This is a genomic window from Neorhizobium populisoli (assembly GCF_019430945.1).
GTDB classification, from domain to species: domain Bacteria; phylum Pseudomonadota; class Alphaproteobacteria; order Rhizobiales; family Rhizobiaceae; genus Neorhizobium; species Neorhizobium populisoli.
In genome coordinates this window covers 681524-866001 of sequence record NZ_JAHYCB010000001.1, presented here as the reverse complement: position 1 = coordinate 866001, position 184478 = coordinate 681524, and the positions used below count along the sequence as shown (strand labels likewise).

At 60.7% G+C, this 184478-nt stretch carries 190 protein-coding genes and 1 other annotated feature (1 of these 191 cut by a window edge); of the genes, 79 read left to right on the top strand and 111 right to left on the bottom strand.

All coding sequences use genetic code 11. The features are described from left to right. The first annotated feature begins 137 nt into the window (after nt 1-137). Entirely contained in the window at nt 138-1226 is a 1089-nt protein-coding gene (locus tag KX729_RS04285) for a porin (protein WP_219741166.1), read from the top strand. A gap of 322 nt (nt 1227-1548) precedes the next feature. After that, nucleotides 1549-2589, top strand: a complete 1041-nt coding sequence (locus KX729_RS04280) for a porin (RefSeq protein ID WP_219741165.1) — start codon at nt 1549-1551, stop codon at nt 2587-2589. Between the two features lie 166 nt (nt 2590-2755). Here KX729_RS04280 and KX729_RS04275 read toward each other — a convergent pair whose 3' ends face one another. Then, a complete protein-coding gene (locus KX729_RS04275) occupies nt 2756-2899 on the bottom strand; it encodes a hypothetical protein (RefSeq protein ID WP_219741164.1) in 144 nt (47 codons plus the stop codon). Nucleotides 2900-2924: 25 nt separating this feature from the next. Then, nucleotides 2925-5063 carry a lytic transglycosylase domain-containing protein gene (locus KX729_RS04270; protein ID WP_219741163.1) on the bottom strand — a complete coding sequence of 713 codons (2139 nt, stop codon included), beginning with the start codon at nt 5061-5063 and terminating at the stop codon, nt 2925-2927. Nucleotides 5064-5168: 105 nt separating this feature from the next. Between KX729_RS04270 and KX729_RS34220 the strand changes: the two genes are divergently transcribed. From KX729_RS34220 to smpB, 3 genes are all read left to right on the top strand, one after another. Beyond that, nucleotides 5169-5294, top strand: a complete 126-nt coding sequence (locus tag KX729_RS34220) for a hypothetical protein (protein ID WP_281423208.1) — start codon at nt 5169-5171, stop codon at nt 5292-5294. Between the two features lie 52 nt (nt 5295-5346). After that, on the top strand, nt 5347-6231 hold the full coding sequence (gene dapA, locus KX729_RS04265) for a 4-hydroxy-tetrahydrodipicolinate synthase (protein ID WP_219741162.1): 885 nt from the start codon (nt 5347-5349) through the stop codon (nt 6229-6231). 162 nt (nt 6232-6393) lie between these two features. Continuing rightward, nucleotides 6394-6870 (top strand): SsrA-binding protein SmpB, encoded by a 477-nt coding sequence (gene smpB / locus KX729_RS04260; RefSeq protein ID WP_219741161.1) that lies wholly within the window; start codon nt 6394-6396, stop codon nt 6868-6870. Between the two features lie 120 nt (nt 6871-6990). On the opposite strand, the gene KX729_RS04255 is transcribed toward smpB, so the two are convergent. Both KX729_RS04255 and KX729_RS04250 read right to left on the bottom strand, forming a co-directional pair. Further along, nucleotides 6991-8097: a PAS domain-containing sensor histidine kinase gene (locus tag KX729_RS04255; protein WP_219741160.1), complete on the bottom strand. Its 1107-nt coding sequence runs from the start codon at nt 8095-8097 to the stop codon at nt 6991-6993. Between the two features lie 5 nt (nt 8098-8102). Continuing rightward, nucleotides 8103-8891, bottom strand: coding sequence for an alpha/beta fold hydrolase (locus KX729_RS04250; RefSeq protein ID WP_219741159.1), 789 nt, complete (start codon nt 8889-8891; stop codon nt 8103-8105). Nucleotides 8892-9105: 214 nt separating this feature from the next. Here KX729_RS04250 and KX729_RS04245 point away from each other — a divergent pair, with 214 nt between their 5' ends. Next, nucleotides 9106-10071, top strand: coding sequence for a lysylphosphatidylglycerol synthase transmembrane domain-containing protein (locus KX729_RS04245; RefSeq protein ID WP_219741158.1), 966 nt, complete (start codon nt 9106-9108; stop codon nt 10069-10071). 235 nt (nt 10072-10306) lie between these two features. Here the strand turns inward: KX729_RS04245 and KX729_RS04240 are convergent, their stop codons facing one another. Both KX729_RS04240 and KX729_RS04235 read right to left on the bottom strand, forming a co-directional pair. Next, the gene (locus KX729_RS04240; RefSeq protein WP_219741157.1) at nt 10307-11365 is read right to left on the bottom strand and encodes a bifunctional transcriptional activator/DNA repair enzyme AdaA; all 1059 of its coding nucleotides are present in this window, start codon (nt 11363-11365) and stop codon (nt 10307-10309) included. Between the two features lie 74 nt (nt 11366-11439). After that, nucleotides 11440-12015 (bottom strand): LabA-like NYN domain-containing protein, encoded by a 576-nt coding sequence (locus tag KX729_RS04235; RefSeq protein WP_025602889.1) that lies wholly within the window; start codon nt 12013-12015, stop codon nt 11440-11442. A gap of 291 nt (nt 12016-12306) precedes the next feature. On the opposite strand from KX729_RS04235, the gene rpoZ reads away from it, so the two are divergent. From rpoZ to KX729_RS04190, 9 genes are all read left to right on the top strand, one after another. After that, complete coding sequence (rpoZ, locus tag KX729_RS04230; RefSeq protein ID WP_025602891.1) at nt 12307-12711, top strand: DNA-directed RNA polymerase subunit omega; 405 nt, start codon at nt 12307-12309, stop codon at nt 12709-12711. A gap of 164 nt (nt 12712-12875) precedes the next feature. Next, the gene (locus tag KX729_RS04225) at nt 12876-15101 is read left to right on the top strand and encodes a RelA/SpoT family protein (protein ID WP_219741156.1); all 2226 of its coding nucleotides are present in this window, start codon (nt 12876-12878) and stop codon (nt 15099-15101) included. Between the two features lie 258 nt (nt 15102-15359). Beyond that, nucleotides 15360-15515 carry a DUF3563 family protein gene (locus tag KX729_RS04220; RefSeq protein WP_219741155.1) on the top strand — a complete coding sequence of 52 codons (156 nt, stop codon included), beginning with the start codon at nt 15360-15362 and terminating at the stop codon, nt 15513-15515. Nucleotides 15516-15757: 242 nt separating this feature from the next. Then, nucleotides 15758-16318: a DUF2062 domain-containing protein gene (locus tag KX729_RS04215; protein ID WP_219741154.1), complete on the top strand. Its 561-nt coding sequence runs from the start codon at nt 15758-15760 to the stop codon at nt 16316-16318. A 23-nt stretch (nt 16319-16341) separates the two neighbouring features. Continuing rightward, a complete protein-coding gene (gene acpS, locus KX729_RS04210; protein ID WP_219741153.1) occupies nt 16342-16746 on the top strand; it encodes a holo-ACP synthase in 405 nt (134 codons plus the stop codon). Nucleotides 16747-16837: 91 nt separating this feature from the next. Next, nucleotides 16838-17584 carry a signal peptidase I gene (gene lepB / locus KX729_RS04205; protein WP_219741152.1) on the top strand — a complete coding sequence of 249 codons (747 nt, stop codon included), beginning with the start codon at nt 16838-16840 and terminating at the stop codon, nt 17582-17584. Continuing rightward, nucleotides 17584-18297, top strand: coding sequence for a ribonuclease III (rnc, locus tag KX729_RS04200; RefSeq protein WP_219741151.1), 714 nt, complete (start codon nt 17584-17586; stop codon nt 18295-18297). Before lepB ends, rnc begins: the two co-directional genes overlap by 1 nt. Nucleotides 18298-18321: 24 nt before the next feature. Next, nucleotides 18322-19269, top strand: a complete 948-nt coding sequence (gene era / locus KX729_RS04195; protein ID WP_219741150.1) for a GTPase Era — start codon at nt 18322-18324, stop codon at nt 19267-19269. Between the two features lie 330 nt (nt 19270-19599). After that, nucleotides 19600-20115: a PAS domain-containing protein gene (locus KX729_RS04190; RefSeq protein WP_219741149.1), complete on the top strand. Its 516-nt coding sequence runs from the start codon at nt 19600-19602 to the stop codon at nt 20113-20115. 9 nt (nt 20116-20124) lie between these two features. Here the strand turns inward: KX729_RS04190 and KX729_RS04185 are convergent, their stop codons facing one another. After that, nucleotides 20125-20520 carry a hypothetical protein gene (locus KX729_RS04185; protein ID WP_219741148.1) on the bottom strand — a complete coding sequence of 132 codons (396 nt, stop codon included), beginning with the start codon at nt 20518-20520 and terminating at the stop codon, nt 20125-20127. Between the two features lie 234 nt (nt 20521-20754). On the opposite strand from KX729_RS04185, the gene recO reads away from it, so the two are divergent. Further along, nucleotides 20755-21507, top strand: coding sequence for a DNA repair protein RecO (recO, locus tag KX729_RS04180; RefSeq protein WP_219741147.1), 753 nt, complete (start codon nt 20755-20757; stop codon nt 21505-21507). 1 nt (nt 21508) lies between these two features. Here the strand turns inward: recO and KX729_RS04175 are convergent, their stop codons facing one another. Continuing rightward, entirely contained in the window at nt 21509-22744 is a 1236-nt protein-coding gene (locus tag KX729_RS04175; RefSeq protein ID WP_219741146.1) for an MFS transporter, read from the bottom strand. Nucleotides 22745-22853: 109 nt separating this feature from the next. Further along, nucleotides 22854-23753, bottom strand: a complete 900-nt coding sequence (locus KX729_RS04170) for a DMT family transporter (RefSeq protein WP_219741145.1) — start codon at nt 23751-23753, stop codon at nt 22854-22856. Between the two features lie 337 nt (nt 23754-24090). Between KX729_RS04170 and KX729_RS04165 the strand changes: the two genes are divergently transcribed. Beyond that, nucleotides 24091-24378 (top strand): hypothetical protein, encoded by a 288-nt coding sequence (locus KX729_RS04165; protein ID WP_219741144.1) that lies wholly within the window; start codon nt 24091-24093, stop codon nt 24376-24378. 114 nt (nt 24379-24492) lie between these two features. Here the strand turns inward: KX729_RS04165 and KX729_RS04160 are convergent, their stop codons facing one another. The 4 genes from KX729_RS04160 to KX729_RS04145 form a co-directional block, all read right to left on the bottom strand. Further along, a complete protein-coding gene (locus KX729_RS04160) occupies nt 24493-24714 on the bottom strand; it encodes a hypothetical protein (protein WP_219741143.1) in 222 nt (73 codons plus the stop codon). Between the two features lie 174 nt (nt 24715-24888). Further along, nucleotides 24889-25737, bottom strand: a complete 849-nt coding sequence (locus tag KX729_RS04155; RefSeq protein WP_219741142.1) for an MOSC domain-containing protein — start codon at nt 25735-25737, stop codon at nt 24889-24891. 10 nt (nt 25738-25747) lie between these two features. Beyond that, complete coding sequence (locus tag KX729_RS04150) at nt 25748-26398, bottom strand: HD domain-containing protein (protein WP_376775905.1); 651 nt, start codon at nt 26396-26398, stop codon at nt 25748-25750. Further along, entirely contained in the window at nt 26395-29151 is a 2757-nt protein-coding gene (locus tag KX729_RS04145) for a DUF2339 domain-containing protein (protein ID WP_219741141.1), read from the bottom strand. The genes KX729_RS04150 and KX729_RS04145 overlap by 4 nt, the downstream gene beginning before the upstream one ends. Nucleotides 29152-29354: 203 nt before the next feature. Here KX729_RS04145 and kaiC point away from each other — a divergent pair, with 203 nt between their 5' ends. The 9 genes from kaiC (at nt 29355) to KX729_RS04100 (ending at nt 39394) form a co-directional block, all read left to right on the top strand. Then, complete coding sequence (gene kaiC, locus KX729_RS04140; protein WP_219741140.1) at nt 29355-31034, top strand: circadian clock protein KaiC; 1680 nt, start codon at nt 29355-29357, stop codon at nt 31032-31034. Nucleotides 31035-31045: 11 nt separating this feature from the next. Continuing rightward, nucleotides 31046-31351 carry a circadian clock KaiB family protein gene (locus KX729_RS04135; protein WP_219741139.1) on the top strand — a complete coding sequence of 102 codons (306 nt, stop codon included), beginning with the start codon at nt 31046-31048 and terminating at the stop codon, nt 31349-31351. A 1-nt stretch (nt 31352) separates the two neighbouring features. Beyond that, the gene (locus KX729_RS04130) at nt 31353-32834 is read left to right on the top strand and encodes a sensor histidine kinase (protein ID WP_219741138.1); all 1482 of its coding nucleotides are present in this window, start codon (nt 31353-31355) and stop codon (nt 32832-32834) included. Nucleotides 32835-33090: 256 nt separating this feature from the next. Further along, nucleotides 33091-34131 (top strand): ABC transporter substrate-binding protein, encoded by a 1041-nt coding sequence (locus KX729_RS04125; protein WP_219741137.1) that lies wholly within the window; start codon nt 33091-33093, stop codon nt 34129-34131. 225 nt (nt 34132-34356) lie between these two features. Further along, the gene (locus tag KX729_RS04120; RefSeq protein ID WP_219741219.1) at nt 34357-35112 is read left to right on the top strand and encodes an ABC transporter ATP-binding protein; all 756 of its coding nucleotides are present in this window, start codon (nt 34357-34359) and stop codon (nt 35110-35112) included. Next, nucleotides 35109-35930 (top strand): ABC transporter permease, encoded by an 822-nt coding sequence (locus KX729_RS04115; protein WP_219741136.1) that lies wholly within the window; start codon nt 35109-35111, stop codon nt 35928-35930. Before KX729_RS04120 ends, KX729_RS04115 begins: the two co-directional genes overlap by 4 nt. Before the next feature lie 297 nt (nt 35931-36227). Then, nucleotides 36228-38171 (top strand): HAMP domain-containing methyl-accepting chemotaxis protein, encoded by a 1944-nt coding sequence (locus KX729_RS04110; RefSeq protein ID WP_312990542.1) that lies wholly within the window; start codon nt 36228-36230, stop codon nt 38169-38171. A gap of 144 nt (nt 38172-38315) precedes the next feature. Next, nucleotides 38316-38705 carry an MbcA/ParS/Xre antitoxin family protein gene (locus KX729_RS04105; protein WP_219741134.1) on the top strand — a complete coding sequence of 130 codons (390 nt, stop codon included), beginning with the start codon at nt 38316-38318 and terminating at the stop codon, nt 38703-38705. After that, a complete protein-coding gene (locus KX729_RS04100) occupies nt 38702-39394 on the top strand; it encodes an RES family NAD+ phosphorylase (RefSeq protein WP_219741133.1) in 693 nt (230 codons plus the stop codon). The genes KX729_RS04105 and KX729_RS04100 overlap by 4 nt, the downstream gene beginning before the upstream one ends. Here KX729_RS04100 and KX729_RS04095 read toward each other — a convergent pair whose 3' ends face one another. From KX729_RS04095 to KX729_RS04045, 11 genes are all read right to left on the bottom strand, one after another. Continuing rightward, the gene (locus KX729_RS04095; protein WP_219741132.1) at nt 39395-39844 is read right to left on the bottom strand and encodes an NUDIX hydrolase; all 450 of its coding nucleotides are present in this window, start codon (nt 39842-39844) and stop codon (nt 39395-39397) included. 113 nt (nt 39845-39957) lie between these two features. Then, nucleotides 39958-40854 carry a mechanosensitive ion channel family protein gene (locus tag KX729_RS04090; protein ID WP_219741131.1) on the bottom strand — a complete coding sequence of 299 codons (897 nt, stop codon included), beginning with the start codon at nt 40852-40854 and terminating at the stop codon, nt 39958-39960. A 115-nt stretch (nt 40855-40969) separates the two neighbouring features. Continuing rightward, nucleotides 40970-41494, bottom strand: coding sequence for a tyrosine phosphatase family protein (locus KX729_RS04085; protein WP_219741130.1), 525 nt, complete (start codon nt 41492-41494; stop codon nt 40970-40972). Continuing rightward, nucleotides 41491-42099, bottom strand: a complete 609-nt coding sequence (locus KX729_RS04080; RefSeq protein WP_246617403.1) for an HD domain-containing protein — start codon at nt 42097-42099, stop codon at nt 41491-41493. The genes KX729_RS04085 and KX729_RS04080 overlap by 4 nt, the downstream gene beginning before the upstream one ends. Before the next feature lie 59 nt (nt 42100-42158). Continuing rightward, nucleotides 42159-43001, bottom strand: coding sequence for a CAF17-like 4Fe-4S cluster assembly/insertion protein YgfZ (gene ygfZ / locus KX729_RS04075; RefSeq protein ID WP_219741128.1), 843 nt, complete (start codon nt 42999-43001; stop codon nt 42159-42161). A 331-nt stretch (nt 43002-43332) separates the two neighbouring features. Next, a complete protein-coding gene (locus KX729_RS04070; protein ID WP_219741127.1) occupies nt 43333-44124 on the bottom strand; it encodes a hypothetical protein in 792 nt (263 codons plus the stop codon). Nucleotides 44125-44140: 16 nt separating this feature from the next. Further along, nucleotides 44141-44398: a hypothetical protein gene (locus tag KX729_RS04065; protein WP_219741218.1), complete on the bottom strand. Its 258-nt coding sequence runs from the start codon at nt 44396-44398 to the stop codon at nt 44141-44143. A 107-nt stretch (nt 44399-44505) separates the two neighbouring features. Continuing rightward, nucleotides 44506-44937 (bottom strand): TIGR02301 family protein, encoded by a 432-nt coding sequence (locus KX729_RS04060; RefSeq protein ID WP_219741126.1) that lies wholly within the window; start codon nt 44935-44937, stop codon nt 44506-44508. 33 nt (nt 44938-44970) lie between these two features. Beyond that, nucleotides 44971-45387: an NUDIX hydrolase gene (locus KX729_RS04055; protein ID WP_219741125.1), complete on the bottom strand. Its 417-nt coding sequence runs from the start codon at nt 45385-45387 to the stop codon at nt 44971-44973. 27 nt (nt 45388-45414) lie between these two features. Continuing rightward, entirely contained in the window at nt 45415-45723 is a 309-nt protein-coding gene (locus tag KX729_RS04050; protein WP_219741124.1) for a HigA family addiction module antitoxin, read from the bottom strand. Nucleotides 45724-45748: 25 nt separating this feature from the next. Further along, complete coding sequence (locus KX729_RS04045; RefSeq protein ID WP_219741123.1) at nt 45749-46027, bottom strand: type II toxin-antitoxin system RelE/ParE family toxin; 279 nt, start codon at nt 46025-46027, stop codon at nt 45749-45751. 109 nt (nt 46028-46136) lie between these two features. On the opposite strand from KX729_RS04045, the gene KX729_RS04040 reads away from it, so the two are divergent. Beyond that, a complete protein-coding gene (locus KX729_RS04040; protein WP_219741122.1) occupies nt 46137-46463 on the top strand; it encodes a YnfA family protein in 327 nt (108 codons plus the stop codon). Nucleotides 46464-46495: 32 nt separating this feature from the next. Beyond that, nucleotides 46496-47275 carry an SOS response-associated peptidase gene (locus KX729_RS04035; protein WP_219741121.1) on the top strand — a complete coding sequence of 260 codons (780 nt, stop codon included), beginning with the start codon at nt 46496-46498 and terminating at the stop codon, nt 47273-47275. A 90-nt stretch (nt 47276-47365) separates the two neighbouring features. On the opposite strand, the gene KX729_RS34215 is transcribed toward KX729_RS04035, so the two are convergent. The 4 genes from KX729_RS34215 to KX729_RS04020 all read right to left on the bottom strand — a co-directional run bounded on the left by KX729_RS34215 (nt 47366) and on the right by KX729_RS04020 (nt 50034). Then, nucleotides 47366-47494 (bottom strand): hypothetical protein, encoded by a 129-nt coding sequence (locus KX729_RS34215; protein ID WP_281423207.1) that lies wholly within the window; start codon nt 47492-47494, stop codon nt 47366-47368. Nucleotides 47495-47748: 254 nt separating this feature from the next. Beyond that, the gene (locus tag KX729_RS04030) at nt 47749-48612 is read right to left on the bottom strand and encodes a CDP-alcohol phosphatidyltransferase family protein (RefSeq protein ID WP_219741120.1); all 864 of its coding nucleotides are present in this window, start codon (nt 48610-48612) and stop codon (nt 47749-47751) included. 21 nt (nt 48613-48633) lie between these two features. Then, nucleotides 48634-49332, bottom strand: coding sequence for a phosphatidylserine decarboxylase (locus tag KX729_RS04025; protein ID WP_219741217.1), 699 nt, complete (start codon nt 49330-49332; stop codon nt 48634-48636). 228 nt (nt 49333-49560) lie between these two features. After that, nucleotides 49561-50034, bottom strand: a complete 474-nt coding sequence (locus KX729_RS04020; RefSeq protein WP_219741119.1) for a hypothetical protein — start codon at nt 50032-50034, stop codon at nt 49561-49563. Between the two features lie 197 nt (nt 50035-50231). On the opposite strand from KX729_RS04020, the gene cuyA reads away from it, so the two are divergent. The 4 genes from cuyA (at nt 50232) to KX729_RS04000 (ending at nt 55002) form a co-directional block, all read left to right on the top strand. Further along, nucleotides 50232-51236 carry a D-cysteate sulfo-lyase gene (cuyA, locus tag KX729_RS04015; RefSeq protein ID WP_219741216.1) on the top strand — a complete coding sequence of 335 codons (1005 nt, stop codon included), beginning with the start codon at nt 50232-50234 and terminating at the stop codon, nt 51234-51236. Continuing rightward, a complete protein-coding gene (gene cuyB, locus KX729_RS04010; RefSeq protein ID WP_219741118.1) occupies nt 51236-52000 on the top strand; it encodes a cysteate racemase in 765 nt (254 codons plus the stop codon). The genes cuyA and cuyB overlap by 1 nt, the downstream gene beginning before the upstream one ends. A gap of 288 nt (nt 52001-52288) precedes the next feature. Continuing rightward, entirely contained in the window at nt 52289-53083 is a 795-nt protein-coding gene (locus KX729_RS04005; protein ID WP_219741117.1) for a DUF3667 domain-containing protein, read from the top strand. A gap of 29 nt (nt 53084-53112) precedes the next feature. Then, nucleotides 53113-55002 carry a TPM domain-containing protein gene (locus KX729_RS04000; RefSeq protein WP_219741116.1) on the top strand — a complete coding sequence of 630 codons (1890 nt, stop codon included), beginning with the start codon at nt 53113-53115 and terminating at the stop codon, nt 55000-55002. A 60-nt stretch (nt 55003-55062) separates the two neighbouring features. Here the strand turns inward: KX729_RS04000 and KX729_RS03995 are convergent, their stop codons facing one another. From KX729_RS03995 to KX729_RS03975, 5 genes are all read right to left on the bottom strand, one after another. Next, complete coding sequence (locus tag KX729_RS03995) at nt 55063-55824, bottom strand: amino acid ABC transporter ATP-binding protein (protein WP_219741115.1); 762 nt, start codon at nt 55822-55824, stop codon at nt 55063-55065. Next, nucleotides 55821-56501 (bottom strand): amino acid ABC transporter permease, encoded by a 681-nt coding sequence (locus KX729_RS03990; protein WP_219741114.1) that lies wholly within the window; start codon nt 56499-56501, stop codon nt 55821-55823. The genes KX729_RS03995 and KX729_RS03990 overlap by 4 nt, the downstream gene beginning before the upstream one ends. A gap of 86 nt (nt 56502-56587) precedes the next feature. Next, nucleotides 56588-57361 carry an amino acid ABC transporter substrate-binding protein gene (locus tag KX729_RS03985; protein WP_219741113.1) on the bottom strand — a complete coding sequence of 258 codons (774 nt, stop codon included), beginning with the start codon at nt 57359-57361 and terminating at the stop codon, nt 56588-56590. 260 nt (nt 57362-57621) lie between these two features. Then, a complete protein-coding gene (locus KX729_RS03980) occupies nt 57622-58644 on the bottom strand; it encodes an LLM class flavin-dependent oxidoreductase (protein ID WP_219741112.1) in 1023 nt (340 codons plus the stop codon). 333 nt (nt 58645-58977) lie between these two features. Further along, nucleotides 58978-59823, bottom strand: a complete 846-nt coding sequence (locus KX729_RS03975; protein ID WP_219741111.1) for an SDR family oxidoreductase — start codon at nt 59821-59823, stop codon at nt 58978-58980. Between the two features lie 96 nt (nt 59824-59919). Between KX729_RS03975 and KX729_RS03970 the strand changes: the two genes are divergently transcribed. Next, nucleotides 59920-60846: an AraC family transcriptional regulator gene (locus tag KX729_RS03970; protein ID WP_219741110.1), complete on the top strand. Its 927-nt coding sequence runs from the start codon at nt 59920-59922 to the stop codon at nt 60844-60846. A gap of 6 nt (nt 60847-60852) precedes the next feature. Here the strand turns inward: KX729_RS03970 and KX729_RS03965 are convergent, their stop codons facing one another. Both KX729_RS03965 and KX729_RS03960 read right to left on the bottom strand, forming a co-directional pair. Then, on the bottom strand, nt 60853-60993 hold the full coding sequence (locus KX729_RS03965; protein WP_219741109.1) for a hypothetical protein: 141 nt from the start codon (nt 60991-60993) through the stop codon (nt 60853-60855). A 60-nt stretch (nt 60994-61053) separates the two neighbouring features. Then, nucleotides 61054-62955: an ABCB family ABC transporter ATP-binding protein/permease gene (locus tag KX729_RS03960; RefSeq protein WP_219741108.1), complete on the bottom strand. Its 1902-nt coding sequence runs from the start codon at nt 62953-62955 to the stop codon at nt 61054-61056. A gap of 269 nt (nt 62956-63224) precedes the next feature. Between KX729_RS03960 and KX729_RS03955 the strand changes: the two genes are divergently transcribed. Next, nucleotides 63225-63374: a hypothetical protein gene (locus KX729_RS03955; RefSeq protein WP_219741107.1), complete on the top strand. Its 150-nt coding sequence runs from the start codon at nt 63225-63227 to the stop codon at nt 63372-63374. Between the two features lie 55 nt (nt 63375-63429). Here KX729_RS03955 and KX729_RS03950 read toward each other — a convergent pair whose 3' ends face one another. Further along, nucleotides 63430-64143, bottom strand: a complete 714-nt coding sequence (locus KX729_RS03950) for a hypothetical protein (RefSeq protein WP_219741106.1) — start codon at nt 64141-64143, stop codon at nt 63430-63432. 700 nt (nt 64144-64843) lie between these two features. Continuing rightward, complete coding sequence (locus KX729_RS03945) at nt 64844-66736, bottom strand: LysM peptidoglycan-binding domain-containing protein (protein WP_219741105.1); 1893 nt, start codon at nt 66734-66736, stop codon at nt 64844-64846. Between the two features lie 163 nt (nt 66737-66899). Between KX729_RS03945 and KX729_RS03940 the strand changes: the two genes are divergently transcribed. After that, nucleotides 66900-67532: an LOG family protein gene (locus KX729_RS03940; protein ID WP_219741215.1), complete on the top strand. Its 633-nt coding sequence runs from the start codon at nt 66900-66902 to the stop codon at nt 67530-67532. A 2-nt stretch (nt 67533-67534) separates the two neighbouring features. Here the strand turns inward: KX729_RS03940 and KX729_RS03935 are convergent, their stop codons facing one another. Genes KX729_RS03935 through rarD (KX729_RS03925) form a run of 3 tightly spaced genes read right to left on the bottom strand, consistent with a single transcriptional unit; the run spans nt 67535 to nt 69715 of the window. Continuing rightward, nucleotides 67535-67864 carry a DHCW motif cupin fold protein gene (locus KX729_RS03935; protein ID WP_219741104.1) on the bottom strand — a complete coding sequence of 110 codons (330 nt, stop codon included), beginning with the start codon at nt 67862-67864 and terminating at the stop codon, nt 67535-67537. Between the two features lie 23 nt (nt 67865-67887). After that, on the bottom strand, nt 67888-68799 hold the full coding sequence (gene rarD / locus KX729_RS03930) for an EamA family transporter RarD (RefSeq protein ID WP_219741103.1): 912 nt from the start codon (nt 68797-68799) through the stop codon (nt 67888-67890). A 4-nt stretch (nt 68800-68803) separates the two neighbouring features. Beyond that, entirely contained in the window at nt 68804-69715 is a 912-nt protein-coding gene (gene rarD / locus KX729_RS03925) for an EamA family transporter RarD (protein WP_219741102.1), read from the bottom strand. A gap of 149 nt (nt 69716-69864) precedes the next feature. On the opposite strand from rarD (KX729_RS03925), the gene KX729_RS03920 reads away from it, so the two are divergent. Further along, nucleotides 69865-70740, top strand: a complete 876-nt coding sequence (locus tag KX729_RS03920) for a protein-L-isoaspartate O-methyltransferase family protein (RefSeq protein ID WP_219741101.1) — start codon at nt 69865-69867, stop codon at nt 70738-70740. A gap of 56 nt (nt 70741-70796) precedes the next feature. Here the strand turns inward: KX729_RS03920 and KX729_RS03915 are convergent, their stop codons facing one another. Then, entirely contained in the window at nt 70797-71543 is a 747-nt protein-coding gene (locus KX729_RS03915) for a glucose 1-dehydrogenase (RefSeq protein ID WP_219741100.1), read from the bottom strand. A 111-nt stretch (nt 71544-71654) separates the two neighbouring features. On the opposite strand from KX729_RS03915, the gene KX729_RS03910 reads away from it, so the two are divergent. Beyond that, entirely contained in the window at nt 71655-71999 is a 345-nt protein-coding gene (locus KX729_RS03910; protein WP_219741099.1) for an ArsR/SmtB family transcription factor, read from the top strand. Nucleotides 72000-72004: 5 nt separating this feature from the next. Here KX729_RS03910 and KX729_RS03905 read toward each other — a convergent pair whose 3' ends face one another. Next, the gene (locus KX729_RS03905) at nt 72005-72925 is read right to left on the bottom strand and encodes a DMT family transporter (RefSeq protein WP_219741098.1); all 921 of its coding nucleotides are present in this window, start codon (nt 72923-72925) and stop codon (nt 72005-72007) included. Nucleotides 72926-73114: 189 nt separating this feature from the next. Here KX729_RS03905 and KX729_RS03900 point away from each other — a divergent pair, with 189 nt between their 5' ends. Both KX729_RS03900 and KX729_RS03895 read left to right on the top strand, forming a co-directional pair. Further along, nucleotides 73115-74008, top strand: a complete 894-nt coding sequence (locus tag KX729_RS03900; protein WP_219741097.1) for a helix-turn-helix transcriptional regulator — start codon at nt 73115-73117, stop codon at nt 74006-74008. A 62-nt stretch (nt 74009-74070) separates the two neighbouring features. Continuing rightward, complete coding sequence (locus KX729_RS03895) at nt 74071-74946, top strand: NmrA family NAD(P)-binding protein (RefSeq protein ID WP_219741096.1); 876 nt, start codon at nt 74071-74073, stop codon at nt 74944-74946. Nucleotides 74947-74994: 48 nt separating this feature from the next. Here the strand turns inward: KX729_RS03895 and cimA are convergent, their stop codons facing one another. From cimA to KX729_RS03850, 9 genes are all read right to left on the bottom strand, one after another. Continuing rightward, nucleotides 74995-76611: a citramalate synthase gene (gene cimA, locus KX729_RS03890; RefSeq protein ID WP_219741095.1), complete on the bottom strand. Its 1617-nt coding sequence runs from the start codon at nt 76609-76611 to the stop codon at nt 74995-74997. Nucleotides 76612-76810: 199 nt separating this feature from the next. Further along, the gene (gene pip, locus KX729_RS03885; RefSeq protein ID WP_219741094.1) at nt 76811-77770 is read right to left on the bottom strand and encodes a prolyl aminopeptidase; all 960 of its coding nucleotides are present in this window, start codon (nt 77768-77770) and stop codon (nt 76811-76813) included. Beyond that, nucleotides 77767-78243: a GFA family protein gene (locus KX729_RS03880; RefSeq protein WP_219741093.1), complete on the bottom strand. Its 477-nt coding sequence runs from the start codon at nt 78241-78243 to the stop codon at nt 77767-77769. Before KX729_RS03880 ends, pip begins: the two co-directional genes overlap by 4 nt. Further along, on the bottom strand, nt 78240-78752 hold the full coding sequence (locus tag KX729_RS03875; RefSeq protein WP_219741092.1) for a GFA family protein: 513 nt from the start codon (nt 78750-78752) through the stop codon (nt 78240-78242). Before KX729_RS03875 ends, KX729_RS03880 begins: the two co-directional genes overlap by 4 nt. Then, nucleotides 78749-79240, bottom strand: coding sequence for a GFA family protein (locus KX729_RS03870; protein WP_219741091.1), 492 nt, complete (start codon nt 79238-79240; stop codon nt 78749-78751). The genes KX729_RS03875 and KX729_RS03870 overlap by 4 nt, the downstream gene beginning before the upstream one ends. Continuing rightward, entirely contained in the window at nt 79237-79605 is a 369-nt protein-coding gene (locus tag KX729_RS03865; protein ID WP_219741090.1) for an endonuclease domain-containing protein, read from the bottom strand. Before KX729_RS03865 ends, KX729_RS03870 begins: the two co-directional genes overlap by 4 nt. A gap of 304 nt (nt 79606-79909) precedes the next feature. After that, the gene (locus KX729_RS03860; RefSeq protein ID WP_219741089.1) at nt 79910-80296 is read right to left on the bottom strand and encodes a VOC family protein; all 387 of its coding nucleotides are present in this window, start codon (nt 80294-80296) and stop codon (nt 79910-79912) included. A 31-nt stretch (nt 80297-80327) separates the two neighbouring features. Further along, the gene (gene cysS / locus KX729_RS03855; protein WP_219741088.1) at nt 80328-81713 is read right to left on the bottom strand and encodes a cysteine--tRNA ligase; all 1386 of its coding nucleotides are present in this window, start codon (nt 81711-81713) and stop codon (nt 80328-80330) included. 224 nt (nt 81714-81937) lie between these two features. Next, a complete protein-coding gene (locus KX729_RS03850; protein WP_219741087.1) occupies nt 81938-82318 on the bottom strand; it encodes a hypothetical protein in 381 nt (126 codons plus the stop codon). Nucleotides 82319-82514: 196 nt separating this feature from the next. Here KX729_RS03850 and KX729_RS03845 point away from each other — a divergent pair, with 196 nt between their 5' ends. Both KX729_RS03845 and KX729_RS03840 read left to right on the top strand, forming a co-directional pair. Next, nucleotides 82515-82934, top strand: coding sequence for a low affinity iron permease family protein (locus tag KX729_RS03845; protein WP_219741086.1), 420 nt, complete (start codon nt 82515-82517; stop codon nt 82932-82934). A gap of 51 nt (nt 82935-82985) precedes the next feature. Then, entirely contained in the window at nt 82986-83561 is a 576-nt protein-coding gene (locus tag KX729_RS03840) for a hypothetical protein (protein ID WP_219741085.1), read from the top strand. Between the two features lie 19 nt (nt 83562-83580). On the opposite strand, the gene KX729_RS03835 is transcribed toward KX729_RS03840, so the two are convergent. Further along, a complete protein-coding gene (locus tag KX729_RS03835; RefSeq protein ID WP_219741084.1) occupies nt 83581-84321 on the bottom strand; it encodes an SDR family NAD(P)-dependent oxidoreductase in 741 nt (246 codons plus the stop codon). Between the two features lie 197 nt (nt 84322-84518). Here KX729_RS03835 and KX729_RS03830 point away from each other — a divergent pair, with 197 nt between their 5' ends. Beyond that, nucleotides 84519-85439 carry a DUF6985 domain-containing protein gene (locus KX729_RS03830; RefSeq protein ID WP_219741083.1) on the top strand — a complete coding sequence of 307 codons (921 nt, stop codon included), beginning with the start codon at nt 84519-84521 and terminating at the stop codon, nt 85437-85439. 7 nt (nt 85440-85446) lie between these two features. Here KX729_RS03830 and purF read toward each other — a convergent pair whose 3' ends face one another. The 14 genes from purF to KX729_RS03760 all read right to left on the bottom strand — a co-directional run bounded on the left by purF (nt 85447) and on the right by KX729_RS03760 (nt 98626). Continuing rightward, nucleotides 85447-86949 (bottom strand): amidophosphoribosyltransferase, encoded by a 1503-nt coding sequence (purF, locus tag KX729_RS03825; RefSeq protein WP_219741082.1) that lies wholly within the window; start codon nt 86947-86949, stop codon nt 85447-85449. Between the two features lie 153 nt (nt 86950-87102). Continuing rightward, entirely contained in the window at nt 87103-87681 is a 579-nt protein-coding gene (locus KX729_RS03820) for a CvpA family protein (RefSeq protein WP_219741081.1), read from the bottom strand. A gap of 134 nt (nt 87682-87815) precedes the next feature. Further along, nucleotides 87816-89222 carry a DNA repair protein RadA gene (radA, locus tag KX729_RS03815; RefSeq protein ID WP_219741080.1) on the bottom strand — a complete coding sequence of 469 codons (1407 nt, stop codon included), beginning with the start codon at nt 89220-89222 and terminating at the stop codon, nt 87816-87818. 5 nt (nt 89223-89227) lie between these two features. Beyond that, nucleotides 89228-89473, bottom strand: a complete 246-nt coding sequence (locus tag KX729_RS03810; protein WP_312990546.1) for a type II toxin-antitoxin system RelE/ParE family toxin — start codon at nt 89471-89473, stop codon at nt 89228-89230. A gap of 47 nt (nt 89474-89520) precedes the next feature. Then, entirely contained in the window at nt 89521-89778 is a 258-nt protein-coding gene (locus KX729_RS03805; RefSeq protein WP_219741079.1) for a type II toxin-antitoxin system ParD family antitoxin, read from the bottom strand. A gap of 66 nt (nt 89779-89844) precedes the next feature. Further along, on the bottom strand, nt 89845-91011 hold the full coding sequence (gene alr, locus KX729_RS03800) for an alanine racemase (RefSeq protein WP_219741078.1): 1167 nt from the start codon (nt 91009-91011) through the stop codon (nt 89845-89847). Between the two features lie 127 nt (nt 91012-91138). Then, on the bottom strand, nt 91139-92632 hold the full coding sequence (locus KX729_RS03795) for a replicative DNA helicase (RefSeq protein ID WP_219741077.1): 1494 nt from the start codon (nt 92630-92632) through the stop codon (nt 91139-91141). A gap of 373 nt (nt 92633-93005) precedes the next feature. Continuing rightward, complete coding sequence (rplI, locus tag KX729_RS03790; protein WP_219741076.1) at nt 93006-93581, bottom strand: 50S ribosomal protein L9; 576 nt, start codon at nt 93579-93581, stop codon at nt 93006-93008. A gap of 20 nt (nt 93582-93601) precedes the next feature. Continuing rightward, entirely contained in the window at nt 93602-94588 is a 987-nt protein-coding gene (locus tag KX729_RS03785; RefSeq protein WP_219741075.1) for a DUF2232 domain-containing protein, read from the bottom strand. Nucleotides 94589-94747: 159 nt separating this feature from the next. Beyond that, nucleotides 94748-94996, bottom strand: a complete 249-nt coding sequence (rpsR, locus tag KX729_RS03780; protein ID WP_113459269.1) for a 30S ribosomal protein S18 — start codon at nt 94994-94996, stop codon at nt 94748-94750. Nucleotides 94997-95018: 22 nt separating this feature from the next. Next, nucleotides 95019-95501: a 30S ribosomal protein S6 gene (gene rpsF, locus KX729_RS03775; protein WP_219741074.1), complete on the bottom strand. Its 483-nt coding sequence runs from the start codon at nt 95499-95501 to the stop codon at nt 95019-95021. Between the two features lie 267 nt (nt 95502-95768). Then, complete coding sequence (locus KX729_RS03770; protein WP_219741073.1) at nt 95769-96404, bottom strand: DUF2272 domain-containing protein; 636 nt, start codon at nt 96402-96404, stop codon at nt 95769-95771. Between the two features lie 25 nt (nt 96405-96429). Then, nucleotides 96430-97296, bottom strand: a complete 867-nt coding sequence (locus KX729_RS03765) for a hypothetical protein (RefSeq protein ID WP_219741072.1) — start codon at nt 97294-97296, stop codon at nt 96430-96432. Between the two features lie 283 nt (nt 97297-97579). Then, complete coding sequence (locus KX729_RS03760) at nt 97580-98626, bottom strand: aldo/keto reductase (RefSeq protein ID WP_219741071.1); 1047 nt, start codon at nt 98624-98626, stop codon at nt 97580-97582. A gap of 163 nt (nt 98627-98789) precedes the next feature. Here KX729_RS03760 and fabD point away from each other — a divergent pair, with 163 nt between their 5' ends. The 8 genes from fabD (at nt 98790) to KX729_RS03720 (ending at nt 106409) form a co-directional block, all read left to right on the top strand. Beyond that, on the top strand, nt 98790-99746 hold the full coding sequence (fabD, locus tag KX729_RS03755; RefSeq protein ID WP_219741070.1) for an ACP S-malonyltransferase: 957 nt from the start codon (nt 98790-98792) through the stop codon (nt 99744-99746). 17 nt (nt 99747-99763) lie between these two features. Continuing rightward, nucleotides 99764-100501: a 3-oxoacyl-[acyl-carrier-protein] reductase gene (gene fabG, locus KX729_RS03750; RefSeq protein WP_219741213.1), complete on the top strand. Its 738-nt coding sequence runs from the start codon at nt 99764-99766 to the stop codon at nt 100499-100501. 276 nt (nt 100502-100777) lie between these two features. After that, entirely contained in the window at nt 100778-101014 is a 237-nt protein-coding gene (locus KX729_RS03745; RefSeq protein WP_003502080.1) for an acyl carrier protein, read from the top strand. Nucleotides 101015-101125: 111 nt separating this feature from the next. Further along, nucleotides 101126-102388 carry a beta-ketoacyl-ACP synthase II gene (gene fabF / locus KX729_RS03740; RefSeq protein ID WP_219741069.1) on the top strand — a complete coding sequence of 421 codons (1263 nt, stop codon included), beginning with the start codon at nt 101126-101128 and terminating at the stop codon, nt 102386-102388. A gap of 146 nt (nt 102389-102534) precedes the next feature. Then, a complete protein-coding gene (mltG, locus tag KX729_RS03735; RefSeq protein WP_219741068.1) occupies nt 102535-103731 on the top strand; it encodes an endolytic transglycosylase MltG in 1197 nt (398 codons plus the stop codon). Between the two features lie 65 nt (nt 103732-103796). Next, complete coding sequence (locus KX729_RS03730) at nt 103797-104684, top strand: YicC/YloC family endoribonuclease (RefSeq protein WP_219741067.1); 888 nt, start codon at nt 103797-103799, stop codon at nt 104682-104684. Between the two features lie 3 nt (nt 104685-104687). After that, complete coding sequence (gene gmk, locus KX729_RS03725) at nt 104688-105365, top strand: guanylate kinase (RefSeq protein ID WP_219741066.1); 678 nt, start codon at nt 104688-104690, stop codon at nt 105363-105365. Between the two features lie 201 nt (nt 105366-105566). Further along, on the top strand, nt 105567-106409 hold the full coding sequence (locus KX729_RS03720) for a DMT family transporter (RefSeq protein WP_219741212.1): 843 nt from the start codon (nt 105567-105569) through the stop codon (nt 106407-106409). A gap of 4 nt (nt 106410-106413) precedes the next feature. Here the strand turns inward: KX729_RS03720 and KX729_RS03715 are convergent, their stop codons facing one another. The 8 genes from KX729_RS03715 to KX729_RS03680 all read right to left on the bottom strand — a co-directional run bounded on the left by KX729_RS03715 (nt 106414) and on the right by KX729_RS03680 (nt 116827). Beyond that, a complete protein-coding gene (locus tag KX729_RS03715; RefSeq protein ID WP_219741065.1) occupies nt 106414-108168 on the bottom strand; it encodes a peptidoglycan D,D-transpeptidase FtsI family protein in 1755 nt (584 codons plus the stop codon). Between the two features lie 209 nt (nt 108169-108377). Next, nucleotides 108378-109223 (bottom strand): 16S rRNA (adenine(1518)-N(6)/adenine(1519)-N(6))-dimethyltransferase RsmA, encoded by an 846-nt coding sequence (gene rsmA / locus KX729_RS03710; RefSeq protein WP_219741064.1) that lies wholly within the window; start codon nt 109221-109223, stop codon nt 108378-108380. Next, a complete protein-coding gene (gene pdxA, locus KX729_RS03705) occupies nt 109223-110248 on the bottom strand; it encodes a 4-hydroxythreonine-4-phosphate dehydrogenase PdxA (RefSeq protein WP_219741063.1) in 1026 nt (341 codons plus the stop codon). Before pdxA ends, rsmA begins: the two co-directional genes overlap by 1 nt. A 19-nt stretch (nt 110249-110267) precedes the next feature. Next, nucleotides 110268-111215 (bottom strand): SurA N-terminal domain-containing protein, encoded by a 948-nt coding sequence (locus KX729_RS03700; protein ID WP_246617357.1) that lies wholly within the window; start codon nt 111213-111215, stop codon nt 110268-110270. 140 nt (nt 111216-111355) lie between these two features. Beyond that, nucleotides 111356-113686: an LPS-assembly protein LptD gene (locus KX729_RS03695; protein ID WP_219741062.1), complete on the bottom strand. Its 2331-nt coding sequence runs from the start codon at nt 113684-113686 to the stop codon at nt 111356-111358. Then, nucleotides 113686-114771 carry an LPS export ABC transporter permease LptG gene (lptG, locus tag KX729_RS03690; protein WP_219741061.1) on the bottom strand — a complete coding sequence of 362 codons (1086 nt, stop codon included), beginning with the start codon at nt 114769-114771 and terminating at the stop codon, nt 113686-113688. The genes KX729_RS03695 and lptG overlap by 1 nt, the downstream gene beginning before the upstream one ends. Beyond that, nucleotides 114771-115946 carry an LptF/LptG family permease gene (locus tag KX729_RS03685; RefSeq protein ID WP_219741210.1) on the bottom strand — a complete coding sequence of 392 codons (1176 nt, stop codon included), beginning with the start codon at nt 115944-115946 and terminating at the stop codon, nt 114771-114773. Before KX729_RS03685 ends, lptG begins: the two co-directional genes overlap by 1 nt. A gap of 89 nt (nt 115947-116035) precedes the next feature. Further along, nucleotides 116036-116827: a phosphatase PAP2 family protein gene (locus KX729_RS03680; protein WP_219741060.1), complete on the bottom strand. Its 792-nt coding sequence runs from the start codon at nt 116825-116827 to the stop codon at nt 116036-116038. A 234-nt stretch (nt 116828-117061) separates the two neighbouring features. On the opposite strand from KX729_RS03680, the gene KX729_RS03675 reads away from it, so the two are divergent. Together KX729_RS03675 and KX729_RS03670 are read left to right on the top strand one after the other, a co-directional pair. Then, entirely contained in the window at nt 117062-118552 is a 1491-nt protein-coding gene (locus tag KX729_RS03675; RefSeq protein WP_219741059.1) for a leucyl aminopeptidase, read from the top strand. Continuing rightward, nucleotides 118552-119001: a DNA polymerase III subunit chi gene (locus KX729_RS03670; RefSeq protein WP_219741058.1), complete on the top strand. Its 450-nt coding sequence runs from the start codon at nt 118552-118554 to the stop codon at nt 118999-119001. Before KX729_RS03675 ends, KX729_RS03670 begins: the two co-directional genes overlap by 1 nt. Nucleotides 119002-119026: 25 nt before the next feature. Here KX729_RS03670 and KX729_RS03665 read toward each other — a convergent pair whose 3' ends face one another. The 6 genes from KX729_RS03665 to KX729_RS03640 all read right to left on the bottom strand — a co-directional run bounded on the left by KX729_RS03665 (nt 119027) and on the right by KX729_RS03640 (nt 125967). Then, the gene (locus tag KX729_RS03665) at nt 119027-119872 is read right to left on the bottom strand and encodes a polysaccharide deacetylase family protein (RefSeq protein WP_219741057.1); all 846 of its coding nucleotides are present in this window, start codon (nt 119870-119872) and stop codon (nt 119027-119029) included. A 98-nt stretch (nt 119873-119970) separates the two neighbouring features. Further along, entirely contained in the window at nt 119971-120363 is a 393-nt protein-coding gene (locus KX729_RS03660; protein WP_219741056.1) for a type II toxin-antitoxin system VapC family toxin, read from the bottom strand. After that, the gene (locus KX729_RS03655) at nt 120363-120623 is read right to left on the bottom strand and encodes a type II toxin-antitoxin system VapB family antitoxin (protein WP_219741055.1); all 261 of its coding nucleotides are present in this window, start codon (nt 120621-120623) and stop codon (nt 120363-120365) included. Before KX729_RS03655 ends, KX729_RS03660 begins: the two co-directional genes overlap by 1 nt. Nucleotides 120624-120693: 70 nt before the next feature. Beyond that, on the bottom strand, nt 120694-122736 hold the full coding sequence (locus KX729_RS03650; RefSeq protein ID WP_219741054.1) for a prolyl oligopeptidase family serine peptidase: 2043 nt from the start codon (nt 122734-122736) through the stop codon (nt 120694-120696). A gap of 231 nt (nt 122737-122967) precedes the next feature. Then, nucleotides 122968-124851 (bottom strand): ribosomal protection-like ABC-F family protein, encoded by a 1884-nt coding sequence (gene abc-f / locus KX729_RS03645; RefSeq protein ID WP_219741053.1) that lies wholly within the window; start codon nt 124849-124851, stop codon nt 122968-122970. 78 nt (nt 124852-124929) lie between these two features. Continuing rightward, complete coding sequence (locus tag KX729_RS03640) at nt 124930-125967, bottom strand: GGDEF domain-containing protein (RefSeq protein WP_219741052.1); 1038 nt, start codon at nt 125965-125967, stop codon at nt 124930-124932. A gap of 225 nt (nt 125968-126192) precedes the next feature. Between KX729_RS03640 and KX729_RS03635 the strand changes: the two genes are divergently transcribed. Then, entirely contained in the window at nt 126193-126882 is a 690-nt protein-coding gene (locus KX729_RS03635) for a glutathione S-transferase family protein (RefSeq protein WP_219741051.1), read from the top strand. Nucleotides 126883-126962: 80 nt separating this feature from the next. Next, complete coding sequence (gene ndk / locus KX729_RS03630) at nt 126963-127385, top strand: nucleoside-diphosphate kinase (RefSeq protein ID WP_042618581.1); 423 nt, start codon at nt 126963-126965, stop codon at nt 127383-127385. A 77-nt stretch (nt 127386-127462) separates the two neighbouring features. On the opposite strand, the gene KX729_RS03625 is transcribed toward ndk, so the two are convergent. From KX729_RS03625 to KX729_RS03615, 3 genes are all read right to left on the bottom strand, one after another. After that, a complete protein-coding gene (locus KX729_RS03625; RefSeq protein ID WP_219741050.1) occupies nt 127463-128872 on the bottom strand; it encodes a hypothetical protein in 1410 nt (469 codons plus the stop codon). Nucleotides 128873-128985: 113 nt separating this feature from the next. Next, nucleotides 128986-129507, bottom strand: a complete 522-nt coding sequence (locus KX729_RS03620) for a hypothetical protein (RefSeq protein ID WP_246617356.1) — start codon at nt 129505-129507, stop codon at nt 128986-128988. Beyond that, complete coding sequence (locus KX729_RS03615; protein WP_219741049.1) at nt 129504-130052, bottom strand: CGNR zinc finger domain-containing protein; 549 nt, start codon at nt 130050-130052, stop codon at nt 129504-129506. The genes KX729_RS03620 and KX729_RS03615 overlap by 4 nt, the downstream gene beginning before the upstream one ends. Nucleotides 130053-130116: 64 nt before the next feature. Between KX729_RS03615 and KX729_RS03610 the strand changes: the two genes are divergently transcribed. Continuing rightward, nucleotides 130117-131013 (top strand): branched-chain amino acid ABC transporter permease, encoded by an 897-nt coding sequence (locus tag KX729_RS03610; RefSeq protein ID WP_219741048.1) that lies wholly within the window; start codon nt 130117-130119, stop codon nt 131011-131013. Here KX729_RS03610 and KX729_RS03605 read toward each other — a convergent pair whose 3' ends face one another. The 4 genes from KX729_RS03605 to uvrC all read right to left on the bottom strand — a co-directional run bounded on the left by KX729_RS03605 (nt 131014) and on the right by uvrC (nt 134814). Next, entirely contained in the window at nt 131014-131475 is a 462-nt protein-coding gene (locus tag KX729_RS03605; protein WP_219741047.1) for a molybdenum cofactor biosynthesis protein MoaE, read from the bottom strand. It lies immediately after the preceding gene. Nucleotides 131476-131665: 190 nt separating this feature from the next. Continuing rightward, complete coding sequence (gene moaD, locus KX729_RS03600) at nt 131666-131923, bottom strand: molybdopterin converting factor subunit 1 (RefSeq protein WP_219741046.1); 258 nt, start codon at nt 131921-131923, stop codon at nt 131666-131668. After that, complete coding sequence (gene pgsA / locus KX729_RS03595) at nt 131920-132519, bottom strand: CDP-diacylglycerol--glycerol-3-phosphate 3-phosphatidyltransferase (protein WP_219741045.1); 600 nt, start codon at nt 132517-132519, stop codon at nt 131920-131922. The genes moaD and pgsA overlap by 4 nt, the downstream gene beginning before the upstream one ends. Nucleotides 132520-132777: 258 nt before the next feature. Beyond that, nucleotides 132778-134814, bottom strand: coding sequence for an excinuclease ABC subunit UvrC (gene uvrC / locus KX729_RS03590; RefSeq protein ID WP_219741044.1), 2037 nt, complete (start codon nt 134812-134814; stop codon nt 132778-132780). Nucleotides 134815-135491: 677 nt separating this feature from the next. On the opposite strand from uvrC, the gene KX729_RS03585 reads away from it, so the two are divergent. After that, nucleotides 135492-136130, top strand: a complete 639-nt coding sequence (locus KX729_RS03585) for an outer membrane protein (RefSeq protein ID WP_219741043.1) — start codon at nt 135492-135494, stop codon at nt 136128-136130. Between the two features lie 70 nt (nt 136131-136200). Here KX729_RS03585 and KX729_RS03580 read toward each other — a convergent pair whose 3' ends face one another. Further along, nucleotides 136201-136797 (bottom strand): glutathione S-transferase, encoded by a 597-nt coding sequence (locus KX729_RS03580; RefSeq protein WP_219741042.1) that lies wholly within the window; start codon nt 136795-136797, stop codon nt 136201-136203. Between the two features lie 51 nt (nt 136798-136848). Beyond that, nucleotides 136849-137529 carry a ribonuclease T2 family protein gene (locus KX729_RS03575; RefSeq protein ID WP_219741041.1) on the bottom strand — a complete coding sequence of 227 codons (681 nt, stop codon included), beginning with the start codon at nt 137527-137529 and terminating at the stop codon, nt 136849-136851. Nucleotides 137530-137665: 136 nt separating this feature from the next. On the opposite strand from KX729_RS03575, the gene KX729_RS03570 reads away from it, so the two are divergent. Next, nucleotides 137666-138631, top strand: coding sequence for a lysylphosphatidylglycerol synthase domain-containing protein (locus tag KX729_RS03570; RefSeq protein WP_219741040.1), 966 nt, complete (start codon nt 137666-137668; stop codon nt 138629-138631). 4 nt (nt 138632-138635) lie between these two features. Here the strand turns inward: KX729_RS03570 and KX729_RS03565 are convergent, their stop codons facing one another. Further along, nucleotides 138636-139484 carry a 23S rRNA (adenine(2030)-N(6))-methyltransferase RlmJ gene (locus KX729_RS03565; protein ID WP_219741039.1) on the bottom strand — a complete coding sequence of 283 codons (849 nt, stop codon included), beginning with the start codon at nt 139482-139484 and terminating at the stop codon, nt 138636-138638. A gap of 83 nt (nt 139485-139567) precedes the next feature. On the opposite strand from KX729_RS03565, the gene KX729_RS03560 reads away from it, so the two are divergent. The 3 genes from KX729_RS03560 (at nt 139568) to KX729_RS03550 (ending at nt 143609) form a co-directional block, all read left to right on the top strand. Next, nucleotides 139568-141742 (top strand): molybdopterin-containing oxidoreductase family protein, encoded by a 2175-nt coding sequence (locus KX729_RS03560; protein ID WP_246617354.1) that lies wholly within the window; start codon nt 139568-139570, stop codon nt 141740-141742. Continuing rightward, nucleotides 141739-142329 (top strand): NUDIX domain-containing protein, encoded by a 591-nt coding sequence (locus tag KX729_RS03555; RefSeq protein WP_219741037.1) that lies wholly within the window; start codon nt 141739-141741, stop codon nt 142327-142329. Before KX729_RS03560 ends, KX729_RS03555 begins: the two co-directional genes overlap by 4 nt. Before the next feature lie 110 nt (nt 142330-142439). Next, entirely contained in the window at nt 142440-143609 is a 1170-nt protein-coding gene (locus tag KX729_RS03550) for an alpha-D-ribose 1-methylphosphonate 5-triphosphate diphosphatase (protein WP_219741036.1), read from the top strand. A 60-nt stretch (nt 143610-143669) separates the two neighbouring features. Here the strand turns inward: KX729_RS03550 and KX729_RS03545 are convergent, their stop codons facing one another. The 3 genes from KX729_RS03545 to purM all read right to left on the bottom strand — a co-directional run bounded on the left by KX729_RS03545 (nt 143670) and on the right by purM (nt 146424). Further along, on the bottom strand, nt 143670-144614 hold the full coding sequence (locus KX729_RS03545; RefSeq protein WP_219741035.1) for an omptin family outer membrane protease: 945 nt from the start codon (nt 144612-144614) through the stop codon (nt 143670-143672). A gap of 113 nt (nt 144615-144727) precedes the next feature. Further along, nucleotides 144728-145354, bottom strand: coding sequence for a phosphoribosylglycinamide formyltransferase (gene purN / locus KX729_RS03540; protein ID WP_219741034.1), 627 nt, complete (start codon nt 145352-145354; stop codon nt 144728-144730). Beyond that, on the bottom strand, nt 145351-146424 hold the full coding sequence (gene purM / locus KX729_RS03535) for a phosphoribosylformylglycinamidine cyclo-ligase (protein WP_219741033.1): 1074 nt from the start codon (nt 146422-146424) through the stop codon (nt 145351-145353). Before purM ends, purN begins: the two co-directional genes overlap by 4 nt. A 200-nt stretch (nt 146425-146624) precedes the next feature. Between purM and KX729_RS03530 the strand changes: the two genes are divergently transcribed. The 4 genes from KX729_RS03530 (at nt 146625) to ppx (ending at nt 152364) form a co-directional block, all read left to right on the top strand. After that, nucleotides 146625-147845: an AI-2E family transporter gene (locus KX729_RS03530; protein ID WP_219741032.1), complete on the top strand. Its 1221-nt coding sequence runs from the start codon at nt 146625-146627 to the stop codon at nt 147843-147845. Further along, nucleotides 147842-148561 (top strand): DnaA regulatory inactivator HdaA, encoded by a 720-nt coding sequence (gene hdaA / locus KX729_RS03525; protein ID WP_219741031.1) that lies wholly within the window; start codon nt 147842-147844, stop codon nt 148559-148561. Before KX729_RS03530 ends, hdaA begins: the two co-directional genes overlap by 4 nt. Nucleotides 148562-148636: 75 nt before the next feature. Continuing rightward, nucleotides 148637-150823: an RNA degradosome polyphosphate kinase gene (locus tag KX729_RS03520; RefSeq protein ID WP_219741030.1), complete on the top strand. Its 2187-nt coding sequence runs from the start codon at nt 148637-148639 to the stop codon at nt 150821-150823. Between the two features lie 20 nt (nt 150824-150843). Beyond that, nucleotides 150844-152364 (top strand): exopolyphosphatase, encoded by a 1521-nt coding sequence (gene ppx, locus KX729_RS03515; RefSeq protein ID WP_219741029.1) that lies wholly within the window; start codon nt 150844-150846, stop codon nt 152362-152364. An 84-nt stretch (nt 152365-152448) separates the two neighbouring features. Here the strand turns inward: ppx and tehA are convergent, their stop codons facing one another. Further along, nucleotides 152449-153465, bottom strand: coding sequence for a dicarboxylate transporter/tellurite-resistance protein TehA (gene tehA / locus KX729_RS03510; RefSeq protein ID WP_219741028.1), 1017 nt, complete (start codon nt 153463-153465; stop codon nt 152449-152451). 510 nt (nt 153466-153975) lie between these two features. Here tehA and KX729_RS03505 point away from each other — a divergent pair. Then, nucleotides 153976-154233 carry a hypothetical protein gene (locus KX729_RS03505; protein WP_219741027.1) on the top strand — a complete coding sequence of 86 codons (258 nt, stop codon included), beginning with the start codon at nt 153976-153978 and terminating at the stop codon, nt 154231-154233. Between the two features lie 88 nt (nt 154234-154321). Here KX729_RS03505 and KX729_RS03500 read toward each other — a convergent pair whose 3' ends face one another. Together KX729_RS03500 and KX729_RS03495 are read right to left on the bottom strand one after the other, a co-directional pair. After that, entirely contained in the window at nt 154322-155680 is a 1359-nt protein-coding gene (locus tag KX729_RS03500) for an esterase-like activity of phytase family protein (RefSeq protein WP_219741026.1), read from the bottom strand. A 126-nt stretch (nt 155681-155806) separates the two neighbouring features. Next, nucleotides 155807-156703, bottom strand: coding sequence for an AraC family transcriptional regulator (locus KX729_RS03495; protein ID WP_219741025.1), 897 nt, complete (start codon nt 156701-156703; stop codon nt 155807-155809). Here KX729_RS03495 and KX729_RS03490 point away from each other — a divergent pair. Beyond that, nucleotides 156702-157109, top strand: a complete 408-nt coding sequence (locus tag KX729_RS03490) for a DUF2000 family protein (protein ID WP_219741024.1) — start codon at nt 156702-156704, stop codon at nt 157107-157109. The genes KX729_RS03495 and KX729_RS03490 overlap by 2 nt on opposite strands. A gap of 19 nt (nt 157110-157128) precedes the next feature. Here the strand turns inward: KX729_RS03490 and rnd are convergent, their stop codons facing one another. Together rnd and KX729_RS03480 are read right to left on the bottom strand one after the other, a co-directional pair. Further along, nucleotides 157129-158274 carry a ribonuclease D gene (rnd, locus tag KX729_RS03485; protein ID WP_219741023.1) on the bottom strand — a complete coding sequence of 382 codons (1146 nt, stop codon included), beginning with the start codon at nt 158272-158274 and terminating at the stop codon, nt 157129-157131. Nucleotides 158275-158351: 77 nt separating this feature from the next. Continuing rightward, nucleotides 158352-159590, bottom strand: coding sequence for an MFS transporter (locus tag KX729_RS03480; RefSeq protein ID WP_219741022.1), 1239 nt, complete (start codon nt 159588-159590; stop codon nt 158352-158354). 176 nt (nt 159591-159766) lie between these two features. On the opposite strand from KX729_RS03480, the gene KX729_RS03475 reads away from it, so the two are divergent. The 3 genes from KX729_RS03475 to aspS all read left to right on the top strand — a co-directional run bounded on the left by KX729_RS03475 (nt 159767) and on the right by aspS (nt 162724). Continuing rightward, nucleotides 159767-160279 (top strand): isoprenylcysteine carboxyl methyltransferase family protein, encoded by a 513-nt coding sequence (locus tag KX729_RS03475; protein ID WP_219741021.1) that lies wholly within the window; start codon nt 159767-159769, stop codon nt 160277-160279. Between the two features lie 129 nt (nt 160280-160408). Beyond that, nucleotides 160409-160792, top strand: a complete 384-nt coding sequence (locus KX729_RS03470; protein ID WP_219741020.1) for a VOC family protein — start codon at nt 160409-160411, stop codon at nt 160790-160792. A gap of 141 nt (nt 160793-160933) precedes the next feature. Continuing rightward, entirely contained in the window at nt 160934-162724 is a 1791-nt protein-coding gene (gene aspS, locus KX729_RS03465; protein WP_219741019.1) for an aspartate--tRNA ligase, read from the top strand. Nucleotides 162725-162790: 66 nt separating this feature from the next. On the opposite strand, the gene KX729_RS03460 is transcribed toward aspS, so the two are convergent. From KX729_RS03460 to KX729_RS03450, 3 genes are read right to left on the bottom strand one after another with little or no spacing between them, the layout of a single operon-like run. Beyond that, entirely contained in the window at nt 162791-163927 is a 1137-nt protein-coding gene (locus KX729_RS03460; protein WP_219741018.1) for a serine hydrolase domain-containing protein, read from the bottom strand. A 26-nt stretch (nt 163928-163953) separates the two neighbouring features. Continuing rightward, nucleotides 163954-164955: a lysophospholipid acyltransferase family protein gene (locus tag KX729_RS03455; protein WP_219741017.1), complete on the bottom strand. Its 1002-nt coding sequence runs from the start codon at nt 164953-164955 to the stop codon at nt 163954-163956. A 9-nt stretch (nt 164956-164964) separates the two neighbouring features. Next, a complete protein-coding gene (locus KX729_RS03450) occupies nt 164965-166377 on the bottom strand; it encodes a cytochrome P450 (protein WP_219741016.1) in 1413 nt (470 codons plus the stop codon). Nucleotides 166378-166561: 184 nt separating this feature from the next. Here KX729_RS03450 and KX729_RS03445 point away from each other — a divergent pair, with 184 nt between their 5' ends. Next, a complete protein-coding gene (locus KX729_RS03445; protein ID WP_219741015.1) occupies nt 166562-166882 on the top strand; it encodes a DUF1236 domain-containing protein in 321 nt (106 codons plus the stop codon). Nucleotides 166883-166982: 100 nt separating this feature from the next. Continuing rightward, nucleotides 166983-167040: a sequence feature (sul1 is cis-regulatory element that is thought to sense ions involved in sulfur or methionine metabolism; They are found in Alphaproteobacteria), on the top strand. Nucleotides 167041-167114: 74 nt separating this feature from the next. Continuing rightward, nucleotides 167115-168602, top strand: a complete 1488-nt coding sequence (locus KX729_RS03440) for a SulP family inorganic anion transporter (protein WP_219741014.1) — start codon at nt 167115-167117, stop codon at nt 168600-168602. 64 nt (nt 168603-168666) lie between these two features. Here the strand turns inward: KX729_RS03440 and KX729_RS03435 are convergent, their stop codons facing one another. Further along, the gene (locus KX729_RS03435) at nt 168667-169857 is read right to left on the bottom strand and encodes an aq_1923 C-terminal domain (protein ID WP_219741013.1); all 1191 of its coding nucleotides are present in this window, start codon (nt 169855-169857) and stop codon (nt 168667-168669) included. Nucleotides 169858-170110: 253 nt separating this feature from the next. On the opposite strand from KX729_RS03435, the gene parC reads away from it, so the two are divergent. Beyond that, on the top strand, nt 170111-172393 hold the full coding sequence (gene parC / locus KX729_RS03430) for a DNA topoisomerase IV subunit A (protein WP_219741012.1): 2283 nt from the start codon (nt 170111-170113) through the stop codon (nt 172391-172393). Here the strand turns inward: parC and KX729_RS03425 are convergent, their stop codons facing one another. The 7 genes from KX729_RS03425 to KX729_RS03395 form a co-directional block, all read right to left on the bottom strand. Further along, nucleotides 172394-172780: a type II toxin-antitoxin system death-on-curing family toxin gene (locus tag KX729_RS03425; protein ID WP_219741011.1), complete on the bottom strand. Its 387-nt coding sequence runs from the start codon at nt 172778-172780 to the stop codon at nt 172394-172396. Continuing rightward, nucleotides 172780-173001 carry an AbrB/MazE/SpoVT family DNA-binding domain-containing protein gene (locus KX729_RS03420; protein ID WP_219741010.1) on the bottom strand — a complete coding sequence of 74 codons (222 nt, stop codon included), beginning with the start codon at nt 172999-173001 and terminating at the stop codon, nt 172780-172782. Before KX729_RS03420 ends, KX729_RS03425 begins: the two co-directional genes overlap by 1 nt. 63 nt (nt 173002-173064) lie before the next feature. Continuing rightward, the gene (locus KX729_RS03415; protein ID WP_219741009.1) at nt 173065-173940 is read right to left on the bottom strand and encodes a DMT family transporter; all 876 of its coding nucleotides are present in this window, start codon (nt 173938-173940) and stop codon (nt 173065-173067) included. 11 nt (nt 173941-173951) lie between these two features. Further along, complete coding sequence (locus KX729_RS03410) at nt 173952-174713, bottom strand: arginyltransferase (protein WP_219741008.1); 762 nt, start codon at nt 174711-174713, stop codon at nt 173952-173954. Between the two features lie 128 nt (nt 174714-174841). Continuing rightward, nucleotides 174842-175300, bottom strand: coding sequence for an RDD family protein (locus KX729_RS03405; protein WP_219741007.1), 459 nt, complete (start codon nt 175298-175300; stop codon nt 174842-174844). 77 nt (nt 175301-175377) lie between these two features. Then, entirely contained in the window at nt 175378-176388 is a 1011-nt protein-coding gene (gene hemB / locus KX729_RS03400; RefSeq protein WP_219741006.1) for a porphobilinogen synthase, read from the bottom strand. Nucleotides 176389-176481: 93 nt separating this feature from the next. Next, nucleotides 176482-176862 carry a cupin domain-containing protein gene (locus KX729_RS03395; RefSeq protein WP_219741005.1) on the bottom strand — a complete coding sequence of 127 codons (381 nt, stop codon included), beginning with the start codon at nt 176860-176862 and terminating at the stop codon, nt 176482-176484. A 167-nt stretch (nt 176863-177029) separates the two neighbouring features. Here KX729_RS03395 and KX729_RS03390 point away from each other — a divergent pair, with 167 nt between their 5' ends. Continuing rightward, nucleotides 177030-177467: a DUF6163 family protein gene (locus KX729_RS03390; RefSeq protein WP_219741004.1), complete on the top strand. Its 438-nt coding sequence runs from the start codon at nt 177030-177032 to the stop codon at nt 177465-177467. A 233-nt stretch (nt 177468-177700) separates the two neighbouring features. Continuing rightward, nucleotides 177701-178219 carry a transcriptional regulator LdtR gene (gene ldtR / locus KX729_RS03385; protein ID WP_219741208.1) on the top strand — a complete coding sequence of 173 codons (519 nt, stop codon included), beginning with the start codon at nt 177701-177703 and terminating at the stop codon, nt 178217-178219. Between the two features lie 179 nt (nt 178220-178398). Here ldtR and KX729_RS03380 read toward each other — a convergent pair whose 3' ends face one another. Next, a complete protein-coding gene (locus KX729_RS03380) occupies nt 178399-178602 on the bottom strand; it encodes a hypothetical protein (RefSeq protein WP_219741003.1) in 204 nt (67 codons plus the stop codon). A 476-nt stretch (nt 178603-179078) separates the two neighbouring features. On the opposite strand from KX729_RS03380, the gene KX729_RS03375 reads away from it, so the two are divergent. The 5 genes from KX729_RS03375 to KX729_RS03355 all read left to right on the top strand — a co-directional run bounded on the left by KX729_RS03375 (nt 179079) and on the right by KX729_RS03355 (nt 184140). Next, nucleotides 179079-180413, top strand: a complete 1335-nt coding sequence (locus tag KX729_RS03375) for a L,D-transpeptidase family protein (RefSeq protein ID WP_219741002.1) — start codon at nt 179079-179081, stop codon at nt 180411-180413. Between the two features lie 188 nt (nt 180414-180601). Beyond that, on the top strand, nt 180602-181891 hold the full coding sequence (glyA, locus tag KX729_RS03370) for a serine hydroxymethyltransferase (protein WP_219741001.1): 1290 nt from the start codon (nt 180602-180604) through the stop codon (nt 181889-181891). A gap of 29 nt (nt 181892-181920) precedes the next feature. After that, the gene (gene nrdR, locus KX729_RS03365; RefSeq protein ID WP_219741000.1) at nt 181921-182400 is read left to right on the top strand and encodes a transcriptional regulator NrdR; all 480 of its coding nucleotides are present in this window, start codon (nt 181921-181923) and stop codon (nt 182398-182400) included. Between the two features lie 4 nt (nt 182401-182404). Then, nucleotides 182405-183526, top strand: a complete 1122-nt coding sequence (ribD, locus tag KX729_RS03360; protein WP_312990540.1) for a bifunctional diaminohydroxyphosphoribosylaminopyrimidine deaminase/5-amino-6-(5-phosphoribosylamino)uracil reductase RibD — start codon at nt 182405-182407, stop codon at nt 183524-183526. After that, nucleotides 183526-184140 carry a riboflavin synthase gene (locus KX729_RS03355; RefSeq protein ID WP_219740999.1) on the top strand — a complete coding sequence of 205 codons (615 nt, stop codon included), beginning with the start codon at nt 183526-183528 and terminating at the stop codon, nt 184138-184140. Before ribD ends, KX729_RS03355 begins: the two co-directional genes overlap by 1 nt. Nucleotides 184141-184143: 3 nt before the next feature. Here the strand turns inward: KX729_RS03355 and KX729_RS03350 are convergent, their stop codons facing one another. Beyond that, nucleotides 184144-184478 carry the 3' end of a GAF and HD-GYP domain-containing protein gene (locus KX729_RS03350; RefSeq protein ID WP_219740998.1) on the bottom strand. 832 nt of this gene lie beyond the right edge of the window, so the window shows 335 of its 1167 coding nt (coding positions 833-1167); its start codon lies beyond the right edge, outside the window; it ends in the stop codon at nt 184144-184146.

Sequence of the window (184478 nt, the reverse complement as noted above, 5' to 3'; positions counted from 1 at the left end):
AACACTTCAGATGACAATGCGCTATGCGCACCTAGCCTCTCATGACCTCGATGTCTGCTTGCCCGTTCTGGAGCGCCAGCCCAGAGAAGAGTGAGAACGACCTCTGGTCCAGCCGCGATTTTGACTGGAGGTCAAAAATGAACATCAAGAGCCTTCTTCTCGGCTCCGCTGCTGCCCTCGCAGCAGTATCCGGCGCCCAGGCTGCTGACGCTATCGTCGCTGCTGAGCCGGAGCCCATGGAATACGTTCGCGTTTGCGACGCTTTCGGCACCGGCTTCTTCTACATCCCGGGCACCGAAACCTGCCTCAAGATCGGTGGTTACGTTCGTTTCCAGGTTGACTGGAACGACAACAGCGCAGCTGCCGGCCCGGACGACAACTGGAATGCTCGTACCCGCGCCCTGCTGAACTTCGATGCCCGCACGGACACCGAACTCGGCACCCTGCGTTCGTACATCGGCCTCCGTACCTGGGCTGAAGGCGACTACAACGGTGGTTCGTTCGAAATCGACGAAGCTTACCTCACCATCGGTGGCTTCAAGGTTGGTTACGGCTACAACTACTGGGATGCTGGTCTCTCCGGCGAAACCGACGACCTCGGCTCGAACCGCGTCAACATGATCGGTTACGAGTACAAGGGCGACGCCTTCTCGGCTGGTATCTTCGTTGACGAGCTGACCAAGCGTCAGGACGGCACCGGCGTTCTCGGCATTCAGGCTGGCGTTCTCGACTCCGCTCTGTATGAGCCGGAAAACGACAACGTTGGTATCGAAGCTCAGATCTCCGGCAAGTTCGGCGCCGTTTCGGCCCAGTTGCTCGGTGGTTATGACTTCCACACCGAAGAAGGCGCTATCCGCGCTATCGTAACGGCTGCTGTTGGTCCTGGCGAACTCGGCCTTGCTGCTGTCTGGGCTTCCGGCGTCAGCGCTTACTACGACCGTTCGGAATGGGCTGTTGCTGCACAGTACGCTGCAAAGTTCGGCAAGTTCACGGTTACCCCGGCCTTCCAGTACTATGGTAACCTCGGCTACGACACCAGCCTCGGCAACGAATACAACTGGCTGAGCAACGATGCATGGCGTGCAGGCGTAACGCTTGACTACGCTATCACCTCGGGCCTGACCTTCAAGTCGACCGTCAACTACACCAAGATCACCGGCGACACCGGTGCTGGCTTTGATGACGACTCCTGGACCGGCTTCGTCCGTCTTCAGCGCACGTTCTAATCATCTGACGATGGTTGCGAAAAGCCCGGCTTCGTGCCGGGCTTTTTGTTTTTATCCATCCAGCATCCAGATCCTCGATCCTGGTAAAATAGGTATCGTTCTGGACTGATGTTTTCGGTCTGCCTGAGTAGTGCATTTTAGTCACAGAGATGTAGCAATTGCTCAGAAGAGTGCCGTGGATTTCCGCTTTCGAATTGCGAGAAAAAGTCATCCGCGCAATGATGCATATGTCAGCTGGGAATCATCGAATGTGTCGGGCGTTTTAGTCTGATCCTCCCAAATCGATGGTTGCAGAAAAACTAGATTTTGGAGATCTAAAAATATGAACATCAGAAGCGTATTGTTCGGCACCGCTGCCGCATTGGTTGGCTTCTCTGGCGCCCATGCCGCCGATGCTATCGTTGCTGCCGAGCCGGAGCCGATGGAATATGTTCGCGTTTGCGACGCATTCGGCACGGGCTTTTTCTATATTCCCGGCACTGAAACCTGCCTCAAGATCGGCGGTTACGTTCGTTTCCAGGTTGACTGGGACAGCGCAAACGACGCCGGTGCAGACGACAACTGGAATGCCCGTACCCGCGCCCTGCTGAACTTCGATGCCCGCACGGACACTGAATTCGGCGCTCTGCGTTCCTACATCGCTCTCCGTACCTGGGCTGAAGGCGACTACAACGGTGGTTCCTTCGAAATCGACGAAGCGTACATCACGCTCGGCGGCTTCAAGGTCGGTTACATGTACAACTACTGGGATAACGATCTGTCGGGCGAAACCGACGATATCGGTTCCAACCGCGTTAACGCAATCGGTTACGAATATGATGGCGGTTCGTTCACTGCCGGCCTCTTCGCCGAAGAGCTGACCCGCTCTTACAGCGATCGTGACAATAGCCCTTACGGTGGTAACGACAACATCGGTCTCGACGGTCAGATTTCCGGCACCTTCGGCCCGGTTACGGCTTACCTCCTCGGCGCATACGACTTCGCAGCTGACGACGGCGCTATCCGCGGTATCGTTTCCGCAGACGTAGGTCCGGGCGCATTCAGCGTTGCTGGTATCTGGTCGTCTGGCGTCAACGCCTACTACGACCTGTCGGAGTGGACCGTTGCTGCTCAGTACGCTGCCAAGTTCGGCAAGTTCACGATCACCCCGGCCTTCCAGTATTGGGGCACGATCGACGTTAACGCCAGCGGCGACTTCGCCGGCGACCGCGACATGTGGCGTGCAGGCGTAACGCTCGACTACGCTATCACCGATGGTCTCGCCTTCAAGACCACCGTCAACTACACCAAGGCTGACGACGATGGCACCCCGGCTGATGACGACGTCTGGAGCGGTTTCGTCCGTCTGCAGCGTACGTTCTAATCCGAACGATCTATCGAATGAAGAAAGCCTGGACTTCGGTCCAGGCTTTTTTGTTTTGGGCTAAGTTTTCGATTGCGATCGGGCAGGGTGATTGGGCACTCTCATTGAGGCTGATTGTTTAAAGTCGCGCTGCTTCAGGCCTACAGTTTGTCTGACTCTGGAGCCTTCAAGCTTTTCTTGGGATCGCGAAGCAGCTCCGAGTCTTTGTTTCGCGCAATTCCGGACGCAGAAAATCGCCGCTTTGCAGCGACTCACCCTGATCCGGATGTTCGAAAACCTCGAGCACCAGCGCGCCGATATCCAGCAGCATTAGCTACCAAAGCGGCAGACAGCGGCTACTGCTGGCGGCCGAATTTAAGGTCGGCTTCTATATCTGCCGCCTGGCCCAGCCGGGTCTTGTAGACCTCGTAATTTTCGATCACCCGCTGCACGTAGTTGCGCGTTTCGGGGAAGGGGATGCGTTCGATCCAGTCGACGACATCATCGATCGATTTGCCGCGTGGGTCGCCGTAACGGGTGATCCATTCGGGCACGCGTTTCGGGCCGGCATTATAGGCGATGAATGTCATGATATAGGAGCCGCCGAACGTATCGATCTGTTCGCCGAGATAATGGGCGCCGAGCGTTGCGTTGTAGCCTGCGTCACTGGTGAGCTTGGCGGCCGCATAGCTGAGGCCGTGCCGCTTGGCGACGCCCTGCGCCGTGCCGGGAAGAAGCTGCAGAAGTCCGCGGGCATTGGCGGCGGAAACGGCGCCGGGATTGAAGGCGCTTTCCTGTCGCGCGATGGCATAGGCGAGAGCTTTGCCGGAGCCGGAAATGTTCGCGCCGGCGGGAATGACGCCGATCGGATAGGCAAGTGCTGCAACGTCGATGCCGCGGCCGAAGGCGGTCTTGCCGATCTGCAGCGAAAGGGCGTGGTTGTCCTGGGCTTCGGCGCGGCTTGCCAGGATCGCCAACTCGCCGGGACTGGTCATTTCGTCCGCAAGCGCGCGGTAAAGCACGCCGGCACGCTTCGCATGGCCTGCCAGTTCCAGCCGGGCAATGGCCTTTACGGCTTCGCGACTCTCAAAGTTCTGACGGTCTGTCGCAGTCGGGGTCGGATAGGCGACATTGAGCGTCTTGATGTCCAATCGCGCGCCGGCAAGTTGGCCATAGAAGGTTTCAGAATAATGCGCCGCCTTGGTATAGAATTCCTTGGCGCTTCCTGGGCCGCCGGCCTCCGCGGCGCGACCTAGCCAGTACCAGGCGCGGGACGCTGAAAGTGCGCGCGAAGAAGTCTCAAGGATCTTGCGGAAGTGCATCTCAGCCGTGGTCGGATCGTTCAGCGCCCGTAGCGCATACCAGCCCGCATGGAACTCGGCATCCACCACATCGGTCGAAGAGGCCGCAACAGTGTTGGCAACCGCACGATAGGCAAGCTTGAAATCGCCTTGATCAGCAAGTCCGCGGGCGATGATGCGGCGCTCGTTCCACCACTCACCCGGGTTGACGAGTTTCGCAGCCTCGCGCGGCGCCTTGTCGAGAAGCTCGGCCGCCTCGCGATAATTGTCCTGCCGGCGCAGATATTCGATCCGCGCGAAAAGCAGGCCTGGATCGGCCTTCAGCGAGCCCTCGACTTCCGCCAATAGTGCTTCAGCATTCTTGGCATTGCCGATTACGCCAGCCCAGGCTTTGTAGAGCGAGGCGGCACGGCCGAGATCGCCGAAGCGCTTCGCCTGCGCAGCGCGGCCCTTGTACATCAGGAAATCCATCCGCGCCTTGTGATCCGCAGCGGAGAAGCCCTGCGGAAACTCAGCAAGGATCTTATCTTCGGTCGGCTTGTCGAGCGTTTCCGAAACCCAGATCTGCCTGAGCGAGCGGGCCGCATCGGCGTTCCGGCCGGCTTCCGTCAAGGCGCGCGCGAGAATGATGGCGCCCTCGGTCGTTTCGGGTTTCGTGGAGCCGAATGCGGCAAGTATCGTCGAGGTCGGCGGGTTTTCCCTATAAAGGGCGCGTTCGGAATTGGCGCGCAGGCTTTTCAATCCCGGCCAGCCCTTCAATTCCTGCTGGGCTGCGGCAATCTCGCCGGACGGCACGCCCGGTGCGCCGGATGTGGCGATCGCCCAGGTCAGGATATGCCGGTCAAGCGAGCCCTGCAGCAGGCCGTTACGAACCGCAAGCGCCTCGGCGATATCATTGGCCGACAGCGCATCGAGCCCGGCCTTCAGTTCCGGCGCCGCTGTCAGGCGGCCGGTGCGCGCATTCGGGTCGGGACGCGGGATCGCACCGGTAACATTGGGGTTTTCGAGATCCGGAACCGGCATCGCTGCCGGAACCGTGCGGGCGACGGGATTGTCCGGCCGTGCGAAGGGCAGGGGGGCGACGCTGCTGTCCGGCAAGGTCGTGGTGAAGTTCTGTGCACTTGCCGCGCCAAAACCCCATGGGAACCCGAAGGGTAATCCAAGGGCTGCGAGAAGCAGAACGGACCTTTTCATCCAGTGACTCGCGATAAAGATAGTGAACCCCTATTAACCGCCCGCTCGATTAACGAAACCTTACCATACTTATGAAAATGCGGGCTTTCTCATATGAGATTCCGCATGAAATCGCGTCCTGCCGCGCTTGTCGGCGCTATCCCGCCGCTTTATGGTGCGCGACCTGAGATGCTTTCGGAGCTGGAGCCAAGCCGCAATGCGGCTCTATCCAAATTTTCCGGCAGCCTCTAATAGTTGCGGATTACGGCTGAAGAATGAACATCGGCCGACTGGGAGTTTTGGAATGTTCAAGGGATCGATGCCCGCCCTCGTCACCCCGTTCACCGCCGCAGGCGCGGTGGACGAAGACGCTTTCGCCGCTCATGTGGAGTGGCAGCTCGGTGAAGGTTCAAGCGGTCTGGTGCCGGTCGGCACCACCGGTGAATCGCCGACACTGAGCCACGATGAGCACAAGCGCGTCGTGGAAGTCTGTGTCGAGGTGGCGAAGAAACGCGTGCCGGTCATCGCCGGCGCGGGCTCGAACAACACCCGCGAAGCCGTCGAACTGGCGCAGCATGCCGAAAAGGCCGGCGCTGATGCGATCCTGGTCGTGACGCCCTATTACAACAAGCCGACCCAGAAGGGCATGATCGCGCATTTCTCGGCGATTGCCGAAGCGACCAAGCTGCCGATCATCATCTACAACATCCCGCCGCGTTCAGTCATTGACATGTCGCCGGAAACGATGGGTGCGCTGGTCAAGGCGCACAAGAACATCGTCGGCGTCAAGGATGCGACTGGCAAGATCGAGCGTGTTTCCGAACAGCGCATCACCTGCGGCCCGGATTTCATCCAGCTGTCCGGAGAGGATGCCACCGCTCTCGGCTTCAACGCCCATGGCGGCGTCGGCTGCATCTCGGTGACCGCCAACGTTGCACCGCGCCTCTGTGCGGAATTCCAGGCGGCAACGCTGGCCGGCGATTACAAGAAGGCGCTGGAATATCAGGACCGCCTGATGCCGCTGCACAAGGCGATCTTCCTGGAGCCCGGCCTCTGTGGCGCCAAATACGGCCTGCACAAGATCCGCGGCATGAACCGCACCGTGCGCTCGCCGCTCGTCTCGACGCTCGAACCGGCAACGGAAGCGGCGATCGATGCGGCGCTGCGTCACGCCGGTCTGCTGAACTGAGGCCTCCTGAAGGGAGGCAAAGGAGAGCGGTCGTTTTGGACCGCTTCACTTTCGGCCTTGGCCGCATTACATAATTGTGACCCCGCTCATTGCCCCATCGCCCGGGGATGATGGGCGGGGATTTGTTTTCGAAATTCGCAGGGCGGATTGGACGATATTCTCATGGCACCCAGAGGCAGCCAGCGCACGGTGAACAAAATTGTCGCGGAAAACCGTAAGGCCCGCTTCAATTATGAAATCATCGATACTTACGAGGCGGGCCTGGTGCTGACAGGGACCGAGGTCAAGTCGCTGCGCGAAGGCAAGGCGAATATCGCCGAATCCTATGCGTCCGACGAGGGCGAGGAAATTTGGCTGATCAATTCGCACTTGCCGGAATATCTGCAGGCGAACCGCTTCAACCACGAACCGCGCCGCCGCCGCAAGCTGTTGCTCTCCAAGCGCGAGATCAACAAACTACGCGTCGGCATCAACCGTGAGGGCATGACGCTGGTGCCGTTGAAGATTTACTTCAACGAAAAAGGCCGCGCCAAGCTCGAGCTTGCCCTTGCCAAGGGTAAGAAGCTGCACGACAAGCGCGAGACCGAGAAAGAACGCGACTGGAACCGCCAGAAGCAGCGGCTGATGAAGGCGAATTGAGCGGATTGACATTCTTTGGTGAGGCAGCGCCTTCCCGGGCGTCAAACACTAACGCATTCCTGAAAGTTTCGCACCGGTAGCGGGTACTTCAGGGGTATGCCGGCTGGCGAGAAGATTGCTTCAGCCGACCGTATTCGGCATTTCGAACAGGAAACACGTTTCCTGTTCGGTTGAGGTTGCCGTAAGCGTGCCGCCGTGGGCCTTGGCGATTTCGTGGGCGATGTAGAGACCAAGGCCAAGCCCGTCTTTGTATCCTTGCGACTGACCGCGCACGAACGGATTGAACAGGGTTGGCATCGCTTCAGCCGCTATCGGTTTTCCCCCGTTCGCGACCCAGAGCCGGAACGAGCCATTCTCCGTGGTTTCCGCGCCAATCCGGATAGGCTGTCGTTTGTCGCCATGGCTGAGGGCATTCCCCACCAGATTGGACACCAGCTGACCTATCTTGGACGTGTCGCATTCGACAGGTCGAGTTGCCGTATAGGACATGAGGACGTCGTGGTCCGGACTGGATGCCCTCAGTTCCTGGACAACCTGATTGATCAGCGGCTCCAGCGTGTCTTCCACGCGCAACTGCAGGCCGATGCCGCCTCCAAGCCGGGCGCGGGCGAAATCCAGGACGTTGTCGATGAGCCCGGACATCCTGAGCACGCTGCCCTGCATCAACCCGATGACCTGCCGACCTCGGTCGCTGAGGGTCTCTTTCGATAGAATACGGGCTGCCGCGGAGATCGAAGACAAGGGATTTCGAAGGTCGTGGCCGAGGACGGCGACGAATTGCTCCCGCAACTGTCCGTCATCCATTTCCTTCTGCAGCCCTTTCTGGGCATTGTCGCGCGCGCTGACGAGTTCGCGTTCGTAAAGACGTCTTTCGCCTGCCTCCAGGAAAACGATGCGGATCGTATTTGCATTGCCGAGAGGATCGGGAAAGGAGGTTGCGCCCATGATGACGGGCACCAAGGTTCCGTCGCTCCGCTTGAGGTCGAGGGTAACCTCTCGGATATTTTTCTGAAGCTTGAGAAGAGGCGCCAGATTGGTCTCGAACAGGATCCGGGCGGACATGCTGAAAATGTCGCGCAAGCGTTTGCCGTCGATTTCGCCCGTCGGATATCCCAGCAGATTGGCAACCCAGTCGTTCGTCTTGAGGATGACGCCATCGGCACTCAGCAGTACGTAACCGCAGGGCGCTTCGTCGAAGAGTTTCCTGTAGTCCAATTCCTCTGTCATCGACGTCAGACGAATTCCTTGATCGCCTTCGTGACCTCGTCAGGCGCGCTGAGATTGGGGCAATGTCCCGTGGCATCGAGCAGAATCAGCTGGCTGCCGGAGATGTTGTCGCGAACGTATTCTCCGACCTTCTCTCCGGCGATGATGTCGTCGCGGCATTGAAGGATTAGGGTGCGCGCGGTCACCTTCGGCAGGTCGGCGCGATTGTCGGAGGTAAACGTCGCCCGCGCAAATTCCCGGGCAATCCTTGGGTCGGTGCGGCAAAAACTCTCCGTCAGCTCCTGTCCGAGTTCGGGCCGATCTGCATTGCCCATGATCGCGGGAGCCATGGAAGCCGACCAGGCCAGGGGATTGTCGGCGAACGATGCCAGCAGCTCTTCGATATCGGATGCGCCGAAGCCGCCGACATAAGCTCCGTCGTCGATATATCGTGGCGAGGGGCCGACCATGATCAGCGTGTTGAACAGTTCGGGGGCCTTGATCGAGGCAAGCGCGCCGATCATGGAGCTTACCGAGTGGCCGACGAATATCCCGTTCCGGATGCCCATTTCGCGGCCGACTTCGACGATGTCGTCGGCATAGCCATCGAGCGAAGCATATTTTCCGATGTCGTAAGCATCGGGATCGGAACCACCGGCTCCGACATGGTCCATGGTGACGACCTTGAAAGCATCGTTGAAGCTTGGCGCTACGAACCGCCACATGGCTTGGTCGCATCCGAAGCCGTGGGCGAACAGCATGGTCCGTTCACCCGTACCTGATACTTTGACGTTGTTTCTACTGATTGCCGACATGGCCGTTCCAATGGAAGTTACGACCTACGCCGCGATACAAATTGCCTCGCTACGCTAGTCGATTTTCGCATTAACGTCCATCGGCGGATAAACCGGCGTGTAAGAAACGGATAGCACAACGCACGCTATCGCTTTCCGTTCTTGCGCGCCCTTTGTTCCAGGAACAAAAATGTCTCACGCCCGTTTGCCCCGATCTTATCCAGGCGAGCGGGCGATGACGCGAAAACAGATATTTACCTATGGCATGCTGGTGGTCGGCTTCGGGGCCGCCGGATATCTTCTCTATCATACGTTTCGGGAATATTCGCTCAGCGACATCGTCGAATCCGTCCGGGCGATCCCCACCTACAATCTGGTTCTGGCACTCGTTTTTGCCTTCGGTTCCTACCTGTGCCTTAGCGGTTTCGACTGGGCCGGCGTGCGTTACGTGAAGAACGATCTCGCCTATCCGAAGATCGGACTTGCCTCCTTCATCGCGCTTTCGATCGGCCAGAGTGTCGGCCTGTCCGGCCTGAGCAGCGGGGCGTTGCGTTATCGTTACTACGCCCATTGGGGCATGAGCACCGAGGACGTCGCCAAGATCGTGCTGCTTTCGGGTGTGACCGTCGGCATCGGCATGGCCGTGTTGTCGGGCATCGTCATGATGATCAATCCGAAGGATGCAGCAACCGTATTGGGTCTCGGCGAAGGAGCCGTAATGGCAATCGGATTTGCCTGCCTGGCCGCGACGGCCGGTTATCTGGCGCTTGCCGCCTTCGTCCGAACGCCGCTGAAAATCCGCTCCTGGACCTTCGAAATGCCGACACTGAAGATCGCCATCGCACAGGTAGTGATCGGCACGATCAATTTCGCCCTGGTCTCCGCCTGCCTGCGTGAGGTGATGGCTGCGAGCGCCGATGTCAGCTACCTGAAGGCCGCAACTGCCTTCGTACTGGCCAACCTTGCGATCCTCATCACTCATGCGCCGGGCGGCCTCGGCGTGCTGGAAGCGACGGTGCAGCATGTGATGGGAGATCAGGCCTCGATCGGCTCGCTTGTCGCCTTCCGGGTGATCTATTTCTTCATCCCGTTCTTCATCGGATTGCCGCTGTCGCTGATCGTCGAGGCGGTGTTTCGGGCGAGGAAGGCGAGGCGGAGTTCGGGTGATGGATTGGAGATGAGGGAAGTGGCTTCGGCTTAGGTAGCGTTAGAGTGTGTGGCACCCCCCTCTGCCCTGCCGGGCATCTCCCCTCAAGGGGGGAGATTGACTCGTGGCACGAACTTCCCACCAGACTAACCGTATCGCCGACGGCAATCAAAGATGTGTCGATGGCGACGATTGTTGTTTGGGGAAACCGGTGTACCAAGCCAATCTCCCCCCTTGAGGGGGAGATGCCCGGCAGGGCAGAGGGGGGTATTCTGGGTACTGCCCTAGATTAGCGTTTCCCCGCCATCCGCCGCTCATGCTCCAGCAGCCAACGCTTTCGCCACAATCCGCCGCCATATCCGGTCAGGCTGCCATCCGCCCCGACCAGTCGATGGCAGGGAATGACGATGGCGATCTGGTTTGCCCCGTTTGCACCCGCCACCGCCCGCGTCGATGACGGCAGCCCGAGCCCTGCGGCAACCGAACCATAGGTTTGCGAAATGCCGACCGGGATCGCCCGCAAGGCATCCCACACCTGCCGCTGAAACGACGAACCATGCCCCGCAATCCGGGTCTCAAACCCGCGATCCTCGCCGGCGAAATAGGCCTTCAGCTCCGCTTCGATCTGGTCGATCGGCGGATGCCGGCCCATGACGATGCCGCTGCCGGTGAAGGTCTGAAGCTTCTTGATCTCCGCCGGCAGCGCTTTGCGTTCGGCGAATTCGAGGATGTGCAGCGCATGGGCATCGGCGATCGCCATCATCGGGCCGATCGGCGTTTCGATCCAGTCGGCGCGCAGCAGTTCCTTGCCACGCAGATGCGCTGGCGCCGCACCGAAAAGCTTCGTCACCGCGGCGCGAAAACCGCTGCCCGACTCAAACCCGGCATCGAGCTGCGCATCGATGACGCTGGCACCCTCGTTCAGCGTCTCGGCCGCCTTGCCCATCCGCCTCAGCCGCGCCATTTCCAGAAAGCTCATGCCGAATTGCCGCTTGAAGGCACGCCGGGCGGTGGAGGGATCGATACCAAGCGCGGTCACATCATCCTCGCTCCAGCGCCGGAAGGGTTCGGCATCCAGGGCATCGACGAGCCGCGTCACCATCGGATCCGCCTCTCCGAATTTCAGCATCGGCCGGCAGCGGCTGCAGGGGCGGAAACCTGCCTCCAGGCATTCGGCGATCGTCTCGAAGAAATTGGTGTTCTCTCGCTTCGGCTTGCGGGCCGGGCAGGTGAGGCGGCAAAAAATGCCGGTCGTCTTCACCGCCGCCCAGGCAAAACCTTCATAGGAAGCATCGCGGGCAACCAGTGCGTCGTAGAGAATATCATCGGAAGGGCGTTCGAAAAGCATGGCGCTTTTCTAGCACAAACGAAAATAGGCGCCGCCGAAAAACGGGCGCCTATTTTCAAAAGCATCCAGAGAGATCAGACGTCGGCAGGTTCGACCGGCTCGGTCGGACGCGCCGGCCGTTCGGACGGGTCACGACCGACTTCGGCCTTCAGCGTCATCAGGTCGATGAAATGATCGGCCTGGCGGCGCAGGTCGTCGGCGATCATCGGCGGCTGGGTGGACATGGTCGACACGACCGAAACCTTGCGGCCCTTGCGCTGCAGCGCCTCGACAAGCGTCGTGAAGTCGCCGTCGCCGGAAAACAGAACCAGATGATCGACGGTTTCGGACTGCTCCATAGCGTCGATCGCCAGCTCGATATCCATATTGCCCTTGACCTTGCGGCGGCCCATGGAATCGGTGAATTCCTTGGCCGGCTTGGTGACAACCTTGTAGCCGTTGTAATCCAGCCAGTCGATCAAAGGACGGATCGACGAATATTCCTGATCCTCGATCAATGCTGTGTAATAATAGGCCCGGAGAAGATAACCGCGCTTCTGGAAAGCCTTCAGAAGTTTCCGGTAATCGATATCGAAACCGAGGCTTTTCGAAGCGGCGTAAAGATTAGCGCCGTCAATGAAGAGAGCAATCTTCTCTCTTGGATCAAACATATGGTCTCCATCCCCTTTTTGTTATGAACCTGCCGGGCAGGGGAGCCTTGGTCAATTATAGAGTGACTCAAATCTCCGGATTATTCCACTACATTACAAAACGTTCATATATTCGTCATTTATGGCACGATTCGGGATAATCCAAGCATCTTACAGTTGAATTTAGGAGCCTTCCTCAGAAGACCGACCAAAAACTGGCAATCGTCAATTTGCAGGAAAAACTTGAATTTACCGCGCAATGGCTGTATCGGGCTCGTTAATCCCGGAAATCCATGACCCAAAGGACATGCAATGGCCCGCGTCACAGTAGAAGATTGCATTGACAAAGTCGACAACCGTTTCGAACTCGTCCTCCTGGCCAGCCACCGTGCCCGCCAGATCTCACAGGGCGCTTCGATCACGATCGACCGCGACAATGACAAGAACCCGGTCGTTGCGCTGCGCGAAATTGCGGATGAGACGCTTTCGCCGGACGACTTGAAGGAAGACCTGATCCACTCCCTGCAGAAGCATGTGGAAGTGGACGAGCCGGAACCCGATCCGGCTTCGCTGATCGCTGCCGGCGGCGTTTCCGTCGCGGCCGATGGCGAAGATGAAGATGCACCGGAAACGGTGTCTTTCGACCAGATGTCGGAAGAGGAACTACTGGCCGGCATCGAAGGCCTCGTGCCGCCGGAAAAGAGCGACGATTACTAAGCGGGCGCTTCAGCGCCTCGCTGAGCAGAATCTGCTGCTTAGCAAGTTTTCGTTCATCCTCTCGCCCTAATCTGGCTGGATGTTTTATGATGGCTGCGCCAATCTGACGGTTGGCGCGCCATTTTTCTTTTCCTGCCACCAGTTACCCAAGGGCATTTTTCAGGATGATGAGGCAATACGAGCTCGTCGAGCGGGTGCAAAAGTACAAGCCCGATGCGAACGAAGCTCTTCTGAACAAAGCCTATGTCTATGCCATGCAGAAGCACGGCCAGCAGAAGCGTGCCAGCGGCGATCCCTATATCTCGCATCCGCTGGAAGTCGCTGCCATCCTCACCGACATGCATCTAGACGAGTCGACCATCGCGGTGGCTCTGCTGCACGACACGATCGAGGACACCACCGCCACCCGCGCAGAGATTGACGAACTGTTCGGCGAGGATATCGGCCGGCTCGTCGAAGGCCTCACCAAGCTGAAACGGCTCGACCTCGTTTCCAAGAAGGCCAAGCAGGCCGAAAACCTGCGCAAGCTGCTGCTTGCCATTTCCGACGACGTGCGCGTGCTGCTCGTCAAGCTCGCCGACCGCCTGCACAATATGCGCACGCTTGAGCATATGAAGGCCGAGCAGAAGGCCCGTATTTCCGAAGAGACGATGGATATCTATGCGCCGCTCGCCGGCCGCATGGGCATGCAGGACATGCGCGACGAGCTTGAGGAGCTGTCCTTCGGTTACATGAACCCGGAAGCGCACGAGACCGTCACCAACCGGCTCGCCGATCTTTCGGCCCGCAACGAAGGCCTGATCAAGAAGATCGAGGACGAGCTGCGCGAGCTGCTGATCGCCAATGGTGTTGAGGCCGTTGTCAAAGGCCGCCAGAAGAAGCCCTATTCGGTCTTCCGCAAGATGCAGTCGAAGTCGCTCTCCTTCGAACAGCTCTCGGACGTCTACGGTTTCCGCATCATCGTCGGCGACATTCCCTCCTGTTACCGGGCACTCGGCATAGTTCATACCCGCTGGCGCGTCGTGCCAGGCCGCTTCAAGGACTACATCTCCAACCCGAAGCAGAACGATTACCGTTCGATCCACACGACCATCGTCGGCCCGTCCCGCCAGCGTATCGAAACGCAAATCCGCACCCAGCTGATGCAGGAAATCGCCGAATACGGTATCGCCGCCCATGCGCTCTACAAGGACGGGCGAGGGGCGGTGAAGGGTGGCGAACTGCTGCCGAAGGAGAGCAACGCGTATTCCTGGCTGCGCCACACAATCGAATCCCTGGCGGAGGGCGACAATCCGGAAGAATTCCTCGAGCACACAAAGCTCGAACTCTTCCAGGACCAGGTCTTCTGCTTCACGCCGAAGGGCAAGCTGATTGCGCTGCCGCGCGGTGCCACGCCGATCGATTTTGCCTATGCGGTCCACACCACGATCGGCAACACCACGGTCGGCGCCAAGATCAATGGCCGCATCATGCCGCTCGTCACCCGCCTCAACAATGGCGACGAAGTCGAGATCATCCGTTCCGGCGTGCAGGTGCCGCCGGCCGCCTGGGAAGAGATCGTTGTAACCGGCAAGGCGCGCTCGGCCATCCGCCGCGCCACGCGTATCGCCATCCGCAAGCAATATTCCGGCCTCGGCCATCGCATCCTGGAACGCACGTTCGAGCGCGCCGGCAAGGTGTTTTCCCGCGAGGCGCTGAAGCCTGCGCTGCATCGTCTGGCTCACAAGGATGTCGAGGACGCGATTGCCGCCGTTGGCCGCGGCGAGCTTTCCTCGCTCGACGTGCTTCGCGCCGTCTTCCCGGATTATAAGGACGAGCGCGTCACCGTGAAACCGTCGGCCGACGACGGCTGGTTCAACATGCAGAGCGCCACCGGCATGGTCTTCAAGCTGCCGAACCAGCGCCGCGTCGAACCGGAAGAAGTCGAAGCCGGCCCAGACCCGCTGCCGATCCGCGGTCTCGCCGCCAATATGGACGTCCATTTCGCCCCGAGCGGCGCTGTCCCCGGCGACCGCATCGTCGGCATCATGGAAAAGGGCAAGGGCATCACCATCTACCCGATCCAGGCGCCGGCCCTTCAGCGCTTCGATGATCAGCCGGAACGCTGGATCGACGTGCGCTGGGATCTGGACGAAGCCAACAAATCCCGCTTCCTGGCGAAGATTGCCGTCAACACGCTGAACGAGCCCGGCACGCTGGCCACCGTCGCCCAAACCGTCGCGCGCCTCGACATCAACATCCGCACGCTCGCCATGGGCTCAAACAGGGCTGATGACTTTTCCGAGATCACGATGGATATCGAGGTCTGGGACCTGCGCCAGCTCAACCAGCTCCTCAGTCAGCTGAAAGAGCTGGATTGCGTGGCGAACTTGAAGCGGGTTTATGATTGAGCTTTGACGATGGCATGGCTGCTTGTCGCCTTCGTTCTTAGCCGCCTCGTCATCAGACGGACGGCAAACATGCGGCTTTGGGTCGGTGAAACCGATCACCGCCGCTAGCGCTTGTCGCGCAATATTTGCTCAATAGCCAAGCACATTGGCAGTGTGCCATGCTTCTGGCGCATGTCTGGTCGGCTGTTCCCGCGTTGGTAGAATGCGAGATCTCATCTTATATTGCTGCAGTGCAATATGAGAGAGAAAGAAGACATTATGTTTGACCAAGTCCGCAAGATCGCCCGCGCCTTCCGCGTCCCGAGCACTCAGGATCGTGAGATTGCTTACCTGAACGAATCCCGTGACCGGATCGATCTCGAATTCCGCATGCGCCAGATCGACCGTGGTATGTTCCGCAAGTCGGGTCTCTGATCCGCCTCGGAATAGTTTGATGATTGTCCGTGCCGCGCCGGGTATCCGCGCGGTCGGCAGGTGTCGCCCGTCAATGGGCGGGTGGTATGATCGGTAAATGCGTCGCAGGCCGATCCGATACAGCGGCCAATTTTTGCCATCATCTTCAGGCTCCGCTATGAGAGCATAATTGATGATGAGATTCCCGGTGCCGGTCGATTAAAATCCCGGCCATTGAAACCGATACGAAGCCAGATCTGCAAATGCCGTTTCGCCGCCGTACACCGCTTGCATTTCGTGAAAGACTACGCCGCGCCATCCTGCCTCCCAAGGGCTTTCGCCGCATGGTCGAATATTACCGTCTGAAAGTGATGCGCATCGGCGGCTCGCCGCACGCGGTCGCTGCCGGCGTGGCGGTCGGCGTCATCAGCGCCTGGACGCCGTTTCTCGGATTTCACGTGCTGTTTGCCATCCCGATCGCTTATCTGCTCGGCGGCAGCATGATCGCCGCGGCGATCGGCACCACGTTTGCCAATCCGATCACCTGTCCGATCATCTGGCCGCTGACCTGGAAGATCGGCGCGACGATCCTCGGTCATGATCCGGCAGGGCATGACAATCTCGATCTCGGCCAGCTTTTCCATCACCTGGATATCACCCAGCTGTGGCGTCCTATTCTGGAGCCGATGGTGATCGGCGCCATTCCGCCGGGTCTGATCAGCGGCGCCATCTTCTATGCCGGCACCTATTGGGCTGTGCGCAGTTTCCGCAATCGCCGGATGGAACGCTTGACTGCGCGGGCCGGAATGCTCAAGTCAGCCTGAAAATCCGGCTTCAAGGAAAATTCATGATCATCGGCCTGGGCAGCGACCTGATCGACATAAGACGCGTCGAAAAATCCATCGAACGTTTCGGCGAGCGCTTTACCCATCGCTGTTTCACCGAAATCGAACGGGCGAAATCCGACCGCAGGCAGAACCGCGCAGCTTCTTACGCCAAGCGTTTCGCCGCCAAGGAAGCCTGTTCCAAGGCACTCGGCACCGGCATTGCCAACGGCGTGTTCTGGAAGGACATGGGTGTCGTCAACCTGCCCGGCGGCCGTCCGACCATGGTCTTGACCAATGGTGCCGGCGAACGTCTGGCCGAAATGATGCCGGCCGGCCACGAACCGCTCATCCACATTACCATTACTGACGATTACCCCTATGCCCAGGCCTTCGTGGTGATTGAGGCCAGGCCCGTCGCATCCTGATCAGCCGCCTGTGACCCGATGGGCCATTGCCGCGGCTCCGGGAAAAGTTTAGAGAATGCGGCACTCCGTAGGAAATAGAAAGTCTTCAAACGTGTCCGATAACGCCGATACGAAGTCGCAGAACGGTCTCTGGGAAAACATCAAGGTCATTATCCAGGCCTTGCTGCTTGCGATGGTCATCCGCACCGTGCTGTTCCAGCCCTTCACCATTCCGTCCGGCTCGATGATGCCGACGCTGCTGGTCGGCGACTATATCTTCGTCAACAAGTTCGCTTACGGTTATTCGAAATATTCGCTGCCTTTCTCGCCGAACCTGTTTTCCGGACGCGTTCTTGAATTCAGCGAGCCGAAGCGAGGTGACGTCATCGTCTTCCGTCTGCCGAGCCAGCCGGACATTGACTATATCAAGCGCCTGATCGGCCTGCCGGGCGACAAGGTGCAGATGATCAACGGTGTGCTGCATATCAACGGCAAGCCGGTTCCGAAGCAGCCGGATGGCGCTTTCACCTCCGACTACTCTAAGGATCCGGGTGTCAACGTGCCGGTCTTCCGCGAAACGCTGGAAAACGGCGTGACCTATGACTCGCTCGACGAGGGCATGGGCCGCGGCGACAATACCCAGGAATTCGTCGTTCCGGCCGGCCACTATTTCTTCATGGGCGACAACCGCGACAACTCGCTCGACAGCCGTTTCGACGTCGGTTACGTGCCGGCTGAAAATCTTGTCGGCCGCGCCAGCGTCATCTTCTTCTCGCTCGGCAACGACACGTCCTTCCGCGAAATCTGGAAGTGGCCGACCAACATGCGTTGGGACCGTATCTTCAAGGTCGTGCGGTGATGAAGGCAAAGGCGCTTTCGGCGGAGGATCGCGGCCAGCTTGAAAAAGCCATCGGCCATGAGTTCGTCGACAAGCAGTGGCTGGACCGGGCGCTGACGCATGCCAGCACCGGTACGGCCAAGAATGCAAATTACGAGCGCCTGGAGTTTCTGGGCGACCGGGTTCTCGGTCTCTGCGTCGCTGAACTGCTGTTCAGGACGTTCAAGGCGGCGGAAGAGGGCGAGCTTTCGGTTCGCCTCAACCAGCTGGTCAGCGCGGATAGCTGCGCGGCCGTCGCTGATGAATTGGAGCTGCATCGCTTCATCCGCACCGGCGCCGACGTCAAGAAACTGACCGGCAAGCGCATGATGAATGTGCGCGCCGATGTGGTGGAAAGTCTGATTGCTGCGATCTATCTGGATGCGGGGCTGGAAGTGGCCCGCGCCTTCATTCTGAAGCATTGGGAGGGCCGCGCCACCCGTGCGGACGGCGCAAGGCGCGATGCCAAGACCGAGCTGCAGGAATGGGCGCATGCGAAATTCGGCCTGACGCCCGCCTACAGGGTGGACGACCGCTCCGGACCGGATCATGATCCGCGCTTCACCGTGACGGTGGACGTGCAGGGTGTTTCGCCGGAAACCGGCATAGACCGCTCCAAGCGGGCCGCCGAACAGGTGGCCGCCACCAAGATGCTCGAACGCGAAGGCGTGTGGCAGAAGCCCGCCGGACAATGACTGTTTAACAACGAAATGGACGATATGACCGATAACGAACACATCGCAGGCGAGGAACACGAAGCCGGCGCAGCAGGCCCGACGCATTCCGGTTTCGTGGCGCTGATTGGCCCGACCAATGCGGGCAAGTCGACGCTGGTCAACCGTCTCGTCGGCGCCAAGGTGTCGATCGTCAGCCATAAGGTCCAGACGACGCGCGCCATCGTGCGCGGCATCGCCATTCACGACAACGCCCAGATCGTCTTCATGGATACGCCCGGCATCTTCAAGCCGCGCCGCAGGCTCGACCGCGCCATGGTGACGACCGCCTGGGGCGGCGCCAAGGATGCCGACTTCATCATGCTGCTGATCGATGCCGAGCGCGGCATCCGGGGTGACGCGGAAGCGATCCTCGAAGGCCTGAAGGAAGTTCATCAGCCGAAGATCCTGGTGCTCAACAAGATCGACCGCGTCGATCGCGAAGACCTGTTGAAGCTCGCAGCTGCGGCAAACGAGTTCGTGACTTTCGAGCGAACGTTCATGATTTCCGCGACCACCGGTTCCGGCTGCGACGACCTGATGGACTATCTGGCCAAGGAACTGCCGGAAGGTCCTTGGTATTATCCGGAAGACCAGATTTCTGACCTGCCGATGCGCCAGCTCGCGGCCGAAATCACCCGCGAAAAGCTTTTCCTGCGCCTTCACCAGGAACTTCCCTATTCCTCGCATGTTGAGACGGAGAAGTGGGAGGAACGCAAGGACGGTTCGGTGCGCATCGAACAGGTCATCTATGTGGAGCGCGACAGCCAGAAGAAGATCGCGCTCGGCAAGAATGGCGAGGCGATCAAATCGATCTCGACCGCCTCGCGCAAGGAGCTGATGGAAATCCTCGAACAGACGGTGCATCTCTTCCTGTTCGTCAAGGTTCGCGAGAACTGGGGTGATGACCCCGAGCGCTTCCGCGAAATGGGCCTCGAGTTCCCCAAAGGGTAACACGCAGCCCGTCCGGGCGGCATGAGACACCTGAGCGATTCGTGGAGCGAGGCGATTTGCCGGAGCGAAATCGGGAAACATTGCTTGCTGAGGCCAATCTGGCGCCTTGAAAGGGCGGAAGACACCTCATTTCCCCCCCCATTTGCTCCATGACGAGGAGCTCGGCTTCAACCTGATGTCCATCATCGGTTGAAATGCGACTCTATATCACGATATAAAGTTGATTTCCTCGTATTTTCATCGGTTTAGCGCCAATATGCAACTATTGGTAACTGCTAAAATATGCAATGTGATACTGGTTTCCTGAGTGTGTGAATCGGAGGTCCCGACATGACTGACGCCCGCGTTTTGGACGGAGATATCGGTGTTCAGAACATTGCGCTGATCGGATTTTACAGTTGGAGCGTCCCGGAAAACCGCGTCCATGGCGACGAGGTGATCGCCGATATATTCGGCATCTCGGTGAAGGAGCTTGCTCTCGGAGCACCGATCGAGGTTGTGATCCGTTATGTCGACGATGGCGACAAGCAGATGCTGGCCAAGGCTGTGCATCACGCCATCATCACAGGCGAGCAGTTTCAATGCGACTATCGCCTGACCCATCCGAATGGCCGCAAAATTCATATCCATGCGATCGGCCGGTGTCTTCGCGATGCCGATGGCGTGCCATCCATATATAGCGGCACCTGCACCATCATGCCGCAAGAGGCCGGTGACGTCTCCCGCGATCCGCTGGAGAGCCATTGTCGCGCGGCGCTCGGCATCGCCACCAAGCGACGCCATGCGCTCGCCGCGCGTTACCTGACCTCCGCCCTGAACGTGCTTGGCCAGAATACGCGGCGCTGACCGGTCAGCTTATTTCTTCTGTTGCCGGTCCATCAGCGCCTTTACCTCCTGGTAGCGGCGGCGGTTTTCCTGCTCCTGTTCATTGGAGCCATAGCAGGTTTTCGAAATGCAGAAACGCAGCAGGCTGAAGGGCGCCTGCGCCTTGTCGAACTCGCATTCGATCTCGTTGTTGAAATCGGTGGGCTTGGCGTCTTCGCGGGTCGAATAGGTCAGCCGGGCGCCGGGCGGATCGAGCTCGGGGAAGGACTGTACGATGCCGGTCTTGATGTTCGGCACCAGCAGAAAGCTCTTGGCGACGGCAACGCATGCCTGTTCCAGCTGCGGCGATTGGGCAAGCGCTGGCGGCGCGGAAATGAAGCTCGCGGGAAGGGTGGCAAGCGCGACGGCGAGAAGAGTACGTTTCATTCGGGTATCCCCCAGGTGATAGGCCGGATAATCCGGCCGGGTGTGGCGTCAGGCGCGTCAGGCGATTGTAATCGCCATATTCGGCGGGGAAATCCGAATCTCACCCGATTTGTTCCAAGGGCTTCGGCAGAACCCGGCAAGCCGTGGGCGAACAGGTTAATTGCGAGAAACCGATTCTGTCAGAAGCACTTATGGGATAGAACTGAATCACCTCAGAAAAGAGTTCATGCGCCGATGCAATGGCAGGACGAAGCGATCATTATAGGCGTCAAACGCCACGGCGAGACGAGCGTCATTGCCGAGCTGATGACCCGTGAGCGCGGCCGGCATCTCGGCATGGTGCGCTCCGGCCGCTCGCGCGCCATGCAACCCGTGCTGCAGCCTGGCAACAAGGTCGAAGCCGTTTGGCGGGCCCGGCTTGACGAACATCTCGGAGAATTCAAGCTGGAGCCGGTCCGCCTTCGCGCCGCCAAGCTGATGGAAACCGCCACCGCCGTGTATGGCGTGCAGGCGATGGGCGCGCTGCTGCGGCTTCTGCCCGAGCGGGACCCTCATCCGCATCTCTTCGAAGCACTCGACGTCATCCTCGACACGATGGACGACCCGGCCGATGCCGGCGAGCTTTTCGTGCGTTTCGAGCTTGCTGTGCTGAACGACCTCGGCTTCGGCCTCGATCTCTCCGAATGCGCTGCGACCGGTATCCGGCGGGATCTGGTCTATGTTTCACCGAAAAGCGGCCGCGCCGTCTCGCGTGATGCCGGCGCTCCCTATCACGACCGCATGTTGGCTCTGCCGGGCTTTCTGGGCGAGGCGGCGGTGCATTCTGCAGATCGCGAGAGCATGGCCGCTGCCTTCCGGCTCACCGGTCATTTTCTGCATCGTCACGTCTACGAACCACGCGGCCTGACGGAAAACGCCGCCCGCGACGGTTTCGTGCAGGCGGCGCTGAAAGCCTTGGCGGATAAGCCGGAACGGCAGGCTGGCTGAATTACTCCGCCGGCTGCACGCCCATCGCCGTGCGGTCGACCGGCTTTTCCTTGATCGGCCAGTTGACGATCGCGGCAAAAATGCCGAGCGCCATGCCGAGCCACCAGACAGGATCATAGGAGCCGAGCCGGTCATAGAGCACGCCGCCGAGCCAGACACCGAGGAACGAGCCGATCTGGTGCGACAGGAAGACGATGCCGCCCAGCATGCCGAGATGCCTGGTGCCGAACATGATGGCGACGAGGCTGTTGGTCGGCGGCACGGTGGAAAGCCACAGAAGGCCCGTGACGATGGCAAAGATGATCACCGACAGCGGCGTCTGCGGCAGAAGCAGGAAACCGGTCACCGCCACCGAGCGGGCGATATAAATGAAGCTCAGGAAATAGGGTTTCGAATAGCGCTGGCTGATCATGCCTGCCGCAAACGAACCGATGATATTGAAGAAACCGATCAACGCCATGGCGATGACCGCATAACGCGCATCGATGCCGATATCGCCGAGATAGGCCGGGAAATGCGCGGTGATGAAGGCGAGCTGGAAACCGCAGACGAAGAAGCCGGAGGTCAGCAGCAGATAGCTCTGGTGTCCGAACGCTTCCTTCAGCGCCTGGGCGACCGTCTGGTCGATTTCGGTCCGCGACTGGGTCCCCGACTTGGCATTGCCACGCAGCGGATAGGCGAGCAGCGGTACGATGAGCATGATGAAGCCCAGCACGACCAGACTGTCCGACCAGCCGTAATTGCTTATCAGCGCCTGGCTGAGCGGCGCGAAGAAGAACATGCCGGCCGAACCGGCGGCGGTGGCGATGCCGAATGCCAGCGAGCGCTGCTGTGGCGTCACGTTGCGGGCATAGACCGACAGGATGATGCCGAACGAACCGGCGCCGACTGCAAGGCCGACCATCACGCCGCCCGAGAGGAAGAGGATCGGAACGGAATGGGCCGTGGACATCAGGATCAGGCCGGCGGCATAAAGCAGGCCCGAAAAGGTCAGCACCCGGCCGGTGCCGTATTTGTCCGCCAGCGCGCCGAACACGGGCTGACCAAGGCCCCAGGCCAGATTCTGGATCGCCATGGCCATGCCGAAGGTGGAGCGGTCCCAGCCGGTGTCGTGCAGCATGGGCAGCTGGAAAAAGCCCATGGCAGAGCGCGGACCGAAATTCAGCATCGCGACGAGTGCGCCTGTGACGATGATCAACCAGGGCAGGGATGGACGGGCGGGCGCGGACGTGGGCATGAAATTCCTCCTCATAGGAGATAAGTCATACGCTTGGGCAAAAGATTCGAAAAACGACTTTTGCTAAATCAATCCATCATTGCATTTGATGGACGATTACTGGACAAGCTTAAGGTGTCCCTGGCGGATCGATCGCCGGAGGCGGCGTGCGGCCGAGCCGAGCTTCCCGCCAGATCGTATAGATGCCGGCGCCGATGACGATGGCGCAGCCGGCGATCATGTTCGCCGTCATCACCTCACCGAAGATGAAGACGCCGATCAGGCAGACCAGCACCGTCTGGATATAGCTGATCGGCTGCACCACGGAGGCGTCGAGCAGGTCGAAGGCGCGGATCAGCAGGTAGTGTCCCGTCATGCCGGTCATGCACAGCACGAACATCCACACCCAGTCGGCGGGTGCGAGATTGGTCCAGTAGAAGGGTCCGACGAATGTCATGGTCACGGCTCCGGCAACGCCGGTATAGAAGAACGCCGTCATCGACGTGTCGGTGCGGCTGGCAAGCCGTGTCATCACCGAATAGCAGGCGAACATCCCTGTCGCGACGACCGGAATGACGATCTTCCAGTCGAAAGTCGCATGCAGCGGGTTGACCACCAGCAGGATGCCGATGAAGCCGACGCCGATTGCAGTCCAGCGCCGCCAGCCGACCGTTTCTCCCAGAAAAAGCACCGAAAGACCGGCGACGACGAGCGGCGCGGCGGCAAAGATCGAATGGCTCGCGGCAAGTCCGACGCGCGAGAAGGAGAAGATCGAGATGACGATCTGGACGGCCAGCAATACGCCGCGCGCCGTCTGCAGCCAGGGCCGACCGGCTTTTGTGGTGGCCTTGAGGCCCGCCGGAGAGCGCGATGCCAACAGCATGGCGAAGGCGGCAAAACCCCAATAGCGGATCATGGTGATGAAGACGGGCGGATAACTGCTGCCGAGATGTTTCGAAATGCCGTCCTGAACCGAAAAGATCGTCACCGCCGTGATGGCACAGAGCAAACCGGTGGACCGAGGTGTCATCGGGGCATTCTTCTTTCGGAGCGCAGTGCTGGGCGTACCGAATGGTACGCGAATACACTGAAAGGGCGGGACGGCAGGTTATCTGTCCGTTGTGGCTGCTCGCAAAGGTATCCGGCAACCTGCTTTTTGGGAATAGCTGCCATGCACGAGCCGCGCACATGAACTCTCCGGGCTGCGACACCGACGGTTTGGCGTGACTTCAGGGTTCGATAATGCCTCTAGAGCCTGTCATCGACCCGTCACACTTGAATGTCGCGCCGGTGATCCCCAAGTCGGGAATATCGAGGCTTATTGAAAGCTCGACAACGTCACAACGACCAAAGAGTGGGTGGCTATTATGACCAACAGCATCAATCTGAATACCCTGAGCACCGAAGAGCGTGCGGAAGTCCTGGCAAATGTCGCCGAAACGCTGGAGACCAATGCCCGCGAGGCTTTCTTCGAAGGCAATCAGCAATTTGCCGCGATCTCGAACGGTATCGCCCAGGCGATCTTCGTCAACCTGAACGAGCTGGCGACCGGCGAGGCTGAAGCCGCCGCCAACGTCCTCAACCAGGCCTCCGAGATCATCACCCAGTTCAAGGCATCCCATCCCTATCCGATGGTGAGCATGGCGGTCCACTGATCGCGTCCCTTGTCTGATCCTCCCCCAAGCAGACAGAAAAGCCGCTCCTATCCGGGAGCGGCTTTTTCGTTATGATCTTTTGGAAAATTCGTTCGGGTGGCCTTCACCCTATGCCTAGGCCATCAGATCAGCCAGCGCCTTGTGCTCCGCGACAGCCTGTTTCAACGCCGGCACGGTATCGTTGCCCTCGCGAAAGAGGTTGATCATCACCGCCGCGGCAAGGCCGAGATCGGGGTCTTCCTTTCGAAGCTTGTGTGCCATGCGCCAGTCTTCCAGCACGGTTTCGAGGACCTCCAGCTCCGTCGGGCCGAACGTCGTTTCGAGAAATGCAGCCATATCCTTGTCCTTGGGGCCTCCCGTTTGACCGCCACCATGTGGGCCGCTTTCGCAAACCTTCAAGGGGACAACATTCTTTTGATCGATCAACGGGTTGAGGGCACGATTGTGTTATCCGGCAGGTTGTTCTGGCCGTTGCCGCTCAAGATAAATGCGCCGCATCTCCGTTGCAGGTCACGCCCGGCGCTTGATCGCCCAGGCATCCCGCGGCGCGATCACCGTTGCTTCATCGCCGAGCCGGATCGTGCCGGTGGAACGCGGCACGGCGTTCCAGCCGAACAGCGGGCCGGGCACGCGGCGGTCGGCGGACATGCGCAGGCGGCCCATGGCCGGCATCGGGTTCGGCGCCTCGCGCGAGCCGGTCACCTGGTCCTGCGTCGTCATGATGCAGCGGGCGCAGGGTTTGACGAAATCGAACCGGATGCCGCCGATCTCGATGCCTTCCCAGCTATCTTCGGCCCAGCCCTCATTGTGGTCGAGCACGATATTGGGCCGGAAGCGCTCCATGCCGACCGCGCCTTCGCCATGTTTTGCCATGTCGGCATTCAGCGCGGCAAGCGAGCCGGTGGTCGTCACCAGAACCTGATAGCCGTCGGCAAAGGTCACCGGCGAATCGTCGCCCGCCCATTCGGGGCTGGCGATGCGCTTTGCCTGCTCGTCGAAGAACACCAGTCGGACCTCGCGGCCGAGCCAGTCGGAAAGTGTGGCGTTGGTTGCATCGTCGGCCACGGCGGCATTCACCGCCGATTTCCACACGACGATATCCATGCGCTGGCTGGCCGGCGGGCGTGCAACCAGAACCTCACCCTTGCCGTCTATCGAAAAACGGACGCTCTCCACTTCGGGCACGACGTTGAGTTGCGCCAGCGTCTGCAATTCCCGCTGGGTGATGAACATCCCGGTCGGATCGGTCACCATCATGCGGCGATCGCCCGGAATGCCCTCGGCGGCGATTTCCGCCTGGCTCAGTGTGATGCCGCGGCCGCTCTTCAGGGGGTAGAAGTTCAATTCGCTGACGCGCATGGCCATTTCCTCATATTTCGTCGAGAAACAGGTCCCGGATATGTTTCAAGCGCTCGTGGCGCTCCGTGGCAAGAGCCCGGCCGGCCACGGTCTGGAAACCGTCCGCCAGCTTGAACAGCTTGACCTCGAAATGATCGATCGCAAAGGCCTTGTCGTCCAGCGGCCGTTCCTTGGCAAGCGGGTCGGCCGGGTCGTAGAGGCCGGAACTCATCCGCCCGGCGATATAGAAGCAGCGGGCAGCACCCACCATGCCGATCGCATCCAGCCGGTCGGCATCCTGAAGAATCTTCGCTTCAATCGTTTCCGGCGGGATATTGGCCGAAAAGCTGTGCGTGGTGATCGCATGCGCGACCGCCTCGATATCCGCCTTCTCCCAGTCGAGCCGGGCCAGAATGCCGGATGCCTTTTCCGCCGCCAGACGCGACGCCTGGTTTCTCAGCGGCGAGTTCTTCTCCACCGCCACGCAGTCATGCAGCAAGACGGCCGCAGCGAGTACCCGACCGTTGCCGCCTTCCACGGCATGAATGCGCATGGCGTTCTTGAAGACGCGCAGGATGTGGGCGATGTCGTGCGAACCGTCGTCGCCTTCGGTCGCAAACGAAATCAGGCTTTCGGCCAGTTTTTCATGGGGTGCGAAGGCGGCGATGATGGAAGCGGTCACGCAGGCTTTTCCTCGGAATCAGGTGCAGCAGGTTCGCCACTCTTCTTCACCAGAATGCGCTGGTAGAACAGCCCGATCCCGATCAGCACGGCGCCAAGCCCGATGAAGGACAGCGCCCGCAGGATACCTTCGAGGTTCGACATGTCGATCAGGAACACCTTGACGACCGCGACGAGCACGAGGCCGGCGGAGGCAAGCCGCAGGCTCTTGGCGTCGAACTTCGAGCCGATCACCAGAAGCACGATGCCGATCAGCAGCCAGACCACCGAATAGGTATAGGTCTCGCCCTGCATGAAACCCTTCCAGTCGGCGATGTTCTCACCCTGCCAGAAGCGGCGGACGGAGAGCGTTGCCCACATGAAGCCAAGCACCGCGCCGGCCAGCGCCAGCATGAGCACATAGGGGTAGGGCCGCCGGCTGCGGGCATAATAGGCAACCAGTGCATAGGCGAGAGCCGGCAGCAGATAGCCGATCAGCAGCAGGTTGAAGAACGGGTAGGGGCCGGTGCCTTCGCCGCTGAAATAGGGGTTGAGCGCGAAGATGTGCAGCGACAGCACGTTCAAGGTAGCGATCACGCCGGCGATCATCGAACCCCAGCGGAAGACCGGACTCGGCGATTTCAGGTCGAGCGTCATCAGGATGCCCGAGAAGCCGACCGTCACCAGCGTATAGATCGACTGCTCGCCCAATGTCGGCACGTTCGAATCGAGCGTCCCGTGGTTCATCGCATGGCGCACCAGTACGGCGATCGTCACCAGAGCCGACAGCGAGGCAAGCGCCTGCATGATGTTGCGGATGCGGAAATCGGCAGAATCCCTCAGCATCCAAGCGGTGACGATGGCAAGCAGCGTCGATATGCCGTAACCGGGCAGCAGTGCATTGAGGAATGGCGTGGTGCCGAGGCTGTTCGGGCCGATCAGCGTAGGTTCCCAGGCGATGCGGCCGAAGACGATGATGATTGCCGCTGCCATCATCCAGGGCAAAGCCGGCCAGGTTTTCACCCGCATGGCCAGCACATAGGCGAAGCCGAGCACCGACACGGCGATGGTGGTGACGATACCGTTGGTGAGGGCATGCAGCGCCAGCATGAAGCCCGCGAAGGAGCCTGCGACCAGCAGGTTTGCAGGCCAGTCGATCTTGCCCTGTTCCGTCTCGTCGCTCCGACGGAACAGCCATTCCGTGCCGGCGAGCAGCACGGCGCCGAGCGCCACGCCATAAAGCCCATGCGTCCAATCGCGGCCGAGATTACCAAAATTCAGGAAGCTGATGACGGCGAGCGTGATCGGCACGGCCGGCATCAGGAAAGCCCAGAGGATAGAAAATTCAGGCTCTTGTGACCGGAAGCGTCGAAGGAAGGCGAAGCCGAGGAAGGTGAAGACCGCACCGAGCCCGAGGGAAATATTGATCTCGTTGGTGAAGGTCAGGATCGGCGAGTTCTGCCCGGCCGTCGGTATCGGCGGATAATAATCGAGCCAGTGCAGCGCGACGACGATGACCCCCAGAACGGCGCCGGCAGCACCGAAGAGGACGGGCCAGACCGCATAGGTGCGGCTTGCGCCAAGCGCGGCGAGAGCCGCCAGGATCGCCGCAAAGCCGAACAGCGCCAGCCCTTCGCCCTCGGTATAACGGACAATCATCGCAAGTGCCGAGAAGAGCAGCATGATCGACAACGACAGGGTGATCTGCAGCGGCGGCCGGCCGAGCAGCATGCCGATACCCGGCTTTGACGGGCCGATAATGCCGTAATAACGGCCGGGCCAATAGAAGGCCGTACCGGCGACCGTGACGATCAGCGCCAGCGTTGCCGGCGTGACGAAATCATCCATTCCGAACGTGCAGGCGATCGTCCAGAGCCCGATGCCGATATTGGCAAGCGTCGGCACCACCGTCCATTGCCGGAAGCGCGAGGTCACGTTGACCGCAAGCCAGGTCAAAGCAAGGAAACCGAACAATGCATTGGCATTCGGCTCGTTGCTGGAAACCAGAGCCGGCGTGATCAGCGAGGCGAGCAGGCCAAGCCCCGCCAGTGCCTGCCCGTGCAGCAGCGACAGCGCGATCGTCGCAAACGAGACGATCGCCAGCAGGATGAAGGCCGGCGTTGCGCCGATGAAATCATAGACCGCATAGGCCGCGAAGATCGCGCCGAGCAGCGTGACTGCGCCGGCCGCGGTCAGCGCGCCGGGGATCATCGCATTGCTGAACTGTTCGGACATCCGCGGCATGGCGCGGCGGCGCAGGAGCTCGCCGCCTGCCATCAGAATGAGGCCGAATATGCAGGCGAGGGCGAGGCGTGCGCCGGGACCGAGCAGGCCGGCCTCTATCGAATAACGCACCAGGAAAATGCCGCCGAAGGCAAGCGCCACGCCACCGACCCAAACCGGCCAGCGTGCGCCGAGATAGCTCTCGAGGCTTTCCTTGTTGTTCTGCTTTACGGGTGGCACGGGGGCGGGGCCGGGCACGACGGTTTCATGGCCGGTGCCGGTATCTTCCGCCGGCGCTTCCGAGATGACGGCCTCGGCCGGCATCGCTTCGGTCATTTCACGGGCTGCAGCCTCGACCGGCAGCACGGCGGCCACATCAGCGGGCGCAGCCTCCGTCTCGGTGACCGTCGACGCTGCCGGCAGGGCCAGCCGGTTCAGCAGTTCCGCCTTGACCACTTCCAGTTCCTGTTCCAGCGCACCGATGCGGCCGGAATTGCGGCGGTGCAGGCCGACCATCAGGATTGCGACAAACAGGACGACTATTTCGATCATCTGCGGCTCACGAATAAATGTTTGTTCCAATCGTTTATACAATTGCCGGACGAAGGAAAGGAAGAGTAGCCGGCTGTCTTAAAATCCGGGCAGGGACCCTCGGAAGCGATTGTCGTTTTTTTGCGCCGCCCTATGTCAGATTTAATTGCCCGAATTGTGGATGTCTCCTAGGCCGGGCGTTTATGACGGGACGGGATACATTGATGGGCGAAGCCAAGGGGATCAGCAAATCACTCACGGGTATTGAAGGTTTTGACGATCTGACGCTCGGTGGCCTGCCGACGGGAAGGCCATCACTGGTCTGCGGTTCGGCCGGTTGCGGCAAGACATTGTTCGCCTCGACCTTTCTTCTGAATGGCGCCCGGGAATTCGACGAAGCCGGCGTTTTTGTCACCTTCGAAGAGCGCCCGGTCGATATCGTCAGCAACGTCGCCTCGCTCGGTTTCGAAATGGATCGGCTGATCGATGAAGACCGGATCGTCATCGAACATATCGCTGTCGATCCCGCCGAACTCGCAGAGATTGGCGAATACGATCTCGAAGGGCTTTTCCTGCGCCTTGAATTGGCGATCGATCAGGTCGGCGCCAAGCGTATCGTGCTCGATACGATCGAAAGCCTGTTTTCCGCCTTCACCAATCCGGCCATCCTGCGCGCCGAAATCCGCCGACTGTTCGACTGGCTGAAGGATAAGGGCATGACGACGGTCATCACCGCCGAGCGCGGCGATGGCTCGCTGACCCGTCAGGGGTTGGAGGAATACGTCTCGGATTGCGTGATCCTGCTCGATCACCGCGTCCACAACCAGATTTCCACCCGGCGGCTGCGCATCGTCAAATATCGCGGCACGGCGCACGGCACCAACGAATATCCGTTCCTGATCGACCAGGACGGTTTTTCGGTCCTGCCGGTCAGTTCGCTCGGCCTCAATCACAAGGTCCACGAAGACCGCATTTCGAGCGGCGTGCCGGATCTCGATATCATGCTCACCGGCGGTGGTTTCCATCGCGGCACAAGCGTCCTGTTAAGCGGTGTCGCAGGCTCCGGGAAAAGCTCGCTTTCGGCCTGCTTCGCCGATGCAGCCTGCCGCGCGGGCGAGAAGGCGCTGTATTTCTCATTCGAAGAATCGGCCGCCCAGACGGTGCGCAACATGCGCTCCATCGGCGTCGACCTGCAGCAATGGCTGGACAAGGGTACGCTCCGCCACATCGCTGCCCGCCCGACTTTCTACAGTCTCGAAATGCATCTTGCCGTGATGCTGCGCGAGGTCTTGCGGTTCAAGCCGACACTCGTCGTGCTCGATCCGATCTCTGCCTTCGTCGGTAACGCCGAGCGGCAGGAAGTGCAGTCCATGCTGCTGCGCATGGTGGATTTCCTGAAATCGCACGGCATCACCGGCGTCTTCACGCATCTTACCCATTCGCAGGAAGGTAATGTCGAGACGGATGCCGGCCTGTCTTCGCTGATGGATGCCTGGATCCTGCTTCTGAACCGCGAGGTGAACGGCGAATTCAACCGTGAGCTTTATCTTTTGAAGGCACGCGGCACGTCGCACTCCAACCAGGTGCGCGAATTCATCATGAGCAACGATGGAATCAAGCTCATTTCGCCCTATCTAGGAGAGGCGGGCGCTCTGACAGGCTCGGCCCGCAAGGCCGAGGAGGGGAGAGCCCGTCGTGCGGAGATTGCCCGCCGCACCGAGGTGCAGCGCCTTGCCGAAGCTATCGATGTCCGCCGTCGCAAGGCGAAGGCCGAGATCGAGGCTTTGCAGGCAGTGCTCGATGCTGACGACAACGAAATGCGCCGCATGCAGGCGGACGAAGAGACTTATCTGGCCCAGGCTGCAACCGACCGGGAAGACATGGAAAAGAGCCGCCGGGCATGATGGAGGTAATGATGATCGACGACGCACTGGGTGCCGCCCCTTCCGAGCCCTTGAAGCTGGTGCTTTACATCGCTGGCCAGACGCCGAAATCGCTGGCTGCGATCGCCAATCTGGAGCGCATCTGCGCCGAGACCGAACCCGGCAAATATGTTGTCGAGGTGATCGATCTCAAGAAGGATCCGAAGCTCGCCCGCGAGCACAATATCGTCGCCATTCCGACGCTTGTCCGGCAGCTTCCGGTGCCGATCCGCAAGATCATCGGTGATCTTTCCGACCGAGAGAAAGTGCTTGTTCACTTGAAGGTCGGAGCTGAGTGATATGGCGATTGCGGAGAGCGGCTACGATACTCTGAGCGCGGAAGAACTGCGCCATCGGCTGGAAGAGGCCGAAGACACGTTGCGGGCGATCCGCGAGGGCGAGGTCGATGCGCTTATGGTGCGCAATCCGCGCCGCGAGGACGAGGTGTTCACGCTCGAGGGTGATGCTTCCTATTACGCCTTCATGGAAGCGATGAACCTCGGCGCTGCCGCCTTCGACGAGGAAAACCGGCTGCTTTATGCCAACAAGGCGCTGCGCGAATTGCTGCAGCTGCCGGCGGACCAGGTCGATGCCAACCATCTTCGCGCAGCTCTGGACGATGTCAGCCGCGAGACGGTGATCGCGCTGATGAAGGATGCGCGGGAAGCAAAGCGGACGGCGGAAATAGCCATGCTGGTCGGTAGCGACGAGATGCATTTGCTGCTCTCTGCCGCGCCGTTGCAGCTCGGCGTCAACCGCGGGCTTGCGATCACCTTTACCGATATCACCGCCAAGGTGCGCGCCGCTGCAGCCGAAGCCTCGGAGCGCGCCGCCCATTCGATCATCAATTCCGCCAACGAGGCCGTCGTCGTCTGCGACGTCAACGGCATCGTAACCCATGCCAATGCCGCTGTCGCCGCAATCTATGCCGGCAATCCGGTTGGTGAGGCCTTTGCCGACGTCATCCAGCTGAACTTGCCGATGACCGGCCTGCTGCAGGCCGACGATATCGTCTCGCTCGCGATTTCCGGAAGCTCGGTCCAGGGTATCGAGGCCACTGTGCCGGATGCGCCGCGCGTCAAGGATGTCCTGATCAGTGCGGCCCCTCTGCGCGTCGGCAGCGACAAGGCGAGCGGCTGCGTCATCACCATGGTCGATCTTTCCCAGCGCAAGGCGGCCGAAAAGCAGCAGCTGCTGCTGATGGGCGAGCTCGATCACCGCGTGAAGAACACGCTGGCGCTGGTTCTCTCCATCTGCAAGCGCACCGCCTCCACGGAAGAAACAGTCGACGGTTTCCAGGTCGCGTTTTCCGGCCGCATCCAGGCCTTGGCTGCCACACACAATCTGCTCGCTGACAACAACTGGTCGTCGATCTCGATTGCCGAAGTCGTCAGCGCCGAACTCGATCCTTTCGTCAGCAGCGCCCAGGCGCGCCTGAGGGTCGAAGGGCTCGACGCGATGGTCATGCCGCGCGCTGCGATCGCGCTCGGTCTCGTTGTCCACGAGCTTGCCACCAATGCCGTCAAATACGGCGCGCTGTCCAACGATACCGGCCGCGTTCAGGTCAAGGTGACGAAGAACGAGGATGAAGCATGGCTCGGCATCGAATGGCTGGAAAGCGGCGGTCCGGTCGTGCAGCCGCCCGTCAAACGCGGTTTCGGCCAGACGGTCATTACCCGCAGCCTGCAATATATGGCATCCGGCGGCGCGGAGATCGAATATCCGTCGACCGGCGTCCGTTGCCGTCTTCGCGTACCGGATGAAGATGTCGTCAGCGCCTGAGATCTGATCGAAGCCATTTTGCTGCAACATGTTGAATTTTAACCGCCCGCGAAAATCCGCTTCGCGGGCGGGCTGCATTTTGCAACCGGATTGATGAAATCGGTAGCAGTCTCCTGTGCCAAAAATCGGCATATGATCATTTTATATGCAACATTAAAATATGATGTATTTATGTGCAAATTCGGCTTGCGGAACCGCTGAAGAAACGCTTGGATATCCCCTATCCGAATAAGAAATCTCCAGGGGACGACCTTTCATGATCTCGCGCAGACTGCTTTCGAAACTCTCTGCTGCCGCCGCGTTGGCTTTGGCCGCCGGCTTCTCCTTCGTGCCTGCGCCGGCTTCTGCCCAGACCGCTGTCAAGCTGACTCTGGACTGGAAGTTCGAAGGCCCGGCCGCCGGCTTTCTGCTCGCCCAGGACAAGGGTTACTTCAAGGCCGAGGGCCTCGACGTGACGATCGACACGGGCAATGGTTCGGTTGAGGCGGTTCCGCGCGTTGCGACCGGCGCCTACCAGTTCGGCTTTGGCGACATCAACTCCCTGATCAAGTTCCTGGACGAGGATCCGAACCAGAAGATCAAGATGGTGATGATGGTCTATGAGCGCCCGACCTTTGCGGTCGTCGGTCGCAAGTCGCTCGGCATCACCACCGATCCGAAGTCGCTGGAAGGCAAGAAACTCGGCGCCCCGCCGCCGGATGGTGCCTTTGCCCAGTGGAAGGCCTTCAAGCAGGTTGCCAAGATCGACGATTCCAAGATTACGCTGGAATCGATCGGTTTCCCGGTTCGCGAGCCGATGCTGGCGCAGGGCAAGGTCGATGCGGTCTTCGGTTTCGCCTTCTCGGTCATTCTCAACCTGAAGGCTCAAGGCATCAAGGATGAGGACATTGCCACCATCCTCATGGCCGAAAACGGCCTCAACCTCTATGGCAACGGCGTCACGGTAAATGCCGATTTCGCCGCCAAAAACCCTGCTGCAGTGAAGGGTTTCCTGAAGGCGCTCGCCAAGGGTTTTGCCGATGCCGTCGCCAAGCCGGAAGAGGGCGTTGCCGCCGTCCTGAAGCGCAACGAGACGCTCAACAAGGACATCGAACTGCAACGCCTCAACATGGCGAATGCGATGAACATCAAGACGCCTTACGTGGTGGCAAACGGCTTCGGCGGTATCGACCCGGCCAGGCTGACGGCGTCGATCGAAACGCTCAAGGTCTCGATGGGGTTGAAGGGCAATGTGAAGCCCGAGCAGGTGTTTGACGCGAGCTTCCTGCCGGCGAAGGCGGAACGGATGCTGCCTTAAGGCAATCGAAGTTTGCCCCTCACCCTAACCCTCTCCCCGTCCTGACGGGGAGAGGGGAAGTGCCCTGCGCAACGTCGAGAATCTGAAGGGGGCGCGGCAAGTTCCCTTCTCCCCGTCCTAACGGGGAGAAGGTGCCCGGCAGGGCGGATGAGGGGCCGGCCACAAGGAATGTCCAAGAGAGAAGAGCATATGGCGCAGCACCTCGTATCCATCGAAAACGTCGACATGCGCTACGGCGGCGCCTCCGGCACGCTCGCCGTCGCCGGCCTTACCGTGAAGGTTGGCAAGGGAGAGTTCGCGGCCGTCGTCGGCCCGTCAGGCTGCGGCAAGTCCACCCTGATGAAGCTCGTCACTGGCCTCCACATCCCGCAATCCGGCGCCGTCGTGGTTGCCAACAAGCATGTCACTGAACCGGTCTCGATCGTCGGCATGGCCTTCCAGAACCCGACCATGCTGCCCTGGCGCACCACGCTCGACAATATCCTCCTGCCGCTCGAAATCGTCGAGAGACATCGCCACCGGCTCAGGGCGCACAAGAAGGAATATGTCGAGAAGGCAGAAGCTCTCCTGGAGACCGTCGGCCTCAAGGGTTTTGGTTCGAAATTCCCCTGGCAGCTGTCCGGCGGCATGCAGCAGCGCGCCAATCTGTGCCGCGCGCTGATCCACGAGCCGGAGCTCCTGATGCTCGACGAACCTTTTGGCGCGCTCGATGCTTTCACCCGCGAGGAACTGTGGTGTGTCATCCGCGACTTGCATGCGGCGCAGGGCGTCACGATCGTTCTCGTCACCCATGACCTGCGCGAGGCGACCTTCCTTGCCGACCGCATCTTCGTGATGAGCGCGCGGCCCGGCCGGGTGCTGAAGGAGCACACCGTGCCTTTCGCCCGTCCGCGTGATCTCGACATCATGTATGAGAAGGGCTTCAACGACATGGTGCACGAACTACACGGCGAAATCGCTCAGGCGAGAGTGGTGGCATGAGCTCCGCAGCCGAAGACACCAAGCCCGCGATGCCGGTACGGGCACCGCTCACGGCCGGCATGAGCTTCGTCAAGCTGGCGCCGTGGATCTATACCATCGCGCTTTTCGCGCTGTGGGAACTGCTGGTTATCGCGCTGGACATGCCGCAGACCATCCTGCCGGCGCCGTCCCGCGTCTTCCAGGCGATTGTGCAATATTGGTCGCCGATCTGGAAAAATTCGCTGCAGACGCTCTATACGACGACGGTCGGCTTTGCGATCGCCGTCGTGGCGGGCCTCGGGCTTGGCTTGTTCATCGGATGGTCGAAGACGATCTATGCGGGCCTATACCCGCTGATGATCGGCTTCAACGCCATCCCCAAAGTGGCGCTTGTGCCCATCCTCGTCATCTGGTTCGGCATCGGCGCCGTGCCGGCGATCCTGACCGCCTTCCTGATCTCCTTCTTCCCGATCGTCGTCAACGTCGCGACGGGGCTTGCGACGATCGAACCGGAAACCGAGGACGTGCTGCGTGCGCTGGGTGCCAAGAAGCTCGACATCATGCTGAAGGTCGGCATTCCGCGTTCCATGCCGTATTTCTTTGGTTCATTGAAAGTGGCGATCACGCTCGCCTTCGTCGGCTCCGTCGTCTCCGAAACGGTCGCCTCCAACTATGGCCTCGGCAACATGATGAGTTCGGCCCAGAGCCAGTTCAACGTACCGCTCGTTTTCGCCGGCCTGCTGATGCTGGCGGTGGAAGGCATTGCCATGTATGCGCTGATGGCCTGGATCGAAAGGCGCATGACCGGATGGGCGCATCGTTCCACAATGTCGCATTAACCAAAGCCATGTCGCGATGCCATTACGCCGCGGCCCGCAGGCCAGGTGACCGGTTTCTTCCTGTGGTTGAGAAGGTGACAGTTTTTCCGTTCGCTTCCGCCCGCTCATGCGACCGGCGAAATTTCCTGAGAAGATGATTGAATGAGCAGGTGCCGAAAGGCCGGACTTCGAAATTTTTGTTGCTGTAAACCCTGCCCGAAGGGCACGCTAGGTAAATTTGGCAGCATTTCTTTAAGGGTTTTGCAGCAACTCTGGCGTCCAGCAAATCATTTTATCCCCGCTACGCTGGAGTATCGCGTGAAACGTCCTTCCGTGAGATTGTCTTTGATCGGCGCATTTGCAGCCCTGTCGGCCTCATGCGCGGCACTCACCTATACGGGCATCAACCAGATGTTCGAACTCGACGCCAAGAACGACAAGATCATCGCCGAGCGGATTCCGAGCCTGTCCAATTCCAAGGAAATCAGCGGTGCCCTGGCAGGGCTGCGGCTGGCCTATGTCCAGCACATCATTTCACAGGACAATGCCGCGGCGCTGAAGGCGGAGGCCGATATCAAGGCCAATCGCGGCCGCATCGAGAAGGCACTGGACGAATATGGCCGCCAGACCGGCCCGAGCGACGCCAGGCAGGCCGACGCGCTGAAGGTGATCCGTGACAGCTATGGTAGCCTGGTCAAGATTGGCGACGAAATCGTCACCCTGTCGCGTAACGGCAGCGAAAGGCCGGCGAAGCTTGCCTTCAACACCCAGCTCGAGCCCGTCGGCAACAAGATCGCCGAAGCCGCTAGCGTGCTGGTGGCGGTCAATATCGAAGCTGTCGGCCGTGTCGGCGCCGAGGCCGATGAGGTCAAGGAGAACGCTCTGGCGATCTTCTACACGCTGAGCATCATTACCGGCCTGATCGGCCTCTTTTCGATCATTCTGGCGGTCCGCGGCATCGCCACCCCGATCCTTCGCATTACCGCCTCCATGCGCAGGCTTGCCGAAGGCGACACGGTTTCGCCGATCCCCTTCGTCGGCCGTACCGACGAAATCGGCACGATGGCGGAAGCCGTCGAAGTCTTCCGCGGCGCCGCTATCGCCAACAAGCGCCTCGAAGAGGAGGCCGAAACCGCCCGCCATCAGGCCGAGCAGGATCGCATCCTTGCCCAGCAGCAGGCGGAAGCCGATGCCGCCGAGCGCCTGCGCGCCGCAACCTCCGGCCTTGCCACCGGTCTGCAGCGGCTGGCGGAAGGCGATCTCGCCTTCCAGCTCAACGAAGAATTCGCCCCCGATTTCGAGCGCCTTCGCCACGACTTCAACCAGTCGGTTCGCCAGCTCGGCGAAACGCTTTCGACGATTTCCGAAAGCATCGGCAATATGGACAACGGCACGCGCGAAATCTCCGCCGGCGCCAACGACCTGTCGAAGCGCACCGAGCAGCAGGCGGCGGCACTCGAAGAGACCGCGGCAGCGCTCGATGAGATCACCGCCAACGTCTCCAACTCCGCCAAGCGGACCGAAGAGGCCCGCACCGTCGCCGCCAAGGCAAACGAAAGCGCCAACAATTCGGCTGCGGTCGTCACCCACGCGGAAGAGGCGATGCGCCGCATCGAGTCTTCCTCGCAGCAGATCTCCAACATTATCGGCGTGATCGACGAGATTGCCTTCCAGACCAACCTGCTGGCGCTGAACGCCGGTGTCGAAGCCGCGCGTGCCGGCGAGGCGGGCAAGGGCTTTGCCGTCGTCGCACAGGAAGTCCGCGAACTTGCCCAGCGCTCCGCCAAGGCCGCCAAGGAAATCAAGGATCTGATCCGCAATTCCGAAGGTCAGGTGGAAAGCGGCGTAGCGCTGGTGCGCGACGCGGGTAACGCGCTCGGCACGATCGGCACTTTCATCACCGAGATCAACCAGCACATGGAGGCGATCAGCGTCTCCTCCCGCGAACAGTCCACCGGCCTTGCCGAAGTCAACTCGGCGGTCAATTCCATGGACCAGACGACCCAGCAGAACGCGGCGATGGTCGAACAGTCGACCGCCGCATCCGCGACGCTGGCCCTCGAAGCCCAGAAACTGCGCGAACTGGTCGCCCGCTTCCGCCTCGACGGCATGGCGAGCAACCACACCAGCGCACTGCGCCACACCGCCGCCGCCATGGCCGCCCCGACCATGTCGCCTAGCCGCGCCCCACGCGCCTCCGCACCGGCTCCGCGCGCTCAGGGCAATGCCGCCCTTGCCACACAGGATTGGCAGGAATTCTGAGTTCTCGAATATTGATGGAATGAACAAAACCTCCCGCAGCAATGCGGGAGGTTTTTTTGTGCGGCCGCATATCTTGTGGTCAAATGGACTTGAAAACGGGTTCTTTTGGTCTAAATTGTGTCGAGATGAAACAGGATATCTGCCGTGGAAACCGCACCGCGAAAACATGACGCCGCCGATATTGCCTCTGTCGCGCTGAAAGCGTTCGGCAATGTGATGAGCAAATGGGGCATCCCGCTCGATGAGGCCGCAGCACTGGCGGATATGTCGGAAAGCACGTGGAAGCGTGCGAAAAAACCGGGATATTCGGCCGCCCTGGGCAAGGATCAGTTGCTGCGGCTGAGCGCGATTATCGGCATCTACAAGGCGCTGAAACTCTATTTCAGCGAACCGATTGCCTCCCGGTGGATGACGCTGCCGAACCAGGGACCGTTGTTCAACGGCGCCCGGCCGGTCGATACGCTGATCGAGGAGGGGCTGCCGCAGTTCTTGAGGGTCCGCAATTATCTCGATGCGCTGAGGGGCGGGGCGTGATCGTCACCGCGATCAGTGACCGCGGTCTCGTGCGGCTCATCCCGGCGACCTATCACAAGCCGCCCAGCCTGCGCGGCCTGGTGGATAGCGATATGGAGATGGACATCCTTGCCGAGATCGAGGGTATGACCAGCGCCCGCCTGACCGCCGAGCGGGGCCTGAACCTGCATGTCGACCGCCGCGAACTTGCCTGGAAACGCCGCAAGCACGACCTGCAGGTCTATGGCAACAGCCATATCAATGCCGCCTTCACCTATACACGCGCCGGCGGCAACCGCTTCAACGACGAAAGTCGTGGCGCCTGGTATTGCAGCTGGGAGACCATGACCTCGGTTGCTGAGGTCGCCTATCACAAAACGCGTGAACTGCGCTTCATCGGCGTATTCGACGAGACCGCACGTTATGTGGAACTGGTTGCCGACTTCATCGGCGACTATCCGGATATCACCGGGGAGGAGGGCCATCCGGCGCTCGATCCCGATCCGGCGAGAGGATATCCAGCCGGGCAGGCTTTGGCGGAAAAGCTGCGCCGGGAAGGCCATGACGGGTTGATCTATCCGTCCGTGCGCCAGCCGGGCGGCCGCTGCCTCGTGGTCTTCGAGCCGGCGGCGATCCGCAATGTCCGGCCCGGCGCCTCCTGGGATATCGTCTGGAAGGGATCGGCGGATTACAGTGTCAGTGCTGTCTAATCATTTCCAGCCGATGACGCGCGCAAGGCCGGTCGGATAGAGCGCGATGCCACGCCGCTTGAGCTCTCCGGGATCGACCCAGACAGCCCGGATATTGGCGCCGTTTTCGATCCGGTAGACGATGTCCTCGCGCTCGTAAAAGCTCGTGTCCGCAAATGCGATATCGGCAGCAAAGACGATCTCGTGACCTTGCGAGCCTTCATAGTCGAAGATGTTTTCGATCGCGTGCCAAGGGCCCGTGACAGTCACCTCAGCGCCGAGTTCTTCCATGAACTCTCGCACCAGCGCCCGCTCACGGGTTTCTCCGAATTCGATTGCGCCGCCAATCGGCCTTACGCCGATCACGCTGCCGGCATGGCTGGTCACTTCGCTCGCGAGCAGCCGCCCTTCCTTCCAGGCAAGCCCGATCGCAATGACGCGGATGGTTTTGGAAGGTCGCCAGGACGTCATGAAGTCCTCCGTGCCGGATGAGCGTCGAGGTCGGGGCTATACACTATTGGAGACGTATTTGCGCGCCGGATCCAGCCCCCTCGTAAAAGGCCGGATCCGGCGCATCCTTTCCTTCAGGTCCGCGGCATTGCCGGATCGTCCGCGCCTTGAGGCGCAGGAGGTCCGCTCTCGCCGGGAATATCGCGGTCAATTACCTGAGGGTCTGGAATCTGCTGTTCGGGCACCTTGTCGAAGGCCTCCTTGATGGCCTTCATGAGGTCACGGCTGGCATTCCACCAATCGCTGCTTCGCGTCCAGTAACGAAGCGTCACTTTTGTGCTGCCCGCGTCGAACTCTGCCATATAGGCGATCGGTGTCGGGTCCTTCAGTACGCGCTTGTCGCTTGCAGCGATCGACAGCAGATTCTGCTGGGCGGCCCCGACGTCGTCCTCGGCCGGAATGCTGACGGAAATCTCGTTGCGGCGGGTCTGCCGCCGGCTGAAATTGGTGACCGGCACGTTCCACAATGTCGAATTCGGCGCCAGCCGATAAACGCCGTCGGCAGTCTTCAATTCGGTGGCGAACAGGCCGACATCCACGACCGTGCCGGTGACCGAGCCCGTTTCGATGCTTTCACCCACCCGGAAGGGGCGCAGCACGAGCAGCATGATGCCGGCTGCGATATTCTGCAGCGTGCCCTGAAGTGCGAGGCCGACGGCCAGGCCGATCGCGCCGAGAGCCGCAAGCACCGAAGCGGTCTGCACGCCGAACTGCCCGAGCACCATAACGATGACGAGGATCAGCACCGCGTAGCGGATGATGTTCGAGAAGAACTGCGACAGCGTCGCATCGATGCCATGAATGCTGGAGAGGCCGCGATGCGCCCAGCGACTGAGCAGGCCCGCAGCCAGCCATCCGAGCACCAGCAGGATCAGTGCGCCGATGACGGAGAAGGAATATTGCACGGCAAGTGCGCTGAGCTGCGCAAGTGCGGCTCGTGTGGCGACAACGAATTCCGATGCCTGGTCCATCCGGCTTTCTCCTTTCCTTCGAAGCGCCGTAATTGGCGCAGAAGGCCGCGAGGTCAAGGAGAAAAATCGGCTTTTCGAGTCAGTCTAAATAATTAGGAAAATTCAACTTTTTGGTTCAGGACGAGATTTTTAGCGGCAGGGTGAAGGATGCGCGCCCATCCGTTTCCGCCCCGCGGCCGATGCTCTTTATGGCAGCGACGAGACGTCCGCTGCGGCCGAGCATCGTGTCGCCGATCTCAATCAGCCTCGTGTTCGGCGTCGCATGCGGCGCGACTTTCCGCAGTCGTGCGGCGAGTTCAAAATCGTCTTCCTCCGGATGAAGCGAAAGCGCCGCGATGACCGCCGCCGCCGGCGAACGCGACACGCCCATCCAGCAATGGATGATGATCGGCGCCGATTGATCCCATTCGCGCACGAAGCCGATCAGCCGTTCCACATGCTCTTCGCTTGGCGCTACGAGATCGCCCGTGCCGGCAAAACCGATATCGTTCATCGCAAGCTTCAGGTGCCGGTGCGCGGCAATCACGCCCGGACGGTGAAAATCCTGCTTTTCCGCGATCAGGCTCACCATTTCGCGGGCGCCATGCCGCACCGCCATTTCGGCAATGCTGGGCAGTGGGCAGACAACGATGGACGTCATGGCGCCTTCTTCGCTTTCGGCGCTTTGGCCTCCGCATGCGGCCCGCGTTCAGCCTCGATCGCCTCGAAGCGCTCCAGAAAACGCTGCTGCGCTTCCAGCGCCGGCATGGGCTTCAACGGCAGCATCTCGGCACTGATGCCGCGTGGCTGGCCGAAGAATTTGCGTGCCTCGGTGACGGAAAAGCCGGCAAGTTCTGTCGCCTCGAAATAGGCTGCCACCGTATCGGCCTTCTTGATCAGCGCCTTGAGGTCACGTGTCGGATGCGGCGGCAGGCCGAAGCGCAGGTGGATCGCCGCTTCGAGCCGCAGCTCCACCGATTTGTATCCGCCGCCGACCACGGATTTGAACGGCGAGATCATATCGCCGATGACATATTCCGGCGCGTCGTGCAGCAGCGTCATCTGCAGCGCGAGCGGCGTGCAGGCCATGTTGCTGCGGCGAAAAACTTCCTCCACCACAAGGCAGTGCTGCGCGACCGAAAAGGCATGGTCACCCTGGGTCTGGCCATTCCAGCGGGCAACACGGGCAAGTCCGTGGGCAATATCGGAAATCTCCACATCGAGCGGCGAGGGATCGAGCAGATCGAGCCGCCGGCCGGACAGCATGCGCTGCCAGGCGCGTGGCGCCTGTGCGGAAGCCTTCTTCGGTGAAACCGGATCGGAGGTCACGTCTCTGCCTCTTGGACCTCGGTGGGGAATGACAGCCCGGTCCATTCGGGCAGGATCAATGTCAAGACAACATCGCCGGCCGTCAGCGGCAGATCGCGGGTGAGCGCATCGCCGACCCGATCTGTCCGCACGATCGCAAGCCCCTTGTTTCCGGCGACCGAACCCAGCGTACCGACCGGCTTGCCGCCTGCTACGATTTCCGTGCCGGAGGCGGGCAGGGCGTTTGCGCCCGAAACGATCGCCAGGCGTCGACGCGCCGTACCGCGATGTTGCATGCGGGATACGACTTCCTGGCCGACATAACAGCCCTTGCGGAAGGAAAGCCCGCCGGTCTTGTCGAGCAGCACGTCGTGCGGGAAGGCGTCCTGCAGCCCATAATCATGACCGGAAGCGGAAATGCCGGCCGCGATGCGCAGGTCATGATAGGCCTCTTCCGAACCGTCGGCGAGCTTCCCGGATGCCCGGGTCAGTGTGATGCCCGCCTTGTCGAATGCCGCATCTTTCACTGTGGCCTTGCCGGCTTCATCGCCCCAGAACACGGTGATGCCGCCTCCCGCGACCGCGGCGATCTCAACCGCCGCACGCAGCTTGTACATCGTCAGCCTGCGCATCAGCGCTTCGCGATGGGCGGTCTCCGTCTCGATCAGGAAGCCGTCGCCATCACGCCAGATCAGGAAATCGAACAGGATTTTCCCCTGCGGCGTCAGCAATGCGCCCGGTCGCGCCTCGTTTTCCGGCAGCGAATCGATATCGGTGGTGATCAGCCCCTGCAGGAAATCCTGCGCATCCTTGCCGGACAGGCGGATCAGGCTTTTGGTGGAAAGATAGGCGGCGGGCATGGCGCACGAATCCGGTTGGTCTGAGGCTGAGAGTTAAGACTTCGGGAGGGGCGGGGCAAGATGTGAGGGAGACGATGTGGGCGCGGCTTGAGGCGAATCTCTCACCAGCGAAATCCAGTGCCTGGCTCTTGGCTGACAGCTCGATCTTGCAAACTCTGCCGCAGGGAACAGGCAGTGTGCAGCAATCGTAGCTTTCAAACTGCGGCCTTGATTTCCAGAGAGCGTAGGCGGTGCGGCGGCGTTCTATCCCTCACCTTGCGGGACGGAGATAAGCGTCTTAATCGCAAGTGAGGAAATACTCCCGGTACAGCGCGGTACCGGGCTTCGACCCTCAATCCCCGCCGGAAAAGAACTTCCACTTCCCATCCGGGCTGATGCCGAGGCGGAAGAAATTGTAATTGCCGTTCTCTTCCATGCCGGCGAGGTCACCGGCGGTGACGATGCGGAGTAGGTCGACGCGTTCCGGCGGGGTGAGCGTGTTGAGCGCCTTGCCGCTGAAATAGGGCCAGACATAGGCCTCGTCCGGCGTGCCGGTATCGAAATGCGCAGCGCCGGTGGACAGGATGTCGAGCATGATCGCCAGGATTTCCTGCCCCCCTGCGTCGCCCGAGAAATTCTTGAGCGCGTCGATCGGGTCCTCGAACTCGTTGTTCATCACGTTGGCGGCAGACGCACCAGTGCCAAACAGCGGACGCAGACGTTCGATATCGCCCGAAGCCGCAGCTTCGACGATCTGCTCGCGCATATGCTTGACGGGCGCCGGCAGCTTGCTGAGGTCGCGGATGATTTCGAGCGGCGCGCCATTTTCCGTCGCAGGCTTCGCCGTATCGCCGGGCACCGCGGGCTTCGGATCGGCCGGTTTGGCAGGAGCAGGCTGCGGATCGGCTTGGGCTGAGCGATCGATGGCCGGGCCTGGCTTCGGCAGCGTTGTTCCTTCGAAAGCTTCGAGGATCGGCTTTTCCTGAGCCGGCTTCGTCTGCCTTGGCGCTTCCGCAGCAGGCTGCAGCTGCGACAATGCCAGCGCATAACCACCGGACGAAAGAACGGTCGTTGCCGCCAGCATGGCAGTCCCGGCAAGGCGGGCGAATGTCTTTACTGTCGTCGTTCCCGCTGCGCTTCGCATGGAAACCTCTGTTTGTTTATTGAATCGAGCGCTCTGGCGAAAATTCACCGGCAAGCATGCGGCTTCTCAGTGATTCGAGCATGGCCTCGGCACCGGTTTCCCCATGCAGGCGAATCGTTTCCCGCATGGCAAGCACCAGAGCGGCGTCGGCAATGATCTCGGTTTCGATGCCGTCTGCACGGCCGTCGGCCCATGCCTCGCTCTGATATTCCAAGGCAGCCTGCATCTTCTCATGGGCGATCATGTCGTCGATGTCGTTGCGGCCTGTCTGCATCATTACTCTAGTCCTCGGTGTGCCCGTTTTCTTACTAGCTCGTTAAAAACTTTATCAGCCTTTTATCAAAACGACACGGCTTCCTGCGAAAAGAGGTAAATAATCCGCTAATTTCCAAAGCGGGCGGCGATTTCCGCGGCAAGTGTTGCGCCTTCGTTACGGTAGCGCTCCTCTGCAGTCCTTGCGGCATCCGTGCAAGACGTATGCACGGCGGCAAAGGAGCGGTAGCCGCGATTGAAGGCCGCCGTCAGTTTTTCCCGCCGCCTCGGCTCGTTGCCGGTATCGGAATCAAGAAGCTGTTGCATAGCCGCCCGCCATTCGGTCGTCGAGACCCCGCAAAGCGTTCTCAGATATTGAATGGACCCCAAAACCTCCGCCAGCCGCGTCATCTGTGTGTCGTAGGGCGCCGGCTTCTCCTCGGCCGGCGGCGGGGGTGGAGGCGGAGCGGCCTGCTGTTGCCGGTTTGACTGCGCCCAGAGCGGGCCGATCTGCGAGATGCAGACAAGGCAGATAGTCAGAAGTCGCACAATAAGCTTCATCAAGGGGTTCCGGCGCGGAGCTTTGCTCTTTTCTTAGCGGGCGGCGATCTCGACTGCCAGCCTTTCCGCACATTCGCGCACACTGGGTGGCACGGGAAGGCGGCGGATTTCCTCGACCGTGTACCAGCCGGCATCGGCCGCATCATCCGCAGCGACTGCCTCGATATCCGCATCCGCCTCCACCTTGAAGACGGAAAGCATGAAATGCGGCCCGCCCTGGCGTTCGCTCTTCAGGTCATAAGTGGCAAACAGCACGGGATTGCGCACTGCAATCCCGGTTTCCTCCAGAAACTCCCGCACCGCTGTCTCCTCCGGCGTTTCCCCCGGCTCGGCGCGCCCGCCTGGAAAGGCGTAAAGATCGGCCATCGGCGGGTTGATGCGCCGGATCAGCAGGAAACGTCCATCGCGTTCGAGAATGGCGGAGGAGGCCGCTTGTGGGGAGGAGGGCATTGGAAACTTTCAGTTCAGCGGGAATGGCTAGGCAGCGCTCAGCGTTGGTATATTGCTGACATCCACGTCCCGCTCTGCGTGCCATGCATCATAGGCTGCCTGCATGCGCAGCCAGATCGCGGCGCCATCGCCAAACATCTTGCCAAGCCGGGCGGCGACATTCGGAGAAACCGGCTTGCGCTCGCGCAGGATGTCGTAGAGCTGTTGGCGAGAAATGCCCAACAATTCGGCGATTTCCACCTTCGTCTTGCCTGTCGCCGGAATGATGTCTTCCAGAAGCGCACCAGGATGGGAGGGGCAACGCTGAATCGGCCTTTTCACTTCATGATCTGCCATCGATGTGTCCCTGTATATTGCCGCTTCAATGATACTGCTCAAGATCGACGCGTACGGCATCTTTGCCGTCGAACTCGAATGTAATGCACCACGGGCCGTTGACATGAACCGTATAACGCGTCGGGTTGAAACCGTTGAGTGCGTGAAAATCAAATCCTGGAAGGTTCATATCTTCCGGCCGTTCCGCCGCCTCAAGACGGTCAAGCCTCACGAGGATGCGTTTATGCATCTTCGCATCGATTTTCCCAGTCTTGCCGGTCTCAAACAAGGCTGCCAGCGCCTTGTTCTTGAAGGATCTGATCATTGAGATATGTAAGCATTCAGCTTACGGATCGTCAATGGATGTAAGCTAGAAATTTACATTCTCATCTGCCTCGGCTAAATCTTTTGAAAACAATGAGCCGGCGCCCCCAATGAAAACCTATGCCTTCTACGCCTTCGCAGCGCTTGCCGAGATCGCCGGCTGTTTCGCCTTCTGGGCGTGGTTCCGGCTGGATAAACCGGTCTGGTGGCTGGTACCGGGCGTCGCGTCCCTGATCGCCTTCGCCGGAGTGCTGGCGCTGGTGCCGAGCGAGGCAGCAGGGCGGACCTATGCGGCCTATGGTGCGATCTATATCCTCGCTTCCATCCTGTGGCTCTGGGCCGTCGAAGCCCGCGTGCCGGATCGCTGGGATATTCTCGGCACCGCCATCTGCCTCGTCGGCGGCGCGGTCATTCTGTTCGGGCCCCGTAGCGCTTGACCGACTTCATCGCCGGTGCCATCTAATCCCGCATGTGCGGACGCTTCGCCCTGACGGCGCATTCCAAGGCTGTTATCGAATTTCTAGGTGCGCTGGGAGAGGACGATTTCCCGGAGCGCTACAATATTGCGCCGACCCAGCCGATCATCGTCGTGATGTCGTCGGAGCGCCGCGAGCCGGGGAGCAACCTGCCAGAGCGGCGCGCTTTCCTGGCCCGCTGGGGTTTCCTGCCGGGCTGGGTGAAAGACCCGAAGGATTTTCCGCTGCTGATCAACGCCCGTTCGGAGACGGCCGCCGAAAAGGCCTCGTTTCGGGCAGCCATGCGCCACCGCCGCGTCCTGATTCCCGCCAGCGGGTTTTATGAATGGCGGCGGCCGCCCAAGGAAAGTGGCGTCAAGCCGCAGGCCTATTGGGTGCGGCCGAAAAAGGGTGGGGTGGTCGCCTTTGCGGGACTGATGGAAACTTGGTCCTCGGCGGATGGTTCGGAAATCGATACCGCCGCGATCATGACCACCAAGGCGAATGCCGCTATCCGGCATATCCACGACCGCATGCCAGTCGTTATTCAGCCGGAAGATTTCGAGCGCTGGCTGGATTGCAAGACGCAGGAACCGCGTCACGTGGAAGATCTGATATTGCCGGTTCAGGAGGATTTCTTCGAAGCCCTGCCGGTCTCGGACCTCGTCAACAAGGTCTCGAACATGGGGCCGGAGATCCAGAAGCCGGTTGCCGTGGCGGAGCTTCAGGATGGGCCGGCGCAGGAGGTTTCGAAGGGTAAGAAGCCCGACCCTTCGCAAATGTCGCTGTTCTGATCGTGGCTGTCAGACCCGCCGCATGGCGGGTACAGGTCGTCATGATCTGATCGTAACCAGGCCAGACCTGGTCCCGGTATCGTCCTGGGCTCAGCCGGTCGGGGTAAGCTTCGGCTTGCGCTTCAGCATCAGCGCTGCTGCTGCAACGGCCTTCAGGCCGAGCGGACGGTAAGGGGTGGTGATTTCCGGTTTAACGGCGTTTTTCTTCTCGGTGCTCATGGCTGTCTCCTCTCGACACGCGATTCTGTTTCTGCACTGACGGCGATCGCGGCTTTCGCTATGAAAGCAGGCAGATTCGTGGCCGACAAGCGGCACCGTCGCCCAACCTTCATAAATCTTTCATCTTGCGGGAAACTGTTGCGCGGAAGTTGCAACTTACCGAGTTTTCAAAGCCTGGCGCGCAAAAGTGTAAGCGGTTTTGCGACAACGACATCGATAAACAGAAAGCTAAAGCGCAAAGCGCTTTAGCTCACTCAGACATGCGTGCTCTCATCCTCGATTGTAATCGTACCGAAACGGCGCTGCCAGGCGCGGGCGCTGAAGGGCAGGATGCAGAGATAGGCGACGACGGTGACGGAGAGGATTTCCCATGTATAGCTCATCAGCAGAGCCACATAGAGCACGGCGACGAGAAGTACCGGCAACATGAGATCGCGGCGGATCTTGCCGGCCTTGCCGGACCAGACCGGCAGGCGGGAAACCAGCAGAAAACCGATCAGCAGCGTATAGGCGACGCTTGCATAAACGAAGAAGGGCGACGGCTGTACGCCGAGGAAGCCGAGATAGACCGGCAGCATCACCAGCATCGCCCCCATCGGCGCCGGCACCCCGACGAAAAATTCCGATTGCCACGGCGCCTTCACGTCGCGTTCCGCCATCACGTTGAAACGGGCAAGGCGAAGACCGGCGGCGATCGCGTAGAGCAGGCAGGCGATCCAGCCCATCGAATGCGCGCCGTCGAGCAGGAAGGCATAGGAGACAAGGGCAGGGGCCACGCCGAAATTGATGATGTCGGCCAGCGAATCCATTTGCACGCCGAAGCTCGACGTCGCCTTTAGAAGCCGCGCCACGCGCCCGTCGATGCCGTCGAGGAAGGCAGCGAGCAGAACCATGGCGACCGCCAGCTCATAACGCCCTTCGAACGCCAGCCGGATGCCCGTCAGACCCGCGCAGATCGCCAGCACGGTGATCAGGTTCGGGATCATCAGCCGAAGCGGGATTTCTCGAAAACGCGGTCCGCGTGCCTCGTCGTTATTGTTCGACTTGGCTGAGGGCGTGTTTTGAGAAGCCGGATTCGGGGATGCCGGATCATGAGGGGGCTGGGCGGGCGTCTCCATGGGCGTTCGTCCTTCTTGTCTTTACGTGCGACGGCTGATGATCGGGCCCTTGGTCGAGCCGAACTCGGCAAGCACCGTCTCGCCGCCGATCGCCAGCTGGCCGACGGAAACGCGGGGCTGGCCGCCGGCCGGCACGAAGACGTCCAGGCGCGAGCCGAAACGGATCAGGCCGAAACGCTCGCCGGCATTGACCGGCTCGGTCGGCTTCACCCAGCAGACGATGCGGCGTGCCACGAGGCCGGCGATCTGCACGACGCCCACCTTGCCGTGACGGCTGTCGATGACGAGGCCATTGCGCTCGTTATCTTCCGAAGCCTTGTCCAGCTCGGCATTCACGAACTGACCCGGGCGATACTCGATGCGGGAAACCTGGCCGCGCACCGGCGAGCGGTTGATGTGGCAATCGAACACGTTCATGAACACCGAGATGCGCAGCATCGGCTCGGAGCCGAGCTGCAGCTCGACCGGAGGCACGACCACGGCGACATGGCTGATGCGGCCGTCGGCGGGGCTGAGGATCAGGTCGTCGTCCTGCGGCACGGCGCGTTCCGGGTCGCGGAAGAAATAGGCGCACCACAAGGTCAGTACGAGGCCGATCCAGAACAGCGGTTCGGCGATATATCCGAGGATCAGCGATGCGATGAAAAAGGCGGCCACGAAGACGTAGCCTTCCTTATGGATCGGCACGAGCGTGTTTCGGATAGTGTCGAAAAGGTTGATCAACCGGGTTCTCCTCTTGAGAGCGCCGTGCCTTCTTCCGGAGGCGCGGGCGCTCTTTCAAATCCAATGAGCCTGCGGCGCATCTTCCGAAAACCTGCCGGATTTCCGGCCAGATGCCGCGCTCGATGGCAACTGACTATAGAAAAACCGTTTTTGCGGCAATGCGGTTCCGTCGATGCAACTCAAGGGTTGGGGATGACTGGCGTGTCACCGGCATTTGCAGCGGCTCTAGGCAGATTGCCAACCCTTCAGGACGCGCAATGTTCCCGTTTCGGCTGCCGGCCAGAGCTGCAGGAGATAGCGGTCTTGCCCTTCCAGTCCATCCTCGCTCAGCGTATCAAGACCCAGCGCACTCAGCCGCACCCCAAGTGGTCCCGCATCGACGCTCAGAAGCGGCGCGGTCTCCTCCGCATCGGTCATGCCGGCGAGGATCAGCCGGCCTGTGGGGCACAGGAACCCCGCTTCGACCACATGCTGAAAAGCCTCGAGATCGGAGTCCGGCCGTTGCGAGGCCCACTTGACGCGAACCGGAACCTCCATGTTGCGCGCCGTGTGCATCACGATCCCATGCGAGCCGACCATGAGGCGGTGCGTCATGACCTCGTCGGAATAGTCGTCTGGCAGGTCAGGATGCGCCTCGTCACGCAGATAGATCTGGAAATAATCCGCGAAAATATCGCCGTCATACAAGGGTCTATCCACTGGTCCTCCAGAAACGCGTTCATCAAAACAGATGCGAATGTAGTTTCGTCATACAACCTCGGCGGGGTTGCCTCCAGCCGCAGCGGATGCATAGATAGCGCGGGAGATTTTTTTAGAAGACCTGCCAACTTTATCGGAGGAGTGACGCTGTCCGGCGGCACCCGTATTTCCATTGACAGACAGAGATCGCTGACATGATGAACCTCGGCCGCTATCCGCGCGTATCCCTCGCACACCTTCCGACGCCGCTTGAACGGCTGGATGGCCTGACGAAGCTCTTGAACGGTCCGGAAATCTGGATCAAGCGCGACGACTGCACCGGCCTGTCGAGCGGCGGCAACAAGACCCGCAAGCTGGAATACCTGATGGCGGAAGCCGTCGCCGAAGGTGCCGATACGGTCATCACCCAGGGCGCCACCCAATCCAACCACGCGCGCCAGACGGCCGCTGCCGCCGCCAAGCTCGGCATGGCCTGCCACATCCTGCTCGAGGACCGCACCAAGAAGACCAGCTTCGAATATACCGAGAACGGTAACGTGTTGCTCGACCGCCTGCATGGCGCGACGATCGAGCGCTGTGCCGCCAATCCGGACATGAACGGCGAAATGGAGAAGGTCGCCGCCCGCATGCGTAGCGAAGGCCGCAAGGTCTACGCGATCCCCGGCGGCGGCTCCAACCCGACCGGTGCGCTGGGCTACGTCAATGCCGGCATCGAGCTCGTCTATCAGGCCAATGCGCTGAACCTGCGCGTCGACCATGTCGTGCATGCGACCGGCAGTGCCGGCACCCAGGCCGGTCTTGTCGTCGGCTTGACCGGCATCCGCAGCGGAATTCCGGTCCTCGGCATTGGCGTCCGCGCGCCGAAGGAAAAGCAGGAAGAAAACGTCTTCGCGCTTGCCGCCAAAACCTGTGACAAGCTGGACATCCCCGGCGCCGTCAAGCGCGAAGATATCGTCGCCAACTGCGATTATGTCGGCGAAGGTTACGGCTTCCCGGCGCCCAGCACGATCGAGGCGATCCGCACGCTGGCCAGCACCGACGGTATCCTTCTCGACCCGGTCTATTCCGGCAAGGGCATGGCCGGCCTGATCGACCTCTGCAAGAAGGGCTTCTTCAAGAAGGGCGAAAACATCGTTTTCCTGCATACCGGCGGCTCGGTCGGCCTGTTCGGTTACGCCAACGACTTCCAGAGCAACGGCTGATGTCTGCCGACACGATCACCGCGCCGTTTTCGGATGGCGCGGCAGAACCCTATTCCCCGCCGAAACATCCGATCGTCGGCGTGCTCGGCGGCATGGGACCGGCAGCCACCATCGACCTGATGCGCCGGGTGATGGAGGCGACGCCCGCCTCCGACGACGTCGACCATATCCACCTGATCGTCGACCAGAACCCAAAAGTCCCGTCGCGCATCGACGCGCTGATCAACCGCACGGGGCCGAGCCCGCGCGAAGAACTGGTGCGGATGGCCAAGGGGCTGGAAGCCTCCGGCGCCACCATGCTCGCCATCGCCTGCAACACGGCGCATGGTTATGCGGACGACATCGCCGCCTCGGTCGGCGTCCCGCTTCTCAACATGGTGACGCTGACGGCCGAAGCGATTGCCGCGCGGCCCGAGCCGGTTCGCAAGGTGGGTATGCTGGCCTCGACGGCAGTGCTGCAGCTCGGCATGTTCGAAAAGGCCTTTGATGCTTTCGACATCGAAACCCGTTATCCCAAACGCCAGGATGAGGTCATGCGGATCATCCGCGGCGTCAAGGCGGAGGGCGCAACCGATAAGCTGGCGGCGGATTTCAACGCGCTCGCCCGCGAACTGGTTGCCGACGATATCGATGTTCTGGCAATCGCCTGCACGGAACTTTCTCTGCTGGTGGATCGCATGGGCAAGGACATGATCATCGTCGATGCGCTCGACGTGCTGGTCTCCACCATCGTCACCCGGGCGCTGGAACCGGCGGATAAATAAAACCGGCGGCGGGACCGGTCATTCCCGCACCTTCCTCTCAAGACTTGGCTTTTCGCTAGAGCGGCCCATATCGAATTCTGGATAGTTGAATGCGAGGTTTGCCCTCATCCGCCTGCCGGCACCTTCTCCCCGTCCAGACGGGGAGAAGAGCATATGCCGCACCGGTTTCCTGATCTCGAGGACCGAGCGGGGCACGTCCCCTCTCCCCGCGTGCGGGGAGAGGGTTAGGGTGAGGGGCAAGCCATTCGACTATCTCGAATAGCAGTTGGACCCTTCTGGATTGCCGTATTGACTGAAAAGCCCCCGGCAAACGACATTTCCCGCATCACGAACGGCTTTTTCGAAGCCGCGATCTGCCGCAACTGCGGGGCACCTCTCGAAGACAAATTCTGCCATGCCTGCGGGCAGAAGAAGGCCGAGCGTCTCGGCTCATCTCACTTGCGCGAAGAAGCCTGGGAGAAGATCCGCTGGTTCGAGGCGGACATGGTGAAATCCGCCTTCCGCGTCGTGCTGAAGCCCGGCGCCGTGGCGCGCGAATATGTGCTCGGCCAGCGCAAGAGCCATACGCACCCGCTGAAACTGCTGCTGGCCGCGATCGTCGTGCTGCTGCTTCTCATCGCCCAGGTGGATTATCTCGGCACCGACGATGCGCGGCTGAGCAAGGCTGTCGAACTGGTGCAGTCCTGGTCGAAATGGTCGTTTTCGTTGGGCATCCTGGCGGTGCTGATCGCGTCCAACATCGTGTTCTGGTCGCGGCAGGGTTTCAATTTCATCGAACATCTGGTGCTGGCCACCTACACCCATTTCGTCATCATCGTCGCCAGCATCGTCAATATTTCGCCGCTGCTCTTCGATTCCAACGTGCAACTGGTCAAGTCGCACCGCTTCTACACAGGCTATTACATGCCGTGGATCGAGGCGGTGATCGTATTTTTCGCCTTCGGTCAGTTTTTCGCCATTGATTGGCGACAACAATGGTGGTGGCCGGCCATCGGCGCCGGCCTGTTTTACCTGACCAAGGAGGGTCTTTTCTATCTTTACGCCCGCGCCGTCATCCGCATCGTCCTGGCGCAACTTTCCTGATCCGAACAATGACATGAAAGGTAGGAACCATGAGAACTGTTCTTCTATGCGCCGGCATGGCCGCCGGATCGCTTCTCGCCCACCAAGCGGCGGCTGCGAATTCCACGAGCCTCTGGCCGACAAGCGAAGACAAGGCGATCTGCGATCCGATTTTTTCGAAACTGGATCAGGCCGAGCAGGGCACGCTAGTGGCGCAGGCCGAGCTTCCCAAACCTTCCGCCGAAAAGGAAGTGAAACAGGACAAGGCGAAAACCAAAGAGGCTGACGAAAAAGAACTAACCAACCAGCTTTCCGCCATGCTGCAGGCCTGCTCCTATGACGGCAAGGCGCTGAAGGTGGATGCCAAGGCCATGAAAGCCTCGACCGAGGCTGAGGGCGCAGCCGCCGTCGGCCGCATCATGCGTTATACCGGCCTGCCGCAGAATTTCACGATCATGGAAAGCGACGTGCCGAATGCCGCGGCAATCATCGTTTTGGGGCAGGACGGTATTCCGAAGCGTGTCATCGCCTATAACCGCAAGTTCATGCAGCAAGTCGCGCAGGCGACCGGCGAGAGTGACTGGCCGGGTACCTCGATCCTCGCCCATGAGATCGGCCACCACCTTTCCGGCCACACGCTGATCCCCGGCGGCAGCCAGCCGCCGATCGAGCTGGAGGCGGACAAGTTCTCCGGCTTCGTGCTGTTCAAGATGGGCGCCACCCTGCCGCAGGCGGAAAAGGCGATCGCCACGCTGATTCCCGAAGCGGACGGCCCGACCCATCCCGGCCGCAAGAAGCGACTGGCGGCGGTCGAGGCCGGCTGGACGCAATCCTGCGAGCAGCAGCGGGAGAAATGCGGCGACGATCAGGTCGTCGCTGCTGCCGAGCCGCGAGCGCCGAATGTTCCCCAACAGGTAGAGCCGCAGACCACTGCCGCCGTGCCGCCGTCCGTAGCGGCTGCCTCCGGCAATACGGCGGCAGCGCCGGATACGACGGGCGCCGTACCGATGCCGCAGATTCCTGGTCCCTTCGACGGCATACAGATGCCGAACCCGAATGCCGCCCCGAAAGCGATCCGCCCGGCAGTCATCGACCATGTGCCGAAACTTGCCGCCGATGCCACGCCCTCGAAATTCGACCGTTTCGTTTATGACGAGGTGGGCGTCTTCGATCCGGATGTCCGCGACAGGCTGCAGCAGATTGCCTTCCAGTTCGCCGCCGCCGCTAATGTCGAGATCGTCACCATCGTTGCCGAGGATTTGCAGGGCCGCACACCCGATCAATATGCGCTGGACGTGATGCGGCAGCTGCGCGTCGGCAAGCTCGATGTCGGCAACGGTGCCGTGCTGGTTGTCTCGCCTTCGACCAAGGAGACGGGTCTCGCGCTCGGCCCGGGCCTCACCGTGCTGTTCGAGAACGATGATTCCGTCAAACGCCGGCTGGAAAGCTATCTGGAACTGGTGGCCGGCGGTGGCCAGCCGCAGAAGGTCAGCTCGACCATTGCCGATGCCGCCTATCGGATCATGCGGCAGACGCAGTCGCTGGAATGGTATGTGCGTTATCCGAGCTTTGCCGCCTATTCTGTGGCTGACGCGAAGAACCGCGAGGACCGCGCCAAGGCGACGACGCCTTTCGACCCGGCCAAGGACCCGATCTTCCAGAAGCTGCTTCGCGTCGACGCCACCATCGTCTCGAAATCGCCGGACATCAATGACCGTAAGCTGATGGTCAACGAGCCGCGCTCGCGCTTCGTCGGTCCGGCCATGCAGGTGCGGACGCCGGATGGTAAGGATGTCGTGCTCTACGTCAATCTCGACGTGCCGGCGCTGATGCCGGTACCGCTGGAAGAGGGCAAGCGTTATGCCTTCATCGCCCGCGACACCATCCTGAAGACCGGTGCGCCGCAGCTCGACCTGATCAGCTACGACCGGCTCGACTGATTGAGTGGAGATCGGCCTTCCTGGTAAAGGAAGGCCGCTCTTTTTGTCCCTTGCGGATTGTCACGCTTCCAGCCCGTGCGCGGCATTGATCGACGACACGAACTGCCGGGTGCGTTCGTGTTGCGGCCGGCTGAAGATCGCTTCGGCACTGCCGGACTCGACGACATTGCCGCTTTCGAGAAACACAACATGGTTGGCGATACGCGAGGCGAGGCGCAGGTCATGGGTCGCCATCACCATCGTCGTGCCTTCGGTGGCCAGCCGCCCAAGCACGTCGACCACTTCCGCCGAAAGTTCCGGATCGAGCGCCGAAGTCGGTTCGTCGCAAAGCAGCACGCGCGGCGAGGGGGCAAGCGCGCGGGCGATTGCGACGCGCTGCTGCTGGCCGCCGGAAAGAGTCGCGGGCCAGGCATCCGCCTTATGCGCCATGCCGACCTTGGTCAGCAGTTCCATGGCACGCGCCCGGGCTTTTTCGCGCGGCCATTTCAGTACCGTCACCAGGCCTTCCATGACGTTTTCGATCGCAGTACGATGCGGGAAGAGCTGGAAATTCTGGAAGACCATGCCCGTCTGCCGGCGGATCGCCTGAAGCTTCTGCCAGCCGACCTTGCGGCCCGGCGCGAAATCCAGCTTCGCCTCGCCGATCGCCACGGAACCGTTTGTCGGAATTTCCAGGAGGTTGATGCAGCGGAGCAGAGTGCTCTTGCCGCCGCCCGAAGGCCCGACCAGGGCGGTGACGCTGCCTTCCGGAAAACGCAGGCTGATATCCTTCAGGATGACGGCGTCACCGAAACGCTTTTCGATATGGGAAAGCTCGATCATCGGTTGGCCTCCAGCATGCCGCCATAACGGGCGAAGCGCTTTTCCAGCCTGTCCTGCAGGGCCGACAGGATCGAACTCAGCGCCAGATAGATAATCGCCGCCTCGATATAGAGGATCAGCGGTTCATAGGTGGTGGCGACGATGCGCTGCGCCGCCTGGAAGAGCTCCGGCACGGTGATCGCGGCCGCAAGCGAGGTATCCTTGACCAGTGAGATGAAGGTGTTGGACAGCGGCGGCACGGCGACGCGGGCCGCCTGCGGCAGGATGGTGCGGCTCATCGCCTGGCGCCAGTTCATGCCGATCGAATAGGCGGCTTCCCACTGGCCTTTCGGCACGGACGAGATGACGGCGCGGATGATTTCGGAACTATAGGCGCCGATATTCAGCGTGAAGCCGATCAGCGCTGCCGGGAAGGCGTCGAGCAGCACGCCGATGCTGGGCAGGCCGTAGAAGATCACGAAGAGCTGCACGAGGAGCGGCGTGCCGCGGATGACCCAGACGTAAAACCGCGCGATCAGCACCAGCGGCATCGGGCCGAACAGCCGCGTGACGGCGGTGACGAGCCCGAGCATCAGACCGAGGGTGAAGGACAGAAGGGTCAGCGGGACGGTGAATCGGATCCCCGCCCACAGAAGCGCCGGAAGCGAATCCGACATCAGTTGGAGCCAGTGTGGCACGTGCGAACCTCGGAAAAAATGATGCGTCCGGCGCGGACGCCGGACGCAACTATCAATAAAGCTTCAGACGATTATTTGGAAACGTCTTATTTCGAAACGTCCTGGCCGAAATACTTCTGGGAAATCTTGGCATAGGTGCCGTCAGACTTGATGTCCGCCAGCGCCTTGTTGACGGCTGCCAGAAGCTCCGGTTCACCCTTGCGGATGATGATGCCGGAATAGTCGGCATTGGCCTGTTCGGCGACGATCTTCACCGGCGCGTCCGGCTTTTGCTTCTTGAAGTCGAAGAAGGAGAGGCTGTCGTTGATGGTGGCATCGGCGCGGCGCGTCAGCACCAGCTGGATCGACTGGTCGAAACCGTCGGTGCCGACGAGTTCCGCGCCGTTTTCCTGGGCGGTCTTGCCGAAGTTGCTGGTCAGCGACTGCGCCGACTTCTTGCCCTTCAGGTCCGCGAAGCCCTTGATGTCGCTATTGTCCTGGCGAACGATCAGCACGGCCTTGGAAGCGATATAGGGCTCGGAGAAGTCATACTTCTGCTTGCGTGCCTCGGTGATGCCGACCTGGTTGATGACGGTGTCGTAACGTTTGGCGTCGATACCGGCGATCAGGCCGTCCCACTTGCCTTCCACGAATTCGGCCTTGACGCCGAGCTTGGCGGCAACCGCTTCGCCGATCTCGACGTCGAAGCCGACGAGCTTGCCGCTCTTGTCGTGGAAGGTGAAGGGCGCATAGGTGCCTTCGGTGCCGATCTTCAGGGCGCCCGCGGACTTGATCGCTGCAAGATTTTCGCCGGCGAAGGAGGGGAGAATTGCAGCAGCCTGAATGAGGGCTGCGACTGCGATGGTTTTCAACCGGATCATTTGGATTGTCCTTTAAAGCAATTTTGCTGGCGCTTTCATCGCAGAAAATGGCGTGAAACGATTGAAAGAAAACTGCGAATAAAATGGGCTAATGCAAATATTTTGCTCATTTTCCGCCCGTGTCAGGGATTGAAAATGAAGGCCTGTCACCACGCCTCATCGAAATTGCGTTTCGACGAGGCGCAAGGATAGAAAAAGACCGGGTCGACGCAAGCGACTGCTTCCGGACCGAAGTCCGGAAGCTTGTCGAGACCCGTCGCTTACCGCCAGCCGAGCGCCGGCGCGACATGTTTCAGAATGCTGTCGATCACATGCGCGTTGTATTCGACGCCGAGCTGGTTCGGCACGGTGAGCAGCAGCGTATCGGCTTCGGCAATACCTTCGTCGGCCTTCAGCTGTTCGATCAGCTTGTCCGGCTCGGCGGCATAGGAGCGGCCGAAGATCGCCTGCGTCTGCGGATCGATGTAACCGATCGAATCCTGGCTTTCGCCGCTGCCGCCGAAATAGGCGCGATCCATGTCGTTCATCAGCGCGAAAATGCTGCGGCTGACGGAAACGCGCGGTTCGTGGCTGTGGCCGGCTTCCTTCCAGGCTTCGCGATAGATGCGGATCTGTTCTGCCTGCTGGACGTGGAAAGGCTTGCCGCTTTCATCGGTTTTCAGCGTCGAGCTCTGTAGGTTCATGCCGAGCTTGGCGGCCCAGACGGAGGTGGCGTTTGAGCTCGATCCCCACCAGATGCGCTCGCGAAGGCCTTCCGAATGCGGCTCGAGGCGCAGCATGCCGGGCGGGTTCGGAAACATTGGCCGCGGATTGGGCTTGGCGAAACCCTGGCCGCGGATCACGTCATAGAACACTTCCGCATGGCGACGGCCCATGTCGGCATCCGTCTCGCCTTCGGCCGGCGCATAACCGAAATAACGGAACCCGTCGATCACCTGTTCCGGCGAGCCACGGCTGATGCCGAGCTGCAGGCGTCCGCCGGAAATCACGTCGGCCGCACCGGCATCTTCCGCCATGTAGAGCGGGTTTTCGTAGCGCATGTCGATGACGGCGGTGCCGATCTCGATCTTCTTCGTCCGCGCCCCGACGGCGGCGAGAAGCGGGAAGGGCGAAGCGAGCTGCCGGGCGAAGTGGTGGACACGGAAATAGGCGCCGTCCGCACCAAGCTCTTCGGCGGCGACGGCAAGGTCGATGGATTGCAGGAGGACGTCGGAAGCCGACCGTGCGCCAGACTGCGGCGAGGGGTTCCAGTGCCCGAAGGAAAGAAAGCCGATCTTCTTCATGGTGATACACCCGATCGTTTTAAGTTTACGTTGAGTGCGTCATCGCATGATTTCGGCGGGAGATACAGGTGGTGGAGTGGGGACGGACTGTTTACTCTGGAGGGGTTGTTAAAGCACACTCAAATCGCCAATTGGTGGGTGTATCACCTCGATGATCTGCGCCGGCGGTGCGACATACTCCCTTCTTCCCCCTTGCGGGGAAGATGTCGCCAGAGGCGACAGATGGGGGTGGTGCCACGAACTCGACGGTAGAATGTGCTGAACCACCCCCATCTGTCAGCGCCGCTGACATCTTCCCCGCAAGGGGGAAGAGGGGAGCCCGTGAGTGCCGTCCTATTTCCCAATCTCCCGCCAAGCCATCTGCCCCGTCAGCCTATGCATTCCGGCCAGATACTCCACCTCAGAAGTCGACCACCGCAGCCGCGCATATTCCTCGATATCTGGCCCGACGGGATAGCGCAGCCGGTGGGTCTCGTCATTCGCCGCGGCATAGATTGCCTCGGCTACCGCAAGCTCTTCGGTGGATTCGAACGGATAGTTGATCATCGCTCCGAGCGCATGGTCGAAATAGGCCTTGTACCCCTCCGGCACCGGCGCATCCTGCGAGGCGGCCATGCCGGTCGCGGTGAAGTTGGTGGTGCGCATCGCGCCCGGCTCGACCAGCTTCACCCGGATATTCTGGGATTCCAGCTCATAGGATAGCGATTCAGTCAGTCCCTCGACCGCGTGTTTGGAGGAAACGTAAAGCGACAGCAGCGGCACGGCGACGAACCCGACGCCGGAGGTGACGTTGACGATCGTCTCGCCACCTTGGCGGCGAAGATAGGGGAGCGCCGCGCGGGTGACGTTCATCGTGCCGAACACATTCGTCTCGAAAATGCGGCGGATGGCGTGATCGGGCGTCGCCTCGAAGACCGAGAGAATGGTGATGCCGGCATTGTTGATCACCGCGTCGATGCCGCCGAAACGGGCCGCGCCCGCCTCGAATGCCGCTTCGATGCGGGCCGGATCGGCAACGTCGAGTGCCTGGACGAGAACGCTGTCGGGAAATTCCCGGGCAAGATCCGGCTCCGGCTTGCGCATCGTCGCGACGACGTTCCAGCCGCTCTGGGCGAAATGGCGGGCCGCGGATTTGCCGAGGCCCGAAGAGCAACCGGTGATGAGAACTGTCTTGGTCATGTGCTTGGCTCCAGTCTGTTGATGAGCCTGTACTAGACCGTGCCATCGATCCGGTACATAATGAGAAGTCTTCATTGCATTACGGATCGTCTCATCATGGATGTGCTGACGGATATCATCCAGCTTCTGAGGCCACGCACGGTCCTGCTCGGCGCAATGGCCGCCTCCGGCCGCTGGGGCGTGCGCGTGCCGCCGCAGCCGGGACCGACCTTCTATTTCGTCACGCAAGGCCGCTGCTGGTTCGGTGCGGATGGGGCAGAGCCGGTCGAGCTTGTTCCCGGCGATTATCTGCTCTCGGCAAGGCCGCTGACGGATACGTTCGTCAGCCAACCCGGCGCTGGGACGGGACTCTCGGATGAAGCCTTCAAGGCGCGCCATACGGTGGATGGCGAAATCCGCCTCGGCAATCTGGAGGACGGCGAAACGACACGCATCCTCGGCGGCCTGATCGTCTGCGACCCTGCCAATGCCGAACTGCTGGTCGGCCTGTTGCCGCCCGTCATGCATGTCCGCGCGGAGGAAGCGGCCGGTGCGCGGCTCGGCAATCTCATCGCCATGGTGCGCGATGAAGCTGGTGAGATGCGGCCGGGGCGGGATACGGTCCTGTCACGGCTGATCGAGGTGATGCTGGTGGAGACGTTGCGGCGTGAGGCGGCGCTGGTGCCACATGCGGGTGTGCTGGGCGGCCTTGCCGATCCACAGCTCGCCAAGGCGCTCGCCAACATTCATGCGGATGTCGGCCGCGGCTGGACGGTAGAGGAACTGGCGCGCGATGCCGGCATGTCGCGCGCCGTTTTCGCGCGGAAATTCTCGCAGGCGATCGGTGCGGCGCCAGTGGAATATCTCCTCTCCTGGCGCATGGCACTTGCCAAGGAGGCGCTATTGCATGGTCGCGGCTCGTTGGAGGAGATTGCGCTGAAGATCGGTTATCGCTCGGCCAGCGCGTTCAGCACCGCTTTCAGCCGGATGATCGGCTGCCCGCCGAGCGAATATACCTCGAAAGCGGTCGTGGAAGCGGCCTGAAGGGGACTACCGAGCCGCCTGCGGATCGACCCAGCCCATCCAGGTGGTGAAGGCGAGCAGCGGCGAGCCGTAGAAGATCAGCACCAGTGCATAAGCGGCGGCCACCGCTAAAAGGACCATCATTCTTGTCTGGCGGTTTCTTCTCATTCTCTGCTTTCTAAGTTCTCGCAATTATTCGGCGGCTGGTCTGCTCGACAACCCACTGACTTATTCAGCAGCCGGCTGCCCGCGTGTGACGACGCCGAGGTCGTCGCTTTCGCGCACCTGGCGCAGATGTTCTTCGGCCTGCGTCGCTTCACGCTGGCGGTTCCACATCGAGGCGTAAAGGCCGTTCTGGTCGAGTAGCCCGGCATGTGTGCCACGCTCGGTGATCTTGCCGTCGCGCAGGACGATGATCTCATCCGCATTGATGACGGTGGAAAGCCGGTGGGCGATGACCAGCGTCGTGCGGTTCTTCGAAACCGTATCGAGCGCCGACTGGATCTCGTGTTCGGTCGTCGTATCGAGCGCCGAGGTCGCCTCGTCGAGGATCAGGATCGGCGGCGCCTTGAGGATGGTGCGGGCGATCGCCACGCGCTGCTTCTCGCCGCCCGAAAGCTTCAGGCCGCGTTCGCCGACCTTGGTCTCGAAACCTTCCGGCAGGGCACGGATGAAATGGCTGATCTGCGCTATGTCAGCGGCTGCCAGCATCTCGTCCTGGGTAGCACCCGGCCGGCCGTAGCGGATATTGTAGGCGACCGTATCGTTGAACAGCACGGTATCCTGCGGCACCATGCCGATCACCTTGCGCAGCGAATGCTGGGTGACGTCGCGCACATCCTGCCCGTCGATGGTGATCGAGCCGTCCTGGATGTCGTAGAACCGGTAGAGCAAGCGGGAAATCGTGGATTTGCCGGCACCCGAAGGCCCGACGATCGCTACCGTCTTGCCAGCCGGTACTTCGAAGGAAACGCCTTTCAGGATCGGCCGGGCCGCATCATAGGAGAAATGCACGTCCTTGAAGGAAATCGCGCCCTTCGTCGGCCCTTGGCCGATCGCCAGTTCCTTCGCGTCCGGCTTGTCGACCACTTCCGGATCGACTTCCAGAAGATCGAACATCTGCTCGATATCGGTCAGGCCCTGGCGGATTTCGCGATAGACGAAGCCGATGAAGTTGAGCGGCACGGAAAGCTGCATGAGCAGCGCGTTGACGAACACGAAATCGCCGATCGTCTGCTCGCCACGCTGCACGGCAAGGCCGGACATGATCATCATCACCAGAGTACCAAGGCCGAAGATGACGCCCTGGCCGAAGTTCAGCCAGCCGAGCGAGGTCCAGACTTCGGTGGCCGCCTTTTCATATTTCGCCATGGAGACGTCGAAGCGCTTGGCCTCCATCTCTTCGTTGCCGAAATATTTGACCGTTTCGAAATTCAGGAGCGAGTCGATCGCCTTGGTATTGGCGTCGGTGTCGCTGTCGTTCATCGAGCGGCGGATGGCGATGCGCCAGTCGCTGGCCTTGATGGTAAACCAGATATAGAGCGCCACGGTAACGGCCGTGACGACCACGTACCAGAAGCCGTAGGCAGCCCAGAAGATCACTGCCGTCAGCACGAATTCGAGCAGCGTCGGAACGGTGTTGAGAATGGTGAAGCGGACGATCGTCTCGATGCCCTTGGTGCCGCGCTCGATGATGCGCGACAGGCCGCCCGTCTTGCGCTCCAGATGGAAACGCAGCGAAAGCTGATGCATGTGCACGAAGGTGCGGTAGGCGAGCTGGCGCACCGCATATTGCCCGACGGAGGCAAACAGCGCGTCGCGCAGCTGGTTCAGGCCGAGCTGCAGGAGGCGCGTGAAATTGTAGGCGATGATCAGCACGACCGCGCCAAGCAAAAAGGCCGGCAGGATGCCGACCATGTCCATCTTGCCGTTCAGCGCATCGGTCGCCCATTTGAAGAAATAGGGCACGGCCAGCAGGATGAATTTGGCGAGGAAGAGATAGAAGGTCGCCCAGAGCACGCGCGCCTTCAGGTCCGCGCGGCCATGCGGCCACATATAGGGCCACAGGTTGACGAGGGTTCCGAGCGGATTACTGGCATCCGCCGAAATGGTCTTTTTCTTCGCTGCCATGAATGTCTCCGCGGAGCCTGCGTGCCGAGCGCGTGCCGGGGCTTGCCGGGCCTGTCAAAATGCTCCCCGCACATAAGCGCAGGCCGGGCTTGTTGCAATGACGGTTTGGTGAAAGTTCGGGCTCGCCGACCGCCATCAACGCCCTTTGCCTTCCATTTCGGTGAATCAGGGAAGATGCGAAGGGAAAGTTGCGTAGGTAAGGTTACGAATTGCGGCAACTCCGTCGATCCGCTCATCTAGCGGTGTTGCGGGGGAAACCGGAAATGACATTGAAGAGCTATACCATCGCCATGGTATTAAGCGTGCTCCTGTGGGCCACGGCCTATTATGCCGCTGTGGCGGGATATCACGTGGCGCAGCATGCCGGGCTCATCCCGGGCGATGTGCTGAAAGTCGCGTTGGCGACGTTCATCGGCTGAGATTGTCATCCGCAAATGAAAAGCCGGGAGGCAAGCGCCGCCGGCTTTATCAATATCACTTGGTCGAGCTGCCGTTGCTGGAACCCGTGCCATTGCCGGATGTGCTGCCGCCGGAAGTGCCGGATGCCGGAGCCGGAGTGGTCCAGGACAGGTAATAATAGGCTTCGCCGACCATGCCGAAGAAGCCGCTCGCGCCGCCCGCCTTCTCGATATAGCTGCTGTCGTTGGCGCGGACGAACTTGCCGCTGCCGTCACGGGTCAGGATGTCCTTGAGGTAGCTGGTCCAGTCGTTCTTGTCGACTTCGGTCTTGGCGCCGGAAAGCTGTTTGCTGTCGGTCACGTCCCAGGCTTTCACCTGTTCGCCGTTGACGGCATCGGTTACGGTCAGCGTGCCGGCGTCGAGTGCGGCCAGCATTTTGTCGGCCATCGCCTTGGTGTCAGGGCTGCCCTGCAGGCCTTCGAGCTTGTCGCGCAGGGCCTTCATGAAAGCCTTGCTGGACATGTCGCCGACATCGCCATCTTCTTGGGTGTCGTCTGTCTTGCCGCCGTTCATCGCCTGCTGCAGCGAGGCGATCAGCGCTTCGAGCTGAGTGTCCTCGTAGTCGCTGCCGTCGTCGCTATTGTCCGGATAAAGGATGTCGGCCAGCGAAGAACTTGCCGAGCCCCCGATTGGGAGCCTCGACGAGGTAGACGTGTCGCTTGCGTCCTTGAAAGCATTGAGAGCGGCCTGGCTGGACCAGAGCCGGATGGAATGAATGCTGGAAACCATATTGTTCTCCTTAGGCGCGTCATCAGGCGGCTGAGGTTTGGAGCCGGAGATAATACGCAGTCATATACTGCGATGCCGGTTATTCGCCTCGCAGCATGCGTGAAGCTGACCGGGAGGGCCGCTTTCTGCTGCGATCCCGCGGAAATCACCCTGAAGTGATGAAATTTCCCGGGATATTTCATCCGGAGAGCGACCAATTGGAGAGGCAGGATCCGGCTTGCGGTCAGGAGTTGCGGCCGAGCTTGTTCCATTAAGGACTGCGAGTCGGAGCTGAGTCGGCCTGCGCCGATGGCCGCGCCGGATGTCGCTCCGGCGCGGGTATGGCGGGAAGGGCAGGCGGTGGTGGCATTGGGGAGGAGATGGAGGTTCTGCCTGCCCGGCTGTTTCGATGATTTTCAGGGGATTGTCAGGCCCGCATCCGATCATCCTTGCAGCCATCACCGGAAGCCGAATTTCGACCCGTGGACGATACCGGTTCGCGACCCGGCTTTCCCGTCCGATGACGAGGAGGATTATCGCGTGGGGCGAGGGGGCGGGGATGAATGGGGGATGGCGGAAAGGGTAAGTTGTTGAAAGACGGGGGATGTTTGTTCGCGGAGCGGAAAATTGTCCACGCGCAATTCGCCATGTGACGTATGAGGCGGTGCGGCAAGCTCCCTTCTTCCCCCGCAAGGGGGAAGAAGAAAGTGTGTGGCAAACCTCAAGACCGGCGGTGCATCATCCGTTCGCGATGCAGCTCTTCCGCGTTCGGCAGGGCCTCACCCGGCACGCCGAAAATCTGGCCCGGCTGGATGACGTCCGGGTTGCGGATTTGGTCCTCGTTGGCGAGGTAGATCGTCGTGTAACGAACGCCCTGGCCGTAGACGCGGCGGGATATCTGCCACAGCGTGTCGCCACGGCGGATGATCACCGAGTTGCGTTCGCTCTGGGTCAACGGTGCCTGCTGGATCGTAACGGCGCCACCAGCGTTCGAAGCGGCAGCTGCGGGAGCGGCCGGTGCTGCTGCAGCCATCTCGACGCCCTTCAATTGCTGGGCAATGACCGGGCCGACGGCCTTGGCGATCATCTCGCCAATCTGTTTGAGGCCGGCACCAACGGATGCGACATCCTTGGGCAGCGCGTCGAGTGCCGCAAGAGCGGTCGCGGCATCCTTGGCGGTCGTCTCGGCAATGATGCGGACCGACGCGGCGGCATCGACAGGCAGACGGTATTCGGAAAGCGATTTCAGCGCGATCGACGTTCCCGAGCGGGCAGCGACCATCTGCTCCAACGAGGGAACCTTGCCGCCGTCGTAAAGGCCGCGCAGAAGGTTGAAGGCGCGCACGGTCTCGTTGCGCAGCTTGTCGAATGCGCCGGCATCGATCTTCGCCAGCGCGTCGGCACTCGGGCCTGCAGCGACAGCGGCGATCTGGTCGCCGGCAGGACGGTTGAAAGGCACTTCGACACGCACCAGGACTTGGCCGCCAGCGCCGAGCGCCTCGACGGAAATCCGGTGGTCGCCGACGGTGAGGTCGGTATTGCCTTCGATCACGAAGCTGCCGTCCGCACCCGCCTGGGCGGCGCCGATCGGCTTGCCGTCGGCTTGGCCGCGCAACTGCGCGCCGGAACGATAGACGCCGGCGACGAAAATCTTCGGGCCTTCGATCTCGACCGCGGTGACACGCAGGTCCGCTGCGACCGGTGCTGTTGCCGCAGGCGTTGCGGCTGTGGGCGCTGCTGCGGTGGGGGCGGAAGCCATCATGTTGGGAGCGGAGGAAGCAAGGTTCGCCGAACCGGACGGAAGGGCCGGCAGGCCGGCAACCGTGGTGTCGGGCGAGGCGGGAGCTGCCGGGGCTGCGGGCGCCGTCGGCGCGGCTGCCACTTGCGGAGCCGGTGCAGCAGGCGCCTGCGCTGTCACTGGAGCGGTGGGCTGGGGAGCGGCGGGCTGGGCTGCGGGTTTCGCCGCTTCCGGGGTCGCGATCAGGCGGCTTGCCTTGCCGGGCGTGGTGACCATGGCAAGCAGCTTGCCGCTCTTGTCGACAGGAACGGAAACCGTGGCGGTCTCTTCGGAAACGGTCGCCTTGCCGTCCTTGCCGGTCGCCTTGAGGACGAGCTGATGGTCACCCGGCGGCAGCGGGTTGTCGAGAATGGCAACGAAATCGCCGCTCGGGCCGACATTGGTCTTGGCGACGGTCGCGGGACCGTTGGTGACTTCAAGCGCGGAATTCGGCGCAGCACGACCGGCGATAACGGCCGAGCCATCCGGCTCGACGCGCAACACGTCGAAGGAAGGCGTCACGGCTGCGGATTGGGAAGGCTGCGGAGCGGCGGGGGCGGCCGGTGCCGGTGCCTGTGCCTGGGCGGCCTGCGAAGCAGGTGCGGCAGGTGCCGTTGCTGGAGCGGCAGCCTGTTCGGCCGGCTTTGCGGCCTCCGGTGATTTGGCGGGCTGCTGATTTTCCGTCACGGCATCCTTGACGGCGTTGCCGGCTGCATTAATTGCCTCTCCTATCGGCTTCGTATCCTGGCCCATCCGGGGCAAGACGAAGAAGACCATCAGCAGCGATGCGATGGCGAGTACGATCAGGGCCAGCCAGCCGGCAGGGTTTTTCATCATCAATGCCTCTCCCGATGGCCGGAGATTCTTTATAGATTCTGCGCCATCATTGCTTATTCGGATTAACCTTTTCCTCCCGCCTTCACAAGCTTTTCACGCTATAAACCCTTGCTCTTCCGGGCATTTCCCGGCAATTTTGGGGTCTGCGGGTGTTCCCGCACCGATACCAAAATGCCATACGGAGAAAACTGTGCCGATTCGATCCATCTGCGTCTATTGCGGCTCCCAGCCGGGACGCGATCCAGCCTATCTCGCCGCCGGCCGCGCGCTTGGAAAATCCATTGCAGCCCATGGGCTTCGGCTCGTCTACGGTGGCGGCACGAAGGGCATCATGGGCGCGGTTGCTGCCGGCGTCCTGTCGAACGGCGGCCAGGTCACCGGCATCATTCCCGAATTCCTGGTCGACATGGAGGCCACACGTCATTCGCTGGGCCAACTCGACGAGCTGATCGTGACAAAAGACATGCACGAGCGCAAGCACAAGATGTTCGAACGCTCCGACGCTTTCGTGACCCTGCCGGGCGGCATCGGCACGCTGGAGGAGATCGTCGAGATCATGACCTGGGCGCAGCTCGGTCGCCATGAAAAGCCGATGGTCTTCGCCAATATCGGCGGCTTCTGGGATCCGATGCTCGATCTCGTGACGCATATGCGCGAACAGGGTTTCATCCACCGCGCCCATCTCGTTCAGCCGCTCGTCATCGCCGATGTCGACGATATCGTCCCGGCGATCCTAGAGCATGGCGAAGACCGCCCGCCGACGAGCGGCGAAGGTGCCGTAATCTCCCGCCTGTAAGATCAGTCGACGATGAAGAGCTTCGCACCGACCTCGGTCGACGAGCGGTGCGGCTCGGCATCGTCGGCCACCTGGTAACTCATGCCCGGCGTCAGTGTGAACACGCGACCGTCGGCGAGTTCCGTCCGAAGCTCTCCCCCAAGGCAGAGCAGGATATGGCCCTTCACGCACCAGTGGTCGGCAAGGTAACCCGGCGTATATTCAACGATCCGCACCCGGATGCTGCCGAAATTGCGGGTCTGCCACGTGGCCAAGCCGGTTTCGCCCTTGTGATCGGTCTTCGGCACATCGTTCCAGTCGGTCGTGCCGAATGGAATGTCGCTCATCTTCATGGCATTTCTCCGAGATTGAACGGTCAGCGGCCGCGCAACTGCAACAGCATCGAGACGGTGTAGAGGAGGAGCGCCGTCCAGATCAGTGCGAAACAGCCGAGTTTCACCAGGCTGAGCGGCTCGTGGAAGACAAACACGGCGATCAGGAAAATAATGGTCGGAGTGATGTATTGCATGATGCCGACCGTGGAGAGCGGCAGCATCTTAGCGCCGGCGGCAAAGATCATCAGCGGGATGGCGGTGATCAGGCCGATGCTGAGCAGAAGCGGCACGTCGCCCGGCTGTCCGTTCAGAAGATGGCCCTGGCCGCTTGTTTCGAGCCAGATCATGTAGGGCAGGGCGACGATGGCAAGCAGCAGAACTTCCAGAAAGAAGCCCTGGTTCGGGCCTATCGGCAGCGTCTTGCGGAAGAAGCTGTAAAAACCCCAGCTCAGCGCCATGGTGATCGCCACCCAGGGAATGTGCCCGGCATCGATGGTGAGAATGACGACGGCGACCGCTGCCAGACCGACCGCCGCGAGTTGCGTCACGGATAGCTTTTCCTTCAGGAAAATCGCTCCGAGCAGAACGTTGAGCAGCGGGTTGATGAAATACCCCATCGCCCCTTCCAGCGCCCGGCCGACACTGACGGCCCAGAGATAAGTGCCGGTATTGATGGAGATCAGGGTGGCGGTCAGCAGCGCCATGGCCAGCATGCGCGGTGAGCGCAAGGCGGTCGTGATATCGCCCAGCCGACCGCGAAGCACAAGGAGCATGCCCGCCACGGGCACGGCCCAGATGACCCGGTTGGCCAGAAATTCCAGTGGCGGAATATGCCCGAGCGCCTTCATGTAGAGCGGCATGAAGCCCCAGATGACATAGACGACGAGAACCATGACGAAACCTTTGCGGCCGTCATCGCGGATGGCGGCGGGCGCCTGGGTCTCGGTTGTCATGGCCTCACCGTCCGCGCGCCTGCTGCAGCATCGGCCAAGTATAGACGACGAGGCCGGCCCAGATGAATGCGAAAGCGACGAGCTTCACCTGGCTGAGCGGCTCGTGAAAAGCGAAGACCGCAAACAGGAAGATCATCGTCGGCGCGATATACTGCATGATGCCGATGGTCGAAAGCCTGAGCAGCTTGGCGCCATTGGCATAGATCATCAGTGGTCCGGCGGTGACGACGCCTGCCGCCATCAGGATGAAGGTATCCCATCCCGTTGCGTTGAGAAGATGCCCTTGGCCGCTCGCCTCCAGCCAGATGACATAGGGGATGCACGGAATGCTGATCAGCAGCACTTCCAGGAAAAAGCCCTGGTTGGGTCCGATCGGCAGGGTCTTTCTGAAGAGCGCATAAAAACCCCAGGTGACGCTGAGGCCGATCGACACCCAGGGCAGGCCACCCGCATCGACGGTCAGGATGACGACGGCGACGGCCGCCAGGCAGATGGCGACGACCTGTGTTCGCCCCAGCCGTTCCTTCAGGATGACGGCGGCCAGAAAGATGCTGAAGAGCGGATTGATAAAATAGCCGAGTGCGGCATCCAGCGCATGTCCGGACGCGACGGCCCAGACATAGATACCCCAATTGACGCTGATGATCGCAGCCGTGACGCAGGCCATGCCGAGCATGCGCGGATTTTTGACCGCCGTTTTCAGATCGTCGGTGCGGCGCAGCAACAGAAGCACGATACCCGCCACCGGAACCGACCAGATCGCCCGGTTCGCGAGGACTTCCAGTGAGGGAATATGCGCAACTGCCTTCAGGTAGAGCGGCAGGAACCCCCAGAGGAAATAGGCCGTCAGCCCGAAGGCGAAACCCTGCGGTGTATCCTCGTTCTTGGGCGGGGAGGAGGTGGTTTCGGCGGCCATGGTGTTTCCGGATGTTCTGTTCTTGTTATTGCCCGGTCTACCGGAATGGATCGGGCCGAACCAATTCATTTCCGTGAAGGTTCCATGACCTGTCGCGATTTCGTCAGGTTTAGTAGGCTAGTATTTACAGCTCAGGATTGGAGGCGTGAATGGCTTTTGGCGACGAACCCATACACAGGCAGATTTATGCGCGGCAGATATTGGCAAAGGCCGGTGTCGCAAAGGACGATAGGCTTCTGGCGGCTTTTGCGAAAGTCGCGCGCGAAGACTTCATCGGCCCGCCGCCATGGGTTCTGAGCGATTTCCAGAACTATCGGCAGCTCGCCTCCGAGGATCCGATTGTCCTTTATCAGGATATCCTGGTTGGGCTCGACACGGCGCGCGGCGTCAACAATGGCATGCCTTCGCTGCATGTCGGCGCGATCCATGCGCTTGGTGTGCGGGAGGGCGAGGTGGTTGCCCATCTCGGTGCGGGCTCCGGTTACTATTCCGCTATTCTCGCCGAACTTGTCGGCCCGTCCGGAAAAGTCGTTGCCGTCGAATATGACGAGGCGTTGGCGCAGCAAGCACGGGAGAATCTCGGCGCCTACTCGAATGTCGAAGTCGTCACCGGTGACGCGACCGATTGGCCGAAGGAGGATGCGGATGTGATCTACGCCAATTTCGCGCTCGACCATCCGCCGGAAGCCTGGATCGAAAACCTCGCTGTCTCCGGCCGCCTGCTGTTTCCGCTGGGCTTTCCCGGCACCGAAGGCGGTCGCCGCAACAGCTTTACCCGCGCCGCCGCCTTCCTGATGATTGATCGCCGCGCCGGCAACCGTTTTGGCGCCCGCTTCCTACAGCCGGTATCCTTCGTCTGGGCGGAAGGGCAGAAACCGGCCCCGGTAGGGCGGCATGAGGGGCTTGAACAGGCGTTTCGCAGCCGGCGCGGATATCAGGTGCGCAGCTTCCGCTGGCAGGAACCGCCGACGGCGGGCGAATGGTATGGCGAGGAGGATTGGGGGCTGAGTTTCGACGAAGTCTGACGGAACGGATGATCGAGTGCGCGCCCTGTTATGGGCACGCACCATGTTCGATGGGATCAACGGAAACCGCCGCTCGCCACCAGCTTTTCGCCGGTCAGCCAGCGCGCATCGTCGGATGCGAGGAAGACTGCCACCTGAGCGATGTCGTCCGGCTGGCCGATACGGCCGAGCGGGGTCTGGGATACCGCGCCGGTTTCAAAATCCGAGCCGATAAAGCCAGCGGTATGGGTACCCTCGGTCTCGACCATGCCGGGGAGGATGGCGTTGACGCGGATCTTGCGCGGGCCGAGCTCCTTGGCCAGCACGGCGGTAATGGCATCCACGGCGCCCTTGGTGCCTGTATAGACGGCGGATGTCGGCGGAGCGAGGCTGGTCACGACGGACGAAATGTTGATGACGCTGCCACCCTCGCCAAGATGCTTGACCGCGGATTTGGTGGTCAGCAGGACGCCCAGCACGTTGACGTCGAACATCCGGCGGTAATGTTCCTCAGTAATGTCCTCGATCGCGCCGAATTCGTAGACGCCGGAATTGTTGACCAGCACATCGAGCTTGCCGAATTCCTTGACTGCGGCATCGATCAACCCCTGAGCCTGATCGGCCTTGGAAACATCGCCTTGTACCGCGATGGCCTTGCCGCCGGCGGCCGTGATCGCCTCGACCACGGCATCTGCGCCTGTCTTGCTCGAAGCATAGTTGACGACAACATTTGCACCCTCCGTTGCGAGTGCCTTGGCGATTGCCGCGCCGATACCCTTGGATGCCCCTGTGACGACAGCGACTTTTCCAGCGAGCTTACCCATGTCGAATTCCTTTTGAACATACGGAGGGCGGCCGGAATTGGCAGCTTGGTTCCGTAGTTCAGAAATTCGGAACTATTGATCTTCGTTTCAAGCCCCCATATATAAAAAATCATGAGACCGCTTTTTCACCCCGCAATAGAGGACATACGCCCCGAAGGGATACTTCACGCGCTCTCCGATCCGGAGCGGGCGATGATCTATGCGCAGATTGCGGGGATCGGTGCGGGCGGAGCGTGTACCGCATTTGCCAGCATGGGCGATCGCGTCATCCCGAAATCATCGCTGTCGCAGCACATCAAGATTTTGCGTGAAGCGGGCCTGATCCATTGCGAGCGCCAGGGCGTGGAAATGCGCAATCGCTCGCGCTGTGGTGAAGTGGACGAGCGTTTCCCCGGCCTGCTTGCCGCTATTCTGGGCGCCTACGCCCACCTTTCCGAAAAGACGCCAGAGAGCTGAGCGCTCTACGCAAGGCTCATCAGGGCGATGCCGGCGATGGCGAGTGCCGCGCCGCCCCAGGCGGCCGGTTGCGGCATCTTTCCGCTGCGCAGCCACACCATCGGCAGGATCATCACCGGCATCATCGATGACAGCGTCGAGACGATGCCGACATTGCCGGTCTTCAGCGCGCCCATCAACAGCGCCATGCCAAGCGCCGTCCCGAAAAATGAGGAGACGACGGCGAGGGCGAAATCACGGCTGTGAAACTTCCCCGCCTGTCGCGCGATCTGCGGCACGGCAAGCAGCGCCCAGAAGAAGATCACGGCAAGCCCCGAACGGACCGCCATCGCCGTAAATGGCTCGACACCCGATGCCATGGCGGGGCGGGCGAGCAGGCTGCCGAGCGCCTGGCCGAAAGCGGTGATCACCCCGAGCGCGATTCCAGTCAGCGAAAGCGTGTCTTCCGGTGCGGGCGCCTCGATCGGCTCGCCGTCGGAAAGCGGGATCATCGCCGCCGGCCTGCGGCGGCGAACCCCGATGGCAATCAGGATGCCGGCCAGGATGAGCACGACGCCGAGCCCCTGCGTCATGTTGATCGTTTCGCCGAACGCGACGTAGCCCATCAACAGGGCAAACGGCGAGGTGAGCGAAAACAGAAGCGCCGTCACCCGCGGCCCGGCGGAATAGATCGCGGCGAAATAGGTGGTGCTGGCGAGCGCGATGCCGAACAGCCCGGAGCCGGCCAGCGCCAGCACCTGCCACGAACCGAGCGTCGCCCATCCGCCGAAGAGGGTTGCCGCAAAAGCAGTGATCAGGAACGCTGCCGTGATCTGCCAGCGCGCCAGCGTCATCAGCGGAACCCGCCCGTTGAGCTCGTTGATGAACATGGAGCTGAGCGCAATGCAGGCGGCAGACGCAAGGGCAAGCGCTTCGGAAACAAACATGGAAGGGATCCTCGTTGGCCTTCCATTGTCCCGCATGCCGGGCTTTGTCAACGAGCCGGGTATCGGGATCGGCTACATGTCTTCTTCGAGAACGATCGAAGACAACGCGTAGCTTGAATTGCCGCGTTGTTGCGGCCACGTTTGGGAAGTAGCATTGCCCCGAACGACAATCCTTGAGCACGCCAGACCATGACGATTGCACGACCATCACCGCAGGTCCTCTTCTCCAGCGCGGGAAGGGCGTGGAACAGCCTTGATGCCGCTCTGGTGCATATTCCGGGCGGTGTCTCGTCGCAGGTGCGGGGTGGCGAACTGCATCGGCTGGGCATGCATTTCGGCCCGCCGGTCAACGCGGATTGTTCCGTCGGCGGCCGGCGGATGCAACGTCTCCAGAAGCCGGGCGATATCGATTTCGTGCCGGCCGGCGTCGACGGCGTCTGGGAGGATGACGCGGATTGCCGTATCCTGCGGCTGGAGCTTCATCCTTCGCTTCTGGAAAAGGTTGCCGATGAGCTCGGCAGGGATGCCGCAAAGATCGAGCTTCTTCCACGGCTTCAGTTGCGCGACGCCCGCATCGAAGCGATCGGCTGGGCGATCAAGGCCGATCTTGAGGCGGATATCCCGTCCGATCCACTTTATATCGATCTTCTTGCCAATGCCTTGGCGGTGCGGCTGATCGAAACCGCCACGACCACCAGCCCGCAGGTGGAAGGGTTTACTGCGCCAAAACTGTCCCCGCGGCAGCTCAGGCTGTTGACCGAGTTCATCGAAACCAACCTCGACCGCAAACTGCATCTCGCCGATCTGGCGGCTGTCTCAGGCGTCGGCGCCACGCGCTTCAAGGCGATGTTTCGCAACAGCACCGGCACGCCCGTGCATCAATACGTCATCCGCCGCCGCATCGAATATGCCCGCGCGCTGATCGCCACCACGACAATGCCCGCCAGCGAGATCGCGCTTGCCGCCGGTTTCGCCCATCAGAGCCATATGGCGTCGACCATGCGCCGCGTTCTCGGCATGACGCCGGGCGAGATCGATCGCCCGACACACGAAATCCGACCGAAATTGCAAAGACCCGTCTGAATCTGCGCGATGCGGCCCTTTCGATTTCCTAATTGTCCTGCATCGCAACCAGGGAATTGAACATGTTTGCAATCGTCGGAGCCGCCGGTAAGGTCGGTTATTCAACAGCAGTCGCGTTACGCAAGGCAGGCATGCCGGTCAGGGCGATCCTGCGCGATGCCAAGGCTGAGCGGCTCAGCGAAATCGGCTGTGAGATCGCCATCGCCGATCTGCAGGATCCGGACGCTCTTGCGCGGGCGGTCGCCGGTGCGGACGCTGTGCAGATCATCCTTCCGGCCATACCGCAGGCGAAGGATATGGCTGAGGACATGCGGCAATCGATGGAAAGTCTCGTTGTGGCACTGCGACAGGCGGGCTCACGACGCGTCCTGGCAATTTCGGATTACGGCGCTCACGTCACCCATGACATCGGCATGCCGAGCATGTTTCACACCTTCGAAGCGCGGCTTGGCGAACTCGACGGCCACAAGCTGTTGCTGCGATCGTCGGAACATATGGAAGGCTGGGCACGCGTCATCCCGGCAGCCGTGGCGTCCGGTATGTTGCCCGTGTTTCACGATCCGGTCGACCGAGCCTTTCCGATGATTTCGGCTGCGGACCTTGGCCCGATTGCCGCCGAACTGTTGTTGCGGCCCATCGAACGGCGCGACGTGGAGGTGGTTCATGCCGAAGGTCCGCGCCGCTACAGCCCCACAGATGTCGCGGCGACTGTGAGCCAATTATTGGGCCGGCCGGTTTCCGCCAGCCCGGTGCCGCGCGCACAATGGCGGGAGAGCTTTGAGCGGATCCTGAGCCCTAGCGGTGCCGAGCTGCTGACCAAACTATATGGTGCCCATAGCGAAGGCGGGTTGATCGATATCGAGCCGAACGCCGGGGACGTCCGCCATGGCAAAACCGAACTGATCGACGCGCTGCGGCCGCTCATTCCGCGGCAATAAGTTAGCGGGGAGGGCCGTTGCGGTCTTGCAAACGGTCCTCCGCCAATCTCATTCTGCGGCGATCTTGCCCGCCAGTTCGCGGTTCTTCATCAGCTTGTAGATGACCGAGTCCATCAGCGCCTGGAACGAGGCGTCGATGATGTTTTCCGACACGCCGACCGTCCACCAGCGCACGCCGCTCGAGTCGGTCGATTCGATCAGGACGCGGGTGATCGCCTCGGTGCCGCCGTTGAGGATACGCACCTTGAAGTCGGCGAGCACGAGGTCGTCGATCTCGTGCTGGTATTTGCCGAAATCCTTGCGCAGCGCCAGATCCAGCGCGTTGACCGGACCTTCGGCTTCGGCGACCGACATCAGCGTCTGCCCGTCGATCGAGATTTTCACCACCGCTTCCGACACGATCTTGATGCGGCCGAGACTGTCGAAGCGTCGCTCGATCATCACGCGAAAGCCTTCGGTCTTGAAGAACTCCGGAATGGTGCCGAGCGTGCGGCGGGCGAGCAGCTCGAAGCTCGCATCGGCGCCCTCATAGGCATAACCGGAGGCCTCGCGTTCCTTGACGATCGAGATCAGCTGGTCGAGCTTCGGATCGTCCTTGGCGACCTCGATGCCGCGGCGCTTCAGGGCGTTGATGAAGTTCGATTTGCCGCCCTGATCCGACACCATGACCTTGCGGAAATTGCCGACGCTTTCGGGGGTGACGTGCTCGTAGGTGCGCGGGTCCTTCAGCAGCGCAGAGGCATGAATGCCGGCCTTGGTGGCGAAAGCGGAAGCGCCGACATAAGGCGCCTGATGGTTCGGCGAGCGGTTCAAGAGCTCGTCGAAAGCGTGGCTGAGATTGGTCAGCCCCGTCAGCCGCTCGGGATCGATCGCCGTCTCGAAGCGGGAGGAATAAAACGGCTTGAGACACAGCGTGGCAATCAGCGTCACCAGATTGGCATTGCCGCAGCGCTCGCCGATGCCGTTCAGCGTTCCCTGGATCTGCCGACAGCCTGCCTCGACCGCAGCCAGCGAATTGGCGACCGCCTGGCCGGTATCGTCATGCGCATGGATGCCGAGCGAGGCGCCCGGGATGCCGGCGGCGATCACGGCCGCGACGATCTCGCGGATCTCGTTCGGTTGCGTGCCGCCATTGGTGTCGCACAACACCACCCAGCGGGCGCCGGAATCATAAGCCGTCTTGGCGCAGGAGAGCGCATAGTCCGGATTGGCCTTGTAACCGTCGAAGAAATGCTCGCAATCGACCAACGCCTCTTTCCCGACATTGCGGGCCGCCTCGACGCTGTCGCGAATGGAGTCGATATTTTCCTCATTGGTGCAGCCGAGCGCGACCCGCACGTGATAATCCCAGCTCTTCGCCACGAAACAGATGGCATCGCTCTTCGCCTGCAAGAGCGTCGCGAGACCCGGATCGTTGGAGGTCGAGATGCCGGCGCGCTTGGTCATGCCGAAGGCGACGAAAGCCGCCTTTTCGGTGCGCTTCTTCGAGAAAAACGCCGTATCAGTCGGGTTCGCACCCGGATATCCGCCCTCGACATAATCGAAGCCGAAGTCGTCCAGGAGGTTGGAAATGGCGATCTTGTCCTCGACGGAAAAATCGACGCCGGGTGTTTGTTGTCCGTCGCGGAGCGTGGTGTCGAAGAGGTAGATGCGTTCGCGTGTCATGGGTGCTCCTCCTGGAGCGGTATTGTATTTCTAAAATCAGCAGGCGAGTTCTGCTGAGCCCCCTCATCCGCCCTTCGGGCACCTTCTCCCCGAGAGGAGAAGGGGAAGTGCCGCGGCGTTTCCATTCCCTCCTCTCCCCTCGGGGAGAGGGTGGCCGAGCGAAGCGGAGGCCGGGTGAGGGGGCCACAGGGTGCTGCGGTTAACTCTTCCCCGCAAACCGATCCGTCGCCCGGATCAGCTGGTCGGCGATCCCCGGCTCCGACATCGCGTGCCCTGCACCCTCGATGATGTGAAGCTGCGCCTCCGTCCACACCTTCGATAGCTGCCAGGCATATTTCAGCGGGCAGGGCATGTCGTAACGCCCATGCACGATGACGCCCGGAATGCCCTTGAGCTTCACCGCATCACGCAGCAGCTGGCCGTCTTCCAGCCATCCGGCATTCATGAAGTAATGGTTCTCGATGCGCGAGAAGGCCAGCGCGAAACGGTCGTCGTCATGGCTCGAAGTGAGGTGCGGATCGGGCAGCAGGGTGATGGTCGAACCTTCCCACACGCTCCACGCCTTGGCGCAACGGATCTGCTCCGCCATATCCGGGCCGGTGAGACGGCGGTGATAGGCGGCCATCATCTCGTGGCGTTCGTTTTCCGGAATGGGGGCGACGAACGCCTCCCACTTGTCGGGGAACATTTCCGAGACGCCGAACTGGTAATACCAGTCGAGCTCCGGCCGGGTCAGCGTGTAGATGCCGCGCACCAGGAGTTCGGTGACGCGTTCCGGGTGGGTTTCCGCATAGGCGAGCGCCAGCGTCGACCCCCACGAACCGCCGAACACCTGCCATTTGTCGACGCCCATCAGTTCCCGCAGCCGCTCGATATCGGCGACCAGGTGCCAGGTCGTGTTGGCGTCGAGCGAGGCATGCGGCGTCGAGCGGCCGCAGCCGCGCTGGTCGAACAGCAGCACGTCGTAAAGTGCCGGATCATACATCCGCCGCTGGGCCGGTGTGCAGCCGCCGCCCGGTCCGCCATGCAGGATGACGGCGGGCTTCGCGCCCTTCGTGCCGACCCGTTCCCAATAGATCACATGGCCGTCGCCGACATCGAGCTGGCCGCTCTCATAGGGTTCGATTTCCGGATAAAACGTGCGCAGAACTTCGGTCACAGATGCAGCCCCCTTGCCGGCCAGTTTTCGGTATCATGATCGGGATGCTGGAAGGAGATGATCTGCTCCTGCTTGACCGCATCCTCGACCGCATCGCGGATCGGTTGGTCGAAAATCGTCGTGACCCACGGCAGATGCGTGGAGTAATTGACCTGGATTTTCGGCGCCAGATCGTCTCGGTCGTCGAAGGCGCCGATCGCCAGTTCCAGCCCGCCGGGATAACGATAGGTCAGCGGTGTTCCGCAATCGGCGCAGAAGCCGCGATCGATATTGATCGAGGACTGGAAATATTTCGGTTCGCCGCGGCTCCATTCGACACCGTCCTTCGGTGCCGAAACCAGCGGCCCGAAAAAGCCGCCAAAGGCCTTCTGGCACATGCGGCAATGGCAGATCGAGGCGCGGCCGAGTTCGCCATGGATGCGGAAGCGCACGGCGCCGCACTGGCAGCCGCCTGTTCTGATCGTGTCGGTCATTCTTTGCTCTCCATGGAACTGTGTCGCGAGTGTCCGCTTTCCGGCGGCCATTGATCCGTATCGTGGTCGGGATGCTGGTAGGAGACGATGTCGCCGAGAAACGGCGCCTTGTCGATATCGTCCATCGTGTGCCGCTCGGGCAGTTCGTGCAGCCTGTCGACGAAAGGCAGCTTGCCTTCGATGCCGAACTGCATGACGGGCGGCAGCGAGGCCGGATCGTCGAAACTGCCGGCGGAAATGCCGATACCGTCCGCCGCCTCATAGGTCATCGGCGTGCCGCAATCGGCGCAGAAGCCGCGCTTCACATGGTTGGACGACTGGAAATATTTTACCGTGCCGCGCGTCCAGCTAAACTTACCTTCGCCGGTCGCGACCAGCGGCGCGTAATAGGCGCCGAACGCCTTTTGGCACATGCGGCAATGGCAGATTGACGAATCCGATGGTTCGCCCTCCAGCCGAAAACGGATCGCACCGCATTGGCAGCCGCCGGCCCTGACGGTCTCGGTCATGGTTTGCCCTCCGAAACCTGAGGCGGCCACTGGTCGGTATCGTGATCCGGATGCTGGCGCGTGCTGGCGCGGATCACCGTCTCCTCATCCGCCGTCATGTCCATGCCGGCCTCGTGCTGCAGCGTATCGAGCTTGCCGAACCAGCTCATCTTATGGGCAAGATTGGTCTGCATCGCCGGCTTGACGGCCTGCGGATCATCCAGCGAACCGAGCGTGATGCTGATATGCCCCGCGCCGCCATCATAAAACAGCGGCGTGCCGCATTCGGCGCAAAACCCGCGCTTCACCGTCTCCGAAGAGTGGAACCAGGCCGGCTCGCCACGGGTAAGGGAGAAATTCTCCCGCATCGCGCCGCCGAACGACATGAAATAATTCCCCGCCGCTTTCTGGCACATGCGGCAGTGGCAAAGATGCGGAAACCCAAGCTCGCCCTCCGCCCGGTAGCGAACGGCACCACATTGGCATCCGCCGGTATGGATGAGGGTCATGGACGGGGCTCCTCGACGGTTGTGACGATATGCAGGCAGACATTGTCGATGTCTTTGAGGACGTCGTCGTTCCAGAAGCGGAGGATCGTCCAGCCGAGCTTCTCCAGGTGCGCGGTACGGATGGCATCGTAGGTGGCACCGCTATCTTCGCCGTGCTGGGAACCATCGAGTTCAATGATGAGCTTTCGGGCGGGACAGGCGAAATCAGCGATGTAACCAGCAATCGGAAGCTGCCTGCGGAAACTCAATCCCATCAGTCGATGTGCGCGTAACTCGTTCCAGAGCTTTAGTTCAGCCTCGGTCAAGACTTTCCGCATCCGGCGCGCATTCGCTCGGCTCTTAGGAGGTACGGAGGCATGTGGCATGTCATGCTCCTTGTGGCGCTTTACCCTGGGCTTACCCCCCTCTGTCCTGCCGGACATCTCCCCCTCAAGGGGGGAGATTGGATAGTAGCAAGCGCGTCTGCCTGCATCCAGAGTCGCAATCGCCGATAGGACGTTGATTGTGTCCATGGAAAATATGCTGAATGCTTGAGCCGGCGACGACAGATCGAGATATCGGGAAACCGGCACGCCCAGCCAATCTTCCCCCTTGAGGGGGAGATGCCCGGCAGGGCAGAGGGGGGTATCGACAGTCACCAAATCCATCACCGTGCTGGTCTAGACGCGCCTATTCCGCCGAATGGCAAACCGCCTCGATATTATTGCCGTCCGGATCGAACACAAACGCCCCGTAGTAATTCGGATGGTAATGCGCCCGCAGCCCCGGCGCGCCGTTATCGCGTCCGCCGGCCGCGAGTGCTGCCGCGTAAAACGCATCGACTTCACCACGATTGCGCGCCGAAAACGCCACATGCTGCGAATGTCCCTCGGCCGGTGCTGCCTCGTGCAGCCAGTAGATCGGCCGCTCCCGGCCATACCCACCGACCTTGACGCCGCCGGTATATTCCCCCGGCACCATGTAGAGGAACGAGGCGCCGAGCGGTGCGAAGGCCGCGTCGTAGAAAGCCCTGGCGCGGTCGAAATCCGCGACCTTGATGCCCATGTGATCGATCATGTGTTCCTCCTCCAAGGTTTGACGGTGCAGCTTAACGCTTCAATTCCCAGGTCGTCACGCGTTCTCCGGTCGCCGCATCCTTGCCGTCCTTCAGCTGGATGCCTTTTTCGGACAGTTCGTTGCGGATGCGGTCGGCTTCCGGGAAGTTCTTGGCCTTCAGCATTTCGAGCCGCATCTCGACCAGCGTATCGATAGCAGAAGCCACGGCCTGGTCGATCTCCGCCTTTTTCGGCAGGACGCCCAGCAGGGCGGCGCTGGCGGCAAAAACCGGCAGAACCATCGCATCGACATTGGCTTCCTGCGCCAGCGCATGCAGAGCCTGCACGGCCGCGACCGTGTTGAGATCGTCGGCAAGCGCATTGAGGACGGTATCGCAGGGTGCGGCGCCGGAAACTTCCGCTGCCGGCCACTTGGCGATGAGGCGCTCTGCTTCTTCCAGCCGCTTCAGCGAAAAGTCGATCGGCTCGCGATAATGGGTCATCAGCATGGCAAGCCGCAGCACTTCGCCCGGCCATTGGCGGCCGCCGAAGGTTTCGGTGTGCAGAAGGTCGTAGATGGTGATGAAATTGCCGTCGGACTTCGACATCTTGCGGCCTTCGACCTGCACGAAGCCATTATGCATCCAGACATTCGCCATCACCTGCGTGCCATGCGCGCAACGCGACTGGGCGATCTCGTTCTCATGGTGCGGGAAGATCAGGTCCAGCCCGCCGCCATGGATGTCGAACACTTCGCCGAGATAACGCTGGCTCATCGCCGAGCATTCGATATGCCAGCCCGGCCGGCCGCGTCCCCAGGGGCTTTCCCAGCCGGGTTCGTTGTGAGAGGAAAGCTTCCAAAGCACGAAGTCGCCGGGGTTTTTCTTGTGGGCATCGACCGCCACGCGGGCGCCGGCCTGCTGCTCGTCGAGCGGCCGTTTGGAAAGCTGGCCATAATCCAGCATCGACTTTGTATCGAACAGCACTTCACTTGCCGCCACATAGGCATGGCCGCGGGCGATCAGCTTCTCGATGATGTCGATCATCTGCGGAATATTGTCGGTGGCGCGCGGCTCGACAGTCGGCGTCAGGCAGCCGAGCGCTGTCGTATCCTCGTGATACTGCGTCTCGGTCTTTTCCGTCACGAGACGGATCGCGTCGTTGAGCGGCAGGCCGGGATGATCCCTGAGGGCTCGGGCGTTGATCTTGTCGTCCACGTCGGTGATGTTGCGGGCATAGGTGACGTGGTTCTCACCATAGACATGCCGAAGCAACCGGTAGAGCGTATCGAAGACGATTGCCGGGCGGGCATTGCCGATATGGGCATAGTCATAGACCGTCGGGCCGCAGACATACATGCGCACATTGGTGGCATCGATCGGCGAAAACGCCTGTTTTTCTCTGGTCAGCGTGTTGTAGAGCTTGAGCGAAAAGCTCATCGGTAGTCTCCCAAAAACCTGCGCGGCGCCAAAGTTTCGCACGCCAACTGTCCGGCCGGACCGGGTCGTTTGTCTTCAAGGCTTTTCGAGAGACGAAAACGGCCGGGCCAGCGCGAACGCTAGCGAATAATGATCCCACAAATGGAAATCGCCGTTTTCATGCGCAGGTTTATGGCGCGGGCAGGGGCTTTGGTCAAGGCCTTCCGCCCGCGCCGGATGCGATATTACGCAGTCCTGCGGCCGATGCCGTTCCTGAAGACGGTGACGAGGAAGATCAGCATGGAGATGACGGTCAGGATCGAGCCGATCGCGGCCAGCGCCTCGCCGCTGCCCCAGACGGCAAGCGCGATGCCCGGCACGATACAGAGGACACCGAGTACGGCGAAGCCGAAATGCGCCTTGGCCAGCGTCGTTTCGGCGGCTGCCGGCGTCACGGTGTAATAGAGCCCGAACAGGCCCATTGTCGTCCAGCCGACTAGGTTCAGGTGCGCGTGCGCCGGCGCCATGGTGTGATCGCCGGAGATCGCCATGTGAATGCCCCAGAACATGCCGCAGGTGACACAGAGCACCGCGGCGGCGAAGAAATAGAAGGCAATATTTCGCATTGGAATTTCCCCCAGGAAATGAAAGTCCTGCGCTCTATCGCAGGCACTTCAGCATAGCGGAAATCGCGATTTTATATATGACTATCGGAACGTCCGATTGGCATTGATGCGGGAATATGACTATCGGTCTTTGCGCGGATCATTCTCGCAGATCGCACGTTATTCTGCACCGATCCGCCTACCGGATGTGCAGCACATGGCCAGCCAGCAAAAGCACCACAACATCTTCGATATCTTCTCCAGCACCGTCTCGGCGTGGGCCGGCAAGCCGGTCACCTTCGTGGCGGCTTTCGTGCTTGTCCTGATATGGGGGATCAGCGGCCCCTTTTTCGGTTTTTCGGAAACCTGGCAGCTGGTGATCAATACCGGCACGACGATCATCACCTTCCTGATGGTCTTCGTGCTGCAGAATTCCCAGAACCGCGACAGCGAAGCGGTGCAGACGAAACTGGACGAACTCATCCTCTCAAGCCACGCCGCCAACGAATTCATCGGTATCGAGAAGCTGGATGAGGAGCAATTGCGCAAGCTGAGCGACAGTTTGCGCAGCCATGCCGATCGGCTGAGTGAAAAGGCAAATGGGGCTTCGAACGACAATACGGACGTTAAAGCTTGACCTCAACAGCGTCCGAATACAGGTTGTGTTTCGCAACCTTCAGGCAGGCCGATGTTCGGATTATTTTCAAAAAAGCCCAAGACGAAACCCATGCTTGTGGCAACATTGAACGCTCGGCTGCAGCCGCTCGACAGAGGGGAAATCGAAGATGCATTCGACGACACCATGAAAAGATTGGGGTTGAATATCCGCGTCGTCGGCGGTGGTACATTGATGACAAATGAAGGGGAGCCAGAGGATATCGATATCGAAGTCGATGATCTCTCCGCCGAGATTGCGGCGACGGTCACGCGGGCATTCGAAGCAATGCTTGCGCCGGTGGGGTCTCGTCTACGGCTTCCGGACCAAACGGTCGTCGAATTTGGCCGTCAGCACGGGTTAGGCCTCTACCTGAATGGAACCGATTTGCCACGAGATATCTATACGACCTGCGACTCAAATCATGTCTACCGAGAGTGCAACCGCTTGCTGGAGGGCGTGGGTCGAGTCAGCAGCCATTGGCAGGGAGCGCAAGAGACCGCGCTCTATATGTACGGTACGGACTTCTCCGTCATGCACGATCGGCTGACGACGTTCCTGGAAACCTATCCATTATGCCAGAAATGCCGAGTGGAAAGGATTGCTTAGCTTCAACAAAGGTTGAAGCTCACTCCGGCGCCCGGAAATCCACGAACTTGTTGTCGCGCACCACGAACAGCCGGCCGCTGTCCTGCAGATCGGGGGAGGCGAGGAAAAGGATCTTTTCCGCGACTTCGGACGGATGCGGCAGGGTTTCCGGGTCTTCGCCCGGCACGGCCTGGGCACGCATCGCCGTGCGGGTGGCGCCGGGATTGATGATGTTTACCTTGAGCGACGTATGGTCGGTCTCTGCGGCCCAGATACGGGCCATGTTCTCGACGGCAGCCTTGGAGATCGAATAGGCACCCCAGAAGGCCGGAGCCTTGGAGGCGACACCGGAGGACAGGATCAGCGCGCGGCCGGCATCCGACTTGGTCAGCAGCGGCTCGACCGAGCGGATCAGCCGCCAGGTGGCGGTTACGTTGGTCAGCATCACCTTGTCGAACACCTTCGCCTCGATATGACCGAGCGGCGAGATGACGCCGAGGATGCCGGCATTGGCGACGAGAATGTCGAGCTTGCCCCAGCGTTCGAAGATCGAGGCACCGAGACGGTCGATCGCCGCCATGTCGGTAATATCGAACGGAACGAGCGTGGCGGTACCGCCGACCGCCTTGATCGCATCGTCGAGTTCTTCCAGGCCGCCGACCGTGCGGGCGGTCGCGATCACATGCGCGCCGGCCTTGGCAAGGGCGAGTGCGGTGAAATAGCCGATGCCGCGCGATGCGCCGGTCACCAGCGCGATCCGGCCTTTAAGATCGATGCTCATGCGTTCTTTCCATCCTGGGCGATGCGTGGATATTCCACAGGCCGCCATGTCGGTTGCTGTCTTGTCCCGACGATTGTCACAGGCTTTGGACCGGCGCAAGTCTTCAACCTGTGGAACAGGCGAACTCGAACCCTTGCTGCCCGCCTTGCGAGCCCCACATTGCCTTCGAACTTTTCATGGGGAGAGACGAGAACGGCATGGAAGCACAGATCGTCCTGCAGGATATTCTCGAAGGCGAGCCCGATGCGATGGCCGAGTTCCTGGGCACCACACCGCTTTCATGTTGCGACAGGGACAGAAAGATCCTCGCAGCCATCCTCCCATCGCATCCCCAATGGAACGCCAGACCGGATCCCGGCGGCGAGATCGGATATGTTCTGAAGGTCGGCGAGATGTTCTCGGAAATCCATTTCCACATCCCCGCCAGCCATGAATACCGGGCATTGCGAATAGTGGCGATCGATCCCGTCGTGTTTTTCGAAATCGATACGGAAAACGGAACGATAAAGACCAATATGCAGGAACTCGGCCAGAAGATGATCGAATGGACCGGGAGGACCGAGGCGGAGCGCCTTGCCGCATTCGACGGCCTGACCAATGAATTTAACGTGCCGGTCGCGCGGATCAGGCCGAAGGCTTTCACCTCGAAAACGCTCGGCAGAATAAAACCGGATGAGTTCGGCGATATCTGGGAGGCGAAAAAGATCGCCATTCCTTATTTCGATGGAAAAAGCGTCGAAACGCAGCTCTTCGATATCTCTGGCGATGATGTCGCCGCAATCGATATGGCCATGCGGAATTTCCTCGCCCTCAAGGCCGAGGATCGCGATGCCGCGGCGCCGTTGGTTCTCGATAACTGCCGCGAGTTCCTGGAAGCGGTTGGTGCGGAAACCGACGAGGACAGGCAGATGGCGGAAATGACCGACGCTTCCGGCATCTGGCGCTTCGTCGATTGCCAGGCGCTACAGATCACCCGAGACCAGACTGAAGGCGAGCCTTCGATCTATATCTCGTTGATCTGCGATTGCGCCTGGGAACCGGAACACGGTCTGCAGATCGTCTATCGCAACGGCGAGACGCTCAGCCGCGTCAGCGCCCAGGATGGAAGCGTGATCTGAGCGCGGCTCAGCCGTTGCTGGCCAGAACCGAAACCTTGCGGCCCATCGTCTCGCCGTCCTTGTCGAGAAGGCGGGTCGGATAGTCACCGGTGAAATAGTGGTCGGTGAACTGCGGCCGCGCGGCGTTGCGGTCTTCGCCGCCGACGGCGCGATAGAGACCGTTGATCGACAGGAATTCCAGGCTGTCTGCGCCGATATATTTGCACATGGCTTCCAGCGTATCGTACTGGTTGGCCAGCAGCTTGTCGCGATCCGGCGTGTCGATGCCGTAGAAGTCCGGATAATAGATCATCGGGCTGGCGACGCGGAAATGCACTTCCTTGGCGCCGGCATCGCGGATCATCTGGACGATTTTCAGCGAGGTCGTGCCGCGGACGATCGAATCGTCGACCAGCACGACGCGCTTGCCCTCGATCATCGCGCGGTTGGCGGAATGCTTCAGTTTGACGCCGAAGGCGCGGATCTGCTGCGTCGGTTCGATAAAGGTGCGGCCGACATAATGGTTGCGGATGATGCCGTATTCGAACGGAATGCCGCTTTCCTGCGCGAAGCCGAGAGCAGCCGGCGTGCCGCCGTCCGGCACAGGCACAACGACATCGGCCTCGACCGGCGATTCCTTGGCAAGGTTGATACCCATGTTCTTGCGGGCAACATAGACCGAGCGGCCGCCGACGACCGAATCTGGGCGGGCGAAATAGACATATTCAAACAGGCAGAGCCGCTCCGGCTGGCCGTTGCCGGCCTTGCGGGCATCGATGGCCACCGAACCGTCCGGCTGGATTTCGCAGATAATGACTTCGCCGTTCTCAACGTCGCGAACGTATTTCGCGCCGATAATGTCGAGCGCGCAGGTTTCCGACGCGAAGATCGGCTTGCCGTCCAGCTCCCCCATGACCAGCGGACGAATGCCGGTGGGGTCGCGGGCGGCGATCAGCTTGGTGCGGGTCATCGCCAGCATCGAATAACCGCCTTCCATCTGGCGGATCGCATCGATGAAGCGGTCGGCCGTGGATGTGTAGCGGGAGCGGGCGATGAGGTGCAGCACGACTTCGGTATCGGACGTCGACTGACAAATGGCGCCACCGGCGATCAACTGGCGGCGCAGCGTCAGGCCGTTGGTGAAATTGCCGTTGTGAGCGATGGCGATGCCGCCGACTTCCAGTTCCGCAAACAGCGGCTGGACGTTGCGCAGCGCCACTTCGCCGGTCGTCGAATAGCGGTTATGGCCGATGGCGATATTGCCGGGCAGTTTCGCAAGCGTCGCCGGATCGGTGTAATGGTCGCCGACGAGGCCCATGCGTCGTTCCGAATGGAAGCGCAGGCCGTCGAAGGAGACGATACCGGCGGCTTCCTGGCCGCGATGCTGGAGCGCGTGCAGACCGAGCGCAGTCAGCGTCGCCGCGTCCGGATGTCCGAGAATGCCGAAAACACCGCATTCCTCGCGAAGTGTATCGAAATCCCATTCGTTGACTTGTTTGAGGTCGAACGTCTCGGAAACCGGCTCACTCATCTTGGCCCTAATCCTTCTGGACAACATGTCCGTTTCGGAAAAATGGAAAGGCCGGCCGGGAACTTTGTCCCCGGAAGCCAGCCTGTTTCTCACCTGATTGCGAATACTAGCACAAATGGTGATGTTTTGCGCTGCATCAAGCGCAAGTTATCGTCAATTATTTGCTGCAGGCGCGTCTTCGGCCGGCGGCTGGTCCTGACCTGTGCCGGGGGCTGCCTCCTTGCCGAGGATACGGGCGCGAATCTGCGGCTCGATATCGGCGGGCAGAACCGCTTCGAGGCGGGCGACCAGCGTGTCGAGGAAAGGCTTCGATTTCGCCTGCGTGACCCAGACGGGCTGGCGATCCGGCGAAACGAGCCAGTTGAAGAAGCCGACCGCAACGACGAGAAGCAGGATGCCGCGAGCGGCACCGAACAGGAAGCCGAGCGTGCGATCCAGCGCGCCGATGCGGCTGTCGATGATGAAATCGGCGATCCGCGTGGTGATGAACGAGATGATGATCAGCGCGATCAGGAAGATGACGCCGGCAGAGCCTGCAATCGCGATACGCTCATCGGCCGTGTAGTTCTTGGCGTAAGGAAGCAGCAGCGGATAGAGATAATAGGCGGCGGCGACCGAGCCCACCCAGCTTGCGATCGACAGCACTTCCCGCGAAAAACCGCGAACCATGGCGAGCACGGCGGAAAACAGCGTCACGCCGATGACGATACCGTCGAAAATCGTGATGGGCATATAAGAACTACTCCAGACTTCCCGTTCGCGGACCAACTCAGCCGACTGCGATTTTGCGCCATTCGAGACGCGAGCCGCCGTCGAACACGGTCTCACGGCAGCCGTCATACATCACGAGGCGTATTAACGGAAGATCAATCATCTTCCGCAGGAGGTTGTCCCAAATTCTTCCGTGATCCGGCAATTCTCGCGACCAGATCCGGCAGGTCTTCGATCTCCGCCAGGCGACTGCCGGACCCTTTCGACACTTCCGCAGAACTTGCGGGCAGGGTGGCCTGCGCAAAGCCGAGCTTCTCCGCCTCCTTCACCCGCTGCGCCGTCTGCGACACGGGGCGAACCGCACCCGAAAGGCTGATTTCTCCGAAATAGACGCAATCCGCCGGAAGTGCGACGCCGGCCAGCGACGAGACAAGTGCGGAGGCGACTGCCAGATCGGCCGCCGGTTCGGAAATGCGATAGCCGCCAGCAACGTTCAGATAGACGTCATGTTGACCGAGCCGGACGCCGCAATGGGCCTCCAGCACCGCAAGGATCATCGAAAGCCGCGACGAATCCCAGCCGACGACGGCGCGGCGCGGTGTGCCGAGAGACGTCGGCGCTACCAGTGCCTGAACCTCGACCAGAACCGGCCGGGTTCCTTCCATGCCGGCAAACACCGCCGCACCCGGCGACTTGGCATTACGCTCGCCGAGAAAGAGTTCGGACGGGTTGGAGACTTCGCGCAGGCCCCGATCCGACATTTCAAACACGCCGATCTCGTCGGTCGGTCCGAATCGGTTCTTCACAGTGCGCAGGATGCGGTAATGATGGCCGCGGTCGCCTTCGAAATAGAGAACGGCGTCGACCATATGCTCGACGACGCGCGGACCGGCGATCTGGCCTTCCTTGGTGACGTGGCCGACCAGAACCATGGCCGCGCCCGTCTGCTTGGCGAACCGGATCATGGCTTGCACGCCGGTGCGCACCTGCGTGACGGTTCCCGGCGCAGAATCGGCCGTATCGCTCCACAGCGTCTGAATGGAATCGATGATGACGAGGTCCGGCCGCTTGCCTTCCGAGATCGTGGCGAGGATGTCCTCCACATTCGTCTCGGCGGCAAGCAGCACATCCGAATCGGCTGCGCCGAGCCGCTGGGCGCGCAGACGCACCTGCGCCACCGCCTCTTCGCCCGAAACATAGATGATCCGATGCCCGCGACGGGAAAGGGCCGCGGCCGCCTGCATCAGCAGTGTGGATTTGCCGATGCCCGGATCGCCGCCGATCAGAACCGCCGAACCACGCACGAACCCGCCGCCGGTCGCCCGGTCCAGTTCGGAAATGCCGGTAAAGACCCGAGGCGCTTCTTCCGTCTCGCCGGAAAGCGTCGTCAACGCCACCGCGCGGCCTTTCTTCGGCACCTTGCCGGGACCGCTCCCGATGCCGCCCATCGGGTCTTCCTCGACGATCGTATTCCACTCGCCGCAGCCATCGCACTTGCCGGCCCAGCGGTTATGCACCGTGCCGCAGTTCTGGCACACGAATTGGGTTTTGGGTTTTGCCATGTGGATCAGATTTCTTCGGTCTTGAAATAATCCGCCGAAACATTCTGATGGCCATGAAGGACACGAAGTATCCTCACCGTTGTTTCAGTCGTGCGGAAATATATGCATCGGTTGCGGTAGGGGAGAGCTTTCAAGCCCTGAGAAAGTTCATCGCGAGGCACGCCCGGAAAGCTGCTTAGCGCAACCCACTCCATCTTTCTCGTCAGTTCGCGAACAAAGTGCGAAGCTGCCACTGGATCATCTGCGGCGATGTAGAGAAAAATATTGAGAAGATCCTGGTCGGCAAGCGGGGAATAAATCAGCTCTTTCGGTTTAATATCCGCATCCCCCGTTCGATGATGGAATCGGCAAGGGCGTCTGCGGTGGTAAACGTACGGTATTCCCCTCTTTCGAATTGAGCATCGGCTTCCGCGATCATTTCACTCAAGAGTTCGTTCTCACTTCCAAGACGGCTCAATCCAGCCGCAACAACCTCGTCGGCGTCTTTGTAGGTTCCGGCCCTTACCTGCTCTTCGATGAAAGACTTATCTTTGTCACTGAGATGGATCTCGGTCATTTCGATCTCCTTTTGTTCTCTTTTAGCATGCCGTTTTCCCGCTTCCAAGGGGGCGCGCAACGAAACTCAATCGTCGGGATAGATATACCGGCGCTCGTAACGCAAGCCGAGACCGGTCAAGAGTTCGTAGCCGATCGTGCCGCCGGCTCGCGCGATGTCGTCGAGCGGCACGTTCCGGCCGAAGAGTTCCACATAGTCGCCGGCATGGACATGGTCTTCCGGAATGTCGGTCACGTCGAAGATCGTCAGATCCATGGTGATGCGGCCGATGACCGGGACCTTGTGTCCCGCAACGAACCCGAAGGCGCCGTCCTTCACGGTCTGGCGCACCGGCACGCCGGAGCCGGAAAGCGAACGCAGGTAACCGTCGGCATAACCGGCGGAAACGATCGCCAGGCGGCTGTCGCGGGCGAGCTGATAGGTGCCGCCATAACTCACCGTCTCGCCCTTTTTCGCATCGCGGATCTGGATGATGCGGGCCTCGGCGGCCGCGACCGGTTTCATTGGGTTCGGCACGCCGTTCACGGCTTCGCCGCCATAAAGCGCGATGCCGGGGCGGGTGAGGTCGAAATGATAGTCGGAACCAAGGAAGATGCCGGCCGAGGCGGCGAAGCTTGTCTCGATGCCCTCGAATGCTTCGGCGACGCGTCGGAAGGCTTCGAGCTGCCGTTGGTTGAGATCGGAGGAGGGGCTGTCGCCGCTATGCAGATGCGAGATGACGAGAACCGGCGAAAAGCTCGCCGGCCGGGAGACGTCGTCGGCAAAAGCGATCGCCTCCTCGAGCGGCAGGCCGAGCCGGTTGAAGCCGGTATCGACATGCAGGGCGCAGGGGTGATCGCCGAGTTCCGCCGTGACCGACATCCAGAAGGCAAGCTGCTCTTCTGACGCCAGCACCGGCACGAGCCCATGCTCGTAGAACAACCCTTCCTGGCCGGGCCAGATGCCGGAAAGTACAAAGATCCGCGCATCCGGCGCATAGGTGCGCAGGGTCACGCCTTCCTGCATCACCGCGACGAAGAAGTCGCGGGCGCCGGCTTCGTAAAGCGCCGTGCCGCAGTCCTCCAAGCCCAGGCCATAGGCATCGGCCTTAACCACGGCAGCTGTGCGGGCGTTACCGGACCGCTTGGCCATGGTCCGCCAGTTATCGGCCAGCGCACCGAGATCGACTGTCAGCCGCACGGGCGCGATGTCGAAATCGTCGGAGAAGGAAATGTCGCTGTCGAAATCGGTCATCATGGCTCGCCGCGCATAGGAAGGTTCCTGCGATCCTACCGTTTTCGAAGGCAGGAAAAAGACGACAGCGCGAAATTCCTTCGCGCTGCACAATCTTTTAAAAGCTTCCACTCAAACGAGAACGATCTCAATGCTCTTCATACTGGCTGAAGCTCGGTTCGGCCAGATCGGCGAAGCGCGTGAATTCAGACTGGAAGGCGAGCTTGACGGTGCCGGTCGGTCCGTGGCGCTGCTTGGCGATGATCACGTCCGCGGTGCCCTTCACCTTGTCCATCAGCGTTTCCCATTCCGGGTATTTCGGATCAGAAAGGTCGCGTGGCTCCATGTTCTTGACGTAATACTCCTCGCGGAACACGAAGAGCACCACGTCGGCGTCCTGCTCGATCGAACCGGATTCGCGAAGGTCGGAGAGCTGCGGGCGCTTGTCTTCGCGGCTTTCGACCTGACGGGAAAGCTGCGACAGCGCGATGATCGGCACGTTCAGTTCCTTGCCGAGCGCCTTCAGACCCGTGGTGATCTGGGTGATTTCCTGCACGCGGTTGTCGCCCTTGCCGGCGCCGGTCATCAGCTGGATATAGTCCACCACCAAGCAATCAAGGCCGCGCTGGCGCTTCAGACGGCGGGCGCGGGCGGAAAGCTGGGCGATCGAGATACCACCGGTCTGGTCGATGAACAGCGGCACCTTCTGCATCATCTGGCTGCAGGCGACGAGCTTTTCGAAATCCGCTTCGGTAATGTCGCCGCGGCGAATCTTCGAGGAGGAGACTTCCGTCTGCTCGGAGATGATACGCGTGGCGAGCTGTTCTGACGACATTTCGAGCGAATAGAAGCCGACGACGCCGCCGTTCTTGGCCTTGAAGGATCCGTCCGGATTGACGTCCTGCTCGTAAGCCGCGGCGATATTGTAGGCGATGTTGGTGGCAAGCGAGGTCTTGCCCATGCCGGGACGTCCCGCAAGCACGATCAAGTCGGAACGCTGCAACCCGCCCATGCGGGCGTCGAGCGACATGATGCCGGTGGAAATGCCGGAAAGATTGCCGTCGCGCTCGAAGGCGGCGCCTGCCATGTCGATTGCGAGAGCTACCGCATCGTTGAAGGACTGGAAGCCGCCGTCGTAACGGCCGGTCTCGGCCAGTTCGAACAGGCGGCGCTCGGTATCCTCGATCTGCGTCTGCGGCGGCATGTCGAGCGGCGCGTCATAAGCGATGTTGACGACATCCTCGCCGATCTGGATCAGAGCGCGGCGCAGCGCCAGGTCGTAGATCGCCCGGCCATAATCTTCCGCGTTGATGATCGAAACGGCTTCGGAGGCGAGACGCGCCAGATATTGCGCGACTGTCATGTCGCCCACCTTGTCGTCGGCCGGCAGGAAGGTCTTGATGGTGACCGGGTTGGCGGTCTTGCCCATGCGGATGATATCGCCGGCCACCTCGAAGATCTTCCGGTGCAGTGGCTCATAGAGATGCGGCGGCTTCAGGAAGTCGGAGACGCGGTAATAGGCATCGTTGTTGACCAGGATCGCGCCGAGAAGCGCCTGTTCGGCTTCGATATTGTTCGGAGCTTCACGATAATGCGGCTCTGCCGGCTGGGGATTGGCGAGCTTGCGCACGGCGTCGTTCATGTCTTTTTATCCGTCCTGTCCGTCAAAAGCGCGTCGCGATCTTAAAGATCGCTCCATGCGCTTCAGCTTTTGTTTCGCATGTCGCTATCGCAAAACCGCGGCACATTTTTTTGCGCGACATGCTGTAAGATTCCGGTCTTAAAGACTTAAGCGCCGAGGCGAAACGGTCGGCCGCGCGGAATCTCGATTCCCACAGCTATCCACAGAGCGGGCGGAGAACACAAAACAAAAAGCCCAATAAAGCGACAAATCCCGTTGACTGTGTGATCGTGTGAGTCGCCTGACGCTAGACGCAGTCTACACGCAAAAAAGACAAAAAAACGCCCGGGCCGTGAGGACCGGGCGCTCTATCAAAACCCTTGCGGGAAATTGCTTATTCGTCGTCTTCGACGCCATCGGCTTCCGGATCGAAGAAGTCTTCCGGACGCAGCGCATCTTCGTCGATGCCGTAGATGGCGTCAGCGGAGGTGAGGCTTTCGCCCTTGGTCTGGCGTTCGGCTTCTTCCGGCGAACGGGCAACGTTCAGCTCGACGGTGATTTCGACTTCCGAATGCAGGTGCAGGACAACCTTATGCAGGCCGATGTTCTTGATCGGCGTGTTGAGGTCGACCTGGTTGCGGCCGATGTTGAAGCCTTCGGCAGCAAGCGCATCGACGATATCGCGGGCAGCGACCGAACCGTAGAGCTGGCCGGTTTCGCCGGCGGAGCGAACCATGATGAAGGTCTTGCCGTCGAGAACTTCGGCAACCTTCTGGGCTTCGGACTTGCGCTCGAGGTTACGAGCTTCGAGCGTGGCGCGCTCGGAGTCGAAACGCTTCTTGTTGGCGTCGTTGGCGCGGAGCGCCTTGCCCTGCGGCAGCAGGAAGTTACGGGCAAAACCGTCGCGAACCTTCACGACTTCGCCCATCTGGCCAAGCTTCGGTACGCGTTCAAGCAGGATGACTTGCATGTTGTATTTCCTTTCTAGTCTCAGTTCTTGTTGTCAGGTGTGTCGGTCGCGGGGGCAGAGGCGCCCTTGACCGGTGTCAGTGCAATCGTCCGCCGCGTGTCGGCAAGTCCGAGGATTACAATCGCCAGGATCGGCAGCGTGAAGAGGGTCACCACGCAGGACAGGTAGCAGAGGATCAGGACCGGCAGACGCCAATCCTTACCCTGGGTGCGGAAGTGGATCGACGCAAAGCCGGCCATCAGGAACCCGCCGCCGAAGGTGCCGCAGATCGTTGCGCCGACCAGCGCCGGGACGCCGCCGACAAACATCAGCACGATTCCGGTAAGGAATGCGAAGATTGCATGACGGTTCATTCGCAGCGCCGACGGCATATCCTCGCGAGGACGCAGTGCCCGGCCCGAGCGAGAGACGATCCTGACTGCGATGTAGAAGGCTGCGAACAGCAGCATGACCCAGGTGCCACCCTGCACGAGTGGCAACAGCAGCAGTACCATCGCTTTGTTAGTAGCCGGGTCGCCCGGAAATTCCACGCCTTCCGCCCGGTAAGCTTCAGCCATCACGTCGACCAACTGGCCGACGAGTTCAGGACCGTAGCCGATGGTCACTCCAAGTACGACCATCGCAACCGTAACCACGCCGCACAGATGCAGCATGATATCCGAAATCGGATACCAGGCCATTAGGTTGTCCGGACCTCCGAGTTCCGAGGCCGGACGCGCAAGATTCGCCAGGTGGGAAAGCCAGCCGGCGGGGATCATGGCGAAGATTGCCATCGTGAGCGCAAATTGAGGGGAGACCAGAATGGCGCTGAGAATTGCAGCGGTCACAATGCCTGTAATTGCGGCCCGGTTACCCCAGCCAAGGCCGGCGATTAGGATAGGCAACGCGGAAGCTGCATAGAGGATGGACGAGACAAACGACTGCGCACTCGCACCCAGCACAAGCAAGGTGGCGACGATGCCGGCGAGAATGCCGGTGGGCAGCACGGTCCTAAGATTGTTCGTCACGGGTCTCGCTGTCCTGCTTGTTCAAGCAGTTAGTGGAGGGGACCTGATCAATGCGTCAGGCACTTCATCCACAACATGGGATTTGAAGGTTCCGATCCGCGCCCATCGCGAAAGGGAGTAGACCCGCTGACCTTTCGATCAGCGGGTCCGTATTTCGAATTACGCTACGACGTAAGGCAGCAGGCCGAGGAAGCGGGCGCGCTTGATGGCCTGGGCCAGTTCGCGCTGCTTCTTCTGGGAAACTGCAGTGATACGGGACGGAACGATCTTGCCGCGCTCGGAAATGTAGCGCTGCAGGAGACGAACGTCCTTGTAGTCGATCCGCGGAGCGTTTGCGCCCGAGAAGGGGCAGGTCTTGCGACGGCGGTGGAACGGGCGGCGTGCCGGAGCAGAAGATGCGTCAGCCATTGAGTTTTCTCCTTAAGCTCTATTATGCACGGTCTTCGCGGGGACCACGGTCCGGGCGCGGTGCGCGCTCGAAGCCGCCTTCACGCGGAGGACGGTCACCGAATTCGCGGCGCGGCGGACGGTCACCGAATTCGCGGCGCGGGCCACGATCATCGCCATCGCGGCGCGGACGGTCGTCACGGTCGCGCTTCTGCATCATGGCGGAGGCGCCTTCTTCATGCTTCTCGACGGCGATCGTCATGTAGCGAAGAACGTCTTCGTTGATGCGCATCTGGCGCTCCATCTCATGCACGGCAGCAGCCGGTGCATCGATGTCCATCAGTGCGTAATGAGCCTTGCGGTTCTTCTTGATGCGGTAGGTTAGGGACTTGAGGCCCCAGTTTTCTACGCGCCCGACCTTGCCGCCGTTAGCTTCGAGGACGCCCTTGTACTGTTCGACGAGGGCATCAACCTGCTGAGCGGACATATCCTGCCGGGCAAGGAATACGTGTTCGTAAAGAGCCATGTAAGCTTTGCCTTTTCTTGCGGTTGTCATAACCCGGACCTCGGCGGCTAAGCCTCAACGACTGCTCCTGGACGGCGATGAAGCCAGGCAAGAAAAGTTGTTGTATCGAGACGGTCGAGAGCGGAGACACGGGAGGCTTGGACCCTTTGGTCCGTGCGGCCCGCTTGCGGCAGGCCTGCCCTCCGTTCAGCCACCAGCCAGAAGACCGGGTGTTTTGAACAAGGCGCCTTATACGGATTTTTGAGCTTATGGCAAGAGGCGATGTGATCAGCTGAGTGCCTTGGCGCGCAGCACCACAAACCATTTGTGTTTGCGGTCTGCGATAAATCCATTGTTATCCAGCGGAATGGTCTTTTTGGTGACGGAGTCGAGGACATTGAAGCCGATAACATCGATTTCGTTGTGCCGCCGCTCGACGACGAGGTCGCTATGCGACATGTACGGCGTCGTCACATCGAAGTATTTTTGCGCGTCGTCGAAGGTGCCGGCCTCCCGAACATAAGCGACGAGATCGCCCACCTGTGGCGAGGCGCCGGCCTCGGTAAGGCGGTAGCCATGGTAGAGCGAGTTCGCGATTCCGCTCTTTCGCGCTTTGATGAACTTTCTCAGCCATACCGAATGGCTTTGGGCGAACGGAAACTCGGCTTTTTTGAAGTCTGCCTCGTGGAATACGTAAGACATCCCGACCGCGGACCACGGATATTTGTCTTTGGCTATGTCCGAGGGAGTAGGCTTCCCACCGCCCACGGCATTGTAGTTCTCTATGACATATTTGGCGAATTTCAACTCGTCATCGATGTGACCGATATTGGCTTTCCCGGTGGATAGATTCCAGGTGGACGAACCCCAGTGTTTCCATTCGGTATCCGCAGCCTTCAACAAGTCCGCAATAGTTTTGGCCATTTCCTGTTCCTCCTCAGCAAGTGTCCTAGACAAAGTCGCGTTTCGCGTTGCTCCAATGCTTTCCCGCAAATTCCGGATTGGCTTCGATATGCCTCCGCAGCTTGGCGGTGCGCTCTGCCCATTTGGGATTTCCGATGGCGATGAGGGCACTGAACGGATCGGCATTTGCCAATGCGGCCTTGATCTTGGACCAGGTCTTTTTGCCTCCCCTCCCGTGATGCAGGATGTCGGCCATCACGCAGCAATGCGTCGCAGGTCTGTGATCCATATCGACTTTTTTCATGGCAGCCTCCATGAACCCGCGATAGGTCTCGATCATCTGCGAAACCTGTGCATTGCGGGCATCCACGGATGCGTGTGTCCAATGGATGAATTTCGCCGCAGCGAGAACTTCTTCATGCTCCACTGCGTGAAGGGTCGGATTGAGGTAAGCAATAAGGGCTTTGGTGCTCTTGTCGTTTTCGAGCTCGCTCTCACCAACGGGAAGGGCGGCGGCATGGATGCGGCCGTCCCGAAGAGTAAGTTCCGGGAAATAGTCGCCGGCGTCGTTGAATGTCAGCAAATTCCGGAAGTAGCAGACGAAGTCGCCGTTTGGGACATGGGCGGCGAACTGCCCAAAGCCGAAAGTAAAGGCTGCCGTGTCGTAGGTATTCAATGTGAGGAAATTGCGCCCCTCGCAATACGCTGTGGGCTCGATAAAGTCGGCCCAAAATTCGAATTTATCCCGAAAATTCGCCGCGTCGAAGTCAAGATTGGGAAGCTTCGAAGTTAAATTGAAGAGACCGATAAGTCCTTCATATTGAGTACGGGTGCCAACGTAAAAACGTTCCTTGTCATCCGCAGTTGCGAAGAAATTTTTACCTTCCTCGATAATGGTATAACTATATGGCATGGAATTACCTCCACAGGATGTCAATTTCTTGACAATTCATCCTGATGCTTGACAGATAGCGGAAGGTGCATTCGTATGGATTTGTTATTGTAAGTAGTAGTTTTTATTTGGATGCACGTCAACTATGTCGTTGAGCAATGTAGAAAAGCCTTGGAGCTTTCAGGGCACCCGAAAATTAAGGAAGAAAAGTGCTTTGCGCGTTTCTCGCGATTGATGAGAGATACCGAGGAGACAATTTTGAAACCGGCTCCTCGGTCGCAACGTGTGATTAGTTGATGGCGCCTCAGAGCGTCATCGGCCAATGCCGGTGAACGGCAGCGATATCCTTCATCACCTCTTCGGACAGCTTCACATCAACAGACGCCATATCCGTCTTCAGCTGCTCCATGCTGGTCGCGCCGATGATGATCGAGGTCATGAAGGGTCGAGTGAGGCAGAAGGCGAGCGCCATCTGGGCGAGGTCGAGGCCGTGCTTGGCGGCGACGGCGAGATAGTCCTTTACCGCCGGTTCCTGCTTCGGGGTGAGGCGACCGCCGAGATCGCCGTTGATCGAGGCTCGCGATCCTTCCGGCTTTGCGCCGTTCTGGTATTTGCCAGTCAGAAGGCCGGCCGCCAGCGGCGAATAGGCCATCAGCCCGACGTCTTCGTGATGCGCCACTTCGGCGAGGTCGAGATCGAACTGGCGATAAAGAAGGTTATATTCGTTCTGCAGCGAGGCGACGCGCGGCAAGCCCTTTTCTTCCGCAAGGCGCAGGTAGCGCATCGTGCCCCAGGCGCTTTCGTTGGAAAGGCCGATGGCGCGCACCTTGCCGGCGTTGACGAGTTCGCCGACCGTTTCGAGGATTTCGGCAATGTCGGCCAGCGATTTCTCGCGGTCCTGCTTGGATGCATCGAAGGTCCAAGAGCCACGGAAGTGATAGGTGCCGCGGTTCGGCCAGTGGATCTGGTAAAGGTCGAGGTAGTCGGTCTGCAGCCGCTTCAGGCTGGCGTCGACGGCTTCGCGGATCGTCTCGGCACAGATCTCGCGACCTTCGCGGATATGCGGACGGCCACTTCCGGCGATCTTGGAAGCGAGGATCAGGTCCTTGCGCTTGGTAGCATTGGCCTTGAGCCAGGTGCCGATATATTCCTCGGTGCGGCCATAAGTCGTCGGGCCAACGGGCGTGGTGGGGTAAAGTTCGGCAGTGTCGAAGAAGTTGACGCCGTTGGCAAATGCATAATCCATCTGCTCATGGGCTTCGGCTTCGGTGTTCTGCGTGCCCCAGGTCATCGTGCCAAGGCAAATCTCCGACACGGAAAAACCCGTGCGGCCCAAAGTTTTGTATTTCATGAAATAGGGTCCCGTCCTCAAAAGTCGGCGGGACTTTAAGCGGGTTTTATCGCAGTGCAAGAGCAAAAAACCGGGCTTTTCAACGGTTTTGCGGATGTGATTCCTTGACTCGGCAAGCTCAAGTGTGAATTGGAGAGCAAAACGAAGGGAAGGAACCATCGTGATGGCTATCGCAGCGAGCATCGCATTCACGTTTCCCGGCCAGGGCAGTCAGGCCGTCGGCATGGGCAAGGATCTGGCGGAGGCTTTTCCGGAAGCCCGCGCGGTCTTCGAAGAGGTCGACGAGGCACTTGACCAGAAGCTTTCCGACATCATGTGGAATGGCCCGGAAGAGACGCTGACGCTGACCGCCAATGCGCAGCCGGCGCTGATGGCCGTTTCGATGGCGGCGATCCGGGTTTTCGAAGCCCGCGGCCTGAAGCTTGCCGATCATGTCGCCTACGTCGCCGGCCATTCGCTCGGCGAATATTCCGCCCTCTGCGCTGCCGGCACGTTCTCGCTTGCCGATACCGCGCGCCTGCTGCGCATCCGCGGTGATGCCATGCAGTCGGCCGTTCCGGTCGGGCAGGGCGCCATGGCGGCGATCATCGGGCTCGAACATGCTGACGTCGATGCGGTCTGCACCGAGGCCCGTGCCGAAGGTGTTTGCCAGATCGCCAACGACAATGGCGGCGGCCAGCTCGTCATCTCCGGCTCCAAGGCGGCCGTCGAGAAGGCTGCGGCGCTCGCCACGGAAAAGGGAGCCAAGCGCGCCATCATGCTGCCGGTCTCCGCACCCTTCCATTCGGACCTGATGGCACCGGCGGCCGATGCCATGCGCCACGCGCTGGACAAGGTCGAGAAGAACAACCCGGTCGTGCCGGTCGTCGCCAATGTGCGAGCCGCTCCCGTTTTCGATGCCGACGAGATCGCCAAGCTGCTCGTCACCCAGGTCACCGGCCAGGTGCGCTGGCGCGAAACGGTCGAGTGGTTCGGCGCCAACGGCATCACCACGCTTTATGAGATCGGCTCCGGAAAAGTGCTGACGGGCCTTGCCCGCCGCATCGACAAGAATATTTCCGGTGTCGCCGTCAACACGCCCGCCGATATCGACGCGGCGCTCGCCGCCATTCTCGGCTGAAGAAGAGGAACATGACGATGTTTGATTTGACCGGCCGCAAGGCATTGGTGACGGGCGCAACCGGCGGGCTGGGCGAAGAGATCGCTCGCATGCTGCATGCCCAGGGCGCGATTGTCGGCCTGCATGGCACCCGCGTCGAGAAGCTCGAAGCGCTGGCCGCCGAACTCGGCGAGCGGGTGCATATCTTCCCGGCCAATCTTTCCGACCGCGACGAAGTCAAGGCGCTCGGCGAGAAGGCGGAAGCCGAGCTTGGCGGCGTCGATATCCTCGTCAACAATGCCGGCATCACCAAGGATGGTCTTTTCGTCCGCATGAGCGATGCCGACTGGGATGCGGTTCTCGAAGTCAACCTGACGGCCGTCTTCCGCCTGACGCGCGAACTGACCCATCCGATGATGCGTCGCCGCCATGGCCGCATCATCAACATCACCTCTGTCGTCGGCGTCACCGGCAATCCGGGCCAGGCGAACTACTGTGCGTCCAAGGCCGGCATGATCGGCTTCTCCAAGTCGCTTGCCCAGGAAATCGCCACCCGCAACGTGACGGTCAACTGCGTCGCGCCGGGCTTTATCGACAGCGCCATGACCGGCAAGCTGAACGACAAGCAGAAGGAAGCGATCCTCGGGGCGATCCCGATGAAGCGTATGGGCGCCGGTGCCGATATCGCCGCTGCAGTGCTTTATCTCGCCTCCAACGAGGCAGGTTACGTCACCGGCCAGACGATCCATGTCAACGGCGGCATGGCGATGATTTAAAACGTTCCGCTGCGCCGTAAAATCCCTTGTTGGCGGCGGTGCAATGGAACAAATTCTGGCTTTGCGTAGCACGGAAACCGTGTTAATCGGGCCATGACTATGAATGGTCACCCGGAAATGCAGGCCGTCACATTGCGTGAGCGCGATATGACTGGAACCTCAGCCGGGTAGAACGGGTTTGCCGGCATCGGCGCTTGAAAAAGCGGCGTCTGCTGGTTTTAACAGGGTGCGAATGCCAATCGGGCATTCGAAAAGACAAAGGTCGAGGAAACCGACATGAGCGATATCGCAGAACGCGTGAAGAAAATTGTTATTGACCATCTCGGCGTCGATGCCGACAAGGTTGTCGAAGGCGCAAGCTTCATCGACGATCTGGGCGCTGACTCTCTCGACACTGTCGAACTGGTCATGGCTTTCGAAGAAGAATTCGGCGTTGAAATCCCGGACGATGCTGCCGATTCCATTCTGACCGTCGGCGATGCCGTCAAGTTCATCGAGAAGGCCCAGGCCTGATCGATCGACAAGAGCTGGGATAAGCCGCAAGGCGAGGTCCCGACGACGGCCCGCTTGTTCGGGCCGTTTCAGCAATTAGAACATGAGAAAATATAGGGTGGGGCGCTGGCGATGAGACGGGTCGTTATCACCGGTACCGGCATGGTATCTCCTTTGGGATGTGGAACGGAAGTGAGCTGGCAGCGCCTGCTCGCCGGCCAGAACGCAGCCCGCGTCGTCACTGAATTCGAGGTCGAAGACCTCCCAGCCAAGATCGCTTGCCGTATTCCGGTCGGCGACGGTTCCGATGGTACGTTCAACGTCGACCAGTGGATGGAACCGAAAGAGCAGCGCAAGGTCGATCCCTTCATCATCTACGGTGTTGCCGCCGCCGAAATGGCACTGACCGATGCCGGCTGGCATCCGCAGACGGACGAGGATCAGATCGCCACAGGCGTCTTGATCGGCTCCGGCATCGGCGGCCTCGAAGGCATCGTCGAGGCGGGCTACACGTTGCGCGACAAAGGTCCGCGCCGCATTTCGCCCTTCTTCATTCCCGGCCGCCTGATCAACCTCGTATCCGGCCAGGTCTCGATCCGCCACAAGCTGCGCGGCCCGAACCATTCGGTGGTCACGGCTTGTTCCACCGGCGCGCATGCGATCGGTGACGCGGCCCGCCTGATCATGCTCGGCGATGCCGATGTGATGGTCGCCGGTGGCGCGGAATCGCCGATCTGCCGCATCTCGCTTGCGGGCTTTGCCGCCTGCAAGGCACTGTCCACGCAGCGCAACGACGATCCGCAGAAGGCCTCGCGTCCCTATGATCGCGACCGCGACGGTTTCGTCATGGGCGAGGGCGCCGGCATCGTGGTTCTGGAAGAGCTGGAACATGCCAAGGCGCGCGGCGCCAAGATTTACGCGGAAGTGGTCGGTTACGGCCTGTCCGGCGACGCTTTCCATATCACCGCCCCGTCGGAAGACGGCGACGGTGCGTTCCGCTGCATGACCTCGGCGCTGAAGCGCGCCGGCCTCGGCGCATCCGATCTCGATTACATCAACGCGCATGGCACTTCGACCATGGCGGATACGATCGAGCTCGGCGCCGTCGAGCGTCTGGTCGGCAATGCTGCCTCGAAGATTTCGATGTCGTCCACCAAGTCGGCGATCGGCCATCTGCTGGGTGCCGCCGGTGCGGTCGAGGCGATCTTCTCGGCGCTCGCCATTCGCGACAATATCGCACCGCCGACGCTCAATCTCGACAATCCCGACGTCGAGACGGCGATCGATCTGGTGCCGCATACCGCGCGCAAGCGCGATATCAACGTGGCGCTATCCAACTCGTTCGGTTTTGGTGGCACGAACGCCTCCCTCGTGCTGCGCCGTTACGACGCGTAACCCGTCATGGGCTGTAATGGCCGGAAATGATGGGCTGGAATTCATGTTCCGGCCCATGGCATCTTCGGGAACCTGTTTTTGCCGCATTGCTTGGCCAAACAGCGGTTCATGAGTTGTGAATTTAGTCGAGTCTTCAGGGGGCGCGGTTGAGCGATACGAACCAGGCGAATGGCCTGCCCGCCGGTAACGGCCGCGGCCCGATCATTCCGAAATCGCCGAACGAGGCCTTAAAGCCCGAACGGTTGCCGGAGCCGCCGCGCCGCTCCAAGAAGGCGCGCAGCCAGGTCATCATTTTTCTGAATTTCGTGATGACGATGATCGTGGCGCTGTGCATCGTCGCCATCGCCGCCTTCTATTACGTCGTCTCGTCCTTCCAGGAGCCCGGTCCGCTGGAAGCCAACACGCATTTCATGGTGCGGCAGGGCATGGGCGTGCAGGAAATTGCCCAGAGCCTGGAGCGCAACGGCGTTATCAGCAATGCCCGCGTCTTCCAGTACGGCACGCTCGGTTACCTGCATGGCGACAAGCGCACGCTGAAGGCCGGCGAATACGAGATCAAGGCGAAGGCCTCCATGAAGGACATCATGGAAGTGCTGGAATCCGGCAAGTCTATCCTCTATTCCGTCGTGCTGCCGGAAGGCCTGACGGTCAAGCAGATGATGCTGCGCCTCTCCGAAGATACGGTGCTGGAAGGCGATGTGCCGAACGAACTGCCGCCGGAAGGCAGCCTGCGTCCGGACACCTACAAGTTCTCGCGCGGCAGCAAGCGCACCGATATCATCCAGCAGATGCGCGTCGCCCAGCAACGTATGATCGACCAGATCTGGGAAAAGCGCGATCCTGACCTGCCGATCAAGACGAAGGAAGAGTTCGTCACGCTGGCCTCGATCGTGGAGAAGGAAACCGGCAAGGAAGACGAGCGGGCGCATGTCGCTTCCGTTTTCATCAACCGCCTGCAGCGCGGCATGCGCCTGCAATCCGACCCGACCATCGTCTACGGCATTTTCGGCGGCGAGGGCAAACCTTCCGACCGGCCGATCTACAAGTCCGACCTCGGCAAGCAGACGCCGTATAATACCTACCAGATCAAGGGCCTGCCGCCGACGCCGATCGCCAATCCGGGCCGCGCCGCACTTGAAGCGGTCGCCAATCCGTGGCGCACCAAGGACCTCTATTTCGTGGCGGACGGCACCGGCGGTCACGTATTTGCGGCAACGCTCGAGGAACATAACGCCAATGTCCGTCGTTGGCGTCGGATCGAAACCGAGCGCGCCGCCAATCCCGAAGTGGTCGATGGCCAGCCGGATGGCGATGAGGCTGAGAAGCCGCCCAGGGGCAACTGATCAATCAAGTCTTTCGAGCGGGCCTTTTCAGGCCCGTTTCGCATATCGCAATACTGGAGATGCCTATGACCTTGCAGTCCATGACCGGGTTTGCCCGCAGCGAAGGAACGAGCGGACGCAATCGTTTTGCTTGGGAACTACGCTCGGTAAACGGCAAGGGACTGGATGTGCGCCTGCGCCTGCCGCCGGGGCTCGAGCGCATGGAGCAGGATGTCCGCAAGGTAATCTCGGAAAAGTTTTCGCGCGGTAATCTGCAGGCCTCGCTGAACCTCACCATCGCCGAAACCAAGGTGGAAGCGGTGCTCAATCGTGACGCGCTCGCCGCCATCCTCGCGCTTCGCTCCGAACTCGGTGAACTCGTCGATCCGTCACCGCTGAGGCTCGACACGTTGATGGGCATTCGCGGCCTCGTCGATATCCGCGAACCGGAAGAGGGTGAGGAGGCAATCGCCGACCGCGACATCGGCATCATGCGCTGTCTCGAAGAAGCGCTCGGCAATCTCCAGGGCATGCGTGAAGGTGAGGGCGCAGCACTCGGCGCCGTGCTGCAGGGACATATTGCGAAGATCGGCGAACTCACCGCAATCGTCGAAAACGATCCGTCGCGTTCTCCGGAAGAGATCGCCCGCCGTCTTTCCATCCAGCTCGCGTCTCTGCTTCAGGAAGCCTCGTCGCTCGACCGCGACCGACTGCATGCGGAAGCCGCACTGCTCGCCACCAAGGCGGATCTTCGCGAAGAGATCGACCGGCTGAAGGCGCATGTGGTCGCCGCCGGCGATTTGATCGCAAAAGGCGGGCCGGTCGGACGTCGTCTCGATTTCCTTGCACAGGAATTTAACCGGGAATCGAATACCATCTGTTCCAAATCCAACGCGGCTGCGGTAACCGCTGCCGGTATCGAACTGAAAGTCGTGATCGACCAGTTCCGCGAACAGGTCCAGAATCTGGAGTAGAACATGAGCGCCGCCCCTTCGTCCTCGCCGTCGAAAATGTCCACGACGATCGCGCGCCGGGGGCTGATGCTCGTTCTTTCGTCGCCATCGGGTGCCGGCAAATCGACGATTGCCCGCAATCTCCTGGATACCGATGCGACGCTCGGCATTTCCGTCAGCGTCACGACGCGCCAGCGCCGCCCGAGCGAGATTGCCGGCAAGCATTACCATTTCATCTCGGTGCGCGAGTTCGAACGTCTGCGCGATTCCGATGCGCTTCTGGAATGGGCCGAAGTCCACGGCAATTTCTACGGCACGCCGCGCGAGCCGGTGGAAGAGGCGATGGCGCAGGGCCGCGACATGCTGTTCGACATCGATTGGCAGGGCGCTCGCCAGCTGCAGGAAAAAATGGCGGCGGATGTCGTCTCGATCTTCGTCCTGCCGCCGACCATGACCGAGCTTCAGTCGCGCCTGCACCGCCGTGCCGAAGATTCCGAAGAGGTGATCCGCACCCGCCTGATCAACTCCCGCTCCGAGATCGAGCATTGGCGTGCCTATGACTACGTCATCGTCAACGACGATCTCGACGAGGCATTCCGCAACGTCAACTGCATCGTCAATGCAGAGCGCGTCCGCCGCGACCGCCGCCATGGCCTGTTCGATTTCATCAGCGGCCTGCTGACCGAAGAGCCGAAACTCTAAGCTTTGCGACGCTGATAGTTCCTATCAGCATATTGCACTGGATCGAAGCGTCGCTCCGTCCTATAGCCCTGTCATCCTCTAAAGCTGCATACTTTTTGCGCTGCATGAGTCGCATGCCGGACGCGTCTGTTGCCCCGACATGAGTATGAAGGGAAGACATTCGTGGAAAAAAGTCCGTCAACCTTGAAAGCGGCCGGATGGATGATGACGGCCATCGCGTTGCTGCTGCTCATGGCCGTTTCCGGCCGGGCAATCACCCGCGAGGTCGATGTCTTCCAGGTGATGGAGATGCGCTCCGTCATCGCCTTCTTCATGCTTCTGCCGCTCGTCTATCGCGAAGGCGGTTTCAAGGCGATGCGCACCGACCTCATGAAGGTTCATATCGGCCGCAACGTCGCCCACTATGTGGGGCAGTTCGCCTGGCTGATGGGCCTGACGATCATTCCGCTGGCGCAGGTCATCGCTATCGAGTTCACGGCGCCGATCTGGGCAGCGATCATGGCGGCGATGTTCCTCGGCGAGCGGCTGACGTGGCGCAAGGGCGTGGCAATCTCTTTCGGCCTGGTCGGCGTCGCCTTTGTCGTGCGGCCGGGCACCGCGCACCTCAACCCCGGCCACCTGATTGTGCTCGGCGCCGCCTTCGTCTTCGCGATTTCCTTCATCACAACGAAGGTTCTGACCCGTTCCGACAGCGCCACCAAGATCATTTTCTGGATGCTGATCATCCAGTCGATCATCGGGCTCATTCCTGCGATACGGGTCTGGGTCTGGCCTTCCGCCGAAATCTGGCCGTGGATATTCGTCATCGCTTTCACCGGCACGTTCGCGCATTACTGCATGGCCAAGGCGCTGACCTATGGCGAGGCATCGACGATCATGCCGATGGATTATCTGCGCGTGCCGCTTTCCGCGCTGCTCGGCTATCTGCTCTATGCTGAGGCGATCGACAGCTTCACCGCGATCGGTGCTGGCCTCATCCTTGCCGGCAACCTTTTCAACCTGCGCCGGCCGAACGCCAATCGCATCCAGCAGACGCCGACCTGAGGCGTCAGTAGTTCACCAGCATGTGCGGCGTCTCCGCAGGGCCGAAGCGAGGTTTTACACCGAGCAGGGGTGCTGCGCGTCCGATAATGTCCTTGATCATCGGTGCGGCGGTGGAGGCGGCGGTTCGGCCGCCATGTACGCCGGTCTTCGGCGCATCGACGATCGACAGAACGATATATTGCGGTCGGTCCATGGGAAACGCCGCAACGAAGGCGTTGAAATTGATCGTCTTGGCATAACGGCCGTTGATCACCTTGTCGGCCGTACCGGTCTTGCCGCCGACATTGAAACCTTCCACCTGTGCACCACGCCCGGAACCCTTCAGGCCGTTCCAGGTGAAGAGGTAGCGCATATCGGCGCTCGTCCTGTCCTTGACCACCGTCTGGGAGACGATCCGTGCCTGCTCTCGGGATCGCGGCAGAAAGGTGGGCTGCACGAGGCTTCCGCCATTGATCAGCGCTGCCGCGGCGACCGCCGTCTGTAACGGCGTCGTCGCCACGCCGTGGCCGAAGGAGATGGTAACGGAATTGATCTTCTTCCACACTTTCGGCTGGGTCGGCGTCGCGACGCCCGGCATCTCGGTTTCCATCTTCGAAAGAAGCCCGAGCTTGGTCAGGAACTGCTGATGGCCCTCGATACCGACTTTATCCGCCACTGCGGCGGTGCCGATATTCGAGGAATATTGAAAGACCTCCGGGATCGTCAGCACCCGGTGCTTTCCGAAAAAGTCCTTGATGGTGAAACCGCCCATCTGGATCGGGCGCGTGGCATCGACGGTGGAATTCAGCGTGATCTTGCCTTCGTCGAGCCCCATCGCCAGCGTGAAGCTCTTGAAGGTCGAGCCCATCTCGAACGTCGCATTGCTCATCCGGTTGAACCAGCCCTTTTCGTATTCCTTGTCGACGCTGCCGTCCGGCAACATGCGGGATGGCTCGTTAGGGTCGTAGTCCGGCACCGAGGCCATCGCCAGAACTTCGCCGGTCTCGATATCGAGAATGACGGCGCCGGCTGCTTCGGCCTCGTAGTTCAGCATCGCATTTGCGACGACCTCACGAACGATGTTCTGGACACGAAGATCGATGGAAAGCTTGACCGGCTCCAGCGGCGCGTCGCTGGTCATGCCGGCCAGTCGCAGGTCGGCAAGGCCTTGCTGGTCCAGATATCGTTCCATGCCCGCAAGGCCTTGGTTATCGACATTCACATGACCGACGATATGCGAGGCAGTGACGCCTCCTGGATAGAATCTTCGCTTCTCCGGCCTGAAGCCGATACCGGGAATGCCGAGCGCCAGGATTTCAGCCTGTTGCCGCGGCGTGAGTTGTCGCTTCAGCCATTGGAATGCCGTCTTCGACCGCAGCCGCTTGTGGGTCTCGCTCCAATCGAGATAGGGGATGACGGAGGCGAGCCGTTCCACCACTTCGTCCGCATCGACGATCCGGCGTGGGTCCGCGTAAAGGGAAATCATGTCGATATCGGTCGCAAGCAGTGCTCCGTTGCGATCGACGATATCCGGCCGCGACGCCACCGCCGTACCGCTGCCGATCGCGCCGACGCTTTCGGGTTCGGCAATGCCATATTGAGCCAGGCGCCCGCCGATAATCAGAAAGGCGCAGGAAAATGCGACGATCAGGATGCCGAGCCGTTGCCGCGTCTGGTTTCTCCGAAATGCCGCACCGACAAAACTGGCATTTTTCGTCGAGACGGGGCTCTTGATGATGAAATGCGTACGGCTCTTCAGCCGGAAGACAAACGAGATCATCTCGATCCAATCCGAAAAATGCCAGCAGAAGGCGAGCCGCGCGCCGCATTGGCCCGTCGGGCGGGAAGTTGCATTCGGAGGGGATGAAAGCCAACAGGAGAATCGGTCGGCGACGCCAAGTCTTTAAAATTGCATTAATATACAATTAAACTTGTACGGATTGGTGAGCCCGCGATTAACGTCTGAACGTCTTCCGCTGGATTGCCTGTTTAGAGGCAATTCGCCAGCGTCACAAACTCTTCGACGGAGAGCGTCTCGGCGCGCCGTTGCGGATCGATGCCGGCCTTGTTCAACAGCGCTTCGCCGCCGACCGGTTTCAGGCTTTGGCGCAGCATCTTGCGGCGCTGTCCGAAGGCGGCGTGAGTGATGCGCTCAAGCTTGGAGACTTCGCAGGGCAGGGGATTGGTGCGCGGCATCAGGTGCACGACGGTGGACGTCACCTTCGGCGGCGGCGTGAAGGCTTGCGGCGGTACGTCAAACACCATATGGGCGTCCGTGCACCAGCCGGCCAATACGCCCAGGCGGCCGTAATGATCATCGTCCTGATCCGCAACGATGCGAAGGCCGACTTCCTTCTGGAACATCAGCGTCAGGCTTTCCCAGAAGGGCGGCCATTTACCGTCCGCGGGCAGCAGCCAGTTGATCAGCAGCTGGGTGCCGACATTGTAGGGCAGATTGGCGATGATTTTCACCGGACCGCCATCAGCCTTCTCCGCCGTAAGCGCCACGAAATCGGTCTTCAGCGCATCGCCCTCGATTACCTCCAGCCGGCCTGGATAGTATTCGCCGATTTCGGCAAGCGCCGGTAGGCAGCGGCTGTCGCGCTCGACGGCGATCACCTTCTTCGCGCCGAGCGAAAGGATGGCGCGCGTCAGGCCGCCGGGACCCGGACCGACCTCGAACACCGTCACACCTTCCAGCGAGCCCGCGCTGCGGGCAATCTTCTGGGTGAGGTTGAGGTCCAGCAGAAAGTTCTGGCCGAGCGCCTTTTTGGCGTCGAGCCCATGGCGCTGGATGACGTCGCGCAGCGGCGGAAGGCCGTCGAGGGTTGCCATCAGGCGGCTGCCTTCGACGCAAGCTCACCGGCAAGCTTGATCGCTTCCACAAGGCTCGTCTCGCGGGCAATGCCTTGGCCGGCAATGCCGAACGCGGTGCCATGGTCTGGCGAGGTGCGGATGAAGGGGAGGCCGAGCGTCACGTTGACGGACGTATCGAAGCCGAGCGCCTTGGCGGGGATAAGCGCCTGGTCATGATACATGCAGATCGCCACATCGTAACGGGCGCGCGCCTCCTCATGGAACATCGTATCGGCCGGCAGCGGCCCGAAGACATGGATGCCCTCGGCGCGCAGCTTGAAGATCGCCGGGTGGATAATATCCTGGTCTTCCTTGCCGATCGCGCCGTCTTCGCCCGCATGTGGATTGAGGCCGGCGACTGCCAGCCGCGGCTGCGCGATGCCGAACCGGGTCTTCAGGTCGTGATGGGTGATACGGCAGGTCTCGGCGATCAGGTCCGTCGTCAGCGCGGCGGGCACGTCCTTGATAGGGATATGGATCGTCACCGGAATGGCGCGCAGCTTCGGTCCGGCAAGCATCATCACCGGCAAAGCCTTTTTGCCCGTCGCTTTTTCCGCCAGATCAGCAAGGAATTCCGTGTGGCCGGGAAAGCCGAAGCCCGCCTGATAAAGGATCGATTTGGCGATCGGATTGGTCACCACGCCGGCTACCTTGCCTGCGAAACACAAGGATACGGCTGTTTCGATTGCGCTGATCGTGCCGCGCGCTGTTGCCACATGCGGCTCGCCGACCGCGACTTCCGTGCCCGCCGGGATCGGCAGGACGGGAAGCGCGTTCTCGAAGACCGACAATGCGTTATCGGTATTCGCTTCACGCAGGGGCACGTCGAGCCCGATCAGCTCAGCCCTTGCCTTGAGCACGGCGGGGTCGCCGAGAAAAAGGAAAGCAGGTAACTCGTTCTTTTGCCGGGAAAGCCAGGCCGCAAGCGCAATATCCGGACCTATGCCGGCAGGATCGCCCTGGGTCAGTGCCAAGGGGCGGTCGAGCGAACGATCAAGCGGCATGGATACTCCGGAAATAGGATCAGCGGCTCTCGATGACTGCCTTGCTGCGCAGCTCGTCGAGATATTTCTTGTCGTTCGGGTTTTCACCCTCTTTTTTCGTCTTGCTCGCATCTTCGGCGCGGAAAACGACTTCGGCGGCATAGTCGTCGGAAACCTGCTTCTGATTGCAGATCGCCAGAAACTCGACGCCGCGCTCCGTTACCAGGGTCGTCGTTGTACCGTTTGCCGGGGCTTTTTCGACCAGCGGCTTCCAGTTTTCCGGCATTTCCGGTGCCAGCACGCGGCCCAGGTCCTTGATGGATACATCGAGATAACCGGCGGCAAACTGTTTAGACTGTTCGCAACCGGGGAATTTGCTGCGAGCGGCATTTGCCTCCGCCTGACGTTTGCCAAGGATCGCATTGCGCTTGGCAGGCGGAACGACGAAGATCACCTGCTGAAGGAAGTATTCAGTCGTCACCGGCTTCTGCTTGGCTTCTAGCATGCGGGTGACGAGTTCCTGGTTCGACATCTTGCCGCGGCCGCCGCCATTATAGCGGGCGTTGACGAGGCGCGGCCAGCTCATCTGCACGGCGATATAGTTCTTGAAATGCTCGACGCCGACACCGGCGCGATCAAGAATTTGGCCCATCTGTGCCGTTGACAGCTTATTGCCGGCAGCGAAGCGTTCGAATGCCTTATCCACGTCCTCGGTGCTGACCGACATTTTCATGCGGGCAACTTCCTGCCTTTTGAGGACTTCGTCGATCATTACCTGGCGCGCCGTTTTCGTATCGGCCTTCTGGCGCTGCAGGCGCAGGAAGGCCACGCGGCGTGCCACGTCTGCCGTAGTGATCGGCGTCCGGTTGACGACGGCGGCGATCTCGCTGGCGGCCTGTGCTTCATGAACAGCCGGCTGCACGACGACAGAAGCAGCCAGAACGGCCGCGGCCAGCACCAGCTTACGCGCTGCGGTCATTGCGAACATGATACGAATTCCTTCTTCCGCCCCCAGCCGGCAATCTGCACCGACCGGCCTCGCTTCATACTATATTTCGGCCCGCTTGCACAATTGTTACGGCGAAACGATGACGCCGCCTGCCGTCCGACCAGGACTTCCCGCATTTGTTATTGATATTGATAGTCCTGGTCGTAGTCCGACGTGTCGTCACCGATGTTGATATCGCCCAGCGTTCGGAAGCTGAGGCGTGCGCTGATCGACCAGTCGTTGGCGGCCGTGCTCTGCGGCTTGTCGGTATAGGCGAGCGTGAAGATCGTGCACTCATCCGCGTAGCTGACGCCGATGCCGCGGCGGATGATCTGCTTTTCGGTCAGGTCCCAGGTTGCCGTACCGGCCAGCGCCCAATTCTCGTTGATGCGGAACTTGGCGGTGTGCTTCAGTACATCCGTAGCATCCACGTCGCCATATTCCGCCTGCGGATCGACCTGGGTGTAGACCAGTGTGCCCTGCATGCGCGGCGTCGTGTAGCTGAAGGAGGCATCGGTGCGTTTTACCGCAAACGTCTTTTCGTCGAAACGAGTGTTTGCTGCGACCGAGAAGCCCTGTGGCAGGTCGATAGCCGCCATGGCGACATAATCCGACCGGCGGGTTTCGAGACCGGAATTCGCGCCGGCCTGGACCAGGTCCTCGGTTGCGAAGGAGTTCTGACCGGCGACCTGGTAGGACTGGCCGACAATACCGCGCACTCCGATGCCGTTCGCGAACGAACCGGTATAGCGGATGCCGACATTGGCGCGCGTGCCGCCTTCGACACGGTCGAAGCCGGAGAACTTGTCGCGCTCGAACAGGGTCGTGGCATCGAAGACGAAGCTCTGCGCATCCTCGTTCGGCAGTCCGCCGGCCATCTGTTCATCCGGACGGGCATAGATCTGCGCGATCGGCTCGATGATATGGCTGCTGTCGCCATAGGTCATCAGGATCGGGTAACGGGCTTCGAGGCCGGCGGTCAGCATGTAGCGGCCGTCGCTGCCCTCGGCTTCCAGATTGCCCTCATAAAAGGCCGGCGTGTTCGAGCCGGTATGGCGCAGGCCATCGGCGCGGGCTGCAACAAGCGGCGTCAGCAACAAGCCGTCTATATTGAAGGTGCGCTTCCATTCCGCTTCGGCGGTGAAACGGCTGTAACTGCCTTCCAGGCCCGGGAAGCGGTTGGTCAGGCCTTCATTGTACCAGTCGTCCTCGCGGCGCGAGAGATTGGTGATGTTGGCCGTCAGGGAAAGCTCGCCGCCAAGAATCGGCTGCGGTGCGTAATAGGTATAATCGAGCGAGGGATAGACAATCGCCTGCTGCTGTTCCAGCGTGTTGTCATATGCCTTGTCCTGTACGTTGAAGTAATAGTTGTGCAGGTCGAAATAATTCCGCGTGCCGATGCCAGTCAGATAGATATCGTTCACGAATGTATCGGAATCGACGCCCTGCAGACTGTAGGTCTTGGAGAAATTGTTGTCGCTTTGCGTCATGACGTTCCAGCCGAACGTCCAGCGCGGATTGATCTGGAACTCGGCCTTCGACGCGGCCATGAAACGATTTTCGGCGCGGGCGTCGCTGGTGCCGGCATCGAACGCGTTGCGGTTCATCTGGTTGATACCCGCGAAGCGGAACGTGTGTTCGCCGGTTTCGAACTTGTTGCGGATTTCGCCCTGAACCAGAAGTCCCTGATGGGAATAATAGGTCGGGCTGAGGGTCGCATCCATGCTCGGCGAGAAGACATGGTAATACGGAACGGTGACGCCGAAACCGAGGTTGTCGCTGGCGGAAAACTGCGGGAAGAGCAGGCCGGACTTGCGCTCGACCGTTTCGTCCGGAACCTCGATAGCGAACGGCAGCTTGCCGAGCGACATGCCGAACAGTTCGAACTGGGCATTCTCCAGGCGGATCGTATGGGTCTGGCCGTTGCGGATGACGCGCTCGGCCTTGACCTGCCACAGAGGCGCTTTGCCGGGCGTGGTCGCGCAGGGAAGGCAGGCCGTGTAGACGGTGTTGTTGAGCACCATCAGGTCTTCGGACTGCCGTTCGCCGCTTTCGGCCGCGATGCGGGTATTGTCGGTGGTCTCGACGCGGAGCGCGTTGATGAAACCCTGACCGAAATCGTCGGTGACATCCAGCTGCTCCGCATAGACGCGGTTGCCGCCCGGCTCGACCATTTCGATATTGCCGGTCGCCATGACGCGGCCGGACTTCTGGTCGTACTGAACGCGCTGCGCCACCAGGCGATAGCGATTGTAATAGAGTTGCACGCCACCGACGGCGGTGACCTGCTTGGCATCCTGATTATAGGTCAGCTGATTGGCGCGCAGCAGAAGCTTGGCGCCGTCCGCGGCGGCGGGCACCAGATTCTGCGCATGCACAGTCGTTGCCGATACGCTGAATACGCATACAGACACACCTGTCAGCAGGGCGGCGGCAAGCCGTCTTATATGTTTGCGGTTACTGACCGCCACTAGCCATCCTCCTGATGAAGCAAGATAGTCGTCCCCAGCGCCGTCGCGACGATGACTGGAATCCAGACCGCCACGAAGGGTGGAATCGCCCCACTGCTCCCGAATGCCTTCACAAGCACTGTCACGACATAAAGCACGAAGCCGGAAACTATGCCACCCAGAATCACTGAGCGGGACTGGGCGAAGCGACTGAATTTTAATGATACTGTTGCAGCAATGAGAGTCATCGCCACGAGCAGCAGAGGCAGCGACAGCAGCGAGTGGTACTGCGTCTCCAGCGCTTTTGTGGAAATGCCGAAAGATTTGCCAACCTCGATTTTTCGGGAAAGATCAAAGAACGCAACGCTTTCCGGCTGCGACACGCTTTCCTGGATATATTCCTGTCTCAAGTTGGTGCGAACCTGTGCCGTCTCGCGACGGGTCGGAATTTCGCCGGGGCGATTCTCCATAACCTCGTTAAGAAGCCAGTAACCATCTTCCAACTTTGCGGTCTTGGCGTCCTGCCGCATGGTGACGCCGCCGTCCTTGTCGAAGTGGAAAACCACGACGTCGATCAGCAGGGTTCCGTTGTTCTGATAGTTCTTGGCGCCGATGATCGTATCGTCGTCGCCGCTGATCTGGCGGATCCAGGGCAGGAATTTCGAAGCGCGAGTCCGGTTGCTCGCCTCGCGCCAGTTGGCCTCCATCGAGGCCGATTCGCGCTGGCCCCACGCGGCGAGCGGATTGACGACCAGAACCGTCCCCAGACCGATCAGGAAGGCGCCCGCCACGAACGGAGAAATGAACTGCCACACGGAAATACCGGCTGCACGCGTCACCACCAGTTCGTAGCGGCGGTTGAGCGCGATCAGCACCGTCATGCCGATGAACAGGCTCAGCGTCGGAATGGTCTGCTGCAGGATCAGCGGCACGCGCATCGCCGTCATCAGCAAGCCGGCAGAGACGGTGTAACCGACGAAGCCGGACATGCGGCGGCTCGTCTCGCTGAAATCGGCGAGGAAGATGATGGCGCTGACGCCGAGCACGAACCAGAGGGCGGTGATGATGTAGCGGCGGAAGAAATAGCGGCCAAGCGTCGAGAACATTACGCAGTCCCTCCGCCGGAGGTGGGCTTTGCCTCGAAACGCCGCTGGATGCTTCTGCCCATCCGTGCAAGCCCGCGCCCGATGAAAGCAGGCGTCGAGAACTGGCGGTTCGTCGCGAGCATGAAGGCGGCGATCAGCGATGCGGCGACCGGCACGACGTAGGGGGCTGCGGCATAAAGCGGGTGGCGCTCGACGAGGTTGGTTGCCGAGAAACCAAGCCAGCGGATCGCGAAAGCCAGGAACAGCGCGTAGACCATCGGATGCACCTGCCTCTGACGATGCGAACGCGTATTGCCGGCGATCACCAGCGATACCAGCGCGAAGGTGATCGGGAACAGCCAGTCCGACAGGCGGCGATGAAGCTCGGCGCGATAGGAATCCGGTGACTTCTGATAGAGCGGGTCGTTCGGATCAGGATTGAGCAGGAAGGCAAGGCTGCGGTCGGTCGAATATTGCGGCAGGCCGCCTTCGGATTTCGCCATGGCCGAGAGATCGAACGCATAGGATACGAAGCGGATGACGGAGATGCGTCCGTCGACAGCCTTCCGATGCACTTCGCCGTCGCGCATCGTCAGCGTGGTGCCGGTGGCGTCGATCGAACCCTCGCGGGCATAATAGATGAGGTCGAAATTCGGATCGCGGTAGTCGACGACGAAAATGCCCTTCAGCACCCGGCCCGAATGGCGCTCGGAAATCTGCACATAGAGGCCGTCCTCGATACTGCGGAAAGTCTTTTCCTCGATGACGGATGAGAGCAGATCCGCATAGGCGGCGGCAACCATCTGGCGCGCGGCGACGCGCGACGGCGGCTCCACGAAATTCGTGACGACGAAGGAGAACAGGCTGAGTGCAATTCCGAGCAGGATGATCGGCCGGTAGATAATGTTTCGCGCGGCGCCAGCGGCATCGATCACCGGCAGTTCGGAATCGTTGTTCATCGCCGTCAGCGTCTGGGTGATGCCGATGACAAGCGCGAATGGCAGAACGACGGGAATGATGGTGGGCAGGATAAACGTCGCCAGCGTCGCGAACGAGCCCATCGACTGGCCGCTATCCGTGACCAGGTTGATGCGCCCGAGCACCTGGATAGTCCAGATGATGGTGAGCACGGGTACGAGCGTCACCAGGAACATCTGGAAAATCCGGCGCAATATGTAGACTTCGAGAAGCTTCATTCCGGCCTGGACGTCCTGTGTTCCGTCGTTCATCGACGACGGTTGCGCCTATCTAAGCGATTGAAGATGGCTTTGCGACGGGGGGTGCCTCACAAATTTGTTGGCGAGTTCCGATTTCCTGCTCTCTGTGACATTTCGAAACAAGCGGCAACCCCTGCATAGACCACCATGGACGACAGGAAACCGAGCGTGACGTCCGATAGATAGTGGCCGCCGAACGAGGTCCTGAGTGCCGGCGAGACGATCGAAATCGCGATCAGCGGCGGTCCGAGGATCGGCCGCAGCGGCTTCGGCATCAATACGATCAGGCAGGCAAGCCATCCGGCAGCCGCGGCTTCTCCGGAAATGAAGGAACAGTTGCCATTACAGGCGCCGTTGAAGTCGCCGGCCGGCATGAACGGATATTTGCCGGCGAAAAGATCGGTTTCGTAGGGGCGGGGGCGGTTGGAAACCTGCTTCAGGATGAGGTTCACCAGCACGTAGGGCCCCACGATAAACGAGACGAGCGCGATCGAATAATCGCGCGTCTTGCGCCGGCTGTATCCGCTGCCCGAATGCTGCAGGTTGGCGATCAGCCGATAGAGAATGTAGATCGCCACGACGGACGGCATATAGAAAAGAATACGCCGGATGGCGACGTAGATGGCCTCGGACCCATAGGGGAACCCACCGCAGATTTTGCCTGTTTCGATGGACTGGCCGCACGCTGCCTGAACGAAGAAGGCGCGGGCGACCGAAAGATCCAGTTCCGGAATAAGGTAGAAGGCGGCCAGCAACACCCACCACACAGCCATCAGCACCACGAACCATCCCATCGGCTTGGCAAAATAGCGTTTCACGGTATTGCGCCATCGGGAAATGGTGTCGGCAAGGGCAGGCATGTAGTCTCATCCGTTGATCGAGCGGCGCGACCCTAATGCAAGAGGCGCTGGAATTGAACAGCGCCGAGTAAATGGAAATTGTGTGACCGGAAACCGCGCGATTTGCCGCGTTCAGAAGTTGCCTGCAAATTTCGCTCCGGGCATCTGGCAAAGGTGTGACATCTCGCCCTTGCGTTCACGCCCGAAACGGCGATGATCGCCGGTCAGTTTTGGGAAGAGCATTCTGGAGTCGCAATGTCCGTCAAATTCGATATTTCCTTCGCCAAGTCCGCCAAGCTCGAGGGCGGGCTGGCAATCCTTTTGAAGCTTTCCGGCGATGCTACCGCTGCCGGCGCATCTGAGGCTGATCCGGCGGGTATCGTGTCGCGCGCCGCCGAGATCGCCAAGTTCTCCGGCAAGTCGATGGCGACGCTCGATCTCATTGCCCCGCAGGGTTCCTCTCTCGACAGGCTGGTGGTGCTCGGCCTCGGCAAAGCGGATGCGCTGACCGCCTATGACTGGATCCGTGCCGGCGGTGCGGCGGCGGCATCCGTGAAGAACGTGACCAAGGTCGCGATCTACCTGGATGCGCCCGGTGCCACCGTTGGTGCCTCCGAAGCCGCCGGCTTTGCTCTGGGCATGCTGCTGCGCGCCTATTCGTTCGATACCTACAAGACGAAAAAGAATGACGACGACGACAAGTCTTCGAAGACCGTCAAGGTGACCATCGTCACCGCCGAACATTCGGCAGCCAAGAAGGCATTTGCCGACTCGGAAGCCATTGCCGGCGGCGTGCTTCTGGCCCGCGATCTCGTCAACCTGCCGCCGAATGCTCTTGGTCCTGTCGAATTCGCCGACAAGGCCAAGGAGCTGGAAAAGCTCGGTTGCGAAGTGGAAATCCTGACCGAGAAGGAAATGAAGAAGCTCGGCATGGGCGCGCTGCTCGGCGTTGCCCAGGGCTCCGTTCGTCCGCCGCGGCTTGCCATCATGCACTGGAAGGGCGGCAAGGCGAAGGAAGCGCCGGTCGCCTTCATCGGCAAGGGCGTCGTCTTCGATACCGGCGGCATTTCCATCAAGCCGGGTGCCGGCATGGAGGACATGAAGGGCGACATGGGCGGTGCCGCCGCCGTGACAGGCCTCATGCACACGCTCGCCGCCCGCAAGGCTAAGGTCAATGCCATCGGCATTATCGGCCTGGTGGAAAACATGCCGGACGGCAATGCCCAGCGTCCGGGCGACATCGTCACCACCATGTCCGGCCAGACGATCGAGATCATCAATACGGATGCGGAAGGCCGTCTCGTGCTGGCCGATGCGCTCTATTACTGCAACGACCGCTTCAAGCCGCGTTTCATGATCAATCTCGCGACGCTGACCGGGGCCATCATGGTGGCGCTCGGCAACCTGCATGCCGGCCTGTTCTCCAACGACGACAATCTGTCGAGCCAGCTGACCGGCGTCGGTAACGTGACTGGCGAGCGCCTGTGGCGCATGCCGCTCGGCAAGGACTACGACAAGATCATCGATTCGAAGTTCGCCGACATGAAGAACACCGGCGGCCGTTACGGCGGCGCGATCACTGCGGCGCAGCTGCTGCAGCGCTTCGTCGGCGACACGCCCTGGGCGCATCTCGATATCGCCGGCACCGCGATGAACTCGCCGTCCAACGAGATCAACCAGTCCTGGGGTTCGGGTTACGGCGTGCGTCTGCTGGACGAACTCGTTCGCGCGCATTACGAGGGGTAATGACGGAAATTCTCTTCTACCATCTGACCGAATCGAAGCTCGAGGATGCGCTGCCCGCGCTTCTCGAAAAGAGCGTCGAGCGCGGCTGGAAGGTGGCGGTGCAGACAGGCGAGGATGCGCGGCGGGATTTTCTCGACGCGCATCTCTGGACATTCCGCGAGGACAGCTTTCTGCCGCACGGCACCGATGCGGCGCCGATGGCCGAGGCCCAGCCGGTGCTTCTGACGGCGCAGGGCGATAATACCAATGGCGCGACGGTGCGTTTTCTGGTGGATGGCGCCGAGCCGCCGCCGGTTGATGGCTATGAGCGGATCGTTTTCATGTTCGACGGTTACGATACCGTCCAGCTCGACAATGCCCGCGCCCAGTGGAAGCGCCTGAAAGGCGAGGGGCATGTGCTGACCTATTGGCAGCAATCGGAAGAGGGCCGATGGGTGAAGAAGGCCTGATCAGTCCTTCTTTTGTTTCCAGCGCTTAGTTCAGCCAGGCCATCATCATCGACGAATTGCTATGGCGCAGGCGCACGACCTTGTAGCCTTCGGAGGCTAGCTGGGTCAGCAGGGCCGGCAGCATGGCGGCTGTGCGGGCATGGATGTCGTGCAGCAGGATGATGCCTTTGCCGTGGGCGCGCAGCTCGTTCATCGTGCGGGTCGCAACGGCTGCCGGGGTTACGCCGAAATAGTCCTTGGAATCGACCTGGACGTCGAGCACGACCATGCCGTTCTGGGCGACCCATTGGCGAAGCTTTTTCGTGTCCGCCAGATAGGGGAAGCGGAAGAAGCCGGCATCTTCATGAGTGACGCTGGTCACCGCATCGCGGCCCTTTTCGATTTCGGCGACGGCCGCATCGAAGGAAAGGTTCTGCAGATCGGCATGGCGATAGGTATGGCTGCCGATCGAGTGGCCGGCGCTGACGACGCGCTGGGCGATTTCCGGATGCGCCTTGGCCATCTGACCGACCATCAGGAAGGTCGCCTTGACGCCATATTCGTCGAGGATCGACAGGATCTTGTCGGTCTTTTTCGGCATCGGACCGTCATCGAAGGTCAGCACCACTTCCTTGGCGTTGAGCTTCAGGTCGGACAGCGACGAAACGGACAGCGTGCGGCCGGAAAGCCCGCCGGGATTGCCGAAACGGCCCCAGGCTGCCGGCGTCAGCGCAACCGGATCGTCGGCGCTGGCGGTCTTCTTCGGGGAGGAAAGGGATTGGGCGGGCGCAAATGACGTTGCGAGCGATCCGCCTTCGGTCTGCGGGCGACCGGCGCAGGAGGACAAAAGGCACGCAACGGCAGCGGCGACGCAAAGGACGCGAACGAACATCGGGATGTCTCGGCTTAAAAGTGACTAAGGAGTGAAGACGCCGTCACTCTGGCTGATTATGGTTAACAGCTGGTTATCACAGGATTATTGCAGCCGATTTAGGCAAGATCCGTCTGTGCGAAATCGTCGCCGACATAGAGTAAGCCGACGCCCGCGGCCTTGGCGCCGGCATAGGAAAAGCAATCGCCGAAATTCAGTTTTGCCGAATGACGACCTTTGCCGTAGCGGGCGAAGGCGTCGATGGCGACGGAAGCCGTTTGATCCGTCATGGCGATGGTCTCGACGTCCAGAGCTGAAAGCAGTGAACGAACAAGTCGCTCGGCGACCGAGACATCAAGATTCTGCTTGCCGGCGAGGACGGTCGTTGCCTCATAGATGACGGTCGGCGCAGTTGATCGAGGGCTTTTGGAGCGCTCAAGCTGTGCGATCAAATCCTTCGACCGCTCCGTATCCAGCAAGATTTCGATGATCGCCGAAGTTTCGAGAAACATCAGTCACGTCCCCACATTTCGTCGAGATAGGCTTTCTCGTCGAAATCCAGGTTCGGTGTGCCCAGCCGCTTTACTTCATCCTGAATAGCTTTCAGCTGCTCTGCAAGCGGAGGTTTTTCCACTGGCTTGGCGTCTTCCGAAGTTTCCACCACACGCTCCAGCGCCTGCCGGATGGCATCCGTCTTCGTCGGAGCCTTCAGGATTTTCTGGGCCTGTTCGGCCAATTGATTGACGCGCTCATCGCGCACATAAAGGGGCATGGCTGTGCCTCGTGAATATACATGCCAATATAGTGTATATTCACGAGACCGACAACGTCGATGAAATCACTCAGCCCTTTATGATCGTCTGGCGCAGGAAGCTGTATCCCATCGCCAGCCGTGCAGCCTGTTCGCTGGAATCGCCGGCGCCGCCATGACCGCCCGAACCATATTCGTGGAATAGTGGCACATGCCCGGTCTCGATCAGCCGCTTTGCGAAACGGCGTGCGTGAGACGGATGCACCCGATCATCGTTCGATGAGCTTTCAATATAGACCGGCGGATAGCTCACATCTGCTGATGGCTTCACCTGATGCAGCGGAGAGTAACCCAGCATGTATTCGAGGTCTGCTTCCACATCGGGGTTGCCATATTCGTCCATCCACGCCTTGCCGGCCGGGAAGACGTGGAAGCGGGACATGTCGATCACAGGCACGCGGGTCCAGACCGCGCCAAAATCCTTCGGGTAACGGGTCAGCATCACGGCCGTCAGCAGTCCGCCATTGCTGCCGCCGGTGCAGGCGATGCGCGACGACCGGGTATAACCGCGCTTCACCAGATCGCGGGCAATCGCGGCGAAATCCTCGAACGCTTTGTGGCGACCGTGGCCCTTGGCGGCATGGTGCCAGTCCGGCCCAAGCTCGCCGCCGCCGCGGATATAGGCCTGCACATAGGCACCGCCATGCGAGAGCCAGAGGCCGTTATTACCGGAATAGTAAGGCGCAAGTGGCGAGGCGAAACCGCCATATCCATACATCAGCACAGGCAATTCGCCCTCGGTCCAGCTCTTCGGAAAGGCGATGTGATAGGGCACCTTGGTGCCGTCTTCCGATGTAGCCTCAAGTAGTTCTGTTCGCATGCCCTCGGCATCGAAATAGGCCGGCGCGGTGCCGGTAAGCACGAGCTCTGGGGCGCGGCTGTGGTCGGTCAGGTCGAGGCGGTAGGTGCTGTAAGGCAGAAGAAAGCCTTGGCCGATGACGGTCAGCACTTCTTCGCCGAGCGTCAAATCCGCATCGAGCAGCCGGAAATTCACGGTCTGCAATTCGGACGGCAGCGGCATTTCTTCCGGTTTGGCTCCGCCCTTCGTCAGGTCGAGCAGATAGAGCTTCGGCACCATCCGGTCGCTGACGATGAACAGCGCCCATGTTTTCAGCAGGGAGAATTGCGCGATCGACTGCCCGTCGTTCGGCGAAAACAGAATGCGCACCTCTCCGAGCGGTTCATCCGTAAACGGTGCGATTGTCTGCAGGATCAGGCTGCCGGTCGGATGGCGTTCGTCGGTCTTGGCGCGCCAGAGAATGTGGCTGTGGTTGGCGGAATAGTCGATCTGGGTCGGCAGATCGAGGCGACGGATTTCGCCCTTGGCATCGCGCAGATGCACGCTCGCCTTGCCGATCTCATGGCCGACGGAGAAGATCTCGACCGGCCGTTCACCCGAATTGCCGCCCCAGAAGAGTGGATCGATGGAATAGGCCGAGCCATAGACATCGTCCTTGCCTGCTTCGAAATAGACAGGCGCATCCTGCACCGTTTGCCCGCGCTTCAGCCGGCGGCCGACACGCGGCCAGCCGGAGCGGGTGGCGGAATTCTCGTCGACGGAGCCGAAATAGGCGATCTCGTCGTGGGAGAGCCAGCTGGCATGGGCGCGCGCCGCAGGCGTATCGAAGCCGCCTTCGATAAATGTCCTGGTTTCCGTGTTGAATTCCACCAACCGCAGCAGATCGGAGCCGCCATCCGAGAGAATGAGCAGCACCCGCGTCGGCTCGAAAGGACAGGTAATCGCGCCGGAATAAATCCAGCGCTTGCCCTCTGCTTTGCAGAAGGCATCGAGATCGAGCACTGTCTCCCAGGCCGCATCCGAGTTCGGCTCCTGATCGGCCGGCAGCCGGCGCCAGATGCCGAGCGGATTGTCCTTGGTGCGATGATAATCGAACAGCCACTTGCCACGGCGGCTTGGCACGATCAGCCGGTCCTCGCGCTCGAACATCGCCTTGACGGTGTCGCGGTCCTTCTCGAATTCCGCCGTCTGAAGCCTTTCATCGGAAGCCTTGTTGAGCTCGGCAACAAAAGCCAGCGTCTTCGGATCGTCGTCGGTTTCGAGGAAAAGGTCCATGGATGGTGTCTCCGTTCAGCGAAGCCATACCTATGGTCGCGGCGAACGATGGGCAACCTCCGCGATCGTATTTGATAAGCGAATAATCGAGATGGCGACGGGCGAACTTGGGTCTGCCGTCATCCTCGGGCTCGTCCCGAGGATCTGTCCACGTCAAACGTGGTTAGATCCTCGCCACAAGGGCGAGGATGACGAACGGAGATGTCTGCGAGCCTTCAGGCAGGCTCGATGTCACCCCGCCATACCCTCTTCATATTCGGCCGAAAGCATCAGCCATTCCTCTTCCGCTGCAGAAAGCTTCGCCGCCGCTTCACCGCGCTCCTTGGACTTGGAGGCAGCCTTGGCTGGCGCCTTCTCGTAGAGCATCGGATCTGCAAGCTCTTTATCAAGCGCCTGAATCAGCTTCTCCAGCTTTCCCGTCAAAGCCTCGACTTCGTTGATCTTTTTCTTGAGCGGCGCGAGCGAGGCGCGCTTTTCCGCATTGGCCTTGCGCTGATCGGCCTTCGATGCCGTATCCTCGGCGGCCTGCGGCTTGTCGTCCTTCTTGCGGCCGGCCGCAATGATCAGGTCGCGATATTCCTCGAGATCGCCCTCGAACGGCTTCACCGTGCCGTCGTTGACCAGCCATAGCCGGTCGACTGTCGCCTCGATCAGGTGGCGGTCGTGGGAGATCAGGATGACGGCGCCGTCGTAGTCGTTCAACGCTTCGATCAGCGCCCGGCGGCTGTCGATATCGAGATGGTTGGTCGGTTCGTCGAGGATAAGCAGGTTTGGCGCATGAAAGGTTGCGAGGCCCATCAGCAGACGTGCCTTCTCGCCACCGGAAAGGTCCTTCGCGGCCGTCGCCATCTTTTCGGTGGCGAGGCCCATCTGGGCGACGCGGGCCCGCACCTGCGCTTCGGCCGCTTGCGGCATCAGTCGGCGAACGTGATCGACCGGCGTCTCATTGGGAATGAGATCGTCCAGCTGGTGCTGCGCGAAAAAGCCGATGGAAAGCGAGGGCGCCAGCTTCATCTCGCCGCCGTCAGTCTCCAGCCGGCCGGAGATCAGCTTGGCGAAGGTGGATTTGCCGTTGCCGTTGGAGCCAAGCAACGCGATACGGTCGTCATTGTCGATGCGCAGGCTGATATTCTTCAGGATCGGCTTGCCGGGCGTATAACCCACTGCGCCCTTGTTGATCGCCACGATCGGCGAGGCGGGCTGCTTTTCGGGCGTTGGGAAGGTGATCGGCTGCACATGGTCTTCCACGACGGCGGCCACGGTGCCCATGCGCTCCAGCGCCTTGACACGGCTCTGCGCCTGCTTGGCCTTGGTCGCCTTGGCCTTGAACCGGTCGATGAAGCTTTGCAGGTGTTTGCGGGCGGCGTCGTTCTTGGCCTTCGCCTTCATCTGCAATTCGTCGGCTTCCGCCTTCTGACGCTCGAACTGGTCGTAATTCCCGCGATAATAGGTCAGCTTCGACTGGTTGAGATGCACGATCGAATTGACGGCATTGTTCAGCATGTCGCGGTCGTGACTGATGACGATGACCGTATGCGGATAGCGCCGCACATAGTCTTCCAGCCACATCGTGCCTTCAAGGTCGAGATAGTTGGTCGGCTCATCGAGCAGCAGCAGGTCGGGTTCGGCGAAGAGCACGGCGGCCAGCGCCACGCGCATGCGCCAGCCGCCCGAAAACGACGAGGCGGGGCGAAGCTGCGCTTCGGCATTGAAGCCAAGACCGGCAAGAATGCTCGCCGCCCGCGCTTCCGCCGAATGTGCGTCGATATCGACGAGCCGCATTTGAATCTCGGCAATGCGGTGCGGATCGGTTGCCGTCTCGGCCTCCGCCATCAACGCCGCGCGCTCCTTGTCGGCAGCCATGACGATAGTGATCAACGAGTCCTCTGTGCCGGGCGCTTCCTGGGCGACCTGACCGATCCGGGCATTTTTCGGAATGGTGACCGAGCCGCTCTCGGAAACGAGGTCGCCGGTAATGACGCGGAAAAGCGTCGACTTGCCGGCACCGTTACGGCCAATAAGGCCGACTTTGGCGCCTGCCGGAAGCGAGACGCTGGCGTGGTCGAGAAGCAGGCGGCCCGCAATGCGGGCGGAGAGGTCGTTGATCGTGATCATGGCGGCGGTTTTGGCCGAAACCGGCCGTCATGGCAAGATGGCGGCGCAGGTTGCACCGCCAGTCTTTCCGCAGGGCTCTCAGGAAGCGCGGCGCACTGTTTCGCTGAAGACCACCACCGGCAGGCGCGGATTGGCCAATGCGGCTTCGAGTGCGGTTGCCGCCTGCAGGCGCAACTGCGGCGGCGAGAAGGCCTCCGCCATCCGTGCCACGCCGATCGACAACTGCAATGTCGTGCTGCTGCGATCGGAAACCGCAAAAACGAGATTGTCGGCGATCGAGGCCGAAAGTCGTCCGGCAATCGCCTGGATACTGTCCCGATCGACCTCGCGCAGCAGGAAAGCGAAATCACCCTTGCCGATGCGGGCCAGGAAATCGTTCTTCTTGATTGCTTTTCGGAAGATGGAAGCCGCTTTCTTGATGATGCGGTTTGCCGCGGGCTCGCCATAGGTCTGCGCGATGTCCGGCAGATCCGGCAGCGTAACCAAGAAGAGGGCGGTATCGTGCTTGTCGCCTTCGGCGCCGTAAAGCTTTTCCAGACGTTCGGCAAAGGCTGCATGGTTCGGCAGCGAGGTCAGCCGGTCACGCAGCGTCAAGGCGCGCGCGGCGGCCATATCACTTTCCGCTTTGGTAAGGCGCGCGACGCCCGACTTCAGGATTTCCTCAAGCTCCGTCTCGGCGACCACCGCGTCCGAGAGCGAGACGCTCAGATATTCGATCTCGGCCAGGATATCGCCCGGGCCGGCATTGTTGTCTTCCCTGAGGCTGCGGGCGACGGCTTCCAGAACGCGGGTAAAGCCCTGTTTCTGGGTAACCCCGCTCGACATCTTGTCGCGAAGCTCAGTGAGCAGCCTGATTTCGTGGTCGCGTGAACGCGGTGTTGCGAGAGCGATGAAGCTCGGCACCTGATGTCGCAGGCCGATCTCATCCAGAACGGCCTGCGAGGGCAGGGTGGTCAGAGCCATCACCTCCCGCGACAGCGCCGGGTCGGCACCGGACAATGCCTCGTGGAAAAGTTCGTAGTTCCGCGGCAGGCCGCTGACCTCCAGCTTCGCCATGTGCTGGGTCACCACCTGAAGGTTACGGTCTCTTGCCGCCTTGCTGATCTCGCCGGGCATGTCTCAACCTTTCCGCTATCGGTCTTGCTTTTTGTTTTGTCCTATACTGCGACAACCGATGCGCGCGGAGCCTTAACATCCGCTGAAAGCCCCAGTTTTCCATGAGCTTAGAGTTAAGGGAGGGTGGAAGCATTTGCTCGAATGCGATCCATGAATATTCCTGACTGGATTGGTCCCGCCATTGCCTGCACTATCCTTCGACATGCAACTGATGAGGAGCTACCCATGACCCGCATTCTCTACACGCTCTGCGGCGCCGACGAGAGCCGCCCGTTTTCACCCCACTGCTGGAAGGTCGTGCTGGCTCTGCATCACAAGGGCCTGGATTTCATCGAAAAGCCGACACCGTTCACCCAGATACCGGCGCTGGAAGACAGTTTTTCCAAGACGGTGCCGATCCTGCGGGATGGCAACGAACTGGTCCGCGACAGTTTCGACATCGCGCTTTATCTCGAAGAAAAGTATCCGGATCGCCCGACCTTGTTCGGCGGCGAGGGCGGCAAGGCACTGTCCCGTTTTGTCGAGCGCTTCTCGCAGAACATCGTGCATCCGGCCGTCGCCGGCATCGCCATTGCCGATATCCACGACATGCTGGGCGAGACCGATCAGGTCTATTTCCGCTCCAGCCGCGAAAAGGCGCTGGGCAAGACGCTGGAAGAGATGCGGGCAGGGCGCGAGGACGCTGTCGTCGCTTTTGCCGCAAAACTCGAGCCGGTTCGTCAGACGCTCCGTTACCAGGAGTTCCTCGGCGGCGACGGTCCGCTATACGCCGACTATATCCTGTTCGGCGCGTTGCAATGGATGCGCGTCACCGCCGGCGCCAAGGTGTTTACTGCCGATGACCCGGTCGGGTTGTGGTTCGAACGCTGCCTCGACCTCTATAATGGGGCGGGCCGCAGTGTGACGGCGGCGTGAAATTGCCGAAACCCCCTTGTTTCCAATGAAAGGGGCGGGTAAACACCGCCCACTTTCCGTAGGATATAAAGGACAGAACAATGGCGATTGAACGCACGTTTTCGATGATCAAGCCGGACGCCACCAAGCGCAACCTGACGGGCGCCATCACCAAGGTGTTTGAAGACAACGGCCTGCGCATCATCGCTTCCAAGCGCGTCTGGATGAGCAAGCGCGAAGCCGAAGGCTTCTACGCCGTTCACAAGGAACGCCCGTTCTTCGGCGAACTCGTTGAAGGCATGACCTCCGGCCCGACCATCGTTCAGGTTCTCGAAGGCGAAAACGCCATCCTGAAGAACCGCGAAATCATGGGCGCCACCAACCCAGCAAACGCTGACGAAGGCACCATCCGCAAGCAGTTCGCCCTGTCGATCGGCGAAAATTCGGTTCACGGTTCGGACGCTCCGGAAACCGCTGCCCAGGAAATCGCCTACTGGTTCGCTGAAACCGAAATCGTCGGCTGATTTCATCCTCTTCATGAGGACGAGTGAATAGCGATAAACCGGGGCTCTGCTCCGGTTTTTTGCGTTTTGGGGTTGTCTCAGAGAGGCGTATCGAACTTGAAGATCGGCTGGCCGGAGAGGATGATCGCTTCCGCTTGGTGATACAAAACGGCCGAGCACAGGCGGTCGAGCCGCATGGCGAAATCGGTCGCGAGTGTCAGCTTGAGCTGCGGGTCCTTGATCGAAGCGATGAAATCCGCAAGCCGGCCGCTGTCTTCCATCGTCATCAGCAGATCGGTGACGGCCTCCGCCCGGATGGGGTCAGCCGCATAGGCGCCGAGCGGGCCTTGCAAACCCTTCGCCACCTCCACCCATATGGGCCATATTGGGATAAACTCTTTGGAGATTTCTGCCGGTTCTGCATAAGGGGCGTAGCCTTTTCCGCTTGCCGCCAACGCCAGCGCCTCGGCGGCAACCAGCCGGTCCAAGACGTCTCGGACACTCACGAGGGCGCCGGACGGCGGCGGATAGCGCCAGCTCATCACCGAAACCCGCCTGAGATTTTCGTCGAGCAGAACCTTGTAAGGACGTGCTGCCTGCAGCTGGCGAAAGACGAACAGCCACGCCCTGTCGAGGGTTGCTTTGCTTTTCAGTTGGCCGTCGGAAAAAGCCTTTGAAGTGGCCGCGTTGATTTCCGGCACGAAGGACAAATCATAGGACTGGTTTACTTCCCCCATCAGAAAATCGCGTTCCGGCATCATCGCGCTGTTGATCGTCAGCGCGTGAAGCACGGCGCGGCTTGCGATATCCTCGGGTCTATCGCTCGAACGTGGCAAGACCGGATTGCCGACGAGGGCCGGCATCCAGGACCAGAACCTGGTCAGGGCCAGCAGCGTTTCCGGATCCGGAACGGTGGTCGCAAAGGTCTTCCAGGCGTCCGGATTGCGCGCGGCTGCCGCAAAACCGGCTGACAGGGACAAAAGCCCGTTCTGGCGGGCGAGATCGGCAAGCTTTGCCTTTTTGTCGTCCGGCCGGTCGATTACGGAGCCGATGATGGCGTTAAACGCGCCAGCCTGTTTCTCTCTGGAGAGCGTGGCGAGAAAGGCGAACAGCTTGTCCGCATCGCCCTTCAGAATGACGGCGCGGATGGTGGATATTCCTCCATTCGAGAGGAACAGGTTGCCGGCATCGGCACGGATTGCCTCGAAGCCGCCCTCGGTCGCGGCCAGCGCCCCGGCAAGGTCGGCAGCATTGTGGACATTCGCCTGTTTCAGTTCGTCGGCAAGCGCTCTGGCCTCGCGCGGCGGCAGATTGCCGTAGCGCATCTTCAGGAATGCCGGCTCTGCGCCGAACCGCCGGGCGACGAGGCGCGGCAGGCCCGTCCGGTCCCTGATGACCAGATCGCTGAGCGCTACGATGGCGGGCTGGTGCCGACAGGCATCAGCGGCGCCGGCCATATCCGAAAATGTCAGGACTATAATAAACGCTGCCAGAATCCGCACTCGCATGGTGTCGCCTCCGGTTTTCGCGCGCTTAAACGGCGTAGGCTAAATTACCGCGAAGGATGCAATACGGATAGCCCCATCCGGGACGCGAGTTGACTGAGTGCGGCCGGCGGTTTCTAGGCCGGGCAATTGCCCGCCTTATCGTAATCTACGCTGCCATCCGCATGGAAAACCTCTGGGTTCGGTGTATAGATCGGCCCGACCACAAGCGGCTTCGAGGGCATCATCTCCGTCTGATCCATGTTCGACGTGACGCTTGTCTCGATCGTCTGCAGCGCTTTTTCGCCTTCCCCCACAAGGCGGATCTTCACCGCGTAAGGTTTGTCCTTTTTCACGCATTTCAGATCCGGGCTTTCGAGAACGATCTTTTCCATCGACGGAAAGAGGTTCTGTCGTGCCTTCAGCGGTGCTCCGCCCTGTGGGTTCTCGAATTCCGCCTCCGCATAGGCGCCCTCGGGAAAGGGTGCCGTCCTGCGGAGCGTGATGACATAGCTTGCGGCCGCAACCCGATAATTGAAGATGAAGATGCGTCCGGAAAGCTCGGCGAGCGGTTCGTTCGCCTCGCGCTGGCAGGCGGTAAGGGACAGCGCGGCGAGGCCGCCCAGAAGAAACTTGAACAACATCAGCCGGTACATCATGACGCGGCCTCCTTCTTCCGTCGGTGATAGTGGCGATTGGCCTTGACCCGGTTGCCGCAGACGGTCATGTCGCACCAGGTGCGGCTGCGGTTCTTGCTGCGATCGATGAACAGCCAGCCGCAATTGCCGCAAATCTTCAGGCGCGAGATTTCTTCGTCTGCCAATAGGCGCAGCGCCGAATGGGCGGTGGCCGCCTCCAGCGAGCCCCGGTCGGCACTGCGCAGGATTGCGGCGGTTGCTTCGAGGAAATCCGCTAGCAGGCCATGCGCATCGTTACCCAGCACGCGGGCGCGAAAATAGCGGTCGATCGTTTCCCGCAGAGTAAGGAACGCCCCCTGGTTCCTGGCCGGCACGGGCTGAAGCTCTCCCAATAAATCCCGCTCCGCCGAAAACTCTTTGGCTGCTTTGAAAAATGCTTCCAGCTGGTCCGGCTTGGCAAAGCGGTCGATACTGCGCTCGGGATCAAAGCGCAGAATGACGCTGTTGGCGACATCCAGCGCCAGCGCGCCTCCGGCAAAACGATGTGGGGTCCAGGCAAATGTCATGACGATATTATAACTGGCAAAATGGTTTTGACCAGTTATATTCAAAATCCAGTTTGGAGTCTCGATGGCCTATTTTCTGCAGCAACTGGCGAATGCTGTTCCGCTGGCGGCGCTTTATGCGACGCTGGCGTTTGGTTACGCGATCGCCTTCGCGGTGACGAAACGGGCCGACATCACCTATGGTGCGATCTTCGCCTTTTCCGGCCATCTCTACTTGCTATTTGCCCATATCGGCTGGGACAGTCTCTGGCTCATTCTGCCGGCAGCGCTCGGCTTCGGCGCCGTCGTGGCGCTTGCCGGCGGCATCGGCGCGGGCGTGGCCGTCGGCCAGTTTGTCATGCGTCCGCTCGCGGCCATCTCCCCGAATGCCGTCATCGTCGCCTCGCTCGGGGTGATGATGGTGCTGATGGAAGGCGCCCGGCTGGCCTCGGAAACCCGCGAACTCTGGCTGCCGCCCTTCCTCAACGACCCGATCATCTTCTGGCGCGGCAACGGTTTTCCGGTGACATTGACGTTGATCCAGCTCATCAACTCTGCGCTGATGCTGGCGATGATCGGCGCCGGCTTTCTCGTACTCGACCGCACCCGCTGGGGGCGCATGTGGCGCGCTGTCGCCGATGATCCATTGGCTGCTGAACTCTCCGGCACGAATTCCGCATTGGTCTTCGTGATGGCCTATGCTTCCGCCGCGCTGTTCGCCTCGATCTGCGGCGTGCTGGCCACCTCGCACTACGGCACGATGGATTTCGGCGCCGGCCTGCTGTTCGGCCTGAAAGTCGTCCTGATCGCTGCGGCGGGCGGTCATTCCAATCCGCTGCGCTCGGCCGCGGGCGCCGCCGTCGTCGGATTTGCTGAAACGCTCTGGGGCGGTTACGGACCGCTGTTCTGGCGGGAACTGGTGGTGGTGTCGGCTCTCGTCGTGGTCCTCGTCATGAGCCGAAGGGAGAGGGTGGTGCCGTAGTCAGCGCCACTTGTCCCGCGCCGCGTCATCGGCATCCTTGGCCGCGATCCAGTCTCCGGCCGTACCATCCGCGGCGTGTTCCTTCTTCCAGAACGGCGCCGATGTCTTCAGGAAATCCATCATGAAATTGGCACCGTCGAAGGCCGCCTGGCGATGCGATGCGGTCGCGATGACCAGCACTATGTTTTCACCGGGCAGGATTTTGCCGTGACGGTGGATGGCAGTGAGGCCGAGGAGTAAAAAGCGCTCGATGGCGATCTCGCCGATGCGGCGCATTTCCGCTTCGGCCATGCCGGGATAATGTTCGAGTTCCAGTGCGGAAAGTGCGCCCTGTTCGTCACGGCAGAGGCCGGAGAAAGTCACGACGGCACCGATGTTTTTACGGCCGGCTGTGAGGGCGTCGATTTCGGATTGCAGGTCGAAGTCGGTGGATTGGACGCGGATGATGGGGACGGTCGTCACTGAAGGCACACCCCTCTGTCCTGCCGGACATCTCCCCCACAAGGGGGGAGATAGGCTAGGCGTACCGGCGTCTCTCCTAAAGCGGCGTCAGAGAATTGCGAAACGGAGCTACGAGTCGATCTCCCCCCTTGTGGGGGAGATGCCCGGCAGGGCAGAGGGGGGTAGTGACGAGGCACAACCTCCACCATCGTCACCCACCCGTCATCGGCGGGAAAATTCCGATTTCGCGCGCGCCGACGATGCTCTCATCATGTTCCACATGTTCCTGATTGATGGCCACGCGGATGACATCCGGAAACTGAAGCGCATTCTCGTATTCCTCGCCCAAGCTCTTCAGATGATTCAGCAAATCGCTCACCGTCACGACACTGTCCGGAAGCTCGATTTCTTCCTCCGGCTTGCCGATCCGTTCGCGCACCCAGGCGAAATAGACGAGATTGGTCTTCATTCCTCATCCACCAGGTGTTTAACGCCGGCTTTGAAATAGTCGTAGCCGGTATAGAAGGTCAGGATTGCGGCGATCCAGAGAAGCGCGATGCCGATATGCGTGATGAGCATATCCGGATAGGTTATCAGCTTGTCGCCGGCAGGACCGGCGAGCAGGAAGGCGATCGCCACCATCTGGATTGTCGTTTTCCATTTTGCGATGCGCGTCACCGGCACTGAAACCTTCAGCGCAGCGAGATATTCGCGCAGGCCTGAGACGAGAATCTCGCGGCAGAGGATAGTGATCGCCGCCCAGAGCGACCACCCGGCGATTGTCTGGTCGGCGGCGAGCAGAAGCAGCGCCGCGGCAACCAGCAGCTTGTCGGCGATCGGGTCCAGCATCCGGCCGATATTTGAAGTCTGGTTCCAGATGCGGGCAAGGTAACCGTCAAGATAGTCGGTGATCGAGGCAACCGCGAAAATTGCCAGCGCCGTCCAGCGGGCGACATCCGAGCTTTCCAGCTGGCCTTCGACGAAGAAGCATCCAACGACCACCGGCACCGCCAGAATGCGCGCATAGGTCAGGAGATTGGGAATGTTGTATGCGCGCGACGCCATGAAGACCTTCCAATGTTTGGCCTCTAGTTGATGCCTTGAGGGCGAAGCGTCAACCGGGCCGCAATGCTTTTTTGTGGCTTATGGCTGCCCTGAACACCGGGAAGCCGCCATCACTCGTAACCGTAAATCGCAAACAGAACCGTGACAGTCAGGGGAACCAATATAAAACTGAGGCGGTGCCAAGGACAAACAGCACAAGCACCCATTCCCAAAAGCCTTGCGGTTTCGCTTTCCTTATCCAAGCCGGCAACATGCCTGTCATGCCCGGTTTTCATGAAAGTGGTTATAGACCTGCTTGGCGACTGCCTCGGAAATGCCCTCAACCGCCATCAAATCTGTAAGGCCGGCGCGGGATACCGCCTTGGCCGTGCCGAAATGCTGCAGCAGCTTGCGCTTGCGGCCGGGCCCGATGCCCGAAATCTCGTCGAGCGGGTTCTTGACCATCTCCTTCTTGCGCCGTGCTCGGTGGGAGCCGATCGCAAATCGATGGGCTTCGTCGCGCATCCGCTGGATGAAATAGAGGACCGGATCGCGCGGCGGCAGCGAGAAATCGCTTTTACCGTCGGCGAAGAAACGCTCTCGGCCAGCCTCTCGATCGACGCCCTTGGCGACGCCGATTGCCGTGACAACCTCGCGGATTCCGAGTTCGTCGAGAATGGCGCGCACCGCCGTCATCTGCCCCTGGCCGCCGTCGATCAGGATCACATCTGGCCATGCGGGGAAGGCGGCATCGTTGATGTCGTCCACCGTCGCTTCCGCCGAAACGGTACGGTTCGGCAGACCCTCTTCCTTGAGCAGGCGGGAGAACCGCCGGGTCATCACTTCCTTCATCATCCCGAAGTCGTCGCCGGGGGTGATGTCGGTCGATTTGATGTTGAATTTGCGGTACTGGTTCTTCACGAAACCTTCCGGCCCCGCAACCACCATGCCGCCCACAGCATTGGTGCCCATGATATGCGAGTTGTCGTAGATCTCGATGCGGCGCGGCACATAGGACAGCGCGAAGGTCTCGGCCAGCCCCTTGAGCAATCGTTCCTGCGAGGAGGTTTCGGCCAGCTTGCGGCCATGCGCCTCGCGGGCATTGGCGAGCACGTGATCGACAAGGTCTTTTTTCTCGCCCCGCTGCGGCACGGAGATCGTCACCTTGTGCCCGACCTTTTCACCCAGTGCCTGCGCCAGAAGCTCCTGTTCCTCGACGGTTTCCGACAGCAGGACTTGCTTCGGCACCGGCTTGTCGTCGTAGAATTGCGCCAGGAAGGCGTTGAGGATTTCGGCGCCGGACATCTGCGGGTCGGCCTTCGGGAAATAGGCGCGGTTGCCCCAGTTCTGGCCGGTGCGGAAGAAGAACACCTGGATGCACGACATCCCGCCTTCCTGATGGATGGCGAAGATATCCGCCTCCTCGACGCCAGCCGGGTTGATGCCCTGATGACTCTGCACATGCGAAAGAGCCGCGAGACGGTCGCGATAGATCGCGGCGCGCTCGAAATCGAGGTCTTCGGAGGCTTCCGTCATCTGTGACGCTATCGAAGCCTTCACATTCTGGCTCTTGCCGGAGAGGAAGTCCTTCGCTTCACCAACCAGCCCTGCATATCCCTCGTCACTGATCTCGTGGGTGCAGGGCCCGGAACAGCGCTTGATCTGATAGAGCAGGCAAGGGCGGGTGCGGGTCTCGAACACACTGTCGGTGCAGGTGCGCAACAGGAAGGCGCGTTGCAGCGAATTGATCGTGCGGCCGACGGCCGCGGCCGAGGCGAACGGGCCGAAATAATCGCCCTTGCGGGCACGCGCACCGCGATGCTTGAAAATGGCGGGCGCCCGGTGATCGCCGGTGATCATGATATAGGGAAACGACTTGTCGTCGCGCAGAAGCACGTTGAAGCGTGGCCGCAAACGCTTGATCAGGTTGGCTTCCAGCAGCAGCGCCTCGGTTTCCGTCCGCGTCGTGACGAATTCCATATGATGCGTTTCGCGCACCATGCGGGTGAGGCGGTTCGAATGAAGGCGGCCTTGCGCATAGTTGCTGACACGCTTCTTGAGGCTGCGCGCCTTGCCGACATACATGACGTCGCCGGCCTCGTTGAACATGCGGTAGACGCCGGGCGCATTCGGTAGGTGTTTGACGAATTCGCCGATCAGGTCGGCGCCTTTCAGGCCGCTTTCGTTCTTGAGCGCTTCATTCCAGTCGATGGACGCAGCAAGGCCTTCGACGACGTCGCTCACCGGCGCATCGTCGTCATCCTCGTCAGTCTCGTCGTAGAGAACGCCGCCGTCAGGCAGCTTCGTTCCGTTCATTCACTAGTCTCCGCCACGGCCTCATAGGCCGGCCCGTTTCCGGCTCAAGATGCCGATAAACCGATTCGAACCATGGGCCTGCGATCGGGGGCTTGTCAAAATATCAGGGCAGGGCCGATTCCAGAATTCGCGGCCATGGCGCAGAGATAGGGATTTGCTGCCCATTTGCAAAGCGCTCCGGAAATCCGCGAAATTCGCCGGTATGCGGATTGTGCAGGGTCTGGTTTGAGGCAGAAATCCGGCAAGCTGCTTGCCTGCCTGCACACAAGTGCATCACACCCATGTGAGACCATTTATTTCCATAGATGAAAAATTACAGATGATCTGTCGGGCGGATCGCCATTTCTTGTGAAACAAGACAAACGGGAGCCTCGGCGGTGCCCCTGTGTGAGTCATTAAGGTGTATTGACGGGTTTTGTCTTGTCGTTTAAGAAGTAATTTATAAATGTAAAAACGTGTATATTTAAATTAAGGTCTAGGTAAGGTTAATGATTTACATGTTGCGATACAGCAACATCCAAATTTGGCCTTTCGTGTGCCACAATCAATTCACATTTCGGCTCTTTCAAATCCTCAATTGACCTCCACATTCGTCTCCAGCGGGCAGGGAACAAACTGCCGCGAACAATGTTGTCGCGGCACGCATTCTCGGCACAGCAGTAAAAGGAGAAAAATGTATGCGTACTCTCATCGCAGCTCTGATGGCCTCGGCAGCCAGCTTCATGGCGATCTCGGCGGCCAATGCCGCTGACGCCGTCGAACAGATTCCGCAGGCACCCGTCGCTGTCGAAGAACCGGCACCGGCTGCCACGTGGCAGGGTTTCTACCTCGGTGCCTACGGCGCCTATGACTGGGGCCGCTTCGGCGGTGGCGACCACAATGCCAACGGTCTTGGTGGCGGTGCTTACACCGGTTACAACTTCCAGACCGGCCCGATTGTCTACGGTATTGAAGCCGATGTCGGCATGAATGACCAGAAGGGTTCCAGCTTCGGCGGTTACCGTGGTGATGCAGGCTGGAACGGCTCGGTTCGTGCTCGCGTCGGTTACGATCTGAACCCGTTCATGATCTACGGTACGGGCGGTGTTGCCCTTCAGAACAACGAACTGAAGGATGCCACCTCGTCTGACGATAAGACCTCGGTCGGTTACACGGTCGGTGTCGGTGCCGAAGCTTTCGTCACCAACAACATTACCGCTCGCGTCGAATATCGTTACACGGATTTCGGCTCGGATCGTTACAGCCTCGACTCCGGTTCGGTTTCGAAGGGCTTCGACGATCACAGCGTCAAGGTCGGTATCGGCGTCAAGTTCTAAGCTTGCCAGCAAGACAGAACAAAAAAGCCCGGACAATTCGTCCGGGCTTTTTTGTTGCGTGCCTCACGTTTTAAGCCGCCGCTTTCATCGAAGCATAGTCCGCGAAGCGTTTGGCGAACACGTCCGGCCAGGACGCGAGTTCGGGGCGTCCCTCGGCCCACAGGCCGTTAAACCGAAGGTCGAGATAACCGATCAGCGCTGCGAGCGCGAAATGGCCGCCATGCAGCTTCTTGCCGGTCTTCGGCAGGTTGTTTTCCAGATAATCGAGGCTGCGCACCACCTTGGCCCATTGCTTGTCGATCCAGGGCTGATGGACCTTTTCCTCGTCGCGCGAGCGCCGCTCGTAGACGATCGCCAGAAGGCAATCCATCGTACCGTCGCAGAGCGCCTCCAGCACTTCCGCCTCGGTACGCTTCTCTTCCTTCTTCGGATAGAGCTTCCCGCCCGACTTGCGGTCGAGGAAGTGCATGATTGCGATACTGTCGTAGATCGGCGGTTCGTCGCCGCGCAGCAGGACGGGAATCTTGCCGAGCGGGTTGTTATCGATCAGCGAAGGCGGCATCGCATTGGTATCGGTCTTCACCTCGGTGATCTCGATGCCGAGGTGGCGGGCGGCCATGCGCACCTTGGCGGAATAGGGCGAGGCGGGGGAATAGAGTAGCTTCATGTCATTTCCTTCACTGAAATTCGGTGCCTGCCGCGCAACGGGTGAGCGCACTCAACGTCCGGGCGGAATGGTGATCTGGCCGATTCGGCAGCCGCCGCGGTCGATTTCCGCGCAGTCGCGGAACTGCAGCGTCTTGGTCAGGCAGATGCGGATTTCTTCCAGCTGGTTGCCGTCGCAGCTTGCCGCGATGCCGCGTCGGCTCAGGCCGGGATTGGCCGCAACGAATTTTTCCTCGATCTGGTCTGCGGAAAGCGTGACCGCCTTGTCACCCTTGGCGATATCCGCCGGAATCTGGACTTTCTGGAACGCCTCGCGCAGCCGCGAGAAATAGGCGCGCTGGCTCAGGCCCGAGCAGCTGCCATGCTTGCGCCATTCGTGGCCTATCAGACCCATCGACGGCATGATGTCGAACAGCTGCTCACCCAGCGCCCGCGGCACCCGGTCCTGGCCGTTGGTGTCGCATGAATCGGGAAAGCCACGCTCGTATTGCGGCCAGAGACCGTGGCCGATGAAGCCGAAATCCTTGTCCGTGCCGCATTGCTGGTCATTGCGGCCCCCGCTCTGCGCGGCGCAGAAGGTCGGCGACCAGGAAAGCGAGAGAACATAGAAATCGAACTGGCCCGGACGATCGCCGCCGCGGCTTTGCGCCGCAGATTCGGAAATCCCGAGCGCAGTCAAAAGAAATGCCACACCAAAAAAGGTCTTAGCGGTCGCTTTAAGGTTTCCTGCCATTGTCATAAATCCCGATCTTCGGAACTGGTTTTCGGTCTTGGCGGTTGAATAACCTGAGACCGTACGAATAGAGTACCTCATGCGCCGAAACCGGATAGCCTGGATTGGGGCAGGGAGCTGAGAGCGACGAGACTGGATGACATTGAAGAAGTACCTGTGGCCGGTCATAGGCGGCCTGACGATAGCGCTTTCGGCCTGGCTTCTCTACAAGGAATTGCGGGGCCTGTCGCTTGATGACCTGTGGGAAAGTCTGGCGGCGATCACACCGATCCACTGGATTCTTGCCGGACTTTCGACCCTGGTCGCTTATGCGGCGCTGGCCGGATATGACCGCATCGCGCTGATGCATGTGGGCCGCAAGGTGGATTGGTGGTTCATCACCATCTGCTCATTCACCACCTACGCGCTGTCACATAATGTCGGCGCCTCGGTCGTATCGGGCGCGGTGGTGCGTTATCGCGCCTATTCCTCCAAAGGCTTGACGCCGGCCGAGATCGGCGTGCTGATCGCCGTCTGCTCTTTCACCTTCATCCTCGGAAGCTGGCTGCTGATCGGCGTGGTGCTGCTGATCGAGCCGGACCTGACCAAACGTTTCGGCGACGTCGTGCCGGTCGAGGCGTCGACGGGAACGGGTCTTCTCGTTCTCTTCCTCATCGCGCTTTATGTCGCCGGCAGCTTCCTTAAGCTTCGGCCGCTGAAGATCGGCAAGCTCAACATCTTCTATCCGGCGCCGAAAGTGGTGCTGCCGCAGCTGATCATCGCTCCGATCGAACTGATTGGCGCAGCCGGCATCATCTATTTCGCGCTGCCTGAAGTGGGCAATCCGGGCTATCTCGTAGTGCTCGGCATCTTCCTGATCTCGTTCACGGCGGCGCTGATCTCGCACGCGCCGGGCGGGCTCGGCATTCTGGAGCTGCTCTTCGTCATGGGCATGCCGGACATGAACCCGGCAGACGTGATTGCCGCCCTTCTGGTCTTCCGCCTGTTCTACCTGCTGATCCCGTTCGCCATGGCGCTGGTGGTGATCGTCATTTTCGAACGGTCGCGTTTCCGGGCAGCACATTTGCCCGACATGGAGCGGGGCAAGCAGGAAAGAACCTGACGGCCTATTCGCCCTGCAGCCAGAAAGCGCGCTGCGAAGCATAGCGATCCTGGGCCAGCACGGTCTTCAGGACCGGCAATAGAGCATGAAGCTCGTCCTTCAGCGTGAAGGGCGGGTTGACGATGATCAGGCCTGTGCCGCTGAGGCCCGTCGCATCGCGATCGCTTTTCACCGAAAGCTCGGCGCACAGCATTTTGGGGATTTCCAGCGCCTGCAGTTCTTCATGGAAGGCCTTGATCGGCGCGCCCTTCTTGATCGGATACCAGAGGCAAAAGGTGCCGCCGGCGAATCGTTTCCAGGCATTGCCAAGCCCCGATACCAGCCGCTGATATTCGCCATCCTCTTCGAAAGGCGGATCGACGAGAACGATGCCGCGCTTTTCCTTCGGCGGCAGATGAGCGCCGAGCGCCAGCCAGCCGTCGAGCTCCGTGGCGCGCACCTGATAATCGCCCTCGAAGAGATTATGCAGGCGGTTGAAGTCTTCCGGATGCAGTTCCATCGCCGAAAGCCGGTCCTGCGGTCGAAACAGCATGCGGGCAAGTTTCGGAGAGCCCGGATAAAGACGGATGCCGCCATTCGGGTTCAAATCCCTAACTGCGGTCAGATACGGTTCCAGAATTTCAGAGACCTTTTCAGGAAGCTCCGCTTCCAGCAGCCGACCGATGCCATCGCGCCATTCGCCGGTCTTCTGCGCTTCTTCAGAGGACAGATCGTAAAGCCCGATGCCGGCGTGGGTATCCAGCACGCGGAACGCCTTGTCCTTGTTCTGCGCATAACGGACGAGCCGCGCCAGGATTGCGTGTTTCAGGACGTCGGCGAAGTTGCCTGCGTGGTAGATGTGCCGGTAGTTCATGGTTTATTGTATTCCGGATGAATTAAATTGATGCGCTGCGAAAGACGCTTTTTGCGCGCACAAGCATGCAATATAGAAAACCCATGAACGTTGCGACCCAAATCAACCCGAAGACCGTTGTCGGCCACAATTCCGTTGGCCACACCGTCTGTCCTCATGACTGTCCTTCCGCCTGCGCGCTCGATGTGGACCTGACTGCCGAAGGCAGGATCGGCCGGGTGCGCGGCTCTGCCGACAATACCTACACGGCAGGCGTCATCTGCGCCAAGGTCGCGCGTTATTCCGAGCGCATCTACCATCCCGGCCGCCTGATGGTGCCGCAACGCCGCAAGGGCCGAAAAGGCGAGGGCTCTTGGCAGGACGTGTCCTGGGAGGCCGCGCTCGACGAGATTGCCGATGCCTTCATCAAGGCCGAAGCGAAGCATGGTTCGGAAGCCGTCTGGCCGTATTTCTATGCCGGCACGATGGGCCAGGTGCAGCGCGACTCCATCGAGCGCCTGCGCCACGCCAAGAAATATTCCGGCTTCTTCGGTACGATCTGCACCAACATGGCCTGGACCGGTTATGTGATGGGCACCGGCGCGCTACGCGGTCCCGATCCGCGCGAGATGGCAAAGTCCGATTGCGTCGTCATCTGGGGCACCAATGCGGTAGCCACCCAGGTCAACGTGATGACCCATGCGGTGAAGGCCCGCAAGGAGCGCGGCGCCAAGATCGTGGTCATCGACATCTACGACAACCCGACCATGAAGCAGGCGGACGTCAAGATCGTCTTGCGTCCCGGCACCGATGCCGCGCTCGCCTGCGCCGTCATGCATATCGCCTTCCGCGATGGTCATGCCGACCGCGCCTATATGGCAAAATACGCCGACGATCCGGCAGGTCTCGAAGCGCATCTCGCCACCCGCACGCCGGAATGGGCATCGGCCATTACCGGCCTTTCGGTCGAAGAGATCGAGGCCTTCGCCAAGCTCGTCGGCACGACAAAAAAGACCTTCTTCCGCCTCGGCTACGGCTTTTCCCGTCAGCGCAACGGCACCGCCGCCATGCATGCCGCACTCTCCGTCGCAACGGTACTCGGCTCCTGGCAATATGAAGGCGGCGGCGCCTTTCACAACAACGGCGAAATCTTCCGGCTGAACAAGGCGGAGCTGATGGGCACCGCTTATATGGATCCGGACATCCGCCAGCTCGACCAGTCGCAGATCGGCCGCGTCTTGACCGGCGATGCCGTGGCACTTCGTCAGCGCGGGCCGGTGACTGCGCTGCTGATCCAGAACACCAATCCTATGAACATCGCGCCGGAACAGCGCCTCGTCCGCCAGGGCTTTTTGCGCGATGACCTGTTCACCGCCGTCCACGAGCAGTTCATGACCGACACGGCCAAGGTGGCCGATATCGTCCTGCCGGCGACCATGTTCCTCGAACATGACGACCTTTATCGCGCCGGCGGCCACCAGCACATCATGCTTGGTCCGAAGCTGGTTGAGCCGCCTTCGACGGTGCGCACCAATCTGTTCGTCATCGAGGAGCTGGCGAAGCGCCTCGGCGTCGACCATTTCGACGGTTTCGGTCGCGATGAGCGCACTCATATCGACCAGATCCTCACCGCCAGCGGCTGGGGCACTTATGACGAGCTGAAGGCCAACCGCTGGATCGATGCCCAACCGGATTTCGACACATCCCATTACATCAAGGGCTTCGGTTATCCGGACGGCAAGTTCCGCTTTACGCCGGACTGGGTGAATGGCCCGTCGCCGGATCGCTCGCCGGACAATGTCGGCCCTCTCGGCCCCTACGTCGAACTGCCCCGCTTCCCCGACCATGTCGCGGTGATCGAAAACGTCGATGCGGAGCATCCCTTCCGGCTGGCGACGTCGCCGTCGCGCAGCTTCCTGAATTCCAGCTTCGCCGAAACGCCAAGCTCGATGCAGAAGGAAGGCCGGCCGGAAGTGATGATCGAGCCTTCGGATGCTGAGCGTATGGGCATCGTCGACGGAGACATCGTCCGTCTCGGCAATCGTCGTGGTGAAATCCGCCTGCATGCAAAGCTGGTGCCGGGCGCCAAACCGGGCGTGCTGATCGCGGAAGGCCTCTGGCCGAACTCTGCGCATCTCGACGGCGAGGGGATCAACGTTCTGACCGGCGCCGATCCGGTAGCTCCCTTCGGTGGCGCTGCCGTCCACGACAACAAGGTCTGGCTTCTGAAGGAAGTTGCCCAGGACGTTCCCCAAAAAGCCGCTAAGGAAGCAGCATGACGCAGAATGAACGGGCAAGGATCGTCAGCGATACCACGCTGTCGACGGGCTGGACGCGGTTGTCGAGCGTCGAACTCGACTATCAGGACCGCAAAGGGGAAACCCATCGCCTGAAACGCGAAATCTTCCATCGCACTCCGGCCGCCTGCATCCTGCTCTACGATGCCAGGCGCGATATCGTCGTGTTGGCAAAACAGTTCCGCCTGCCGGCCTATCTCACCGGCGATCCCGCCTGGATGATCGAAGTCCCCGCCGGCTTGCTCGATGGCGACGAACCGGAAGAGGCGATCCGCCGCGAGGCGATGGAGGAAACCGGATACCGCGTGCGCGACGTGCGTTTCCTGTTCAAGGCGCTGACTTCGCCGGGTTCGGTGACGGAAGTCGTGCATTTCTTCTATGCCCCGATCGATCTTGCCGACCGCGTCAGCGAAGGCGGCGGACTGGCTGAAGAGCATGAGGATATCGAGGTCATGGAAGTGCCGCTCGATGCGGCGGTTGCCATGATCGAAAGCGGCGAGATCATCGACGCCAAGACGATCATCATGTTGCAATGGGCGGTGATCAACCGGGCATCGCTGTCGGCCTGAGCCGTTGTCGAGAACCGTGTTGCTTTAATCGGCTGGAATTCACATCCTTGTCACGAATCCGGCCTATCGGCTGCAGTTAGGCGGTTGTCTATACAAATCAGGAGAAGATCATGTGGCTTGGCAATTTCACCCTCGTCCTGCCGGATGAGGTGGTGAAGCAGGGTTCCGTGCGGATCGAAGACGGTGTCATCGCCGAAATCCGCGACGAGCCGGTCGCGAATGCCGCGATCGATGGCGGAGAGCGCCTGCTGATGCCGGGCTTCGTCGACCTGCATGGAGACATGATCGAGCGCGAGATCGCGCCACGGCCGAACGCCACCATGCCGATCGATTTCGGCATTCATGAGCTGGACAAGAAGCTCGCCGCTGCCGGCGTCACCACGGCTTATGCCGCCGTCTCCTTCGCGACGGAAAGCGTCTACGGCCATGTCCGCTCGTTGGAAACGACTTCGGCCGTCATAGAAGGCATGAACCGCCTGCGCGACAACCTGCTGATCGACCACCGCGTTCATGCCCGCTACGAGATCACCAATATCGGTGCCGCGCCGACGCTGGAACGGCTGCTGCGAGCCGGAGAGATCGACATGGTCTCGCTGACCGACCACACGCCCGGCCAGGGCCAATACAACAATATAGCCGCCTATATCGCCAGCATTTCCGAACGCCGGGCGATCACCGAGGAAATGGCGGCCGAGATCGTTCGTCAGCGCATCGCCAAGCGCGACAATCCGGACATCGATGTGAAGCTGAAGGAAATCGTCGCGCTTTCGCTGCAGCAGAAGCTGTCGCTTGCTTCGCATGACGACGATACCGTCGAAAAGGTCGCCGAGATGTACGATCTCGGCGTCACGATCAGCGAATTCCCGGTGACGATGCCGGCCGCCGAGGAGGCTCGTCGTCGTGGCCTGTGGACACTGATGGGCGCGCCGAATGCGCTGCGCGGCATGTCGATGTCGGGTAACCTGAGCGCCTTCGATGCCGCAAAGGCCGGTCTGCTGACGGTGATCGCAGCCGACTATCACCCGGCGGCTTTCGTGCCGGGCATTTTCAAGCTCGCAGATGGCATCGATGGCGGCTTGCCTGCCGCTGTCGCCATGGCGACGGGCAATGCTGCCCGTTCCGCCGGTCTCACCGACCGCGGCGAAATCGCTATCGGCCAGCGTGCCGATCTGGTCGTGGTAGAGCCGGGCAACGTCCACCGCATTCGTGCAACCTTCCGCGCCGGCCGCTTCGTCTACAGCGACGGCACGCTGCATCCGCTCCGCGCGCTGGCGGCCTGAAACAGAAAAGCCGGCACGCGAGGTGCCGGCTTCCGATCTCGTCTTCCCGGTACGCTTGCCTTAGAACGTACCGCGCAGGCCGAATTTCACCGACATCGTCTGGAAGGATGCGCCGGCTGCTTCGTTGAAACGCTCCGTCACGCCGCCCGCGGTCTTGGTCATGTCGCCCTTGGCGCGAAAGATCTTTTCGAAATCGCCTGCGAGATAAATCGAGGCGCCTGGCGTGATCTTGTAATCCACGGCAGCACTGAGCATCAGCAGCGGCGCGGTCTTCATCGCATCTTCGAAATGCTCCGGCCCAAGCCAGTGGTCGTCGATATCGTTGATGCCGAAGGAAATGCCACCGTTGACGCCGCCCGAAATCGTCAGGCGATCGAAGGTCGTCGAACCGTCGAGGCCGAGATAGGCGGTCGGGATCTTCTGGCGATAGCTGATCACCTTGTCGCCCGAGGCGAAGTTGCCGACCGTATCGCGCGGTCCACCCACGCTGTAGATGTAGGAGCCGCCGAACGAGCTCCACTGCACATCCGTATATTTGAAGCCGCCGAGCATGCCGAGCCGGCCGGTGTCGGCTGTGATCAGGTCGCGGGTGATTTCTACCGACGCACTGACATAATGGTCGAGGCGAGTATCGGGATGCAGCGAGCGGTCGCTCCAGCCGTCCTTGCTCTTGTCGGTATAGTTCGGGTCGATCCAGTCGTAATCGGCCATGTAGCCGTTGCCGCCGGTGCCGATATTAACATTGCCCCTGATCTTCCAGTCATTGGTGATCTCGGCACCGCCGCCAAGGCTGAAGACGACCACGCCCTTGGAATCCCAATCCAGCTCGCTGCCCTGATTGTTGGGCGCGTAGACATATTCGCGGGCCTTGATGTTCATCAGGCCGACCGAACCGGTCAACCACATGTCTCCGCCTGCCGAGCGGGCGATCGTATCGTCCGCAAGTGAAGGACATGCGGCAAGAGCGAGGGCCGCAAATGCGGTCGAGGCGACAAGAGTTCTCATGCGAACAGAAAGACCTTTCAAGAAAAGATGCCTTCTTGTCGCCGTAATTGCTGCGAGTCTCAAGTCGCTAATAAAAGAAATTCTTTATATTATCTGATAGTTGCATATCTGCACTACCGGAAGGCGGCCCGGCCATTTTCAAGTATCACGCCATCGGTCGCGATCAGTCGCAACGCCTCGGGGTAAAGCTTATGCTCCACCGCCAGCACGCGGGCCGCAAGCGTATCCGCCGTATCGTCCGTCAGGATGGGCACGGTGCCCTGAGCCACGATCGGGCCTTCATCCATGCCTTCGGTGACGAAATGCACGGTGCAGCCGGCAACCTTCATGCCCGCCTCGATGGCACGCTGGTGTGTATGCAGGCCCGGGAAAAGCGGCAGGATGGAGGGGTGGATGTTGAGCATCCGGCCCTCGTAACGGCTGATGAAATCGCCGGAGATGAGCCGCATATAGCCCGCGAGGCAGATCAGGTCGGGCTTGACCGCGTCGAGTGCGGCAAGGATCGCCGCTTCATGCTCCGCCTTGCCGGCAAAACCCTTACGCTCGAAAACGAATGTCCTGATGCCGCGCGCTTCGGCCTTGGCGAGGCCGCCGGCCGTGGGCTTGTCGGAAAAGACGGCGACGATCTCTGCCGGAAAGTCCGCCGCCGCGCAGGCATCCGCCAGCGACAGCATGTTGGAGCCGCCGCCGGAGATGAATACGGCGACGCGCTTGCGGGCCGGAGGAACGCCCGTCGTCATAGGCCAAGCGTGCCCTTGTAGATGACGCCGGCGCCGCCTTCCGGACGCTCGACCATGTGGCCGAGCTGAACGACCGTCTCACCTTCGCGGGTCAGCACGTCGGTAACAGCCTTGGCGTTCTCCGCATCGACGACGACGATCATGCCGATGCCGCAGTTGAACGTGCGCAGCATTTCCTTCGCCTCGACACCGCCGGTCTTGGCGAGCCAGGAGAACACGGCCGGAACCGGGATCGAGCCGAGCTCGACTTCGGCGGAAAGCGTCTTCGGCAGCACGCGCGGAATGTTTTCCGGGAAGCCGCCGCCGGTAATGTGGGCAAGCGCCTTCAGCGCGCCGGTCTCGCGGATCGCCTTCAGCAGCGGCTTCACGTAGATGCGGGTCGGGGTGAGCAATGCCTCACCCAGAGTCATGCCGTCACGGAAGGGCGCCGGCGCATCCCAGGCGAGGCCAGACAGCGTGACGATCTTGCGGACCAGCGAGAAGCCGTTGGAATGCACGCCGGAAGAGGTGAGGCCGAGGATGACGTCGCCCGCCTTGATATCGCCGGCCGGCAGCAGCTGTCCGCGCTCGGCCGCACCCACGGCAAAACCCGCAAGATCGTAATCGCCATGCGAATACATGCCCGGCATTTCCGCCGTCTCACCACCGATCAGCGCGCAGCCGGATTCGCGGCAGCCGGCGGCAATGCCGTTGACGATCGCCGCGCCCTGGTCCGGATCGAGCTTGCCGGTGGCGAAATAGTCGAGGAAGAACAGCGGCTCGGCACCCTGCACGACGAGGTCGTTGACGCACATGGCGACGAGGTCGATGCCAACAGTATCGTGGAAATTCGCGTCGATGGCGATCTTCAGCTTGGTACCGACGCCATCATTGGCGGCAACGAGAACCGGATCGGTAAAGCCTGCGGCCTTGAGGTCGAACAGGCCGCCGAAACCGCCGATTTCGCCATCGGCGCCGGGGCGGCGGGTCGAGCGCACGGCCGGCTTGATCTTCTCGACCATGAGATTGCCCGCATCGATATCGACACCTGCATCACTGTAGGTGAGACCGTTCTTGCCCGGCTCGCTCATTGCTCGTCTCCAAAGGAAAATGCCGAAGGGATTATGAGCTGCCCGCAATTGCACGAGATGGTCGGATATGCAAGCGCTGCCGGATCATCATGCCCGGTTTTGAAGGCTTTTCACAGTTTGTGCAGCGCGGCGAACGCGAGCTTGACCTTATCCGCTCGTCCCCTCATATCCCTTTGAGACCAACTCTCAACGGAGCGGCCATGCCATACCATATCAGCAGCGCAAGTCTTAAGCGCTACGTCCTGTTCTGGGTCGCGATGCTTGCCGTCTTCGTCCTGTTCCTCTGGGCCTTCAGCTCCATCCTCCTGCCATTCGCGGCCGGTATGGCACTGGCCTACTTCCTGGATCCCGTGGCCGACTGGCTGCAGCGCCGCGGCCTGAGCCGCCTGATGGCAACGGTGCTGATCCTCGTCAGTTTCGTGCTGGTCTTCGCTCTGTCACTGATGCTGGTCATTCCGATCATCATCAACCAGTTCACGGAATTCGCTGCCGCCCTGCCGGGCTATATCTCCCAGTTGCAGCAGATCATCGCCAGCCCCGAGACATCCTTCCTGCCGCATTGGGTCGGAGCGCAGATCGAGACGATAAAGCAGAATTTCTCCGAAGTGCTGAGCCAGGGCGCAGGCTTCATCGGCTCGTTGCTGGCGCAGATCTGGAATTCCGGCAAAGCGATCGTCGACGTCATGTCGCTCCTGATCGTCACGCCCGTTGTCGCCTTCTACATCCTGCTCGACTGGGACCGGATGGTTGCCAAGGTCGATAGCTGGATCCCCCGTGACCAGGTCAATACGATCCGCCAGATTGCCCGCGAAATGGATGAATCGGTCGCCGGCTTCATCCGCGGACAGGGCTCACTCTGCATCATTCTCGGTATCTATTATGCGGTCGGTCTGTCGATCGTCGGCCTGAATTTCGGCCTGCTGATCGGCTTCATCTCCGGCATGATCAGCTTCATTCCCTATATTGGCTCGATGATCGGCCTCATCCTGTCGATCGGCGTGGCGCTGGTGCAGTTCTGGCCCGACTATCCCTGGATTATCGCGGTGGCTTGCGTGTTCTTCTCCGGCCAGTTCATCGAGGGCAATATCCTGCAGCCGAAACTGGTCGGCGAAAGCGTTGGCCTGCACCCCGTCTGGCTGATGTTCGCGCTCTTCGCCTTCGGCGCCATGTTCGGTTTCGTCGGCCTGCTGATTGCGGTACCCGCGGCGGCTGTCGTCGGCGTGCTTGTCCGTTTCGCCCTGGAGCGGTATCTTGACAGCGACATCTATTACGGCCGGGCGGCCGCGCTTCCCTGGGAGGAGGGCGAACCGCATGTCCTGGCCCGGAATGAAGGACCGGCGCGGGTCGAGGCGCCGAGCGGCCCTCAGATCACGACTTCGCCTCATACGACTTCGCCAAATACCACTTCGAAAGACCAATGACCGAAACGAGCGAACGCGAGCGGCGCAAAAGCGAACAGTTGCCGCTGCAATTCACCCACGATTCCGCCAGGGGCAGGGACGATCTCCTTGTCTCCGAGCGCCTTGCCGCGGCCGTTTCGATCGTCGATGAATGGCCCGCCTGGCCATCGCCGGTCGTGGTTCTGGCCGGCCCCGTCGGTTCGGGAAAATCGCATCTCGCCCATATCTGGCAGCAAAAATCCGGTGCCGCCGCCATCCATCCGCTGGCCGGATCCGATGCCGCGGCCATTGCGGCAGGCGCGCCCGTCCTGTTCGAGGATGCCGACCGCCGCGGTTTTGACGAGGCCGAGCTTTTCCATGTCATCAACAGCGTGCGCCAGAACGGCCATACCCTGCTGATGACGTCGCGGCTCTGGCCGATGTCCTGGGGTGTCGAGCTGCCGGACCTCAAATCGCGGCTGAAGGCGGCGACGGTGGTCGAGATCGGCGAGCCGGACGAGGAACTGCTGGCGCAGGTCATCGTTAAGCTCTTCGCCGACCGGCAGCTTTATATCGATGACAAACTGGTGGGTTATATCGTCAACCGGATGGAACGTTCGCTCGGAGCCGCGCAGGATATCGTCGAGCGTCTGGACCGTCTGGCGCTCGCCCGCGGCACGAAAATCACCCGTCCGCTTGTCGCGGAAGTGTTGAATGATTTCGGGAATTCGACGGTCGGCGACCGGGACGGAGATTGACTGTGACGGCGGCGTCGCCGAATTTGCGATTCGATCCCGGCCGGTTTGGTTGAGACGCGAGTGGAGGTTGGAGAGATGGATTCGATGACGACGGAAACGCAACAGGCCGAAACGGTGGCCCCTGCCGACGACCTGATGACGAGCCCGGCCCGGTTCATCAACCGCGAATTCTCCTGGCTGCAGTTCAATCGCCGCGTTCTGGAAGAAACGCTGAACACTGCGCATCCGCTTTTGGAACGCGTCCGTTTCCTGTCGATCTCGGCGGCCAACCTCGACGAATTCTTCATGGTCCGCGTCGCCGGCCTTGAGGGCCAGGTGCGCCAGAACATCGTGGTGCGCAGCCCCGACGGCAAGACGCCGGCCGAACAGCTCGACAATATCCTGCAGGAGATCGACAATCTGCAGATGGAGCAGCAGGCGTCGTTGGCCGTACTGCAACAGTATCTCGCCAAGGAAGACATCCTGATCGTTCGCCCGGCGGCGCTGTCGCCGGAAGACCGGACGTGGCTGGCGACCGATTTCGAGGAGGACCTTTTCCCGGTTCTGACGCCGCTCTCCATCGATCCGGCCCATCCGTTCCCGTTCATCCCGAATCTTGGCTTCTCCATGGGCCTGCAGCTACACAGCCTGCACGGCAAGGAGCCGATGACGGGCTTGCTGCGCCTTCCCACCACGCTCGACCGCTTCATCCGCTTGCCGGATGAAGGCACGACAATCCGTTACATCACCCTGGAGGATGTGGTCGGCATGTTTACCGACCGGCTTTTCCCTGGTTATGAAGTGAGGGGCGCGGGCACGTTCCGCATCATCCGAGACAGCGATATCGAAGTGGAAGAAGAGGCCGAAGACCTCGTGCGCTTCTTCGAAACCGCGCTGAAGCGCCGCCGCCGCGGCAAGGTCATCCGCATCGAGACCGACAGTGAAATGCCGGCTTCTCTGCGCCAGTTCGTGGTGCAGGAACTCGGCGTGCCGGACAATCGCGTCGCCGTTCTTCCAGGCCTTCTGGCGCTTAACACCATGTCGGAAATCACCAAGGCGCCGCGCGAAGACCTGCGGTTCGAAAGCTACAATGCGCGATTTCCCGAACGGGTTCGCGAACATGCTGGCGACTGCCTTGCGGCCATCCGCGAGAAGGACATGGTGGTCCATCATCCGTACGAATCCTTTGACGTGGTGGTGCAATTCCTTATCCAGGCGGCCCGCGACCCGGATGTGCTCGCCATCAAGCAGACGCTCTACCGCACCTCGAACGACAGCCCGATCGTCCGGGCGCTGATCGACGCCGCCGAGGCCGGCAAGTCGGTCACCGCGCTGGTGGAACTCAAGGCCCGTTTCGACGAAGAGGCCAATATCCGTTGGGCGCGCGATCTGGAGCGCGCCGGCGTGCAGGTCGTGTTCGGTTTCATCGAGCTGAAGACGCATGCCAAGATGTCCATGGTCGTGCGCCGTGAGGACGGCAAGCTCAGAACCTACTGCCATCTCGGCACCGGCAATTATCATCCGGTCACCGCCAAGATCTATACCGACCTGTCCTTCTTCACCTGCAACCCGAAGATCGCCCATGACATGGCGAACATCTTCAACTTCATCACCGGTTACGGCGAGCCGACCGAAAGCATGAAGCTTGCCGTGTCGCCCTATACGCTGCGGCCGCGCATCCTCAAGCATATCGAGGAAGAAATCTGCCACGCGCAGGCCGGCAAGCCGGCGGCGATCTGGATGAAGATGAACTCGCTGGTCGATCCCGACATTATCGACGCGCTTTACCGGGCGAGCCGGGCAGGGGTGGAAGTCGATCTCGTGGTGCGCGGCATCTGCTGCCTGCGTCCGCAGGTAGCCGGCCTTTCGGACAATATCCGCGTCAAATCGATCGTCGGCCGGTTCCTCGAGCACAGCCGTATCTTCTGCTTCGGCAATGGCTACGGCCTGCCGTCGGACAAGGCACTCGTTTATATCGGCTCCGCCGACATGATGCCGCGCAATCTCGACCGCCGCGTCGAGACGCTCGTGCCGTTGCTCAACCCAACTGTGCATGAGCAGGTTCTATCCCAGATTATGCTGGGCAACTTGATTGACAACCAGCAGAGCTACGAGATATTGCCCGACGGCACGTCGCGTCGCATGGAAGTCCGCAAGGGCGAAGAACCTTTTAACGCGCAGCACTATTTCATGACGAATCCGAGCCTCTCGGGGCGCGGTGAAGCCTTGAAATCGAGTGCTCCCAAACTGATCGCCGGTGTTATGTCCGGTCGCAAGAAGTAGTCAGTCAAGAAATAGGCAGCATGGTAAGATCAGAAGCCCAGGGGCGCCTTCCGGGCATTGCTCCCGTTTCCGTCATCGACATTGGTTCCAACTCTGTCCGTGTCGTCATCTACGAAGGCCTGTCGCGTGCCCCCACAATGCTCTTCAACGAGAAGGTGCTGTGCGGTCTCGGCAAGGGGCTGGGTTCGAGTGGCCGCATGGACGAGGAGGCGGTCGTCCGTGCGCTGGATTCGCTGAAGCGCTTCCGCGCGCTGTCGACTCAGGCTCGCGCAACCGACGTCTACGTTCTGGCGACCGCGGCGGCGCGCGAAGCTTCCAACGGTCCCGATTTCATCAATAAGGCCGAAGAAATCCTCGGTCAGCAGATCCAGCTCCTGTCTGGCGAGGAAGAGGCGCGGTATTCGGCGCTTGGCGTCATCAGCGGTTTCCACGATGCCGATGGCATCGCGGGCGACCTCGGCGGCGGTTCGCTGGAGCTCATCGACATCAAGGGTACAGAGTTCGGCAAGGGGATTACCCTGCCGCTCGGCGGTCTGCGGCTGTCGGAATCCTCCGGCAATTCCCTGTCCAAGGCCCGCACGCAGGCGCGCAAATACGTCAATACGGCGCGTTTCCTGGAGCAGGGGAACGGCCGCACCTTCTATTCGGTCGGCGGCACCTGGCGTAACATCGCCAAGCTGCACATGGAAATGACCAAATATCCGCTGCACATGATGCAGGGCTATGAATTGCCGCTGGAGGAGATCCAGCGTTTCCTCACCGAGGTGATCGCCGCCAAGGATTCCAAGGATCCCGCCTGGCAGGCCGTTTCCAAGAACCGCCGTTCGCTGCTGCCCTTCGGCGCAATCGCCATGCAGGAAGTGCTGACCGCCATGAAGCCGGCGAAGATCAGCTTCTCGGCCCAGGGCGTGCGCGAAGGCTATCTCTATTCACTGCTGCCGGACGAGGAGAAGGCAAGCGATCCGCTGCTGGTCGCGGCCGATCAGCTCGCTATTCTGCGCGCCCGCTCGCCCGAGCATGCCCGCGAACTGGCGGACTGGACCGGCCGCATGGTCCCGGCCTTCGGGATCACCGAAACGGAAGAGGAAGGCCGCTATCGGCAGGCGGCTTGCCTGCTCGCCGATATCAGCTGGCGCGCCCATCCGGATTATCGCGGCCTGCAAGCGCTGAACATCATCGCCAACTCCTCCTTCGTCGGCATCACCCATGCCGGCCGCGCCTATCTGGCGCTCGCCAATTACTACCGTTTCGAAGGCCTGCACGACGACGGCGCCACCGGTCCGCTCGCGACCATCGCCACGCCGCGGCTGTTGGAACTGGCAAAGCTGCTCGGCGGCCTGCTGCGGGTCGTCTACCTGTTTTCGGCCTCGATGCCCGGCATCGTCAACAACCTGACCTTCGCACCGTCTTCGGCACCGGACCTCGATCTGGAATTCGTTGTGCCGTCCGCCTATCGCAATTTTGCCGGCGAACGTCTGGACGGAAGGCTGCAACAGCTTGCGAAGCTCACTGGCAAACGGTTGGCTTTCCGCTTCGAATAGACGAGGCTGGCAAATCGCTGAAATCGATCACGGCTGGGCCTGCCATAAAAAGCAGGTCCGGCCGTTGCATTACGCGGGTTGCAATCAGGGTTTGGGAGCTGCAACAGGAGGCGAGGCGAACATCCGGCCGGCGAGGAGCAGCCAGATCGTCATGACCGCCAGAAACAGCAGGAAGGCATTGGCCAGCACAAACAGGATGCTGCCGATGATCGGGATAGCGCCATGATCGCCGTTGGCGATAAGGCGTAACGGAGCCGCCGCGATAGCGGTCGCGCCGAAGCTGAAGGCCCAGAGCCCGGGAACGGCACCTGCTTCACGAATCCAGGGCGAAAGCCTCAACAGGATGAGCAATTGCAATATGCCGTAGCCGATCATGGCATGCGAGACGAGATCGGGAGTTCCGCCGCTGACCGCGATATAGGCGACGGCGCCGACCGGAGCAGGGGCTAGCTGGACACCGAGCGTCGGGCGAAGCGCGGCCGGCGTGGTCGGGCCGGTCAGCAGCCGGTTCACGAGGACCGATTCCATGGCGAGCCATGAAAACAGGCCGGCGCCGAACGAAAGCTGGCCCCAGTCCGGATGACCCAGCGCAGACAGGACGATTGCCGACACGAAGCTACCGGCAACGGTGGGCAGATAGAGCACGGCGGTCGTGGTGCCGGGGTCGCGCTCCCCATGCCAGAGGTTGCCGGTGCGCCAGACCCCGAAGCCGATCGTGAAGACAAAGCCGACCGCAAACAGTCCATAGGCGCCCGCATGCCAATGCGGCACGAGGCCGCCGGCAATCAGCATGGTCGAAACCCCTGCAAGGCCGATGAAGCAGCACATGACGGGATGGGCCACTTCCGCCGCGAGCTTTGCGGGCGCAAGCAGCGCCTTCAGCAGATAGATCGTGACCAGCAAAGCCCAGACGATGCCCGCGACCAGGTAGATGGCTTCGCCGACGATACCCGGCAATTGCCAGGCTGCAGCGGCTGCCCTCCAGGCATTGCCAAGGCCGGCGAGCCCCAGAACGATGCCAAAATAGGCGGCAGGCATATTGCCCGCGATCGTGGCAAGCCGGTTGGACGATATCGTTGAATTGGAAATTGCTTCTGCCATGGGGCGCCTCCTGGCGCAGGATCGAACCGGAGAGTGATAGAACGAAAGAAATGGATGACGCCAGCCTATTCTACGGCGCCTCGACGAGCTTGAGATGACGCATCCGACGCTGCGTTTCTTTCTACCGCCTTAAATCTAGGCGCTGAACCAGCCGCCGATAAGTCCGCAGCATCGCAACTCAATGTCCGAGTGATTGAACGATGACTTGCGTCTGTTTTAGGTCGCCACATCGTAAGCAGCCGGATTGCCAAACTGCAGGCCCCCCGCAGAAGCGTTGGCCTTCGCTCCGTCGGTCACCAGAAAATGAACAGGCCGGATGGTTCACCTTGCCGGGTGAAGGACCAGATATCTTTCAACGGTATTCTACGCATAGCGTGAGGGTCAGGCCGCTTCATTGTTCGCGGATCAGGGACAGAGTGTCCGTCCTGCTCTGGTTGCAAACGCCGGGCGTCATTCTGATCTCAGAACAGACGGCCATGAGATTGGCCGCAAAAGCTCAAGGAGCACGTTATGAAAAAGATATTTGCAATTGCTCTTCTGGCCGCGTTCGCTGTGGGATCTCCGGCGCTTGCCATAGAGCCGATCCCCGGCAGCATCACCTACCACGGACAGCCTCGCACGAAACTTCAGAAGGCGCCGATTGGAAGCCAGGTTCCGCATGGTTTCTTTGGCGAGGACGGTTATCGTTATGAAGAAACCTACATCATTCAGCCCGACCGTAGCCTGAAGCTCGTTGATCGTCAGATGTTGGAAGTGCCTGGCGATTGATCCGGCATTTGGCGGGCACGGCTGGCGTCTCAAACGAAAAAAGCGCCCGGCTTTCACCAGACGCTCTTCGATTTCAGCAATCTGCAGATTACTTGGCAGACAGGAATTCGCCGACTTCGAGCAGGCTGAATTCGTTGTTGTCGGCCTTGTCGACAGCGCGACCGGCCGAGAAGGGCAGGTTGTTGTCGTTGCCGATGATGATGTGGGTCGCGTCGACGACATCGACGTTCTCGATCGTCACGAACGGCATGTCATAGACGCCGGCGACGTTGCCGGCCTTCTTCTTGTTGTCCGGGTCCTGGATGTTCATCAGGTCGATATAGCCGATCTTGCGAACCGACTTGCCGACATTGGCATCGTTGAACTCGATCTTGTAGACGCGCTTCAGCTCGGCCGGAGCGTCGAAGCAATCCGGCTTCGGCTGCTTCGGATCGGCGCAGGCCTTGTCCTTGGTGCCGGCGCCGTTGTCGCGCTCGATGACGAGAGCGGTCGAAGCGTCGATCATGTTGAAGTCACCGATCGAAGCGCCCTTGTCCGCGAACGGATAGAGCCACGAACGGCCGGTCCACTTCTTGGAAGCGACGTCGAACTCGATGACGCGGATGGCATTCTTGCCGTCAACCGTTTCCGGCTGGCCGTCTTCCTTGTAGATCCAGCCTTCGAGCAGACCGTAAAGCTTGGAACCGTCCTTCGACATGGCGAGGCCTTCGAAGCCGCCGGAGCGCTTCAGGTTGAAGACCGGGTTTTTGGCGGTCGGGTTGCCAGGCAGCTGGATGAGCGGGTTATCGGGGGAGACGACCGGCTTGCCTTCGAGCGTCGTGGCGAACACGTCGGTCAGGCGGCCCTGAAGGTCGAACTTCATCAGGTAGGGACCGAATTCGTCGCCGATCCAGAAACCGTCGGCAACTGGCTGAACGGACTCGATGTCGAAATCGGCGCCGGTGAGGTAACGGGTCTCGGTGGCTTCCGTGACGATCGGGAACGGAGCGACCTTGTTCGGATCCGAAAGGAAGAGGTTCTTGACGACTTCGGCCTTGTTGGAAGCCCAGTCGAACTTCATCTGGTGCAGGAAGAGCATCGAGTCGGATGAGTTGAACTTCGAGCCGAAACCGTTGTCGGAAAGCGTCCAGAAGGTGCCGTCGGCCATGGTCTTGATGCCGGAGAAGCCCTGGATCGGCTGGCCGTCGAGCGGCAGCTTGACGTCGGTGATACGGGCGCCGTCCTTGCCGTCAACGGTGCCGAGCTTGTCGGTGCGCTTGCGGTCAGGCGTGGTGAACTTGCCGGAGGTCTTCAGGAACGCCGGAGCGTCAGCCGGAGCCGGAGCCAGCGTGTTGGCCGGCAGAATGGCCTGGCCGGCGAGCTTGGCCGGGAAAACCTTTTCCTGTGCGGAAGCAGTGCCGCCGATCAGCGCGGCGAGCGCGACGGAAGCGAGCAGAAGTCGGATCATGGGATCACCTGTTGGTTGGCGTCAGAGACCTCGACCGGATAGGGGCCGGGCATGACGGGCAGGTGATGGAAGATTGAAGGTTCGATGAAGCTTTGATGACCGGATTTTTACAATCTAAAGTATGGTTTAGCCGGTTTTTCGCAAAGCCTGCCAGCGTCCGGGCGTCATGCCGAACGTGCGCTTGAAATGCCGGGTGAAATGCGCCTGATCGGCAAAACCGGCATCCGCCGCGGCTGCGGCGAGGCTGCAACCCTCGGACAGCAATGCTTTCGCCCGATCGAGCCTGCGCATGACGAGATAACGATGCGGGCTGGTGCCGAGAAACCGTCGGAATTGCCGCGCCGTCGTGTACCGGTCGAAGCCGCTGACTGACTCCAGTTCCTCGGAGGAGACCTCCCGCTCGAAATTGTCCTGCAGATAGTCCCGGCAGCGCAGCACCGCTTCCCGGGCAAGCGTCTTGCCCGACGCGCCGCCGAGGCCATCCGCATGCCGCCAGAGACCTTCTGAAAACCGGACGATCAGATCGTCGAGCAGAAGCGCCTGCGGCTCGCTTTCGAGATTATCCAGCGCCTCGGTAAGCGATTGGTGCAGATCCATGTCGGTGATGATCGGATCGGGCACGAAAGGCAGGCCACGCGCACCGCCGGCCGCCTCTATTAGCCGTTCCGGGGGCAGGTAGAGCATGCGGTAGACAAGGCCCGCATCGGTGCCGGCCGCGCCGTCATGGAGTTCGTCCGGATGCAGCACGATGACCTTGCCGGGCAGGCTGGCGCGGGCGGCACCGCGATACTGGAAGGTCTGGACGCCGGAGAGCGTCATGCCGAGCGCATAGGTATCGTGCCGGTGAGGTGAAAATCCGTTGCCGCGAAAGCGCGCCTCGATCCGTTCGATGCCGTGCGAGGAGGGCGCTTCGACAATGCCGTCGGAGACGCGGCCCGCGGCGCTGCACGATTGTTCAAGACCCGCCGTATTCGGCGCGGCTATCTCGTCAATCCCTGCATATCCTTCGACGGAGTTCTTCATGTTCGACACCAAGATCGCGATCGTGCTGCGCGATGACCTCGCTCCCTGGCAGGAGCTCAACGTGACAGCCTTCCTGATGAGCGGCATCACCGCCCAGACGCCGGCCATTATCGGTGAAGCATACCGGGATGCGGCCGGTTATGTCTACAATTCGCTAAGCGTCCAACCCGTCGTCGTCCTCTCTGCCGATCAGGAAACGCTGCGAACCATCCATCGCCGCTCGCTGGAGCGCGAGGTGACCACATCGGCCTATATAGAGGAAATGTTCGCGACCGGCCACGATGCGGCCAACCGCGAGGTTTTTGGTCAGTTCTCGCCGGATGATGCCAAACTGGTTGGCATCGCTCTCCGCACCGACAAGAAGATCGCCGACAAGATCACCAAGGGTGCGAAGATGCACAAATGAGCGGGTGAGGTGAGTGGTCTTAAAGTTCGACCGCTTCCACCTTCTTGTTCACGAAGCGCAACGCCACGCCGCCGTCGATCAGCTTCAGCGCAGTGTCGCCGAACAGGTCGCGGCGCCAGCCGGAGAGAGCGGCGACTTCGGCAGCTTCACCCTCGGCGGCGATCTTCTCCAGATCATCGGTATTGGCGATAACCTTGGCAGCAACGCCCTGCTTGTCGGAAATCAGCTTCAGCAGAACCTTGAGCAGTTCGACGGCAGCGGCTGTACCTTCCGGCACGTGAACATGTTTGGGCGGATGCGGCATGTCGGTCTTCGGCAGGGCGAGTGCGGCATTCACCGCTTCGATGATGGCGGTGCCTGAGGAAGAGCGCTCCCAGCCTTTCGGAATGGTGCGCAAACGAGACATTGCTTCCGTATCCTTCGGCTGCTGCTGGGCGATTTCGTAGATCGCGTCGTCCTTCAGCACGCGCGAGCGCGGCACGTTGCGGTTTCGCGCTTCGCGTTCGCGCCAGGCGGCGATGAACTTCAGCACGGCAAGTTCGGTCGGCTTGCGCAGGCGCGACTTGAGGCGAAGCCAGGCGTCATCGGGATGCAGGTCGTAAGTAACGGGCGATTCGAGGACCGCCATCTCTTCCGTCAGCCACAGGGCGCGGCCTTCGCGCTCCAACTGCTCTTTCAGGAACAGATAGACATCGCGCAGATGCGTCACGTCGGCCAGGGCATATTCTAGCTGCTTTTCGGAAAGCGGCCGGCGGCTCCAGTCGGTGAAGCGTGAGGACTTGTCGATATGGACGTTCTTGATGCGGCTGACGAGCTGGTCGTAGGAGACGGAGTCGCCGAAACCGCAGACCATGGCGGCGACCTGCGTATCGAAGATCGGATGCGGCACGAGGTTGCCGAGATGGTAGACGATTTCGATATCCTGCCGCGCGGCATGGAAAACCTTGGTGACCGCCGGATTGGCCATCAGCTCGAAGAAAGGCTTGAGGTCCAGTCCTTTTGCCAGCGGATCGACCAGCACTTCGACATCCGGGCTTGCCATCTGGATGAGGCAGAGTTCCGGCCAGAAGGTCGTCTCCCGCAGAAACTCCGTATCGATGGTGATGAAGTCCGACTGGGCGAGTTTGGCGCAGGCTTCTTCGAGGGCGGCGGTCGTCTGGATCATTCTCGTCTTCACGCTGGTTTGATCAATCTTCCTTTCCCTTCCAGCCGCTTATGTCAATACAGAACGACATTGAACCGTTACTCACGCTCATCTTTGTCGGATGGCTGGGCCAATTTGTTGAAATAGGCCGAGGTTCTGAGCAGTGACCGGAAGCGCCAGCGACGCTGCGAGGGCGGCACCGGCCCGCGCACCCGCATGCGCATGAGCGTAAAGATCAGGAAGCCCAGGAAGATGAAGGACGTATAGGCAAAAAAGGCGCGCGGCCCGACATATTGCAGCAAAATCGAAGCCAGAAGCGGCCCGATCGTGGCGCCGATCGACCAGTAGAACAACAATCCGGCGGACACCAGCGCGTGCTCCCCCTCCTTGGCATAGTCGTTGCCATGCGCCGAGCAGAGTGAATAAAGCGGCATGGAAAACGCGCCGAACAGAAAGACGCTGACGATGTTCGCCGTCTCATTTGTGCCGGCACCAAAGGAGAGATAGGCACCGGTAATGATCGAGCCGATCGTCGTCCAGACGATGACGCGCCGACGGTCCAGCTTGTCGGAATAGACGCCAAGCGGATATTGCAGCACCACGCCGCCGATGATGCCGGCACTCATGAAGGTGGCGATCGAAGTGATGCTCATGCCGATCTCTTCCGCATAGATCGGCCCGATATTGCGGAAGGCGGCCATGGAAAGGCCGATGGCGATGACCCCGACGACCGCGAGCGGCGAGATGCGCCAGACGGCCTTCAGGTCGAAAGTCATGGTTTCCGGCGGCGCAGGGCTCGATTTGTCGGCAACGGAGATCGGCACCAGCGACAGCGTCAAGGCGATGGCGATGATGTTGAAGATGATCGGCCCCTCGATGCCGACCGTCGGGATGATATATTGCGCCACCGTGACCGAACCCAGATCGACGAAACGGTAGATGGACAGCGTGCGGGCACGGTTCTCGTTGGTGACCTTGGCATTGATCCAGCTTTCGACGGTGGCGAACAGGCTGGCGACTGCGATGCCGGTGACGAAACGCATCGCGAACCAGAAGACCGGGTCGATGACCATCGACATGCAGATCGCTGCCACCGCCGCGACCGAGGCCATCGCGGAAAAGGTGCGGATATGGCCGATGGCGCGCAGGAGCCGCGTCACGTAGATGCAGCCGATCGCAAAGCCGATGCTGTAACCGGCACCGACCATGCCGACCGTCGATGGCGTGAATCCCTCGGCCGTTCCCTTGAGCGCTATATAGGTGCCCTGCAGCCCGTTGCCGCCGATCAGAATGCCTGCGGTGACGAGAAGCGGGACGAGCGGACGGATATGCGACATGGGATTTACGGCATTCCTGGCGGACGATGCAGGGACTGCGTCGAACAAGTTGCAGCGATCAACTCATAGACGAACTGGAACACGTTTGTCTTTGAAAAATCGTCTCCTTGGCGACCGCATCCTATGGCTTCGCGACGGCGGTTCCGCTAATCGAAAGCCGAGCGGAGACCTCCAGCATGAATGCCATTCTCGTCGTCATCTTCCTGGCCGCCGCCGCGGCACGGATCGTAAGCGTTGCCGTGTCCAAGCGGCATGAAGCGAAGCTGCGCACCGAAGGCGCAGTCGAACACGGCGCGCTCAACACTAGGCTGCTCGCTGTCGTTCATGGCCTCTATTATTTCGCAGCCTTCGGCGAAGGCTGGGCGAGAGGAACGCAGTTCGACGCGATCTCCACTTTAGGCCTCGTCATCTTCGTGTTCGCAATGCTGATGCTGGTCTGGATCGTCCGGCTGCTTGGCCCGGTATGGACGGTGAAGATAATGATCGCCAACAACCATTCCACCAGCCGCCACTGGCTGTTCCGCACGATCCGGCACCCCAACTATTTCCTCAACATTCTGCCGGAACTTGTCGGATATGCTTTGATATTCCATGCGTGGTGGACGCTTGTCCTCGGCCTGCCGGTCTATCTCGTGATCCTTGCGGTGCGTATCGCCCAGGAAGAGAAGGCAATGCGCGGAATGCTTTAGCCGCAGGCTCGCGCATTGCCGTCAACCGATTCCCTTGCATTTGCGATTCCCGTCTGTCGGCGCGAGAGTTCCCGAGACGTCCTTGGAGCGTCGACGGCTCAGCCTCGGAGATGTGAGGGAAGGAAGTCCATGTTGAACAATCTGGAAGTCGTGACGCTGTTCGTCGAGGATATCGCCGAGACGAAGGCCTTTTACGCCAAGGTCTTTGCCGCCGATGTCATCTACGAGGATGACGTCTCCTATGTGCTGAATTTCTCTGGCCTGATGATCAACCTGCTGCAGGCAGCGGAAGCGCCGGAGCTTGTCGAGCCTATGGTCGTCGCCGCAGCCGGTGCCGGCACGCGCTTCATGCTGACGTTGCGGGTGGACGATGCCGATGCGGTTTGTGCCAGGCTGCGGGACATGGGCGTCACGCTGCTGAACGGCCCTGTCGATCGGCCCTGGGGCCGGCGAACCGCAGCCTTTGCCGATCCCGCCGGCCACGTCTTCGAGATTGCGCAGGTGCTTGTGTAAGCGGAATGCCGGTATGGTCTTGCGGCCGAGCCTTGACAAATCGGGCCGTCCATGCGCTTTTCGCGCCGATTTTCCATGAGATCGGCCGGCAGTGCTTCGCACGCTGATAGGCCGCAAAAGCACCAGTCCGGGATACTCAAAATGCATCGTTACCGCAGCCACACCTGTGCAGCCCTCCGCAAGTCGGATGTCGGCTCCAATGTCCGCATCTCCGGCTGGGTGCACCGTGTACGAGATCATGGCGGTGTCCTCTTCATCGACCTGCGCGACCATTACGGCATGACCCAGGTCGTCGCCGATCCGGACAGCCCGGCCTTCAAGCTTGCCGAAACCGTGCGCGGCGAGTGGGTGATCCGCATCGACGGCGTGGTCAAGGCGCGCTCGGAAGACACCGTCAACAAGAACATGGCCACCGGCGAGATCGAGCTTTATGCACAGGAGATCGAGATCCTGTCCGAGGCAAAGGAACTGCCGCTGCCGGTGTTCGGCGAGCCGGATTATCCTGAAGATATCCGCCTCAAGTACCGATTTCTCGATCTTCGCCGCGAGACGCTGCACAAGAACATCGTCAAGCGCAGCCAGATCATTTCCGATATCCGCAACCGGATGACCTCGGCCGGCTTCGGCGAATACACGACGCCGATCCTGACGGCATCCTCGCCGGAAGGCGCGCGCGACTTCCTGGTGCCGAGCCGTATCCATCCCGGCCAGTTCTTCGCCCTGCCGCAGGCGCCGCAGCAGTACAAGCAGCTCCTGATGGTCGCCGGTTTCGACCGTTACTTCCAGATCGCACCCTGCTTCCGCGATGAAGACCCGCGTGCCGACCGCCTGCCGGGCGAATTCTACCAGCTCGACCTGGAAATGAGCTTCGTCACCCAGGAAGACGTCTGGGACACGATGGCTCCGATCATGACCTCTGTCTTCGAGCAGTTCGCCGAAGGCAAGCCGGTCACCAAAGAATGGCCGCGCATTCCCTACGACGTCGCGATCCGTAAATACGGTTCCGACAAGCCGGACCTGCGCAACCCGATCGAGATGCAGGCTGTCACCGAACATTTCGCCGGTTCCGGCTTCAAGGTCTTCGCCGGCATGATCGCCGCGAACCCGAAGGTTGAAGTCTGGGCGATCCCGGCCAAGACCGGCGGCAGCCGCGCATTCTGCGACCGCATGAATGCCTGGGCGCAGTCGCTCGGCCAGCCGGGCCTCGGCTACATCTTCTGGAAGGAAGAGGATGGCAAGGTCGGCGGCTCCGGCCCGCTCGCCAAGAACATCGGCGAGGAGCGCACCGAAGCCCTGCGCATTCAGCTTGGCCTTGAAGCAGGCGACGCCGCCTTCTTCGTCGCAGGCGAGCCGGCCAAGTTCTACAAGTTCGCAGGCGAAGCCCGCACCAAGGCGGGCGAAGACTTGAACCTCGTCGACCGCGACCGGTTCGAACTTTGCTGGATCATCGACTTCCCGTTCTACGAATGGAGCGACGAAGACAAGAAGATCGACTTCGCCCACAACCCGTTCTCCATGCCGCAGGGTGGTCTGGAAGCGCTACAGAGCCAGGATCCGCTGTCGCTCAAGGCTTATCAGTACGACGCCGTCTGCAACGGTTTCGAAATTGCCTCGGGCTCGATCCGTAACCAGTCGCCGGAAGCCATGGTCAAGGCGTTCGAACTGGTCGGCCTTAGCCAGACGGATGTGGAAGAGCGTTTCGGCGGCATGTACCGTGCCTTCCAGTACGGCGCCCCTCCGCATGGCGGCTGCGCTTTCGGTATCGACCGCGTGGTCATGCTGTTGCTCGGCGCCAAGAACTTGCGCGAAATCACGCTGTTCCCGATGAACCAGCAGGCGCAGGACCTGCTGATGAACGCTCCGTCGCCGGCAACGCCGAAGCAACTGATGGAACTGTCGCTGCGCGTCATGCCGCAGCAGAAGAAGGACTGATCCTTCGGTCGGATGAATCAAAAAGCCCGGTGATAAGCCGGGCTTTTTGATTCCGTGGAGCCTGAATCAGAACGAAGCCGCCATGGCTTTCTTCAGGTCCAGCGTAAAGCTGCCCCACATGCCTTCCGGTGTCGTATTGGTGAGTCCGACCAGCGTGATTTTTCGTTCGAGATCGATAAACCAGTGGTGCCCATAGACGCCGCCCCATTGCAGCGAACCCGCCGATACGGGCAGGCCGGCCTTTGCCGGGTCGCGAATGATCGCCCAACCGTAACCAAAACCGAAGCCGGGGCGTGCCTCTTCCAGAAGATCACCGATCTGGTTGGTCATCATCTGCTGTACGGTTGCTTGCGAGAGGAGAGGCGCGCCGCCCTTACGGAGCGCTTCCAGGATAGCGATCACGTCACCGGCCGTTCCCGCCATGCCGCCGCCGCCGGAATGGAAGGAATCCGGGTTGAAGATGCGATCGGGCGCAAATGTCACCGAACCGTTCAGCAGTCGTACGGTTTCCGTCTCACTCATGCGCTTCGGCTCGGGTGAACCATCGACATAAGCAACTGAGAGTCGGCTCCGATCGGCCACGGAGAAGCCGGTATCGCCCAATCCGAGCGGCTGCATCACCAGTTCCGCCACCGCGTCGCCGAGCCGCCTGCCGGTCTCCTTCTCGATGACGCCGCCTATCACGTCCATGGCGACGGAATATTGCCAGCCGGTGCCGGGTGCGAAGGCGAGCGGCACGGAGGCGATACGCTTCAGGTTTTCGGCTAGCGGAAGTCCCGGCTGATCGACTCCATCGGAAACGCCGGCGCGAGCATAGGGACCATCCTCGGCTTCGAAGCTGTAGCTGAGGCCAGACGTGTGGGTGAGCAGATGCCGGATGAGGATCGTCGGCTCGCTACCATCTGCAAGCTTCGGCCGGAAGTCCGGCAGCCATTTGGTCACCGGATCGTCGAGCCCGATGCGGCCCTGTTCGATGAGGCGCATGGTGGCGGCCGTCACGATCGGCTTGGTCACCGAGGCGAGCCGAAAGATCGTATCTTCCCGCATCGGCAGGCCGGCTTCGCGATCGGCCATTCCGGCGGCGCGGCGGTAGACGATCTCACCGTCCTTGGCCATCAGCACGACCGTGCCCACAAGCTTTTTCGAGGAAATCGCAGCGTCGACAACATCGTCGATCGCGGAAAAGGCCGTTTTATCGCTCATGACGGAGTTCCTATGGAGTAGGGTGGTCAGTCGGTCGGCAGAGTGTTGTCGAGGAAATACCATTGGTCGAGATTAGCCCGGATGACGGGCTCGATTACGGAATTCAGCAGCAGGATGTCGTCCATCAGCCGCGCACCGGGTTTGTCTTCCGGCGGCAGTTCGATCGCCGGCAGGAAATAGGCGTCGAAGCGGAAACCCTCGCCGCGGATGTTATACCACGGGCAGATCTTCGCGCCGGTCATCCGCGCCAACCGCACTGCGACGGCAAGATTGCCTTCCAGATGCGGCTTGCGGCCGAATAGCGGCCCGCGGATCTTGCCGGCCACCGCCTCGTCGCAGAACATCGAGATGACGCCGCCTTCCTTCAGGAGCTTGACGGACGGGCGTGTTCCTTGCGCGCCCGGCGGCAGGAAGTTCAGCCCGCCCTTGCGTCGCACCTTCGCGGAGATCCACGCCTTGGCGCGACCTTTCGGCGGAATGTAATTGGCGTAGGGGCGCACGCCATCCTTATGCAGGATGGTCGGGCCGATCTCCCAATTGCCGAGATGCATGCCGACGATGATCACAGGTCCTTGCCTGGTGGGCTCGATCAGCCGATGGAAATCATGCAGCGTGATCCTGTCCATATCGCCAAGCAGCCGGTTGATGACGGAAAACTCCGTCATGATCCGGCCCTGCGATTTGAGGTTCTCCTGCAGAATAGCGTCGCGCTCGGCCTGAGTCTTCTCCGGCAGAAGGCGGGCAAGCGTTGCGCGCCCGCGCTTGATGGCGGACTTGTTGAATTTCGGAATAGCGAACGGGCCGAGCTTGGCACCGAAATTCGAGCAGCCATCCATCGTCATCAGCTTCAGGCCGAAATGGACGAGCAGATCGAAGGCGTTGCCGATATTGTCCTTGATCCAGTAGCGATTGGCCTGCTTGCGTTGCTCGGCATTGCCGAAGAAATGCGACAGCGGTGGCGCTTCGATTTCGGTGAAAACTTCGGCCTTGCGTTTGGAAAGCGGCTTGCCGGCGGGTTCTGTTGCCACGGCCGGACCTCAGCGCCGGTGCAGGGTGACGGGCAGGCCACCGCGTGGCCTCAGCGTCAGGCGGCATTGCGGCTCCACCTTGTGGTCCTTCGGCACGCGCAGCTTGAAGCGCTGCGCCAGCACGGCAAGGCAGAGGATCGCTTCCGTCAGCCCGAACTGCAGGCCGGGGCAGATGCGCGGGCCGGCGGCAAAGGGGATATAGGAATAGGGCGTCGGACGCCGTTCGAGGAAACGCTCCGGCTTGAAAAGGTCCGGGTCTTTGAAAAGCGACGGCGTGCGGTGCAGCAGCCATGGCACGATCATGATCAGCGAGGCTTTCTTGACGTCCGTATCGCCGACCTTGTCAGCCTCCTTCGCTTGCCGCGCCAGAATCGGCACCGGCGGATAGAGACGCAGCGTCTCTTCGATCACTGCCGTGCACATCTTCAGGTTCGGCACGTCAGCGACGGTCGGCACGTTGCTGCCGCAGACCGCCTCGATCTCGGCATGAACCGCTTCTTCGATCCAGGGCGCGTTGGACAGCAGATACCAGGCCCAGGTCAGCGTCGCGGCCGTCGTCTCGTGGCCGGCCATGAAGATGGTGGCTGCCTCGTTGCGTAGCGCCACGACGTCGAGCTTCAGCTCCGGGTTCTTCTTCTGGCGACGCACCAGCAGCTCGACCATGGAGTTGTCGTCGCCCTTGCCGGCCAGATGGTCCTCGATGACCCGGTCGATGATCGTGTGGATGCGTTTTACCGAACGCCTCAGCGAGGGAGTGCGGAGCGCCGGCAGCCCTTCGTCGAAACCAAGGAAGTAGCCGATGTTGATGGAATCGATGAGGTCCTGATAGCTGGTGAAGCCGTCCGTCACCTGTCCCGCACTTTCCTCGCCGATATCGGTGCCGAACACGCTGCGGGCGATGATCTCGGCCGTCAGCCCCGCCATTTCGTAGAGTGCGTTGACTGGAGCGCCTTCGCCGAGCGCCGTCCAGCGTTCTATCAACTCCAGCGAAGTGTTCTTCATGATGTCGCCAAAGGCAGGCACCCGGTGCTTGTGGACGATGTCGGACACGAGCGGCCGGCGGTTCTTCCAGGTCTCGCCATCGGAAATGAACAGGCCGTCACCCAGCAGAAATTCCAGCGCCCGGCGCATCTGCGGCGATTTGCGCTCGAAATTCTCATGGCGTGTCGCGACCACATATTTGATGTGTTCGGGAGAATTGACCACGGTGACTTGGCGGCCGATCAGGTTGCTGACGGAAATACGCTCCGAATAGTCCACCTTGCGCCAGACTGCCAGAAAGTCCCGCCGCGCAGTGAAAAGCCGCTTGAGCTGGTTGTTGCGGCTGCCGTTGTAATGGGACGGATGCGCCGGTTCGAAGCGCTTCTTGGCGCTGTTGAGCTTTTCGATCGTCTGGGTTTCGGCAGCAAGCCAGGGCAGCATAAAGACATACCTTTTATCGGTCGCGACGCCTTGGCGCGGTCGTTTGAACCGCGCCTGTCGCCCATGCCGGTTTTGGCCCGCCGCAACCCGTGGCGTCAAGCATGCCATGGTCGGAAACTGGAAAGGCGGAACCAACTTATCCCGGTTGTGTTGTTAGGACAGCAAAAGCACAGGGAGAATGATTATGCGAAAGACTTTGCTTGCCGCCACCGCGGCCCTCATGGCGCTGTCCGGTGCCGCCTATGCCCAGACCATGGTCATCACCCAGGACCCGGTCGTCACCAATTCGACAATCGTAATGCCCGGTGAGGTTCGCACCTATGTGATGGAGCAGCCTGTGGAATCTATCCCGTACGAGGGAGACGTGGTCGTCGGTCGTGTTTTGCCGGAAGCGGTAGAGGTTCGTCCCGTCCAAGGTTATTCCGACTACGGCTACACCATCGTGAATGAGCGCCGCGTCATCGTAAATCCCCAGACGCGCGCGGTCATCCAGGTGCTGGAATAGAATATCCAGCATTGGCCTCTTGAGCACCCGGCGAGAAATCGCCGGGTTTTTTGATGCAATATTGCGTCGCATGATACGAGCCGATATGGTTCGCCCATCACAAGGACTCGGGTGAAACCCCCGGGTGGCTCTTCCGGCCGCCGATCCGCCGGACAACCGCAAAGCAACGCCTCTTCCACACACCCGGATACTCTTCCTGGCGGCTGCGCTCCCTTTTGCGAAAATTTCATCCATGAACAGAATTGCTGCATACCGCCGCGAGTGGTTCTCCAATATCCGTGGCGATATCCTTTCCGGCATCGTCGTGGCACTGGCCCTGATCCCGGAAGCGGTCGGCTTCTCGGTCATCGCCGGTGTCGACCCCAAGATCGGTCTCTTCGCCTCCGTCGCGATCGCCTGCGTTACCGCGATTACCGGCGGACGCCCTGCCATGATTTCGGCAGCCACCGCCGCTACCGCCGTGCTGATGGGGCCGCTGGTCCGCGATCACGGCATCCAGTACCTTTTCGCCGCAACCATCCTGATGGGCCTCATCCAGATCGTTGCCGGCATGGTTAAGCTCGGCCGCGTCATGCGTTTCGTGTCGCGCTCGGTGATGACCGGCTTCGTCAATTCGCTCGCCATCCTGATCTTCATCGCGCAGATACCGCAGCTGACGAACGTCCCGCAGATCACCTATCTGCTGATCGCCATTGCGCTGGCGGTGATCTATCTTTTTCCGCGCATCACAAAAGCAATCCCGTCGCCGCTCGTGGCAATCGTCGTCGTTACTGCGGGTTGCCTGATGTTCGGCGTTCACGTCCCGACGGTCGCCGATCTCGGCGAGATGCCGACTTCTCTGCCGGTCTTCGGCCTGCCCATGGTCCCGTTCACCTTCGAGACACTGCAGATCATCTTTCCCTATTCGCTGGCGCTCGCCGCAGTCGGCCTGCTGGAATCGTTGCTGACGGCGCAGATCGTCGACGAGATGACGGATACGCGCAGCAGCAAGAGCCAGGAATGCGTCGGGCAGGGCACCGGCAACATCGTCTCGGCGCTGTTCGGCGGCATGGGCGGCTGCGCCATGATCGGCCAGTCGGTGATCAACGTGACTTCAGGCGGCCGCGGTCGTCTCTCGACCTTCGTCGCCGGCGCTTTCCTGCTCGTCCTGCTTTTGGTGCTGGACGACATCCTGCGCATCGTCCCGGTCGCGGCGCTCGTCGCGATCATGATCATGGTTTCGGTCGGCACCTTCTCATGGAAATCGATCCTCGACCTGAGACGCAATCCGCCGACGTCTTCGATCGTCATGCTGGCAACCGTCGGTACCGTGCTGGCGACACGAGACCTGTCGATCGGCGTGATTGTCGGCGTATTGCTTTCGGGCGTGTTTTTCGCCGGCAAGGTCGCCAGGATGTTCAATGTCCGCGGGACCCTTTCCGAAGATGGCAGCCTGCGCACCTACGGAATCGAGGGGCAGGTTTTCTTCGCTTCGGCCGAAAGTCTGCTTGCCGCCTTCGATTTCACCGAGCCGGTCGCCAGGGTGGCGATCGATGTTACGAAAGCGCATCTTTGGGATATCTCGGCGGTCGGCGCGCTCGACAAGGCGGTTCTCAAATTCCGCAGCCGCGGCATCGAAGTCGAGGTTCGCGGCGTGAACGAGGCGAGCGCCAGCATGATCGACCGCTTTGCCCTGCACGACAAGGAGCACGCTTCGCTCGCGGCTTCATCGGCTCACTAAGCAGAAGAAATGCAAAAAGGCCCGGCGATCGCTCGCCGGGCCCTTTTTGTTCGGTGTCGAATAATTAATTGTTGGCTTTGACCGTGACGCCGAGAACCGTTGGCAGCGTGTTCGGAGCACCCATTGCCGCACCCATGATCATCGGGAAGGGGACGCCTTCCTTGGGCTCGGCGGAAATCGTCATGCTGCCCGGCTTGTCGAGATAGGTGTTGACGGCAGTAGCCACCATGTTCTGCAGTTCCGGCACATTGAGCTGTGCCAGCATCATCGGCGTCATGCCCTTCAGCATCTGAGTCAGCTGGTCGGCCGTGGTGTTCTGCTTCTTGGCAGCGTATTCCAGACCCTTCTTGGTGATTCCGGCATCGTCAAAGCGGATTTCGGCGCTGTTGAACGTCAGGCGCTGCATCAGGCCAAGCATGGCGAGACCGGCAGCCTGCTGGGCTTCCTGGTTGTTCGGATCGGCCGCCATCGTCTTCGTCGTCTCGTTGAGCGACTTGATGAAGTCGAGCGTGTAGCCGGAAATGCTGAGCGCGATGTTGAGCTTGCCGACCTTGGCGAAATCGAAGGCATATTCCTCGATGTCGAGCGTGCCGTCCTTCAGCTCCCAGCTACCCTGCATGCTGACCTTGCCGTCAATGGACGTCAGGCCGAGCTGCTGGATCGTGTCCTTTGCTTCCGGTTCGTCAACGAGGGTGAGGTCACCCTTGATGCCGTTCATCTTCACGTCGAAGTCGATGGACGAATTGTCGTCAGCAACTTCAAGCGTCGCGTCGGAACTGTCGATCGAGAAGGCCGGCTTGCCGTCAAGCGTCGCAGAAATCTTGCCGACATGGGCGCCTTCGTAAAGAAGCACGGAGTCCATATCGTTGCCGTTGGCATCGGCCGGAATGGAAAGACCGCTGATCGACATGTCCGATGCCACGAACGTCATCTTCTCTTCGGTGACGTTGACATTGTCGAAAGAGACCTTGTCGACGTAATAGCTGCCGCTGTCTTCTTCGATGCCGAGCATCTTGATCGTGCCCAGCTGCAGGCTCTGCTTGCCGTCGGGAGCCGTGAACTTGGCCTTGTTCAGCGTCACGTCGGAGCCGTTGGTGGTAACGGATTCGGCCGAGAGGCCGGCACCGCCCTGAATGGAAAGCGCCTTGTTCAGCTTGGCCACGACATCGTTGCCGTCGAGTGCCAAAGCCGGGCCCGCGAAAAGCGAGAGTGCGGCGCCGGCAGCAAGAAGCCGCGCCTTGGTCGAGTAGATCATCGGTTATCCTCCTTGCAGGTCTAGAAAAGCCTGCATTCTGTATGGGGTCTATCGAGAAGTTCGTCTGCCGCGGGGCACTTATAGGAAGGTTGTTTTAAAGCTTTGTGGATGTGTTCCATGCGACTTGCGGCAAAATTGCGGCTAAGAAACCCACGGTAGCGCAAAGACCGATCCAAAGCGGAACAACCGTCATCCACAGGCTGATTCTCCGGCTTTCTTGCCGGGAATCAGGCTTTCCGCTAGTCAAGGGCGCATGGGACAGATCGTAAATCCGCCCGGCGACGACGGCGGCGACAATATTCTTCCGGTGGACCTCAAGGCAGCGCTCGAAGAGCGCTATCTCGCCTATGCGCTTTCCACCATCATGCACCGCGCCCTTCCGGACGTGCGCGACGGACTGAAGCCGGTCCATCGCCGCATTGTCTATGCGATGAGCGAAATGGGTCTGCGGCCGAATTCCGCTTTCCGCAAATGCGCGAAGATCGTCGGCGAAGTGATGGGTAACTACCATCCGCACGGTGACCAGTCGATCTACGACGCGCTGGCCCGTCTGGCGCAGGACTTTTCGCAGCGCTACACGCTGGTCAACGGTCAGGGCAATTTCGGCAATATCGACGGCGATAGCCCCGCCGCCATGCGTTACACCGAAAGCAAGATGACCGTCGTCGCCGAGCTTCTGCTCGAAGGCATCGATCAGGACTCGGTCGATTTCCGCGATACTTACGACGAATCGAATTCCGAGCCGGTGGTTCTGCCCGGTGCTTTTCCGAACCTTTTGGCAAATGGCGCTTCAGGCATCGCCGTCGGCATGGCGACCTCCATTCCACCGCATAACGCTCATGAACTCTGCGATGCGGCACTTCACCTGATCAAGCACCCGGATGCGACGATCGAGGATCTGATGGCGGACCCGGCCAACCCTGCCAAGGGCGGCATCGAGGGCCCGGATCTGCCGACCGGCGGCATCATCATCGATAGCCGCGAATCGATCATCGAGGCCTACAAGACCGGCCGCGGCGGCTTTCGTGTCCGCGCCCGCTGGGCGATCGAGGATCTCGGCCGTGGCGGTTACCAGATCGTCGTCACCGAGATTCCGTTCCAGGTGCAGAAATCGCGCCTGATCGAAAAGATCGCCGAGCTGCTGCTTGCCCGCAAGCTGCCGCTGCTGGAAGACGTCCGCGACGAATCGGCGGAAGATGTTCGCATCGTGCTGGTGCCGAAGAACCGCACCGTCGATGCGACCCTGCTGATGGAATCGCTGTTCAAGCTTTCCGAGCTGGAAAGCCGTCTGCCGTTGAACATGAACGTCCTGTCCATGGGCAAGGTCCCCAAGGTCATGGCGCTCAACGAAGTGCTGCTGGAATGGCTGGCGCATCGCCGCGACGTGCTGGTCCGCCGTTCGCGTTTCCGGCTTGCCGCCATCGACCGGCGCCTGGAAATCCTCGGCGGCCTGCTGATCGCCTATCTCAACATCGATGAGGTCATCCGCATCATCCGTGAAGAGGATGAGCCGAAGCCGGTCATGATGGAGAAATGGTCGCTCACCGACATGCAGGTCGAGGCGATCCTCAACATGCGGCTGCGTGCCTTGCGCAAGCTCGAAGAATTCGAGATTCGCACCGAGTTCGACAATCTGACCAAGGAAAAGGCCGATATCGAAGCGCTGCTCGATTCCGAGAGCAAGCAGTGGCGGGTCGTCGAGCACGAGATTCAGGACGTCCGCAAGAATTTCGCCAAGGGCCGCGGCAAGCCTTATGCCCGCCTGACGAGTTTTGCCGATGCGCCGGAAGCCGACGATGCGGCAATCCAGCAGGCGATGATCGAAAAGGAACCGATCACCGTCATCATCTCGCAAAAGGGTTGGATCCGCGCGCTGAAAGGCCATGTCGCCGATACGTCCGGCCTCACCTTCAAGGAAGGCGACGGACCGAAGCTCGCCTTCACGGCGCAGACGACGGACAAGCTGCTGCTCGTCACCACTGGCGGCAAGGCCTATACGCTCGGCGCCGACAAGCTGCCGGGTGGCCGCGGCCATGGCGAACCGATCCGCATCATCGTCGATATGGAAAACGATCAGGACGTCCTGACCGCCTTCGTGCATGATCCGTCGCGCAAGCTCATCCTCGCCTCCACCGCCGGCAATGGGTTTGTCGTCGCGGAAAGCGAAATGATCGCCAATACCCGCAAGGGCAAGCAGATCATGAACGTCGCCATGCCGGACGAAGCGAAGCTCGTTGTTACCGTCTCCGGTGACCACGTCGCCGTCGTCGGCGAAAACCGTAAGATGCTTGTTTTCCCGCTGACGCAACTGCCGGAAATGACCCGCGGCAAGGGCGTACGCCTGCAGCGCTACAAGGATGGCGGCATTTCCGACATCAAGTGCTTTGCCATCGCAGACGGTCTTTCCTGGGAAGACAGCGCCGGCCGCGCCTTCAATCGCAACAAGGATGAATTGGCCGAATGGCTCGCTGACCGTGCGACTGCAGGGCGTACCGTGCCGAAGGGTTTTCCGAGAAGCGGTAAGTTTGCCGGGTGATCAGGGATAGGGGACGGTGTGATCGCGCAGGAAACGCGTCGCACCGTCTTCGTCGATCTCTCCGGCCGAGATCGAGATTACGAATTTGTAGAGAATGCCGTCGTCGGTTTCGATTGCGTAGCCATTGTCCATCAGAAAAACGCCTGCCGAGACGATTGCAATGCGCTTGTTACCGTCAATGAATGCGTGGTTCATGGCCAAGCCGTAAAGATAGGCTGCGCCCAGTTCGACAATGTCGACAGTGCCATAGGACGCTTTATTCATTGGCCGCATGATCGCGGCTTCAAGGGCTCCTTCGTCGCGTAACCCGAACGAGCCACCAAATTTCTCGATCTGCCGCTTGTGCAGATGCTCGATCAGCTGCCTCGAAAGAAATCTGACGGACATCACTCGGCCAGCTTCTTCAACGCGACCTTGTACTTATCCATGAAGCGATCGGCGTGTTCGAGCTGCCGTGTGAAGTCATCATCCAGCGGCTTCAAAATCAGCTTTCCCACTTCTTCTGCCAAATCAATACTATCTCCCGCCTTCAAACCCAGACGGTCGAGGATTTCCTTTGGGATGATAATACCTTCGGAATTTCCGATTTTGCGAATGGTAGCGTTCATGGCCTGATCCTCATGTTCTAACGTTGTTATAACATGAAGCATCTTGCCTCACAATGCCAGGCTTCAGGAAACAGCGGCTGCCTTTAATCTCTCGACCCGCCGCATCTGCCAAACCGAATACCCGACCAATGCGGCAATCAGGATCGCCCCACCCGTCAGAGTACGGGCCGACGGCACTTCGGCGAAAATCAACCAGACCCAGACCGGTGCCAGGATCGTCTCCAGCAGGTAGAACATCCCCACTTCCGGACCGGACAGGTATTTAGGCCCGGTCGCGAGGCACCAGAAGGCGAGCGGCATCATGATCGCGCCGTCGAACATCACCGAGAGGGGATTGGCGAGCGAAAAGCCGTCGGCCATGACGAAAGAGGCCGCGACACAGGCGGGTATGATGGTGGCGACCAAAGGGACGAAGCCCATATCGACACGTGCCGAGCGGCCGATGACGATCGCCAGCGACAGCAGGAACGAGGCGCAGGCTGCCAGCACGTCGCCGAAGAGATGCCCGCCCGCCAGACCGCCGGATACGATCAGCCCGACGCCGGCGACCATGATCAGCATCGTGACGAGCGTCGAGGGGGAGGGGCGCTCCTTGAGGATCAGCCAGCCGAGGATCGCCGCGAACATCGGCGTGAAGGCGACGATGAAGACGACATTCGCGGTGGCGGTGTTGAAGACCGCACCCATGAAGCAGAGCGTTGAAACGCCGTAGCTGAGGCCGGCCAGCGCGCCGACCCTGCCGGGCACCAGAACCGGCCGTGCCGTCGTAAACCGACGCACGATCAGCCAGAGAAGAATGGCAGCGGTAAAGGTCATTACGCTGCGAACCAGGACCGTCGACCACAGATCTCCATGACCGAGCCTGACCAGCGGCACATCGAAGGAAAGTGCCAGCCCGCCGATCGTGGTGAGCACAAGGCCCTTTCGATGTGTATTCATGATAGGTGATTTCAGAGATCGGTTGCGGGATCGAACAATTCCCATCCGCGGGCAGTCAGATGCTCCTGCGGCTGGTAGCGGGTCTTGTAGCCCATTTTGGCCGATCCTTTGACCCAATAGCCGAGATAGACATGCGGTACGCCCAATGCACGGGCGCGATCAATGTGGTCGAGGATCATGTAGGTCCCGAGCGAGCGTTTCTCGAGTTCCGGATTGAAGAAGGAATAGACCATCGAAAGCCCGTCGCTCATCAGGTCGGTGAGCGCCACGGCGATCAGTTCTCCCTTTGGCTCGGCGCTGATGCCTGAGCCGGGCTCGCGCAGCCGGTATTCGATGACGCGGGTGTTGACGTGGGTGTCCTCCACCATGATCGCGTAATCGAGCGCCGACATGTCCGACATGCCGCCGCGCTGGTGACGGTCATCGAGATAACGGCGGAAGAGGGCGAACTGTTCGGTGGAAGGCTGGGCCGGGTAGACTGTCGAGACGATATCGCGATTGGCGGCCAGCACCCGCTTCATCGACTTTGCAGGCTCGAATTCGTTGACAAGGATGCGCACAGAGACGCACGCCCGGCAAGCTTCGCAAGCTGGCCGGTAGGCAATGTTCTGCGAACGGCGGAAGCCGCCCTGGGTGAGCAGGTCGTTCATCTCGGCAGCCCGGGGGCCAACCAGGTGAGTGAAGACCTTGCGTTCCATCTCACCCGGAAGATAGGGACAAACTGCCGGAGCCGTCAGATAAAACTGCGGTGAGGGCGTTGCCTGGGTGTTCATTGCGTCGTGGGAATCCGGTCTCTGGTGGTCTAAATGTCATACCATGGAGCATAAAAGTTAAACGTCAACCATATGCGGCACTGCACAGTACAGGATTGACGATAAACTTTACGCCAGTGACGCGATCGTTACGCCGTCCGGACCACGATCGTGCCGAGCAGCAGGTCATGCACCAGGCGCGACCGTTCGATAAATAATCCGGCCAGAAGAATGAGCGGCGTCAGGACCGAGTTGATGATCCAGAAGAGCACCGTGTGGGCAACCGCCGTCAGGAAATCGATCCGGCGCCCGTCGAGGCGCGTCATGGCAAGTCCCATGGCTCGCATGCCGAGCGACGCCTGGCCGTTGCCGCCGAGCGTCATGCCGAAATAGAGAAGTGCGACGATCACGAACAGCGCCGGGTACAGCATGAAGCCGAGGCCAAGCGTGATGATGCCGAGAAAGAACACCACGATCGCCGCCGGAATGCACAGCAACAGCACGATCATGTAGTCGATGATGAATGCGAAGATCCGCCGGGACAGAACGCCGCTATAAGCGCGCCAATCGTCCGGTGCGGCATAGGTCGGATTGCGTTCAAGACTCATCGGGTTCGGTTCTCCTGTTGATCGAAGAGGATATGGTGACACATCCTCTTCTCAACAAGTGCCTGTCCTGACAGGCGTCAGCCCTTGGCAAGCTTCTTGGCCACATCCACCGCGAAATAGCTCAAAATTCCGTCGCAGCCGGCGCGCTTGAAACAGAGCAGGGTCTCCATCATCACCCGATCGCCGTCGATCCAGCCGTTCATCGCAGCCGCCTTGATCTGTGTATATTCGCCCGAAACCTGGTAGGCGAAGACCGGCAGCCCGAAGGCCTCCTTGATGCGCCAACAGATATCGAGATAGGCGATACCGGGTTTCACCATCAGCATGTCTGCGCCTTCCTCGACATCGAGGGCTGCGTCGCGCACCGCTTCGGTGCCGTTGGCGGGCGAGATGTAGTAGGAATTCTTGTCGCCCTTCAAAAGGCCGCTCGTGTTGATCGCTTCGCGATAGGGGCCGTAGAAGCCGGACGAGAACTTCGTCGCATAGGACATGATGCCGACATCCTGGTGGCCGCTCGCATCCAGCCCGCGGCGGATCGCGCCGATACGGCCGTCCATCATTTCCGACGGCGCGATGATATCGGCGCCGGCATCGGCCTGCATCACGGCGGCGCGGACGATCTGATCGACGGTTTCGTCATTGACGATGATACCGTCGCGCATGATGCCGTCATGGCCGTGGCTGGTGAAGGGATCGAGCGCCACGTCGGTAATGATGCCGATATTCGGCACGGCCTTCTTGAAGGCTGATGTCGCCTGGTTGATCAGGTTGTTGGCGAGGAGGCTGTTGGAGCCTGTCTCGTCGCGCAGCTCCATCTCGATATCCGGGAAAGTAGCAATCGCCGGAATGCCGAGATCGGCGGCTTCTTTTACGGCCTCTACCGCCTTGTCGATGCTCATACGGTTGACACCCGGCATGGCGGCGATCGGATCGACGATGCCGGTGCCGGGTACAATGAAGATCGGCCAGATGAGATCGTCCACCGTCAGCCGGTTTTCCTGAACGAGCCTGCGCGTCCAGTCGGCTTTGCGGTTGCGCCGCATGCGGCGGTGGCCGGTAATCTCGTCGACCAGATGCGTCTTGTCCATGGAACTGCTCCATCATCTATATGAATGTTGCGGTCCCATACCACGCTGCTCTACGCTTGCGAATGCGCATCATCGCCGCATTTGGTGTGGCGGTTAGATCCAGAGATCGTTCAACGCGGTCCGCTCGCCGCCCTGTTGCCCGGTATTCAGGATGCCGCGCGGCTCGATCACCATCATCCGCACTTCCTTCTCCGCGAACGGCTTGTGCTCGATACCCTTCGGCACGACGAACATTTCACCAGGCCCAATCGTCACCGACCCGTCGCGGAAATCGATGCGCAAATGCCCTTCGATGACGAAGAACGCTTCGTCGGTTTCGGGGTGATCGTGCCAGATGAAGTCGCCCTCGATCCGGACAAGCTTGAATTGGTAGTCGTTCATTTCCGCGATGACGCGCTGCTGCCAGAAATCCGGAATTCGCTCCAGCTTTTCCGCAAGATTGATCGATCGGTACGACGTGTCTTGATGGCTCATGAAAGGTCCTCGATTGCCCACGTAGGCTACGAGATTTTCGAAAGGCGCTCTTGAACGATCGTGCCGGGGAAAGAACTCCCTTTAAGAAGGTCTGCGTATCGCAAGGTTTGTGCATGAAACGGGCGGGAGACTCGCCCGCCGTGGCGCTCCTGTATATGGTGCGGCGCATGGAACCTGATTCACCCGTGGTGCCGAAGCGCACCCTCACGGAAATTCTCTACGTGATCTTCCTCCGGATGGTCGCGATCGCCTGTTTCTGGTTCGGCCTGCAATATTGGGCGATGCTGGTCGGTTATTCGCTGAAGGGCATGGCGCGCTTCGATCTGCTCTCGCTGCCGTGGAAAGTCGCGGCCTCATCGCTCGCGGTGCTTTTCCCCGTCGCCTCGCTCGGGCTCTGGCTCACCGTGTCCTGGGGGCCGGTGCTCTGGGCACTCGCAGCGGCAGGGCAGGTGTCCATGTATCTGATCTGGCCGGATGTCTTCGGGCATAACCGTCTCGTGCCCATCCTGCACGGGCTGGTGGCGGCGCTTTACATCATCTTCCGGCTCTCTTTATGGATCGAAACCCGCCGCAAGGCAGAGCGGGTAAGGATTGATTCACCCTGAAATTAAAGCAATTTTCGCCGGATTTTATCGAAATTTGGCGCTTAAGTCTTTGATTTTAAAGGAGCGAATTTCTGGCGCTCGGGAGCCGGCAAAAGACGCGGAGAATTCCGCGTGACGTATTAAGCTCTTGTTAAGCCTATGTTTTAAGTCGAATTTTAAAAGCTTTCGATAATGTCTGTCTCAAGGCGGAAGAAAACAAATACCGCCAAACAAAACAGGATGAGGCAGTCATGATGAACACGAAACTGAAGCCGCAGGCGGCACCGGCAATCGTAGCGGATCCGCATGAAGAAACCATTCGCGCTCTCTACATGGAGTCGCTGCATCTGGTAGAGCGCCTGCACCGCCGTCTTCTCGATGTGATCAAGGACGAGTTCGACCGCCAGGGTCGCGACGACGTCAATGCAGTCCAGGCACTGCTGCTGTTCAACATCGGCAATTCGGAACTGACGGCCGGCGAACTGCGCTCCCGCGGTTATTACCTCGGCTCGAACGTCTCCTACAACGTCAAGAAGCTGGTCGACCTCGGCTTCATCAACCACTCCCGCTCCCGCATCGACCGCCGCTCGGTCCGCATCAGCTTGACCCCGGAAGGCCAGGAAATCGCCGAAACCGTCGGCAAGCTCTACGAGCGCCACATCGGCTCGATCGAAAAGGTCGGCGGTATCGGCGAGGGCGAGTTCTCCCAGATGAACAAGCTGCTGCAGCGCCTGGACCGTTTCTGGAACGATCAGATCCTGTATCGCCTCTAATCGGCCAACATCGGAAGACGTCGCGCCGAAATCCACGGCGGCGCACGTCCAGGCCAATGCGGAAAAGCCTTCGGGCGAGCGAACACTTCAGATTCTCCAGTCATGCGGTGAACGCAAAGCCAGAAAGGCGCACGGAGACGTGCGCCTTTCTGGCTTTCACGATTTGTCGAGGAATGATTTCAGGCTGCGGCGCTTTCTCCGCCAGGCAGAAGCAAACTCGTCAACTCCGTCCAGCCGTCGGGCCGCTGCCCGCACACCTTCTCGGGCCAGCCGCACAGGCCGTCCTTCTCGACATAACCGACACAGCGCACCGCATCGTCCTGGCTGAAATAAAGCACAGCAAGCCGTCCGGGCTGCAATGCTTCGATGGGCTGTAAGGTCAAACTTTCGCTCCGCAAATTCTCAGGGGTAATTTCTGACCCGCTCGACTTGCTTCAGGCTTGCGCTCTCCAAGCCCGGGCAACCATATCCGAAAATCCTCTTCGCGGATGACTGCCGCCACAATGACGATATCGCGGTGCAGGTCGGGTTAGCGGGCGGTTATCGAACGGCGCGGCAAACCGCTTCTGCGCCATCATGCGAAAGAATGCCCGCCGGTTGTGGTTTCGGCAGCACATGCATGCCAAAAAAGTCACGCCTCCACACGGCTTTGTGACACGATAACGCCTGACACGAATTGGCCATATTGCTATGGGACCGGCAGAGTGAATGGGCTGGCGGAAATTCGCGTTTCACAACCTGCGATGACGGCGAAATCTCCGACCAAATCTCCCAACGGCGGCGCTTCCATTTTGCGCCTTTGTTAACCATATCCCGGTAGGCGTCTTAGTCTGATGCTCGGGACCAGATGGGTTGTATGATGTCGAAGAAAATCGGATCTGAAGCTGTTACCCGCCGCGCGCTGCTTCGCACGGCCGCCACCGTTGGAGCCGCGGCACTTGCCGCGCCGGCTTTGGCCCAATCGGCTTTCGACGATCTGATCAACGCGCCGCGCCGCGGCACCTGGGATGACCAGTTCGACGCCAAGGCCGCGTCGCGTACCGCCGTCAACATCGCCTCCAACAATCCGGTCCTCGGCCCGTCCGGTCCGGCGAACATGCAGCAGGCGATCATGGATTACCAGCAGATCGTCTCGAACGGTGGCTGGCCGGATGTCAATCCGGGTCAGGCGAAGCTCAAGATCGGCGTCGTCGATCCGTCCGTCCAGGCTCTGCGCCAGCGACTGATGATTTCCGGCGACCTGCCGCGCGGCGCCGGCATCTCGTCCGCTTTCGATTCCTACGTCGATGGCGCCGTCAAGCGCTTCCAGGCCCGCCACGGCCTGCCGACGGATGGCGTTCTCGGCGAATTCACCGTCAAGGCGCTCAACATCTCCGCCCAGGTCCGCCTGCAGCAGCTGAACACCAACCTCGTTCGCCTGCAGACTTTCTCGGGCGATCTCGGTCGCCGCCACGTCATGGTCAACATCCCGGCCACCTATGTCGAAGCCGTGCAGGATGGCCAGGTCGTGTTGCGCCATCCGGCGATCGTCGGTCGCCTCAGCCGTCCGACCCATCCGATCAATTCGAAGATCTACGAGGTCATCCTTAATCCGTACTGGACGGCGCCGCGCTCGATCATCGAAAAGGATATCGTGCCGCTGATGCGCAAGGACCCGACCTATCTGACGCGCAACAACATCCGCCTGATCGACGGCAAGGGTGGGGAAGTGGCGCCGGAATCGGTCGATTGGAATGCGCCGAAGGCTCCGAACCTGATGTTCCGCCAGGACCCGGGCAAGAACAACGCCATGGCGTCGACCAAGATCAACTTTCACAACCCGAACAACGAATACATGCATGACACGCCCGAACAGGGCCTGTTCAACAAGCTTATGCGGTTCGACTCGTCGGGCTGCATGCGCGTCCAGAACGTTCGCGACCTGATCGTCTGGCTGCTCGCCGAAACACCGAACTGGCCGCGCCAGCAGATCGAAAGCGTCATCGCCAGCCGCGTCAACACGCCGATCAAGCTGCCGGTCGAAGTTCCGGTCTATATCGTCTACATCACCGCCTGGTCCGCCAAGGACGGCGTGGTGCAGTTCCGCGATGACATCTACGAGATGGACGGCAACCAGGAACTGGCGCTGCAGACGACTGCCGGCATGGAAAAGCCGGTCGGTGCTGCCGCCGACGACGACCTGCTGCCGCGGTAACCGCAACGGGTTCCCCAACCTTCGAGCCGCATCCCTTATCCGGGTGCGGCTTTTTCGTTTCCGGATGAAATCGCCGCGCCTTCCGGCTGGCAAATGTCGTTCCCCGTATTGCCCTTGGGTTACCGGAACGCTAAGACGCGACATCGCATGCACACCCCTTAGCATACGCCCTTTGAGGAGCCTCGCACATGTCGAACACCACCGCCTTCTTCTCTCGTCCGCTTGCCGAATCCGATCCGGAAATCTTTGGCGCGATCGAGAAGGAGCTGGGTCGCCAGCGCCACGAAATCGAGCTGATCGCTTCGGAAAACATCGTTTCCCGCGCCGTGCTCGAAGCGCAGGGTTCGATCATGACCAACAAATATGCGGAAGGTTATCCGGGCAAGCGTTATTACGGCGGCTGCCAGTTCGTCGATATCGCCGAAGAGCTTGCCATCGAACGCGCCAAGAAGCTGTTCGGTGTCAATTTCGCCAACGTCCAACCGAATTCCGGTAGCCAAATGAACCAGGCCGTCTTCCTGGCACTGCTGCAGCCGGGCGATACGTTCATGGGCCTCGACCTGAATTCCGGGGGCCACCTGACCCATGGTTCGCCGGTCAACATGTCCGGCAAGTGGTTCAACGTCGTTTCCTACGGCGTGCGCGAAGGCGACAACCTGCTCGACATGGATGAAGTCGCCCGCAAGGCCGAAGAAACCAAGCCGAAGCTGATCATCGCCGGCGGCACCGCCTATTCCCGTATCTGGGACTGGAAGCGTTTCCGCGAGATCGCCGACTCGGTCGGCGCTTATCTGATGGTCGATATGGCCCACATTGCCGGCCTCGTGGCCGGCGGCCAGCATCCGTCGCCGTTCCCGCATTGCCATGTCGCGACCACGACGACCCACAAGTCGCTCCGCGGCCCGCGCGGCGGCGTCATCTTGACGAACGACGAAGATTTGGCCAAGAAGTTCAACTCGGCCGTTTTCCCGGGTCTCCAGGGCGGCCCGCTGATGCACATCATCGCCGCCAAGGCCGTAGCCTTCGGTGAGGCGCTGCAGCCGGACTTCAAGGACTACGCCGCCCAGATCGTCAAGAACGCCAAGGCGCTGTCCGAAACGCTGATCGCCGGCGGCCTCGATATCGTTTCCGGTGGCACCGACAACCACCTGATGCTGGTCGACCTGCGCAAGAAGAACGCCACCGGCAAGCGCGCTGAGGCAGCTCTCGGCCGCGGCTATATCACCACCAACAAGAACGGTATTCCCTTCGACCCGGAAAAGCCCTTCGTCACCTCCGGCATCCGCCTCGGCACGCCGGCCGGCACGACGCGCGGTTTTAAGGAAGCCGACTTCAAGGAAATCGGCAACCTCATCGTCGAGGTGCTCGATGGCCTGAAGGTCGCCAATTCGGATGAGGGCAATGCTGCCGTGGAAGCAAGCGTGCGCGAAAAAGTCGTCGCATTGACCGACCGCTTCCCGATGTATCCCTATATGTAAGCCGACGAGTTCAGGCTTAAGGAGACGTAATGCGCTGCCCCTATTGCGGATCGGAAGACACGCAGGTGAAGGATTCGCGTCCGGCGGAGGATTACACCTCCATCCGCCGGCGGCGTATCTGCCCGGATTGCGGCGGCAGGTTCACCACCTTCGAGCGCGTTCAGCTGCGTGAGCTGATGGTGGTCAAGAAGACCGGCCGCAAGGTGCCCTTCGACCGCAACAAGCTGGTGCGTTCGTTTCAGATCGCGCTGCGCAAGCGGCCGGTCGATAACGACCGCATCGAACGCGCCGTGTCCGGCATCGTCCGCCGGCTGGAAAGCTCCGGCGAGACGGAAATCTCGTCGGAACAGATCGGCCTGCAGGTGCTGGAATCGCTGAAGAGCCTCGATGACGTGGCCTTCGTGCGTTACGCTTCGGTCTACCGCGATTTCTCCCATGCGGAGGATTTCGAGAAGGTGATCGAGGAGATCAACGCCAAGATCGGCCGCGATCCCGGCATGGAGCCCTGAGGCTGTGTCCGAGGGCATCAACGAGATCGGAACGACATTTACCGATGACGATCGCCGGTTTATGGCGCGCGCGCTCGAACTGTCCCGCCGCAATATGGGACAGACCGACACCAATCCCTCCGTCGGCTGCGTCATTGTCCGCGATGGCGAGGTCGTCGGCGAGGCGGTGACTGCAAAGGGCGGCCGCCCGCATGCGGAAGCCCAGGCACTGGTGATCGCCGGCGAACAGGCCAGCGGTGCTACCGCCTATGTCACGCTCGAACCCTGCTCGCATTTTGGCCGCACGCCGCCCTGCGCCAACGCGTTGGTGAACGCAGGTGTGGCCCGCGTCGTCATCGCGTTTGCTGATCCCGATCTGCGTGTGTCAGGCCGTGGCACGACGATCCTTGGCGAGGCTGGCATCAAGGTCGAAACCGGTCTGATGGAGGATGAGGCAAAACGGGTGATGGCCGGCTACCTCACGCGTCAGACAAAGGGCCGCCCGCATGTGACGCTGAAGCTTGCCGTGTCCGCCGACGGCATGCTCGGCCGGCGCGGCGAGGAGATCGCCATCACCGGCGCGGAGGTGAAAGCGGAGGTGCACCGTCTGCGTGCCGTGAGCAATGCAATCCTCGTCGGCGCAGGAACGGCCTTATCGGATGATCCCAAGCTCACAGTCCGCCTTCCAGGGTTTGAGGGGAATTCGCCGACCCGCATCGTGCTGGACGGTAAGCTGACGATCCCGCTCGAATCGAAACTGGTTGAGACAGCGCGCGACGTGCCGGTGATCGTGGTAGCGGCGCCGTCGGCCCTGCATGACATGCTCGGCAACCCGACGCGCCGGCACCGCCTGCTGCGGGAAGCCGGCGTCGAAACCATGGAAGCCACCAGCCTCGATATCCTCCTGGCCGTTCTCGCCATGCGGAACATGTCCACACTGCTGGTCGAAGGCGGCGCGATCGTCGCGAAAGCTTTCCTTGATGCCGGCCTGGTCGATCACATCGTGCTCTTCCAGGGCACAGGCACGATCGGGGAGGGCGGTCTTGAATCGCCGCTCACGCCATCCGATATGCCAGCCGGGTTCCGGCTGATCCGCGAAGAAGCGTTCGGGCCGGATCGGATGTTCGAATACGAAAGGTCTTCCTGATGTTCACCGGAATTGTCACCGATGTCGGCACCGTCGCGGCTCTGACGCCGATGGACGAGGGCGTAAAGCTACGGATTTCGACGAACTACGACCCGAAGACCATCGATATGGGTGCATCGATTTCTCACGGCGGTGTTTGCCTGACGGTGACGGCACTTCCGGAAAGCGGCAGTAACGAGCGCTGGTTCGAGGTCGAGGCCTGGGAAGAAGCGCTGCGGCTGACGACGATTGCGAGCTGGAAGCAGGGCACCCGCGTCAATCTTGAGCGCGCCTTGAAGATCGGCGACGAACTCGGCGGCCATATCGTTTCCGGCCATGTGGACGATAAGGCCGAGATACTGTCGATCGAGCATGAAGGCGAGGCGGTTCGTATTCGTTTGCGCGCGCCCGAACATCTGGCACGCTTTGTCGCGCCGAAGGGTTCGATTGCGCTCGACGGTACCTCGCTGACGGTAAACGCCGTCAATGGCACGGATTTCGATGTGCTTCTTATCCGCCATACGCTGACCGTCACCACCTGGGGCGACCGCAAGGCCGGCGATTTCGTCAATTTCGAAGTCGATACGATGGCGCGTTATGCTGCGCGGCTGGCGGAGTTCCCGGCCAAGATCTAAGGCTTATGCCGCATCCCCGAACTGGCGGCGGATTTCCGCGAACTTCGGCGCGATCTTGGCAAAAACGCCGACCAGCGCCGGGTCGAAATGCGTGCCTGCTTCCCTGACGATCAGGCCCACGGCATCGTCATGCGGCATGGCAGGCTTGTAGATGCGCTCTGACACCAGCGCGTCGTAGACATCGGCGATCGCCATGATGCGCCCGCAGATCGGGATATCTTCGCCCTTCAGGCCCTGCGGATAACCGGTACCGTTCCATTTTTCATGATGGGTATGGGCGATTTCCTTGGCAAGGCTGAGGAAGGGCGTGGTCGAACCCATATAACGTTCGGCCGTGG

Coding starts and splice junctions, on each gene's coding strand:
- KX729_RS04285 (WP_219741166.1), top strand. CDS start 138: ATGAACATCAAGAGCCTTCTTCTCGGCTCCGCTGCTGCCCTCGCAGCA.
- KX729_RS04280 (WP_219741165.1), top strand. CDS start 1,549: ATGAACATCAGAAGCGTATTGTTCGGCACCGCTGCCGCATTGGTTGGC.
- KX729_RS04275 (WP_219741164.1), bottom strand. CDS start 2,899: ATGCTGCTGGATATCGGCGCGCTGGTGCTCGAGGTTTTCGAACATCCG.
- KX729_RS04270 (WP_219741163.1), bottom strand. CDS start 5,063: ATGAAAAGGTCCGTTCTGCTTCTCGCAGCCCTTGGATTACCCTTCGGG.
- KX729_RS34220 (WP_281423208.1), top strand. CDS start 5,169: ATGAAATCGCGTCCTGCCGCGCTTGTCGGCGCTATCCCGCCGCTTTAT.
- dapA (WP_219741162.1), top strand. CDS start 5,347: ATGTTCAAGGGATCGATGCCCGCCCTCGTCACCCCGTTCACCGCCGCA.
- smpB (WP_219741161.1), top strand. CDS start 6,394: ATGGCACCCAGAGGCAGCCAGCGCACGGTGAACAAAATTGTCGCGGAA.
- KX729_RS04255 (WP_219741160.1), bottom strand. CDS start 8,097: ATGACAGAGGAATTGGACTACAGGAAACTCTTCGACGAAGCGCCCTGC.
- KX729_RS04250 (WP_219741159.1), bottom strand. CDS start 8,891: ATGTCGGCAATCAGTAGAAACAACGTCAAAGTATCAGGTACGGGTGAA.
- KX729_RS04245 (WP_219741158.1), top strand. CDS start 9,106: ATGACGCGAAAACAGATATTTACCTATGGCATGCTGGTGGTCGGCTTC.
- KX729_RS04240 (WP_219741157.1), bottom strand. CDS start 11,365: ATGCTTTTCGAACGCCCTTCCGATGATATTCTCTACGACGCACTGGTT.
- KX729_RS04235 (WP_025602889.1), bottom strand. CDS start 12,015: ATGTTTGATCCAAGAGAGAAGATTGCTCTCTTCATTGACGGCGCTAAT.
- rpoZ (WP_025602891.1), top strand. CDS start 12,307: ATGGCCCGCGTCACAGTAGAAGATTGCATTGACAAAGTCGACAACCGT.
- KX729_RS04225 (WP_219741156.1), top strand. CDS start 12,876: ATGATGAGGCAATACGAGCTCGTCGAGCGGGTGCAAAAGTACAAGCCC.
- KX729_RS04220 (WP_219741155.1), top strand. CDS start 15,360: ATGTTTGACCAAGTCCGCAAGATCGCCCGCGCCTTCCGCGTCCCGAGC.
- KX729_RS04215 (WP_219741154.1), top strand. CDS start 15,758: ATGCCGTTTCGCCGCCGTACACCGCTTGCATTTCGTGAAAGACTACGC.
- acpS (WP_219741153.1), top strand. CDS start 16,342: ATGATCATCGGCCTGGGCAGCGACCTGATCGACATAAGACGCGTCGAA.
- rnc (WP_219741151.1), top strand. CDS start 17,584: ATGAAGGCAAAGGCGCTTTCGGCGGAGGATCGCGGCCAGCTTGAAAAA.
- era (WP_219741150.1), top strand. CDS start 18,322: ATGACCGATAACGAACACATCGCAGGCGAGGAACACGAAGCCGGCGCA.
- KX729_RS04190 (WP_219741149.1), top strand. CDS start 19,600: ATGACTGACGCCCGCGTTTTGGACGGAGATATCGGTGTTCAGAACATT.
- KX729_RS04185 (WP_219741148.1), bottom strand. CDS start 20,520: ATGAAACGTACTCTTCTCGCCGTCGCGCTTGCCACCCTTCCCGCGAGC.
- recO (WP_219741147.1), top strand. CDS start 20,755: ATGCAATGGCAGGACGAAGCGATCATTATAGGCGTCAAACGCCACGGC.
- KX729_RS04175 (WP_219741146.1), bottom strand. CDS start 22,744: ATGCCCACGTCCGCGCCCGCCCGTCCATCCCTGCCCTGGTTGATCATC.
- KX729_RS04170 (WP_219741145.1), bottom strand. CDS start 23,753: ATGACACCTCGGTCCACCGGTTTGCTCTGTGCCATCACGGCGGTGACG.
- KX729_RS04165 (WP_219741144.1), top strand. CDS start 24,091: ATGACCAACAGCATCAATCTGAATACCCTGAGCACCGAAGAGCGTGCG.
- KX729_RS04160 (WP_219741143.1), bottom strand. CDS start 24,714: ATGGCTGCATTTCTCGAAACGACGTTCGGCCCGACGGAGCTGGAGGTC.
- KX729_RS04155 (WP_219741142.1), bottom strand. CDS start 25,737: ATGCGCGTCAGCGAATTGAACTTCTACCCCCTGAAGAGCGGCCGCGGC.
- KX729_RS04145 (WP_219741141.1), bottom strand. CDS start 29,151: ATGATCGAAATAGTCGTCCTGTTTGTCGCAATCCTGATGGTCGGCCTG.
- kaiC (WP_219741140.1), top strand. CDS start 29,355: ATGGGCGAAGCCAAGGGGATCAGCAAATCACTCACGGGTATTGAAGGT.
- KX729_RS04135 (WP_219741139.1), top strand. CDS start 31,046: ATGATCGACGACGCACTGGGTGCCGCCCCTTCCGAGCCCTTGAAGCTG.
- KX729_RS04130 (WP_219741138.1), top strand. CDS start 31,353: ATGGCGATTGCGGAGAGCGGCTACGATACTCTGAGCGCGGAAGAACTG.
- KX729_RS04125 (WP_219741137.1), top strand. CDS start 33,091: ATGATCTCGCGCAGACTGCTTTCGAAACTCTCTGCTGCCGCCGCGTTG.
- KX729_RS04120 (WP_219741219.1), top strand. CDS start 34,357: ATGCGCTACGGCGGCGCCTCCGGCACGCTCGCCGTCGCCGGCCTTACC.
- KX729_RS04115 (WP_219741136.1), top strand. CDS start 35,109: ATGAGCTCCGCAGCCGAAGACACCAAGCCCGCGATGCCGGTACGGGCA.
- KX729_RS04095 (WP_219741132.1), bottom strand. CDS start 39,844: ATGACGTCCTGGCGACCTTCCAAAACCATCCGCGTCATTGCGATCGGG.
- KX729_RS04090 (WP_219741131.1), bottom strand. CDS start 40,854: ATGGACCAGGCATCGGAATTCGTTGTCGCCACACGAGCCGCACTTGCG.
- KX729_RS04085 (WP_219741130.1), bottom strand. CDS start 41,494: ATGACGTCCATCGTTGTCTGCCCACTGCCCAGCATTGCCGAAATGGCG.
- KX729_RS04080 (WP_246617403.1), bottom strand. CDS start 42,099: ATGCTGTCCGGCCGGCGGCTCGATCTGCTCGATCCCTCGCCGCTCGAT.
- ygfZ (WP_219741128.1), bottom strand. CDS start 43,001: ATGCCCGCCGCCTATCTTTCCACCAAAAGCCTGATCCGCCTGTCCGGC.
- KX729_RS04070 (WP_219741127.1), bottom strand. CDS start 44,124: ATGCGAAGCGCAGCGGGAACGACGACAGTAAAGACATTCGCCCGCCTT.
- KX729_RS04065 (WP_219741218.1), bottom strand. CDS start 44,398: ATGCAGACAGGCCGCAACGACATCGACGACATGATCGCCCATGAGAAG.
- KX729_RS04060 (WP_219741126.1), bottom strand. CDS start 44,937: ATGAAGCTTATTGTGCGACTTCTGACTATCTGCCTTGTCTGCATCTCG.
- KX729_RS04055 (WP_219741125.1), bottom strand. CDS start 45,387: ATGCCCTCCTCCCCACAAGCGGCCTCCTCCGCCATTCTCGAACGCGAT.
- KX729_RS04050 (WP_219741124.1), bottom strand. CDS start 45,723: ATGGCAGATCATGAAGTGAAAAGGCCGATTCAGCGTTGCCCCTCCCAT.
- KX729_RS04045 (WP_219741123.1), bottom strand. CDS start 46,027: ATGATCAGATCCTTCAAGAACAAGGCGCTGGCAGCCTTGTTTGAGACC.
- KX729_RS04040 (WP_219741122.1), top strand. CDS start 46,137: ATGAAAACCTATGCCTTCTACGCCTTCGCAGCGCTTGCCGAGATCGCC.
- KX729_RS04035 (WP_219741121.1), top strand. CDS start 46,496: ATGTGCGGACGCTTCGCCCTGACGGCGCATTCCAAGGCTGTTATCGAA.
- KX729_RS34215 (WP_281423207.1), bottom strand. CDS start 47,494: ATGAGCACCGAGAAGAAAAACGCCGTTAAACCGGAAATCACCACCCCT.
- KX729_RS04030 (WP_219741120.1), bottom strand. CDS start 48,612: ATGGAGACGCCCGCCCAGCCCCCTCATGATCCGGCATCCCCGAATCCG.
- cuyA (WP_219741216.1), top strand. CDS start 50,232: ATGAACCTCGGCCGCTATCCGCGCGTATCCCTCGCACACCTTCCGACG.
- cuyB (WP_219741118.1), top strand. CDS start 51,236: ATGTCTGCCGACACGATCACCGCGCCGTTTTCGGATGGCGCGGCAGAA.
- KX729_RS04000 (WP_219741116.1), top strand. CDS start 53,113: ATGAGAACTGTTCTTCTATGCGCCGGCATGGCCGCCGGATCGCTTCTC.
- KX729_RS03995 (WP_219741115.1), bottom strand. CDS start 55,824: ATGATCGAGCTTTCCCATATCGAAAAGCGTTTCGGTGACGCCGTCATC.
- KX729_RS03985 (WP_219741113.1), bottom strand. CDS start 57,361: ATGATCCGGTTGAAAACCATCGCAGTCGCAGCCCTCATTCAGGCTGCT.
- KX729_RS03980 (WP_219741112.1), bottom strand. CDS start 58,644: ATGAAGAAGATCGGCTTTCTTTCCTTCGGGCACTGGAACCCCTCGCCG.
- KX729_RS03975 (WP_219741111.1), bottom strand. CDS start 59,823: ATGACCAAGACAGTTCTCATCACCGGTTGCTCTTCGGGCCTCGGCAAA.
- KX729_RS03970 (WP_219741110.1), top strand. CDS start 59,920: ATGGATGTGCTGACGGATATCATCCAGCTTCTGAGGCCACGCACGGTC.
- KX729_RS03965 (WP_219741109.1), bottom strand. CDS start 60,993: ATGAGAAGAAACCGCCAGACAAGAATGATGGTCCTTTTAGCGGTGGCC.
- KX729_RS03960 (WP_219741108.1), bottom strand. CDS start 62,955: ATGGCAGCGAAGAAAAAGACCATTTCGGCGGATGCCAGTAATCCGCTC.
- KX729_RS03950 (WP_219741106.1), bottom strand. CDS start 64,143: ATGGTTTCCAGCATTCATTCCATCCGGCTCTGGTCCAGCCAGGCCGCT.
- KX729_RS03945 (WP_219741105.1), bottom strand. CDS start 66,736: ATGATGAAAAACCCTGCCGGCTGGCTGGCCCTGATCGTACTCGCCATC.
- KX729_RS03935 (WP_219741104.1), bottom strand. CDS start 67,864: ATGAAGATGAGCGACATTCCATTCGGCACGACCGACTGGAACGATGTG.
- rarD (WP_219741103.1), bottom strand. CDS start 68,799: ATGACAACCGAGACCCAGGCGCCCGCCGCCATCCGCGATGACGGCCGC.
- rarD (WP_219741102.1), bottom strand. CDS start 69,715: ATGGCCGCCGAAACCACCTCCTCCCCGCCCAAGAACGAGGATACACCG.
- KX729_RS03920 (WP_219741101.1), top strand. CDS start 69,865: ATGGCTTTTGGCGACGAACCCATACACAGGCAGATTTATGCGCGGCAG.
- KX729_RS03915 (WP_219741100.1), bottom strand. CDS start 71,543: ATGGGTAAGCTCGCTGGAAAAGTCGCTGTCGTCACAGGGGCATCCAAG.
- KX729_RS03910 (WP_219741099.1), top strand. CDS start 71,655: ATGAGACCGCTTTTTCACCCCGCAATAGAGGACATACGCCCCGAAGGG.
- KX729_RS03905 (WP_219741098.1), bottom strand. CDS start 72,925: ATGTTTGTTTCCGAAGCGCTTGCCCTTGCGTCTGCCGCCTGCATTGCG.
- KX729_RS03900 (WP_219741097.1), top strand. CDS start 73,115: ATGACGATTGCACGACCATCACCGCAGGTCCTCTTCTCCAGCGCGGGA.
- KX729_RS03895 (WP_219741096.1), top strand. CDS start 74,071: ATGTTTGCAATCGTCGGAGCCGCCGGTAAGGTCGGTTATTCAACAGCA.
- cimA (WP_219741095.1), bottom strand. CDS start 76,611: ATGACACGCGAACGCATCTACCTCTTCGACACCACGCTCCGCGACGGA.
- KX729_RS03880 (WP_219741093.1), bottom strand. CDS start 78,243: ATGACCGACACGATCAGAACAGGCGGCTGCCAGTGCGGCGCCGTGCGC.
- KX729_RS03875 (WP_219741092.1), bottom strand. CDS start 78,752: ATGACCGAGACCGTCAGGGCCGGCGGCTGCCAATGCGGTGCGATCCGT.
- KX729_RS03870 (WP_219741091.1), bottom strand. CDS start 79,240: ATGACCCTCATCCATACCGGCGGATGCCAATGTGGTGCCGTTCGCTAC.
- KX729_RS03865 (WP_219741090.1), bottom strand. CDS start 79,605: ATGCCACATGCCTCCGTACCTCCTAAGAGCCGAGCGAATGCGCGCCGG.
- KX729_RS03860 (WP_219741089.1), bottom strand. CDS start 80,296: ATGATCGATCACATGGGCATCAAGGTCGCGGATTTCGACCGCGCCAGG.
- cysS (WP_219741088.1), bottom strand. CDS start 81,713: ATGAGCTTTTCGCTCAAGCTCTACAACACGCTGACCAGAGAAAAACAG.
- KX729_RS03850 (WP_219741087.1), bottom strand. CDS start 82,318: ATGCGAAATATTGCCTTCTATTTCTTCGCCGCCGCGGTGCTCTGTGTC.
- KX729_RS03845 (WP_219741086.1), top strand. CDS start 82,515: ATGGCCAGCCAGCAAAAGCACCACAACATCTTCGATATCTTCTCCAGC.
- KX729_RS03840 (WP_219741085.1), top strand. CDS start 82,986: ATGTTCGGATTATTTTCAAAAAAGCCCAAGACGAAACCCATGCTTGTG.
- KX729_RS03835 (WP_219741084.1), bottom strand. CDS start 84,321: ATGAGCATCGATCTTAAAGGCCGGATCGCGCTGGTGACCGGCGCATCG.
- KX729_RS03830 (WP_219741083.1), top strand. CDS start 84,519: ATGGAAGCACAGATCGTCCTGCAGGATATTCTCGAAGGCGAGCCCGAT.
- purF (WP_219741082.1), bottom strand. CDS start 86,949: ATGAGTGAGCCGGTTTCCGAGACGTTCGACCTCAAACAAGTCAACGAA.
- KX729_RS03820 (WP_219741081.1), bottom strand. CDS start 87,681: ATGCCCATCACGATTTTCGACGGTATCGTCATCGGCGTGACGCTGTTT.
- radA (WP_219741080.1), bottom strand. CDS start 89,222: ATGGCAAAACCCAAAACCCAATTCGTGTGCCAGAACTGCGGCACGGTG.
- KX729_RS03805 (WP_219741079.1), bottom strand. CDS start 89,778: ATGACCGAGATCCATCTCAGTGACAAAGATAAGTCTTTCATCGAAGAG.
- alr (WP_219741078.1), bottom strand. CDS start 91,011: ATGACCGATTTCGACAGCGACATTTCCTTCTCCGACGATTTCGACATC.
- KX729_RS03795 (WP_219741077.1), bottom strand. CDS start 92,632: ATGAACGACGCCGTGCGCAAGCTCGCCAATCCCCAGCCGGCAGAGCCG.
- rplI (WP_219741076.1), bottom strand. CDS start 93,581: ATGCAAGTCATCCTGCTTGAACGCGTACCGAAGCTTGGCCAGATGGGC.
- rpsR (WP_113459269.1), bottom strand. CDS start 94,996: ATGGCTGACGCATCTTCTGCTCCGGCACGCCGCCCGTTCCACCGCCGT.
- rpsF (WP_219741074.1), bottom strand. CDS start 95,501: ATGGCTCTTTACGAACACGTATTCCTTGCCCGGCAGGATATGTCCGCT.
- KX729_RS03770 (WP_219741073.1), bottom strand. CDS start 96,404: ATGGCCAAAACTATTGCGGACTTGTTGAAGGCTGCGGATACCGAATGG.
- KX729_RS03765 (WP_219741072.1), bottom strand. CDS start 97,296: ATGCCATATAGTTATACCATTATCGAGGAAGGTAAAAATTTCTTCGCA.
- KX729_RS03760 (WP_219741071.1), bottom strand. CDS start 98,626: ATGAAATACAAAACTTTGGGCCGCACGGGTTTTTCCGTGTCGGAGATT.
- fabD (WP_219741070.1), top strand. CDS start 98,790: ATGGCTATCGCAGCGAGCATCGCATTCACGTTTCCCGGCCAGGGCAGT.
- fabG (WP_219741213.1), top strand. CDS start 99,764: ATGTTTGATTTGACCGGCCGCAAGGCATTGGTGACGGGCGCAACCGGC.
- KX729_RS03745 (WP_003502080.1), top strand. CDS start 100,778: ATGAGCGATATCGCAGAACGCGTGAAGAAAATTGTTATTGACCATCTC.
- fabF (WP_219741069.1), top strand. CDS start 101,126: ATGAGACGGGTCGTTATCACCGGTACCGGCATGGTATCTCCTTTGGGA.
- KX729_RS03730 (WP_219741067.1), top strand. CDS start 103,797: ATGACCTTGCAGTCCATGACCGGGTTTGCCCGCAGCGAAGGAACGAGC.
- gmk (WP_219741066.1), top strand. CDS start 104,688: ATGAGCGCCGCCCCTTCGTCCTCGCCGTCGAAAATGTCCACGACGATC.
- KX729_RS03720 (WP_219741212.1), top strand. CDS start 105,567: ATGATGACGGCCATCGCGTTGCTGCTGCTCATGGCCGTTTCCGGCCGG.
- KX729_RS03715 (WP_219741065.1), bottom strand. CDS start 108,168: ATGATCTCGTTTGTCTTCCGGCTGAAGAGCCGTACGCATTTCATCATC.
- rsmA (WP_219741064.1), bottom strand. CDS start 109,223: ATGGCAACCCTCGACGGCCTTCCGCCGCTGCGCGACGTCATCCAGCGC.
- pdxA (WP_219741063.1), bottom strand. CDS start 110,248: ATGCCGCTTGATCGTTCGCTCGACCGCCCCTTGGCACTGACCCAGGGC.
- KX729_RS03700 (WP_246617357.1), bottom strand. CDS start 111,215: ATGTTCGCAATGACCGCAGCGCGTAAGCTGGTGCTGGCCGCGGCCGTT.
- lptG (WP_219741061.1), bottom strand. CDS start 114,771: ATGTTCTCGACGCTTGGCCGCTATTTCTTCCGCCGCTACATCATCACC.
- KX729_RS03685 (WP_219741210.1), bottom strand. CDS start 115,946: ATGAAGCTTCTCGAAGTCTACATATTGCGCCGGATTTTCCAGATGTTC.
- KX729_RS03680 (WP_219741060.1), bottom strand. CDS start 116,827: ATGCCTGCCCTTGCCGACACCATTTCCCGATGGCGCAATACCGTGAAA.
- KX729_RS03675 (WP_219741059.1), top strand. CDS start 117,062: ATGTCCGTCAAATTCGATATTTCCTTCGCCAAGTCCGCCAAGCTCGAG.
- KX729_RS03670 (WP_219741058.1), top strand. CDS start 118,552: ATGACGGAAATTCTCTTCTACCATCTGACCGAATCGAAGCTCGAGGAT.
- KX729_RS03665 (WP_219741057.1), bottom strand. CDS start 119,872: ATGTTCGTTCGCGTCCTTTGCGTCGCCGCTGCCGTTGCGTGCCTTTTG.
- KX729_RS03660 (WP_219741056.1), bottom strand. CDS start 120,363: ATGTTTCTCGAAACTTCGGCGATCATCGAAATCTTGCTGGATACGGAG.
- KX729_RS03655 (WP_219741055.1), bottom strand. CDS start 120,623: ATGCCCCTTTATGTGCGCGATGAGCGCGTCAATCAATTGGCCGAACAG.
- KX729_RS03650 (WP_219741054.1), bottom strand. CDS start 122,736: ATGGACCTTTTCCTCGAAACCGACGACGATCCGAAGACGCTGGCTTTT.
- abc-f (WP_219741053.1), bottom strand. CDS start 124,851: ATGATCACGATCAACGACCTCTCCGCCCGCATTGCGGGCCGCCTGCTT.
- KX729_RS03640 (WP_219741052.1), bottom strand. CDS start 125,967: ATGCCCGGCGAGATCAGCAAGGCGGCAAGAGACCGTAACCTTCAGGTG.
- KX729_RS03635 (WP_219741051.1), top strand. CDS start 126,193: ATGACCCGCATTCTCTACACGCTCTGCGGCGCCGACGAGAGCCGCCCG.
- ndk (WP_042618581.1), top strand. CDS start 126,963: ATGGCGATTGAACGCACGTTTTCGATGATCAAGCCGGACGCCACCAAG.
- KX729_RS03625 (WP_219741050.1), bottom strand. CDS start 128,872: ATGCGAGTGCGGATTCTGGCAGCGTTTATTATAGTCCTGACATTTTCG.
- KX729_RS03620 (WP_246617356.1), bottom strand. CDS start 129,507: ATGATGTACCGGCTGATGTTGTTCAAGTTTCTTCTGGGCGGCCTCGCC.
- KX729_RS03615 (WP_219741049.1), bottom strand. CDS start 130,052: ATGACATTTGCCTGGACCCCACATCGTTTTGCCGGAGGCGCGCTGGCG.
- KX729_RS03610 (WP_219741048.1), top strand. CDS start 130,117: ATGGCCTATTTTCTGCAGCAACTGGCGAATGCTGTTCCGCTGGCGGCG.
- moaD (WP_219741046.1), bottom strand. CDS start 131,923: ATGAAGACCAATCTCGTCTATTTCGCCTGGGTGCGCGAACGGATCGGC.
- pgsA (WP_219741045.1), bottom strand. CDS start 132,519: ATGGCGTCGCGCGCATACAACATTCCCAATCTCCTGACCTATGCGCGC.
- uvrC (WP_219741044.1), bottom strand. CDS start 134,814: ATGAACGGAACGAAGCTGCCTGACGGCGGCGTTCTCTACGACGAGACT.
- KX729_RS03585 (WP_219741043.1), top strand. CDS start 135,492: ATGCGTACTCTCATCGCAGCTCTGATGGCCTCGGCAGCCAGCTTCATG.
- KX729_RS03580 (WP_219741042.1), bottom strand. CDS start 136,797: ATGAAGCTACTCTATTCCCCCGCCTCGCCCTATTCCGCCAAGGTGCGC.
- KX729_RS03575 (WP_219741041.1), bottom strand. CDS start 137,529: ATGGCAGGAAACCTTAAAGCGACCGCTAAGACCTTTTTTGGTGTGGCA.
- KX729_RS03570 (WP_219741040.1), top strand. CDS start 137,666: ATGACATTGAAGAAGTACCTGTGGCCGGTCATAGGCGGCCTGACGATA.
- KX729_RS03565 (WP_219741039.1), bottom strand. CDS start 139,484: ATGAACTACCGGCACATCTACCACGCAGGCAACTTCGCCGACGTCCTG.
- KX729_RS03560 (WP_246617354.1), top strand. CDS start 139,568: ATGAACGTTGCGACCCAAATCAACCCGAAGACCGTTGTCGGCCACAAT.
- KX729_RS03555 (WP_219741037.1), top strand. CDS start 141,739: ATGACGCAGAATGAACGGGCAAGGATCGTCAGCGATACCACGCTGTCG.
- KX729_RS03550 (WP_219741036.1), top strand. CDS start 142,440: ATGTGGCTTGGCAATTTCACCCTCGTCCTGCCGGATGAGGTGGTGAAG.
- KX729_RS03545 (WP_219741035.1), bottom strand. CDS start 144,614: ATGAGAACTCTTGTCGCCTCGACCGCATTTGCGGCCCTCGCTCTTGCC.
- purN (WP_219741034.1), bottom strand. CDS start 145,354: ATGACGACGGGCGTTCCTCCGGCCCGCAAGCGCGTCGCCGTATTCATC.
- purM (WP_219741033.1), bottom strand. CDS start 146,424: ATGAGCGAGCCGGGCAAGAACGGTCTCACCTACAGTGATGCAGGTGTC.
- KX729_RS03530 (WP_219741032.1), top strand. CDS start 146,625: ATGCCATACCATATCAGCAGCGCAAGTCTTAAGCGCTACGTCCTGTTC.
- hdaA (WP_219741031.1), top strand. CDS start 147,842: ATGACCGAAACGAGCGAACGCGAGCGGCGCAAAAGCGAACAGTTGCCG.
- KX729_RS03520 (WP_219741030.1), top strand. CDS start 148,637: ATGGATTCGATGACGACGGAAACGCAACAGGCCGAAACGGTGGCCCCT.
- ppx (WP_219741029.1), top strand. CDS start 150,844: ATGGTAAGATCAGAAGCCCAGGGGCGCCTTCCGGGCATTGCTCCCGTT.
- tehA (WP_219741028.1), bottom strand. CDS start 153,465: ATGGCAGAAGCAATTTCCAATTCAACGATATCGTCCAACCGGCTTGCC.
- KX729_RS03505 (WP_219741027.1), top strand. CDS start 153,976: ATGAAAAAGATATTTGCAATTGCTCTTCTGGCCGCGTTCGCTGTGGGA.
- KX729_RS03500 (WP_219741026.1), bottom strand. CDS start 155,680: ATGATCCGACTTCTGCTCGCTTCCGTCGCGCTCGCCGCGCTGATCGGC.
- KX729_RS03490 (WP_219741024.1), top strand. CDS start 156,702: ATGTTCGACACCAAGATCGCGATCGTGCTGCGCGATGACCTCGCTCCC.
- KX729_RS03495 (WP_219741025.1), bottom strand. CDS start 156,703: ATGAAGAACTCCGTCGAAGGATATGCAGGGATTGACGAGATAGCCGCG.
- rnd (WP_219741023.1), bottom strand. CDS start 158,274: ATGATCCAGACGACCGCCGCCCTCGAAGAAGCCTGCGCCAAACTCGCC.
- KX729_RS03480 (WP_219741022.1), bottom strand. CDS start 159,590: ATGTCGCATATCCGTCCGCTCGTCCCGCTTCTCGTCACCGCAGGCATT.
- KX729_RS03475 (WP_219741021.1), top strand. CDS start 159,767: ATGAATGCCATTCTCGTCGTCATCTTCCTGGCCGCCGCCGCGGCACGG.
- KX729_RS03470 (WP_219741020.1), top strand. CDS start 160,409: ATGTTGAACAATCTGGAAGTCGTGACGCTGTTCGTCGAGGATATCGCC.
- aspS (WP_219741019.1), top strand. CDS start 160,934: ATGCATCGTTACCGCAGCCACACCTGTGCAGCCCTCCGCAAGTCGGAT.
- KX729_RS03460 (WP_219741018.1), bottom strand. CDS start 163,927: ATGAGCGATAAAACGGCCTTTTCCGCGATCGACGATGTTGTCGACGCT.
- KX729_RS03450 (WP_219741016.1), bottom strand. CDS start 166,377: ATGCTGCCCTGGCTTGCTGCCGAAACCCAGACGATCGAAAAGCTCAAC.
- KX729_RS03445 (WP_219741015.1), top strand. CDS start 166,562: ATGCGAAAGACTTTGCTTGCCGCCACCGCGGCCCTCATGGCGCTGTCC.
- KX729_RS03440 (WP_219741014.1), top strand. CDS start 167,115: ATGAACAGAATTGCTGCATACCGCCGCGAGTGGTTCTCCAATATCCGT.
- KX729_RS03435 (WP_219741013.1), bottom strand. CDS start 169,857: ATGATCTACTCGACCAAGGCGCGGCTTCTTGCTGCCGGCGCCGCACTC.
- parC (WP_219741012.1), top strand. CDS start 170,111: ATGGGACAGATCGTAAATCCGCCCGGCGACGACGGCGGCGACAATATT.
- KX729_RS03425 (WP_219741011.1), bottom strand. CDS start 172,780: ATGTCCGTCAGATTTCTTTCGAGGCAGCTGATCGAGCATCTGCACAAG.
- KX729_RS03420 (WP_219741010.1), bottom strand. CDS start 173,001: ATGAACGCTACCATTCGCAAAATCGGAAATTCCGAAGGTATTATCATC.
- KX729_RS03415 (WP_219741009.1), bottom strand. CDS start 173,940: ATGAATACACATCGAAAGGGCCTTGTGCTCACCACGATCGGCGGGCTG.
- KX729_RS03410 (WP_219741008.1), bottom strand. CDS start 174,713: ATGAACACCCAGGCAACGCCCTCACCGCAGTTTTATCTGACGGCTCCG.
- KX729_RS03405 (WP_219741007.1), bottom strand. CDS start 175,300: ATGAGTCTTGAACGCAATCCGACCTATGCCGCACCGGACGATTGGCGC.
- hemB (WP_219741006.1), bottom strand. CDS start 176,388: ATGGACAAGACGCATCTGGTCGACGAGATTACCGGCCACCGCCGCATG.
- KX729_RS03395 (WP_219741005.1), bottom strand. CDS start 176,862: ATGAGCCATCAAGACACGTCGTACCGATCGATCAATCTTGCGGAAAAG.
- KX729_RS03390 (WP_219741004.1), top strand. CDS start 177,030: ATGGAACCTGATTCACCCGTGGTGCCGAAGCGCACCCTCACGGAAATT.
- ldtR (WP_219741208.1), top strand. CDS start 177,701: ATGAACACGAAACTGAAGCCGCAGGCGGCACCGGCAATCGTAGCGGAT.
- KX729_RS03375 (WP_219741002.1), top strand. CDS start 179,079: ATGTCGAAGAAAATCGGATCTGAAGCTGTTACCCGCCGCGCGCTGCTT.
- glyA (WP_219741001.1), top strand. CDS start 180,602: ATGTCGAACACCACCGCCTTCTTCTCTCGTCCGCTTGCCGAATCCGAT.
- nrdR (WP_219741000.1), top strand. CDS start 181,921: ATGCGCTGCCCCTATTGCGGATCGGAAGACACGCAGGTGAAGGATTCG.
- KX729_RS03355 (WP_219740999.1), top strand. CDS start 183,526: ATGTTCACCGGAATTGTCACCGATGTCGGCACCGTCGCGGCTCTGACG.